We start from the raw sequence: 229,063 nt of genomic DNA, 5'->3' as shown, positions 1-229,063 counted from the left end.
GCGGCGATGCCGGGCGCGCGCGTGTCCACCCAGCACGCCAGCTGATCACGCAGTCCATGCCGGGAGCCTTATGAAACGTTTGTCACTCACCGCCTGGCTGCCGCCAGCCCTGCTGCTGGTCCTGGCCTTGGCCGGCAGCGGCCTGTGGCTGCTGCTGCGGCCGGCCGCCGCGCCGCTGCCGGCGCCGGCCGCGCTGGTGATCGCCACCAATACCGAGTACGTGGGCGCGTGCCCGGTGATGGCGGCCCAGGCCCAGGGCTATTTCGCCGAGCGGCGGCTGGCGGTCACGCTGCAGCCCTACACCAACGGCCGCCAGGCGCTGGAGGCGGTCACCTCGAACCGCGCCGACCTGGCGACGGTGGCCGACATTCCCATCATGTTCTTCGCGATGGACGCCACGCCGATCCAGGTCATCAGCACCATCTTCCGCACCGGCCGCGATCACGGCCTGGTGGCGCGGCGCGACCGCGGCATCGCCCGGCCGGCCGACCTCAAAGGCAAGCGCATCGGCGTGACGCTGGGCACCTCCGGCCACTTCACGCTGGAAGTGTTCCTGAACCGCCAGCGCCTCGACACCCACGACGTGACGCTGGTGAACTATCCGCCGGCCGGCCTGCAGCAGGCGATCACCGACGGCGCGGTGGACGCCATCAGCGGCTGGGATCCCTTCCTGGGCGTGGCCGAGGAAAGCCTGGGCGCCAACGCCATCCGCTTCAGCGGGGCCGACGTCTACGAGAGCATCTACAATATGGTGGCGCTGGCGGGCACCATCAAGCGCAATCCGCAGACCGTGGTGCGGCTGTTGCAGGCGCTGGAGCAGGGCGAGCGCTTTTGCCGCGAACATCCGGCCGCCGGCGTGGCCTATTTTCCCAAGCTCTCGGCCAGCGGCGCCAGCGCCATGCTGGCCGCGTGGCCGGCCCACCATTTCGGCCTGGAGCTCGACCAGAGCCTGCTGCTGGTGCTGGAGGACCAGTCGCGCTGGGCCATCAAGGGCGGGCTGACGAGCGCGCGCGAGGTGCCCAACTTCCTCGACTACATCTACCTCGACGGCCTCAAGACCGTGAGCCCGACCGAAGTGACGATCATCTACTAGAGGCCATCGCGTGAAAATTTCCACCCGCCTCAAGCTGGCGCAAATCATCTGCATCGTGCTGCTGGCGATCATGGCGCTGGTGTTCGCCCGCACCACGCAGCAGATGCGCAACGAGATCGCCAAGGCCGAAGTCACCGGCGAGGTGCTGCGCGGCGCGTCGGCGCTGCGCTATCTGTCGCTCGAATTCGTGCAGCACCACCAGACCCGCACCAGGGTGCAATGGCTGCAGCGGCACCAGTCGCTGCAAAAGTTGATCGGCGCCGACGGCAGCTTCGACGGCGAGGCCGAGCTGGTGCTGCTGCGCGACGTGCGCGAGCGCCAGCAATCGCTGCTGGGCCTGTTCAACGAGTTGCAGGGGCTGCAGGGGGAATTCCTGCGCACGCCGGAGCGGCGCGTGATCCTGCAGGAGCTGGAGGCGCGCCTGTCGGGCCTGATGATGAACCGGGCGCAGGCGATGATGTCCGACGCCGAGGACCTGGCCCGCATCAGCCGCGACCACATGCTGGCGGCGCAGTCGGACCTGGTGAGCGCCGGCGCGGTGCTGGGGGTGCTGGTGCTGCTGGTGGTGGTCGGGGCGATGGGCCTGACCATCCGCAGCGTGAGCAAGCCGCTGGCGCGCCTGCACCAGGCCACCAAGGTGATCGGCACGGGCAGCCTGGACGTGGTGCTGGACGCGCGCGCCGACGACGAGATCGGCAACCTGGCGCGCTCCTTCGACGGCATGGTGGAGCGGCTGCGCCAGACCACGGTGTCGCGCGATGAACTGATCCACGCCAACGTGGCGCTGCAAACCGAGGTGGCCGAGCGGCAGGCGGCCGAGCGCAAGGTGGTGGCCCAGCTGGCACGCATGAGCCTGCTGCACCAGATCACCCGCTCGATCGGCGAGCGGCAGGACTTGCCCAGCATCTTCCAGGTGGTGATACGCTGCCTGGAAGACCAGTTGCCGATCGATTTCGGCGCCATCTGCCTGTACGACGGCGCCCGGCTGACGGTCAGCTGCGTCGGCATGCAGAGCTACCAGCTGTCGCAGGCGATGGCGATGGAGGAGGCGGCCCGGATCGAGATCGACGAGAACGGCCTGTCGCGCTGCGTGCGCGGGCAGCTGGTGTACGAGCCGGACATCCGCGCGGTCGAGTTTCCCTTCCCCAAGCGGCTGGCCAAGGTGGGCATGAGCTCGCTGGTGCTGGCGCCCTTGCTGGCCGAAAGCACGGTGTTCGGCGTGCTGATCGTGGCGCGCGCCGACGCCGACGCCTTTTCCAGCACCGATTGCGAATTCCTGCGCCAGCTCAGCGAGCACGTGGCGCTGGCCGCCAACCAGGCCAGGCTGTACGGCGCGCTGCAGCAGGCCTACGACGACCTGCACCAGAGCCAGGTGCAGGTGACCAAGCAGGAGCGGCTGCGCGCGCTGGGGCAAATGGCCAGCGGCATCGCGCACGACATCAACAACGCCATCTCGCCGATTGGCCTGTACGCCGAGTCGCTGCTGGAGACCGAGCGCGGCCTGAGCGAGAACGGCCGCGCCTGCCTGCAGGTGATCGAGCGCGCCATCGACGACGTCGCCTCGACCGTGGCGCGCATGCGCGAGTTCTACCGCCAGCGCGAGCCGCAGCTGACCCACAGCACCGTCAACGTCAACCTGATGATGCAGCACGTGATCGACCTGACCCGCGCGCGCTGGTCGGACATGCCGCAGCAGCGCGGCATCGTGATCGAGATGCGGCAGGAGCTGGGGGTGGAGCTGCCGGCCATCCTCGGGGTCGAGGGCGAGATCCGCGAAGCCTTGACCAACCTGATCTTCAACGCCGTCGACGCCATGCCGGAAGGCGGCGCCGTCACCTTGCGCACCCGCCACATCGCGCAGCTGGACGACGGCTCCGGCCCGTATGTGCTGGTGGAAGTGGCCGACAGCGGCACCGGCATGGACGAGGCGACGCAGCGGCGCTGCCTGGAACCGTTCTTCACCACCAAGGGCGAGCGCGGCACCGGCCTCGGCTTGGCCACCGTGTACGGCATGATCGAGCGGCATTCCGCCAGCATCGCCATCGAGTCCCGGCTCAACCACGGCACCGCGGTCAAGATGTATTTCCCGGTGGCGCCGGCGTCGGCGGCCGCCTCGGCGCCCTTGCTGGCGCAGGAGGCCGGGCCGGGCCTGCGCATCCTGGTGGTGGACGACGACCCCACGGTGCTGGCGTCGCTGGAGAATATCCTCAGCCTGGACGGCCACCAGGTCACCAGGGCGGACGGCGGCCAGGCCGGCATCGACCTGTTCTGCGCGGCCGAACAGGCGGGCCAGCCGTTTGCGGTGGTGATCACCGATCTGGGCATGCCGTATGTGGACGGCCGCAAGGTGGCCGAGACGGTCAAGCGGGTGGCCCCGGCCACGCCGGTGGTGCTGCTGACCGGCTGGGGCCAGCGCCTGATCCCGGACAGCGGCGAGGCGCCGGTCCATGTGGACCAGGTGCTGAGCAAGCCGCCCAAGATGCGCGAGCTGCGGCTGGCGCTGGCCAAGTGCGCCGAGCAGCTGGCCCAGGCTTGAGCGGCCGGCGCTGACGCGGCCGGCGCGCCATCGGGCAGCGCTCAATCGGCCGGCGCGAACGCGGCCGGGTCGAGCTGGTCGAGCGTGACGAGCCGGCCGTGGCCGGGCGGCGACGGTTGCCCCCGCAGGCGCGCGCGTAGCCGCTCCAGGTAGTCGGCGCGGCTGCGGCGCAGCGCGTAGTCGCGGAAATTGCTGTGCTCCAGATCGTGCCAGGCCTGCTCTCGGCCGCTGCCGGAGCGGCCCAGCGCCTGCTCGAACAGCGCCGGCTGCATGGGCGCGTCGCCGGCCGCCAGGCGGGTGTAGCCGTAGCGGTCCATATAGTCGCCGGTCAGCGTTTCGACGATGTTGATCTCGTCCAAGCTCAGCTGCTGCTTGAACTTGTCGATGTTGGCGGCGATCGGCGGATAGCAGTTGGACGACCACAGCGCCGACATCTGCGACAGCTGGCGCGCCTCGCGCGAGGCGGCGCCGTCGAGCATCTGCGGCAGGAAGTCTATGCCCATGAAAATGCAGATCGACTCCAGCGTGGCCTGCTGCCGCGACAGGAAGTCTTCATAGCGGATGGTCAGCACACGGTCGGGCCATTGCTGCATCACGCGCTCGGCCGCCTGGTGCGCGGCCAGCCAGGTGCGGGCGTTGAGGCGGGTGTCGAAATCGTGGATGATGGCGCGGTTCATCGACGCCACCTGGGCGCGCGGATCGCGCACCACGTTCACGAACAGCATCTCGGGGTACAGCGTCATCAGCTCCTGCGCGTAGTGCACGCTGTCGAGCGACTTGTCCATCACCACTTGCGCGCCGCGCTGCTCGCCGGCGCGCAGCAGCAGCTCCCACACCACCCGGTGCACGCTGCGCGGCTGGCCGCGCAAGGTTTCGAAGATCTCCACCGGATCGAACACCAGCTCCGGCCACTTGACCATGCTGACCGCCTGCAGGCCCACCACGTCGACCACCAGGTTGAAGTAGGCGCGGTCGTCGCGCAGGTCGCCGTACAGCGGCAGCAGCGGCATCAGGTCGACGATGTGCAGCGGGTAGGGCGAGTAGAATTGCGGCGACATATTGAGCCGCAGGCGCAGCGCATGGCTGCCGCAGCGGCGCAGCGGTATCATCATCACGGGACGCGGACGCTGGGCGCCGCTGTTGCCAAACATATCGTTCATGCGGTTTCTTCCTTGGTAGGCTGGCCGGCGGGCGGCGCGGTGTAATAGCGGCGGAAGCTGTCCATGAAGCGGTCCAGTTCCGCCGCCGGCAGGCGGTTGATGCCAGCGGCGGCCTTGCGCCCGCCGCCGGTGTCGAATTGCTGGCAAAAGCCGTTGGCGCTGTGCGTCAGCGGCGCGCCGGAGCGCACGCTGACCAGGTAGGAGCCGTCGTCGCGCTCGTTGAGCACGGCGAACGAGGCGCCGCTGTGCTGGGCCGCCAGGCGGTTGGCCAGCACGCCGCTGACGCGCCGCGCCCAGGCGCTGGCGGGCAGGATGTAGACCGCGCCGGCGCCCAGTTCGGCGTGCGGCCGCAAGCCTTGCAGGCGCGCGCAATCGTCGCGGTAGCCGGCGCACAGGGCGCGGTAGGTCGCGCTGCCGGCGATGAAATCGAAAGGCTGTTCGTGGCCGGCCAGCGCGCGGTACAGCGCGGCCGGGGCGACGTGCAGGTCCTGCACGCATTCGCCGTAGGCGTTGTAGTTGAACACCTGGCCCAGCTGCGCCAGCGCCTCGACCGCAGCGCTGTCGAGGCCGCTGCGGCGGGCCAGGCGGCAGGCCGCCTCGGCCAGGTTGTCGCCGAACGCCGCCGCCACCGCCCACGGCCGGTGGCGGCCTTGCAGGTGGCGGTCCACCAGGATGCTGGTGCAGACGTCGGGCGCGCCGTCGCAATGCAGGCGCAGGCGCGGATGGTCGAAGGCGCGGTCGGCCGAGTGGTGGTCGAAATACTCGACCTCGGCGCCGCCGTCGAGCAGGCGCTGCAGCGCCGCGCTGTTGCTGTCGAGCGCGATGTCGAGCACCAGCACCCGGCCGCGGCAGCCGTGCGGCACACGGTGCAGCAGCTCGACCTCGCGCTTGGCGCCGGTCACCAGTTCGGCCTGCAGCGGGCTGTGCAGGCGCAGCTGGTGCAGGGCGAAGATGCCGTCGGCGTCGCCGTTGAAGACATCGTAATGCCGCGCGGCGTCCATGGCGGCGTCAGAGGAAGCGGCGCGACAGTTGCTGGTACAGGCGTTCGCAGCAGGCGTCCAGCGGCAGCGCGCCGGTGTCCAGCCTGAGCGCCGGCTCCAGCGGTGCCTCGTAGGGCGCCGAGATGCCGGTGAACTCCGGGATCAGGCCGGCGCGGGCTTTCTGGTACAGGCCCTTGGGGTCGCGCGCCTCGCACACCGCGGCCGAGGTGCTGACGTGGGTTTCGAGGAAGTTATCGGCGCCAATGATCTGGCGCGCCATCTCGCGGTCCTGGCGCAGCGGCGAGATGAAGGCGCAGATCACGAACAGGCCGGCGTCGTTCATGATCCTGGCCACTTCGGCGCTGCGGCGGATGTTTTCGTGGCGGTCGGCGGGCGAGAAGCCGAGGTCGCGGTTCAGGTGGTGGCGCAGATTGTCGCCGTCCAGCACATAGGCCATGTGGCCGGCGCCGACCAGCCGGCCTTCCAGCGCGGACGCCAGGGTCGACTTGCCCGCGCCGCTGAGGCCGGTGAGCCAGATGGTGGCCGCCCTTTGCCCGGCCTGGCGGCTGCGCAGCTCGGCGCTGACCTGGCTGCCGTGCCAGAATATATGCGGCGCGGCGTGCATGCCGATCTCTTCGATTTTATCCAGCTTACCCATCGCGACTCCTCCGGATTAGAACTGTTCCCATTCCTGCGCATCGACCTTGGCCGCGCCGCGCGCGCGCGCGGCCGTGGTCAGGGCCGGCGCGCGCGCCGACCTGGACGGCGCCGCCACCGCGACCCGCTGCAGCGCCGGCCGCGCCGCGCCCGCCTTGGCCTCGGTGCGGAACACGCTGACCAGGTCGTTGAGGCTGTTGACCTGGTCCTGCATGGCGTGCGCGGCGGCGGCCGCTTCCTCCACCAGCGCGGCGTTTTGCTGGGTCACGTCGTCCATCTGGGTGACCGCCGTGTTGATCTGCTCGATGCCCGACGATTGCTCCTGGCTGGCCAGCATGATCTCGGACATGATGTCGGTCACCCGCTTGACGCTCGACACCACGTCGTGCATGGTGTTGCCGGCCTGTTCGACCAGGCGGTTGCCGGCCTGGACCTTGTCGACCGAATCGCCGATCAAGTCCTTGATTTCCTTGGCCGCCGCGGCCGAGCGCTGGGCCAGGTTGCGCACCTCGGTGGCGACCACCGCGAAGCCGCGCCCCTGTTCGCCGGCGCGCGCCGCTTCGACGGCGGCGTTCAGCGCCAGGATGTTGGTCTGGAAGGCGATGCCGTCGATGACGGCGATGATGTCGACGATCTTGCGCGCCGAGACATCGATGGCGGCCATGGTGTTGACCACCTGCGCCACCACCGCGCCGCCCTTGGCGGCGACGTCGGAGGCCGATTCGGCCAGACCGTTGGCCTGGCGCGCGTGGTCGGTGTTCAGGCGCACGGTGGACGTCAGCTCCTCCATCGAGGAGGCGGTTTCCTCCAGCGTGCTGGCCTGCTGCTCGGTGCGCGAGGACAGGTCGAGGTTGCCGGAAGCGATCTGGCCGGCGGCGGCGGCGATGGTCTCGGTGCTGGCGTGCACCTGGTTGACGATGCGGGCCAGGCTGTCGCGCATGGTGCGCATGGCGAACAGCAGGCTGCGCTGGTCATCGGCCTTGGGATCGATGCGCACCGTCAGGTTGCCGGCGGCGATCTGGCCGGCGATCTCGGCCGCTTCGCCCGGTTCGCAGCCCAGCTCGCGGGTGACGCCGCGGGTGATCAGCCAGGCCGCCGCCACGCTGGTCAGCAGGGCCAGCGTGCCGATGATCAGCATCACGGTGCGGGCCTGGGCGTAGGCCACTTCGGCCGCCTCCGCCGCTTCGGTGTTCTGCTTTTCCTCGACCGCGATCAGGTTGCGCAGCAATTCCCACCAGCGCTTCTGCACCGGCCGGAATTCATAGCGCAGCACCTTGTAAGCCTCGTCCTGCTTCTGTTCCAGCGCCAGCGCGGCGGCGCGCTCGATGAAGGGCGTGGCCTGTTCGGCTTGCTTGCGGATTTGTTCCAGCAGGTTTTTTTCCTCGGTCGAGGTGCCGCTCAGCGAGGTGAACATCTGGCCCAGCTTGTCCTGGGCGGCGGCATATTTCTTCTGCTGCTCGGCGATGCGCTTGACCTCGATCTGGATTTCCTTGTCTTCCTTGAGCAGGATCAGGTTGCGCGTGGCCAGTGCGCGCTCTGTAACTGTCAGGTCCATTATCTGGGCCAGTTTGGTCTCGACGTCGTTGACCTTGGTGATTTCGTCCAGCCGTCCCTGGATCTGCCGCATGCTGGTCAGGGCCAGCGCGATGATAACCAACAGAAACACCGCGCCCAGGCCAAAACCCAGTCCCAGCCGGTTTGCCACTGTCCAATTCTGAAATTTCATATTGCCTCCTTAAGGCCTTATTTGCATTCCAACTATCCAAATGAGCATTTGGCAGAACGTTTCCACGATCTTAGAGGGCTGATGAGGCTAGGAAACTCTCACATAATCACTTTCAACACTGCTACAACAATGAAATATGTATCGCTTGAGCCTGCTGAAACTTTTAGTTGTTAAAGTTATGCGCTGCGGCAACTTAAGTGGATGTTCTTTTTATATTTATTGGCGGCAAAGACCCGCTACGCAGTATCCGCCTCTGGGCATCGGCCGCCAACAGGGCTAAAATGCTGGTTGGGGCCGTTGCCAGATTACGACACATCATCTTGTAATCTGGAACGGAGGAATTCAATCGGCGGGTATCGCCCGCATGACATGGAATGAACATGGCAACACAGAAAACTAAAATCATCTACACGCTGACCGATGAAGCGCCTATGCTGGCGACCTATTCGCTGCTGCCTATTATCAAGAAGTTCGCTGCATCGGCTGGCGTGGACGTGACTTCCAGCGATATTTCGGTGGCGGCACGGGTGCTGGCCGAATTCCCCGAATTCCTGAGCGACGAGCAGAAGGTCCCGAACACCCTGGCCGAACTGGGCGCACTGACCCAACTGGCCGACACCAACATCATCAAGCTGCCCAACATCAGCGCCTCGGTCGGCCAGCTGACCATCTGCATCCGCGAGCTGCAAGCGCGCGGCTACAAGCTGCCGGACTACCCGGAAGACGCCAAGACCGACGCCGACAAGGCGCTCAAGGCCCGCTACGGCAAGTGCATCGGCAGCTCGGTCAACCCGGTGCTGCGCGAAGGTAACTCCGACCGTCGCGCGCCGAAGGCCGTCAAAGAGTTCGCCCGCAAGCACCCGCATTCGATGGGCGAGTGGAGCCAGGCTTCGCGCACCCACGTCTCGCATATGCACCACGGCGATTTCTACCACGGCGAAAAATCGCTGACCCTGGCCCAGGCGCGCGATGTCAAGATGGAACTGATCACCGCTTCCGGCAAGACCGTCGTGCTGAAACCGAAGGTCTCGCTGCAGGCCGGCGAAATCATCGACAGCATGTTCATGAGCAAAAAGGCCTTGCTGGAGTTCTACGAGAAGGAAATCGACGACGCCTTCAAGACCGGCGTGATGTTCTCGCTGCACGTCAAGGCCACCATGATGAAGGTGTCGCACCCGATCGTGTTCGGTCACTGCGTGCGCATCTTCTACAAGGACGCGTTCGCCAAGCACGCGGCGCTGTTCGATGAACTGGGCGTCAACGTCAACAACGGCATGGCCAACCTGTACGAGAAGATCGAGAAGCTGCCGACCTCGCAGAAGGAAGAGATCCTCAAGGACCTGCACGCCTGCCACGCCAACCGTCCGGAACTGGCCATGGTCGACTCGGCCAAGGGCATCACCAACTTCCACTCGCCGAACGACATCATCGTCGACGCCTCGATGCCCGCCATGATCCGCATCGGCGGCAAGATGTGGGGCGCCGACGGCCGGCCGAAGGACGTCAAGGCCGTGATGCCGGAATCGACCTTCGCCCGCATCTACCAGGAAATGATCGGCTTCTGCAAATGGCATGGCAACTTCGATCCCAAGACCATGGGCACCGTGCCCAACGTTGGCCTGATGGCCCAGCAGGCCGAGGAATACGGTTCGCACGACAAGACCTTCGAAGTCTCGGAAGCCGGCGTCGCCAACATCACCGACCTGGCCACCGGCGAAGTGCTGCTGACCCAGAACGTGGAAGAAGGCGATATCTGGCGCATGTGCCAGGTCAAGGACGCGCCGATCCGCGACTGGGTCAAGCTGGCCGTCACCCGCGCCCGCAATTCCGGCATGCCCGCCGTGTTCTGGCTGGACAGCTATCGTCCGCACGAGAACGAAGTGATCAAGAAGGTGCAAACCTACCTGAAGGACCACGACACCAAGGGCCTGGAAATCCAGATCATGTCGCAGACCCGCGCCATGCGCTACACGCTGGAGCGCGCCTTCCGCGGCCTGGACACCATCTCGGTGACCGGCAACATCCTGCGCGACTACCTGACCGACCTGTTCCCGATTCTGGAACTGGGCACCAGCGCCAAGATGCTGTCCATCGTTCCGCTGATGGCCGGCGGCGGCATGTACGAAACCGGCGCCGGCGGTTCGGCGCCCAAGCACGTCAAGCAGCTGGTGGAAGAAAACCACCTGCGCTGGGATTCGCTGGGCGAGTTCCTGGCGCTGGCGGTATCGCTGGAAGACCTGGGCATCAAGACCGGCAACGCCAAGGCCAAGCTGTTGGCCAAGACGCTGGACGAAGCCACCGGCAAGCTGCTGGACAATAACAAGTCGCCATCGACCCGCACCGGCGAGCTGGACAACCGTGGCAGCCACTTCTACCTGTCGCTGTACTGGTCGCAGGCGCTGGCGGCCCAGACCGACGACGCTGAACTGCAAGCCTACTTCGCGCCACTGGCGAAGACGCTGGCGGCCAACGAAGCCAAGATCGTCGAAGAGATGAACTCGGTGCAGGGCAAGGCGATGGATATCGGCGGTTACTACTACCCTGATCCAGCCAAGACCGAAGCGGTCATGCGTCCAAGCGCGACCTTCAACGCGGCAATCGCAGCGATCTGAATCTAGCGTAGTTTGGTAGCAAAAAGGGCAGCCGAGGCTGCCCTTTTTATCGGGGTCAGTTCCGGCATCGTGCCACGCGTGGCACGATGCCGGAACTGACCCCGTTCGCTTTACCGTTCGCTTTACAAGATTGCGCGCCAGCTTCGGCAACCAGCCCTATTTCGCCACAGTGGTGGGTGCGGAAATCAAATACGACGGGTACGCGGTATCGCCGTCCTGCTTTGCCAACCTGCACGGCAGCGGCAACCGCAATGCCTGGAAAGCAGTCTGGCTGCGCCTGCCCGGCAGCGACGATTGGTTGCTTGCCGAGGTATGCCGGTCGGCGCGGAAAGCGGCGATAGCGCGTTTGCACGGGGACGGCGCGCGGGAGGACCGCTAGCCACCACCACGAAGCGCCCGCCGCTGGAAGCGCCGCGCGGCGAAGAAAATTCCTGGAAATTCGTGAAGAAGCTTTGTTACGGAAGGGCCGCCGCGTCTCGCGCGTCCACATAGGCCCAGGCGGCAGTTCCCGAGGCCAGCACAACGCTCTGACGGCGATAGGCTGCCACCTCGTAGCGGTCCGAATCCCGCAGCTCATCGGCCGTGACCGCCAGCACCGAGCCGGCAACCTTGTCGTCCGGCGAGCCGGTGCGCGAAACGATGGGATGGTGCGTCTTGCCGCTGGTTGCGACCACGGCCGGATCGTCTATCGCCACCGCCGACAGGCGATAGCCCGGCAGGCTGTCCTGATGGCCGGACAGCAGGCGGCCAAACGTCGCCATCTGCACTTCCGGCTGTTGCAGCGTGCCGTAGGAGAACAGCATTTCAGTTGCATCGGTAGAGCGTGATTCCATCAGCATTTCCTTGTAGGTTCAGAGCGTGGCCTTGCGGGTGGCCCACACCATCGGCAGGCCGAACAAAAACATATGGGAAGCCAGGTCCAGCACCGTCGACAGCGGCTGGAACGTGACAGGGCGGGGAAAGGCCGACAGCGGCAACACCACCAGCCGCATCGCCAGGAACACCAGCATGCCGAACAGCACCGCCGACAGCAGCGGCTTGGCCAGCAAGGCCGGCGCCTGCCGTGCCGCCAGCAGGAACAGGCCCATCCACACGAAGCTGAGGGCGAAGTGACTCAGCAATCCAACCGTCGCCGTCAAAGCGCCGCCGCTGAAGGCCGCGCTGCCCAGCAGGCCGCTGGCGACGATCTGCAGCAGGCGCTCCGGCGTCAGGCCGTTATAGACGGCGAAGGAAATCGCGAACGTGATGTCGAGTGCGCCGGCAATGGCGCCACCGACCAGTACAGCAAATGGAATCGACCAGCGCTTCATGCCTCAGCCTCCTGTGGTTTTGCATCATGTTATTTTAAAAGCAAACCGCCGGGAGGTCGAGCGCATTAAATCGATCGCCCGTCGTAATGATTGACGGGGATGGCGTCCAGGTCTATCCCTTCGATGCAACGCAGATTGATCGCCGCCACCGGGTCGCCGTTGGGCGCCACGCCTTCGCTGTAGGGCGAGATGCCGCAAACCGGGCAGAAACGGTGCTTGATCACGTGCTTGTTGAACAGATAGGTGCTGGCGTTGTCGTCCGGCGTCAGCAGGCGCACGTCCGGGCGCGGCACGAACCACATCAAGGTGCCCTTGCGCTGGCACATCGAGCAGTTGCAGGACAGTGCCGAGGCGATCTCGCCTTCGGCCTCGAATTTCACTCTGCCGCAATGGCAGCTTCCCTGGTATTTCATAGCGAATCTCCTGAAAAGTAACGATCAAGACTGCTGAAGAAAAGAGCCCAGCCCCGTTCATGGTTGATGCGGGCCTGCTCGTCGACGAAGCGGTCGTGCACGAAACGCAGTTCCGTGCCTTCCGCCACCGGCGTCAAGTCGATGCTGACGCGCGACTGCCGTTCCGGTGTGCTGTGCCAGGCCCAGGTGAAGACCAGCCGCGTAAAAGGCGCCACTTCCTGATACACGCCGGTCAATTGATTTAAGCCGCCGTCGGGGCCGGCGAAGGCCAGCTGATATTGCCCGCCCACGCGCAGGTCGATCTCCGCCCTGGTCAGCGAGGCGGCGCCGGGCCCGAACCACTGGCTCAGCGCTTGCGGATCGGTCCACGCGCGCCAGACTTTTTCGGGGCCGACGGGGTAGACCCGTCGGAGACTGACTTGGGCGGGCTGTTCGGTGGTTGGCATGATGCGATTTCCTCCTGGTGGTAGAGATAGCGTCCCAGTGAATCGAGCTGCTCGGTCCAGAAACGCTGGTAGTGGGCGATCCACACGGCGGCCTCCTGCATGGGCGCGGCATGCAGCTCGCAGCGCACCACGCGTCCTTCCTTCGAACGGGCGATCAGGCCGGCCGTTTCCAGCACGGCCAGATGTTTCATGAAGCCGGGCAGCGACATCTCGTACCGCTGCGCCAACTCCGTGACGGTGCAATTGCCGTCGCCCAATTGCGCCAGCACGCCGCGCCGCGTGGCATCGGACAGCGCCGCGAAGACCAGGTCCAGCTGGGGATCTTTATAGTTAACCATAAGGTATAGTATTGGCGAAGGCGGTCGACTTGTCAAGCCGGTTTTAAACGGCCGCGTGCACGAAGGTAAAAAATACGATATGATGACCATCATGGAATCGAAAACAAGCAAACGCGCAGCGCTCAGCCGCAAGGAAGCCACCCACGAACGGATCGTGGAAGTGGCGGCGCGCGCGATCCGCCGCAGCGGCTACGGCGGCACCGGCGTCGCCGACATCATGAAAGAGGCGGGCCTGACGCACGGCGGCTTCTACGCGCACTTCGAATCCCGCGACGCCTTGCTGGCCGAGGCCGGCGACCGCGCAGGCGCCGAGTCGGTTGCGCTGGCGGCGCGGGTGGCGGCGTCCGCGCCGCCGGGCCAAGCCTTGCAGGCCATGATGCAGGCCTACCTGTCGCAGCAGCATATCGACGCCATCGAGACCGGTTGCCCGGTCTCCGCGCTGGGATCGGAAATGCCGCGCCAGGCGCCGGAGGTGCGGCGCGCCGCGACCATCCACATCAAGGAAATGATCGATCTGTTCGCCCGCCAGTTGCCCGATTGGGGCCAGCCGCAGGCGCACGAACAGGCGATGGCGCTGGTCTGCGCCCTGATCGGCACCACCATGATGGCGCGCGCGGTCGACGATCCCAAGTTGTCGGCGGCACTGTGCGCGGCGACCCTGAAACAACTCACTCCGGCGGCCGCCTGATTCCAGGGTGGGCGTTTTTTTGCACTAAAATATGATGATCGTCATATTCACATTGGCAGTCACTGGAAAGGAAATACCATGAGCAGCAAGATCGCATTGGTCACCGGCGCCTCGTCCGGCATTGGGGCCGCCACGGCAAAGACACTGGTCGCGGCGGGTTTCAAGGTGTATGGCACCAGCCGCCGCGGCGTTCAGGCCGGGCAGCAGCCCTACGAGATGTTGTCGCTGGATGTGACCAGCGATGCTTCGGTGGTGGCGGCGGTCGCCGAGCTGATGCGGCGCGAAGGGCGCATCGATCTGCTGGTGAACAACGCCGGCGTCGGCGTCGCCCCGGCCGGCGCGGAGGAGAGTACGATCGAGCAGGCCCAGTCCATCTTCGACACCAACTTCTTCGGCATGGTGCGTATGACCCGCGCCGTGCTGCCGCATATGCGGGCGCAGGGCGCCGGCCGCATCATTAACATCGGCTCGGTGCTGGGTTTCCTGCCGATGCCCTATGGCGCACTGTACGCCGCCACCAAGCATGCGGTCGAAGGCTACACCGAATCGCTGGACCACGAACTGCGCAACTGGGGCATCCGTGCCGTCGTCATCGAGCCGGCCTACACCCGCACGCCGTTCGACGCCAACATGCTGGCGCCGGACGCCAAGCTCGATACCTACCGCGATGTGCGCACCGCCGTGACCCGGCGGGTGCAGGAAGTGATGGCCGTGGCGGATGGCCCGGAGGTGGTGGCGGCGACGGTGCTGAAAGCGGCCCTGGCCCGCGCGCCCAAACTGCGCTATACCTCCGGCAGCCTGGCCAAGCGCCTGCGCCTGCTGCGTACCTACGCACCGGCCGGCGTCATGGACGCGGGCATGCGCAAGGATCTGCGGCTGGCATAACGACACAACGAAAGAAGGCAATCATGAAAGCACTCATCCTGAAACGCTACAGCAAGACCGGCCAGCTTGAATTCGCCGATATTGCCCGTCCCACCATCAAACCGGACGAGATCCTGGTGCAGGTCCACGCGGTCGGCCTCAACCCCATCGATTACATGATCCCGAAAGGCATGTTCAAGCCCATCCTGAAGTTCCAGTTGCCCGCCACGATGGGCAGCGACCTGGCCGGCATCGTGGTGGAAGCCGGCAGCCGGGTAAGCCGTTTCAAGGTGGGCGACGCGGTGTACGCCAGCACCTTCGACCTGGGTTCCGGCTCGCTGGCCGAATTTGCCGCCGTGCCCGAATCTGCCGCCGCGCTGAAACCGGAAAACCTCAGCTTCGTGCAGGCCGCCGCGATCCCGATGGTTGGCCTGACGTCATGGCAAGCGCTTAATGAGCGCCTGAAGATCAAGCCTGGCCAGAAGGTGTTCATCCCGGCCGGCTCCGGCGGCATCGGCACGTTTGCGATCCAGCTGGCCAAGCACCTCGGCGCCAAAGTGGGCACGACCACCAGCACCGGCAATGTCGAACTGGTGCGCAGCCTCGGCGCCGACGAGGTGATCGACTATACCAAGCAGGAATTCGAGCAAGTGCTGAAAGGCTACGACGCCGTGCTGGGCACGACGAGAGGAGACGGGCTGGAGAAGGCGATCAGCATCCTGAAGCCTTCGAGCCCGGTGGTTTCGCTGATTGGTCCGCCGGACGCCGCCTTCGCCCGCGGACGCGGCATGAACTTCCTGATGACTTTCATCTTCGGCATGTTGAGCCGCAAGATCATCCGCCTCGCGGGCAAGTATCGATCCACGTATTCATTCCTGTTCGTGCGCCCGGACGGCCTGCAGCTCAAGGAGATCGCCAGGCTGATCGAGACGTCGCACATCCGTCCGGTGATCGACACGGTCGTCCCGTTCACCCAGGCCAAGGACGGCCTTGCGTATCTGGAAAAGGGCCGCGCCAAGGGCAAGGTCGTGGTGCAGCTGGTGGCCACCTGACCTGCCCACCGTCAATCAGGACTGGCGCCGACCGCGAGCTGCAACTGCACCGTTGCCGTCGTCAGGTCCGCCTGTGCCTGCAGCCAGGCCAGGTAGACTTCGTCGGCCGAGCGCTGCGCCGACAGCAGTTCCAGCAGCGACGCCGCGCCTTTTTTGTACGACAGGCGCATGCCTTCCACCACCTTGTCCGACTGCACCAGCACGGATTCCCGGTAGCGCCGCTCGTTGCCCTGCGCCGCGCGGAACTGCGCATGCACGCGCCGCACGTCGGTCTGCGCCTTGAGCTCGGCCGAGCGCAGCGCCAGCATCGCCTGCGTCACCGCCGATTGCGCCTGCAACACCTCGCCGCGTTGCGTGCGCGACAGCGGTATCGGCACCGAGACCGTCAAGCCCAGGCTCAGCGAACGCTGCGCCGGCGAGTTCGTCACATTGCCGCCCGCGTCCGTCAGCGCATGCACCGACGGCGTGTTCTTCAGGCCGACGTTCAGCACCGGATCGACCCAGCGGTTGGCCTGCGCCAGATCGGCCGAGGCGTGCGCCGCGTCCAGCGCCGCGCGGGCGATGCGGATGTCGTCGCGCGCGTCCTCTGCCTGATGCACTAATTGGTCGACATCGTCCAGTCCGTTGCTGGCCGGCGCATCGCAAGCCAGTTCGGCATTGCCGAACACTTCGCTGTAACGCCGGCCCAGCGGAATCGACAGCGACTCGGCCGCCGTCTGCACCTGCGCGCGCGCCGTCACCACCTCCGCCTCGTAGCGGTCGCGCTCGACCTGCGACTGCGACAGCTCCAGCCCGCCGATATCGCCGACCTTACGCCGCACGGCGTTGGCGTTGACGATATCGCCCAGGGAGCGCAGCGTCGCCTCCTGCCGCACCAGCGCATTGCGGGCGCGGCAGGTGTCGGCGTAGGCCGCCGCCGCGTCGGCGTACAACTGGCGGCGGCCGCCTTCCAGCGTCGCCTCGTCAACCTTGACCGCCGCCTGCGCGGCGCGGATGCGCTGGCCGCGCTTGCCGGCCGTCTCGATGGTCAGCGCCACGCTCATGGTGGTGGCGGTGGCGGCGTTCGGCTTGTTGGCCTTGGACAGCTCCCTGGAATCGATGCCCGCCGTCAGCACTGGATCGGGCCGCACGCCGGCGATCGACACGCCGGCCAGGGCGCTGTTGACGTTCTCGCGCTGCATCTGCAAGTCCAGGCTGTACTTCGCCACGGCGGCGGAATAATCGCGGAACGTGACCTGGCCGGAAGCGGGCAGGGCGACGCACAAAGCGAGCAGCGCGCACACGGGGTTGGGTTTAAATGTCATGGGCTTGCTCCGCTTGCACCGGGCCATCGTCGGCCGGCTTGGGTTTGTTCTCGACATAGCGTTCGACCAGGTAATACAGCGCCGGCAACCACACCAGCGTCAAACCGGTGGCCGTGATCAGGCCGCCGACCACCACGGTCGCCAGCGGACGCTGCACGTCGCTGCCCAGGCCGTGCGCCAGCGCGGCCGGCAGCAGGCCCAGCGCCGCAACGCTGGCCGTCATCAGCACCGGACGGAAGCGGCTGTACGCGCCCTTCAACACGGCGTCCTTCAGCGACAGGCCGCCTTCGATACGCAACTGGTTCAGGTTGGACACCATCAAAATGCCGTCCATCACCGCCACGCCGAACAGCGCGATGAAGCCGACCGCGCTCGATACGTTGAGCGTCATGCCGCGCAGGTGCAGGGCGACCAGGCCGCCGAGCGCGCCCAGCGGCACCGCCGCCAGGATCATGGCCGGCTGGCGCAGGTTCTTGAACTGCGCGAACAGCAGCACGAACATCAGCGCCACCACCATCGGCATGATCAGCGCCAGGCGCGCCTGCGCCCGCTGCTGGTTCTCGAACTGTCCGCCCCAGGCCAGCTGGATGCGGCCGTGGTCGTACTGCACCTTGTTCTCGATCTGCGTCTTGGCGTCATCGAGGAAGGAGGCCAGGTCGCGCCCGCGCAGGTCCAGCCGCACGGTCAGGTGGCGCTTGCCCATCTCGCGGGTGATGGTGCTTTCGCCGTCGTCCAGCCGTATCGTCGCCACCTGGGCCAGCGGCACGCGCGCGCCGGTGGCCGAGGTCAGCAGCAGGTCGCCGATGGTGTCGGGATTGCTGCGCGAGGCGTCGGTGAAGCGCACGCCGATGTCGTACTGGCGGTCGTCGATGAACACTTGCGACACCGGCTTGCCGCCGATGCCGGTGCCGATCAGGTCGGCGACGTCGGCGGCGTTGATGCCGTAGCGCGCGGCGGCGGCCCGGTCCACTTCGATGCGCACCTGCGGCAGCGGCGGTTCCTGGTCGATGATTACGCTCTCCGCGCCGGGCACGGCGGTGAGCGTGCGTTCGACGTCGGCGGCGATGCGGCGCGTCTCCTTGAAGTCGTTGCCGTAGATTTTCACCACCAGGTCGCTGTGGGCGCCGGCCAGCTTGTCGAGCACGCCGTCGATCATCGGCTGCGTGAAGCCGACCCGCGTGCCGGGCAGTCTGGCGAAGCGCTGGCCCATCTTCTCGATCAGCTCCTGCTTGCTCAGGCCGGACTTCCACGTGTCGTAGGGATGCAGCGTCACGCTGACCTCGATGTGCGACGGCGTCCACGGATCGGTGCCCTCGTCGTTGCGGCCCAGCTGGGTGACGATGGTGGCCACTTCCGGAAACTCCAGCGCCGCGCTGCGCAGGCCGTCGGACATCTCGGCCGCCTTGTTGAGCGAAATGCCCGGCGGCAGCGTTACCTGCAGCCAGATCGAACCCTCGTCCAAATACGGCAGGAAGTCGCGGCCGATGGTGCCGCCCAGCACGCAGACGGCGGCGAAGGCCAGCGCGAACGCGGCGATCGTCAGGCGCGACTTGCCGACCACGGCGGCCAACAGCGGCTCATACAATTGCTTGGCCTTGACCAGCACCGGATTGTTGAACACCTTGCGCGGCTTGCGGTAGGCCTGATACGCCAGCCCTGGTATCAGCGTCAGCGACACCACCAGCGCGCCCAGCAGCGCAAAGCCGATCGCGAACGCCATCGGCGAGAACAGCTTGTACTCGATGCGCTGGAAGGTGAACAGCGGCAGGTAGGCGGTGATGATGACGATCATGCCGAAGAAGATAGGCTTGGTCACCTGCAGCGTGGCCTTCATCACATCCCTGGCGCGCAATGCGGCGCCGTGGTTTTCCTCGTACTTGCGCAGGATGTTTTCCATCACCACGATGGCGCCATCGACCACAATGCCGAAGTCGATCGCTCCCAGCGACAGCAGGTTGGCCGGAATGTGGAAGTGGTGCATGAAGATGAAGGCCGTCAGCAGCGCCATCGGGATCGTCACGGCGACGATGGCCGCCGCGCGCGGGCTGCCCAGGAACAGCAGCAGCACCAGCGTCACCAGCAGCATGCCTTCGACCAGCGTCTTGCCGATGGTGTGCAGGGTGGCGTCGACCAGGCCGGTGCGGTCCAGATACGGGACGATCTTGACATCCTTCGGCAGCACGTGCTCGTTCAGCTCCTGCACCGCCTCATGCACGCCCTTCAGCACCAGCGACGGGTTCTCGCCCTTCAACAGCAGCACGATGCCTTCGATGGTGTCCGGGTTGCGGTCCTTGCCGAGAATGCCGTGGCGCTCCTTGCTACCCAGGCGCACTTCGCCCAGGTCCTTGACCAGCACCGGAACGCCGTTCTTCTGCGCCACCACCACGTCGCCGAGGTCGTCCAGGTTGCGGATCAGGCCAACGCCGCGCACCACGAAGCCCTGCTGGCCGCGCGTGAGGATGCTGCCGCCGGCGCTGGCGTTGTTGGCGTTGATGGCGTCGGTGATCTGCTTGAGCGACAGGTTGTACTTGCTCAGCTTGGCCGGATCGAATTCCAGCAAAAACTGCGTGGTCAGCCCGCCAAAGTTGCCGACGTCGGCGATGCCGGCCACCTGCTTGAGGCGCGGGATCACTTTCCAGAACTGCAGCTCGGACAGCTCGCGCAGCGAACGGGTCTTCGATTCCAGCGTGTAGCGGTAGATCTCGCCGATGGGCGAGGTCAGCGGGTCGAGCCCCGGTTGGGCGCCGTAGGGCAGGGCCACGCCGCTGATGCGCTCCTGCAGGCGCTGGCGCGACCAGTAGTCTTCCACGCCGTCGCGGAACACCACGGTGATCAGCGACAGGCCGAAGGTGCTCTTCGAGCGCATCACATGCATGCCGGGCGTGCCCATGATCTCGCGTTCGAGCGGAATGGTGATCTGCGATTCGACTTCCTCGGCGGCCAGGCCGGCCACTTGCGTGACCACCTGCGAGCTGGTGTCGGCGATGTCGGGATAGGCTTCCAGCGGCAGCTGGTTCCAGCAGAACACGCCGTACAGCGCGACCATGATGAACACCAGCCACGCGATGCCGCGCCGCTGGAAGCAAATGGCAACCAGGCGATCAATCATTAAGCAGCACTCCTTCCTTGGCGACGATGCGCATGCCGGCTTTCAGGCCGGAGACGATTTCCACCTGGTCGCCGCTGTGGACGCCGGTGGCGACGCTGCGCGCCTCGAAGGTCCAGGCGGCGGTTTCCACGTAGACCTGGGTCCGGGTGCCGCTCTGCACCAGCGCCGAAGCCGGCACGACCACGCCCTGGTGCGGCGCGCCACTGAAGGTCACTTGCGCGAACATGCCCGGCTTCAGGCGGCCGCCCTTGTTGTCGACCGCTACGCGGACCTTGACGGTGCGGGTGTCCGGGTCCAGCACCTCGCCCACGTAGCCGACCTTGCCGGCGATGTGCTCGCCGGGATAGGCGTTGAGCGCGATATCGGCGCTCTGGCCGGCGAACACGGCGGCCAGGTCTTTTTCCTGCACGCTGGCGGTCAGCCACACGGTCGACAGGTCGGCCACCACCATCACCGGAGCGTTGGTGTCGTTCCAGAAGCCGCCCTGGCCGCCGTTCAGTTCGATCACATGGCCGGACAGCGGCGAGCGCAGCGTGTACAGCCGGCCGCCGCCCGCGCCGGCCAGGCTGCCGCCCAACTGGGTCAGGCGCGACTTGCTGCGTTCGCTTTCGCTGAGGGCCTGCGCGTAGTCGCTCTCGGCCTGTTCCAGGTCCTTGTGGGCCGAAATGTCGGCCGCGCGCAGTTCCTTCTGGCGTTCCAGGTTGCGGCGCGCCAGCGTCAGGCCGGCCTGCGCCTTGCCGGCGTCGCTGTAGGCCAGCGCCACGTCGGCCGAATCCATGGTGAACAGGGCGTCGCCGGCCTTGACCGTGTCGCCCAGGTGCTTGAGCAGGTGGTCGATGCGGCCGGCCACCGGCGGCACCACGCGCACCAGGCGGGCCGGATCGGCTTCGACCACGGCCGGCACCGGGATGCTGCGCGCCACGCTGCGTTCTTCAACGCCAGCCACTTGCAGCGACTTGCGCAGCGGCGAGGCGGCCGGCACGGCGATGGATGCGCCCTTGCGCACCACGGCGGGGGCCGGGGCGTTGTCGGTCTCGGGAGCATGGCCGCAGCCGCTGAGGGCGGCGCAGAGCAGGGGCAATACCATGAGGGCGTGGCGTTGCAAACGTGGGTCGATTTTTATCATGACGTTTCCTGAGGGCGAGAGGAATCCCGGGCGCCGAACGCGTCCGAGGTAGTCCATGGGTAAGCGGAATGGCTGAAGTGTAACGAGAAGCGGACTGGACGATCCTGAATCTTCCTTCAGGAAACATCTTTTGCCCGGGAGCGGGCAGTAAAATGCGGATATGAACAAGATATTGCTGATCGAGGACGACCAGAAGGCGGCCCGCCTGCTCAAGCGCGGCTTGCAGGAGGAAGACTTCGCCGTCGACGTCGCGCACAGCGCGGAAGAAGGCGAACCGGCCGCGCTGGCCGGCGCGTACGACCTGATCGTGCTGGACTGGATGCTGCCGGCCAAGGACGGCATCACCCTGTGTGCCGACCTGCGCGCGCGCGGCCTGCTGACGCCCATCCTGATGCTGACCGCGCGCGACGGCCTGGGCGACCGCGTGGCCGGCCTCAACACCGGCGCCGACGATTACCTGACCAAGCCCTTCGCCTTCGACGAACTGCTGGCCCGCATCCGCGCGCTGCTGCGCCGCTCGACGCTGGTGCGGCCGGCGCCGCTGACGGTGGCCGACCTGGTGCTGGACCCGCAAAGCCACGCCGTCAAGCGGGCAGGGCAGGCGCTGGACCTGACGCCCAAGGAATACGCCATTCTCGAACTGCTGATGCGCCAGGCCGGCCATGTGGTCAGCCGGCAGCAGCTGGCCGAGCGCATCTGGACCGCCGACCTGATCGCGCTCGACAACCTGATGGACTCGCACATGCGCAACCTGCGCCGCAAGATCGATCCGGAAGGCCTGCCGCGCCTGATCCACACGGTGCGCGGCCAGGGCTTCCGGCTGGCGGAGGTGGCCGACGATGGTGCATAATTTCCGGCTGAATTTCCGCCGCCGCCTGGCGCTGGTGCAGACCGCCGTCATCGTCTCGGTGCTGTCGGTGGCGGCCATCGCCGGCTACCTGAGCCTGTCGGACGCGGTCAACGAGCAGCTCGACGGTGCCCTGCTGGCGTTGGCCGAAACCGAATCGGCGATGCTGCGCGCCGCGCCGGAGCAGCCGCCCAAGGTGCACGACGCCGAGCAGGGCGCCACGCCGCCGTCGCTGGCGCGGCTCGACCGCTGGGTGCAGATCGTCGACGCCGACGGCCGGGTGCTGGCGCGCAGCGCCAACCTGGGCGCGGCCAGCCTGCCGGCGCCGCCCGCGCTGCTGGCGCGCATGGCCGCCGGCGACACCATGTTCCAGACGCTCGACCATTTCGCCGAGGAGCCGGTGCGCATCGTCTCGCTGCCGGTGCCGGGCAAGCCCTTGCGCTACACGGTGCAGGTGGCCGGCTCGCTGGACGACGTGCGCCATGTGGTGGCCTCGGCCAGCCGCATGTTCCTCGGCATGGCGCTGGTGCTGCTGGTGGCGCTGACCGTGGCCAGCGCCTCGATCACGCGCTGGGTGTTCCGCTCGGTCGACGACATCGTGCGCCAGGCGCAGCGCATCGGCGACGCCAACCTGGACCAGCGCCTGCCCCATCCCGGCACCCGCGACGAGATCGGCCGCCTGGTCGACACCCTCAACGACATGCTGGACCGCATCGACCAAAGCTTCCAGATCCAGCGCCGCTTCACCTCGGACGCCTCGCACGAGCTGCGCTCGCCGCTGTCGCGGCTAAGGGCCGAGATCGAGATCACCTTGCGCCGGCCGCGCGACGCCGCCGAATACGTCGACACGCTGCGCTCCTGCATGGAGGAGGTGGAGCGCCTGACCCTGCTGGTGGAAGAGCTGCTGGCGCTGGCCCGCTACGACGCCGGCCAGGACCGAGACGCCTCTTCGGCCACCTCGCTCAACGACATCGCTGCGGCCGCCATCGAGCGCGCGCGGGCCATGGCGCAGCAGCGCCAGGTCAGCCTGTCGCTGCAGGCGGGGACGGCGCCGGTGGTCGCCGCCATCGGCGAAGGCGCCGCCACGCTAATCGTGGTCAACCTGCTGGAGAACGCCATCAAGTTCACGCCGTCCGGCGGCGCGGTCAGCGTCGGCATCACGCTGGACGGCGACTGCGCCTGTCTGCGCATCGCCGACAGCGGCCCCGGCATCAGCGTCGACGACCTGCCGCATCTGTTCGACCGTTTCTATCGCGGCGCCTCGGCCCGCTCGGGCGACGTGGCCGGCGTCGGCCTCGGCCTGGCCTTGACGCAAACCATCGTCCACGGCCACGGCGGCCGCATCGAAGCGGCCAACCTGCCCGCCGGCGGGGCCGCCTTCACCGTCCATCTACCCCGCAGCGCCGGCTAGTGGAAATGCTTCCAAGCAACTTTCTAGCATGGCTCTGTAGTAAAGTGGTTCTAAAAAAAGCAATATGTGCATTGTAGTATTCGAGTCCCCTACCAGGAGACCCTATGAAAACTGCATTGATCGCCACCAGCATCGCCATGGCCGTTTGCGCCACCACGCCCGCCCTCGCATGGGAGCAGGAAACCCACCGCCAGATCGTGCTGGACGCGGTGAACTACATGAAGAACAACCCGTCCACTACCAACTACAACAAGCTGGTGGCGGGCGTGACGCGGGCCGGCTTCACCGTGGACCAGTTCGCCGCGGCGCTGGGCCAGGGCGCCTACGACGTCGACGATTTCGCCGACACCTACATCTGCGGCGCCACCACCGGCGACTGCCAGCTGGCGCCGGTGTGGGGCGCGGGCGCCAGCATCGTCAAGTACACCTCGTACTGGCACTTCCAGAACCACACCTCCGGTGCGGACGTGCACGGCAATCCCTTCGGCGGCTACAACTACGCCAAGCTGGGCATGGCCGGCGACATCGACAACATGGCCGCCGGCTGGCTCTACGGCGACTACCTGGACGACGGCACCGGCGGCCTCAAAGGCTGGTTCGGCGACAGCAGCAAGTACAACAGCTACGGCGTCACCGAGGCGCACTACCGTTTCGGCGGCGTCTCCAGCGCGTCGCAGTACGCCGATTTCGAGACCATGCCGTTCCAGCCGATCGACAACCTGGGCCAGTACTGGTGGCAGCAGTTCCTGGCGCAGCCGACCGCGCAGAGCCTGGGCTTCACGCTGCACACCACCGACCTGCTGCAACCGCACCACACCTGGGCGACGTCGGCGCACAACCACTCGTCGTGGGAACAGTGGGTGCGCGATAACTACACCACCCAGCACCTGAACGATCCGGCGCTGGTGACCGCCGCGCTGGCCGACTTCACGCCGCTGGCGCCGGCCGCGGTCGACATCCGTCCGCTGCTGACGCAGGGTGGCAGCTACTCCTACGCCAACGGCGGCATCGTGCTGTCGTCGACCGATCAGGGCGACCGCACCCGCGTGGCGCAGATGATGATCCCGCATTCGATCGCGATGGTGGTGGTGGTGCTCAACCGCGCCGCCGAACGCCTGGCCAACTGATGCGGAAGTCGATGCTGCGGCCGATTGGTCTGGCGCTGCTGGCGGCCGCGCTGGCGCTGCCGGCGGCCGCCAAGGTCGCCTACGGGCTGAGCGATCCGGCGCTGGCCGCGCGCATCGACGGCGCGCCGGTGACGGCCTTCAGCGTCGATGCGCTGTGGCGCCTGGCGCGCGTCAAGGATGGCCGGACGGCGCGCAGCGCGGTGCTGGAGGAGGTGGTGCTCAACCGCCTGCTGGCCGGCGCCGCCCGTTCGCGCTTTGACGAGGCGCAGCTGTATGCCGGCCAGCGGGTCGGCTTCGCGCGCGAGGTGGCGCTGGACGACCAGCTGGTCGCCACCTTGCGCAGTCTGTACGGCAAGGAGATGCAGCAAGCCTTGCAGCAGCTGCCGGGCGGCTCGCTCGACGGCGTGGTCGTCGAACCAGGCAAGCCCTCGGCGGCGGCGCTGGACGCGGTGTTCGGCAAGCCCGAGCAGCTCAAGCTGGAGTTCACGCTCAACGCCGAGCAGCTGGCGCGGGCGCGCGGCATCGTGCTGCTGCGCTACACGCTGCCGTCCGGCGCCGGCACGGTCACGCTGGCCGACGTCTACCGCCGCCAGAACGTGCAGGGCAGGGTGGCGCTGTACAACCGCCAGGCCGACTTCCTGCAACAGCAGGCCAAACAGGATCTGGCCGGGCGCTTTGTGCTCGACTGGAGCCGGCGCCAGTTCGGCGAGGCGGCCGTCGCCGACCTGTGCCAGGCGCTGGCCGAACGCGGCGAGGTGCAGGCGCTGCGCCAGCAGCACGGCATCGGCGACGATATCGAGAATACCAGCGCCTTGTTGCAGCGCCTGGCTCGCGAGGTGACGCCGGCGCAGGTCGCGGCATATTATGCGCGGCACCGCAGCGAGTTCACCCGCATCGAGCGCGTCAAGGCGCGCCACATCCGCGTGGCCGACGAACAGACCGCGCAAACGGTCTACAAGGCGCTGGCCGCCGGCGCGGATTTTGCCGCCACGGCGCGGCGCTATTCGACCGCCGGCGACGGCGGCGCGCCCGACTGGATACGCCATGAAGGCAAGCCGGACTGGCTGGCGCAACTGGCGCTGGCCCAGCCGGAAGGCCAGCTGTCGCGGCCGATCCGCATGCCGGCCGGTCCACGCGACGTGGCGGCTTGGGAAATCATCCAGGTCGAGCAGCGCGTGATGGGCTACCAGGCGCCCGGCTCGGAAGCGGTGTGCTATGCCGCCAGCAACGCGCTGGCGCGCGTGGCGGCGCAGGCGCAACTGGCCGCGCTGCGCAAGCAATTATTGCGCGCCGCGCAGATCGACATCAACCGCGGCCTGCTCGATCAGCCGCTGCCAACCTTGGACAACGCCCAATGAAACCTGCCCTGATCGCCGGTGCGCTGTGCCTGCTGGCGGCCGGCTTTTGGCTGGCCTGGCGCGGCGACGCCGCGAGCCTGCCGCTGCGCGCCGCTGCGGGGCAAGGCGCGGCGCCAGCCGGCGATGGCGCCGCGCGCGGCGCGCAATGGCCGCCGGCCACGCCGGAACCCGCCGCCCGCGAACTGAAATTCGTGCCGCTGACGCCGGTCGACAGCAGCGGTTCGGCCTGGATGAGCATGGCGGCCGCACGCGAGAACGGCGATCCGCGCACGCCGCCCATCGAGCGCGACGCCGAGCCGCGCAGCGCGCCCACGCCGGCCCAGCTGGCCGACCCGCAAGCCTACCAACAATACGAGCAAGCCCAGCACACCCGTCTGCTGGGCGCCTATGTCGCCGCCGCCGCGACCGAGCTGCCGCGCCTGCAGGCCGACCTGGAACGCGGCCGCCAGGCCGGCATTCCGGCCGAGCAGCTGGCCAAGCTGGAGGAAAAAATCGCCCGCATCCAGCGCCAGTCGGACGACATCGTCAAAGAACATCCTCAAATGCAAGCGCATGTCACACGCCGGTAATTTCTAAGTGGCAAGATTGCTTCCTGAAGTCACTCGATGTGGTCTACCCTTACTGCCTCTGACCGGAGGCAGTCTTTTTTTTTGAAGGAAGTTTTATGCAGACCGCAGACGTCGTGTTTTCACGGCAGCAGGGCGTGGTGCGCATGGCCTTGAGCATCGACGGCAAGCTGATCGCCCAAAGCACCAGCCAGGAAACCATCGCGCGTGAACTGCAGATCCGGTCGCTGCGCTTCCTGACGATAGACGGCGTGTTCACGACGGAATTACCGACCACCGAAAAGACACTGGAGCAGGCGTCGGCCGTGGCGTTTGCCGAGCCGATGCCAGCGCTCAAGCTGGTCGCCGCCTGTTCGGCGGTGGGCGAAACGGTGGGCTTTCTTTTCCCCGAACGCCGGCGCCGCCCGCGCGAACCGCTGGCCGACGGCGCGGCGGACAAGCCGGACAAACCCTCCGCAAACTGACACCGCGCGCGTGTGGCATACTCGGCGGCTATGACGCCTGATCCCATCGCCCGTTTCCTGTCCGCCGTCGCCATGCTGTGCCTGCACATGGCGGCGTCCGCGGCGCCTTGCGTGGAGCCGCCCGCCGATCCCGCCAATATTTACGACGCGCAGCACACCTACGACAAGCTGGCGCCCCACTATCCGGCCATCCGCATCGCCAGCGCGGCGCTGCCGGTGGATGTGAGCCGCGTCGCCGGCCTGACCTATGCGCAGCTGGGCACGCGCTGCCTGAAGCTGGACCTGTACCTGCCGCTGGCCGCGCGCGCCGACGGCGGCATGCCGGTGGTGGTGCTGGTGCACGGCGGCGGCTGGCGTTCCGGTTTCCGCGCCGAGTTCGCGCCGATGGCGGTGCGGCTGGCCCAGCACGGTTATGCGGCGGTGGCGATCAGCTACCGGCTGTCGGGCGAAGCGCCTTATCCGGCGGCCATCCACGACGTGCGCGCCGCCGTGCGCTGGGTGCGCAACAATGCCGGCTTGTACCACCTGAACCCGCAACGCATCGCGCTGGCGGGCGGCTCGGCCGGCGGCCAGATCGCCAGCCTGGCCGGCGTCACCGGCCATCTCGACCGGTTTGATCCGGGCGCCGGCGAGGGCGCCGTGTCGAGCGCGGTGCAGGCCATCGTCAATATCGACGGCCTGTCGGACTTCACCGCCGAAGCTGCGCTGAAATACGAGGACGACGCGGCCAAGCAACCATCGGCGGCCGGCGCCTGGTTCGGCGGCCGCTATGCCGAAAAGACCGCGCTGTGGGCCGAGGCCTCGCCGATCCGCTACGTGCGGCCCGGCATGCCGCCGGTCTTGTTCATCGCCAGCGCGCAGCCGCGCTTCTCCGTCGGTCGCGAGGAAATGGCGGCCCGCATGACGCAGGTCGGCGTGGCCAACCGCACGCTGCTGCTGCCGGACACGCCTCATTCGTTCTGGCTGTTCGATCCCTGGCTGCAACCCACGGTGGACGCCATGGTGGCCTTCCTGAACCAGCAGATGCCGCAGCGCTGATCGCGCGTCCCGGAAAAGGGTAGTCCGGCCTCTCCATTTAGCCAGTGGCGCGGCCACGGCGCCCGGCCTAAGATGATCGCAGCGGCGCTCATTGCAGCGGGCGCCGTAATCAACCCATCCAAATGGAAGCCACCATGACCAATCCCAAACTTGAAGTATTGACGCCGACCAACTGCCAGCTGATCTTCATCGACCAGCAACCGCAAATGGCCTTCGGCGTGCAATCGATGGACCGCCAGGCGCTCAAGAACAACACCGTGGCACTGGCCAAGGCCGCCAAGGTGTTCAACATCCCGACCACCATCACCACCGTCGAGACCGAAGCGTTCTCCGGCCACACCTATCCCGAGCTGCTGGACGTGTTCCCCGGCAAGCCCATCCTGGAACGCTCGTCGATGAATTCCTGGGACGACCAGAAAGTGCGCGACGCGCTCAAGGCCAACGGCAAGAAGAAGGTGATCGTCTCGGGCCTGTGGACCGAGGTGTGCAACAACAGCTTCGCGCTGTGCGCGATGGCCGAGGGCGACTACGAAATCTACATGGTGGCCGACGCCTCCGGCGGTACCTCGAAGGAAGCCCACGACTACGCGATGCAGCGCATGATCCAGGCCGGCGTGGTGCCGGTGACCTGGCAGCAGGTGCTGCTGGAGTGGCAGCGCGACTGGGCCCGCCGCGATACCTACGACGCCGTGATGGCCATCGTGCGCGAACACTCGGGCGCCTACGGCATGGGCGTCGACTACGCCTACACCATGGTGCACAAGGCGCCGCAGCGCACCACCACCAGCCACGAGACGCTGGCCGCCGTGCCGGCAAAATAAGCTCCGGTGGCCCAGGCTGCTATACAATCGCAGTCTGGTGTCCACCATTCACTACCGCCCCGGAGGCTGCGATGTCGACCACCCATACTTTCCGTCCCGACTATGTCGGCGCCGAAGTCGTCGAAGCAGGCATCGAAGTTGCCGACCGCAAAGGTCCGGACAGCGCGGCCGCCTATCTCAGCCAGCGCGGCGTGGCGGACACGGTGATCCAGCGCGTGGTTGCCGAGCCGGAACATCGCCGCAATCCCGGCCGCCTGCGCAGCCGCGACGAGCGCCTGCTGGAAGAGGCGTCACGCTTCAAATTCAAACGCTGAAGGAGGGCGGCGGGGTAGGCGGATTCGGTCTGCCGTAGGACAGGGACCACATCGCCCTATGTTCCCAGCCTACATATGGCACGTACGTGCTCCTATAATCGACCGCACATGGCGCGGATATAGTGTTGTTCATCAGGTCGCAATGATCGACAACCCCCCAAGAGGCTCGCCATGTACCATGCTACTCATCCTTCCGTATCGCATCAAGCAGTGCGCTCCACGCAGGCAGAAGCATCCGCACCGGTCGTCAGCCTGACCGGCGCCCAGCAGAACGATTTGCTGCGTGCCTTGTCGCGCGAAGAACTAATCAGTTTGTTCGAACACCTGGAACTGGTGCCGCTGGAAGCGGGCAAACACCTGTTCGACTTCGGCGACAAGATGGACTATGCCTACTTCCCCACCAACGCCATCGTCTCGCTGCAATTTGTGACGGAGGACGGCGGCGCTTCCGAGATCGGCGTGGTCGGCCGCGACGGCGTGGTCGGCGTCTCGATGTATGAAAGCGAACGCGCCAACTGCTCGGCAGTGGTGCAGAGCGCCGGTTACGGCTACCGCATCCGCGCCGCGGTGTTGCGCTCGGCCTTCTTTGATGGCGGCGCGCTGGCCCAGCAGCTGATGCGCCACACCAGCGCCTTGTTTGCGCAGCTGGCGCAGACGGTGGCCGGCGCGCGCCACGGCAGCATCGAGCAGCGGCTGTGCCGCTGGCTGCTGGAACGGCTGGACCGCTCGCTGTCGAATGAATTGAAAGTGACCCAGGAAACGATCGCCAACCTGCTGGGTGTGCGGCGCGAAAGCATCACCTGTTGCGCCGGCAAGCTGCAAGAAAAAGGCATGATCGAATGCCGCCGCGGCACCGTTATCGTGCTCGACCGCGACGCCATGGAACGCCATGCCGGCGGCTGCTACATCCCCGTCTAATGCCTGTACCTGGGCGCATGCTGGAGCTGATCCAGTTTGCGTTGCACCAGCCTGTACCAGGCGCTCGCCCATCTGGTCGCCCTGATCGATTCCTCCACCGTTGCCGCCGCCATGCAGCGCTGCACCGCTCTCATCTGGCGGTGCAGGGCATAGGCGGCGGGCGGCGGTTTGCGGCGTGTGGGCGAGATATCCATGCCTGCATTCTGGCGCAGTTTCAACACCGCCGTTGTGCGTTGGCACACCGTGTGGCCATCTCGGCCCAACGGCCGGCAGATAAACTAGCGCGATTATCTTCGTGTTCAAAGCGCTTGCAGCTCGTTATACTTCGCCCATAAGAAACAATACTTAAGGGTACAGATGGGTAAGCAAGTGCAAGTGTATGGCGCGTTGGCGCTGTGGTCGGTTGGCGCGCTGGCCGCCGCGCAGGCGGCCGAGGCGGAAGTGGGCACGGAAAAGATAGACCGCGTCGAGGTCACCGCCACGCGCTCGGCCGGTGCGGTCGATGTGCAGCAGGTGCCGGCGGCGATCACCGTCTTGAAGCCGGACAGCCTGAGCCGCTACGGACAAGGTAACCTCGGCGATATCGCCAACCTGGTGCCGGCCATGTCGGTGCAGCAGCAGGCGCCCGGCGTCAACAACATCACCATGCGCGGGCTGGTGGTGCGCGGTATCGTGCCGTCGGAGGTGCAGGACTCGTCGCTGGTGGCGGTGTACATCGACGACATGCCGGTGACGCTGAAATCGTCCAATCCCGACCTGAAGGTGCTGGACCTGGAGCGCGTCGAAGTGCTGCAAGGGCCGCAGGGCACGCTGTTCGGCGCCGGCGCGATGGCTGGCGCGGTGCGCCAGATCACGCAAAAGCCGGACCTGGGCGACCTGTTCGGCACGGTGGAGGCGGTCGGTTCGAACACCTCCGGCTTCGGCGGCGCCAACCGCAATCTGCGCGGCATGGTCAACGTTCCGCTCAAGGCCGACGTGCTGGGCCTGCGCCTGACGGCCTACACCGGCAACGATTCCGGCTACATCCGCAATCAACTCATTGGCAGCAGCACCTTCGGCAACACCACCAACGACGTCTCCACCAACCAGGGCCGCGCCGCCTTGCGTTTGCGCGCCTCGCCGGACCTGTTGATCGACGCCAGCGTCACCGCCTCCAACATCAAGGGCGGCGTCAACGACGCCTACGCCGGACTGGCGCCGTTCACCACCATCGCCTTGCTGCCGCAGACCAGCAACGACCAACTGCAGCTGTACAACCTGGGCGTCAGCTATGACCTCGGCAACGCGCAGCTGGTGTCGTCGACCTCCTACCTGCACCGCGACACGCTGTACGTGACCTCGGCCCAGTATCCGGCCACCGCCTTCATCTTCGGCGGCAAGGCACCGCTGATGCAGGCCGCCTACACGATAGGCAACGCGGTCACGGATTTCGCGCAGGAGTTCCGCCTCAACTCCAAGGGCTCCGGCCCGCTGAAGTGGACCGCCGGCGCCTTCTTCGAAACCGGCAAGCGCGATACGCGCCAGGACGAACCGACCACCGGCTTCGACGAACGCTTCGCCGCCACCCACAACTTCCCCGGCTATAACTCGCAGGCCAACGACCTGGCCTTCAATCCGAACGATTTCTTCTCCGGCACACAGAACACCAAGTCGCGCCAGCTGGCCTTGTTCGCCGAAGCCACCTACACCGTGTGGGACAAGCTGGACCTGACGGCCGGCCTGCGCCTGTTCAAGGGCACGCAGGACTTCGACCTGCGCTTCACCGGCCTGTTCGGCAACCTGGTCGGCGCCACGCCGTCGGCGCCGGTCGGCCAGCCGGAGCTGAGCAACAGCAGCGCCACCTCGCAGGGCGCCAATCCGCGCTTCGCCGCCGCCTACCATGTCGACGCGGACCATATGCTGTATGCCTCGGTGGGCAAGGGCTTCCGCTACGGCGGCAACAACCAGCCGGTGCCTTTCAACTTCTGCGGCGTGAACGCGCCGGCCACCTTCGCGCCGGACAGCCTGTGGAACTACGAAGTCGGCTCGAAGAACACGCTGCTGGAGCAGCGCATGACCTTCAACGCCAGCGCCTATGTGATCGAGTGGAAGGACGTGCAGGTGTTTAACAAGCTGCCGTGCACCTACTACTTCACGCAGAACGCCGGCAAGCTGCGCAGCGAAGGACTGGAACTGGAAACCGCCTTCAAGCTGACGCGCCACGCGTCGCTGGGCCTGAGCGCCGCCTACAACCATGCCTACGCCACCCGCACCGTGGTGACCGGCATCGCCGCGCAGAACATCCCGGAAGGCAGCCGCGCGCCATATGCGCCACGCCTGTCCGCCACGGCCACGGCCAGCTACACCGTGCCCGTGCGCGGCAACGACGAAGTGGCCGTCGCCGCCAGCTACGCCTACCACAGCGACGCCTACACCAACTTCGCGGCGGCGCAGGGCAGTTACGCGCAGATACCGTCGTCGAACACGGTCAACGCCACCGTCACCTACAAGACGGGCGCCTACGAGTTCGGCCTGTTCGGCACCAACCTGACCAACGGCGCCAAGATCAGCGATGTCACGCCGAACACCATCGCCATCCAGCCGGGAGACACCTTGTTCATGGTGCGTCCGCGCACGCTGGGCTTGCGCGTCAAAGCGCGCTTCTGATCGCGCCCGATGGACTCCCCCAGCCTGAAGCAGCAGCGCTCCGAGTACGTCGATGCGCACCAGCGGGTCGAAGTGCTCGCCGAGCGCAAGCGCTTGCTGTGGCTGGGGGAGTGGCCGACCTGGCTGCTGATCGCCGTGATCTACGGCGGCTGGTTCCTGACGCTGGCCTACTGGCGCCGGATCGGCGACGTGCCGGCCACCTTGCTGATGATCTGGTGGTGTGCCTGGTATATGTCGCTCCAGCATGAGCTGATCCACGGCCATCCCACGCCGTGGGCCTGGGTCAATCGCCTGTTCGGCTATGCCCCGCTGGCGATCTGGTATCCGTACCGGCTGTACCGCGACAGCCATTTGCGCCACCACATCGACTTCCACCTGACGATGCCGGCGCTCGATACCGAAAGCTATTACGTGTCGCCGTCCGTGTGGTCCGGCATGAGCAAGCCGGTGCGCCTGCTGTACTGGTTCAACAAGACCTTCTGGGGACGGCTGCTGGTCGGCCCGGCGATCGCGGTCGCCGCCGCGTGGAGCGAGGCGCTGCGCCAGCCCGTGCGCGGCGAGTGGCGCAACGTGCCGATGTGGCTGATCCACTTCGCCATGCTGGGCGGCCTGCTGTGGTGGGTGCGTTCGGCGTTCGGCATGTCGCCGCTGTATTACGTGCTGGCGATCTCGTATCCGGCGCAGTCGCTGACGATGATACGGTCCTACTACGAGCACCGCCCGGCGACGGAGCACAAGCAGCGCATCGTGCTCAATGAGGCTGGCCTGGTGTTCCGCGTGCTATTCCTGAACAATAACCTGCACCTGGTGCATCACGACCTGCCGTCCTTGCCGTGGTATCTGCTGCCGCGCGTGTATCGCGCGCGCAGGACGGCTTACAATACGCGCAGCGGCGGCTTCCATCTGCACGGCTATGGAGAGCTGATGCGCCGCTTCGGCTTCACCCCGGTCGATGCGCCGGTCCACCCGAATATGCCCGACACATGAACTGGAAATTCGCCCTGCCGATGTACAACGTCTCGCCGCGCCTCCAGCAAGGCTACGAGGCGCTGCTGCTGGCGCTGGCCGACGAAACGGGCGTGCGCGCCGAATTGGTGCGTCCGCTGGACCTGCCGGCGTTCTGGCGTCAACCGGACGTGCTGTTGACCCAGACCTGTGGATATCCCTACTTGACACAGTTGCGCGGCCATGTGACGCTGCTCGCCACGCCGTGCTTCGACTTTCCCGGCTGCGAGGGCAGCGACTATTCCAGCTTCATCGTCGCGCGCGAGGGCGGGGGGATACGCAGCCTGGCGGACGCGCGCGGGCGCGTCGCCGCGGTCAACGATCCGGATTCGAACAGCGGCATGAACGTGCTGCGGCACGCCGTGGCGCGCTGGTCGCGGGATGGACGCTACTTCGCATCGGTGAAGTGGTCCGGCAGCCATGCGGCCAGCCTGCGCATGGTGCGCGAAGGCGCGGCCGCGATTGCGTCCATCGATTGCGTCAGCTTCGGCTATCTGCTGCAGGAAGACCCCGAGAGTGTGCGGGGGGTGACCATTTTGCAGCCGTCGGCGCTGTCGCCGGGTTTGCCGTGGGTAGCAAGCAGCAAGGCTTCGCCGGAATTGACGGCGCGGCTGCGTGCCGCCCTGCTGGAACCCGCGCCGGCCTTGCGCGCGTTGTTCGATAGCCTGCGTATCCGGGGCTTCGAGTACCGCGGCGATGCCGACTACGGTCGCATCCTGCAAATCGAAGCCGAGGCGCGGGCTGCCGGGTATCCAGACCTGGCTTGACGGGGTTGCGAATTGCATGCGTTGCGTTTTAGTAGCAATGCGGCGTAATTTGTTGCTTGCTTATTTTGAGGTAATACCGTTCCGCTATACTGGCTTATGGTCGCTCAGACGACCGGCTCTTTCATCACTCATCCACTTCTATGGGCAGTCACCATGACTATTACAAAGCGCTTGATCTTGACTTTGTCATTGGCGTTACTCGCGCTGATTTTCGTCGGTATTACCGGCCTCACCCAACTGTCCCGTGCGCAGCAACGCCTCGACATGGTGCAAACCCGCCTGATCCCCAGCATCGCCGGCCTGAATATGGCCAAAGGCTATCTTGCCGATAGCCGCCTGGCGGGCTACCGCCTGTCGGTGTTTTCCAACCTGGCCGACAAGACGGCGCTCGACAAGGCCTACAACGATGCCCACGCCAAGTTCGACGAAGTCATCGCGACCTACGAAAAGGAACGCATCTTCGACGACACCGACCGCAAGATGCTGGAGGCGGACAAGGCCAACATGGCGGCCTACCGCCAGGCGCTGATTCCCTTCCTGGCCGGCGCCCACGCCGGCGACATGGACGCGGTGCGCGCCACGCTGCTGGCCGGCACGCCGCTGGCGCTGTCGGCCGGCGCCGTCAAGAAAGGCTTCGACGACCATATCGCCTACAACAATAAGCTGATCAGCGACGTCCGCGAGGAGAGCGACGCCGCCTACAAATTCGCCTTCCGCCTGATGGTGAGCGTGGTGGTGCTTGGCCTGCTGGTGACCGGCGCGCTGGCGTGGCAGCTGTTCGTCATCATCAGGGGCAGCCTGGCGTCGATCCGCAATACGCTGGAGGACGTGAGCCAGTCGCTGGACCTGACGCACCAGATCAAGGTGGAGCGCATGGATGAAATCGGCCACACCGCCGTGGCGTTCAACAAGCTGCTGGAGCAGATCGCCGGCGTGATCGACACCGTGCGCGCATCGACCATCGCCGTCGGCGCGGCGTCGCAGGATATCGCCAGCGGCACCGGCGACCTGTCGCAGCGCACGTCGTCGCAGGCGGCGGCGCTGGAGCAGACCGCGGCCAGCATGGAGCAGCTCACGTCTACCGTCGGCCAGAACGCCGACAACGCCCGCCAGGCCAACCAGTTGGCGCGTTCGGCGTCGGACGTGGCGGCGCAGGGCGGCACCGTGGTGGAACAGGTGGTGGTGACGATGGGATCGATCAATGAATCGTCGCGCAAGATCGTCGACATCATTTCGGTCATCGACGGCATCGCCTTCCAGACCAACATCCTGGCGTTGAACGCGGCGGTGGAAGCGGCGCGCGCCGGTGAACAGGGCCGCGGCTTCGCGGTGGTGGCGACCGAAGTGCGCAACCTGGCGCAGCGTTCGGCCGCCGCGGCCAAGGAGATCAAGGCGCTGATCGACGACTCGGTGGAGAAGGTCGGCTCCGGCACCAGGCTGGTGGAGCAGGCCGGTACGACGATGCAGGAAGTCGTCGCCAGCATCAAGCAGGTGACCGACATCGTCGGCGAGATCAGCGCCGCCACGCAGGAGCAGAACGACGGCATCGCGCAGGTGCACCAGGCGGTGACGCAGATGGACCAGACCACGCAGCAGAATTCGGCGCTGGTGGAAGAAACCGCCGCCGCCGCGCAGACCCTGCGCGACCAGGCCGACAAGCTGGAACAAGTCGTCAGCGCGTTCAAGATCAACGCGTCGGCCGCCGCGTATGCGCCGCCGAAGCGCCCGGTGCGCGCCGCCGCGCCGGTGGTGGCGACGCTGCCCAAGGCCGCGCGCCCCAAGACCGCGCCCCAGCCGGCGGCCGCGCCGAAGAAGCTGAAGGCCAGCGCGGTCGCCAGCAAGGACGAGTGGGAAGAGTTCTGATCAAGACGCGCCGCCCTGGCGGGCGGTGCGGGGTTGCTTTTTAAGCTACAATCCGGATTCACTTAATGGAGGGTAGCGATGGATCACAACCGTCTTGGAAAATCCGGCCTGCGGGTGCCGGAACTCAGTTTTGGCACGGCCACCTTTGGCGGCGGCAACGACTTTTTCAAAGCCTGGGGCAGCACGGATGCGGGTGGCGCCGCCCGCCTGATCGACGTCTGCCTTGAACACGGCGTGTCGATGTTCGACTCCGCCGACGTCTATTCGGACGGCATGGCGGAGCAGATCCTTGGCCAGGCCATCAAGGGCAAGCGCAACCGCTTGCTGATCTCCACCAAAGTCACTTTCACCGCCGGCACCGGCGCCAACGATTTCGGCTCGTCGCGCCAGCACCTGATCGCCGCGGTCGACGGCTGCCTGCAACGGCTGCAAGTCGAGCATATCGACCTGCTGCAACTGCACTGCCAGGACAACTACACGCCGGTCGAGGAAACCCTGTCCGCGCTGGACCAGCTGGTCCGCTCGGGCAAGGTGCGCTATATCGGCGGCTCCAATTTCTCCGGCTGGCATTTGATGAAATCGCTGGCGGTGTCGGAGCGCTACGGCTATCCGCGCCACGTCGCGCACCAGGTCTACTACTCGCTGCTGAACCGCGACTACGAATGGGAACTGATGCCGCTGGGCGAAGACCAGGGCGTAGGCGCGGTGATCTGGAGTCCGCTGGGCTGGGGCAAGCTGACCGGAAAAATCCGTCGCGGCCAGCCGGCCAAGCCGGGCACGCGCGCGCACGATATCGCCGGCACCGGTCCTGTCTTCGAAGAGGAACGCCTGTTCCGCATCGTCGATGCGCTGGATGTGGTGGCCGAGCAGACCGGCAAGACGATACCGCAAGTGGCGTTGAACTGGCTGCTGGGGAAGAAGACCGTCTCCAGCGTCATCATCGGCGCGCGCGACGAGCGGCAGCTGATCGACAACATCGGCGCCACCGGCTGGCGTTTGAGCGCGGAGCAGAACGCGCTGCTGGAAGCGGCCAGCGATGTGTCGCCGGCCTATCCCGCCTGGCACCAGCGCAGTTTCTCGCTGGCGGACTAGAAGTTCCTGATCAGCGTGGCCCGCAGCGAGCGCGATTCGATCGAGTGGAAGTGGATGTCGTTGACCGGCGCCGCTTCGCCCTTCAGTTGCGACGGGTAGTAGTAGTCGATGGCTGAATCGCGGCGGTTAGCCAGGTTGAAGGCTTCCAGCTCCAGCATCAGGCCCTTGCGGAGCTTCCAGCCGAAGCGGGCGTTCAACGTCAGGCTGGGCTTCGAGCGCACGCTGTTGTCTTCGATGAGCGGACGCGGTCCGAAGTAGCGCAGCTTCAGCGAGCCCGAATACGGTCCGCCGTCGTCCACCGTCAGCGCCAGCTGGCCGGTGCCTTCGATGGCGCCGGGGATGTAGTCGCCTTCCGGATGTTCATCGCGCGAGCGGGCGCGCGCGTAGGCCAGGTCCAGGTCCACCGACAGCCATTTCAGCGGCTTGTAGTAGTTCGAGACTTCCACGCCGTAGCGGCGGCTCGGCCGGCCCGCCTCGGTGGTGCCGGCATCGCCGACGAAGCTCAGCTCCGAATCGAAATCCAGCCGGTACACCGACAGCGCCGACTGCAAGCCAGGCAGCCAGCTGCTGCGCGCGCCCAGCTCCATGCCGCGCGAACGCACCAGCGGCGTGACCTTGTCGACCGCCGCGCCGGTCTTGGGATCGACGCGGATGGTGGCGCCGCGCGCGTCGTTGCTGTGGAAGCCGTTGCCGATGTTGGCGTACAGTTCCGCCGTCTGCCATGGACCGTAGATCAGGCTCAGGCTCGGGCTCACCAGATGGTCGCCGGCCTTGCCGGAGTTGGCCGCGCGGTCGCTGCGGACGTCGAAGCGGTAGCTGTCGATGCGCGCGCCGGCCACGGTGCGCAAGGCGCCGTTCCAGCGCGTGCTGTTCTCGACGTACAGGCCAGCGCTGGACTCGACGATGTGGTCCTGCCGCACGACAGCCAGCGGCTGGCGCGCCTGCGTGTTCAGCAAGCCGTTAAAGATATTATCGTTTTGCAGCTGGATGCCGATGGTGGTGGCGCTGTCGCCGCCGGCCATGTGCTGGTGCCAGCTGTGGCTTGCATTCATGCCGCTGGTGACGCGCTTGTCCGGCTGCGCGAACTGGTCGCCGTGCAGCGGGTCGTCCATGAAGTAGCTGAAGTTGGAGTACAGGTCCAGCTGGTTGGCGATGAGGTAGGCGTTGACTTTGGAGGCGCTGTCCTCGCCGGTGCGGCGCCATCCGCCGGACAGGCTGTAGCGGTGCGACTTGCCGCCGTCGGTCGGGTCGATGGCGTCGTTGCGGCCGATCTGGCCATCCCGCACGGCGCGCAGTGGTATCTGGTCGGTCGCGTTCCAGTCGGCGCGGTAAGCCATCAGGCTGACGTTGTAGCCGTTGTTGGCATAGCCTTCGCTGTAGCGCAGCACCGCGTTCAGTTTCTGGTAGTCGTCCGGATGCGTGTAGGGGCCGTCGTTGTGCAGCACTTCGACGGCGTACAGCAGGCTGCCCTGGCCGGCGTCCAGCGAGTCGGCCAGCAGCGCGCGGCCGTAGCCGTTCTGGCCTGCCGATACGCTGGCCACGCCTTGCAGCAGGCGGTTGGCGTACACCAGCGACGCCGTACCGGCCGAGGCGAAATCGCCTTCGCCGGAGGAGTAGGGGCCTTTTTTGTAATCGAGCCGCACCGCCAGTTCCGGGATCAGGAAATTCAAATCGGTCCAGCCCTGGCCGTGCGCGTGGCTGCGCTGGTTGACGGGCATGTCGTCGACGCTGGTGCGCAGGTCGGTGCCGTGATCGAGGTTGAAGCCGCGCAGGTAGAACTGGTTGGCCTTGCCCTCGCCGCTATGCTGGCTGACGATCAGGCCCGGCGCCGCTTCGAGGATCTCGCCGGGACGGTAGACGGTGCGCGCGGCCAGCTCCTGCTGCGAGATGCTGCCGGCGCTGGCCGCATCGGCCACGCCCAGCTGGCTGCCGCGCGTGCCTTCGACCAGCACCCGTTGCAGGAGCTGGTCGTCCGCCTGCGCCGCGCCGATTGCGCACAGCAGAATGAACTTAACGGGTGATTTGATCGACGCTGCCTTGATCGAAGATGAGAGTTTGGACGGGGCCATCGGCTTGCAGGTTGACTGTGTTCTTTTGATATGGCAGGAAGTCTATCAGCAAGGCGTTGTGGATGCGCGTGGCGGGCGCCAGCTTTTTGCCTTCGATCTCCTGGAAGATGACGACGCTGTCGGCGTCCGCCTTCACGCCCACCCAGTGCAGCGGCAGGCGCTGGCGGTCCGGGCCCTCCAGGTAGAACTGCCGCTCGACGTAGCGGTGCAGCGGTGCTTCGCTGTCCTCCTGGCCGAGATCGAAGTTGCGGCCGTAGAGATTCGTCAGCAGCAGCGCCACATCATGCGCCGTGTAGGTGTGCACGATCTCGGTGTTGCCGGTGCGGTCGTTGTAGCTGATGTCGGCTATGCCCATGTGAAAATTATGGGCGCCGGCCGCCATGCCGGCGAACGCCAGCACGGCGGCTACGGCCAGGCGCAAAGCACGCGGCATCATTCGGACGACGAGTCCTTGGACGACTTGTCGCCCTTGGCCTTGAGCGGCGTATTGAAGTCGCGCATCAGGTTGATGCGGTCACGCTCGGTCTTGAACAGCTCCACGCGCGACTGCGTGACCTTGCGCGGCCAGCTGTTGTTGCTGGTGTCGATGTCGGCGGTTTCCCAGAACGGGTCCTGGGTCAGGCCCACCATCGGCTCGTCGGTGACGATCAACTTGGTGATCTTCTTCGGCGAGTAGCGCCATACTTCGGCCGGAATGCGCTCGATGTACTTCTTGCCGCTCTTGAGTTCCACCTCCAGGATCAGCGGCATCACCAGGCCGCCCAGGTTCGAGAAGTCCACCAGGTACAGGTGCTTGCCCTGGTCCAGCAGCTTCTTCTCCCACGGCTCCAGCTTCTCGATCGCTTCGGTGTAGGTGTTGCGGTCCTTGTTGGTGACAGTGAACTCGTCATGCTCGTTGTAGAAGTCCTTCAGCTCCGGATGGGCGTCCAGGCGTTTCGGCAGCGACTTGTTGAGCTGTTCGGAAATCGAGATCGGCTGCGCGTCCTTCTGCGCCTTCTTCCATGCCTTTTCCCTTTCCGGGTCCTTGGTGTTCACGCCGTATTCGCTGATGCCGTCGATGCTGATGTCCACCGCGTCGGTGGTGTAGAACCAGCCGCGCCAGAACCAGTCAAGGTCGGTGCCGGAAGCGTCTTCCATGGTGCGGAAGAAATCGGCCGGGGTAGGGCGCTTGAACTTCCAGCGGCGCGCGTATTCCTTGAAGGCGTAGTCGAACAGGTCGCGGCCCAGGATGGTCTCGCGCAGGATGTTCAAGCCGGTGGCCGGCTTGGCGTAGGCGTTGTTCCCGAACTGGAGCAGCGACTCCGAGTTGGTCATGATCGGCACCTGGTTCTGGCTGCGCATGTAGTCGACGATGTTGCGCGGCTCGCCGCGGCGTGACGGGTAGTTGTCTTCCCATGCCTGCTCCGCCAGGTACTGCACGAAGGTGTTCAGGCCTTCGTCCATCCAGGTCCACTGGCGTTCGTCCGAGTTGATGATCATCGGGTAGTAGTTGTGGCCCACCTCGTGGATGATCACGCCGATCAGGCCATACTTGGTCTGCTGCGACCAGGTGAGGGCGCCGGTCTTCTTGTCCTTGGCCGGGCGCGGGCCGTTGAAGGAGATCATCGGATACTCCATGCCGCCGACCGGGCCGTTGACCGAGATCGCGGTCGGGTAGGGATAGTCGAAGCTGTACTTGTTGTACTGGTCGATGGTGTGGATGATGGCCTGGGTGCTGTACTTGCCCCACAGCGGATTGCCTTCCTTCGGATAGTAGGACATCGCCATCACGTTGGTGGAATCCTTCTTGAAGCCCTGCGCATCCCAGATGAACTTGCGGCTGGAGGCCCAGGCGAAGTCGCGCACGTTGGCGGCCTTGAAGTGCCAGGTCTTGGCTGCGGTGCTGACGGACTTCTCGGCCTTCTCCGCTTCTTCCTGCGTGACGATGACGACCGGCGCGGCTGCGGTCCTGGCCTTGGCCAGGCGGTCGCGCTGCGCTGAGGACAGCACGTCGTTGGGGTTTTGCAGTTCGCCGGTGGAGGCCACCACGTGGTCGGCCGGGACGGTCAGCTGCACGTCGTAGTCGCCGAATTCCAGCGTGAATTCACCGGAACCCAGGAACTGCTTGTGCTGCCAGCCCATCACGTCGTAGTAGGCCGCCATGCGCGGATACCACTGGGCGATTTCGAACAGATCGTTCTTATCGTCCTCGAAGTGCTCGTAGCCGGAACGGCCGCCCAGCACCAGCTGCTCGTTGATGTTGTAGGACCAGTCGATATTGAAGGCGAAGCTCTGGCCCGGCTTCAACGGTACCGGCAGGTCGATGCGCATCATGGTGCGGTTGATGGTGTACTTCAGCGGCTGGCCGCCGGCGGCCACCGACTTGATGTTGTAGCCGCCGTCGAATTCGCGGCCGGCCAGGATGCCGCGCATGCCTTCGAACTTGTAGCCGTCTTCCGGTGTGCGCGGCTTGGCCCATGCTTCGCGCGAAGGCTGCGTCAGCATCATGCGGGCGTCGGAATCTTTTTTGTAGATGTTCTGGTCGAGCTGCACCCACAGGTAGCTCAGCGTATCGGGCGAGTTGTTGTGGTAGTTGATTTGCTCGCTGCCGGTGATGGCGCGCTTGGCTTCATCGAGCGTGGCGCGGATCGTGTAGTCCGCGCGTTGCTGCCAGTAGGCGGCGCCGGGTGCGCCGGAGGCGGTGCGGTAGCTGTTGGCGGTGGGGAGAACTTCGTCCAGCTGGCGGAACTTGTCGTCGAAGGGCTCCGCCGCAAATGCGGACGCCGTCAAGCAAAGGGCGATGAAGCCGATGGTCTTGCGCATAGTTTGTATTCCCGATGATTTCCCGAATAAAGGAAGCTAGTGTATAGCAACTTTTCAAAGCATTACCATGCGATACAATAAAATACAAACTAAATGGCAGTTTTCATTTTTGCTTATTTGGTTTGCCGTTGCTGGTCCTGGAAAGTGTGGTGGGCGTCGTCGGTGGCGGTCATCGCGGCCGCCGGCAGGTCCAGCCGCATCAGGCGGGAGCCCTTGCCGCTACTGGCTCGCGGCCATTCCGGCAGGCCGGCGCCGTTGGGGTTTCCGGTCTTGATGAAGTTGGCGAAGTAGTCTTGCATCTGCACCGACAGCGCGTAGTCGCCGGCGGTCCACGCATAGACTTTATTCGCTTTCAGGTTACCCAGCGCGTATTCGATTTCGACCGAGTGGCCGGCTCCGGTCTGGCCCGGACGCGGGTGCGAATAGTAGTAGCGATAGACCGGCTGGCCGCTGGTGCGCGCGTGCGTGGTTATCCACTTCCAGGTGCCGTGGGCGATGAACAGGTCGCCGGCGAGATCGGTCGCGGCCTGCATGACGTCACCGCTGTAGGCCTGCTGCGCGGCCGGGGCGCGGTCGCGGTACACCGTTTGCAGCATCTTGTTGAAGTTCTCCGGCGTCGGCTCGGCTTCGCCCAGCACCTGCTTGTAGTATCCCTCCTGCGAATTCCAGCCCGCCAGCAGCGGCACCTTGGCCTGCTGGCCCGCCGCGTACAGGTCGACCGGGCTGCGTGGCAGCACGTAGCCGTCCTGGATGTCGGAGAACCACGGCGCGTCCGGCCGCTTCAGGGTTTCCAGCAACTGCTGGGCGGGCATGGCGCGCAGTACGGCCAGTGTCGGCGCGCCGATTTTTTCGGCGAAGTCGGCGCCTTTCTTTTCCGCGACGGCCAGCGGCAACGGGGCGTCGAGGCCGAGCAGCGAACCGCTTTCGCCGATGGCGCCGGCGATCAACCCCTTGGCCAGCGGCGATATCATCTGCGCGCTGACCGACCACGAGCCGGCCGATTCCCCTGCGATGGTGACGCGCGCGGGATCGCCGCCAAAGGCCGCGATATTCTTTGCCACCCATTGCAGCGCCGCCGCCTGGTCCATCAGGCCGTAGTTGCCGGATGCTTTATGTGGCGATTCCGCCGTCAGTTCGGGGTGGGCCAGGAAGCCGAAGATATTGAGCCGGTAGTTGACGGTCAGTGTGACGATGCCTTTGGCGGCCATGCTGGCGCCGTCGTAGCGCGGCTCGGAGCCGTCGCCGGCCGCGAAGCCGCCGCCGTAGAAGTAGACCAGCACCGGCAGCTTGTCCTTGGCCGATTTGGCGGGCGTCCAGACGTTCAGGTACAAGCAGTCTTCGCTGACGCCGTCGGAGCGGAACACCATGTCGCCAAACAGCGGCAACTGCATGGCGCGCGGGCCGAAGTGATCGGCCTTGCGCACGCCCTGCCAATTCTGCGCAGGCTGCGGCGCCTTCCAGCGCAAGTCGCCGACCGGCGGCGCCGCGAAGGGTATTCCTTTATACGAGTTGACGCCGGAAGCCTCCAAGGTGCCCTCGACCACGCCGGTGGTGGTGGTGGCGCGCGGTGCGGCCGCGAAGGAGGGGGCAGAGACCATACTGAAAGCAGCCAGCAGCAAACCGTATTTATTCATGGCGTCATCGTGGAAGTTAAATGTCGACGCCTACTATAGCTGGAAGCCCTTCCAGCTGCGATAACTTATTTGCGATTTGCCATACGAATCTGAACTACCCCTGGGTGTATGCGCATGGTGTCGTCGCGGCACCACGCGCTGATCTGACTTTGCCTAGCGCAGTGTTTCGGTCAACACGCGGCCTTCGGCGCCGGCCGGCGGACGCACGTGCAGCAGGTTGGCCAGCGTCGGCGCGATGTCGACCACTTCCGCGTACTGGCCGTAGGCGCCCGGCTTGATCCAGCGTTTGCCCATGATCATCAGCGGCACGTTGGTGTCGTAGGCGTACGGCGAGCCGTGCGAGGTGCCGCTGGTGCCGGTGCCGAAGTACCAGTAAGGCTTGGTGACCACCATCAGGTCGCCCGACGCCTCGCGGTTCCAGGCGCGGCGCATCAGCGTGGCGATGCGGGTGGTGTTGGCGGCGCCGCTTTCGAGCTGGGTCCGGGTGTAGGCTTCGACGATGCCGTTCTGCGCCAGCAGGTAGCGGGCGGCGGCGGTTTCGACTTCTTCGCGTTTCAGGCCGCTCTTGTCGATCTGCGCGTAGTCCAGGTGGATGTTGGGCAGCGACCAGGCGCTCAGCAGCTTGGCGCCGCCGAATTTTTCCGACAGGTGCTTGTCCAGCGCGTTCATCAACTGGTCGCCGTCGATGCGCTGGGCGTCGATGTGCTGCGTCCGCGAGAACTCGGGCGTGTTCGGGAAGCCATGGTCGGCGGTCAGCACCACCAGCACATTGTCCATGCCGACGCGTTGGTCGAGGTAGTTGAAGAAGTCGCCCAGCATGCGGTCCACGCGCTGCAGGTGGTCGTGCGACATTTTGCTTTCCGGGCCGAAGGCGTGGTTGACGTAGTCGTGCGCCGACAGGCTCACGCCCAGCAGGTCCGGCACGCCGGCCGGATTGCGGCCGAGGTTTTCGCCTTCCACCGCGGCGCGCGCGAAGTCCAGCGTCAGTTGGTCGAGGAAGGGGCCGGTCTTCAGGCTGCTGTAGTAGCCGGCGTCGATCTCGCCGCTCTCGCTGTAGTAGGCGTAGGGCAGGCGGTTGTGGGTGCCAGGCTTGACCTGGTTCAGGTCTTCGCTGGCGTCGGCGGCGTAGGCCGCCTCGGGCAGCAGCGGCGTCCACGACTTGCCGTAGTAGCGGTCCTGCGGCTTGCCGGCCTGGTATTGCTGGACCCAGGCCGGATGCGCCTTCATGTAGAAGGTGCTGCTGGCGAAGTTGCCGCTCTTGTCCATGTACATGTAGGCGGTGCCGGTTTTGCCGGCCAGCAGAATCGCGCCGCGATCCTTGCCGGAGACGGTGACCACCTTGCTGCGGCTGCCGGTGGCGTAGCGCAGCTGGTCGCCCAGCGTGTCGACCTTCAGGCGGGTCGGCGCGGTGCCGTCGCTCGGCTTGGTGTCTTCGCCAATGTAGGTGTAGTTGCTGTCTTCGGTGCAGTATACCGATTTTTTCGTGATGGGGTCGATCCAGTTGTTGCCGATCACGCCGTGCACATACGGGTAGGCGCCGGTCAGCACGGCGCTGTGGCCGATCGCGGTGACGGTGATGCCGTGCGCCTGGTGCGCGTTGCTGAACGACGCGCCCTGGTCCAGCATGCGCCGCAAGCCACCTTGGCCGCCCTGGCCGAACTGGTCGCGATAGCGCATCACCTGCTCGTTCGGCAGGCCGTCCACCACCAGCACCACCACCAGTTTCGGCGGGGCCGAGGCGGCGGTGGCGGGAGCGGCGGCGTGCGCGGCGTGCAGCGCCAGGCAGGAGGTCGCGATTACGAGTGCGGGCAGGGACAGTTTCTTTGTCATATAGGGTCGTCGTCAGGTTGGAAAGGATGGCCGGCGCACAGCCTACCATGCGCCCGCGATATCGTACTCCATCCTTGTGACGGCTCGATGACAGGCGCGGCGCGCTTAAAGCCGCAAGTGCATGAAGGTGGTCGCGCCCAGCGTGCCGTCGGGCAGGGCGGCGTAGTCGGGCACCACGCCGGTGACGGCGAAGCCCAGCTTTTCATACATGACCTGCGCCGGGAAGCCGGTGCAGGTATCGAGCACCAGCAGTTTGCGGTCCAGCGCGCGCGCCCGCCGCAGCGCGTGCTGCATCAGCGCCTGGGCGATGCCTTGCCGGCGCGCCGAGGAATGCACCAGCATCTTGGAAATCTCCGCCCGGTGGCGGCCGTTGGGCAGGCCGCACAACACCAGTTGCACGGTGCCGCACAGCGCGCCGCGCGCATCGCGGGCGACCCACAGCAGGCGTTCGCCGCTATCGACCTGCGGCGCCAGCGCCAGCCAGAACGCTTGCGCTTCCTCCAGCGGGCAGGGCAGCAGGAAGCCGACGCTGGCGCCGTGCAGCACGCAGTCGCGCAGCACCTGCGCCAGGTCGGAAGCATGGCGGCGCAGTCCGGCGCCATCGAGTTGGATTATGGTGGGCATAGGGCGATCAGGTAGCGGGCCGGCGACGGCCCCGGACAGAAAAAGCGCGTGGCGCCGAACAGGTGGAAGCGCAGGCAATCGCCGGCCTGCAGCGGATGGGTGACGCCGTCGAGCGTGTAATCGAGCGCGCCTTCGAGCAGCCACAGGTGTTGCTCCATGCCGGGCACCGGGGCGCTGTCGTAGTCGATGCGGGCGCCGGGCGGCAGCCAGCCCTCCACCAGCTCGACGCTGTAGCCGCGCGCCGGCGGCGACACCATGCGGCGCTTGAAGCCGGTATCAGGGTCTTGCCACAGCACCTGGTCGGCGGCGCGCAGCAGCTCGCCCGGCTGGGATTCGGCCTCGGCGATCAGGCGCGACATCGGCAGGCCGAACACGGCGCACAGCTTGCCCAGCAGGGCGGCGGTGGGACTGTTCTCGCCCCGTTCCAGGCGCGACAGCGTGGCCCGGCTGATGCCGCTGGCGGCGGCCAACTCGTCCAGCGACAGTCCGCGTTCCACGCGCAGGGCGGCCAGGCGCAGGGCCAGGCGGGATTCGATATCGTTTCTCATAATTGGGAATATATCTCCATTATGAGATTTCGACAAGGCCGTTCCGCTGATTTATCCACGACTCCTCTGCGCTGCATCAATCGCGCGGCCAGGGCGGCCAGTATCTTTTGACGGTAGTCCAATTCGAAAGGAGCTGACGATGACCACCACATCCACCCCCAATATCATTCCCGGCAGCGGCCAGCTGGCCTTGCAGGGCGCTGTCGCGCTGGGTCCGGTCGCGGACGAGCAGACCATAGAAATCACCGTGCGGTTGCGCGCCGCGCCGGACCGCGCGCCGCTGGACCTGCAAGCGGCCACCGCCGACACCCAGCCGGTCGAGCGCCAGTACCTGAGCCGCGAACAGTTCGCCCAGGCCCACGGCGCCAGCGACGCCGACATCGCCAAGGTCGTCGCCTTCGCGGCCCAGCACGGCATGGTGGTGATCAGCAGCAATGCCGCCCAGCGGCGCGTGGTGCTGGCCGGCACGGCCGCGCAGATGAGCGCCGCCTTCGGCGTCCAGCTGGAAGAGTATGAATACCCGGACGGCAGCTATCGCGGCCGCACCGGCGAACTGAGCGTGCCCGATGCGCTGGCCGGCGTGGTCGAGGGCGTGTTCGGGCTGGACGACCGGCCGGTGGCCACGCCCAAGTTCCAGCGCCTGCAGGCGGACGGTTTCGCCTCGGCGGCGGCGGCCAACATCGCGTTCTCGCCGCCGCAGCTGGCGCGGCTGTACAACTTTCCGCAGGGGCTGGACGGCAGCGGCCAGTGCATCGGCATCATCGAGCTGGGCGGCGGCAGCCGGCCGCGCGACCTGAAGATTTATTTCGGCGAACTGGGCTTGCCGGCGCCGCGCGTCAAGTCGATCTGCATCGACCACGCCAAGAATCGTCCCACCACCGCCAACAGCGCCGACGGCGAAGTGATGCTCGACATCGAGGTGGCGGGCGCGGTGGCGCCGGGCGCGCTGATCGCGGTCTATTACGCGCCCAACACCGAGCGCGGTTTTCTCGACGCCATCACCGCCGCCGTGCACGACGCCGTCAACAAGCCGTCGGTGATCTCGATCAGCTGGGGCGCGCCGGAATCGGCCTGGACCGGGCAGGCCATGACCGCCTTCGAGCAAGCCTTCGCCGACGCCGCCGCGATGGGCGTGACCATCCTGTGCGCGGCCGGCGACAACGGCTCCACCGACGGCGTCAGCGACGGCGCCCAGCATGTGGACTTTCCGGCGTCGGCGCCGCACGCGCTGGCCTGCGGCGGCACCCGGGTGCTGTTGCAGGATGGCGGCCAGGCGCTGGAAACCGTGTGGAACAGCGGCCCCAACAGCGCCACCGGCGGCGGCTACAGCAGCTTCTTCGGCGTGCCCGACTACCAGCAGGGCGTGGTCAACGGCCATGCCGCGCGCGGCGTGCCGGACGTGGCCGGCGACGCCGATCCGGCCAGCGGCTACAAGGTGCGGGTCGACGGCCAGAACCTGGTGTTCGGCGGCACCAGCGCGGTCGCGCCCCTGTGGGCCGGCCTGCTGGCGCTGATCAACCAGCGGCTCGGCCGGCCGGTCGGCTTCCTGCATCCGCTGCTGTACGGTTCCTTGCAGGGCAGGGGCGTGACCAGGGACGTCAAGGACGGCAACAATGGCGCGCAACAGGCGGTGCCGGGGTGGGACGCGTGCACAGGGTGGGGCTGTCCCGATGGGGAAAAACTATTGCAGGCATTAAGTGATTAATTTTGCAAATCGAAACAATTCTTTGATGTAAGTTTCGCATGGGAAAAAGACACTTTTTCGCTCTACAGCCCGCTAAAAATGCTGAATGTTGCCGAAACCTTGATAGAATGACGGGGTAGAAGTTTTTTGCTCGACAGTTCCAGGCGTCGTCAAACAGGAGTCGATTATGATCATGGTGAACAACATTGGTGGTGCTTCCCTTCCTGCGGCCGTGGTCGCGGAGAAGACGCTTGAGCCGAAGAAAAGCGCCAGTCCTGTAGCGGAGACCAATGCGGACTTGAGCGCGTCGGTGGCCGCCTATCTATCCTTGCCTGGCTTCAATTCCCCGGTGCAAAACGACCACATCCAGGCCGTCAACGCGGCCGACAAGGCCAGCGCGGTCGTCAAGGCAGTGGCGGAGTCGGACGACGATGGCATGAAGCTGGCGTTGAAGCAATTCGACGAGGGCTTGAAGCGCCTGGTGCAGCGTCCTGAAACCCAGTTCTTCCAGGCCAAGTTCGGCCTCGACGGCAGCGCGGACGACAGCAACAAGCTGGTGTCGCCCGATCCTTTGCCGGGCGTCGATGAAAATGGCGTGCTGGGCAGCGGCAAGGTCGACATGGCCGCCGACACCAACAAGGACGGCAAGATCAGTCCCGAAGAGCTGCGCCGCTACCAGATGCCGATCACCTACCGCAGCAGCGAGCGCGCGGTCGATTCCGCGGTCAACGGCCCTTCGGCCTTTTCGCTGACCGAAGTCAACCGCGCCTACGGCGTGGTGGCCACTGCGGAAGCCGCCTGATCCCCTCTCACAGTCTTTCCTGAAACGGGCTGCGCCTTCACGGTGTGGCCCGTTTTTTTTCGCCCAGCAAGTTTCGTGGCGCGAATGTCAGACAAAAAACACACTCAGCACGTAAAAAATGCGAATATGTCAGGCAAAAGTGCAGTTCAGTTAACCTTTTGGTCTGGCATGACCCTTCAGCGGGAGTTTTTTGTGAGAAAACAGAACTTCAGGCAATTCCACCGGCTGGCCCTGCGCGCCGGCATGGCGGCGCTGGTCGCGGCGGGATTGGGTGCTTGCGCCCTCGGCCCCGAATTCAAGACGCCGGCCGCTCCGGCCGCGGCGGGCGAGCGCTACACCCCCACGCCGCTGGCGGCCCAGACGGCGGCATCGGCCGGCGTCGGCGGCGCCGCCCAGCAGTTTGCGATGGGGCAGGATATTCCTGCGCAGTGGTGGACGGTGTTCCGCTCGCCCGCGCTGGACCAGCTGATACGCGGCGCACTGGAGCAGAACCCGAATATGGCGGCGGCCGAAGCGGCGCTGCGCCAGGCGCAGGAAAGCTATAACGCCCAGTCCGGCAGCCTGGTCTATCCCAGCGTGAACGGCCAGTTGGGCGTGGCGCGGCAGAAGACGTCTGCGGCCGGCAGCGGCAACGGCGGCGTCTTCAACCTGTACAACGCCTCGGTCAACGTCGCCTACACGCCGGACGTGTTCGGTTCCACCCGGCGCACGCTGGAAGGCGCGCGCGCCCAGGTCGATTACCAGCGCTTCCAGGTCGAAGCGACTTACCTGGCGCTGAGCGCCAACGTGGTCACCACCGCCATCCGCGAAGCCTCGCTGCGCGCGCAGTTGAAGGCCACGCAGGAAGTGCTGGACGCGCTCAAGCAGCAGATGGGCGTGATCGAGAAACAATTCCAGTTCGGCGCCGTGCCGCGCAATACCTTGCTGATCCAGCGCAACCAGGTGGCGCAAATCGCCGCCACCTTGCCGCCGCTGGAAAAGGCGCTGGCGCAAAGCCGCCATCAACTGTCCGTGCTGGCCGGCAAGCTGCCGAGCGAAGCGGGCATGCCCGAGTTCGACCTGGCCTCGCTGACCCTGCCGGAATCGCTGCCGGTGTCGCTGCCGTCGGCGCTGGTGCGCCAGCGGCCCGACATCCGCGCCAGCGAAGAGCAGCTGCACGCGGCCAGCGCGGCGATCGGCGTGGCGACGGCGGCCCAGTATCCGCAGTTCACGCTGAGCGGCAGCTACGGCTCGTCGGCGCAAACCTTCAGCAAGCTGTTCGACGCCGAGACCACGGCCTGGAACCTGGCCGCCGGCCTGACCGCGCCCATCTTCAACGGCGGCGCCCTGAGCGCCAAGCGGCGCGCGGCGGAAGCGGCCTACGACGTGGCGGCGGCGCAGTACCGCGCCACCGTGCTGACGGCGTTCCAGAACGTCGCCGACAGCCTGCGCGCGCTCGATGCCGACGCGGCCGCGCTCAAGGCCCAGGCCGAGGCGGAGTCGCTGGCGGCCGAATCGCTGGCGTTGGCCACCCAGCAGTACAAGCTGGGCGGCATCAGCTACCTGGTGTTGCTGGACGCGCAGCGCAGCTACCAGCAAGCCCACGTGGCGCTGGTGCAGGCCCAGGCGGCCCGCTATGCCGACACGGCGGCGCTGTTCCAGGCGCTGGGCGGCGGCTGGTGGAACCGCGGCGGCGGCGTGCCGGCGGCCACGGCGGTGTCGGCCGCCGCGCCCTACGGCAGCGCCAAGTAAGCACATATCAAACAACACTAAAAAGCAGGAGAGCGATACATGACCAAGCGTATGTTCATCATGATAGGCGGCGTCCTTTTACTGATCGTCGTGCTGGCGTTCGGCAAGTATTTACAGATTAAGAAGCTGATCGCCAGTTCGCCCAAGCCGACCGCGCAGGTCGTCACCGCGATCAAGGCCACCGTCTCCGAATGGCAACCGCAGCTGACCTCGGTCGGCACGCTGGCGCCGGTGCGCGGCGTCGACGTCACCACCGAGATCGCCGGCCTGGTGCGCCAGGTGCACTTCAAGTCGGGCGACGAGGTCAAGGCCGGCCAGGTGCTGTTCGAGATGAACGCCGATTCCGACATCGCCCAACTGCGCGCGCTGCAGGCGGCGGCCGACCTGTCGGCCACGGTGCTCAAGCGCGACAAGCTGCAATTCGCCGCCCAGGCCATCAGCCAGGCCCAGCTCGACAACGACGACGCCGACCTCAAGAGCCGCAAGGCGCTGGTGGCGCAGCAGCAGGCCGTGGTCGACAAGAAAACCATCCGCGCGCCCTTCGCCGGCAAGCTGGGCATCACCGCCGTCAATCCCGGCCAGTACCTGAACCCCGGCGACAAGCTGGTGACCCTGCAAACCATCGATACCGTTTATATCGATTTCTTCGTGCCGCAGAAACAGCTGGCCGGCCTGTCCATCGGCCAGAAGCTCAGCCTGACCAGCGACGCCTATGCGGGCGTGGGCTTCCCCGCCAAGGTCACCTCGATCAGCCCGAAGGTCGACGCCGCCACCCGCAACGTGCAGGTCCAGGCCACGGTGCCCAACGCCAAGCGCCAGCTGCTGCCGGGCATGTTCGCCAACGTCAGCCTGGACCAGGGCGACCGCAAGAAATACCTGACCCTGCCGCAGACCTCGATCACCTACAACCCCTACGGCTCGACCGTGTTCGTGCTGGCGCCGCCGCCGGCCGACGCCAAGGAGCCGCTCAAGGATGACAAGGGCAACGCCCACCTGGTGGCGCAGCAGGTGTTCGTCACCACCGGCCCCACGCGCGGCGACCAGGTGGCCATCCTGACCGGCGTCAAGGAAGGCCAGACCGTGGTCACCAGCGGCCAGCTCAAGCTGAAGAACGGCACGCCGGCCGTGATCGACAACAAGGTGCAGCCGGCCAACAACCCGAATCCGACGCCGCAGGAACACTAAGGGAAATCGCGCCATGAATTTCACCGACATCTTCATCAAGCGGCCGGTCCTGGCCAGCGTGGTCAGCCTGCTGATCGTGGTGCTGGGCCTGCGTTCGCTGTTCAGCCTGCCGATCAACCAGTATCCGAAGACGCAGAACGCGGTGGTCACCATTTCCACCACCTACTACGGCGCCGACGCCTCCACCGTGGCCGGCTTCATCACGCAGCCGTTGGAAGGGGCGATCGCGCAGGCGCAGGGCATCGACTACCTGTCCTCGTCGTCCAACAGCGGCGTGTCGGTGATCACCGCCACCTTGCGCCTGAACTACGATTCCAACCGCGCGCTGACCGAGATCACCACCCAGGTCAACTCGGTGCGCAACCAGCTGCCCCAGCAGGCGCAGCAGCCGGTGCTGACGGTGCAGACCGGCCAGACCACCGACGCCATGTACATGGGCTTCTACAGCGACACGCTGCCGACCAATAACGTCACCGACTTCCTGGCGCGCGTGGTCAAACCCAAGCTCGATTCGATCCAGGGCGTGCAGACCGCCGAGCTGCTGGGGGCGCGCCAGTTCGCGCTGCGCGCCTGGCTGGACGCCAACAAGATGGCGGCGCACGGCGTCACCGCCACCGACGTCAGCGCCGCGCTGGCGCAGAACAACTACCTGACCGGCCTGGGCGCCACCAAGGGCCAGATGGTGACCGTGCCGCTGACCGCCGGCACCGATTTGCACACGGTGGAGGAGTTCAAGGCGCTGGCCATCAAGCAGACCGGCGGCGCCATCGTCCACCTGGAGGACATCGCCACCGTCACGCTGGGCTCGGAAAACTATGACTTCAACGTCGCCTTCAGCGGCGTGCGCTCGGTGTTCATCGGCATCAAGGTGGCGCCGGAAGCCAACATCCTGGACGTGGCCAAGCGCGTCCGGGTCGCCTTCCCGCCGATCAAGGAGCAGCTGCCGAACGGCCTGACCGGCGAGATCGTCTACGACTCGACCGAGTTCATCAACACCTCCATCGACGAAGTGGTCAAGACCCTGGTCGAGGCGCTGGTCATCGTCACCATCGTCATCTACCTGTTCCTGGGCAGCTTCCGCGCGGTGATCGTGCCGGTGATCGCGATGCCGCTGTCGCTGATCGGCACCTTCTTCGTGATGCTGATGCTGGGCTACTCGATCAACCTCTTGACCCTGCTGGCCATCGTGCTGGCGATCGGCCTGGTGGTGGACGACGCCATCATCGTGGTGGAGAACGTCGACCGCCACATGAAGGAGGGCATCAAGCCCTACGACGCCGCCATCATGGCCGCGCGCGAACTGGGCAGCCCGATCCTGGCGATGACGGTGGTGCTGATCGCGGTGTACGTGCCGATCGGCTTCCAGGGCGGCCTGACCGGCGCGCTGTTCACCGAGTTCGCCTTCACGCTGGCCGGCGCGGTGGCGGTGTCGGGCATCGTCGCGCTGACCCTGTCGCCGATGATGTGCGGCCACTTCTTCGATGCCAAGCAGGACGAGGGGCGTTTCGTCAAGGCCATCGACAAGGTGTTCGAGAAGGTCCACAACGGCTACCTGCGGCTGCTGCACAGCCTGCTCAACACCTGGCCGGTGCTGATCGTCATGGGCGTCATCCTCAGTCTGCTGCTGGGCCTGATGTTCAAGATGTCGCAGTCCGAACTGGCGCCGGAAGAGGACCAGGGCATCGTGCTGTCGCAGGTGGTCGGCGCGCCGACCGCCACCTCGGACCAGATGCAGGCCTACGCCAAGCAGATCTTCGACATCTCGCACGCGCTGCCCGAGTACGAGCAGATGTTCCAGATCACCGGCGTGCCGACCACCAATTCCGGCATCGGCGGCGTGCTGTTCAAGTCGTGGGACAAGCGTTCGCGCTCGGCGCACGAGATCCAGCAGGACTTGCAGGAAAAATGGAGCCATGTGGCCGGCGGCCGCGTGGCGGCGTTCCAGTTCCCGGCGCTGCCGGGCAGCTCCGGCTTGCCGGTGCAGTTCGTCATCACCACCACCGAGCCGTTCGAGAACCTCAACACGGTGGCGCAGGCGGTGCTGGACAAGGCGCGCAAGGACAACAAGTTCTACTTCGCCGACGTCGACCTGAAGATCGATTCGCCGCAGGCGCGCGTCGAGGTCGACCGCGACAAGCTGGCCACCTTGGGCCTGACGCAGCAGGACTTCGGCAACGCCATGGGCGCGGCGCTGGGCGGCGGCTACGTCAACTACTTCTCGATCGCCGGCCGTTCGTACAAGGTGATCCCGCAGGTGCAGCAGGTCGACCGCCTCAACCCGTCCGACGTGCTGGACTTCTACATCAAGACCCCGAGCGGCGCCATGATCCCGGCCAGCACCGTGGCCAGCATCAAGTACAGCGTGCAGCCGGAGTCGGTGACCCGCTTCCAGCAGCTGAACTCGGCGACCATCGCCGGCGTCACCGGCGCCTCGCAGGGCGAGATCCTGGAATACCTGCGCGCCACGGTCAAGGAAGTGGCGCCGTCGGGCTACACGGTCGACTACTCGGGCGGCTCGCGCCAGTTCATGAGCGAATCGGGCGGCTTCGTGTTGACCATGGCGTTCGCCGTGGTCATCGTGTTCCTGGCGCTGGCGGCGCAGTTCGAGAGCTTCCGCGATCCGATCGTGATCCTGTTCTCGGTGCCGATGGCGCTGTTCGGCGCGATGACCTTCATCTTCCTCGGCTACGCCTCGATCAACATCTACACCCAGGTCGGGCTGGTGACGCTGATGGGCCTCATTTCCAAGCACGGCATCCTGATCGTGGAAGTGGCCAACCACCTGCGCGCGGCCGGCAAGAGCAAGCGCGAGGCGATCGAGGAAGCGGCCGCCACCCGTCTGCGCCCCATCCTGATGACGACCGCGGCGATGGTGTTCGGCGTGGTGCCGCTGGTGGTGGCCTCGGGCGCAGGCGCGGCCGGCCGCCACGCGATGGGCCTGGTGATCTTCACCGGCCTGTCGATCGGCACCTTGTTCACGCTGTTCGTGGTGCCGGCCATGTATATGTTCCTGTCCGGCCAGCACAAGGTTGATCCGCAGGCCGATACACGGGCCGATCCGCATGGCGGCGCGGCGCCGGCCCACGCGGCCGGGCAGCCGACCTGAAGCCGGGTACGATGTCCGCCGCGGACCAGGGGACGGCGCGGCGCTTCGGCTGGCTGAACGGCCAGCGCAAGCGCAGCATGGAAGAAGTGATTCTGATGTGGCTGTGCGCGCTGGGCGTGCCCAGCATCCTGCCGTTCGGGATCTACCGCCTGATGCAGCAGCAGTGGATGTCGGCCATGGTCGACATGGCGCTGGTGCTGGCGATGCTGGCGGTGATCGTGCACGTGTGGCGCACCGGCCGCCACCGGGTCGCCAGCTTCTGCGTCACGCTGTTTTATACGGCCGGCATGCTGGCGACGGTGTACCTGCGCGGCGTGTCGCTGATCTACTGGGTCTATCCGACCATGATCGCCTGCTACTTCGTGCTGCGGCCCGGCGTGGCGGTGGCGATCAACAGCGTCTCGCTGGCGGCGCTGGTGGTGATCCTGCTGTCGCAGCTGGCGGTGCTGAACCTGCTGACCATCGTGGTCACCATCGGCCTGGTCAACCTGTTCGCGTATATCTTCTCCTATCGCACGGGCGCGCAGAACAAGGCCCTGCACACCGAGGTGGAGCTGGACTTCCTGACCGGGGTCGGCAACCGCCGCTCGCTGGACCGCAAGCTGGCCGACCACGCCGACGAACGCCGTCCGCACCTGCCGTCCTGCCTGCTGTTGCTGGACCTGGACCACTTCAAGCAGGTCAACGATCTGCACGGCCACCCGGCTGGCGACCAGGCGCTGATACGGCTGTGCGAGGTGATGCGCCTGCATACGCGCTCGAGCGACCGCATCTTCCGCTACGGCGGCGAGGAGTTCGCCGTCATCGCCAACGGCGCGGAGCTGGACGCGGCCAGCCGCCTGGCCGAGAACCTGCGGACCGCCGTGGCCGCGGCCAAGCTGATCGACGGCCATCCGCTGACGATCTCGATCGGCGTGGCGTTTATGGACAAGCGCCGCGCGCCGGCCGACTGGCTCATGCAGGCCGACAAGATGCTGTACGCGGCCAAGCAGGGCGGCCGCAACGCGGTGCGCGTGGCCGCCGGCGAGGCGCCCGGCATGGAGCAGGAATGAGGAACACCATCGTTGCGGGCGTGTTGGCGGCCATGCCGCTGGCCGCGTGGTCTTTGCCGGAAGCGCCGCCGGCGCCAGCCAAGGCGCCGCCCGTGCCGCTGGCGGGCGACCTGAGCCTGCCGCCCGCCTTGTCCGACGAGATGATACGCAAGGCGGTGCGCGCCACCATCGTCGAAGATCCGCATCCGGTCGACACGGCGAACCGCGCGGCCGGCGCCTTCAGCAGCGCTGCGCCGAGCATGCATGACACGATGACGGCCGCCTTCGAGCAGGCCAAGGTGCCCGATTGCCTGCACGCCGACGCGCTCAAGCTGCAACCGGCGCAGATAGGCCCGATCGGCGTGGTGGGGCCGTTGTCGCTGCCGTGGGTGATCGCGGCGGTGATACGGGGAAAATGCAACTGAAATGTCAGAACGGCTTCACGCCAATCAGCATCAGGTGCAGCCAGTGGGCGAACAGCACCGCAGCACCAACGCCGGCCGCCACCGTGATGGCCGTCGCCGCGCCCTTGCCGGGCGGGTAGACGGTGCCGGCGGCGGCATCGCGCCGGCGGGCGGTACGGAACAGCAGCACCGACCACACCAGGAAGCTGCCGAACAGGATGATGTCGTGCAGCGTGCCGTTGGCCAGCAGGTGGGCCAGCGCCCAGACCTTGACGGCCAGCGTCATCGGATGATGCAGGCGGGCCTTGATGCCGTTGCCCGGCACATAGGCCGCCACCAGCAGGATGAAGGACAGCACCATCAGCGGCGCGGCGATGTGCGCCATGAAGCGCGGCGGCGACCACACCACCACCGGCTGCTGGCGCGCCAGGCTGTAGCCCCAGATAATCAGCCCGAATCCTGCCAGCGACGCCAGCGAATACAGACCCTTCCAGCCATTCTCGCCCAGGCGCGCGCGCATGGCGGTGCGCCAGTCGTCGGCGAAGATGCGGACCGAATGCAGCCCGAGGAAAATCAGCAAACCCAATATCAGCAGCGTCATCATCACATCCTGGAGTTGGTTGAACTGCGCTGACGATACACTGGCCGGAGGCCGCTGGCAACGTCAGCGTGGACGTCCCGCCGGATGGACGGCGTCCTCGTCGCCGGCCAGGCGCAGCGCGCGCCAGCTGCCGTCATTCCAGCGCCTTGATCACGGCGCTTAGCAGCGCCTGCGGCTGATAGTTCAGGCGATTCGGCGTCAGTCCCAGTCGCACCAGCACCAGCTGCTTCGACGGCACGATGGCGATGGTCTGGCCGTCATGGCCTTCCAGCCAGTAGGTATCGGCCGGAAGCTTGAACGGCGGGTCCGGGTCCTGTCCTTCCGGCGTGGCGCCGCTTGGCCCCCAGCGCCACACCTGTCCCTGTCCATACTGGCCGCCGGACGCCGGCGCCACCTCCTGCATGTTCGCCACGAAGCCTTCCGGCAGCAGGCGCTTGCCTTGCCAGATACCGTCCTGCAGCAGGAACTGGCCGAAGCGCGCCCAGTCCTGCGTGGTCGCATACATATAGCTGGAGCCGACCAGATTGCCGCGCGCGTCGGCCTCCATCACGGCGCTGCTCATGCCCAGCGGCTCGAACAGGCGCGTATGCGGCAGCGACAGCACGGCCGCCGATGTCGGCGCAGCCTTGGCGCCGGCCGCCGCGCGTTGCCAGATCCGCGACAGCAGCAGCGTGGTGCCGCTGGAGTAGTTGAAGGCGCTGCCGGGTTTCTGTGCCAGCGGCCGGGCGGCGGCGTAGGCCGCCATGTCCGGCTCCAGGTACAGCATGCGCGTGACGTCCGAAACGTCGCCATAGCCTTCGTTGAACTGCAGGCCGCTGCTCATCGCCATCAACTGCGCCAGCGTGATGGCTGCGCGCGGATCGCTGGCGTCCGGCCAGAAGCCGCTTTGCTGCGGCGTCAGTTTGCCGTCGGCGATCAGGATGCCGACCAGCGCCGCGCTGACGGTCTTGGTCATCGACCAGCCCAGCAGCGGCGTGCCGGCGTGGAAGCCGGCGCCGTAGCGCTGCGCCACCAGCCGCCCACGGTGGATCACCGCCATGCCGCGCATGCCGGGACCTGCCAGCGCATCCTGCGCCAGCAAGGCTTGCACTTCCGGCAGGGGCTCCGGTTGCGAACCGGTCGGCCACGCCACGTTGGCGGACGGCGCCCAGATCTTCAGCGGCGAGAACTGGTGCTGCGCGGCCTGCGCGACGTCGTTGTCCGGCACCACGGCGCAACCGGTGCCGGGCCGGTACACGGCCAGGCCCTTGCCGATAAAGCCCAGCAAGTCGGCGCGCACCAGTTTGTGCTCCTGGTCGACCCGCACCTGCAGCAGCTTGAGGAGGGGATGGCCGGGCGCCTGCACGTCGTCGGCCAGCACGGCCTGCGCGTCGCGGCCGGCGATAAATACATTCGAACACACCATCTTGGCGCCGTAGCTGGCGCCCACGCGCAGCAGCTCCGGTGGGTGCAGCACCAGCGTCAGCACGGCGCCGCCCACCAGCACCAGTGCCGCGGCGGCGGTGAGCTTGAGCTTCCCGCCCATCTACAGACTGGCCCGGAATTCCACCGCGATCATGCGCGGCGGCGTGAGGTAGGCGTACGGCGCGCCGTATTGCTCCGTTTGTCCGCCCAGGTTGCTGATGTAGCGCTGGTCGAACACATTGTTGACCAGCAGGGCCACGCCGTAGCGCGAACTCGGGCTGTCCCAGCCCAGGCGCAGGTCGAACTTGCTGGTGGCCGCGCCGGTCTTCAGCTGCGCGGTGCTCAGGCACTGGAGCTTGGCGGTGTCGCGGTTGCAGCGCTGCGCGGTCGAATGCGTGCCCTGGAAATTCAGGCTGCTGCGGCCGCCCAGCGTTTCCCAGTTGAGGTTCACGCCCGCCATCGCCGTCATGCGCGGCGTGCCGACCGGCTGGCCGCCCAGGTCCAAGGTGACGTTGCCGGCGGCGTCGAGGCGCTGGTAGCGGGTGTAGCTCTGGTCGATGTATTCCAGGGCGCCGAATACCGTCACGCGCGGCGTGATGCGCATGCGGCCGTCCAGGTCCAGGCCGTGCGCCTTCTGGTCGCTGGACACCACGTTATAGGTCGGCACCGTGCCCACGCTGTACAGCTGGATGTCTTGCAGGTTCTTGAACTTGTAGGCGAACAGCGAAGCGTTGACGGTGGCGCGCAGCTCGGGGAAGGCCAGCTTGATGCCGGCTTCGAAGTTGGTCATCTTTTCGGGCGCGAAGCTCGGGTCCTTGCCGGTGTTGGCCGGCGCGGCCGGATTCGGCGGCGTGAAGATGTTGAAGCCGCCGGCCTGGTAGCCGCGCGCCAGGGAGGTGAACAGCAGCGTGTCCTTGTTCAGCTTATGGTCCAGCACCAGGCGCGGGCTCCAGTCGGTCCAGTCCTTCTCGCGCGTGACGGGCGACGACGCCAGCTGCGCCGCCGTGCTGAAGATCACATTGGACGGGAAGGCCGATGCGTCCAGCCCCGCCAGCGGGCCGAAGCTGTTGAGGAAGTTGTCCAGCTGCGGCGACACGCGGTCCGGCACGAACCAGGTCATCTGCTTTTTGTCCTGCGTGTAGCGCAGGCCGGCGGTGACGTTGGTGGCCGGCGTCAGGTGCCAGATGGTGTCGCCGTAGAGCGAGACCGACTTGGTCTTGACGTCGCTGTAGTGCGTCTCGTCCCAGCTGAACACCGTGTTCGGGCCGATGCCCGGCAAGCCCGCCGCACCCAGGCCGCCGAACAGCATGGCGAAATTCGGCTGGCCGCCGGCGAACTGGCTCAGGGTGTCCAGCGTGCCGGTGGTGACGAAAGCGCCGGCGTCCTGGTGTTCGTTGTTGTGGTAGAAGCTCAAGCCCGCGATCCAATCCAGCTTATCGGTTTTGCCGGACAGCTTGAACTCCTGCTGGAAGCTGTGGGCGCGCTTGGCGTCCAGCGTGGTGAGGTACAGGTCGGGACGGGCGCCGCCGTCGTTGTCGGTCACGTTGTGGGTGCTGAAGCGGCGGTAGGCGGTGGTGGAGTTGAAGGTCATGCCGGCCAGCGGCGTTTCGAAGCGCAGCGTGGCGCCGTCGAACATCCGTCCTTCGCTGCCCTGGTCGTCGTTCTGCAGCGGCGCCTTGAACGGATCGACGAAGTTGGCGGTGTAGGCCGCGTCATAGACGCCGGTGTAGCCGCCCAGCGGCAGCCGTGGGTCCTTGATGACGCTGAAAGCAGGGCGGCCATACTGCTCCATGTTCTCGTGCTCCCACGCGAACACCAGCTTGGCGGCGTCGAAGTCCTTGCGCAGCGTCAGGCGGGTGGCCCAGTCCTTGTCGCCACCGGATTTTTTGCCGGTGGTGGTGTTGTCGACCCAGCCCTCGCTGCCCGAACGTACCGCCACCAGGCGCGCGGCGAAGCTGTCGCTGATCGGGATGTTCATCATCACGTCGGCGTTGGCGCGGCCGTATTTGCCCAGCTTCATATGGCCGGCGGCGTCGAGCTCCTTGCCCGGTTCATTGGTGCTGATGGCGATGGCGCCGGCCGCGCTGTTACGGCCGAACAGCGTGCCTTGCGGGCCCTTGACCACTTCGATGCGCTGGACATCGATGAAGTTCATCAGCGCCCCGCCGGTCTTGCCGGTGTAGACGCCGTCGACATAGATGCCGACCGGGCAATCGGTGGCGATGCCGAAGTCGCCCGTCTGCACGCCGCGTATGCCGAAGCCGGGTTGGGTCGGTTCGCTTGCATCCACCACCAGGCCGGGAACGTAGCCGTTCAAGTCGCCCAGGTCCTTGGCGCCGATGGCGTCGAGGTCCTTGGCGGTCAGCACCTGGATGGTCATCGGCACGTCCTGCACGAACTGCTTGCGGGACTGCGCGGTGACCACCACCGATGGAATCTCGTCGGCGGCCCACGCGGGCGGCACGAAGAAGGCTGCGGCCAGGCTGGCGGAAATTACGGTGCGGGCAGGGATGCTCATGTCGTCCTCCATTGGAAAGTTTTTATATTCTTGTCCAGCCAAACTACAGCGATCACCATGACGACCAGGATCGTCACTTTTAAAAACATCGGCGCTACGTAACCGAACCATTGCGGCAGCAGCGCGAACGCCAGCCCCAATCCGAATGCGCGCGCCTGTTCCGCGCGCCGCGACCACGGGCGCCCTTCCAGCAGTACCCCCAGCGACAGGGTGCTGGCCACGACCACGCCCGCATACAGCAGCAACTCCGGCAGCGCCAGCGTCGGCGCGATCGCGATCAGGTGCGATACGCACGGCACCAGCAGGGCGAATTGCAGCATCGCGTAGAGGGCTGCCGCAGGTGGCGTGGCGGGGCGGTAGTGCGTGAACCGGGTGGCGTCGAAGTGGCCGAGCGGCTCGCCGGTCCAGCCGCCGGGTGGCCCGAACCAGACATAAAGCTTGCTGCGCCAGCCGCGAACGCCGCGCGAGGCGCGCCACAAATCGGCATAGTAGTGCAGGTTGGCCCAGGCGGGATTGAGGCTGCGCAGCGGCGTGCGCACGCCGTAGATGATGCGTTCGTCCGCGCGTTCGTCGGCGTAGGTCCCGAACAGGCGGTCGAACAGGATCAGGATGCCGCCGTAGTTGCGGTCGATGCAGTAGTCGTTCTGGCCGTGGTGCACGCGGTGGTTGGAAGGCGTAACGAACACCCGGTCCAGCCATCCGAGGCGGCCGACCATTTCGGTGTGCACCCAGTACTGGTACAGCAGGTCGAACCTCGTGGCCCAGCCGGTGCGTCCAGTAGTAACAGAAATCGTAGGCCAGCAATGCGCCCAGCCATACCCACACGCTGTTGGCGGGCAGCGAGGCAAAACGCCAGTGATCGTAGACCGCGGTGTAAATGCCCAGCATCGCCAGCTTGACGAACAGGCCGACCACCTGGCTCACCATGCCGAGGTGCAGGCTGGTGAGGGCGTCGGCGGTATCGTAGGCGGCCCATCCACGGCGGTGCGCTACCCATGCTTCGAGCAGGATGGTCAGCATGAAAACGGGAATGGCGAAGACGATAGGATTCACTTCGGGCCGGGGTCGTTTAAGTCCAAACGATTATGCCTATATCCATGCAAGATACACAAGAATTAACGGCAATGTTGAGGCTTGTGAAACACAAACAGGCCAGATTTACATTGATAGTTAATCCAGTTGCAGCCGGGGCTAGCCGGCCGAGTCCTACCGGATGCTACAGGCGGTATCGTCGCAGTGCACTTCCGGCTGCGCCACCGGTTCGGCGAGCAGGCGGCCGATCACTGCGCCGACCTGCATGTCGTCGGCGCGGCCGAAGTGGTTCAGCCGCAGCCGCCCTCGGCGATCGATCAGCAGCAGCGTCGGCGTCCCGCGCAGCCGGTACTGTTCCATCGTCAGTGGAATGGCGCCGCGTGGCGCCGGCTGGTCTATCGCCACCGGAAACTGGATGCGGTACTCGTGCACAAAGGCTTCCAGCGCCTTGGCCGTCATGACGTCGTGATGCTCGAACACGGAATGCAGTCCGATCACGGCGACGTCCTGCTCGTCGAAGGTGCTGCGTATCGTCTTGGCCTGCGGGATGCCGTGCGAAACGCAGCCGGGGCACAGCATCTGGAAGGCGTAGACGGCGACGACCTTGCCGCGCAGCTGACCTAAGGACAGCGGCTGCGAGGTGTTCAGCCAGGCCGCAACCTGGAGTTCGGGGGCGATAGCATGCATGGTTGCTCCTTATTTGGCGCGCAGTTTCACCGCAGGGAAGTCGACCGGCACCTTGAAGGCGACGTTGACGTAGTTGGTGAACAGGTTCAGCGCGATGTGGGCCATGATCTCGACGATGGCCTCGTCGTTGTAGCCGGCGATGCGCAGCGCCTCCACTTCCTCGTCGTCGACCTGCGCGCGGTTGCTGACGACGGCGACGGCGAAGCGCAGCGCGGCGGCGGTCTTCGGATCGGTCGACTGGGCGGCCTGCGCGGCGCTCATTTCTTCAGAGGTGGCGCCGGCGTTGCGGCCAAGGACGGTGTGCGCGGCCAGGCAGTAGTCGCAGGCATTGCGGTCGGCGATGGCGACGGCGATCTGTTCGCCCAGCTTGGCGTTGATCACGCCGCCGCTCAACGCGCCGAACGCGCCCCACATGCTTTTCAGCGCGGCGGTCGAATTGGCGACGGCCTTGAACATATTCGGCGTGGCGCCGAACGCGTCCTGGATTTGCGTCAGCAACTGTTGGCGTTCGCCGGTGGTGTCGGCAGGGGTGACGAGGGGGATGCGGTTCATGGTATTTCCTTTCAAGGGTTGAAAAGTACTGCGGTTAAAAACAAATGAGAACAAAATAGGACTCCTAACTATTATGGCCAAAAAAAATCTCAGGCAAATACCTTCCAGTTGCGCCGGCGCGTGGCGGGATCGGCGGGCACCTGTTCCGGACAGTCCATGCGCAGCAGCGACACCGACAGCGGCGCGTTCACCAGGGCGCAGTGATGCGGCGCCGGCTTGCCGGGATGGCGGTTGGCCTCAAAATACTGGCACGACAGGCAGGCCCGCATCTCGGGGAAGCGCTCGGTCTTTTGCAATTGCGCGATCAGCTTGAACAGGCCGGTCAGCAATTCGGCCTGCTGGGCGGCGGGCAGGGCGGCGGCGGCATCTTCGGCAAAGCTCAAGGCGCTGCCGATGCGGGCCGCCGTGGCGACGCCTTCATCGGTGAGGAATAGCGCGGTGGCGCGGCCGTCGTCCTCCGCCCTGGCCTTGTACAGCAAACCCTTGGACACCAGCGCCGACACCGAATCGCTGGCGCTGGCCGCGCTGATCGACAGCTGCGACGCCAGCCAGGACAGGCGTACACCCTGCTTGCGGCCTTGCAGCAGCTGAAGGATCTCGGCCTGCGCCGGATTCAGGTTTTCGGACGTGGCGAACTCCCACATACCGGAGCGCATCACACTGGCGATGCGTCCGATAGAGGTGATGATACGCGCTGAAACGTCCGGCGTATCCTGCCACGGCTTGTTAGGTTTGGTGTCCATGCTGTGCATTATACACAGGGATTTCGATTTAACAAGGACTCCTAACTAAAATCAGAATCCGACCGAAATTCCAGCGTAAAGCGTGCGGCGAGCACCGTATTGCGGCGCGCCCACGCCTACGCCGGAACCGTCGCGCAGCAGATAGGATTTGTCGAAGGCGTTGACCAGCGCCAGGCGGCCTTCGACATTGCCGATCGCTGTATTCTTCCAGTTGTGCGTCAGGGACAGGTTGACCGTGGTGTAGTGCGGCAGCGTGCCGGAGTTCGGCGCGGCGCCGTCGGGCGTCATGCGCAAGCCGCTGCCGTACAGGAAATCGCCGTTCAGCTGCGTCGCGCCCCAGTGGTAGTGGGCGCCGCCCGATACCGTGTAGGTCTGGTCGTGGTCGACGTAGATGTAGTGGTTGGCGATGTAGGCCAGTTCGTCCGGCCCGAACAGCGACTGGCCGGAGACGATGTTCTGGCCCTTGGCCTGCTGCGTGGTCAGGTTGAGGAAGCCGCCCCAGTTGGCGCGGTTGTACACGGCCGACAGCTCCAGGCCCTTGGCGTAGCCGCGGTCGTAGTTGAACGGCGACAGTATCAGCGCCTGGCCGAACTGGCCTTCGTCCAGCATGTTGCGGATTTTTTTGTAGTAGGCGTCGGCCGTCACGGTCAGCTGCTCGTTGACCTGGTGGCTCAAGCCGATGTCGTAGTAGTTGGTGCGCTCGGCCTTGACGTTGTCCGACAGCGCCACCTGCGGCGCATTGGTGGTGTCGGCGTATTTGTCGATGCTCGATTGCGCGGCCAGTTCCTGCGGCGGTGGCGTGAAGTAGCGCGAGTAGCCGGCATGCAGCGCCGTGCCCTTGGTGAGCTGGTAGGCCAGGTTGACGCGCGGGCTCCATTGCTGTTCCTCGACGAAGGCCGACACCTTGTCGAAGCGCAGGCCGTAGTTCAGCGTCAGCGGCGCGGCGATATGCCATTCGTCCTGCAGGTAGAAGCTGGACAGCTTGCCGGTCTTGCTGCTGTTGTCGATGATGGTGCGTGGATCGGTGCCGGCCTGGGCGCCGCTGTCGTCGGTGTCGAACACGGCGACCGCGTTGTCGCTGTGGGTGGTCTGGCGCGAGTACGCCAGGCCGGCGCGCACGGTGTGGCTGTCGTTCAGTTTATAGCTGGCGTCGAACTGGGCGCCGCTGGCGGAGTTGGAGCGCAGCGTGTTGGAAGCCACGCCGTTGTAGATCAAGTCACCCAGCGCATCTGGCGTGTAGTGCAGCTCCGAATACTGGTGGAAGGCCGACACCTGGTAATTCAGGTCGCCCACGCTTTTTTGCAGCGACAGCACCAGGAAGCGGTTCACTTCGCGCTGGCGCTCGTCCAGCTGCGAGGACGGCAGCTTGCTGGCGCCGGCGGCGGCGTCGCTTTGACCGGTGAGCGAGAAGCCCGGCGCCTGGTTCGGGTTGTTAGGAATCTGGAAGCGGCCGTTGTAGGTGCCGAACATCAGGCCCAGGCGGGTTTGCTCGTCCAGGAACCAGGAGAGGGCGCCGAAGGATTTGCTTTGTTTGGTGCGGTCGTGCAGCGAGCTGCGGTTCGGCAGCGGATTCTCGATGCCCAGCGCGTTCGACAGGTAGCTGCCGGACAGGTAGTAGTTAAAGGCGCCCTGGGTGCCGAAGAATTCCGCGCTCGGTTCGACGTAGTCGTTGCCGCCCGCCAGGACGCCGACGCGCCCGCCCGATTTGACCGTGCCTTCCTTGGTCTGGATGTCGACAATGCCCGACGTGCGCAGGCCGAATTGCGCCGGCAGCGCGCCGGTGATGAAGTCGGTCTGCTGGACGAAGCGGGTGTCGATCGACTGGCCGAAGCCGGTGATACTCTCCGGCAGCTGCACGCCGTTGACGCGGTACTGCACATTGGCGTGGTCGTCGCGCACGTGGATGGAGCCGGAGCCTTTCGAATCCTGGCTCACGCCCGGAAGGCGCAGCAGCACTTCATTGAACGGCGTGTTGTCGCCGCGGCCCAGCTGTTCGATCATGTGGCGGTCGATGGAGTAGACGGTGGTGCCGATGTTCGGCGACAGGTCGATGCGCGCGCTCTTCAGATGGGCGGCGGTCACTTCCACTTGCTGCATCGGGCTGTCGTCGGCGCTGGCGTAGTGGGCGCAGAAGGCGGCGGCCAGCAGCAGTGGAAGGGTGCGGAGTTGTGGTGTGCGTTGCATGGTAAATCCTTGAATGTTCAGGCGTGGCTAGCCTCCGGCCTGCGCGATCGTGTCGGGCAGGCGCGCGGCTGCGCGCACGGGGCGCAAAAGTGCGACCGTGTTGGACGTGACGAAAAAAACGTTACGAAAAAAAGCGTATCAGCAGGAGATGGCGGCAACGCCAGGCGGCGCGTGCGAGGGCGGGATGAGGAAGTCGATCCGGCGGGTCCGGATGGATCGCTGCGGGACAAGGGCGGGCAGGCTGACCAGCATTGCCACCGGCACCACCGCCAATGCCGGCGGTGGAACACCGGCCGGCATGTGCGCGATTACGCAAGCTGCGCAATCGTTTTGGGTGTCGGTGTAGGCATGCTTGTGCGAGCTCGCCCCGATCAATTGCAGCGACAGGAACACCAGCACGAACAGCATCAGGACGCGCTGGATGCGCGTCTGGCGATGTGAGGTGCCTATGGAGTGTGTGTGTGCATGCATGTCCTGATTTTACAGGGCTTCTGCGAAGTTCGCCAATGACTATCGCGCTAGGCTTCCGGCGCCGACCAGACCAGGTTCCACAGATGGCCGTCGATATCCTCGAAGCCCTGGTCATACATGAAGCCGTGGTCCTCTGGTGGATGCGGTATGCGGCCGCCAGCGGCAGCGGCCTTGGCGATCAGGCTGTCCACCTCTTCCCGGCTCTCGCAACTCAGGCAAATGACGACTTCATTGGCCTCCTTTGCATTTGCGAGCGGTTTGTCGATCAGGGACTTGAAGAAGGGTTCGGCCGTCAGCATGGCCTGGATGGTGCCGTCGACGATGTTCATGAACGCCGCCTGCTCGCCGCTAAAGCGCGGATCGAAGGAAAAGCCGAGCGCGGAAAAGAACGCCCTGGATTTGTCCAGGTCCTTCACTGGCAGGTTGAGAATGATCTGTTTGTTCATGGCATTTCCTTGGTTAAGGTGGAATGGGCAATCGGTGCTACACCCCTACGACGAGTGGCGGCAGCCAAAATCGACACGCTTACAAAAGAAAACCAGACTTTAAATCATCTGACAGCGGCTGTCAGCTCCACTCCGAGTTGCCGCAAATCAATGCTGGCCGATGGCGCCGTCGCCCACCAAGCCGCGCCGGGTGGCCAGCACCACCGCGTGCGTGCGGGCGGTGGCGCCGAGCTTGTCGAACAGGCCCTTGACGTGGGTCTTGACGGTGCCGACGCCGATACCCAGTTCGCGCGCAATCGACTTGTTGCACTGGCCTTGCGCCAGCAGTTGCAGCACGTCCGTCTCGCGGTTGGTCAGGCCGACGCGGGTGAAGCTGTCGGCCACGCAGCGGCTCAGGTCCGCGCTCAGGTAGCGCAGGCCGCGGCTGAGCGCGCGCACCGCCGCCGGCAGCTGGTCGGCGGCGCAGCTTTGCAGCAGGTAGCCGTGCACGCCGGCCATCATCGCGGTGCGCACTTCCCATTCGCGCGCCATCTGCGTGACGATCAGCACACGCACCGGCGCTTCGTTGTGATGGGGCGCGTTGGCCCGTTGGCGCATGTGCTCCAGCGCGCCCTTGTGGTCAAGGATGATGACGTCGGCCTGCGTCAGCTGCGGCTGCGCTGCGCCATGCGCGAGCTGCATGTCGCTCTCGGCGCCAAGCAGCGCGGCCAGGCCGGCGTTGATGATGGCGTCGCTGTGCGCGATCAGTACGCGCACCTTGATGTCCTGGTTGGCGAGGTTGCCGCCCATTGCGGTATGTGGCCAGTTTCTGGTATCCAGTCGCATCTCAATTCTCCCAAAATATGCACATTGAATTCGTTTGCTGTCCTGCGGCGGAAGGATAAACTGGATGAACTTTTTTGCCACGCCCCGATACGGGGGCGGTAGCCTACCTAGAAAGGGTTATTGCGGCGCGCCTACCCCAAAAGAGTGAGCAAACGAGGATCATTACCGGTGATGGCAAGCGCGCCCCGGCCCCTTAAACTGTGGACATGCAGTTTCACCCCTGATCTGAGGAATTCCCCATGTCCAAAATGTATATCGTATCCTTGGCCGTTGGCCTGCTGGTTGGCTTAATCTATGGCTTCCTGAACGTGCGTTCGCCGGCGCCGCCGGTGATTGCGCTGGTCGGCCTGCTGGGCATCCTGCTCGGCGAGCAGCTGCCGCCGTTGCTGCGCCAGTGGTGGCAGCCGGCGGCCAAGCAAGTCTCGTGGATCGAGCAGCAGGTCAAGCCGCATTGCTTCGGCCAATTGCCGACCGCGCAAAAGAATGACGAAACCAAGGGGAACGCATGATGAGCCAAGACTTGAGTCCGCAGCCCGACCTGATACTGCACCGCGGCCTGTTCACCACGCTGGACCGCAGCAATCCGCACGCCGAGGCGGTGGCCATCAAGGACGGCCGTTTCACCCACGTCGGCCGCGCCAACGAGATCCTGGCGCTGGCCGGCCCGCGCACCAAGGTGATCGACCTGCAAGGCAAGCGCGTGCTGCCCGGCCTGATCGACAACCACTGCCACATCATCCGCGGCGGCTTGAATTTCAACCTGGAGCTGCGCTGGGACGGCGTGCGCAGCCTGGTCGACGCGATGGCCATGCTGAAGGCGCAGGTCGCGATCACGCCCGCGCCGCAATGGGTGCGCGTGGTGGGCGGCTTCACCGAACATCAATTCGCCGAGAAGCGCCTGCCGACCATCGATGAACTGAACGCGGTGGCGCCGGACACGCCGGTGTTCATCCTGCACCTGTACGACCGCGCGCTGCTCAACGGCGCCGCCTTGCGCGCCGTTGGCTACACCAAAGACACGCCGGAACCGCACGGCGGCCAGATCCTGCGCGATGGCGCCGGCAATCCCACCGGCCTGCTGCTGGCCAAGCCGAATGCGGCCATCCTGTACCAGACGCTGTCGAAGGGCCCCAAGCTGCCGCTGGAATACCAGGTCAACTCGACCCGCCACTTCATGCGCGAACTGAATCGCCTCGGCGTGACCGGCGCCATCGACGCCGGCGGCGGCTTCCAGAATTATCCCGAGGACTACCAGGTGATCCAGCAGCTGTCGGACGCCAAGCAGCTGACGATACGCCTGGCCTACAACCTGTTCACGCAAAAGCCCGCGCAGGAAAAGGAAGACTTCCTGAACTGGACGCAAAGCGTCAAGTACCAGCAGGGCGACGAATACTTCCGCCACAACGGCGCCGGCGAAATGCTGACCTTCTCGGCGGCCGACTTCGAGGACTTCCGCCAACCGCGCCCGGACATGCCGGAGACGATGGAGGACGACCTGGAAGGCGTGGTGCGCGTGCTGGCGCAGAACCGCTGGCCGTGGCGCATGCACGCCACCTACGACGAAACCATCAGCCGCGCGCTGGACGTGTTCGAGCGCGTCAACCAGGACATCCCGCTGGCGGGACTGAACTGGTTCTTCGACCATGCCGAAACCATCTCCGACCAGTCGATAGACCGCATCGCTGCGCTGGGCGGCGGCGTCGCCGTACAGCACCGCATGGCGTACCAGGGTGAGTACTTCGTCGAACGCTACGGCCACGGCGCTGCCGAGGCCACGCCGCCGGTCAAGAAAATCCTGGAGGCCGGCGTGAAGGTCTCGGCCGGCACCGACGCCACCCGCGTGGCCTCGTACAATCCGTGGGTGTCGCTGGCATGGCTCATCACCGGCAAGACAATGGGCGGCATGCAGATGTACCCCCGCGCTAATTGCCTGGACCGCGAAACGGCGCTGCGCATGTGGACCGAGAACACCACCTGGTTCTCCAACGAAGTGGGCAAGAAGGGCCGTATCGAAGCGGGCCAGCTGGCCGACCTGATCGTGCCGGACAAGGACTTCTACGCCTGCGCCGAAAGCGAGATCGCCGACATGACGTCGCGCCTGACCATCGTCGGCGGCAAGATCGTCTACGCGGCCGGCGAATTCGCCAGCTACGACGAACCGCCGCCGCCGGCCATGCCGGATTGGTCGCCGGTGCGGCGCTTCGGCGGCTATGCAGGCTGGGGCGAACAGATCGGCAACAACCGCGCCGCGCTGAAGGAACTGGAACAGCGCAAGCGCGAACAGCAGCAACTGCGCCAGCAGCAGGCGGCCTGCGGTTGCGCCAACCAGTGCAATGTCCACGGCCACCAGCACGCCAGCGCGTGGGCCAGCAAGCTGCCGACATCGGACCTGAAGAGCTTCTGGGGCGCGCTGGGTTGCGCCTGCTGGGCGGTGTGATGGCGGCGCCGTTCCAACCGCTGTTGAAGCCACTCGGCGCACCATGGCTGCGCTGGATCTTCCTGCTGCTGATCTGTGCCGCCTATCTGCAAGGCGGCATCAACAAGCTGCTGGACTTCCCGTCGGCCATCGGCGAGATGCGGCACTTCGGCCTGTCGCCGGCCGGCCCGATGGCCGCGCTGGTGATCGCCGGCGAACTGGGCGCCTCGCTGATGATCTTGTGCGGCTACTACCGCTGGCTGGGCGCCGGCTACCTGGCCGCGTTCACGCTGATGGCCACCTTCGTCGCCAACCGCTACTGGGAAATGGCCGGGCCGGAACGCTTCATGGCGGCCAACGGTTTCTATGAGCACCTGGGCCTTGCCGGCGCCTTTCTGCTGGTGGCGTGGCACGATATCCAGAAGGAGGCCTGATGGAGCGTGGCGAAACTAAACAAAGCATGGCGCTGGGCTTCCTGGCCGGCTATGTCGATACGCTGGGCTTCGTCGGCCTGTTCGGATTGTTCACGGCCCACGTCACCGGCAACTTCGTGCTGATCGGCAGGGCCATCGCGCGGCCGTCGCCGGACATCTTGCTCAAGCTGCTGGTGTTCCCGGTGTTCGTGCTGTTCGTGGCACTGGCGCGCTTGCTGATACTGCATTGGGAGCGCACCGGCAGCCGCCAGCTACGCAACAGCTTTTTGCTCCAGGCCTTGCTGATGGCGGGCAGCGTCGCCAGCGCCTGGGTGGGCGCGCCCATCGATGCGCCCAATGCGCCGTTGACTTTGTTGACCGGCATGCTGTGCGCGGGCGCGATGGCGGTGCAAAACGCCTACGGCAAACTGCTGCTGGGGAAGACGGCCGCCACCACCGTCATGACCGGCAACGTGACCCAATTGGTGATCGATCTGGTGGACACGCTGCGCGGCGACGCCGACGCGCACGGACGCCTGAAGAAGCTGGCCTGGCCGGTGCTGGCGTTTGCCGCGGGTTGCATCAGCGGCGCGCTGGCCTTCATGCAGGCCGGCTTTAACGGCCTGCTGCTGCCTTGCGTGCTGCTGGTCTGGCTGGCCGGCGCGGCCAGCGACTAGATCGACATGATGCCGCGCTTGAGGGCGATCGTCACCGCATGGGTGCGATCGTTCGCGGCCAGCTTGGACAGCACGTTCTTCATGTGCGCCTTCACCGTCTCTTCCGATATCGACAGCCGTTCGGCGATGCGCCGGTTGGAATGGCCGTTGGCGGCATGACTCAACACTTCCGTCTCACGCGCGCTTAACGGACCCTGGCCCATGTGCTGGGCCAGTTCCATCGCGATCTCCGGCGGGATGCGGCGCTGCCCCTGGTGCACGCCGCGTATCGTATCGAGCAATTCCTTGCGCAAGGTACTCTTCAACAAAAAGCCCGCGGCGCCGGCCTGCACGGCGCGCAGGATCTGCACGTCGCCTTTGTAGGTGGTCAGCATGACGACGCGCGCGCTGGGATGCGCGCGCCGTATCGCTTGCAGCGCGTTGACGCCGCACATCTCCGGCATGACGATGTCCATGATGGTGACGTCGGGCCGCAGGGCCTCGTGCTGCTCGACGGCCTCGCGGCCGTTGCTGGCCTCGCCGACCAGGCGCATGTCGTCCTGGCTGGCGATGGCTTCGCCCAAACCCGTGCGCAGCAAGGGATGGTCATCCACCACCAGCACGCTGATGGGGCGAGGGATGTCACGCATTTCCATGTCGGCCAGTTTAACGCAGCTGGGTGTAATTTACCGGCACCCACTGGTAAGCCTTGCCGCTGCTGCGCAAGTGGCCCAAGCCAGGGAAGGGCAGGTGGGCCGCGCCTATCAGTTCGCTATCCTTGGCGGCCGCCGTGAAGACTTGCTTGCGGGCGTAGGCGGCGGCCTTCGGATCGGTGTCGAAGCCGATGGTCACTTCCGGATGGTCGAACTGGACGGCGCCGGCGTGGATCAGATCACCCGCCACCACCAGCTTCTTGCCTTTGCTCTCCACCATGTAGCTGATGTGGCCCGGCGTGTGGCCATAGCTGGCGATGGCGCGGATGCCCGGCGTGATCTCGTTGGCGCCGTTGAACGGTTGCAGGTGCTGGTTGGCGACGTAGGGCGCGAGCGACGTCATCGCGCCTTGGAAGAAGCCCTTGCTGTCGGCCGGCGCCTTGTCCATATTGGCCTGGCTGAGCCAGAAGTCGCTGTCGTGCTTGTCGGCGCGGATGGTGGCGTTGGGGAAGACCGCCTGGCCGTTGGCCGCAAGGCCGCCCACGTGGTCCGGATGCATGTGGGTGATCAGCACTTCGTCGACCTGTTCCGGCTGGTAGCCCGAGGCTTTCAGGTTGGCCAGCAGCTTGCCCAGCGTCGGGCCGAACAGGTTGCCGGCGCCCGCGTCGATCAGCACCAGCTTGGCGCCGGTGTTGACCAGGTAGCCGGTGACCGAGGTCTCCACCGGGTTGCCCAGATAGGCGCGGGCCAGTTCCTGGTCCGTCTTGGCCGCAGGCTGCTGTAGCAGTTTGTTCATCGGCAGGTCGACGGTGCCGTCGCTGATCGCGGTCACTTCAAAATCGCCCAGCATGATACGGAAGAATCCGGGCGCGTTGGTGCCGGCCAGCGGCGCGGCGGCCATGGCGGGGGCACTGAAGGTGAAAGCCAGGGCGGCGGCAAGCGGGCTAAGTTTACGGAATAGTTGCATAAAAGTCCTCGTTAATGAATTTACTAAACATAGTATGCATCTTTGCAAAAAATGGCACAATATACAATAATGCAAATGAAATTTGCGTGAATTGCAAAGAGGGGAAGTGAAATGATCGAATGCCTGAAGTGCCTGTTGGCGGTGGTGGAGTACGGCAGTTTGTCGCGCGCGGCGGCGGAGCTGAAGATGGCGGTGTCCTCGGTATCGCGCAAGCTGGATGCGCTGGAGGCCGAAGTGGGGGCACGCCTGCTGCTGCGCAGCTCGCGGCAGATGTTGTTGACCGACGCCGGCGAACGCTTCCTGCCGCGTGCCCGCAACATCCTGGCCGAACTGGCCGAAGGCAAGGCCGCCGTGCAGGAGCTCGACAGCGAACCGCGCGGCCTGCTGACGGTGACGGCGCCTGCCGCCTTCGGCCGCCTGCACGTGGCGCCGGCCATCGCCGAATTCCTGCTGCACTGTCCGCTGCTGGAAGTGGAGCTGCACGTCAGCGACGACATCGTCGACCTGTCCGCGCGCCGCGTCGATGTGGCGGTGCGCGCCGGCGTGCTGCCCGACAGCGGCCTGGTGGCGACCCGGCTGGCGATCCAGCACCGCGTGGTCAGCGCCAGCCCGGCCTATCTGGAACGCCACGGCTGGCCGCAAACGCCGCTGGACCTGCTCGACCACCAATGCCTGACCGTGACCGGGCGCTCGGCGCCGCGCGGTTGGTGGCGCTTCGATGGCGTGAACCAGAACCAGCCGCTGGCCGTCAAGGGCAAGCTGCGCTGCGACGACACCGACTCGCTGCTGCACGCGGCCATTGGTGGCGCGGGGCTGGTGCATCTGGCGAACTGGCTGGTGAGCGACGCCATCGTCGCCGGCCAGCTGGTGCCGGTGTTCCCGATGGCGCCGGTGGTGCGCGGCGCCGCATCGGGCAGGCGCGACCCGTACGAGTCCGCAGTGCACGCCGTGCACATGCCGGGCCGTTCCAACCAGGCCAAGGCCCAGCTGTTGATACGTCATTTGAAGGAGTATTTCGGCGATCCGCCGTATTGGGATCTTGCGATGGAAGCTGCCGGGGCGGGCGAACGCCGCGCCCCGTGAGGTGAAATGCCGGCCGGGCTTAGTCCCAGTCGCCACCACCGCCGCCGCTGTCGCCGCCACCACCGCTGCTGCCGGAGTCGTCCCAGCCGCCGCTGACGCCGAAGTCGTTGCCGCCCATGTCATCGCGGCGCAGCAGTTCGTCGCGTGATGGATCGTCGTACACGATGTCGTTGCGCGGCTGGCTGCTGTTGCCCGAATCGTGGTTGCCGCCGGTGAACTGGCGCGCCAGCGCTTCACCCGCGACGATACCCGCGCCTACCGCCGCACCGGTCGCCAGGCCGCCCATGATGCGCGAGCCCATGCCGCTACCTTGTTGCGGCTGGCCGTAACCGGGCTGCGGATAACCCTGCTGCGGATAAGCGCCTGGCGCATAGCCGGGCGCCGGTGCGCCGCCGGGGTTGAAGCCGGCCGGATTGTTGTAGCCGTCGTTCTGCTGCGCGTTACGGCGCGCCATGAAGCGCGTCGCCAGCCAGATAAAGCCGATCAGGCCGCCACCCAGGATCAGGATGGTGCCCCAGGGGATGCCGCTGCTCTGCGGCGCGCCGTAGTTGCCGTTGCTGTAGCCGGCGTTGCTGCGGGCCGGCTGCTGTTGCGAATAATTGGCTTTCGGCTTCTGGCCGTCGGCCAGCAGCGTGCGCAGCTTGGCCAGCGCGCCTGGATTCACCTTCGGCAAGCCGGGCGACAGGCGTTCGGCCGTCGCCAGCTCGCCCTGTGCGGCGGCGAACTTGCCTTGCTTGGCCAGCAGCTCGGCCTCCACGAAGTGCGCGGTGGCGCTGTTCGGGTGAGCCTTCAGGACTTGGTCCATCAGCGCCTGGGCATCGGTGTACTTGCCTGCTTCGGCGGCGACATAAACATCGTGTATCGTGGGTTCGGCCGCAAACGCCGGCATCGCCAGCGCCAAAGCGCCGGCCAGCAGGGTCATACGTGCGAAAGATTTTGCCGTCATGTCAGATCTCCTTGTAAGACAGGCTGAATATAGTGGCAGTTTACGCCATTTTCAAGCCCTGCGCGGTACGTTGGCTAACGGATGGCGTTGGAGCGCCCACTGCGGCCAGCACCGTGTCGGCGATGAGGTCGGCCGTGGCGGCCGATAAAGTCCAGCCCAGGTGGCCGTGGCCGGTGTTGTAAAACACGGTGGGCGCCTTGCCCCGGCCCACGCGCGGCATCAGGTTCGGCATCATCGGACGCAGGCCGGCCCACGGCGTGACGTCGCGCGTGCAGATGCCTGGGAAGCATTGTTGCACCCAGTTGTGCAGCGGCGCGATGCGGTCGGCGCGAATGTCGCGGTTGTAGCCGTTGAACTCCGCCGTGCCGGCCACGCGCAGGCGGTCCGCGCCCAGGCGGCTGGCGACCAGTTTGGTGGCGTCGTCGACCAGGCTGACGTTGGGCGCGGCGGCCTGGCTGGCGGCGTCGTGCAGGTGCACGGTGATCGAATAGCCCTTGACCGGGTAGACGTTGACGCGGTCGCCCAGCATGGCCGCCAGTTCGCGGCTGGCGGTGCCGGCGCAGACCACCACCGCATCGTAGCGCCGGGTATCGTCGGCGCCGTCCTGGGTGGTGGTGATGAAGGCGCCGTTGGCGTCGGCGCGCACTTGGCTCACGTGCTGCTCGAAGCGCAGGTCCACGCCCAGCCGCTGCGCCGCTTGCGCCAGGCCGGCGGTGAATTTATGGATGTCGCCGGAGCTGTCGCTTTCGGTGTAGTGGCCGCCGTAGAACTGGCCGGTCAGCGTGGGTTCGAGGGAGCGCATCTCCTCTGGCGTGACGGCGCGGCGCGGCAGGCCGCCTTGCGCCAGCAGCCGCGATACCTCGGCCGCGTGTTCGAAATCGGCGCGGTCGCGATGGATGTGCAGGATGCCCGCGCGCTTGTGGTTGAAGTCTATGCCTTCCTGCGCGGCCCAGCTGAACAGATGCTCGCGCGCGGACACGGCCAGCCTGGTGGTGGCGATGGTGTTGTCGCGGTAGTGGGGCAGGGCGGCGATGAACTCGGCGAACCAGGACAGCTTATGCCAGCTGGGTTTCGGACTGACCAGCAGCGGCGCATCGTTCTTCAGCATCCACTTCAGGCCTTTGACGATGGTGCTGCGGTGGTTCCAGGCTTCGGCGTTGGAGGCGGACAGCTGGCCGCCGTTGGCGAACGAGGTTTCCATCGCGGCGTAGCGATGGCGCTCCAGCAGCGTGACGGCGTAGCCTCTTCTGGCAAGCGCGTAGGCAGTGGTGACGCCGGTGACGCCGCCGCCGATGATGGCTATGGTTTTCATCCGAATCTATTAAAAGTTTCCCGCGTAGAGGGGAGAGTTTAGCATCTTGAAGTGGCGTCGGCTCCGGAAGCGGACTAGACTAGGAAAAAAGAAGGAGAAAACAATGGGGCGCATCCGTTTGCTGCTTGTTGTGCTTGGCGCTAGCCTGATCAACGCTTGCGGTGGGGGCGGCGGCGGATCAGGGGGCAACACCCAACCTTTCGTTCCTGTGCCGTCGAACACCGCCGCCGGCACGGTCATGTTCAAGGGCGCGCCGCTGGCCGGCGCCACCGTGACGGTCTACGAGACCAATAGTAACCGCGTCTACGCAACCCTCACCACTGACGCCAATGGCAATTACAGCGTTGGCGGCCTGGGCACTTCCTGCACCATGTCCTGCATTATCAACTACCATTTCTTCGCCTCGAAGGCCGGATACGCGTTCAATCCGTTCATGGCGACGAATGTGTCGGGCGACCGTTCCGCCTATCTGTGGGATCCATCGCCAAAAAATTGGTACGCCAATAGCGGCGCTTCCGTCACGCGGGCCGGCTACAACGGTTCGTTTTCGAATCCCAATGGCGGTTCCGGCATCATGTTCAACGTCGTTAATTTGAACTCGACAGTTAATAATTCCATCACCGGCGCCAACTTCAATGCCTACGACGGCAGCAATCCGTTGGTGAGCATCGCCTCGACGGGGCAATCGAACAGCTACGTTGCCGGCGACGATGGGGCACTGAAAAAAGGCGTGGCCTTTCCGGGCAGGCGTTACACCGATAATCAAGACGGCACGGTCACCGACAACTTGACCGGCCTGGTCTGGTTGAAAAACGCCGGTTGCTTAAGTCCCGCGCTATGGGCGAACGCGCTGACAGAGGCCAACCAGTTGGCCAGCGGCGCGTGCGGATTGACGGATGGATCCAAGGCCGGCGATTGGCGCTTGCCTAACCTGGTGGAGCTTGAAAGCCTGGTCGACGTCTCCGCCAGCAATCCGGCGCTCACTGCCGGCAACCCGTTCACGTCCGTATCGACAGGCATCTACTGGACCTCGACCAGCTACTACGGCGGCCAGGTGGGTTCGCCGAACGCATGGGCGATCCGCATGCTGGACGGGCGCCATATCAACGACACCGCCAGTTCGAATCTCAACATCAAGACGACCTCGACAAATGCGGTGTGGGCGGTCAAGGGCACGAGCACTGGCGCGGCCAAGTTGCAGGCGACGGGGTTCTATGTTTTCTACGCTAACGGCGATGACGGCGCCCTGGAGAAGGGGGCGCCGCTACCCGCGCCACGCATGCGCGACAACGGCAACGGCACGGTAACGGACACTGCCACCGGCCTGGTCTGGTTGAAGAAAGCGGATTGCATTCAACAGAGCTGGGCGGCGGCTCTCGGCACGATCAGCACGCTTGCCAGCGGCCAGTGCGGCCTGACCGATGGTTCCGTCGCAGGCGCGTGGAGAATGCCGAACCGGAAAGAGATGCAGAGCCTGGCCGATCGTGCGCAGGGCAATATGGCGGATTATTTTAACGAGTCGTTTAACAGTTCTGCGGCGGGCATCGCCTCCCAGCCCGCCAGCTTCTCCAACTTTGCGACGTTTCAGTATTATTGGACGTCGTCCACCAATGCGGCCAGTCCGGGCGATGCGTGGAGCGTGTTCAGCTGCGACTTTGGCGTCTACAACATCCCCAAAGGAAATGCCGGGTATGCGCTGGCAGTTCGCTGACGTTGGTGCTTAGTCATCCAGCCCTTTGCCCTTGAGGATATGCGGGACGCATTTCTCCACGCGCGACTCGCGGGTCTTGGCTTGCTTGGCCGAGGAGAAGTGCAGCAGGTAGCCGCGTTGCCGGCCAGGCGTCAGGGCGGCGAAGGCTTCTTGCAGTTCGGGTGATTCTTCCAGCCTGTTCAGGAATTCTTCCGGCATGGCGAATTCAGCGGTTTTCTTGAATTCCACTTGCGCGCCGGACTGTTCCACCTTGATGGCTTCGCGGATGTAGGCCTTCAAGGTCGACGCCATCTTGGTGATTTCTTCGGCGCTGGTGAAGCGGATCTGGCGCCCCGCCTGCACGTTCTCGGTTTGCTGGATCAGGATGCCCTTGGGGTCCTGCATCAGCGCGCCTTTGAAGAACAGCAGCGCGCAGTATTCCTTAAAGCCGTGGATCAGCACGATGTTCTGGTCCCCGAGCGTGTAGCAAGGATGGCCCCATTTGAATCCCTCGCTCAGATCACAGTCGAGGACGATGGCGCGCAGCTTCTTGTATGCGTCCTGCCATTGACCGGGCTTGCTGACGTATGCATCAACCTTGGAATTCAATGTCTTCTCTGTCATGGTGTCCTCGCTGGTATCAACAGTGGCAAAAAGATAATTATACCCGCGAGGTGCGTGGGAATCTGTGAGTTTTTCATCATGGCAAAATGTTATGCTGCTGCCGGCCAAGATCCGCCGTTCACCAAATTAAATTGAAATTCTCATATGAATTATGACCCCCTTATCGAATTCATTGACGCGCCCATCGAGATTGATCAATCGACGGTGACTTTGGTTCAGAACGAGGACACCGAAGGGCGCGAACATTTCGGCACTGAGCTGGACTTAGGTATCGAAAGTTCAGATGGTCTGCTTGCTGCCTACTTGGGCGGAATCTGACTATGCTGCATATTTTGCTTGCGACATACTTGTTAATCATCGGTCCATCGCTCAACATGTGGCGCAGTCTATACCCGAAGAAAGATAAGCCGCCTCGTGCGCTAATGCTTCGTTATTGGTCCATGAGCTGGCCGGTGTTGGTGATGCTGGGAGTTCTTTTGATTGGCTCATGGCAAGCGGGTTACACCGTTCGCGACATCGGGTTTGATATGCCCCTGTCGGACGCAGGTGCGTGGGGCCTGGGCTTTTCTGCGCTGCTGTTGGGTGGGATTTTCGTCGCCGGGAGCATTATTGAGCAGCGTTACACGGCGGAGACCCGCGCCAAGAACGAGCGCAAGCTATTGGACTCGCCCTTCCCGTGGCCGCATACAGCTGCCGAAACCGCAGCCTTTGTCGTCAGCATGACGCTCATGACCGCCGGATGGGAGGTCCTCTACCGCGGTTTCATTTTGCTGTTTCTAACGCCTAGCGTTGGTTTGCCAATCGCTGTCACAGTCTCTGCTTTTGCTTATGGCGTAGGTCATGGCTACCAGTCTGCCAAGCAGTTGATGGCGTCGATTGTGTCTGCATTTGTCTTTACGATTGCCTATGCTTTGACCAACAGCCTATGGTGGTTAATCGTCATCCATGCGGGTTTGCCGCTGAGCGTAGTGCCGGCAGCGTTGCGAGCATATCGCCGTAATAAAATAGAGATCCTAAATACCGCGACATAGGGAGAAGTGGGGGCAATTCCGGCAATGCATATTATGAAAATAAAGATTTCCGAGGTAAAAGACTTGAGTAGTCCGATTGCGCACTTGTTGCCCGTGCAGTCGGTAAGGCAGTTAGGTTCGTATATAGCCTGCACGCTAGTTGGCTTTTTCATCTTTCAACTAATATTAATGGCCCTGAGACTGCCATTGGCGCCCCCGCTTGTGCTTGTAGGGGCATTTATGGGTTCTTCAGTGATATTGAGCTTGACGCTGCCGGCAAGATTCTATGTTGAGGTAGAGTCGATTGATGATTGCCTAAATTTACGAACCGATATGGCAACGCGCATTGTTAAATATGGATATCAACAAGGCGATGCCGGAAATTCTACTACCAGTTATTTCAAGTCTCGGCTGCCATCGATTCTTTCGTGGGAGGAGAACTCGATAACGCTGGAAGTCAACGACAAAATAATAATTGTTACAGGACCGGTTCTTATGATGCGTATGCTGCGTGGAAATTTAAAAGGGAACCACTGAAGCCACAGGGCGGCAGCTGGCTGCCGCCCCGTCATTAACTCAGGCCTTCTTAACCCCGCTGATATACCCGTCCACCACCGTCGGCAGCACCGTCAGGGGCACGCCGCAGCTTTGCACCAGCGCGTCGTTGAAGCCGGCCAGGTCGAACTTGCCGCCCAGCGAGGCCTTGGCGCGTTCGCGTTGGCGCAGGATTTCGTTGTGGCCCATCTTGTAGCCGCAGGCCTGGCCCGGCGACACGCAATATCGGTCGATCTCGCTGGTCATCGCCTGCAGGCCGCGCCCGGTGTTCTCGACCAGGAAGTGGATCGCCTGCTGGCGCGTCCACTTCATCGCGTGGATGCCGGTATCGACCACCAGGCGGCAGGCACGGAACTGCTGCGCCTGCAGATAGCCGATCTGGCTGAACGGATCGTTGGCGTACAGGCCGAATTCGTCGACCAGTTGTTCGGCGTACAACGCCCAGCCTTCTGCGAAGGCATTAAACCCCATCAGCGACGAAATCAACGGCAGCTCGTCGTGATGTTCGGCCAGATACGCGCCTTGGAAGGCGTGGCCCGGCAAGCCTTCGTGCGCGGTCAGCGTGGCCAGCTCGGACTTCGGCCACAGCCTGGTCGATTTCAGGTTGATGTAGTAGATCGCCGGACGCGAGCCGTCCAGCGAGGCGAAGTTCATATACCCCAGCGCGGCGCCGGCTTCGATATCGACCGGCACGCGCTTGATCTGCAGCGGCACCTTCATGTCCATGTGCGAGATCTTTGGCATCAGTGCGCGCACGGCGTTGACGCGCTCATTGCAATAGGCGATCAACTGTTCGCGGCCCTGATCGTTGTCTGCGTAGAAGCGCTTGGGGTCCTTGGCCAGCGCCTGCAAGCGCGCGCCCACCGTGCCTTGCGTGATGCCCTGCGCTTTGAGGATGGCGTGGATGCGCGCCTGCAGCTGCTTGTTCTGTTCCAGTCCGATCGCATGGATCTCGCTGGCGCTATGGCTGGTGGAGGTTCCCAGCTTGAGCGCCCATTCGTAATACGCTGCGCCATCCGGCAGGCGGTGCACGCCGGCGACGCTGGTCGCCTTGGCGGTGGCCTTGGCGAAGGCGGCGATCTGCCGGTCCAGCGCCGGATAGACCGCGCTTTCCACCAGCTTGGCGGCGCGTGGGTTCCAGTCGCCGGCAATGCCCAGCTTCCCGGTGCGCTCGCCGATCGAGGTGACCAGCTTTTGCGCGGCGACGGCGGTCTTGCGGTATTGCTTCAACTGGCCCAGGGCGGTGCGGGCGATGAAGTCCGGCGGCATGATGCCTTGCCCGGCCTGGTCGATGATGCGGGCGGTTTCCTGGTCCAGCATGCGCGCCATGCCGGCCACGCGTTCGAGGTAGGCCTCGGCGTCGGCGGCGTTGGCGATCTGGTGCTGCGAATCGAGGAACTCGGGGATGCGGGTCAGCGCGCCGTCCTGCTGCGTCACGGGGAAGGGCGCGGTGCCGCCGAAGAAGCCGCTGGCGGCGCCGCCGAAGGAAAAGCGCAAACCGGCCACGCCTTCGGTGGCGGCATAGCGCACGGTGTCGTAACGGATCTGCGCCTCGGCGCCGAGGGCGTTGCGGTCCAGCGCGGACAGGCGGCCCAGCATGGACTTGACCTGCGCGGCCCAGGCGGCGTCGCCGGCCGGGGACAGGTCTTCCAGTTGCGCCTTCAGGCCGGCGCGCTCGCCCTTGTCGACGCCCAGCGAGGTGGCGCTGGTCGGCGCCAGCCGCAGAATCTCGTCGGCGAAGTTCTCCAGCAGCGTGGATAACCGGGCGTCGGCCGGCGCGGCTTGCGCCAGCGCGAAGCCGGGCAGCGCGCTCATTGCAGTGGCGGACAAGGCGGACAGCAACAGGTCGCGGCGGGAGAAATTCTGAGGCTGATTGGTCATGACTTCCTTTATGGGCGGGCTAAGAATTCGCGCGAGGACGACCTTAGCCCGACGCCGGGAAGCGTGTCAATCAGTTTTGTCGGGGGCGAAGCGCAAGTGATAGTGTTCCACCAAGTTGCGCAGGGTGTCGAGTTCCTGGCGCGGCAGGGCCAGCGCCACGTGCATGTCGGGGCGGATCAGGTAGGCGGCGTCGCGCAGCAGGCCGGCGTCGGCGGCGGCATCGCTCCATGGGTAGACCTGCAGCGGCAGCGACACTTCGCGCGCGGCGGCGCCCAGCAAGGCCGATGGCTGGCCGTAGACATGCAGCTGCCAGTCCAGCGTCTGCAGCGCGCTGAAGTTGTCCTCGCCGTCCGGCTGCGGCACCCACGGCAGGCGATCGCCGCCGATCACGTCGCCGGCGCGGCCTGCGCTCAGGTGGCTGTCGGGATAATGGATCTGCACCTGCGACAAAGTCTTGAACAGTGTGCGGCGCGCAGCCGCAAAGCCGGCCAGCACCGGGAACACATGCGGCACCAGCCAGCCGCGCAGCAGCTGGCCGCCGGCGCCCTGCGAGACGATCATTTGGAAGGCGCGGTCGGTGGTGGCCACCAGCTTGCGGGCGAAGACGATGCGCTCGGCCTGATAAGTGTCGAGCAGGGTGGAATCGGCGCGGCCTTGCAGCACCTGGGCCAGTTTCCACGACAGGTTGACGGCGTCGCCGATGCCGGTGTTCATGCCTTGGCCGCCGGCGGGGCTGTGGATGTGGGCCGCATCGCCACCGAGAAAGCAGCGGCCGGAGCGGAACTGCGACGCCACCCGGTGATGCACCCGGTAGGTGGAGAACCAGTTGACCTGTTCCACTTTGATGCCCAACAGCGGTTCCAGCACGCCGCGCACGTCTTCAAAGCCCGGCTCGGGCAGCGCTTCCGCCAGCGGTGGCATGATGCCGATCAGCCGCTGCATGCCGCGCGAGCGCACCGGCAGCATCAGCGCAAAGGTGTTGGCGCCGATGTGGCCGACCAGGTCGCGATTCTCCGGGCCGGAGGTTTTGACATCGGCCACGTAATACAAATGTTCGTAGGTGCCGCCGCTGAAATCGAACTTCAGCGATTCACGCACACGGCTGCGGGCGCCGTCGCAGCCGCACAGGTAGGCGCTGCTGCAGGCGATGCGATCGCCGTCGCGCTCCAACACGGCGCGCACGCCCCATTCGTCCTGCGTGAACGATTCCAGCTCGGTGTTCCATTCGACCTCCACGCCCAGGCCCTTGAGTTGCTCGACCAGGAAGCGCTCGTGGTCGTCCTGCGGGAAGGCCAGCACGAAGGGATAGGGACTGAGGCCGGCGCCGATGTCCTTGAGCGGCAGTTCAGCGACTTCTTCGCCGCCCTCGCGCAGGTGGATGGCTTCGATCTTGATGCCGAGGTTGACGACGACGTCGGCAAAGCCCAGCTGGCGGTAGAACTCCAGTGTGCGCGCATGCACCGCCATCGCGCGCGAAGCCTGGCCAGGGCCGCTGTTCTTGTCGATGATGCGTACGGCCACTCCGTGCCGCGCCAGGCGGATAGCGAGTACCAGGCCGGTGGGACCGGCGCCGACGATGAGGACTTGAGGGGCCATGCGACGAGTCTACATCCGGCGTCGAATGGGGTGCGTTCAATTGAATATGAGCTTAAGAAACGGCTGTTAATATGCAAAACATTGCTTAACTTACACCTGCGCACCATGACTGTTTTTGCCACCCGCCGTGCCCTGATCCTGGCGCTTGCCGCCGCTCCCTTCGCCCGCGCCGCCGATTTGCTGGATTCCGCCCCGGCCTCCGCGCCGCATTCGGCGGCGTCGCTGCTGGCCAGGCTGGAGGGCGAATCGGGCGGCCGCCTGGGCGTGGCCGCGCTGAACACCGCCGACGGCCGCCAACTGCTGCATCGCGCCGACGAGCGCTTCCCGTTTTGCAGCACCTTCAAGATGATGCTGTCCGCCGCCGTGTTGGCCAGGGAGCCGGCACTGCTGAGGAAGCGTGTGCGCTACACGAAAAAAGACCTGGTGACATACTCGCCCATCACCGAAAAACATGTCGGAAAAGGCATGACGGTGGCGGCGCTGTGCGAGGCCACCATCCAGACCAGCGACAACACGGCGGCCAACCTGCTGATGCAGCAAATCGGCGGACCGGCCGCAGTGACGGCCTTCGCGCGCTCGATAGGCGACATGGAGTTCCGGCTGGACCGCATCGAAACGGAGCTCAACTCCGCGCTGCCCGGCGATCCGCGCGACACCACCACGCCGGCCTCGATGGCGGAGTCGCTGCACAAGCTGCTGCTGGGCGACGGCCTGGGCGTGGCGCAGCGCAAGCAGCTCAAGGACTGGATGCTCGGGAATACCACCGGCGACACCCGCATCCGCGCCGGCGTGCCGTCCGGCAGCCTGGTGGCCGACAAGACCGGCACCGGCGACCATGGCAGCACCAACGACATCGGCGTCATTTGGCAGCCGGGCAAGGCGCCGATCGTACTGGCGATCTACCTCACCCAGCCCGGCAAGGACGACAAGGCGCGCAGCGAGATCCTGGCCGAAGCGACCAGGATTGTCGTCGAAGCCTTCCGAGTCGGTTAAACTACGGCCTTACACATTAAGGCCAGATCATGACGAACAAAAAACAAGCAGCGCCCGCGCCTACGGGCCGGGTAGCGAATCCCTTCCTGAGCGCCGAGTTCTACTCGCGCATGCGCGACTACACGGAGCGCGATGCGGGGTTTTCCAAGGAAATCAAGGCGATCGGCGAGAGCGGCGCCGGCAAGCAGAGCACCGATGCGCGCCATGCGCCGTCGCTGGCGCTGCTGCGCGCTGTGGTGAAAAAGGGCTTGACGCTTGAAGAAATGATGAACCGCATCGTCAAGGGTGTGGAATCGGGCCTGTGGGAGCCTTGGCTGACCGCCTTCGGCATCGAACTGCGCGGCGTAAACTACGCCAAGACCGGCGAGCGCAATGCCCGCCTGGCGATCGACATGAGCATGAGCTCCAAGGCGCATACGATCTTTTCCGCCGCCGGCGTCGGCAACTGGCGCAGCCTGGTGGCCGAAGACTGCGCGCAGGTCCAGATCGACAAGCCTACCGAGAAAACCCCGGCCAAAGTCACCGCCATCTTCTTCCTCGACGCAGCCGCCTAGGTCAGGTTCCGGGCCGGCAAGCCAGCGACGCCACCAGATTATCTGGCAGCAGGGTGGATCGCGTGGGCGTCGCCAGCGCCGCAATCTCCTCCGACCATTCGGCAAGTTGAACGCCATGGTATTTGAGCACGGCCTCGTGCCTGGTCCAGGCGAGAACGAAGGCGAGCGTGTGCTCAACGGAGGGCGTCGCGGCCAGCTCGGCGCAGACTTCCGGCCCCAAATAGTCGCGCGCCACCGCCTGCCAGTCGAAGACTTCCTCCACCCGCATCAAATCGACGCCGACCGCGCCATGCAGGTTGATGGCGGCCAGCGAATATCCGTCCTCGTGGGTGAACGAGCAGCCGATGGTGCACTCGGCGCCGGCCAGCGTGATGCGCGGCGCCTGGCCCGGCGTGCTGTCGATGAGGATTTCATTGGCATCGACGCCCAGCACCGAGGCCAGCGCGTCGCGTGCCGCCGAGCGGATTTGTTCGCGCGCGCGTGGCCGCTCCACGCTGGTGGTAACGCCTATCACGAACAGGCCGTCCTGCGGCGCCGGCACAGGACCGGGCCAGGGGGAGACTATGAAGGCGGTCATCGTGCCGGCGCCGCCGGGCAGCCTGCCCAGTAACCGTTGGCGGGGATTTGCTCACCCTTCATTACCAGCGTCAGCGCGCCGAGGCGGGCGTTGTCGCCGACGACGGCGCTGTACAGCACAGAGCTGCGCGGCCCCATGTAGACGCCCTTGCCGATGGTGACGTGGTCGATCTTCATCACCCGGTCTTCGAACAAATGGGTCTGCGGGCAGGTCAGCGCATTGAGCTCGCTGTGGTCGCCGATGTGGACGCAGTCGAATTCCGTGATGTCGGTGGTGTCCAGGTAGACGCCCTTGCCGATTTTGGAACCCAGCATATTGAACGCCAGCGGCAGCCAAGGCGTGCCGCGCAGGTAGCGCATGAAGTTTGGCACGGCGATGCCCTCATACAGATTGGTCACGCCTTCGGACAGCCACACAAACGGCGTCCACATCGGCTCCGACTGTTTGCGATAGCGGCCGATCAGCAGCCATTTCAACAGCACCACGAAGAAGTAATTGCCGATGCCGTAGCCCAGGCCCGCCAGCGTCAGGTCCCACGTCACCTCCGACCAGCGGCCGGCGCCGGCGGCCGGCATCACCGCCAGCACCAGCGTGTAGCCCACCGCGATCACCAGCGCGTGCGGCGCGACGATGCGGAACGCCTCGATCAGGCCGCGGCCCAGGCGGCGCAAGGGCGACGGATGGAAGGTCAGGTTCTCGGGGTAGCCGCTGGTCTGCTCGCGCGCGGGCAGGTTGATCGGCGGGGAGCCGAGCCAGGTGTCGCCGCTCTTCATTTGATCGTTGTCCGGCGCGCGCGAGTGCACGCCGATCAGCACACTCTCCGGCAGGATGGTGCCGTCCGGGATGTAGGCGCCGTTGCCGACGAAGCTGCGGTTTGAAATCACGGTCGGCTGCATGATCATCCAGCCGCCGTCGATCTCCTCGTCGCCCAGCATGACCGCGTCGGCGATGAAGGTTTCGTCGCCCAGGGTCAGCATGTCCGGCACCACGCCCAGGGCGGTGGAGATCTCGGCGTCCTTGCCGACCTTGGCGCCCAGCAGGCGATACCAGTACGGCGCGAACACCGTGGCGTAAATGCCGTGCAGGACGTTGAGGCTCGATTCCTGGATCTGGCTCACCAGCCACTTGGCGCAATAGGTGTTGCTGTGGATAGCCGAGCGGCCAGGATGCAAGCGTGGCAGCACGCTCCAGCGGATGCCGGCCGACAGCAACGCCGTCAGCACGATCAGCACCGTACTGGCGGGGAAGGCCAGCAGGAAGTAGCGCAGCAGCTGGATCCGCAGGTCGTCGCCCTGGATCCACGGCAGCCAGCCCTGTTCGTCGAACCAGTCGATCAGCACGAAGCTTGGGAACACCGGCATGAAGAACAGCGTGACGATCAGCAGGATGCCGAAGATGAAGAACACGCCTTCGCCCATGCGGCGCGCGGCGCTGACCTGGGGGCGCGGCGGCAGGCGGGTGGTGTCGAAGGCGCCGGTGTCGCGCGCCGGCGAGCCGGCCCAGACGCGGCCGGCCGGTACGCGCATGCCGTCGCTCAGCGCCGACTGGCCTTCCAGGTGGCCCAGCGCTTCGATATGCGTATTGCCTTCCAGGACGGCGAAGGAGCTGACGCAGGTGTCGTCTTCCAGCGTGATCTGGCCCAGCAGCAGGCGGCCGCGCTGCACGCGGGCGTTCTCGAAATTGACGGCGTTGCCGATGCTGACGTTGTCGCCGATGCTGAGCAAATCGGGCGAGCGCAAGGTCATCGAGCCGATGATGACATCCTTGCCCACCTTGGCGCCCAGCGCGCGCAGCCACCAGGCGCTGAGCGAGGAACCGCTCAGCAGGTAGGCCGGCGCCGCCTCCACCAGCCGGTCGGCCAGCCACCAGCGGTAGTAGGTGACGCCCCACAGCGGATAGTCGCCCGCCTTCAGGCGGCCGGCGATCAGCCATTTGCCGGCGATGGCGATGCCGAATTCGCCGATGGTCGCCAGCAGGAACACGCCGACCGAGGCGGCGATGGCGATCGCCACTGAGTCGCCCGGATCGCCGGTGAAGAAGTGGTAGGTGAAGAACGGCGCCAGCCACTGCGCCATGCGCAGCGCCACCAGCGCCGGCATCGCGGCCACTTGCGCCAGGCCGCAGCTCCAGCGCTTGAGCGAGGAGGGCGGCGTCCAGTCGGCTTCCACCTCGGCCGCCGCGGGTGCGTCGGCCAGCACCAGCGCGATCTTGCCGATCTGGCGCTGCTGGTAGATATCGCGTACGGTGATGTGGGCGTAGCGCGGATCGGCGCGCAGGGCCGAGGCCAGGCGCGCGGCGAAGAAGGAGTGGCCACCGAGGTCGGTGAAGAAGTCGGCCTGGCGCAGCACCGGCTGGCCGGGGAACAGCGCGGCCAGCGCGGCGAACAGCGCCACTTCGGCCGGGGTTTCTGGCAGGTCGGAGTCTTCATTGCCGCCGGCCGGCGGGGCGCTCAGCGGCATGGCCTTGAGCGCCTTGCGGTCGATCTTGCCGGAGGTCAGGCGCGGCATGGCTTCCTGCATTTCGTAGCGGCCGGGGACCATGTACGGCGGCAGCTTGGCGGCCAGGCTGGCGCGCAGGGACTTTGTGTCCAGCACAGCGCCGGCTTCCGGCACGATGTAGGCCACCAGCTGGTCGATGCCGTCGTCCTTGCGCAGCAGGACGGCGACGGTGCCCACGCCTTCCTGCTGCGCCAGCACGGCTTCGATCTCGCCCAGCTCCACGCGGAAGCCGCGGATCTTCACCTGGTCGTCGGCGCGGCCGAGGCACAGCACTTCGCCGTCGGCGTCGATGCGGGCCAGGTCGCCGGTGCGGTACAGGCGGGCGTCGTGCTGGCCGCTGGACCATGGATTGGCCAGGAATTTTTCCTCGGTCAGGTCCTGGCGGCCCAGGTAGCCGGCCGCCAGGCCAGGGCCGGTGATGCACAGTTCACCGATCTCGCCGCGCGGCAGCAGGCGCAGCGCCGGCATGGCGTTGGTGTCGATCACCAGCAGGCCGTAGTTGGGCAGCGGCGTGCCGATGGTGACCGGATGGCCCGGCTGCAAGCGCGCCAGGCTGGCCGACACCGTGGCCTCGGTCGGGCCGTAGGTGTTGAACATCTGCCGGCCGGGGCGCGACCAGCGCTCCACCAGCGACTCCGGGCACATCTCGCCGCCCAGGTTGATCAGGCGCAGGCTGGGCACTTCCTGATTGAACAGCGCCAGCAGGGTAGGCACGGCGTGCAGCACGGTGACCTGGTTCTGGTCCAGCATGCGTGGTAGCGTTTCCGGGTCGCCGCTGATTTCCTTGGGGCCGATCCACAGCGTGGCGCCGACCAGGTAGGCGATCCAGATCTCTTCGAACGACATGTCGAAGGCCACCGAGAAGCCCTGGTACACCTTGTCGTCGGCCGTGACGCCGAGCACCGCGTTCTCGCTGCGCAGGAAGTGGCAGATGCTGCGCTGGGTGATCAGGATGCCTTTCGGCTTGCCGGTCGAGCCGGAAGTGTAGATGACGTAGGCCGGCACGTCGGGCGAGACGGCGCCGCGGCGCGACAAGGTGGCGCCGGCGGCGGGGGCGGCCAGCAGCGCTTCGGCGGTCCACACGGGACGGCCAAGGTCGGCCAGGCGCGGCGCGAAGGCGGCGCAGGTCAGCACGCCGGCGCCGTCGGCGTCATCCAGGCATACTTGCAGGCGGTCGACCGGGATGTCCTCGTCGACCGGCAGCCAGGCCGCGCCGGCCTTGGCGATGCCTGCCTGCAGCACCAGCAGCTCGATGCCGCGCGGCAGCCACAGGCCGACGATCTGGCCCGGCTGCACGCCGGCGTCGATCAGGCGCGCGGCGACCAGGTCGGCCTGCGCGTTCAATTCGCGGTAGCTGAGGCGGCGGTCGCCGAAGATCAGCGCGGTTTGGTCGGGGGTGCGGGCGGCGCTGGCTTCCAGCAGATCCGCCAGGATTTCCTCGCGCAGCAACTCGCTTTGCGGTTTCCCGTAAAGAATGTCCGGATGCGACTGTGGAATGTGCGGCGTTACTGGGTCGTTCATGCTGATACTTTATTTTGTGTTGGCGGGTGTCATTGTACGGTACGGCTGTGCGTTCCAATAGAGGAAGAATGCAAGTTCCGTTAACAGCCTTTACAATAAGAAATATGGGATCTTCCCCTGTGTCACGAAGGAGCCGCATGTCACCGAGCCGTCCGTTTATCGCCCCGATGCAATTTGACGATCCGATTGCCGCTTATGAACAGGTGTTGGCCATCTACGAGGCCAACGTCGCCCACCTGCGCGACGCCATGAAACGCTTTGTCGCCGGCGAGGACGTCGGCGAGCATGTGCGCGGTTGCTACCCGTTTGTCCGGGTCCATACCGACACCGTGGCCCGCGCCGATTCGACGCTGGCGTTCGGTTTCGTGGCCGGTCCCGGCACCTACGAAACCACGCTGACCCGGCCCGACCTGTTCGCGCGCTACTACCAGCAACAGTTCAAGCTGCTGTTGAAGAATCACGGCAGCCATCACCTGCGCATCGAGGTGGGCACCAGTTCGCAGCCGATCCCGATCCACTTTTCGTTCGCCGAGCACGAGCACATCGAAGGCAATATGAGCGCGGAGCGGCGCCTGCTGATGCGCGACGTATTTGACCTGCCCAACCTTGCCGCGATGGACGACGGCATCGCCAACGGCACCCACGAGCCGCCGCCGGGCGAGTCGCAGCCGCTGTCACTGTTCACGGCGCCGCGCGTGGACTACTCGCTGCAACGGCTGCGCCACTACACTGGCACCTCCTGCGAGCACTTCCAGAAGTTCGTACTGTTCACCAACTACCAGTTTTATATCGACGAATTCGTCAAGCTGGGCCACGAGCTGATGGGCCAGGCCGCCGGCGCGCCGGACGACGACTACATCGCCTTCATCGAGCCGGGCAATATTGTCACGCGCCGCGTTGGCCAGGCGGTGCAGGCCAACGACGCGCACGGCGCGCCGCTGCCGCGCCTGCCGCAAATGCCGGGCTACCACCTGATCCGCGCCGACGGCACCGGCATTTCGATGGTCAATATCGGGGTCGGACCGGCCAACGCCAAGACCATCACCGACCACATCGCCGTGCTGCGCCCGCATGCGTGGCTGATGCTGGGCCATTGCGCCGGCCTGCGCAACACCCAGCAGTTGGGCGACTATGTGCTGGCGCACGGCTATGTGCGCGAGGACCACGTGCTCGACGAGGACCTGCCGCTGTGGGTGCCGATCCCGCCGCTGGCCGAGGTGCAGGTGGCGATCGAGGCCGCCGTGGCCGAGGTCACGCAGCTGACCGGCCACGACCTCAAGCGCGTGATGCGCACCGGCACCGTCGCCAGCACCGACAACCGCAACTGGGAACTGCTGCCGCAACGCACGCCGGAACGCCGTTTCAGCCAGAGCAGGGCGATCGCGCTGGACATGGAAAGCGCCACCATCGCCGCCAACGGCTTCCGTTTCCGCGTGCCCTACGGCACTTTGTTGTGCGTGAGCGACAAGCCCATGCACGGCGAGATCAAATTGCCCGGCATGGCCAACCAGTTTTACAGGGAACGGGTCGACCAGCATTTACGGATCGGCATCCGGGCGCTGGAGCTGCTGCGCGCATTGGGCGTGGACAAGCTTCACAGTCGCAAGTTACGCAGCTTCACGGAAGTCGCGTTCCAGTAAAGGTCATGCAAAAAAAGCATGAAGCCCGCCAAGTGCGGGCTTTTTTTTCGTTTTCCCCGCCTGTGGTGATACTTTTTTCGGTATCAAAAACCCCAAAAAATTGATTGGTTTGTTTTTTAGCCAGACCCTAAGATGATTTCCGAGGTCGCTGCACAAAACTATAAAACAGATAACACAGGAGACGTATGAACAAACTATCAACCGGGACTTCCCAGTCCCAGGCGAAGCATCGCCTCGTCCTGAAAACCGGCGTCGCCGCACTGGCCGCGGCCGGCCTGCTCAGCAGCGCCTCGGTATGGGCGCAAGCGGCCGCCGAAAAGACGGAACCGACCGAGGCCGCGACCGTGGTCGTCACCGGCGTCAAGGCATCGCTGATCAAGAGCCTGGCGATCAAGCGCACCAGCGACCAGGTCGTGGAATCGATCGTTGCCGAAGACATCGGCAAGCTGCCCGATAACAACGTCGTCGAAGCGCTGCAGCGCGTGACGGGGATCCAGGTCACCGACCGCTCCGGCGGCGAAGTCGGCACCTTGTCCATCCGTGGTCTGCCCGACGTCCAAACAACCTGGAACGGCCGCACTATTTTTACGGCCTCCGGCGCGCAGGTCGCGCTTCAGGACATTCCCTCGACCCTGGTGCGCCAGATTGACGTCTACAAGACGCGCGACGCCAGCCAGCTGGAAACCGGAATTGCCGGCCAGGTTGACGTCAAGTCGCTGCGGCCGTTCGATTTCAAGGGGCAGAAAATTTCGCTGTCGGCGCGTGAAACCTATCTCGATCCCGCGAAAAAGGCCAATCCGCAGCTCAGCGCCATGTTCAGCAACCGCTGGCAAACCGGCATCGGCGAAGTCGGCGCCCTGGTCAACCTGTCGGATGTCAAGACGAAATACCGCAACGAAAGCGTGACGCCGGGTGCGATGGTGCCGTTTACCAGCCCCAATGCCGCCGAAGTTCCCGCAGGTTACACGCCCCTGCAGCGCATCTTCGACAACAACATCTGGACGCCTGGTACCCATACCGGCTTGCCGACAGCAGCGGGTTCAACGCTGGATTTCAACGGCAAGGCTTATCCTTACTACCTGGCGCGCGACGCCGTTTTCCAGAGCGACCTGAAGGGCGAGCGGGAGCGTCCTGCCGCCAACATCGCCTTGCAGTGGAAGCCGAACAGGGATTCGGTCTATACCTTCGAATCGATGTACAACGGTTATCGTGACAAGACCTTCAACCAGATGCTGTTCAGCTTTGTTGACTGGTGGGGTGATCTCGGCAGCAACCCTGCGGGATCGATTACGACGTTCCCGGGAACGAACATCATCAAGAGCCGTAACGTCAATAACGTCTATGGTTTCAACAGCGGCGACTACACCACGTCGGCAACCGATTCCTACGTTTATGCCCTGAACGGCAAGTGGGACATTAGCGACAAGCTGAAGCTGGAAGGCGATCTGTCGTACCAGACCAGCACCTTCCACTCGGAATTCACCGCCACCCGGATCGATCGCGTTGCACCGTCTATCGCCGTCGACTTCAATGACGGCGGCAACAACACGGCCTTCCGTTTCAATAACAATGCCGACCTGACCGACCCGACCAAATGGAATGTTGCGCAGTTCTACGATACCGCCAACCGCAATAAGGGCAGCGCCGCGACGGCCAGTCTGGCGGGCGTCTACGATGCCGACTGGGGTCCGCTGACGACGATCCAGTTCGGCGCGCGCCTCGACGACCGCAAGGCGTCGGAGGCTAACCGGACCCAATCGGCCTTCCTGGGCCGCAACCTGGCGTCGCTGGGTGCGGCGTATTCCTCCACCAACTCGAACTTCGGCACGGCCATCTCGGACGTTCCGCGCACATGGGTGGAGCCCAATGCCTACTACATCCGCGACCATATCGACGAGTGGCGCAAGCTCTATAACTCGGCCGACGCGAACTTCCTGACGACGGACAAACTGAGCCTGCAGAAGACGTTCGACGTCGATGAAAAGACGAAGAACCTCTTCGTGATGGGGAATACCCAGAACGAGCTGTTCGGCCATCGCCTGCGCGGCAATTTCGGCGTGCGCTACGTTAAGGTCGATACCGACATGAGCTTCTACAAGGTTGATGCCACCACCAAGGCGGTCACGCCGTCCGGTGCCAGCAAGTCGACCAGCAAGTTCCTGCCCAGCATGACCCTGATTTACGACCCATCCAAGGACGTCGTGATGCGCTTTAACTATGGTCAAACCCTGCGCCGCCCGAACTTCGGTGACCTGAATCCTGTCCTGCAACTCGGTGACGACGTATCGAAGGTGGGTTATGGCTCGGGCAGCGGCGGCAATCCCGACCTGAAACCGACGCGCTCCACCAACCTCGATCTGACGGGGGAGTGGTATTTCCAGAAGGACAGCGCACTCTACGGCACTCTGTTCAAGCGCAAGATCGACGGCTTGGTCGTGAGTTTGCGTCACAAGGTACACGTCGATCCGGCGAACGACCCGTACCGCAACTCGACCTCGGGCGGCGACCATACGAACGGCTATGACTACGTCATCAACTCGCCGGTCAACGCCTCCAACGGGGACATCAAAGGAGCCGAGCTCGGCTTGATCTACTTCCCGAAGTGGCTGCCGAGCCTGCTGGACGGCCTGGGTATCCAGGGCAGCTATACGCGACTCAGCTCGTCGCAGAACGTGCCCGACGCCAATGATGCCGGCGTCATCGTCTCTCAGCTCGAGACACCGTTCTTCGGCGTGTCGCACAGCTCCTACAACGCCACCCTGGCTTACGAAAAAGGCCCGATCAGCGCGCGCTTGTCCTATGTCTGGCGCTCCGCCTTCCTGGCCAAAAACGAAGCGGCCTTGTTTGCCAATCCGATTGGTATCTGGCGTAGTCCGGAAAAGAGCGTGGACATGCAGGTCTCCTATAAAATCAACGACAGGATGTCGGTCGATGTCAGTGGTGTCAACTTGACCAACGCAATGCAGCAGCAGTACTACCACTTCGGCAGTGCGGGTACGCCGCAGTTGAGCAATTTCGGTACGCTGCAGATCGGACGTTCGGTCTCGGCCGCCGTGCGCTGGCAGATGTAAGCCCCGACGGTCCCGTCTTGTTTTGTTGACGTCGTCCCCGCGCAGGCGGGGACGACAACCTGTTGGAGTATCTGATGTCGAATCAAAAATTATCGCTGCTGGAAAAGGTGGGCTTTGGCGCTGGCGACATGGCGCTGAACGTGGTGATTTCGTCGATGATGTTGATTATCACCTTCTTCTACACCGATATCTACGGCCTGAAGACGGTCGACCTGGCGATGATGTTCGGCGTGGTGAAGTTCGTCGGCGCGATGGCCGACCTGACCATGGGCCAGATCACCGACCGCTTTACCAGCCGCTGGGGGCGCTATCGTCCGTGGCTGCTGCTGTTGGCCGTGCCGTATGGCCTCAGCGTGTTCTTCGTGTTCACCACGCCGGACTGGGGCTATGGCGCCAAGCTGGTTTGGGCCTATTCCACCTACATCATCATGACCGTCATGACGGCGGGCGTGGGCATTCCCTACATCTCGCTGCCCAGCGCCTTGTCCAAGAATCCGCAGGAGACCTTGTCCGCCAACGGTTACCGCCTGTTCTTCGCCAAGATCGGCGCCTTCATGGTGACGGTGATCGTGCCGCTGCTGTCGGAGCGCTGGGGCGATGGCAACGCGGCCGCCGGCTACCAGTTCGCCATGGCCGTGATGGCCGGCATGGGCGTGCTGCTGTTCCTGTTCTGCTTCTTCACCACCAAGGAGCGCGTGCAGCATGTGGTGCAGCGCCAGTCGCTGTGGGAGCAGGTCAAGGTGCTGGTGAAGAACGACCAGTGGCTGATCCTGTGCGGCGTTTGCGTGACCGGCACCATCGGCTATGTGGTGCGCGGCTCGGTCGCCATCTACTACGCAAAATACTACCTCGGCGCCGACGGCCCGACCATCTCGGCCTTCCTGTCCACCGGTGTGGTGGCCGCCATCCTGTCGATGATCGCCTCGACCTGGATCACCAAGTTCTATTGCAAGGTCAAGCTGTTCCGCTGGACGCAGATCGGCGTGGGCATGATCAGCGCCGCGATGTACTTCTTCGTCGGGCCGGGCGACACCATGCTGGCGTTTGTGCTGTACTTCCTGCTGTCGTTCGTGGTGGACCTGCATGCGCCGGTGTTCTGGTCGTCCATCGCCGAGACCATCGACTACGGCGTGGTCAAGACCGGCAAGCGGGTATCGGGCTTCGCGTTCGGCGGCATCTCGGTCTGCCAGAAGGCGGGCATGGGCGTCGCCGGCATCCTGGTCGGCAAGCTGCTGACGCATTTCGCGTATGTGCCCAACGTCGAGCAGAGCGCCTACGCGCTGCACGGCATCGTCTTGATGATGACGCTGATACCGGGCTTCTTCCACACCGTCATGGGGCTTTTGATGTTCAAGTATCGTATCAACGACGAGTACTACACCGAGGTCAAGACGGCGATGGGAGTCAAAGGCTATGTGGCAGTCTAATTTTTTGGAAATCGAAGCAATGGAAGATGTACTCACTCCGCTGATCGAGCAGCGCGCCGATCCTTTTATCATTCGTCACAGCGACGGCTACTACTATTTCACCGCCTCGGTGCCGCAGTACGACCGCATCGAGCTGCGTCGCGCGAAGACCATCGCCGGCCTGGTGGATGCGGAGAAGGTCGATGTCTGGCACAAGCCCGACACGGGTCCGTACAGCGAACTGGTTTGGGCGCCGGAGCTGCATTTCAACGATGGCGCCTGGTACGTCTACTTCGCCGCCGCGCCCAGCCGCGAGATCAAACACAAGCTGTTCCAGCACCGCATGTACGCGATCCGCAACGCCAATCCCAATCCCTTGGAAGGCGAGTGGGAGTTCATGGGCCAGGTCGACACCGGCATCGACACCTTCTGCCTGGACGCCACCACCTTCAGCCACAAGGGCCAGCTGTACTACCTGTGGGCGCAGAAGGATGTCGCCATCGAGGGCAATTCCAACCTGTACATCGCGCCGATGAAGACGCCGTGGCAGCTGGGCGGCCCGCCGGTCATGCTGAGCAAGCCGGAATTCAACTGGGAGATACGCGGCTTCTGGGTCAACGAAGGGCCGTCGGTGCTGAAGAAGAACGGCAAGATCTTCATCAGCTACTCGGCCAGCGCCACCGACGAGAACTACGCCATGGGCCTGTTGTGGGCGGACGAAAATGCCGACCTGCTGGACCCGGCCTCGTGGACCAAGCTACCGCAGCCGGTGCTGCAAACCTGCTACGAGCATGGCGTGTACGGACCGGGACACAACAGCTTCACCATCGGCGATGATGGCGAGACCGTCATGTTGGTTTATCATGCACGCACCTATACCGAGATTATCGGCGATCCGCTGTGGAATCCGGACCGGCACACCTATGTCAAACCACTGAAGTGGGACGGGCAGGGCATGCCGGTATTCGGAAAGCCCTCTATCGCCTGAGCGAGACTGCATCAATCATTGCGGCGGCCGAGAAGGTTTATTCCTCTCGGCCGCCTTGCCATTAGAAAGCGCCACCATGTCCCAGCCTACCATCACCACATCCGCCTTCGGCCCCGAAGCCACGCTGTACACCCTGACCAACGCCAACGGCATGATCGTCAAGATCAGCGACCTTGGCGGCGTGATCACCGAAATCCACGTGCCTGACCGCGACGGCCAACTGGCCGACGTCTGCCTCGGCTTCGACGACGCCGCCGCCTACCTGGGCGAATCGCACTACCTCGGCGCGCTGATCGGCCGCTACGGCAACCGCATCGCCAACGGCCGCTTCACGCTGGATGGCGTAACCCATGAGCTGAACGTGAACAACGGTGTAAACCATTTACACGGAGGCCTGGACGGCTTCCACCGCCGCATGTGGGAAGCCGAAACCTTCGCCACGCCCAAATCGGCAGGCCTGATCCTGAGCTACCTGAGCGCCGACGGCGAACAAGGCTACCCAGGCAACCTGGAAGTTACGGCGATCTACGAACTGCGCAACAATAACGAATTGCGTATCGCTTTCCACGCAATCACCGATAAAGCGACGCCGGTCAACCTGACCAACCACGCCTACTTCAATCTGGCCGGCAAGGGCGACATCCTGTCCCACGAACTGACCATCGCCGCCGACGCCTACACCCCGGTCGACAGCGGCCTGATACCCACCGGCGAACTGCCGGCGGTGGCCGGCACGCCGTTCGACTTCCGCACGCCGCACGCGATCGGCGCCCGCATCAACCAGGACGACGAGCAGCTGCGCCACGGCGCCGGCTACGACCACAACTTCGTGCTGAACAAATCCGCGCCCGGCGCGCTGGAACTGGCCGCCCGCGTGCGCGATCCGTCCTCCGGCCGCGTGCTGGAAGTGCTGACCCAGGAGCCTGGCGTGCAGTTCTACAGCGGGAACTTCCTGCACGACGGCATGGGTGGAAAAGGGCGCATCTACAGCCATCGCAGCGGCTTTTGCCTCGAACCGCAGCACTATCCCGACTCGCCCAACCGTCCTGAATTCCCGTCGACGATACTGCGCCCTGGCGAGGAGTACACCAGCGTCATGGGCTACCGCTTCGCCGTCGAGGACTGATACCGATTCGGGTATCAAAGTCGAATAATAATTTATTGGAAAGATATCTCAACTCAACTTAGTATGGCTTATCGATGCGGGGGCATGACATCCACGCCCCCGTACAGGAACATACTGAGGAGATATGCATGTCCGAGAACGACAAAAAGGTGAAGCTGCGCTCCGCCGAGTGGTTTGGTACCCAAGACAAGAACGGCTTTATGTATCGCAGCTGGATGAAGAATCAGGGCATCCCTGACCACGAATTCCAGGGCAAACCTATCATCGGCATCTGCAACACGTGGTCGGAACTGACCCCTTGCAATGCCCACTTCCGCAAGCTGGCGGAGCACGTCAAGCGCGGCATTCTCGAAGCGGGTGGCTTCCCGGTTGAATTCCCGGTGTTCTCCAACGGCGAATCGAACCTGCGTCCCACCGCCATGCTGACCCGTAACCTGGCCAGCATGGACGTCGAAGAATCGATCCGTGGCAATCCGATGGACGGCGTGGTGCTGCTGGTCGGCTGCGACAAGACCACGCCGGCGCTGCTGATGGGCGCCGCCTCGGTCGACATTCCAACTATCGTCGTCAGCGGCGGCCCTATGCTGAACGGTAAGCTGAACGGCAAGAACATCGGCTCCGGCACCGCCGTATGGCAGCTGCACGAGCAGGTCAAGGCCGGCGAAATCACCATGCACGAATTCATGTCGGCGGAATCGGGCCACTCCCGTTCCGCAGGCACCTGCAACACCATGGGCACCGCGTCAACGATGGCCTGCATGGCCGAAGCGCTGGGCACCACGCTGCCACACAACGCCGCCATTCCCGCCGTCGATTCGCGCCGCTACATTCTGGCCCATATGTCGGGCATCCGCGCCGTCGAGATGGTGAAGGAAGGCCTGACCCTGTCGAAGATCCTCAAGCGCGAGAACTTCGAAAACGCGATCCGCGTCAACGCCGCCATCGGCGGTTCCACCAACGCCGTGATCCACCTGAAGGCCATTGCCGGCCGCATCGGCGTCGACCTGGAGCTGGAAGACTGGACCCGCGTCGGCCGCGGCACGCCGACCATCGTCGACCTGCTGCCGTCGGGCCGCTTCCTGATGGAGGAGTTCTACTACGCCGGCGGCCTGCCGGGCGCGATCCGCCGCATGGGTGATGGCGGCCTTTTGCCGCATCCGGATGCGCTGACCGTCAACGGCAAATCGCTGTGGGAAAACTGCAAGGAAGCGCCCATCTACGACGACGAAGTGATACGTCCGCTGGACAAGCCGCTGCTGAAGGATGGCGGCATCTGCATCCTGCGCGGCAACCTGGCGCCGCGTGGAGCGGTACTGAAACCATCGGCCGCCACGCCGGAACTGATGCAGCATCGCGGCCGCGCCGTGGTGTTCGAGGACTTTGAACACTACAAGAGCCGCATCGTCGATCCGGAGCTGGAGGTCGATGCCAACTCGGTGCTGGTGATGAAGAACTGCGGACCGAAAGGCTATCCGGGCATGGCCGAAGTAGGGAATATGGGCCTGCCGCCGAAACTGCTGGCGGCCGGTGTCAAGGATATGGTCCGGATCTCGGATGCGCGCATGAGCGGCACCGCCTACGGCACCGTGGTGCTGCACGTCGCGCCGGAAGCGATGGCCGGCGGCCCGCTGGGCATCGTCAAGGATGGCGACTGGATCACGCTCGATTGCGCAGGCGGTTTGCTGAACCTGGAGATATCGGATGCGGAGATGGCGGAGCGCCAGGCCGTGCGCGTCGCCGGCTCGGCGCCCGGTCCCAAGACCGGCTACCAGAAGCTCTACATCGATCATGTGCTGCAAGCCGACGAAGGCTGCGATTTCGACTTCCTGGTCGGGAACCGCGGATCGGCCGTGCCGCGCCACTCGCACTAATCAATATTCGGAGACACCATGCTACTCGTGCAATTCAAGAACGAACAAGGCGCGCGCCAGATCGGCGTGCTGGAACAGAACACCATCCGCGTCATCGAAGGCTACGACACGACCTACGCGCTGGCGCAAGCCGCGATTCGCCAGTCGATCGGCCTGGCCGACCTGGCGGTGAAAGCCGCCGGCTCCACGTCGCTGTCGTTCGACACCATCGCCGCGTCGGGCCGCCTGCTGCAGCCGCTGGACCACAGCGACGACGCCCATTGCTACGTCACAGGCACCGGCCTGACCCACCTGGGCAGCGCCGACACCCGCGACGCCATGCACAAGAAAATCGGCGGCGACGTCGAATCACTGAGCGACTCCATGAAGATGTTCCGCATGGGCGTAGAAGGCGGCAAGCCCGCCGAAGGCGAAGCGGGCGTGCAGCCGGAATGGTTCTACAAGGGCGACGGCTCCATCGTCGCCGCTAGCGGCCAGGCCTTGAGCATGCCGGACTTCGCGCTCGATGGCGGCGAAGAGCCTGAAGTGGCGGGCCTGTACGTGATCGGCGATGACGGCCAGCCATACCGCGTCGGCTACGCCATCGGCAACGAGTTTTCGGACCACGTGACCGAACGCCAGAACTACCTGTACCTGGCACACTCCAAGCTGCGCGCCTGTGGCCTCGGCCCGGCGCTGCTGGTCGGCGAAGCGCCTGCGCACATCGAAGGCACCTCGCGCATCTACGACGTGGAAGGCAAGGTCCGTTGGGAGAAGGCTTTCTTCAGCGGTGAGCAGAACATGTCGCACACCATCGGCAACCTGGAACACCACCACTTCAAGTACCCGCTGTTCAAGCGTCCAGGCGATGTGCATATCCACTTCTTCGGTACGGCGACGCTGAGCGTGGCCGACAACATCGTCGTCAAACCCGGCGAGACCTTTGAAATCGAAGCGCCGCAATTCGGCCCGGCCTTGCGCAACAAGCTGACCGTGTACAAAACCGAAATCGCGAAAGTGAAAGCGTTATGATCATTACTGGTGAAGCACTGATAGGCGGCGTCGCCGTCAAGGGCACGGGCGCTGCTATCCGTGGCTACAATCCGACACTGCAAGCGCCGATGGAGCCTGAATTCCATACTGTCGATTTCGAGCAGATCGACCAGGCCTGCCGTTTGGCCGACGCCGCGTTCGACACCTTCCGCGCGCTGAGCGACGAGCAGCGCGCCGTTTTCCTCGAAACCATCGGGGAGCAGATCATGGCGCTGGGCGATGTGCTAGTGGAGCGCGTGATGGCCGAAAGCGGCCTGCCGCGCCCGCGCATCGAGGGTGAACGTGGCCGCACCGTCGGCCAGTTGAAACTGTTTGCCAACCTGCTGCGCGAAGGCTCCTGGAACGACGTCCGCATCGACAAGGCGCTGCCGGAACGGGTGCCGCCGCGTCCCGACCTGCGGATGCGCATGATCGGCCTCGGTCCCGTCGCCGTCTTCGCGGCCAGTAACTTCCCCTTGGCTTTTTCTGTCGCTGGTGGCGACACCGCTTCGGCACTGGCGGCTGGCTGCCCGGTCGTGTTGAAGGCACACTCCGCGCACCCCGGCACTTCCGAGTTGGTGGGGCGCGCCGTGGTCAAGGCGGTGGAGCTTTGCGGCCTGCCTGCCGGCGTGTTCTCGCTGTTGACCGGCAGCGGCAACGGCATTGGCCAGGAGCTGGTGCGTCATCCGGCCATCAAGGCGGTCGGCTTCACCGGCTCGCGCAGCGGCGGCATGGCATTGATGGCGGTTGCGGCTGCACGTCCGGTGCCGATTCCCGTGTATGCGGAAATGAGTTCGATCAATCCAGTGTTCCTGATGCCGCGCGCACTGGCTGCGCGCGCCGAGGAAATCGCCGCCGGTTTCGCCGGTTCGCTGGTGCTGGGCGTGGGGCAGATGTGCACCAATCCCGGATTGGTGATCGGCGTCGGCGGCCCGGACCTGGACCGCTTTGCCAACGCCGCCGCGCAAGCGCTGGCAGGTGGCGCGGCATGCGCGATGCTGTCGCCCGGTATCGCCGGAAGCTTCCAGCGCGGGATCGCGCAACTGGCGGAACATGCGGACGTGAAGACGCTGGCGCTGGCGCCGCAAGCGGAAGGCAAGGGCGCGCCTGCGCTGTTCGTCACCAGTGGCGCGGCCTTCCTGTCGCAGCACGCCTTATCGGAAGAAGTATTCGGCCCGGCCTCGCTGGTGGTCGCCTGCAAGGATATCGCGGAGCTGCATCAAGTCGCCGAAAGCCTGGAGGGCCAGCTGACCGCCACTCTGCAACTGGACGATGGCGACCTGGATCTGGCGCACGCCTTGCTGCCGGTACTGGAGCGCAAGGCCGGCCGCATCCTGGCCAACGGCTTCCCGACCGGCGTGGAAGTGTGCAGCGCGATGGTGCACGGCGGCCCGTTCCCGTCGACCTCCGATGGCCGCAGCACGTCCGTCGGTACGGGCGCCATCGTGCGCTTCCTGCGTCCGGTGTCGTACCAGAACCTGTCGCAGGCCTTGCTGCCCGAGGTATTGCGCGACAACGGCGCCACAACCTGGCGTCGCCGCGAGGGCGAGCTGACGCGCGGCTGATAACAATAAAAACGGAGACTTTATGACCCAACTGGCCAAATTTGGCAGCTTGCGCGGCAAGCGCGTATTCATTACGGGTGGTGGCACAGGGATCGGCGAGGCGATGGTGATTTCCTTCGCCGAGCAGGGGGCGCAAGTGGCGTTTGTCGATATAGCGCGCGATGCCAGCCTGGCCTTGATCCGGCGGGTGAAGGAAGCCGGCTATCCCGAGCCGCTGTTCCGCCAGTGCGACATCACCGACATCCCGACGCTGCAAAGCACGATGGCGGAGATGGCGGCCAACGTCGGCGACTTCGACATCCTGGTCAACAACGCCGCCAACGATCAGCGTCACGAGACGTCCGAAGTGACGGTGGATTACTGGAACGAGCGCATCGCCATCAACCAGCGCCCGATGTTCTTCACCTGCCAGGCGGTCCTGGAAGGCATGAAGAAGAAGGGCGCCGGCTCGATCATCAACGTCGGTTCGATCTCATGGCACGTCAAGAACGCCGGCTATGCGGTATATGCCACCTCCAAAGCGGCGGTACACGGCTTGACACGCGGTTTGGCGCGCGAGTTTGGCGCGCACGGCATCCGCGTCAACACCGTCACGCCGGGCTGGGTGATGACCCAGCGCCAGATCGACCTGTGGCTGGACGACGCGGGCGAGCAAGACATCAAGCGTAACCAGTGCATGCCGACCAAGCTGCTGCCGCAGCACGTCGCATCGATGGTGCTGTTCCTCGCCGCCGAAGACGGCGCGATGTGCACCGCCCAGGAGTTCATCGTCGACGCCGGCTGGGTATAAAAACAACGGGGGTCAAGTCTGACATTCGGACACGGGCTCTGCCGTATGGCCGATTACGGTAGAGGCCGTGTCCGAATGTCAGACTTGACCCCCTCCATAAGTTTTGCCCCGGAGACAACCGTCCTATGAGGCGGCGGGGATACATAACCATAAAAAAGGTAGGAACATGGCAAAGACATGTTTAGTCGCGCTGGCGCTCACCGCCAGTGCAATGACGGCAGCCGCGGCGCCGCCTGTGCTGACCAGTCCCGATCATCACATCAGCGTCAAGCTGCAAGCCACTGCCGGCGGTGGGTTGGCATATTCGATTTCCCGCGATGGCAAGCCGGTGCTGCTGGCTTCCGAACTTGGCTTGCAATTGCAGGGCGCAGACCTGGCGAGCGGGTTGACGTTGACGGCTACTTCCAAGGCCCACGTCGTCAGCGACCAGTACCAGATGGCTGTCGGTAAGAGGAGCAGCATCAGTTACCACGCCAACGAGCAGACCTACACCGTGCGCAACGCGCAGCAGCAGACGATGGACATCGTGTTCCGCGTGTCAAACGATGGCGTGGCTTTCCGCTACGTCGTTGCCGAGCCTTCGCTGCCGCACAAAAAACTGATCCAGGAGCGCACTACCTTCGCCTTGCCGCCTGCGTCCAAGGCATGGCTGCAACCGATCGCCGTCGCGCAAACCGGCTGGGGCAGGACCAATCCATCCTACGAAGAGCACTACCAGATGGACATCCCGGTCGGCATAGCATCGCCATCGCCGGCGGGTTGGGTGTTCCCTGCACTGTTCAAGAGCGGCGACAACTGGGTAGCGATCTCCGAGGCTGGCATGGACGGCAGCTTCCAGGCCTCGCGCCTGGCGCCGGAATCCGCTGGCGGGAAATACAGTATCGGCAATCCGATGGCCGCCGAAATCTATCCGGGCGGCGGCCTGCTGGCCGAAGTCGATGGCACGATGACGTCGCCATGGCGCCTGCTGGCACTGGGCTCCCTGAAGACTGTGACCAACTCCACGCTCGGCACCGACGTGGCCGCGCCGGCCATCGCCTTCGACAAACAACTGGTCAAGCCAGGTCACGCTTCGTGGAGCTGGGCATTGATGAAGGACGACGCCACGGTCTACGAGGTGCAGAAGAAGTTCATCGACTACGCCGCCGACATGCATTGGGACTACACCCTGATCGACGCCGACTGGGACCGCAAGATCGGCTACGACAAGATCAAGGAACTGGTCGACTACGCGGCGACCAAGCAGGTCGGCATTCTGCTGTGGTACAACTCGTCCGGCCCGTGGAACGCAACCGAGTACTCGCCCAAAAGCCAGCTGCTGACGCATGAACAGCGCGTGGCCGAGTTCAAGCGCCTGCACGACATGGGCGTCAAAGGCGTGAAGATCGACTTCTTCAACGGCGACGCGCAATCGATGATCGCCTACTACGTCAGCATCCTGCGCGACGCCGCCGATGCCGGCCTGCTGGTCAACTTCCACGGCGCCACGCTGCCGCGCGGCTGGACCCGCACTTGGCCGAACCTGATGACGATGGAAGCAGTTCGCGGCATGGAGTTCACCACCTTCGAGCAAACCGACGAGGACAAGATGCCGACCCACGCGGCCATGCTGCCGTTCGCCCGCAACCTGTTCGATCCAATGGACTTCACGCCGATGGTCTTCGGCGATATCCCGAAAATCAAGCGTACCTCCAGCAATGGCTTCGAGCTGGCCACGTCGGTGCTCTACATCTCCGGCATCCAGCACTTCGCCGAGATCCCTGAAGGCATGGCCACGGTGCCGGCCTACGTCAAATCCTTCCTGCAGGAGCTGCCGCGCAGCTGGGACGACAGCCGCCTGGTAGACGGCTATCCCGGCCAGCACGCCGTCATCGCCCGCCGCTCCGGCGATACCTGGTACATCGCCGGCATCAACGCCACCAGTGCGGACAAGGCCTTGACGCTGGACCTGTCCTTCGTCGGCGCGAAGCATGGCGTCATCATCGGCGACGGCAGCGCCGAACGCGATTTCAGCCAGCGCAACATCGCAGCGGGCAAAAAAGTAGCTGTAACGATCAAGCCGCACGGCGGCTTCGTCATCAAATTATAAACAGGAGATCAGAATGAAATACATTAAACATGGCGTACTTTCCCTTTGCCTGCTGGCTTCCGGCGGCGCCTTCGCGGCCGACGTCGTCGGCCTGACCATCGACGCCGGCAAGCCGGGCGCCGTCATCAACAAAGATATCTACGGCCAGTTCGCCGAGCATCTGGGCACCGGCATCTACGAAGGCATGTGGGTCGGCCCTAAATCGAAGATCCCGAACACCAAGGGTTGGCGCAATGACGTCGTCGGCGCTTTGAAGGCCATGCACGTGCCGCTGGTGCGCTGGCCGGGCGGCTGCTTCGCCGATGAATACCACTGGAAGGACGGCCTGGGCCCGCGCGAGAAGCGCCCGGTCAAGGTCAACACCAACTGGGGCGGCGTGGCGGAATCCAACGCCGTCGGCACACACGAGTTCTTCGACCTGGTCGACCTGCTGGGCGCCGATGCCTACGTCAACGGCAATCTCGGCACCGGCAGCGCGCAGGAGATGTCGGAATGGGTTGAGTACATGACCTCCGACAGCCAATCTACGCTGGCCAATCTGCGTCGCAAGAATGGCCATGAGAAGCCGTTCAAGGTCGCCTATTTCGCGATCGGAAACGAGGCTTGGGGCTGTGGCGGCAATATGACGCCGGAACACTACGCTGACCTGTACAAGAACGTCGAGACCTTCCTGCGCGCGCCGCAGCAGTACCGTCCGAAGATGATTGCCAGCGGTGGCAACGACAACGACCTGACCTGGTCCGAAGTACTGAGCAAGCAGCTGAAGCGCCAGACCGACGGCATCAGCTTCCACTACTACACCATCCCCACCGGAAAATGGGAAGTGAAGGGCGCCGCCACCGGCTTCCCGGAGATGGAGTGGATGTCCACGCTGTCCAACACGCTGCGCATGGATGACCACATCCGCAAGAACTCCGCCGCGATGGACAAGAGCGATCCGGAGAAAAAACTGGGCCTGTTCGTCGACGAATGGGGCACCTGGTACGACGTGGAAAAGGGCACCAACGCCGGCTTCCTGTTTCAGCAGAACACCCTGCGCGATGCGGTTGTTGCAGCGCTTAACTTCAACATCTTCCATGCCCATGCAGACCGCGTGCGCATGACCAATATCGCGCAGATGGTCAACGTGCTCCAATCGATGATCATCACCGACAAAGACAAGATGGTGCTGACGCCGACCTATCACGCCTTCGAGATGTATGTGCCGTTCCAGGGCGCGACCTCGCTGCCGCTGACGTTGTCGAACAATCCGCAATATGCCTTGGACGGCGCCAGCGTGCCGGAGATCAGCGCATCGGCGGCTCGCGGCACCGATGGCAAGCTGTATCTTGCGCTGGTCAACACCAATCCGGGCCAGGCTGCGGATGTGGCGATCAACGTGCCGGGGCAGGTGATCAAGTCGGTCAAGGGCCGTGTGCTGACCGCCGCCGCGATGGATGCACATAACACCTTCCAGGCGCCGCAGGCGATCAAGCCGGCGCCATACAGCGCTACCGCAGTCGATGGCAAGCTGACGGTGAAGATCCCGGCCAAGGCCGTTGTCGTTGTCGCGGTGGAGTGAGAGCATGAGTGAACACGATATCTCGATCTCGCGCCGCAAGGCGATCGCCGGTGGCGTAGCGCTGCTGCTGGCCGGTTGCGGTGGTGGCGGAGGAAGTAGCAGTCCAGTCACGCCGGCGCCGACGCCGACACCTGCGCCGACTCCGACTCCGACGCCAACGCCAACGCCAACGCCGTCACCGACCACGATCACGTTCGGCGACGCCTCGGTACACGATCCCGCAGTGATTAAGGTAGACGGCACGTATTACGTATTCGGCTCGCACCTGGCCGCCGCCAAATCAACGGATCTGATGAACTGGACCAAGATAGCGGACGGCGTCAACGCCGCCAATCCGCTGTTCAGCAACGTCGTCACCGCGTTGGCGGACACCTTCACCTGGGCGCAGGTGACGGACCTGTGGGCGCCGGACGTGGTCAAACTCGGCGACGGAAAATTCTACTTCTACTACAACGCCTGCAAGGGCGACTCGCCCCGTTCGGCGCTGGGCGTGGCCGTGGCGGACAAGATCGAAGGCCCATACGTCAACAAGCAGATCATGCTCAAATCCGGCATGTGGGGCCAGGTCAGCGAGGACGGCGTCAACGTCTACGATGCGCTGACGATGCCGAACGTGGTCGACCCGAACACCTTCTTCGACAAGGACGGCAAGCTGTGGATGATCTACGGCTCCTACTCGGGCGGTATCTTCATCCTGGCGATGGACCCTGCCACCGGTTTGCAGAAGCCCGGCCAGGGCTACGGCAAGCACCTGATGGGCGGGAACCACAGCCGCATTGAAGGCGCGTATGTGATGTACAGCCCGCAGTCGAAGTACTACTACCTGTTCACGTCCTTCGGTGGACTGGATGCCAACGGCGCCTACAACATGCGCGTGGCGCGCTCGCTGAACCCGGACGGTCCGTATGTGGACGCCAAGGGCAACGACATGGCCAACGTCAAGGCCAATCCGGCGCTGCCTCTGTTCGACGACGCCAGCATCGCGCCGTTCGGCCAGAAAATCATGGGCAACCACCAGTTCGCGCTGGCGGAAGGCGAAACCGGCACGCCGCTGGGCTATGTATCGGCGGGCCATAACTCGGCCTATTACGAGGCGTCGACCGGCCAGTACTTCCTGGTGTTCCATACGCGCTTCCCTGGCACCGGCGAGTTCCATCAGATCCGCGTGCACGAAATGTTCATCAACGAAGACGGTTGGATCGTCGTGTCGCCGTTCCGCTATGCGCCGCTCAGCAAAAACTCGACGGCGTTGTCGGCCGAGGTGACGGCTGCCGATGCCGCCGGTACGTACAAGATGATCAATCACGGCAAGGACATCACGGCGGCGATCAAGGCTTCGCAGAACATCAAGCTGGCGGCCGACGGCACGGTTTCCGGCGCCGCCACCGGTACTTGGAAGCATAATGGCGCCAACAAGATCACGATTTCGCTGGGCGTCACTGGAACCTTCAACGGTGTGCTGTCGCGCCAATGGAATACCAACGCCAGCGCTTTCGTGGTGACGTGGACCGCGCAGTCGGTGGATGGCGTGTCGATCTGGGGCGCGCGCACAGGGAGTTAGGATGAAGTCAGCGATATTTGCAGTGGGCGTGTTGGCGCTGTCGGCTTGCTCGGCCAAGGAAGTCAGCGTCCACGACCCGGTGATGGCGAAGGAAGGCGATACCTGGTACGTGTTCAGCACAGGTCCAGGCATCACCTTCTACAGCTCCAGGAACATGAAGGACTGGACACCGGAGGGCCGCATCTTCAAGGACCAGCCGGTGTGGGCCAAGCGTGCCGCACCAACCTTCGACGGCCATATCTGGGCGCCGGATGTGCACTTCCATAACGGACAATACTATTTGTACTATTCCGTTTCGGGCTTCGGCAAGAACACTTCGGGCATCGGCGTCACGGTCAACAAGACACTCAATCCCCGTTCGCCGGACTATCGCTGGGAAGACAAGGGCATGGTGCTGCAATCCGTGCCGCTGCGCGACGACTGGAACGCCATCGACCCGAACATCGTTGAAGATGGCAAGGGTGGGGCGTGGATGGCGTTCGGCTCCTTCTGGAGTGGACTGAAGCTGGTCAAGCTGAATGCGGATTGGACCGGACTCGCGGAGCCGCAGGAATGGCATGCGCTCGCCAGCCGTTCGCGCGGTCCGTCGGTGGCGGAGAAGTCGGCAGGGCCGGACGAGATCGAGGCGCCATTTGTCTTCAAGAAGGGCGACTACTACTATCTGTTCGCGTCGTTCGGGCTATGCTGCCGCAAGGGAGATAGCACCTACTACGTCGTGGTTGGCCGATCCAAGGATGTCACTGGCCCTTACGTCGACAAGAACGGCGTCGACATGTTGAAAGGCGGCGGCTCCACCGTCATCGCCGGCGACAAGGACTGGAAAGGCCTGGGCCATAACAGCGCCTACACCATCGATGGCAATGACTTTCTGGTGCTGCATGCCTACGAGACGGCGGACAACTACCTGCAAAAGTTGAAGATCATGGAAATGAAGTGGGACGCCAGCGGCTGGCCGATGGTGGATGCGGCGGACCTGAACCGATACCGCAGCAACCAGCTGCCATCGCCATGATGGGGGCGTTGCGCAAGGCGGCGGCGCTGGTCGCCGCTGCGATGCTGTGTGCATCGGCGGCGGCGGCTCCGCTACAGCTATTCCCGGTGGCCGAAGTGCGGCTTGGCGACAGTCCCTTCCTGAAAGCCCAACGGACGGACCTCCACTATCTGCTGCAGATGGAGCCCGACCGTCTGCTGGCGCCATTCCTGCGCGAAGCCGGCCTGCCGCTGAAGCAGCCCAGCTACGGCAACTGGGAGTCGTCGGGTCTGGACGGCCACCTTGGCGGTCACTATCTGTCCGCGCTGGCGCTGATGTACGCGGCCACCGGCGACGAGGAAGTCCTGCGCCGCCTGAACTACTTCGTGGCGGAGCTCAAGCGCTGCCAGGAACGCAACGGCAACGGCTACATCGGTGGTATCCCGGACGGCAGCGCTGCATGGCAGGCCATCGCCAAGGGCGAACTCCATGCCGACAATTTTTCCGTCAACGGCAAGTGGGTCCCGTGGTACAACCTGCACAAGGTGTATGCGGGCCTGCGCGACGCGTACACCTACACCGGTAATGCGGACGCCCGCGCCATGCTGATTGCCATGTCCGACTGGGCGCTGGAATTGACCTCGCACCTGAGCGAGGAGCAGATGCAGTCCATGCTGCGCAGTGAGCATGGTGGCATGAATGAAGTGCTGGCCGACGTCGCCCAGATGACGGGGCAGAAGAAGTATATGGACCTGGCGATCCGCTTCTCCCATCAGGCCATCCTGCGGCCGCTGGAAGAGGGCAAGGACCAGCTCACCGGCCTGCACGCGAATACGCAGATCCCCAAGGTGATAGGTTTCAAGCGCATCGGCGACATCACCGGCCGCCGCGACTGGCAGCAGGCCGCCCAATTCTTCTGGCAGACCGTGCACGATCATCGTACCGTCGCCATCGGCGGCAACAGCGTCAAGGAGCACTTCCACGACGACAAGGACTACTCTTCGATGGTCGATGAAGTTGAAGGCCCGGAGACCTGCAACACCTACAATATGCTCAAGCTCACCGAGCTGCTGTTCCTCGGCGACGCCAAGGGCAGCTACAGCGACTACTACGAGCGCGCGTTGTACAACCATATCCTGTCCTCGCAGCGGCCGGACAGCGGCGGCTTCGTCTACTTCACGCCGATGCGGCCCAATCACTATCGGGTCTACTCGCAGGTGGACAAGGCGATGTGGTGCTGCGTGGGCTCCGGTATCGAGAGCCACGCCAAGTACGGGGAATTCATCTACGCGCATCGCGGCGACCAGCTGTACGTGAACCTCTTCATCCCATCGACGCTGAACTGGCGCGAGCAGGGCGTGACCATTATGCAGGCCAACCGCTTCCCGGACGAAGACCGCAGCACAATTATGGTCAAGGGCGCGGTCAAGGGCAGCAAGGCGTTTACGATGAAAATTCGCTATCCTGAGTGGGTGGCACAGGGCGCCTTGCGCATCACCGTCAACGGTAAGCAGGTGGCCGCCGCTGCGGGGGCGGACCGTTACGTCAGTCTGCAACGTGCATGGCGCGACGGCGACAAAGTCGAGATTCTCCTGCCGATGAAAACCCATCTGGAGCAAATGCCGGACAAGTCCAACTACTACGCGGTGCTGCACGGCCCCATTGTGCTGGCGGCGAAAACCAACCCCTTCGCCGGCGAGAAGCTGAACTTCTTCGCCGACGACTCGCGCATGGGGCATGTGGCGCAGGGGCCGGTCTGTCCGCTCGAATCTGCGCCCATGCTGGTCAGCGACACCAAGGCCTTCATGGATCGTTTCAAGCCGGTGCCCGGCAAGCCGCTGACGTTCACGGCGCCCGGTCTGGTGCAGGGCAAGAACGTCGGCAGCGTGACTTTCATCCCGTTCTTCCGCCTGCACGATTCGCGCTACGTGGTCTATTGGCCGTATTCGACGCCGGCCAACCTGGCGTCCATGCAGTCCAAGGCTGCGCAGGACGAGGCGGCCCGCCTGCTGCTGGATGCAAGGACCATCGACCAGGTGGCGCCGGGCGAGCAGCAGCCGGAGTCCGATCACTTCTTCAAAGGCGAGGGCGCTGATGCAGGTATCAACAAGGGCCAGCACTGGCGGCACGCGAGTGGCTGGTTCAGTTACGACCTGAGCGACAAGAAGGCCGAAGCGAAGACACTCAGGCTGACTTATTCGACTCTGGACGCCGGCCGCCGCTTCGACATCTTCGTCAATGGACAGCTACTGGCCGAGGTGACTTTGGACGCCGCAGCGCCGCAGGAGATCTACACCAGGGACTACGCCATCCCGCCCGCAATGGCGGGTGGCGGCAAACTGGTGGTCAAGTTCGTCGCCCGCAAAGACTCGATGGCGGGCGGTTTGTATGGTTTGCGATTGATGCGTTGATATCAAAATCGGTATCAAACTGGCGGAAAATGTCATTGGATAGATATTCTCGTTTCTCATAATATGTGATCCAGAAAATACATAAAAATCCATCTGGAGACTTCGCTATGACGTGCAATCGCAGAACCGTGCTGGCCGCCGCATTCCTCGCCGCCTTTACCTTCAACACCCCGGTCTTCGCGGCCAAGCCGCTGGTGATCGGGTTTTCGCAGGTCGGCGCCGAGAGTGAGTGGCGCACCGCGAACACCGTGTCAATCAAGGACGCGGCCAAGAAGGACGGCGTCACCCTCAAATTCGCCGACGCCCAGCAGAAGCAGGAAAACCAGGTCAAGGCGATCCGCTCCTTCATCGCCCAGCGCGTGGACCTGATCGCGTTTTCGCCGGTGGTGGAATCGGGCTGGGACACTGTGCTGCGCGAGGCCAAGGCCGCCAAGATCCCCGTCATCCTGACCGACCGCGCCGTCAACGTCAGCGATCCTTCGCTGTATGCCACCTTCATCGGTTCGGACTTCGTGGAAGAGGGCCGTCGCGCCGGCCGCTGGCTGCTGGAGCGCGCGAAGAAAACGCCCGATACCGTTATCAATATCGTTGAGCTGCAAGGCACCGTCGGTTCGGCGCCCGCGCTGGACCGCAAGAAGGGCTTCGAGGAAGCCATCGCCGGCAATCCGAAGCTGAAGGTGCTCCGCTCGCAGACCGGCGACTTCACCCGGGCCAAGGGCAAGGAGGTGATGGAAGCTTTCCTCAAGGCCGAGGGCAAGAAGATCGACGTGCTGTATGCGCATAACGACGACATGGCGATCGGCGCGATCCAGGCCATCGAGGAAGCGGGCCTGAAACCGGGCAAGGACATCGTCGTGATTTCCATCGACGGCGTCAAAGGCGCCTTCGAGGCGATGATCGCCGGGAAGCTGAACGTGACCGTGGAATGCAGCCCGCTGCTGGGGCCTCAATTGATGCAGCTGGCGCGCGATGTCGTCGCGGGCAAGCCGGTGCCTAAGCGCGTCGTCACTCAAGAAGGTGTGTTCCCGGCCGAAGTCGCGGCCAAGGAATTCCCGAACCGTAAATACTGATCCATGAATACCCTAACTTCCGCGCCCGCTCCGGTGCTGGAGCTGCGCGGCATCAGCAAGGCATTCCCCGGTGTGCAGGCGTTGAGCGGCGTGGCGTTGAACCTGTATCCGGGCGAGGTGCATACGCTGATGGGCCAGAACGGCGCCGGCAAATCGACCTTGATCAAAGTGCTGACCGGCGTGTATGCGCCGGACCAGGGCCAGATCCTGCTGGAGGGACGGGCGATACAGCCTGCGTCCACGCTGGAGGCCCAGAACCTGGGCATTAGCACCGTTTATCAGGAAGTGAATCTGTGTCCGAATTTGTCGGTGGCGGAGAATATCTTCATCGGCCGTTATCCGCGCAAGCGTGGCGGCATCGACTGGACCGCCATGCAGCGGCAGGCGGTGGAGCTGCTGGAGCGGATGCAGATACGGATCGACGTATCGCTGCCGTTGGCGCGCTATCCGCTGGCGATCCAGCAGATGGTGGCGATTTCGCGCGCCTTGCTGGTGTCGGCCAAGGTGTTGATACTCGATGAGCCGACGTCCAGTCTCGATGAGAAGGAAGTGGACCTGTTATTCAGCGTATTGCGCGGCCTGCGCGAGCAGGGCATGGCGATACTGTTTGTGACGCACTTCCTCGATCAAACCTATGCGATTTCGGATCGCATCACCGTCATGCGCAACGGCGAGCGGGAAGGCGAGTACGCCTGCAGCGAGTTGTCGCGGTTTGATCTGGTGAACAAGATGGTCGGCGCCCCGGCTACGGTTGGCGAGAGCGCAGCTGCACCCGTCACCGCTGCTGCGCCGTCGAAACTGGCAACCTTCCTGCGCGCGACCGGCATGGGCCGCAAGGGCGCATTGTCGCCGATGGATATCGAGTTGCGTCAGGGTGAGCTACTAGGTCTGGCCGGCCTGCTGGGTTCCGGTCGCACCGAGGCTGCGCGCTTGCTGTTCGGCGCTGACAAGGCAGATAGTGGAAGCATCGTCATCGACGGTAAGGCGTGCAGCTTTGCTTCGCCGCGCGACGCCATCGCTGCCGGCATCGGCTTCTGCTCGGAGGACCGCAAGCATGAAGGCGCGGTGCTCGAACTGTCCGTGCGCGAGAACCTGATCCTTGCGCTGCAGGCCCGCATTGGCATCCTGCGCGCGATTCCGCTCAAGCGTCAGCAGCAGCTGGCAGAGGAGTACGTCAGGGCGCTGGGCATCAAGACGGCCAGCATCGAAACGCCTATCGGCACGCTCTCCGGCGGCAATCAGCAGAAAGTGCTGTTGGCGCGCTGGCTGGCCACCGAACCGAAGATGCTGATCCTGGACGAGCCGACGCGCGGCATCGACGTGCGCGCCAAGCAGGAGATCATGGATTATGTGATCGCCTTGTGCCGCAAGGGCATGGCGATCCTGTTCATTTCGTCCGAGTTGCCGGAAGTGCTGCGCGTGAGCGACCGTATCGTCGTCATGCGCGACCGTAAAGCCGGCGGCGAGTACCCACGCGGTGCGTTGGACGACAGCTCGGTGCTGCAAGTGATTGCTGCGGGAGACGTCCATGAATAGCCCGCTGCTTACCCTTACATCCGGCCCCACCTCACCATCGACTGCATCCATGTTTGTGCGCCATCCCTTATTCCGTCCGCTGGCAGCGCTGGTCTTGCTGCTGCTTGTGGACCTGCTACTGGTTCCCGGCTTCTTCCACCTGGAGATCAAGGACGGCCACCTGTACGGCAGCTTGATCGACATCGCCAACCGCGCCGCGCCGCTGGTGCTGGCCGCTCTCGGCATGACACTGGTGATCGCCACGCGCGGCATCGACATCTCGGTCGGCGCGGTGGTCGCCATCAGCGGCACCGTCGCCGCGATGCTCATCGGCGGTACGATGGTGATGCAGAACGGCGTGCCCGAATACGTCGCCAACACGCCGATGGTCTGGGCCTTGTGCGCAGCCATGGGCGCGGCGCTGCTGTGCGGCGCGTGGAACGGTCTGCTGGTGGCCGGGTTGGGGCTGCAACCCATCGTCGCCACGCTGATCCTAATGGTGGCGGGGCGCGGCCTGGCGCAGCTGTTCACGGATGGCCAGATCGTCACCGTCTACTACAAGCCTTTCTTCTTCCTTGGCAGCGGCTACCTGTTTGGCCTGCCGTTCTCACTCTACATTGTCGCTGCGGTATTCCTGGTCACCGCGCTGTTGATGCGCAAGACGGCGCTGGGCCTGTTCATCCAGGCGGTCGGCATCAATCCGGTCGCCGCGCGCTTGGCGGGCTTGAAGACTGCGGTGCTGATCTTCTTCGTCTACGTATTCTGCAGCGCCTGCGCCGGCCTGGCGGGCCTGATGATCAGCGCGAACATCAAGAGCGCGGACGCCAACAACGCCGGCCTGCTGTTGGAGCTGGACGCCATCCTGGCTGTCACGCTGGGCGGCACCTCGCTGGCCGGCGGCAAATTCAGCCTGGCCGGCAGCGTGATCGGCGCGCTGATCATCCAGACGCTGACCTACACCATCTACTCCATCGGCCTGCCGCCGGAAATCAACATGGTCGTCAAGTCTGTGGTGGTGTTCCTGGTATGCCTGTCGCAGTCGGCGGAATTCAAGAACATGTGGCGCGCCTTCCGCGCCCGGACTAAAGGTGGCGCAGCATGAGCACCATGATACTTCGCGGGCGCGCCTGGATGGCGTCGCCGTATTTCACGTCGCTGGTCACGGTGATGCTGCTGGTCGTCCTGCTGGCGGCGGGCGGCGTGGCCTATCCCGGCTTCCTTTCCTTGCAGGTGCTGTTTAATCTCCTGATCGACAACGCCTTCCTGCTGGTGATTGCGGTCGGCATGAGTTTCGTCATACTCTCCGGCGGCATCGACCTGTCGGTGGGTTCGGTGCTGGCGCTGACGACAATGATCTCCGCCTGGCTGCTGCAAAGCTGGCACTTGCCGCCGCTGTTGGTGATCGTGATCGCGCTGACGCTGGGTGCAGGCTTCGGCGCGGCGATGGGCGCGATGATCCACTACTTCAAGCTGCAACCGTTCATCGTCACGCTGGCCGGCATGTTCCTGGCGCGTGGCCTGTGCTACCTGATCAGCATTAACTCGATCACCATCGACGATCCGCTGTACGTCGCCATGTCGCAGACGCAGTTGCCGATACTGGGCGGTTTCATCTCGCCCGGCGCGCTGATTGCGGTGCTGACCCTGGCCGCCGCGATCTATGTCGCGCACTGCACGCCGTTCGGCCGCGCCATCTACGCGGTAGGCGGCAACGAGCAGTCGGCGCTGATGATGGGCCTGAGGGTAGGGCGAACCAAGGTGCTGATCTATGCCTTCAGCGGCTTCTGCGCCGCGCTGGCCGGCGTGCTGTTCTCGTTCTACATGTTGTCCGGCTACGGCCTGCATGCGCAGGGCACGGAGCTGGACGCCATCGCGGCGGTGGTCATCGGCGGCACGCTGCTCAGCGGTGGTTACGGCTACGTGGCCGGCTCGCTGTCCGGCGTGCTGGTGCTGGGCACCATACAAACGCTGATCGCTTTCGACGGCACCCTCAGCTCATGGTGGACCAAGATCGTGATCGGCGGCCTGCTGTTCGTATTCTGTGTGGTGCAGCGCTTGATGGCGCTGGGCGCAAAACATAAAAAATAACCGGAGAGACTTTTGAAAATCAAGCTGACCAAGTTCGTAGTCCTTGCCATGGCGGGCCTGGCGCTGAGCGCCGCGCAGGCGGCCAACCCGCTGTTCCCCAAGCTGTTCACGGCCGACCCGTCGGCGTATGTGGAAAACGGCACCGTCTATCTCTACGTCGGTCATGACGAAGCCACGCCGAAAAGCAAGGACTACGTGATGAACGAATGGCGCGTCTATACCAGCTGCGACATGAAGAACTGGACCGACCGCGGCTCGCCGGTGCAGGCTTCCACCTTCAAGTGGGCCAAGGGCCACGCCTGGGCCGCCGATATCACCAAGCGCGATGGCAAGTACTACTTCTATTCGACGGTTGACCACGCGACCATCCCCGGCCACGCCATCGGCGTTGCCGTCTCCGACAGCCCGACCGGCCCGTTCGTCGACGCACGCGGTTCGGCGTTGGTCACGAACGACATGACGCTGCAAACTCCAATCGCCTGGGACGACATCGACCCTGCCATCTTCCAGGACGACGACGGCCAGGCCTATCTCTACTGGGGCAACACGGTGCTGAAGTACGCCAAGCTGAAACCGAACATGATCGAATTCGACGGTCCGATTCAAACCGTCGGCATGGACATGTTCACCGAAGCGTCCTACCTGCACAAGCATAACGGCACATACTATTTATCCTATTCCCGCAACTTCCCGGAAGAGACGGCGTATATGACCGGGCCGAGCGCCACCGGCCCTTGGCAGTATCGCGGCGTGATCATGTCGAAGAACGCCAAGGTCAAGACCATCCACCAGGCCATCATTGACTTCAACGGCAAGTCCTACATCTTCTATCACAACGCCAAGCTGCCGGGCGGCGCCGAGTACCGCCGTTCGGTCGCGGTCGAGGAGTTCCAGTACAACGCCGACGGCACCATCCCGTTCATCAAGCAGACCAGGGAAGGCCCTGCCGCCAACCCTTCCGCCGCATGCAAGTGATACCGCAACAGTCGGTATGCCATCAACATCAATACCGATTGTGATATCATTTTTCCATGGAAACTAACCCGAACTGGTTCTTGCGCGCGCGCCTCAAAACGCGCCAGCTGCTGCTGCTGATCGCGCTCGACGAACAACGCAATATCCACCGTGCTTCCGAAGAGCTGCACATGACGCAGCCAGCCGCCTCCAAGCAGCTGAAGGATTTGGAGGAGATGCTGGGCGTGCAGCTGTTCGACCGTCTGCCGCGCGGCATGGAGCCGACCATCTACGGCGAAACGATGATACGCCACGCCCGCATGGCGCTGACCAGCCTCTCGCTGGCGCACGAGGACATCGTCGCCATCAAGGCCGGCCTGTCCGGCCAGGTGGACATCGGCACCATCATGACGCCGGGGATCGCGCTGCTGCCGCAGGCGATCACGCGCACCAAGCTGCAGGCGCCCAAGCTGCGCATCGGCGTGGAGATGGAGCAGTCCAACATCCTGCTGGAGCAGTTGCAGCGCGGGCGGCTGGACTTCATGATCGGCCGCATCCCCGAGCGCCAGAGCGCGGAGGGCCTGAGCTACGAGGAGCTGGGCGACGAGCCGGCGTGCGCGGTAGTGCGCCCCGGTCATCCGCTGCTGAAGGCGCGCAACCTGTCGCTGCGCGATATCGCCAGCCAGCCGTGGATCTTGCCGCCGCAGGGCAGCATCCTGCGCGCGCGCTGCGAATTGATGTTCCGCCGCGCCGGCCTGGAAGTGCCGGTCAACGTGGTCGATACCACCGCCGTGCTGCTGATTAAACCGCTGCTGCAGCAAACGGACGCGCTCAACGTCATGCCGGTCGCCGTCGCCAAGTACTACGAATCGCAGAATGTGCTCAACATCCTGCCGATCGAACTGCCGTGCCGCATGGACGCCTACGGCATCATCACGGTCGATGGCCACATCATGTCGCCGGGCGCCAGCCTGCTGTTGAAGGCAGTGCGCGAAGTGGCGAAAGAGATGTTTTAAGGTTTATTGGGCGCCAGCTGTTCGAAGCTGGCGAAGGCGTCCAGCAGCACCCTGGCACGGAATGGCTTGAGGATCACGCGGCTGACGTGGCGCTTGCGCAGGTCGCTCAGCAGCTCGGCGGTGGCGTTTTCCGCCATGACCGCGATGGGGATGCCGCTGTTACTGGCATACAGGCCTTTGCGCACCCGGTCCAGCAAGGCCAGGTTGTAGGTGCAGTTTGGCAGCGAGCCGCAGTCGATCGAGATCACCGCGCCATGGAAGCTGTGCTCTCGCAGCAGCCGTTCCGCCGCCTCCATGCTGGCCGCTTCATGGATGGTCCCCAAGCCCAGTGAGCGCGCCGTCAGCGCGACGGTCCGGCGCAACAGCGCCTGCTCCTCCACCAGCAGCATGTTCAGGTTCTTGGTCGTGTTCTCAGGCATGCGGCGCCTCCTGGCGTTGGCTGAGTTCTTCCAGCAGCAGGTCGCGCAGCGTCGCCAGGATCGCCAGTTCGGTCGCGTCCAGCGTGCGCGGCTTGTGGTCGATCATGCACAAGGTGCCGATGGTGAAGCCGGACGGCATGGTCAGCGGCGCTCCGACGTAGAAGACCGCATGAGGCTCGCCAGTGACGATGGGATTGTCGGCAAAGCGCGCGTCGGCGCGGGCGTCGGGGATGACGAAGATATCGGGTTGCAGGATCGCGTGGCCGCAAAAGGAGGTGTCGCGCGCGCCTTCGCATGCATCCATGCCCACGCGGGCTTTGAACCATTGGCGGTTCTCGTCGCTCAGCGATATCAGCGCGATCGGCATGTCGAATTCCTCGGCGGCGAACTGCACCACTTTGTCGAAGCGCTCTTCCGGCGGCGTGTCCAATATCAGCAGTTCGCGCAGCGCCGCCAGGCGCTCGGCGTCGTTGTCGGGGATCGGGGCGGTTTGCATGGGCGTCGGCTCGGAGTCGGGTTGTTGTGACTCTAGCACCGCCGGGCCAGTCATGGGATTTAATGTTGACTCAGTCAACAATCTGTTGCAAAATCGGCTGATGTTCCAGCCGGAGGTCGTATGCCTGTTCCCGTTTTTGATGACCGCGTCGCGGCGGTCCGTTCCTTCAACCGCTTCTTCACGCGCCAGATCGGCGTGCTGCGCGAAGGCCTGCTGCACAGCGAATACACGCTGACCGAGACTCGCGTGCTGTATGAGCTGGCCCAGCACGGCGACCAGCCGGCCGCAGTGCTGGGTCGCGATCTTGGACTGGATCGCGGTTACCTGAGCCGCATCCTGGCCAAGTTCGAAAGCGCGGGACTGGTCTCCAAGGTGCCATCGGCCACCGACGGACGCTCCAAACTGCTGCACCTGACGGCGCAGGGCCGCGCCGTCTACGATCCGCTGGAGCGCCGTTCGCGCGACGAAATCGGCGATCTGCTGGGCCGCTTCGGCGAGGCAGACCAGCTGCGCATGCTCGATGCGATGCACACCATCCAACAACTGCTGGACGCCGGCAGCGGCCTGAAATATGCCCAGCCCTTCGTGCTGCGCACCTTCCGCGCCGGTGACATGGAATGGATCACCCGCCGCCACGGCGCGCTGTACACGGCGGAGCAGGGCTGGGACGATAGCTTCGAAACGCTGGTTGGAGAGATCTGTGTCGACTTCGCGCAGAACTTCGATCCGGCGCAGGAGCAGTGCTGGGTCGCCGAGATGGCGGGCCAGCCGGTCGGTTCGATCGCGCTGGCGCGCAGCGGCGAGGCGGGCGTGGGCAAGCTGCGGCTACTGCTGGTGGAAGAGCCGGCGCGCGGCTACGGCCTCGGCTCGCGGCTGGTGGACGAATGCCATCGCTACGCACGCGCCGCCGGCTACCGCAGGATGCGCCTGTGGACCACGGACCAGCAAAAGGAAGCCCGCCAGATCTACCGCAGCAAGGGTTATGTGCTGGTGGCCGAGGAGCCGGTGCACGCCTTCGGCCAGGACATGGTCAACGAAACCTGGGAGCTGGCGCTATGAGATCAACCAGCTGATTGCCTGCGTGGCCGGTTCTCTGGCACTATCCTCAACATGGTACTTTAATTAATCATGGGGATTCTATGCAAAAGAACAGGCTGGCGTTGTGGTCCAAGCGTGTCGTAATCGGGTTGGTGGGGGTGATCGTGCTGGCCATCGCGGCGGCCTGGTTGTATTTGCGTGGCAGCCTGGCCCAGTTGGAGGGCACGGTTCAGGCAACGGGCCTGGAGACCGGCGCCAGCGTGGCGCGCGATGAACACGGCGTGCCGGTCATCAGCGGCGGCAGCCGGCTGGACGTGGCATACGCCACCGGCTTCGTGCACGCGCAGGAACGCTACTTCCAGATGGATTTGCTGCGCCGCGTGTCGTCCGGCGAGTTGTCCGAACTGTTCGGCGCGCGCGCACTGCCGCTGGATAAATCCCATCGCCTGCACCGATTCCGCGCCCGCGCCGAGCTGGCCCTGGCTGCCATGGCGCCGGCCGACCGCGCGCTGCTGGACCGCTACGTGGCTGGCGTCAACGCCGGCCTGGAGAAGTTGAGCGCCAAGCCATTCGAGTACTCGCTGATCGGCATGGCGCCGCGCGCCTGGGCGCCGGCCGATTCGCTGCTGGTGATCTGGGCCATGTACTTCGACCTGCAAGGCAGCCAGGAACCGCGCGAACTGGCGCGCGGCTGGTTCCGCGACCATGCGACGGACGAACAGCGCGCCTTCCTGGCGCCGGAATCGACGCAATGGGATGCGCCGCTCGACGCGCAATCGATCACCGCGCCGGACATCGCGATTCCCGCCGCGCCGCCCGCATGGTGGGGCAAGCCCAAGGCCGACGGCGGCGCGGCGCACACCGATCCCAAGGTGGCGGCGGCGGAGTTCCTCAACACCGTGGGCAGCAACAACTGGGCCGTGGCCGGCGCCCGCAGCGACACCGGCGGCGCCATCGTGTCGGACGATATGCACCTGGGCATCCAGCTGCCGGCGATCTGGTATCGCGCTGCCTTGCAGTTCCCCGACGGGAAGGGTGGCCAGCGCCGCGTGGTCGGCGTTACGCTGCCGGGCGCGCCGGTGGTGGTGGTCGGCAGTAACGGCCACGTGGCCTGGGGCTTCACCAACAGCTACGGCGACTATCTCGACCTGATCAAGCTTGACACCGACCCGGCCAAGCCCGGCCAGGTGCGCACCCAGGCTGGCTGGGAGACCCCGGTGCTGCATGAGGAAACGATATTAATCAAAGGCGAACCGGCCACCAAACTGGCCGTTCGCGAAACCAGCCTCGGTCCGATCCGCGAGGCCATGGGCCACAGCTACGCCATCCACTGGGTTGCGCACACGGCGGCCGCCGTCAACGTCAATGCCAAAAACCTGGAGTTTGCCGACACGCTGGAACAGGCGCTGGCGATCGCGCCGACGATGGGCATCCCGGCGCAGAATTTTGTCGGCGGCGACGACAAGGGCAATATCGGCTGGACCATCGCCGGTGCGCTGCCGCGCCGCGCGCCGGCCGGCGTGGCCGGAACCTATCCGCTGTCGGCGGACGACCAGGCCGGCGTCTGGACCGGCTGGCTCAAGCCGGAGGAATATCCGAAGGTTGTCAACCCGGCGGGCGGCCAGCTGGCCACCGCCAACAGCCGCCAGCTGGCCAACGCCGGTGCGGAGCTGCTGGGCGACGGCGGCTTCGATCTCGGCGCGCGCACCCACCAGGTACGCGACGACCTGACCGCGCTGGGCCCCAAGACCGACGTGAAAAAAGTCTACGCCATCACGCTGGACGACCGCGCCATCTTCATGACGGCCTGGCGTGAGCGCGCCATCGCGGCGTTGGATGGCAAGGCCGTCGAAGGCAACGCGGCACGCGCCGAAGCGCTGAAGATGCTGAAGGAAAGCTGGACCGGCAAGGCCAGCGTGGACTCGGTAGGCTACCGCATCACGCGCGCCTACATGTACGCGCTGTACGACATCCTGTTCGAAAGCGCCAACGAGCAAATGGCCAAGGTCGACGCCAAGTCCAACATCGCGGCGGTGACCTCGCGCTGGCCGGTGGTGGTGGCCCGTGTGCTGGACCAGCAGCCGGCCGGCTGGTTGCCGCCGCAGTACGCCAGCTGGCAGGCCTTGCAGCTGGCCGCGCTGGACCGCGTGATCGCCGACCTGACCAAGGACGGCAAGCCACTCGCCAAGGCCACCTGGGGCGAGCGCAATACGGCGGCCAGCGCGCATCCGTTTGCGGCGGTGGTGCCGGTGCTGGGCAAGTACCTGAAAGTGGCGCCGGACATGCTGTCGGGCGACCAGCATATGCCGCGTGTGGCGGGTCCGGGCTTTGGCCAGTCGGAGCGGCTGACGGTGTCGCCGGGCCACGAGGAACAGGGCATCTTCAACATGCCGGGTGGTCAGAGCGGCCATCCATTGTCGCCGTACTTCCTGGATGGCCGCGGCGATTGGCTCAGCGGGCGGGACTCGCCGCTGCTGCCGGGGCCTGCGGCGCATACGCTGACGTTTGTGAAGTAGCGCGGCCAAGGCCGAACAGTGGGCGCAGCACGGCGATGCGGCGCACCACTTCGAACACGCCTAAGCTGATGGTGAAGGTCAGCACGACCAGCACCACGCCTTCGATGCCGGGCGCCAGCTTCACCGGCTTGAGCCAGTGCGCCATGCAGACGATCAGCGTCTGGTGCACGATGTAGACCGGGAACACGGCTTCGGTCAGGTAGCGGCGCTTGGCGCTGTCGAAGGCCAGGTGGCGGTGGCCGAAGCCGCAGATGGCCATGATCGGTGCCCATTGGCCGAGGCAGACGATCATGCGCAGCAGCGGCTTCAATTGCGCGATGATAGGCAGGTTGGCCACCGGCTCCGGCATCGCGTTCAGGATCACCACCACCACCCAGCTGAATAACCACAGACCCAGGCTGGTCCAGCGCAGCTTGTCCACATTGGCCCAGTAGCCCTTTTGCAGCGCCAGCATCACGCCCATCACGAACAGGAAGAAGTAGTGGGCGTGGTTGTACCAGTCGTTGACCAGCGCGTGGGTTTCGGGGAAGGCCTCGACCAGCGCATAGCGGGCGACGAACAGCACCAGCACCGGCAGCGCGATGATCTTCCAGCCGGTCAGCTGGCGGCCCAGCGTGGCGGACCACGAGCGCAGGCGTTCGGCGCCGGCCAGCGCGGCCACGCCGCCGATCACCATCGTATAGGCCCACAGGTAGATCACGAACCACAGATGGTTCCAGGTCGGCAGGTCGAGGCAGCCGCCGTCCTTGCAGAAGCCGTGGTAGCCGCTGACGTAGAGGCGCATGAAGTCGGCGTAGCTGCCGGCGTAGTTGAGCTTTTCGATCACCTCGAAATACGGCTGCGGCGGCACGATCACCAGCATGCCGAACACCAGCGGCACCAGCAGGCGCCAGCTGCGCTGCTTGAGCAGGGCGCCGACGCGGATCTTTTGCAGCATGAAGGCGGTGGCGACGCCGGAGATCATGAACAGCAGGCCAAGCCGCCATGGCGAGGACAGCATCATCAGCGGCTCGATGGCATCGCTGGCGTACGGGCTCTTGACGTGCCAGCCCCAGCTCACGTAGTACATGCCGGTGTGGTAGAAGATCAGGACGAAGAACGCGAAGATGCGTATCCAGTCGAGGAAGTACAGGCGGTTGTTCTCGGTAGGGTTCATGGGGCTCGCTCCTGGTTGAATGAAGCCAGTCTAGCGAGGCCCCACAGCCGGCGTCCAGCGCGCTGGGGCGAACCGGGATGCCGGCGGGGCGAGCCGGCCCGCTATCCTGCGTAGGCCTTCTTCAACGCGGCGAGGTCGATCTTTTTCATGCCCATCAGGGCCGCCATGACGCGGCCGGCCTTCTCGGCGTCGGCGTCCATTAGCATGGTCGGCAGCGCGGTCGGCACCACTTGCCACGACAGGCCGTACTTGTCGGCCAGCCAGCCGCATTGCCTGGCTTCCGGCGCGCCGCCTTCGGACAGCTGGTTCCAGAAATGGTCGATTTCCTCCTGGCTTTCGCAGTTGATGACGAACGATACCGCCGGCGTGAACTGGAAGGCCGGGCCGCCGTTGAGCAGCGTGAAGTCCTGGCCGTCCAGTTTCACGGTGGCGATCATCACGCTGCCGGGCGGCTGGCCGTGCTGTTCCTGGCCGGCCTCGGTGTAGCGGACGATGTTGCAGATTTTGGAATTGCGGAAGATGCCGACATAGAACTCGGCCGCTTCCTCCGCTTGCCCCGCGAACCACAGGAAGGGGGTGATCTTCTGGATGCTGTGCATGGCTGTCTCCTGGTTGGGTGAGAGACTGACAGGTTAACAGGACGGCGGCCGCTCCGGCGCACGGATAGCCGCCGGCGGCGCTTGCAGGCGCTCCATCACTTCGGTACGGTATTGGCGCGAGCAGGGCACACGGACGCCGCTGCGCAGCACCAGTTCGCCATCGCCCTTGTCGAGGTGTTGCACGCTGGCGATCCAGTCCAGCTGCACGGCGGCGCGCCGGTGGCAGCGCTGGAAGCGCGGGCCGAGCTTGTCGACCAGGCCGGCCAGGGTCTGGCGCATCAGCGGCTGGCCGTCGGCCGTGTGCAGCACGACGTAGTTGTCGGCCGTTTCGATCCACTGGATCTGTTCGACCTTGACGATGCGGGTGCCGCCCCGTTCCGGGATCAGCAGCTGGCTGATGGCTGGCAGCGGATGCGATGGAGCGGGGATGTTTTCTTCGACGGGCGTTGGCGGCATGGGCTGGACAGTCAGGGCGGCGCGCTGCTGGGCGAGGCGTTCGCGCACGCGCTGGAGGGCGCGTTGCAGGCGCTGCTGGTCGTAGGGTTTGAGCAGGTAGTCGATGGCGTTGGCGTCAAAGGCGCGGATCGCGTATTCGTCGTAGGCGGTGACGAACACCACCAGCGGCGCCGGCGCCGGCAGCGAGGCGGCCACTTCCAGGCCGGTGATCTCGGGCATCTGGATGTCGAGCAGCAGCAGGTCGGGCGCGAAGCCGGGCAGGCGTTCGAGCGCGTCGACGCCGTCGCGGGCCTCGTCGATGGCGCTGATGTCCGGCTCCAGCTCCAGCAGGCGGCGCATCTTGTCGCGCGCGGGGCGCTCGTCGTCGACGATCAGGACGCGCATGGCAATCGCATTTCTGCCCGCACGCCGGCGGGCGAGAGCTGGAGCAGATCGAAGGAGGCGCCGGCGCCGTACAAGGCAGCCAGCCGCTCGCGCAGGTTGCGCACGCCGATGCCGCCGCCGGGCCGCGGGTCGGGCGCCGCGTCGGCGGCCGGCAGCATGCCGCCGTCGTCCTCCAGCCGCAGCAGCATCGTGCCTTGCTCGCGGCTGGCCGAGATGGTGATGCCGGTGGCCTGGCGGCGGCGTTCGACCGTGTGCTTGAAGATGTTCTCCAACAGCGGCTGCATGCTCATCACCGGCACCTGGCAGCCCAGCAGCGAGTCGTCGATATGCCAGTCGATGTGCACGCGGTCGGAAAACCGTTCGCTCATCAAGGTCGCGTAGCCGCGCAGCAGGCGCAGCTCCATCTCCAGCGTGACCTGGTGCTGCTCGCTGACGTCGAGCGTGGCGCGCAGCACGTCGGCCAGCTGGATCAGCATCGCATCGGCACGCGCGACGTCGCTGTGCATCAGCGAGGAGATGGTGTTGAGGGCGTTGAACAGGAAGTGCGGCTGCATCTGCTGGGTGAGCCGCAGCAGCTGGGCCTCACGCAGCGAGGCGTTGACGCGCTCCACGCGCAGCTTCTCGTTCTGCATCGCGTGGTACGACAGCACACCGAACATGATGGTGGCGAAGATGCTGAAGAAGACCGTCATCTTCACGTCTTCGTACAGGAAGGTTTGCAGCCACGGCATGTGCTCGTAAGTTTCGCCGGCCAGCGCGTACACGGCATGACGGATGCCGAAGGCGCTCGGCACGAACAGCACCCAGTAGATCGGCAACCACACCAGCTGGCGCGCGAACCAGCGCAGCGGCTGCGCCAGCAGATGGTCGTACCTGCGGGTGAAATGGCGCTGGGCCAGCAGCAGCAAGGTGCCGGTTAGCGCGGACGAGCTCTCCCACAGAATAGGCTTCCACACGCCATGTTCATGGTCGCGCAGGTATTCCTGAACGGCGGTGACGTTCATCAGCAGCCAGAACAGGATCCAGGCGGCGGCGACGGTAATTTGTGTGCGCTTCGGTAGCATGGCCCAGATGATTACCGATTCTTGTCAATACGTCAATGAGCTGAAAAGACTAGCGGTAGCGCGCTTCCACCAGGTCGATTTCGCGCACCAGCTTGCGCGAAATCTCGTCGGAGATATGGTCGTGCCGCGCCAGGTCGTAGACGGCGTGCCGCTCCGCCCCCAGCGCCGCCAGCCGCAGTTCCTTTTCGGCGTGGTCGGTCTTGCGCCAGGCGGCGTCGTTGTCGGGATCGACTTCCCGCAGCTTGTGCTGGTAGAAGGCGATGATGCGCGCCGCCGCTTGCGGATACACCTCGGGGTCGACGCAGGTATCGGCCTCCATCAAGGCGATCTGCGTCTGCTCGACGGCGGCGATGGCGGCGTTGGCCGCCGCGCGCCGCGCCAGGTCTTCCTCCTGCTGCTCCTCCGGCGAGGCCGGGAAGGTCATGCCGGCCAGCAGGCGCGGCAGGCCCAGGCTGGCGACCAGCAGCGACACCAGGATCACCGAGCAGGCCAGGAAGATGGTCAGCGCGCGCGCCGGGAAGGGCGTGCCGTCGGGCATGGCCAGCGGCAGCGTCAGCACGCCGGCCAGCGTGATGGCGCCGCGCGCGCCGGCCAAGGTGGTCGCCAGCAGCAGGCGCGGGTTGATCTTGATGCGCGGCTGGTTGCGGATCTTCTGCTTGTAGATGGTCAGCCGCAGCGAAGCCCACACCCACAGCATGCGCAGCACCAGCAGGCCGACGTTGATGGCCACCGCATACACCGCCAGCCACCACGGATTCAAATGGCCGCTCTCCTCGATGGTGGCGCTGGCGCCGCGGAAGATGTCCGGCAGCTGTTCGCCCAGCAGCACGAACATGATGCCGTTCAGCGCGAACTGCACCGTGTCCCACACGGCCGCGCGCTGGATGCGGGTGTTGGCCAGCGTGTGGCCGCCCAGCTCCGCGTAGCTCATGGTGATGCCGGCCGCCACCGCCGCCAGGATGCCGGAAGCGTGCAGGCGCTCCGCCACCAGGTAGGCGCCGAACGGCAGCAGCAGGCTGACCAGGATGGGCGATCCCACCGGCTCGCCGTAGCGGCAGCTCAGCCAGTGCTGCATGCGCGTCACCAGCATCGTCACCGCGACGCCGGCGACGATGCCGGCCACCACCAGCCAGACGAAGGTGAGGGCGGCGCTGCTGATCGAAAAGGCGCCGGTCAGCGCGGCGGCCACGGCGAAGCGGAAGCACACCAGGCCGGAAGCGTCGTTGAGCAGCGATTCGCCCTCCAGGATGTGCATCAGGCGCTTGGGGATGGGCGTGGTGGCGGCGATGGCGCTGACGGCGATCGGATCGGTCGGCGAAATGATGGCGGCCAGCGCGAAGGCGACCGCCAGCGGCATGGCCGGGATCAGCCAGTGGATCAGGACGCCGGCGCCGATGACGGTGAACATCACCAGCCCCAGCGCCAGTTCCAGGATGGTGCCCTTGTCGCGCAGCAGGCCGCTCTTGGGGATGCGCCAGCCGTCCAGGAACAGCAGCGGCGGCAGGAACACCAGGAAGAACAGGTCCGGCTCGAGGTCGACCCCGCGGCTGGACTTGGCGGCGATCAGCGCGCCGAGCGCGATCTGCACCAGCGGCAGCGGCACCGCGCGCGGCAGGAAGCGGGTCAGATAGGCGCTGGCCACCACCGCCAGCAGCATCACCAGCACGACTTCGATCGAATCCATCCCCAGTCCTTCATCATTGCGAAATGTTAGCCAGCTTACACCATCGATGGTTTTGTAAAAAGTTGGAGCTGAGCACTAGTAAAGTCGAGATCTTTCTGTCATAATTTCGTCTTCTGCGGGAGTAGCTCAGTTGGTAGAGCGCAACCTTGCCAAGGTTGAGGTCGAGAGTTCGAGACTCTTCTCCCGCTCCAGAATTCGGTAGTACATTAAAAGGAAGCCTGCGGGCTTCCTTTTTTGCGTCCGCACGACTGGCAACCGTTGTATCTCGTGCTGTATAACAATATCTCTGCGCCAAAGTGTGACGGGGGCAGTGGCAGCCGCTATACTTGCTACGAAGCTACCACCGACGGAGAAGAAATCTATGAAATCAGTTCAGCAGGAAGTTGATGAGCGCAGTAACCTGACCAACTCCAATAAATTCGAACTGCTACTGTTCCGCCTTGGCGCCGACGCCAACGGCGAACATTCCGAGTTGTTCGGTATTAACGTCTTCAAGATCCGCGAAATCGTCGCGATGCCGGAAGTGACCGCAGTGGCCGGGTCCCCGCCACATATGCTGGGCGTCGTCAATCTGCGCGGACAAATCATCACGGTGCTGGATTTGCCAGGCATCGTCGGTGTGACCCCCAAAACCGGTCTGAACATCATGTTGGTCACCGAGTTCGCCCGCACCACCCAAGCCTTCGCCGTGGAATCGGTGGATGAAATCGTGCGCCTGGACTGGAGCCAGGTGCTGACCGCCGAAGGCACCGCCGGCGGCAAGGTCACCAGTATCGCCCGCGTCGACGGCGACGTGCAGAACACCCGCCTGGCGCAGGTGCTGGACGTGGAAACCATCCTGCGCGAGCTGGTGCCGTCCGAAGGCAAGGACGTCGATCCTGAAACCATTGGCCCGAAAGTCATCCTCAAGCCGGGCGCGGTCATCCTGGCGGCGGACGATTCCGTGGTCGCCCGCAACCTGATCGAGAAGGGCCTGGAAGCGATGGGGGTACACTTCATCATGACCAAGTCCGGCAAGGAAGCCTGGGATCGCCTGCAGCACATCTCCGACGGCGCCAAGGCCGAAGGCGTGCCGATCACCGATCGCGTGGCGATGATCCTGACCGACCTGGAAATGCCGGAGATGGACGGCTTCACGCTGACCCGCCTGGTCAAGCAGGATGCGCGCTTCTCCAAGATTCCGGTCGTGATCCATTCCTCGTTGACGGGCAAGACCAACGAAGACCACGTCAAGGGCGTGGGCGCGGACGCCTACGTGGCCAAGTTCTCGGCCGAGGAGCTGGCCGGCACCATCCGCACCGTGCTGGCCAAGGCAGCGGCGTAAGCACGCCGACCCGAACAAGGGTACTATCGAGGGGCCGTGACGGCGACGTCACGGCCCTTTTTTTGTTTTTCATTTCCCGAAAGGATATACCGTGGCAGCTAAGAAAATACTGTTTCTGACGGGCGACTTTGCCGAGGATTACGAAACCATGGTGCCGTTCCAGGCGCTGCAGATGGTGGGCCATGCGGTGCACGCGGTGTGCCCCGACAAGCGGGCCGGCGACACCATCAAGACCGCGATTCACGACTTCGAGGGCGACCAGACCTACACGGAAAAGCCGGGCCACCTGTTCGCGCTCAACGCCAACTTCGCCGATGTCGACGTGGCGCAATATGACGCGCTGATGATCGCCGGCGGCCGCGCGCCGGAATACCTGCGGCTCAATCCGCGCGTGATCGAGATCGTGCAAGAGTTCGCCGCCGCGAACAAGCCGATCGCCGCCGTGTGCCACGGCGCGCAATTGCTGGCGGCGGCCGACGTCATACGCGGCAAGACCATCTCGGCCTATCCGGCCTGCTCGCCGGAGGTCAAGCTGGCCGGCGCCAACTACGCCGACATTCCTGTGGACCAGGCTGTCACCGACGGCAACTTCGTCACCGCGCCGGCCTGGCCCGCGCACCCTGCGTGGCTGGGCCAGTTCCTGCAGCGCCTGGGCACGGAAATCAAGTTGTAGATCAAGTAGGCGCTACAGCGCCGCCAGGCAGCGCGCATGGAAGCGGATGTGGTCTTCCATGAAGCTGGCGATGAAGTAGTAGCCGTGATCGTAACGCGCATGCCGCCGCAGTTCCAGCGGCTGCGCGGCGGCGCGACAGGCCGCTTCAAACACTTCCGGATACAGCTGCTCCTTGAGGAACTTGTCGCCCAAACCCTGGTCGATCAGGATGCCGGCCGGGAAGGGTGTCTGCGAGCGCGCCATCAGCAGGCTGGCGTCGTACTGTTCCCATGCGTTGGCGTTGTCGCCGAGGTAGCCGTTGAAGGCCTTCTTCCCCCACGGGCACATCGACGGCGCCGCGATCGGCGCGAAGGCGGAGACGGAACGGAACAGGTCCGGCCGTTTCAAGGCGATGGTCAGCGCGCCGTGGCCGCCCATCGAGTGGCCGAAGATGCCGATGCGTTCGGCGTCCACCGGCAGTTCCCGCACCACCAGTTCGCGCAGTTCGTGGATGTAGCTGTACATGCGGTAGTGCGTGGCCCACGGTGCTTGCGTGGCGTCGAGATAGAAGCCGGCGCCGACGCCGAAATCCCAGTTGTCCGTTTCGCCATCGACGCCGGCGCCGCGCGGGCTGGTGTCCGGCGCGATCAGGATCAGGCCCGCCTCGGCGGCGGCGCGTTGGGCGCCGGCCTTGATCATGAAAGTCTCTTCGTTGCAGGTCAGCCCGGCCAGGTAGAACAGCGCCGGCGCGCGGCCTTCGGCGGCCTTGACTGGAATGAAAACGGCGAAGCGCATCGGCAGGCCGATGGCGCGCGATGCGTGTTGATAGAAGCGCTGCACACCGCCAAAACAGGCGTGTTCGCTGATTAGTTTAAGCATGTTGCTCCCTTATGTATCTTAGCGCACAGTCAAGGCGCGAGTAATTGTACAGAATTGTACAAGTATCTTTTAAAAGGAGAAGTACATGCCGGATATTCAGGTCTTCATGGCCGAACTAGGCTGGCCCTTGGCGATAGCGCTGGCTTGGCTGTCGGGAGAATTCATACACCGCTGGACCCGTTTGCCGCGTATCAGCGTCTACGGCCTGGTCGGTTTTTTAATGGCGCAGGCTTTTCCGACTGCGCTCAGCAGCGGCGCATCGAGCACCGTGACGTTGTTGGCCAACCTGGCTTTCGGACTGATACTGTTTGAATTTGGTTATCGCATCAATCTGCACTGGTTGCGCATCAATCCCTGGATCGCGGTCAGTGGGCTGGCCGAATCGGCCGCCACTTTCGGCGTGGTCTATCTGATTTCGCATCTGACCGGCATGCCGCCGCTGACCTCGCTGTTGCTGGCGTCGCTGGCGATGTCGACTTCGCCGGCCGGCGTGCTGCGCGTGATTAACGAAGAAGACAGCTCGGGCCAGGTGACCGAGCGCGTGCTGCACCTGGTGGCCATCAACTGCGTGTTGGCGGTGTTCGTGTTCAAGGTGGTGGTGGGCTTCTGGGTGTTCCAGACCTCGGGCAGTTTGACGCAGGCCGTGTCGCACAGCCTGATCGAGCTGGTGATGTCGGCCGTGATGGGCGCGGTGCTGGGCTTTATCGTGCCGGCCGTGCTGCGCCGCCTGGGCGCGATCGCGCAGGACGGCACTGTCGCCTTCGCCATGGGCGTGGTGCTGCTGGTGGCGCTGGCGCATGCCTTCGACGTCTCGCCGGTGCTGGCCACGCTGACCTTCGGCCTGGCCGCGCGCCACAGCCGCGTCGCATTCAGCCGCACCGAGCGCAACTTCGGCGGCATCGGCGAACTGCTGACGGTGCTGCTGTTCGTGTTCGCCGTCTCCACGCTGGAGTGGGATCGCGTGGTGGCCGGCGCCGGCCTCGCTGTGGTGCTGGTGCTGGCGCGCTTCGTGGTCAAGGCGGCCGCCGTGGCGGCGTTCGCGCATGTTGGCGGCATCTCGTGGCGCAAGGGCTTGCTGACCGGGATCGCGCTGTCGCCGATGTCGGTGTTCGTCACGCTGCTGCTGGAGCAGACGCGCTACATGGGCATCGTGCTGGTCGACGAACTGGCCGCGCTGGCGGCCATGACCTTATTGCTGGAAGTGGTAGGCCCCATCATCACGCAGCGGGCGCTGATCTGGGCTAATGAAACCGCCGCTAAAGAGGAGCATTGACATGCCATTGGAACCCTTCAAATCATCGCAACCGCTCACCATGGGCGTGGAGCTGGAGCTGCAACTGGTCAGCCTGTCGGACTTCGACCTGACCGCGTCCAGCCCGGACCTGCTGCACCTGTTGAGCCGCAAGCCGTTTCCCGGCAACGTCACGCCGGAAATCACCGAGAGCATGATCGAGATTAACAGCGACGTGCATACGCACCACAGCGAGCTGGTGTCGCAGTTGCAGGTGATCCGCGACACGCTGGTGCAGGCCGGCGAGCAGCTCAACATCGGCATCTGCGGCGGCGGCACGCATCCGTTCCAGAAATGGTCGGACCGCCGGATCTTTGCCAAGCCGCGCTTCAAGGAAGTGTCGGAGCTGTACGGCTATCTGGCTAAACAGTTTACGATTTTCGGCCAGCACGTGCACATCGGCTGCGCCTCGGGCGACGATGCGCTGTTCCTGCTGCATTCGCTGAGCCGCTACGTGCCGCACTTCATCGCGCTGTCGTCGTCGTCGCCGTATGTGCAGGGCAACGACACGCTGTTCAATTCGGCGCGGCTGAACTCCGTGTTCGCCTTCCCGATGAGCGGGCGGGCGCCGTTCACGCAAAGCTGGTCGACTTTCGAGAATGAGTACTTCGCCAAGATGGAGCACACCGGCGTCATCAAGAGCATGAAGGACTTTTACTGGGATATCCGGCCCAAGCCGGAGTTCGGCACCATCGAGCTGCGCGTGTGCGACACGCCGTTGACGGTGGAGCGGGCGGCGGCGCTGGCCGTGTATCTGCAGGCGCTGTGCCGTTATCTGCTGGAGCGCCGCGAGGAGCCGCCGGTGGAGGACGACTATCTGGTCTACAACTACAACCGCTTCCAGGCCTGCCGCTTCGGCCTGGACGGCACGCTGGTGCATCCGAAGACCTACGAGAGCCTGTCGCTGCGCGAAGACATCCTGACCACGCTGCGCAAGATGGAGCCGCACGGCGCGGCGCTGGGCGGCACGGCGGGCTTGCAGCACCTGGTGCAGGTCACGCACGAGGGCAGCGACGCCCACTACCTGCGCCAGCAGTTCGACCTCAGCGGCAGCGCCGAAGGCATGGTCGATGCGGCGATCCAGCGTTTCCGCGGGGCGTGATCGGTTAAGGAAGAATCTACTTTTTCCTTTTGGGTGAACGATCATCGGGCGTGACGAAGCCGATGGGGTGCTTGGGCACCGTAGCCGGTGGTGTCATCAGTTCGCGCAGCGTGTCGATGATCTGCTTGAGCTGAACGCGGGTGTGGTGTTCGAAGGTTTCCTGTTTGAGCGACATCAGGTCAGTCTTGCTTTCCAATTCGTCCAGGCGCAGTGCCAGTTCCTTGTTCGACACCACAAGCTCGCGCAAATGCACGAAGGCTCGCACCACGTAGACGCCCGTCTCGATGGCCTGTGGCGATGCGAGCACATTGGCGGCCTGGATGGCGCCGTGTTCGGTGAATGCATACGGTAGCGACTTCGAAAATTTCAATTTGGAGAGGTGGTCGCATTTTGCGACCACCTCCTGCTTTTCGGCTGCAGTAAGCTGGAACAGGAAGTCGGCAGGAAAGCGCTCCTGGTTGCGCTTGACCTGTTCATTGAGACGTTTGGTTGGTACGCCATAAAGTTCGGCCAGGTCGGCGTCGATCATGACTTTAAGGCCGCGTACAAGCAGGATGCGGCTTTCTATGCGAGCCAGCGGCATGGTTGACGTGATCATGGTTTGCTCCCGTTGGCTTTGCCGGACATGCTGAATTGGGCAGGGAAGTGCATGGGTAAGAACCAGATGTGGCAAGGCTCATACTGTATCCCCTGTTTTGAGAGGGTACTAGATCTTGTGCAAACGTCCTCGTTTTAATCGAGCAATGGCAGGCCGGCATTCCCAAAATTCTATTTGAACGCGATCGCCTTGTTCAGGCGGTTGATGACGTCGTCCGGCACGCCCTTGCTGCACATGATGTGGCGTTCCGGGCCGCGTGGCATGTCCTTGAAGTGCAGCAGGCGCAGGTTGCTGGTCTCGGAAGCGGGATGGTGGGCCATGACGTATTTGCCTTCGTCCTCGGAGATGAACATCATGTCCACCACGCCCTTGCTGATCGATTGCACCATCTTGCTGGCGGAGGCGGTGGACACGGCCAGCGTGGCCTTGCGCGGCGCCAGCAGCTTGTCCAGCTCGGTGCCGTAGGAGTAGTTGTCTTTGACGATGATGCGGGTTTCCGGCCGTTGCAGCACTTGGTGCAGCGTAGTGTCGCCGCGCGCGGCCAGGGTCGAGTTGGCCAGCACCATCCAATCCTTGTCGCGGTAGATCGGCTTGGTGAATTTGGCGTAGCCTTCCCGTTCCGCCGTCCAGAACCAGCCGACCGCGCAGTTCAAGGCGGAGGCGTCGTGGATCATCAATAGTTGACGGTTGGTCGGCAGGTTTTGCCAGTTGACCGGTATGCCCGCCGCCTTGAAGGCATTGACGGCGGGGGTGCCGGTCAGGCCGCTGGGCATTCCGTCGGGCATGGCCACCATGTAGGGCGGGCGTTCGCTGTAGGCGACATTGATGGTATTTTCGGCGGCGCAGGGCGGTATCAGACTGCAGACAGCGATCATGGTGGCGCTACGCAGACACGTCATGGGTGGCCTCGTTGGGTGTGTCCCATGAGTTTACACCCGGCAAGCAGCCCCGGCCAATGTTTTCCTAGAAGCGCGTCTCGCGCGCCACGCGCAGGAAGTTGTCGAGAATGGCGGTGCAGTCGAGCAGTTCGACGCCGCCGGCCTGGTGGAATTCCGGGTGCCATTGCAGGCCCATGACGAAGGGCGCCTTGCGGTAGCGGATCGCCTCGATCATATTGTCCGGCACTGACAGCGCTTCCACCGCCATGTCGCGCCCCAGCGTCTTGACGGCCTGGTGGTGGATGGAGTTGACCAGGCCGGGGCCCTTGCCCTTGAACAGCTTGGCCAGCGAGGAGCCGGCCGGGAAGCTGACTTGGTGGCGGTTGCGGTCGTAGTCGTCGTTGACGTGGGCCAGCGAGTCGGGCACGTCGGAGGCGATGTCCTGGTACAGCGTGCCGCCGAAGGCCACGTTGATCAGCTGGCAGCCGCGGCAGATGCCCAGCACCGGCTTGCCCGCTTCGACGAATTCATGCAGCAGTTCCAGCTCGTACATATCGCGTGCGCGGTCGCCGCTCCATTCGGGGCGGGTCGGCGTTTCCGAATAGCTTTGCGGCGACACATCGGCGCCGCCTTGCAGCACCAGGCCGTCCAGATGCTTGGCGTAGTCGCGCAGGCGGATATTGGAAGGGTGGAGCAGGCCGTCGGTATTGACGGTCGGGATCATGAACACCAGCACGTCGCGCGACATCACCCACTGCGCGATGGATTCTTCGAGGTATTGCAGGTTCTTGCTGCGCAGGCCGGTGGCGCCGGGTTCCGGATGGAAGATGCGGGCCGAGACGCCGATGTGCAGCGGCCGTTGAATGATGTGGCGCGTCACGGCGACGGCGACGCGGCGGTAGCGCGCCATCAGCACGCGGCCCCACAAGCTGAAGATGGTGTCGCCGGGGTCCAGATAGCTCGGCGTGCCGATCTCCTGGCGCGTAGCGCGCCGCTCGCGGTCGCCGCTGCGCCGGTGTGGCGACGGCTGTGCCTGATCCTTGTCGTCCGGTCCCGCGCTCATGCTGTCCTCGTGCCCTGTCTACAGGACTGCAGTGTGCCACAAGCCAGCGCCAACAGTCGCCCGCTACAACCCCGGATTGAGTTCGCGGACCAGGGCCTCGGCGAAGGCTGTGACCAGCGGCTCGGCCTCGCGCCGGCTGGCCAGGCCGACTTTGGTGATCAGGCCGCCGTGCGACAGCGGGATGAAACGCACGCCGGCCGGCGCCATCAACCGCATGCACTCCGGCACGATGGCGATGCCGAGGTCGGCTTCGATCAGGCTCAGTTGCGAGGACTTGCGCGACAGCACCCGCGCCGGCGTCGGGAAGAAACCCTGGTCCAGGCACAGGTTGGCCACCAGATAGCTCAGGCCGCCCCGGTCCTTGTGCGGGATCGAGATGAACGATTCCTTGCTCAGGCTGGGCAGTTCGATGTTGTCCAGCGCCGCCAGCGGCGAGTGCTGCGACACCGCCACCATCAAGCGCTCCGTGGTCAGCTCGCGCACCTGGATGTGCGGATACTTGCGCAAGGTCGGCATGCGGATCAGCCCGATATCGGCGCGGCCTTCCTCGATGTCCATGGTCTGGTCTTCCGACGGCGCCATCGAGATTTCCAAGGTCGCGCCGGGAAACTCCGCCAGCAACCGGCGCAGCGCGGCCGTCATCGCCGGCGTCAGGATCACCGAGCTGGAATGCTGCAAGCGGATCAGGCCTTGCGCGCCCAGGCCCACCTGGCGCGCCTGCACGACCGTGTGGTCGATGTCCTCGAGGATGCGCTTGCTGCGTTCGAAGAACAGGCGGCCGGCCGGCGTCAGCTCGATGTGGCGCGAGTCGCGCGTGAGCAGCTGGGTTTGCAGCTCGTCTTCCAGCTCCTTGATCTGCCGGCTCAGCGCCGATTGCGCGACGTACAGTTTTTCCGCCGCGCGCGAGTAGCTGCCGGCCTCCACGATCTCTACAAAATATTTAAACTGTTTAAGGGAAATCACCGTTATGCCGTTTCGAGATAGTTGGACGCCGTATTTGATATTGGATTGATCAGCGCAGCGCCGTTACAGTGAAGCGTCTCTTCACCACTAACGGGTACCGCCATGTTGGAACTCATCGGAATAATCGGCGTGATCGTAAGTATTGCATTAAAATTAATATGCGTCCAGATCGGATGCGGGAGCGGCATCGACGATAAAGAGGATTAATCCCCCCCTATAATCGGGCATGCTAAAAAAATACCTGAGCTTCGCCGGCAAGCTGTGCGCTTCCTTATTGATGTTGTGCCTGTCGCTGTGGGGCGTGGCCAGCGTCGCGACGCTGGTGTGTTCGGTTTTGCCGACGGCCGCTACCTGACGTTTTCAATCGAGATCCGCAAGGAGCGCGGCGAGCACTTCGACGCCATCGCCGGTTTCTTCAAGCGTTACGAGACGGTGCTGATCGCCGCCGACGAGCGCGACATCCTGCGCGTGCGCACCAACGCGCGCGGCGAGGACATGTATCTGTATCGCCTGAAGATGCCGCCGGAAGTCATGCGCTCGCTGTTCATGTCGTATCTGGACGAGGGCGCGCTGCTCAAGCGCGAGCCGCGCTTCTACAACACGCTGACCGCCAACTGCACCACCATCGTCTTCGAAATGGCGCGCCGCATCGATCCCGGACTGCCGATGGACTGGCGGCTGCTGGCGTCGGGCTACCTGGATCGCTACCTGTACGACATCGGCGCGCTGGCCGGGCAGGGCGGCTTCGACACGCTGCGGCAGCAGGCCCACATCACCGCCAAGGCGCGCGCGGCCGATCAGGCGACAGATTTTTCCGATCGCATCAGATTGCATTTATAATAACTCTTGGGGCGCACAAAAAACGGAGACATAATGAATAAGAGACTCACGGTCGCGTTGGTGGTCAGCATGTCGGGAATGTTGTTGGCGGGATGTGGCGGCGGCTCAGGCAGCGGCAGCCAGGTGCCGGACCCCGGCAACCAAAGCCAACCCAGTGTGAGTCTCGTGCCAGCGATATTGCCTGGACCGGTACCGTCGGATTCGCCCAGTCCTCCAACCGGCGACACGTACGCGATGTCGCTGGCGATTCCACCGCGCCACCAGTGGAACGGCAACTACGGCTATTGCGGTGAAACCGCATTCATCAGCGCCGGCTTGTATTACGGTCAGTACGTGTCGCAATTCACCGCACGCGCTGCCGCGACACCGGGCGTAAATCAAAGCGACCCCAAGAGCCAGCTGCTCATTTCGGTCAACGATTTGACCGCGGCGGCCAATATGCATCTGAATGCGCTTGAGTGGGATGGGCAAACAGAAGCGGTCACTACCAACCAATACCTGGCTTGGGTGAAAGGCTATGTGCTGGCAGGCTACCCGGTGATTATCGGGGTCTACGTGAATCTGTATGAACCCGGTGGCGACCCGTCGACCGGCTTTTCCAGCTACGATCATATCGTTCCGGTCAATGGCATCGCCTCCAATCATCCGTTGGCACAGGGACTGAACCAGAGCTACTACGCCGACGATATTTTGCAGCTGAGCGACAACAGCGGCAATCACAACGTCAAGTTCCCCAGCTCTGCAACCAGTCCGCCGGTGGCTGCGGCCTACCTGTTCCAATACAGCTACGGCGCCTTCCAGATGACCCGTGTCCAGGCCAACTCGCCCACTGCGCCGCCGTATTCGCTGGCCTTGCATAGCAACAGCGGCAATCGAAATTCTGCCGTTGCGATCACCGGCGTCACCGACCTGAATCACGAAACCGTTCCAGTGCGCCTGGCGACCAGCTTGAATTACGAAAACCCGGCCATCAGCAATGGCTCGAATGCGCCGCCAGCGGCAGCGCCGTTGACGTTGACCGCGACCGTGTACGGCTTGACTGCCGGTGTTAAATACAATGTCTATCAGTACGATACGCTGGCGGCCATTCCCAATTCGGCCTTCAATGCCAATGCTTCTGCGGCCGTTAAAACCTTTGCTTTTACCGCCACCGATACCACCTATGTGCTTCCTGCGATCAGCATCATGTCGAACCAGACTGCGGCGTTCCGCGCCGTGCCGGCATCGGCGCACTAGCCTGACATTCAGCGCGCACAGTAACGAGACGGAGGGGAAAATGAAAATTGTGTTGAGCCATACTTTCATCGCATTGGTGTTCGTAGCGCAGAGTCCCAATGGCCAGGCAGCTACCGAGCTCGTGATGCATGAGGGCTCAAGCATTGTGGCGAGCGTCAATGGCGCCACCATCAAAATAGTAGCCGGCCAAGGATTGGAGCGGAGTTATGAATTTGATGGCTGTCGTTTGAAAAGCAGTATGAACGCTCGAGCGGGACGCTGGTATGGAAGTCTGGGAATTTACGACCCCGCAGCGCAGTTTTTCCCCTCCGTCTTCGGTCAGAAGGAATGCAAGGGCATCAGTCGCACGGTGGTTGAAGAGGGACAGATCCATTTTGATAACATGCAGTTCGCAAACGAGTGGATACGCAGGCAGCAAAAAACTGTTGGCAAGACCGGGACGGTCGCCTGGACAAGCGATGGTCTACTGGTTGCATGGAACGTTGTCCCCAGCAGGAGGCAATTGAATGTCGATGTATGGCTTATGTGCTTCGGCGGGCGACATCCCCAGAAATTATCGGGCGGGACAGACGGTGCTGTTAGAGTGGTGGCCAATCACGCCGGGCAAGCACTCTACGATTGCGCAACAGTTGGAAATGATGTCGTAGACCAAACTCGACGGCAACTGGAAGAGGAATGGCGTAAGTATCCAGTTTCCGATTGAACGAGACAGGGGCAGTTCTGGCATCACGCCAAATGGCACTTTGCCGGAACTGACCCCGAAGCTTTCGATCAGGGGTGTGTTTCGCGCAGTGCCTGATTCAGATAGTTGTCGAAGCGGCCGCCGGCGAAGGCTTGTTGTGCGGCTAGCCGATAGCGCTGCACCAGTTCCGGGGATGCCAGCGGCGAAAAGGCGCCATACAGCGTCACGCCGGGCACCGGCACTGCCAGCAGCTTGAGCCTCATGTTGTTGCGGGCCGCGTAGTAGCTAGCGCTTGCGCAGTTGGAAAAATAGGCGCCGTCGATGCGCTCCAGCTGGAGTTTGCCCAGGTTGACTTTTTCCCAGTCAACGCCGCCGACCAGGTCCAGCCGGATCGCCGGATTGTGCATAAAGGGCGGCAGCACGCCGGCTTGCACCCAGCCTATCGTCATGCCGGCCAGGTCGGATGCGCTGCGCAGGTGGTCGAGGCGGTGTGCGGGCAGCACGGCGATGCAGGGCTCGAACTTGATATAGGCGGTATCGTCGAAGCGTATGCCGGCGCTGGCGCGCTGCGGGGTACGGGCGAGGATGGGGGTGAACAGCACGGCGCCGCTCGCCAGGCTGATTTCCAGACGCGCCACCGTGACGGGGCGCTGCCACTGAAAGCGCACGCCCATGCGAGGGGCAATCTCGCGGTCGAAGAAGTCGATCAGCGCGCCTTGCGGTCCGTCCGGGCCGGGCAGGATGAACGGGGCCACCGTGAACACGCCGGCGACGACCGGTTCGGTCGGCGCCGCCTGCAGCGGGACGCCGCTCCAGCATGCCGCCAGTATTGCGCACACACGGACACGGCGCCGCAAGGCGCGCCATGGCGTTTGGAGCAAGGGCTGCCATCGGTGCGGGACGAAAATCATACGCGCGCTTGCAGAAGGAAAGTCTTACCCCATTCTAACGCTGGGCGGCCCGCTCAGGGCCGCCAGCGGCCGGCAGCTGTTGGCATCCGGCCACAGCGATCGTTTAACCGGAAGATAGCGACGCGTCCTTCAGCGTGCAAAGTATAGCGCGTGGAGGTGCTGGAGTTCGACCTGGGATGCCGGCTGGGACAAGGCCACGCGCCCGCTTTGCATCAGGTAGACATGATCCGCCACGCCTACCGCGCGTTCGGTATTCTGCTCGACCAGGATGATGGTGCGGCCGCCGGCCTTGAGCCGTTCCAGTATCTCGAACAGTTCATTGACGACCAGCGGCGCCAGGCCGAGTGAGGGTTCGTCGATAATCAGCAGGCGAGGATTGGACATCAGCCCACGCGCCATCGCCAGCATCTGCGCCTCGCCGCCGGACAGCGATCCGGCCAGTTGTGCGCGGCGTTCGCGCAGGCGGGGGAACATGGCGTAGGCTTCCTCCAGCCGTTGCTTCACATGCGCGCGGTGCGACTTGTGGAAGGCGCCCATGATCAGGTTTTCTTCCACGCCCATGTCCCGGAAGACCATGCGGCCTTCCGGGATCATGGCGACGCCGTGGTCCGCCATCTCCCATGTCGGCGTGCCGTTCAGGCGCTGGCCGTCCAGGCGGATCTCGCCGGCGCCCAGCGGCGTCAGGCCCATGATCGCGCGCAGCAGGGTGGTCTTGCCGGCGCCGTTCGGGCCGATGATGGTGGTGAGCTTGCCCGCTTCCGCCTTCAGCGATACATCCCACAGCACGTTGATCGCGCCATAGCCGGCGCGGATCTGGTCTAGCTCAAGCATGCGCCGCTCCCGTGTAGCTGCGGATGACTTCAGGATCGTTGAACACTTCGCCCGGCGTGCCGTCCGCGATCAGCTGGCCGAAGTTGAGCACCACCACGCGCTGGCACAAGGAGTTAATCGTTTCGATATCGTGCTCGATGATGATGATGCCAACACCGAAGCGCGCATGCATCTCCTTCAGCATGCCCATGAAGCGCCGCTTGCCGCTGGTCTCCAGACCGGCCAGCACTTCGTCCAGCAGCAGCAGCTTGGGCGTGGTGGCCAGTGCCTTCGCCACTTCCAGCGCCTTGAGTTCGGTCAGCGCCAGTTCGGTGGCGGCGTCGCGGTGCGCCTTGTCGGCCAGGCTGGTGAACTCCAGGATCTCGTCGATCTTGTCCTCGTCGACCTTACCGGTGCCGAAGCGCTGCGCCACGATCAGGTTCTCGCGCACCGTCAGTTCGTGCATGGGCTGCGGAATCTGGAAGGTGCGGCCTATGCCCAGCCGCGCGCGCCGGTAGATGGGCGTGCGCATCACGTCGTGGCGGTCGAAGCGGATGCTGCCGCCGGTCGGCCGCACCAGGCCGGAGATGGCGTTGAACAGCGTGGTCTTGCCGGCGCCGTTGGGCCCGACCAGGCCGACCACGTCGTGCGTGCCGACCGTCAGGTTGACCGCGTTGACCGCCGTCAGGCCGCCGAAGCGGACCGAGAGATTGTTCAACTCAAGCATGGCTCTTCCTTCGCAGCAGGGCAAGCAGTCCGGTGGGGCTGAAGATGATCATCGCCACCAGCAGCCCGCCCAACACCAGCTGATGCCCGGTGGGGATCAGCGACTTGAACACCAGTTGGTCCAGCAGGTACACCACCAGCGCGCCGACCACCGGCCCGGCGATGGTGCGGTAGCCGCCGAAGATGGCGGCGACGATGGGCACCGTCACCCACACGCTGTTGAAGGCGTAGTCCGGTTCGAGGAAGTTGATGTAGTGGGCGTTGAACGCGCCCGCCACGCCGGCCATGAAGGCGGACACCATCAGCATCAGGCCCTTGAGCAGCGTGCTGTTGACGCCGACCACGCGGGTGGCGTCTTCGCTGTCGTGCATGGCGCGCAGCGCGATGCCGTAGTAGCTGGCGCGGATGGCGCGGTAGGCCAGCGCGAACAGCAGCACGATGGTCAATATCGTCAGGTAGGCGCCGGTCTTGCCGCTCATGTCGTAGCCGAAGATGGTCGGCAGCACCGGGATGTTGGCGATGCCGCCGGAGCCGCCGGTCAGCGAGCTCCATTCGGTGGCGAGGATGCGGAAGATGTGGGCGTAGGCCAGGATGGCCAGCGCGAAGTAGGGGCCGCGCAGGCGCAGCACCGGCAGCATCGCCACGGACGCCAACAGCGCGCCGACGCCGCCCAGCGCGATCCCCGCCAGCACCGGCACGCCCAGCTTGGCGGTGACGATGGCCGATACATACGCGCCGACGCCGAAGAAGGCGCTATGGCCGAAGCTGACCATGCCGCCCATATTCCCCAGCAGCGCCCAGGACAGGGCGACACAGCCGATCACCATGGCCGCGACGATCAGGCTCATGACGTAGTTGTCGACGCCGAGCAGCATGGGCACGGCGACGTAGGCGGCGATCAAGGCGATGCCCGACCACAGGCGGTTCGCGCCCGCGCCGCTGGCGAGGCGCATCATCCGCGCCTCCGGGACGCGCCCATCAGGCCATTGGGCATCACCAGCAGCACCAGCAGGAACAGCGTCATGCCGGCCAGCTCCTGCAAGGCGGAACTGGCCAGCGTCACGGTCAGCGCCTCGGCCACGCCCAGCAGCACCGCGCCCAGCAGCACGCCGGGGATCGAACCTATCCCCGCCAGCACGGTGATGATGAAGGCTTTGACCGTCAACGCGCCGCCATACGCGGGCTGGATCACGCCGTAGCTGTACAGGGCCACGCCGGCGAATCCGGCCAGCATGCCTGCCACGATGAACGACACCAGCTCCGTGCGTCCGGGCGCGATGCCCATCAACTTGGCGGCGTCGCGGTTGCTGGACACGGCCCGCAACGCGCGCCCGTACCAGCTGCGCGACAACCACCACCACAAGCCGCCCATCAGCACCAGGCTGACCACGAAGAAGATCAATTCGCTGCGCATGCTGTACAACGGCCCGACCACGAAGGCTTCCTGCAACCAGCTGGAACTGGTGGAGCGCACATCGGCCTTCCAGATCAGCAGGATCAGGTTGGTCAGGATCACGCCGATGCCGAAGGTGAGTATCAGCGAATTGATCTCGCGGTCCTTCTTGATGCGGCTGACGATCCAGTACACGCCGGCCGACGTCGCGCCGACCACCACCACCGCGATCGGTATCGCCCACGCCGGATTGAGTCCCAGTCCCGACTCCACCGAGTAGGCGATGTAGGCCGCCAGCAGCACCAGCTCACCGTGGGCCAGGTTGATCACCCGCATGGTGCCGAACACCAGCGCCAGTCCCAGCGCGATCAACGCGTAGGAGCCGCCTTGCAGCAGGCCGGAATACAGCGCCTGGAGTATCAGTTCCGTCACGGCGGCTTACCAGGGCAGGCCCGGATACACCATCTTGCCGGTCGCCGTCTCCTTGGGCCAGACAATGACGATGTTCTTGCCCTGGTGCTGGCCCATGCGGTGCACGAAGTTGGGATTGTCGCCGTTGGCGCCAAACTGCACGCGGCCGATCAGCGTTTCGCGGTCGGTCTTGCGCAGCTCCTCGGCCACGCCGCCTTTCTTCACCGTGCCTTTGTCGGCGGCGCGGGCGATGGCTTCGAACAGCAGCGTCGCCTGCACGTAGCCGAACTGGCCCAGGTAGTCCGGCTCCTTCTTGTACAGCGTCTTGTAGCCGTCGGCGAAGGCCTTGCCGTCCGCCGTGTCGAAGACGGCGGGGAAGGGCAGCAGCGCGGTGCCGTACACGTTGGGCATCAGGTCCGGGAACTCTGCGGCCATCTTCGGCGTGGCCAGCGACCACACGCCGATCATGGCCTTGACCGGCGGCTTGAGCACGCGCGCGGCGCGCAGAATGCCGACATAATCGTTCTCGTAGCCGACCATTAGTATCGCTTCCGATTTGTCCTGGAGCTTGATCTTGTTGATGATGGGTTTGAAATCGGTGATGGCCGGATCGAAGGAATGCGTGGTGACCTTGACGCCTTTGGCGGTCAGCGCCTTCTGCACGGAGCCAGTCAGGTCGGACGTGGCCTCCTTGGTCGAGAACACGATGGAGACGGACTTCACGCCCATGTCGGCCAGCAGTCCCTGCACGGCCTTTTCGTAGCCGGCGGTGTTATTGATGCGAAAGAAGTTCTTGCGGCCGCTGTTGACCAGGCTATCGTCCACGCCGCCGGAGGTCATGTAGACCAGCCCCAGTTTGTTGGCCGCGTCCGACGCGGGCGAGATGTTGTTGGAGCCGTAGCCGCCGGTGATCGCCACCGCGCCCTGGCTGGCCAGCTTTTCCACCGCCGCCACCGCCTTGGCCGGGGACGATTCGTCGTCGATGGTGATGATCTTGATTTTGTGCTTGCCGTTGGTCTTGTTGAATACTTCGGCGGCCACCAGCACGCCTTCCTGCATGCCCGAGCCCACGCGGGCCAGTGTGCCCGTCAGCGGCAGCTCCGCGCCGACCGTGAATTCCTCGGCGCGCGCGCCGCCTGCCAGTGCCATCGCGATCAGTGCCGCGATTGTGGTGTTTTTCATGTTGGTCTCCGTTGTGGTTATTTTTGTGCCAGTTGCCGCAGCTGTCCTTTCAATATCTTTCCGGTTGCCGCTGCGGGCAGGGCTTGCATTACGATGATCTCGGACGGGCATTTGTACGGCGACAGCAGGCCCGCAAGGTAGTGCTGCAATTCTTCGGGCGTGACGCGGTGGCGCGGATCGATTTCGACAAAGGCCACCACTTCTTCGTTGCCGTCGGCGGCATTGCGGCCGACCACGGCCGATTGCGTCACCGCCGGATGGGCGTTGAGCACCGTCTCCACTTCCAGCGGGTAGACGTTGAAGCCGGAGCGGATGATCAGCTCCTTGGTGCGGCCGACGATGAACAGCGCGCCGTCGGCATCCTGGCGCGCGACGTCGCCGGTATTGAGCCAGCCACCGTCGCGCATCGCCGCCGCCGTCAGTTCCGGCTCGCGATAGTAGCCGGCCATGACGTTGGGGCCACGCACCCACAGTTCGCCGTCCGCACCGGGCGCCACGTCGTCGCCGCCGGCGTCCACCAGGCGCACCTCGACGCCGGGGATGACCTGGCCGACCGAGGCGTCATCGCGCGGCCGGTCGAGGCGGGTCTGGCTGACGGTGGGCGAGGTCTCGGTCATGCCGTAGCCGTTGTGCAGCGGCAGGCCAAACAGCTGCTGCACCTGCGCCTTCAGGCTGGGCGCCAGCGGTGAGCCGCCGGCGTAGATGAAGCGCAGCCGCGACTTGATCTGCACGGCGCCGCCCAGCGTCTCCAGCAGGCGCGCGTACATGGCGGGCACGCCTTGCAGGATGGTCAGGCCGTCGTCGCGGATCGCCTTCAGCACGGCGTCCGGCGCGAAGCGCGGGCACAGGTACAGGCAGGCGCCCGCGTACAGGGTGCCCAGCATGACCGAGGCCAGGCCGTAGACGTGGGTGATGGGCAGCACGCCATAGGCGCGATCGGTGGGCGTGAGGCCGCGCAGGGTGCTGGAGACGGCCGCGATGAACAGCAGGTTGCGGTGCGTGAGCATCACGCCCTTGGGCTGGCCGGTGGTGCCGGTGGTGTAGATCAGCGCCGCGACCTGCTGCGCCGGGTTGGCGTGTGCCGGCTCCGGCGCGCAGTCGGGATTGAGCGCACCGATCATCCATGCGCCGAACGGCGAGGGCGTGGACTCGGCAGCATGGCGCTGGCCGTGCGCGGTGGATTCGGGCGAAGCGGGCATCGACAGGTAGATCACGCGCCGCGCGCCGCTGTGATCGAGGATCTGGTCCACCTCGCGCGCGGACAGGCGGCCGTTGACGTTGACGATCCACGCGTCCACCTCGGCGGCGGCGAAAATCAGCGCCACCTGCGCCGCGCAGTTTTCGCCGACCACCATCAGGCGGTCGCCCGGCCGCACTTGCAGCGCGCGCAGCAGGGCGGCGGTTTCATCGACCGCCGCCGCCAGTTCGGCGTAAGTCCAGTGGCGCGCGCCGTCGTGCAGCGCCCACGCTTGCGGCGCGCGTTCGGCCCAGCGGCGCGGAATGCCGCTGAGGCGCTCGGGCAGCGTCGCCAGCAGGTGGTCGGTGGCGATGGCCTCCATCAGGCCTCGGCCGCCTTGATCATGTTGCGGGCGATGACCAGTTGCTGGATCTGCGAGGTGCCTTCGTAGATGCGGAACAGCCGCACGTCGCGGTAGAAGCGTTCGGCCGCGTACTCCGACATGTAGCCGGCGCCGCCATGGATCTGCACCGCGCGGTCGGCCACGCGGCCGCACATCTCGGAGGCGAACAGCTTGCAGCACGAGGCTTCGGTCGAGATGTCCTCGCGGTTGTCGCGGCGGCGGGCGGCGTCCAGCACCATGCTGCGGGCGGCGTAGATCTCGGCCTTGCTGTCGGCCAGCATGGCCTGGATCAGCTGGAACTCGGCGATGGGCTGGCCGAACTGCTGGCGCTGCATCGCATAGCGCAGCGCGTCGTCCAGCATGCGCTCGGCCACGCCGACGCAGATTGCCGAGATGTGCAGGCGGCCTTTGTCCAGCACCTTCATCGCGGTCTTGAAGCCCTGGCCCTCTTTGCCGCCGATGATGCTGGTGGCCGGCACGCGGCAGTTCTCGAAGATCACGTCGCAGGTGTGGGCGCCTTGCTGTCCCATCTTCTTGTCGTTCTTGCCGAGCGAGATGCCGGGCGTGCTGCGTTCGACGATGAAGGCCGATACGCCGCTGGGCCCCTTGCGGGTGCCGTCGGTGCGCGCCATGACGGTGAATACGCCGGCCTCCGGCGCGTTGGTGATGTAGCGCTTGGTGCCGTTGATGATGTAGTGATCGCCGTCGCGCACTGCGGAGGTGGCGAGCGAGCCGGCGTCCGAACCGTATCCCGGCTCGGTCAGCGCGAAGGAGCCGACCACTTCGCCAGAGGCCATGCGCGGCAGCCAGGTGTTCTTTTGTTCGTCGGTGCCGTCGATCAGGATGCCCTGCGAGCCGATGCCGTTGTTGGTGCCGAACAGCGAGCGGAAGGCGGGCGAGGTGCGGGCGATTTCAAACGCGGCCAGCACTTCCTCTTCCATGGTCAGACCCAGGCCGCCGTATTGTTCGGGGATGGACAGGCCGAACAGGCCCAGTTCGCGCATCTGCGCCACCAGCGCGGGGGGGATTTCGTCGGTGTCGGCCACTTGCTGCTCGTGCGGCACCAGTTGTTCGCGCACAAAGCGGCGGATGCTGTCCAGCAGGATGTTCAGCGTTTCCTGGTCTCTTATCATGGGTCTCCCTCTTCGGCAGACTTCAATGTGCCGATTCGGCCAGACCCTGTCAAGCTTTGGTGTTGATTAGGGTACCGATATTCTGGTCGGCCACCTGGATCACCTTGGCCGACAGGTCGAATTGCTCCTTGTAGACCAGCGAGTTGGTGGTTTCGGTGGCGAGGTCGGTGGCGCTGGGCGCGTCCGCCGCTTGCAGCTGCTGCGCCTGGAACGAGATCGACACGCCGCTACCGGCCGGCGCGTTTTCCTTGAACACGGCCTGCGTCGGCTGAAAGCCCTGGGTGCCGAGGTTGGCGATCGCGTGCGCGCTATTGCCCAAGGCCCGTTCGGAGGCGTTGAGACCGGTGATTCCTGAGCTGAGTGCGGCGATGGCCATGATATTTCCCTTCGGCAAGTATCGAAAGTGTACACCGGTGTGCGCTGGAATGCACGTGTTTGATTAAAATTTCAGCAGGCTTGACGCCGCCGGGCAACTGGGTGACTATTGTCATGGAGATACTTAGCCGGAACCGGAGCCATGCCTACGCTGTGCCGATTGCTGTGTGCCTGCCTGATCCTGCTTGCGGCTGCTGCGGCGGCCGAACCCATCCTGATCCACTACCCGCGCGCCGAGAGCATCGACGACGAGCGCGGCGAATACGGCCTGGCGCTGTTGCAGCTGGCGCTGGTCAAGTCCGGCGGCCTGTACCGGGTCGAACTGTCGCCGACCCGCATGCAGCAGAACCGCGCGCTGCTGGAGTTGCAGTCCGGCTCGGGCCGTATCGACATCATCGGCACCATGACCTCGGCCGAGCGCGAGCAGGCGTTGCTGCCGGTGCGGATACCGATGACGCGCGGCTTGATCGGCTGGCGCATCGGCCTGGTGCGCGCCGACCGCCAGGACTTGCTGCGCGATGTACGCACGGTGGAGGACTTGAAGCGCTTCAGCACCGCCCAGGGGCATGACTGGCCGGATCTGCAGATTCTGCAGCATAGCGGGCTGCACGTGCATCCGGTCGCCGTGTATAGCGGCCTGTTCGGCATGCTGAACGCCGGCCGCATCGACTGGGTGCCGCGCTCGACCAATGAGATCTGGGCCGAAGCGGCGCGCCATCCCGAACTGGCGATCGATAGCCATATCGTGCTGCGCTATCCCACCGCCGACTATTTCTTCGTCAACCGCAACAACCCGGCGTTGGCCGAGGCGGTCCGGAGCGGGCTGGAGGCGGCGTTGGCCGACGGCACTTTCGAACAGTTATTTTATTTGCACTACGGTCGCCTGCTGCGCAACGCCAGGCTCGATCAGCGCATGATCATTCAGCTTCCCAATCCCTTGCTGAGCCCGCAAACCCCGCTGAGCCGCAAGGAGCTATGGTTTTCGTTGGAGGATTTGAAACGCTATCCATAAGACAAGTCACTAGCTTTATGCTACGCTCCCGCCCTTAGTTGTATTGGGGAAACATGTACTCAAGTTACATGAAATAAAAGGGGCGTTCATATGGCAATTTTTGATTTTCTGGAAAAGGAGCGGACGGTAGCGGGGTCCGGCTTCAATCGTTGGCTGGTGCCGCCTGCGGCGCTGGCGATCCACCTGTGCATCGGCATGGCCTACGGTTTTTCCGTGTTCTGGCTGCCGCTGTCGCGCGCGCTCGGCATCAAGGAAGCGCTGGCCTGTCCGGCCGACATGGACCTGATGGCCAAGATCCTGTCGTCCACCTGCGACTGGCAGATCTCGATGCTGGGCTGGATGTACACCATGTTCTTCGTCTTCCTCGGCCTGGCCGCCTGGCTGTTCGGCGGCTGGCTGGAACACGCCGGTCCGCGCAAGGCCGGCGTGGTGTCGGCGCTGTGCTGGTGTGGCGGTCTGGTGATTTCGGCGCTGGGCGTGTACCAGCACCAGATCTGGCTGATGTGGCTGGGCTCCGGCGTAATCGGCGGCATCGGCCTGGGTCTCGGCTACATCTCGCCGGTGTCGACGCTGATCAAATGGTTCCCGGACCGCCGCGGCATGGCGACCGGCATGGCCATCATGGGCTTCGGCGGCGGCGCGATGATCGGCGCGCCCTTGGCCGACAAGTTGATGAAGTTCTTCGCCACGCCCGACTCGGTCGGCGTGTGGCAGACCTTCCTGGTGATGGCGGCGATCTACTTCGTCTTCATGATGGCCGGCGCGCTGTCGTACCGCGTGCCGCCGACCGGCTGGAAACCGGCCGGCTGGACGCCGCCGGCCCAGGCCAGCGCCAACACCATGATCACCAGCCGCCACGTCCACGCCAGCAAGGTGTGGGGCATACCGCAATTCTGGCTGGTGTGGCTGGTGCTGTGCCTGAACGTGACGGCCGGTATCGGCATCCTGGGCATGGCTTCGCCGCTGCTGCAGGAGATCTTCGCCGGCCAGCTGCTGGGCGTGAACGTCGCGTTCAACGAGCTGACGCTGGCGCAGAAGGGGCAGATCGCCGCCATCGCCGCCGGCTTCACCGGCTTGCTGTCGTTGTTTAACATCGGCGGCCGTTTCGTCTGGGCGTCGTGCTCGGACTTCCTGGGCCGCAAAGCCACCTACGGCATCTTCTTCGTGCTGGGCATCGCGCTGTATGGCTTGATTCCGTCGATGGCGCATGGCGCGCAGCTGGCGCTGTTCGTCGGCTTCTTCTGCATCATCCTGTCGATGTACGGTGGCGGCTTTGCAACGGTGCCGGCCTACCTGGCGGACTTGTTCGGCACCCAGATGGTGGGCGCGATCCACGGCCGCCTGCTGACCGCATGGTCGATGGCCGGCGTGTTCGGTCCACTGCTGGTGACCTACATCCGCGAGTACCAGATCGCGCACGGCGTGCCGAAGGCGCAGGCCTACGACATCACCATGTACGTGCTGGCGGGCCTGCTGGTGCTTGGCCTGCTGTGCAATCTGATGGTGCGCCCGGTGGCCGACAAGCACTTCATGAGCGAGGCCGAACTGGCCGCCGAGAAGAAGCTGGCGCACGAGCGCGACGCCGCCGCGTCGAGCGGCACGGTGGTCGCGTCGAACGGCGTGACCAGCCCGGCGGCGGTGGCTTTCGGCTGGCTGGCGGTCGGCATTCCGCTGGCGATCGGCGTGTGGCTGACGGTGCAAAAAGCTGCCGTGTTATTTAAATAACACAGTAGAATAAAGGCACCCGCAAGCGGGGCCGGTCCGGCATGGTGCTGGACCGGCCCCGCTTTCATTTCCAGGAGCGCTTAGTACATGCTTGAATTACGTAACGTCGTCAAATCTTATGCGAAGAACGTGCGGGCAGTCGACGACGTCAGTTTGAACCTGCCGGCCGGCGTGGTCGGTCTGATCGGGCACAACGGCGCGGGCAAGACCTCGCTGATGCAGATGATCGCCACGCTGACCAAGCCCACCAGCGGCGAGATCCTGTTCGACGGCGCGGATATCGTGAAGAAGCCCGAGGCGATCCGCGGGCGCCTGGGCTTTCTGCCGCAGGACTTCGGCGTGTATCCCAATTTGACGGCGCTGGAGTTCCTGCAATACTTCGCGGCGCTGAAGGGCGTGCGCGATCCGGCCCGTCTGCGGCTGCTGCTGGAGATGGTCAACTTGCACGAGCATGCGCACCGCCAGGCGGCCGGCTTCTCGGGCGGCATGCGGCGCCGGCTCGGCATCGCGCAGGCGCTGCTCAACGATCCCGATGTGCTGATCGTCGATGAGCCGACCGCCGGCCTTGATCCCGAAGAGCGGCTGCGCTTCCGCCACCTGCTGTCGGAGATCGGCTTCCGCAAACTGGTGATCGTGTCGACCCACATCGTGTCCGACATCGAGAACATGGCGGGCCACCTGGCCATCATGAACAAGGGGAAGTTGGTGGCCTTCGATACGCCGGACAGTTTTGTGCACGGCGCGCGCAGCCAGGTGTGGTCGGTCACGGTGGAGGCGCAGCATTACGAGGCATTGCGCGCCGAGGTGCAGGTGCTGCAAGCGCAGCGCAATGAACATGGCATCAACCTGCGCATCGCCCATCCAAGCTCGCCATGCGCGGGCGCGGTGCCGGCCGAGCCCACGCTGGAAGAAGCGCTGATGACGCAGCGTTACGCGGTGCAGGAATCGGCAGCATGAACGCGCAGGCCTTGAAGTTGCTGGTGCTGACCGAAGTGCGGCTGCGCATGCGCCGCACCGGCACGCTGGTGGCAGTACTGGGACTGATCGCGGTGACGTGGCTGATGGTTGGCGACCCCGCCAAGGGCCAGGTGATGGTGGTCGCCGACAATATGCGCGTGGCCTACACCAGCAGCTGCCTGGCCCTGGGCAGCGCGGGATTGGGCGGCCTGTTTTTCGGGCTGGCCGGCTTCTACCTGGTGCGCGGGCGCATGAGCGAGGATGTGCGCAGCGGCGCCGGCTCGGTGCTGGCGGCGACGCCGGTGAGCAGCGCCGTGTTCCTGTTCGGCCGCTGGCTGGGCGCGGTGGCTTATTTGTGCGGCTTGCTGGCCATCTTTATGCTGACCATGCTGGTGCTGCATGCCTTGCGCGGCCAGGGGCCGATACAGGTGCTGGTTTATCTGCAGACCTTCGCAATGCTGTTGCTGCCGCTGGTGTTCTTCACCGCCGCGATGGCGCTGCTGTGCGACGCGTGGGCGCCGCTGATGGGCAAGCGCGGCGACGTGCTGTACTTCATCTTCTATCTGGCGCAGCTGGCGGCGCCTATCGTGCTGACGGCGGAGGGCAAGGGCGCATGGTCACCGTTGCTGCTGCTCGATTTCTCCGGCATGGGGGCGACGGTGCTGACGGTGAAGGCGGTCCTGCATACTTCCAGCTTCGTCATTGGCGGCGGCACTTTCAATCCGGCGCTGGCGCCGGTGGTGCTGCCCACCTGGCTGTGGTCGGCGGAGCTGGGGGCCACGCGCATCGGCTGCGCGCTGGTGGCTTTGCTGCCACTGCTGCCGGCCTGGCGGCTGTTCCATCGCTTTGCGCCCGATCGGGTCAAAGTGCGTGCATCCGGCAGTGGCCGCTGGTCGCCGCTGGCGCTGGCAAACCGCGCGCTGCGGCCAATGATACGGCTGGTACGCCCGCTGTTTGGCCTGGCCGTGCGGGTGCCGGGCACGGCCGGCCAGGCGCTGGCGGTGCTGGCGTTGACGCTGGCGTCAAATCCGGCGGCGGTGGCGGCGGCGCTGGTGCTGCTGGTCGTTGGCTGCGTGGTGCCGACAGCGGCGCTGGGCGGCGTGCTGATTGCGGCAATCGCCGTCTGGGGCATCCTGGTCAGCGACATCAGCGTGCGCGACCACCAGTACGACGTCGACGCGATGAGCGGCACGGCGCCCGGTGGTGCGCAGCGGCGCTATGGTGGGCAGTTGCTGGCGTCCTGCCTGCTGGCGCTGCTGTTCACCGCGCCTGTGCTGTGCCGATGGACGGCGGCGGCGCCGTTGCGCGCGGCAGCGCTGTTGACTGGCGTGCTGGCGCTGGCCGGCGTCGCCAGCGTGCTTGGCGGTCTGAGCCGTAGTGCGCGTGCCTTCCTCGCGCTGTTTCTGTTCGGCCTGTACGTCGCGACGCAGGCAACCAAGGTGTCCGTGTTGGATGTGGTTGGTTTCAATGGCGTTGCCACCGCACAAACGGTTGGGGTTCAGCTGTTGCTGGGTATCGCCTTGGCCGTTGGTGGCCTCTGGCATGAACGGTGGCGGAGCGCGCGGAACTGAAGAAGGGATGGCCTAGGATTAATCCGGTTTGCAGAGTTCCTCCGAAAGCGGCAACGCACGTTTGATCTAGATCAGACGTCGCGGGACTGCCTAACGTAGCCTTGGCATTCGCGCTGCGATGCGGCGTCGAAACCGGTTCGACTACCCCAGGCCATCTTTTACTTTCTTTTCGAGGCGTCTATGTACCCATTTTCTCAAATTGTCACCCCAGCAGCCAAAACCCATATGGAAGCCCAGTTGTCGTTCTTTAACGACATGTCGAAGTCCCTGTTCCGTACCGTTCAACAGTACAGCGACCTGAACATCCAGTTGGCTCAAACCTTGCTGGAAGAAGGCACATCGGCTGGCCAGCACATCATCACCACCCACCGTCCGACGGAGGCGATTGCCGCCGCCGCCGCCCATGCCCAACCCACCGCCGAGAAGCTGCGCGCCTACCAGCAGCATCTGTCTCGCATCGCCGCCGACACCCAGGTCGACCTGTCCAAAGTGGCGGAAGAGCACGTGCAGGAGACCAGCCGCACCGCCAAGGCGCTGGCGGACGAAGTGGCTCGCGTCACTTCGGAAGAAACGGAAAAAACGCTGCGCAGCCATCAAGACGCGGTGGAACGCTTCTCCGATCCGTTCATCAGCCACAGCGACGGCGCGCGTCAATCGCGCGGCAATGAAATGCGCAGCAGCAGCTCGACGATGCAAAGCGCAGGCCAGAACGGCACCGAAAGCCGCGAAGGCAGCATGCAGGGCGGGCAAGCCTCCCAGGCCCAGACTGCCGCTCAAGCTGCTCAATCCGGAAAGCAGACCGGCGCCCGCAAGGAAACCTGAGATCGACGACTGAGCCGCTAGGTTCCTGTCTTCGCCGCGCCCGCGATCTGGCATCGCGCAGCGCGGCAATTTTTTTGTCCTTGCTTTATCATGGCTGGCTTGAAGCAGCCTGGAGATAAAGATGACGAATACCGCCGCCGTGCAGCCTGAGTCGCTGCATATCGTTTGCCCCCATTGCGACGCCGTGAACCGCGTGCCCGCCGCCAAGCTGGCGCAGCAGCCGGTGTGCGGCAAATGCCAGAAGGCGTTGTTCACCGGACAGCCGCTGGAGTTGTCGGCCGCGCGCTTCCTCAAGCACATCGAGCGCAGCGACATTCCGGTGCTGGTCGATTTTTGGGCGCCGTGGTGCGGGCCGTGCAGGACCATGGCGCCGTTCTACGCGCAGGCCACGCAGCGGCTCGAGCCGCAGTTCCGCGTGGTGAAGCTCAATACGGAGGAAGCGCAGGAACTGGCGGCGCGCTATGCGATCCGCAGCATTCCGACGCTGGCGCTGTTCAAGGGCGGGCGCGAAGTGGCGCGGCAGCCGGGCGCGATGGATGCGTCCAATATCGTCGCCTGGGCCACGCAGAACAATCGCGTTTGAGTTGATTCGTTGTCCGCTATTCGGCGGCGCGCTCCAGCCATTTGCGGATGCCATCCAGCGTGCGGAAGTCGGCCACGGAGCGGGTGTTGATGTGCGGGTGGCGGCTTTGCAGCATGCGCGATAACGCGGCGCCGGGGCCGAGTTCCAGCGCGTAGGTGATGCCGGCTTCGGCGGCGGCATCCATGCAGGCGGCCCAGTGTATCGTTTCCGACAGCTGGCGCGAGAGCTGCTCCACCGCCAGCACTTTGCCGTTGACGGCCAGCGCGCCGATGCCCGCCAATACGGGTGTGGTCATCGGCTGGAATGCCGTCTGCTGCAAGGCCGAGGCGAAGGGCGCGACGGCGTCGTGCATGTAGCGCGTGTGCGAGGCCACTGCCACCGGCAGGCGCGTGCTGCGGCCGCCGGCCGCATGCACCGCTTGCTCAAGCGCCTTCGCGCTTGCGGCGGGGCCGCCGGCGATGCAGGCGTCGTCGCCGTTTTCTATGCTCATGTGAAAAGCGTGTTCGGCAAGTAGGGCCGAGGTGCGGGACTGAGCCAGGCCGAAAATCGCGATCAGCGTTTGGCCGGGCAGGGCGCGGGCGCAGTCGTCCATCAGTTGTGCGCGCTGTGCGGCCAGTTGCACCGCCGTCTGCGACGGGAAGGCGTCTGCGACGCCATAGGCGGACAGCTCGCCGATGCTGTAGCCAGCCACCAGGGCTGGCGGCGGCGCGAACTCGCGTATCGCGGCCCACATCGACAGCGTGGCTGCAACGATCAGCGGTTGGGCGTTGCGGTTGGCGTAGATGTCCGCGTCGTCGGCCAGCGCCAGTCCGGCCAGCAGCGCGCTGGCGGCTGCGTCGCCGGCCGGACTGCTGCGGGGCAGGTCGAACATCGCGGCATGCTGTCCGCCTTGGCCGGGGCACAGCAGCAGCAGGCGGGATGGTGCGCCGTAGGACATGGTCATTGCTCGTCCTGCTCCATCGTGGCGATGGCGTGTACCAGGCAGCTCGCCGCCAGCAGGTCCGCCGCGCCGCCTGGGGAGAGGCGCTGCTGCACGAATGTTTGATGACTGTTCAGCGCTTGCGCGCGCCAGTTGGCGTTGGCCGTGCCGCCCAGATCGATGAAGTGTTGAGCGTGCGTCCGCACGGTCCGCGCGCCTTGCGGACCGGCGCGGTGATACACGTTGCTGTCGCTGATGCGCGCCATCAGCGTGAACAGCGTGTCGATGCGCGCATGCGTCATGCTGGCGCCGCGCGCGCGTGAGGCCAGCAGCGCCGGCACGCCGATTTCGAATACCGAGGGCAGTCCAAGCGCGCCTTCTTCCCGCGCGCCGCTGACGGCATATTGCGCGGCGACGCGCAGGCCGTTGCTCAGATGCGTCGGCGGCGGGCTTGATGGGGGGGCTGCGGCGGCATGCATGGCCAGTTCCTCGCCCCAGCGTATCAGCATGGCGGCGCGCAGCGCGGCTGGCGTCATCGGCGTGCCTTGCGCGCGCGCGCGGCCGGCGGTGGCGCACAGCAGGCCGAGGCTGAAGATCGCGCCCCGATGTGTATTGATCCCGCGCGTCGCCTTCAGCATTGCGGTTTCCGCTTCGATGCCCAGCTGTTTCAGTCGCGCGAACGGCGCATCGTTCAATCCCGCCAGGCAGATTTTCTTGAAGTAGTGGCGCAGCGAGAACAGGCTGCGCATGAAGGTTTGCGCGTCCATGTCGTCATGGCTGCCGCGGTCCACCAGCGACACCAGACCGGGCTTGGGATACAGGCAAAGCTCCGCGTGCAGGCTGCGAACGGCCAGCCGCGCCACCGCGCCCGCAAAGTTATGCCGCACCGTGCGGTCCAGGCCAGGCTTGATCATCGCCGGCGTCCGCAGGCGCGCAGGCGCGAGGATGGTACGCATCAATGCTGTTCCAACGTCGCCAACAGCGATGCCGTATCCGCAAGCCGAACCGTGTGCAGGTCCTTGGCGATCACCCTGGCCGGGTTTTCCATCGCCATGCGCCACTCCTTCCACGACACCGCCTGCCCGCCGGGGAAGACGATCTCGCCATCGAGCGACACATGCGCCGCATGCCGCGACAGCAACGCCAAGCCGTCGTGCAGTTCCTCGCGGCTGCGCGGATGGAACAGGATATCGATGTCCGAAGTGGGCGTCAGATACAGCAATCCAGTCAGCGCCTGCATCGCCATCGAACCGTAGATGCGCAGGTGAAGATGCTCGGTCTCCCGCTCCAGCGTGGCCAACGCCTCGCGCCACGGCCCGGCGCAGCGCAGCGCCGAGCGCAGTTCCACCGCCGGCGATGTCCTGCTGATTTCCAGCGCCTGCGCGCGCAGGGCGATACGCACCTTCTCGCCGGTATCTTCATCGGGCGGCAGTGGCAGGCCAAGGCAGACCTCGTCCGGCTGCGCGCCGATGTCGAAGCGCCGTACGACGGCCGGCCAATCCTGTCCCTGCCAGAGCGTAAGCGCCGCCTTGTGTTGCGGCTGCGCCGCGCGCATGACCGCCTGCCAGCCAAATTCTGTCAGCCAGACCAGCATATGCCGCTCAAGGCCGCGCGCGACGGCCTCCGGTTGCGCCATCTGCTCCGATTCAGGCAACGTGTACATGACCGTCAGTCATCACGGCTTCGATCACCGGCTGCGCCCAGCGCCGCCCGCCGCGCTGAAGTCCCAATGCGCTGCGTTGGTCGCCGTCGGCCGGCCCCGCGAGCGCTGCGCGCAGATGCGCCGCGAGATCGCCTTCCCAGATCGCTTCCAGTCCGCCCATGCGCAGATAGTTCTCCGGTCCCGGCGCGAATACCGGATTGCTCTGCGCAAGCTCGGTCAGGCGTTCCTCCGAAACCTTGGTGATGCGCGCCATCGCCGGCAAACCCATCACGCGGATGGTCGCATCGGGCAGGGCGTAGCAGGCGTCGGCCATCAAGCCGCTGGTGATGAAACCGCCCGACAGCGCCTGGTCGTACACCAGGCCGATGATCTTGTGCCCCTTGCGGCGCGCCAGGTCCACGCATTTTCCAAGGTGCGCCATGTAGCTGTTGATGCCCAACATCTCATCGCGATGGCGCAGGCGCTGGCCTTGGGTGTCGACCAGCATCAGTATCGGCATGCCGGGGAATTCGCGCACCGTGCGCAGGATCGCCTGGGCCTGCGCCAGCGCTATCTCCACGCCGATCGGCGTGTGGGCCGTGGTGCCGATCACCGCCACCGCTTGCCCGTCCACCTGCGCGCTGCCGCACAGGAAGTCGTTCTGCTCGACGATGGCATGCCCTTGCGGGAACAGCGTGCTCGCCAGTTTTTTCCAGTCCATCTCAGGCTCCCATGCGGCGTTTGTCGGCCACCGCGATAAAACTGACCACATCCAACATTGGAACGTTGGCCGCATCGGGAATTTGCATCGCAGTCCAGATATCGACCGGATCGGTGAGGGCGCCGAAGCGGGCGATACGTTCGTCGAGCATCTGCTGCTCGGCTTCCAGCGTTTCCAGCGTCAACTCCACCTGTGTGCCGGTCAGCGCGGCCATCGCGTCGCGTGCAGCTTCGCGGAAGGCGGCAATGTCGTCGGCCACGATGCGTTGGCAATCGCCCATCAGGTAGCGGTGCTTGCCGCCTGCCGTGCGCCACACCAATGCGCGGTCGCGTGAATCGAATTCCTCGACGCCGCTGGCGGTCTCGATCACTTCCGGGCCGGACATCGCCAACCGGCCTTCCTCCGACATCACCACCACGTTGGCGCAGCGCGAGACGATGCCCATGCCGCCAAAGGCGCCATTCGACCCGCCCACCAGCACGATAACGGGAATGCCGGCGGCGCGTGTATCGAGCAGCGCGCGCATCACTTCCGACACGGCGATCAGACCGGCGTTGGCTTCATGCAGGCGCACACCGCCCGATTCCACCAGCAGCAGCACCGCCGCAACGTGGTCGCGCACTGCGCGCCGCAGCAGGCCGACCAGCTTGGCGCCATGCACCTCGCCGACCGCGCCGCCCATGAAACCACCTTCCTGTGCCGCCGTGTAGACGGCCACGCCGCCCAGCTTCGCGCGGCCTACCGCGACGCCGTCGTCAAACGCCACCGGCGCGTTCAACTGGCCCAGGTGGGGACTGACGATGCGCTCCGACGGCGGCAGGAATTCTTCGAAGCTGCCCGGGTCGAACAGCTGCTCCAGCCGTTCGCGCGCGTTCGCTTCCTGGTAGCTGGATGCTCGGCTCATCAGGACACTCCCAGCATGGTCTGCACTGCCTGGTCCATGCGCAGGCTGACGACGGCGGGCGTGGCGCCCATGTCGTTGATCGAGATGCGGGTGTCGGCCAGCAGCCAGCGCTGGTGGAAGTCGCGCATCACCGCCTCCCAGATCGGGCCGAAGCCGACGGCGGCGGTGGTGATCTCGATGGTGCAGGCGCCGGCCAGGTCGGCCGGTTCGATCAGCACTTCCAGGTTGCCGGAACCGACCACGCCCACCACGTGCGGCGTCGCTTTCAAACGCTGCGTTCCGTGTTCAAATCGATAGTTCAGTGTTTCCATTGTCAGGCTCCTTACCAGTTGCGGAAACGCTTGGGCGGCTGGTACAAACCGCCCGATGCGCGCACCAGGTCTTTCATATTGCGGGCGGCCAGCAGGTCGCGCGTGGCCATGCGCTTGTCGACGCCGAGATCTTCCGCGCGTTGGATGATACCGCGATCGCGCAGGTTTTCCACCATCCGCTTGTCGCGTGCGAGGCCGACCGGCGTGTAGCCCGCCACGCCGCGTATCGCCTGTTCGCGCTCCTCGTCGGTGCGGCACAGCAGCAGGTTGGCGATGCCTTCCTCGGTCAGGATGTGACTGACGTCGTCGCCGTAGATCATCACCGGCGGGATCGCCATCTTGGCCTGTTCCATCAGTTCCCAGGCGTCGAGCTTTTCGACGAAGGCAGGCTGCATATGCTCGCGGAAGGTCTCCACCATCTGCACCACCAGCTTCTGGCCGCGCGGGATGGTGTTGCGGCCTACACGCGCCTGCTGGCCGGCCTTCAGCCATGCCGGGCTGGCGTGGCGCCGTCCGCGCGCATCGGCGCCCATGTTGGAGGCGCCGCCGAAGCCGGAAATGCGGCCGGCGGTGGCGGTCGACGAATTGCCCTGCAAGTCGATCTGCAGCGTCGAGCCGATGAACATGTCGCAGGCGTAGTGGCCGGCGGCCTGGCACATGGCGCGGTTGCTGCGCATGGTGCCGTCCGGGCCGATGGCGAAGATGTCCGGCCGCGCATGGATGTAGTCTTCCATGCCCAGCTCCGAGCCGAATGAATGCACCGACTGCACGAAGCCCGCTTCGATCGCCGGGATCAGCGCCGGATGGGGATTGAGCGCCCAGTGCTTGCCGATCTTGCCGCGCAAACCCAGCGACTCGGCGTAGGTCGGCAGCAGCAGCTCGATGGCGGCGGTGTCGAAGCCGATGCCGTGGTTCAGCCGCTGCACGCCGTATTCGGCGTAGATGCCTTTGATCGCCATCATCGCCATCAGCACCTGGATCTCGGAGATCAGCGCCGGATCGCGCGTGAACAGCGGCTCGATGTAGTAGGGGCGCGGCGACTGTACGACGAAATCGACCCAGTCGCCCGGAATGTCCACGCGCGGCACGGTGTCGACGATGCGGTTGACCTGCACGATGACGATGCCTTGCTTGAACGCCGTCGCCTCAACGATGGCCGGCGTGTCCTCGGTGTTCGGACCGGTGTACAGATTGCCGTGGCGGTCCGCCGCCTCCGCCGCGATCAGGCAGACGCGCGGCGGCAGGTCGATGAAGTAGCGGCTGAACAGCTCCAGGTAGGTGTGGATCGCACCGATATTCAGTTTGCCGGCCGAGGCCAGCCGCGCCACGCGCACCGCCTGTGGACCGGAGAACGAGAAGTCCAGCTTCGAGGCGACGCCGTGTTCGAACACGTCCAGATGCTCCGGCAGCGCCAGCACCGATTGCAGCATGTGCAGGTTGTTGATGCGTTCCGGGTTCAGGTTGGCCAGCGCGTGGCCGAGGAAGTCGGCCTGCTTCTGGTTGTTCCCTTCGAGGCAGACGCGGTCGCCGCACTCCAGCACCGTGTGCAGCAGGTCGGCGATGCGCGCGGAGGGCAGGGTTTTGCCGTCCAGTTCATTGCCCAATGCGGTGCGCGCGCGCAGCAAGCGCGCGTAGCGGTTGTCCCGAAGGGTGTTCCAGTTCATTTACTTGGCTCCCATGATCATGTCCGGCAGTCCAGTCGAGATGGACGGGAAGACGCACAACAACAGCACCGCCACGAACATCAGGATCAGGAACGGAAACACGCCCCACACCACATCCTTGAGCGGGATGTCGGGCGCGATGTTCTTGATGACGAAGATGTTCAGGCCCACCGGCGGGTGGATCAGGCCCATCTCCATCACCACCGTCATGACGATGCCGAACCAGATCAGGTCAAAGCCGGCGGCCTTCAGCGGCGGCAGGATGATGGGCGCGGTCATCAGGATAATCGATACCGGCGGCAGGAAGAAGCCGAACACGATCACCATCAGCAGGATCACCGCCAGCAGCAGCCATTTCGACAGGTGCAGGCTGACCACCCACGCGGCGGCGGATTGGCTGATGTGCAGGTAGCTCATCACGTACGAATAGAACAGCGACATGCCGATGATCAGCAACAGCATCGTCGATTCCTTGATCGATGAGCTGAGGATGGGCGACAGATCCTTCGGCCGCCACACGCCGTAGATCACGGCCAGCAGCACCAGCGCCAGCAGCGCGCCCAGGCCTGCCGTTTCGGACGGGGTGGCGAAACCGCCGTACAGTGCGACCATCACGCCGATCAGCAGGATAATGAAGGGCAGCACGCGCGGCAGCATCTCCACCTTTTGCGCCAGCGTGAAGTGTTCATCTTCCAGGTAGGCCGACTTGGCGCCGCCTTGTTCGTAGATGACCAGCGCGGCCTTGTATTCCTTGTGCGCGCGGTAGACGGCGTAGCCGGCAAACAGCAGCACCAGCAGCACGCCGGGACCTATCCCCGCGAGGAACAGACGGCCCAGAGACTGCTCGGCGGCGACCGCGTACAGGATCATGGTGATCGACGGCGGCAGCAAAATGCCCAGCGTGCCGCCGGCGGCGATGATGCCGGCCGCGAAACCGGGCGAGTAGCCGCGCCGGCGCATCTCGGGTATGCCGGCCGAGCCGATGGCCGAGCAGGTGGCGGGCGAGGAACCGGCCATCGCCGCGAACAGCGCGCAGGCGAACACGTTGGCGATACCCAGGCCGCCGGGTATCTTGTGCATCCACGTGTGTATCGCGGAGTACAGGTCCTTGCCGGCCGGGGACTTGCCGATGGCCGCGCCCTTCAGGATGAACAGGGGGATGGACAGCAGCGTGATCGACGCCATTTCCTCGTACACGTTCTGGGTGATGGTGTCGAGCGAGGAGGGCGGCATGCAGAAGTACATGAAGCCGGTGGCCACCACGCCCAATGCGAAGGCGATCGGCATCCCGGAGAACATCACCACCAGGGTAACGGCGCCGTACAGGGCGCCAAGAGTCAGGTCGCTCATGCCGCGCGCTCCGTTTTGTTACGAGGTTTGTCAGTGAGGCGTGCCAGCGTTTGCAGCACGATTTGTAGCGTGAGGATGCTCATCCCGGCGGCCATCATGGCGTAGGGTATCCACAGCGGCGGCGCGAAGGTGGAGGAGGTGGTCTGGCCGTCGACCCAGGCTTCGTGGAACAGCGTCCACGATTTCCACGAGAAGAAGGCGCAGAACAGCGCCGACACCAGGTCCACCATGAACAGCCGCGCCGCGTTCACGCGCGGCGGCAGCAGCGATGCCAGCGCTTCGATGCCGATATGGCCGCGCTGCGATTGCACGTAGGCGGTGCAGAAGAAGCTCACGCCAACCAGCATGAACACCGAGGCTTCGTCCTGCCAGTCGGTAGGCGCGTGGAAGAAGTAGCGCGACACCACCGAGTACGTCAGCACGAACGCCGTCAGCACCAGCGCCACCATGGACACCATCATCAGCGCCTGATTGAGTTTGCCCAGCAGCGCTGTCGCCATGGCGACGATGGCGTTGTCCGGCGGCGCGGCGGCGCGCGGTGGCTCCAGCTCCATGCCGTGGCTCATAGCGTTTTCTCGGCCAGTTTCAACAGCTTGGCGCAGTTTTCATTGCGTTCGCCGTAGTCCTTCCAGGCGGTGGTGCGGGCGATGGCCTGCCATTTTTTCAGCGCGGCCGGATTCAGGTCGACCACCTTGGCCTTGGCTTTGGCGTAGACGTTGGCCACTTCCGAGTCGTCGGCCTTGGCGGAGTTCAGCGCGAAGGTTTCCATCTCTGCGCCGACGGCCATGATAGTGGCTTGCTGTTCCTTCGTCAGGCGGTCGAAGATCGCCTTGGACATCATCAGCGGTTCGAACATGAACCAGTAGGCGCCGGCGCGGCCGGTGGTCAGCGCCTTCGACACTTCCTCCAGACGGAACGAGATCAGCGAGGTGGAGGAGGTCAGCGCCGCTTCCATCGCGCCGGTCTGCATGGCGGCGTAGATTTCATTGGACGGCAGCGACACCACGGCGGCGCCGGCGGCCTTGAGGATCAGGTCCATCTCGCGCGAGCCGCCGCGTATCTTCATGCCCTTGGCGTCGTCCGGATCGATCACCGGCTTGGTGCGCGAGGCCACGCCGCCGGCCTGCCAGATCCAGCTAATGAGTACGATGCCTTTTTCGTTCAGGATGCGGCTCAACTCCTTGCCCACCTCGGCGTTCTTCCAGCCGTAGGCCTGCTCGTAGGAGGTCACCAGGCCGGGCATCAGGCCGATGTTCACTTCCGGGACTTCGCCGCCGGCGTACGACAGCGGCACCAGCGACATGTCCAGCGCGCCCTTGCGCATGGCCGAGAACTGGGCGTTGGTCTTCATCAGCGAGGAACCCGGATAGATCTCGAATTTGAGGCTGCCCTTGCTGCGTTTTTCCACCTCGGCCGCGAACATGCGGGTCAGCCGGTCGCGGAAATCGCCCTCGGTGACCGTCCCGCCGGGGAATTGGTGCGAAATCTTGAGGGTGGTGTTCTGCGCCCATGCCGGTTGCAGTAACAACGGGCTGGCGGCCAGGGCGGCCAGTACGGACCTGCGGGTGATAGCGCTCATCATTTCTCCAAGGTGGGTCAAATATGCAACATTCTTTTTTGTGTATACAAGAATATCTCGTTGGAATACATTGTCAAGCTAAATTCACTGCTTATAATGAAGCTTGTTATACACAAGGCTGCAAAAACACCATGACCACCCATTCCGTCACGCTGCGCGAACAAATAGAAGAGATGATCGCCGTCGGCGAGCTCAAACCGGGGCAGCACCTGGACGAGACCGAGCTGGCCACGCGCTTTGGCGTCTCGCGCACGCCGGTGCGGGAAACGCTGATACAGCTGGCCTCCATGGGACTGGTGGTGATACGCCCACGGCGCGGCGCCATCGTCGCGGAACTGGGACCGCAGCAGCTGGTGGAGATGTTCGAGGTCATGTCGGAACTGGAGGCGACTTGCGGCCGCCTGGCGGCGCGGCGCATGACGCCCGAAGAGCAGCAGGCTCTGTTGGCGGCGCACCAGGCCTGCCAGGATGCGCGCGATGCGCAGGAGCCGGATGTCTACTACTACAAGAACGAGTTATTCCATGAGGCGATCTACGCCGGCAGCCATAACCAGTTCCTGATCGAGCAGACCCGCAATCTGTACCGGCGCCTGCGGCCGTACCGCCGCTTGCAGCTGCGCGTGCGCGACCGTTTGGCCACGTCCTACCACGAGCATGACGGCGTGGTGCAGGCCATTGTCGATGGCGACGGCGACCTGGCGGCGCGCCTGCTGCGTGAGCACGTGATGATACAGGGGCAGCGCTTTTCGGATTTGATGTCGTCGCTGCCGCGGTTGCGGCAGGACGCGGCCTAGCGGTTTTTTAGGCTGCGGCGCCGCGCACGATGCGCACCGGCTTGGCCGCGTTGGGCGCGGCCTGCGGCAGCATGTCTTGCAGCGTTTGTTTATCCAACACGGCCAGGAAGGCCTTGGTGGCGTCGTTGAGCGTGTGCTTCAATGCGCAGTTGGGCGTCAGCGGGCAGGTGTCGGTTGCGCGGTCGAAGCATTCGGCCATGAAGAAGTCGGTCTCCGTCATCCGCACCAGCGCGCCGATATTGATGTCCTTCGGTTCCCTGGCCAGGCGCAGGCCGCCGTTGCGGCCTCGTACCGTCTCCACCAATCCCGACTGCCCCAGCTGATAGACCACCTTCATCAGGTGGTTCTTCGAGATCGCGTGCATGTCGGCGATGTCCTGGATCGTGACCAGCCGGTCCCGGTGGGCGCTCAGGTACAGCAAGGTCCGCAGGGAATAGTCGGTGAAGGAGGTGAGGCGCATGGCTGGCTCGGGGGAGTGGCAATTCAATCCACCATTCTACATGCTGATTAAGCTTTACTCCATTTGCACGAGAATGTCGCGCACGCGCAGCAGCGCGATCTCGATGTCCAGCGTCTCGATGCCGCCGTAGCCGAGGAACAGCCCGGCCTTGGGCGGCGTCGACGCGTAGAAGTTCGACAGGGGGTAGAGGCCGACGTCGGCGCGCCGCGCCAGTCGCAGCAGCAAGTCCAGGTCGAGCGGCTTTTTGCACAGTGCCGCCAGGTGGAAGCCGGCGCTGGCTGGCACCAGCTCGAACCACGGCGACAGCACGTCGGCAAACAGCTTTTGCAGACGCTCGCGCCGCGTCGCGTAGATGGCGGCGCAGCGGCGGATGTGGCGCGACAGGTAGCCGTCGGCGATGAACTTGGCCAGCGCGTGCTGGCTGGCGGTGGCGGTATGCCAGTCGTTGAGGTGCTTGACGGTGAGGGCCGCGTTCAGTATCGCCTCCGGCAGCACCGCATAACCGAGCCGCAGCTCCGGCAGCATCACCTTGGAGAAGCTGCCGACGAAGGCCACCACGCCATGCCGGTCCATGCTTTGCAGCGAATCGGTGGGGCGGCCGTCGTAGCGGAACTCGCTGTCGTAATCGTCTTCGATGATGATGGCGCCAATCTCCAGCGCGCGCGCCAGCAGCGCCTCGCGGCGGGTCACGCTCATTTGCATCCCCAGCGGAAACTGGTGGGCCGGCGTGGTGTAGATCAGCCGAGTGCCTTGCGGGATCTGGTCGACCAGCATGCCGTCCCGGTCGACGCCGATGCCGACCACCCGCGCGCCCTGGCTGGCGAACAGCATGCGCGCGGCCGGGTAGCCTGGTTCCTCGACGGCGACCGCGCAGCCCGGCTCCAGCAGCACGCGGCCCAGCAGGTCCAACGCCTGCTGGGCGCCGTTGGTGACGACCACGTTGTTGGCGGTGCAGACCACGCCGCGCGCAAAGGCGGCATGGTGGGCGATGGCGGCGCGCAGTTCGGCGATGCCTTCCGCCTGGCGGTACATGCCGCTGCCTTTGGCGTCCTGGCGCAGGCCGTGCAGCATGCAGCGGCGCCATTCGTCGCTCGGGAACAGCGACGGCGTGACGCAGCCACCGACGAACTCATAGCGCGAGCGGCCTTCCGGGAAGGGGACGCGCAGCGGCGTGTGCATGGCGTCCCACTTGGCGACGATGGCGGCGCTGGCCAGGTTGATGGCGAGCTGGCGGCGCGGTTTGGTTGCCGCCGGCGCGCTGACGAAGCTGCCCTTGCCGACCTGGCCCAGCACCAGCCGTTCTTGCGTCAAGCGGGTGTAGACATCGGAGACGGTCTTGCGGGACAGGCCGAGTTGCTGGGCCAGCAGGCGGGAAGGCGGCAGCTGCTGGCCGTCGGCCAGGCGCCCGCTGCGGATCGAGTCGCTCAGCTGGCGATACAACTGCCCACCCAAGTCCTTCTTGCCTTCGATGACGATGTGGAGTTCCATGGAGGGATTAGTGCGTGACGGGTTTTCCTGTCTGTGCCAGCAGCCAGGCGATCACGCTGATGACCAGGCTGGCGAGCACGCCCCAGGCCAGTTTCAGCGCGCTATCGAACAGCAGCGGCGCCACCAGGCCGGACACCAGCGCAAACAGCAGCATCTGGATAAACGACTGCATCGACGACGCCAGGCCGCTATTGTTCGGGAAGTACTCCAGCGCGATCAGCGACAACGGCGTCATGGCCAGCGCCAGGCCGAAGGAGTAGATGAACAGCGGCGCCACGGCGTAAGGCACGGCCGCGACGAAGGCGCTGTTGTAGGCGACGTTGATGATGCCGGCGGCGATCATGATGGCGAAGCCTATCCACACCTGCGCGTTACGCGAGAACTTGTTGGCGAATTTGCCCGACAGCGCCGAGCCGACCACCATGCCGCTGATCAGCGGCACGAACATCCAGGCGAACGCCGTCTCCGGCAGGTGCAGGATGTTCATCACGAAGTAGGCGGCCGAGCCGATATACAGCGCCACGCCCGCAAAGCTCATGCCGACCGCGATCGACAGCAGCAGGAACTGGTGGTGGCACAACACCTTCCAGTAATTCCCGGCGATGACGCCGAGGTGGAAGGGATGGCGGTCCTTGACCGGCAGGCTTTCCGGCAGCGCGCGCTGCACGGCGATGAACATCAGGATGCCGAAGGCGCTGAGGAACCAGAAGATCGAGCGCCAGCCAAAGCTCACCTGCAGCCAGCCGCCCAGCACCGGCGCGATGGCGGGCGCCAGGCCGAACACCATCATGATATGCGCCAGGATCTTCTGCGCGGCGGCGCCGGAGAAGCGGTCCTGGACGATGGCGCGGCCGACCACCGAGCCGGCGCCGGCCGCCAGGCCCTGCACGATGCGGCAGGCCAGCAGCACGCCGATGGACGGCGCCATCGCGCCGACGATGGAGGCGGCGATATAGGCCACCAGCGACACCAGGATCACCGGGCGGCGGCCGAAGGAGTCGGACAGCGTGCCGTAGAACAGCATCATGAAGGCAAAGCAGAACAGGAACATGCTCAACGTCTGCTGGATCAGCATCGGACTGGCGTCGAAGGTCTGGGCGATCGCCGGGAACGACGGCAGATAGGTGTCGATGGCCAGCGGCCCGACCATGGAAAGGCCGGCCAGCAGCAGTGTCAGCAAAATATTCATTTAAGGCGTATTGTTCAGTGGACCGAGCATTTTACGCGATATGCAGTCATCGCATATCCGAGGGCGAAATGCGTTTTTATAATTCGAGACATTATGACTATCGATACTTTTGATGGAACCGGCGTCAAGCCGTCGCACTGGAACCTGGACCATGTGGTCGAGCAGCTGCGCGTGTCGCGCGAGGCCACGCACAACATCCGCCATCACGGCAAGGTGCGCGAGCTGCCGTCGCGCGAGGCGCTGACGATCATCGTCAACGGCCTGTCGGCGGTGCTGTTCCCCACACATTACGGCCGGCCCAACCTGACCGACGAGAGCATCGACTACTTCGTCGGCGACACCCTCAACACCACCTTGAACCGCCTGACAGAGCAGGTCCGGCGCGGCCTGCAGTTTTCGCTGGAGGACGCCACGCCAGACGAAGAAGCGCTGACCCGCCAGGCGCACGCCATCACGCGCGAATTCGCTGCGGGCTTGCCGGGCATACGCGGGTTGCTGGTGTCCGACGTGCAGGCGGCGTTCTCCGGCGATCCGGCGGCGACCTCGGTGGCCGAGATCATGCTGTGCTATCCGGGCACCATCGCCATCCTGTACTACCGGCTGGCGCACAGCCTGCATCGACTGGGTTCGCCGTTCCTGGCGCGGCTGATTTCGGATATCGGCCATTCGCTGACCGGGATCGACATCCATCCCGGCGCGCAGATCGGCGGCAGCTTCTTCATCGATCACGGCACCGGCGTGGTGATCGGCGAGACGGCGATCATCGGCCAACGCGTGCGCCTGTACCAGCACGTAACCTTGGGCGCAAAGCGTTTTCCGGCGGACGAACAGGGCACGTTGATCAAGGGCGTGCCGCGTCACCCGGTAGTGGAGGATGACGTGGTAATCTACGCCGGCGCGACCATCCTGGGCCGCATCACCATCGGCGCCGGCTCGACCATCGGCGGCAATGTGTGGCTCACGCAAAGCGTGCCGGCCGGGAGCAATGTGTCGCAGGCGCAGATGCGCAACGACTAGATCGGTCATACTTCGGGAACAGGTATTCATTTGGAAGATGCAGTCTTTAGCCTACCGGGTGGCGTGCGGCTTGTTCCTGTCACCCAAGCCGATGCGGCCTCGCTCTCATCGCTGGTGCGGGAGAACGTCGATCACTTCCGGGAGTTTATTCCGATGGTCGCAGGACTGGCATCAGAAGCAGGCGCTGTCGCGCACCTCGAGAGAGCGGAGCGTGCCCTTGCGGAAGGCGATGTGCTGGAGTGGCATATCTTCCTGGACGGCGCCTTATGCGGCGCGGTGCGGCTGAAGGACATCGACGTTGCCAACCAGAGCGCCGCCATCGCCTACTTCATTGGCAGCGCTTATCAGGGAAGGGGAATCGTGACCTCTTCGGTGTTGTCCGTGATCGGATATGGTTTCGGGCGTTTCGGCTTGAACCGGATCGAGCTTCAATGCGCGACCGGGAACCTTGCCAGTCGGCGGGTGGCGGAGCGCCTGGGTTTTACGCTGGAGGGAACCCTCCGGCAGTCGGAAATTCTTCATGGCGCGGCCATCGATGTACATGTCTTTGGTTTGCTTCGTGAAGAGTTCACGTTTTAGGAGAGATGAATGACGGATCAATCGAAGTACGTACCGCCGAAAGTCTGGGTGGCCGAAGCGCCATCCGGCGGCACTTTTGCGAGCATTAACCGCCCGGTTGCGGGCCCCACGCATGACAAGGAACTGCCGGTCGGGCAGCATCCCTTGCAGCTCTATTCGCTGGGCACGCCGAACGGCGTGAAGGTGACGATTTTGTTGGAAGAGCTGTTGGCCGCCGGGCATAGCGGTGCTGAATACGATGCGTGGCTCATACGCATCAACGACGGCGAGCAGTTTTCCAGCGGCTTCGTCGACATCAATCCCAACTCGAAGATACCGGCGCTGGTCGACCGCAGCGGTGCGCAGCCGTTGCGGGTGTTCGAATCCGGTTCGATCCTGGTGTACCTGGCGGAGAAGTTCGGCGCCTTCCTGCCGAAGGACCTGGCGGCGCGCACCGAGACGCTGAATTGGCTGTTCTGGCAAATGGGTTCCGCGCCGTTCCTGGGTGGAGGCTTCGGCCATTTCTACGCCTACGCGCCGGAAAAGCTGGAGTATCCGATCAACCGCTATGCGATGGAAGTCAAACGTCAGCTCGACGTGCTCGATCGCCAGTTGGCCGATCACCGCTACGTCGCGGGCGATGACTACACCATCGCCGACATGGCGATCTGGCCGTGGTATGGCGTACTGGTACTGGGAAAGATCTACGGCGCCGGCGAATTCCTGTCGGTGCACGAGTATAAAAACGTCCGCCGCTGGGCCGACGATATCGCTGCGAGGCCGGCTGTGATCCGTGGCCGCAAGGTCAATCGGACCTTCGGCGAACCGGAAGAGCAGGTGCTTGAGCGGCACGCTGCTTCCGATCTGGACTGACGGCGTTACTTGCCCGGCTTGGCCGCGCCGCTAGCTTCGAGCGCCAGCTGGTCTTCGGTCTTCGCGTAGTCGGGGAAGTATTTGTTGGTCACGGCCAGGAACTCGCGCGAACGGTAGGCCGCCGCGAGGTCCTTGGCGAACTGCTTGTCCTTGTCGGCGCTGCGGATCGCCACCAGGTTGATGTAGTTGGACGAGATCTTCTCGGTCAGCAGCGCCTCTTTCAACTTCATGCCCGAGGCCAGCGCGTAGTTACCGTTGACGAAGGAGTAGTCGGTGTCCTGCAAGGAGCGCGGCAGCTGCGCGGCGTCCAGCGAGATCAACTTGATTTTCTTGACGTTGACGGCGATGTCCTTCTCCGACGCCTTCACCGGGTCGAACTTGTCGCGCAGCTTGATCCAGCCCAGTTGATCCAGCAGCACCAGCGCGCGCGCCTGGTTGGTCGGATCGTTGGGCATGGCGACGGTGCCGCCTTCCTTCACCTCGGCCAGCGTCTTGTGCTTCTTGCTGTAGATGGCGATCGGCGCGGTCGGGATCTTCACCAGGTCCGCCAGCGGCAGCTTGTTCTTGGCCGCGAATTCATTCAGGTAGACGATGTGCTGGAACACGTTGGCGTCCAGCGAGCCTTCCGCCAGCGCGAAGTTTGGCTGGATGTAATCGTTGAACTCCACCAGCTTGATCTTGTAACCCTGCTTTTCCAGGATAGGCTTGATGCCCAGCTTGATCTGGTCCGCATACGGGCCGGCGCTGGTGCCGATCACGATTTCCTTCGGGTCCTTGGCGTAGCTTGGCGCGGCGATGCCGAGGGCGATGGTCAGTGCTGCGAGCAGCAGGTTGCGGCGAGGTGCGTTCATGTTGATTCCCTTAATTAGCGTTTGTCGAGGCGTTTGGCGATGCGGTTGCCGGTGAACTGGATCAGCTGCACCATGGCGATCAGGATGGCGACGGTGGCGACCATGATGTCGGTCTCGAAGCGGTAGTAGCCGTAGCGGATGGCGAGGTCGCCGATGCCGCCGCCGCCCACCACGCCGGCCACTGCGGAGTAGGACAGGAAGCTGATCGACAGCACGGTCAGCGCCAGCACCAGGCCGGAACGGGCCTCCACCAGCAGCACGCGCAAGACGATCTGCATTTCCGAGGCGCCCATCGCGTGGGCCGCTTCGATCACGCCGCGTGGCACTTCACGCAGGTTCTGTTCGACCATGCGGGCAAAGTAGGGGATGGCGGCGAAGGACAGCGGCACGGCGGCAGCCAACGGCCCGATCGAGGTGCCGGCGATGATGCGCGTGAACGGCACCAGCGCCACCAGCAAAATGATGAACGGGAACGAGCGCACCGTGTTCACGAACCAGCCCAGTATCAGGGACGCCGGGCGGTTTTGCAGCGATTGTCCGTCGGCCACCAGGAACAGCAGGATGCCGAGCGGGCCGCCGATCAGCACCGCGGCGGTCAGGCCGATGCCGAGCATGGTCAGCGTTTGACCGAGGGCGGTCCACATCTCCGGCAGCATGGCGAGGATGGCGTCGAGCGAGGCAAGGTATTCAGACATAGGCTGCCTCCGTGTTGGCGTTGTTGATGTTGGCGAGCGCGCTGGCGGCGCCGTGCTGCGCCAGCTCCCGGCCCAGGGCGGTCTTGCGCGGTTCGGCCACGCTGGCGGCGGCGTCCAGCGCGAACTGTTCGGCGATCGCGCCGTCTTCGATCACGGCCACGCGGTTGCAGATCTCGCCCAGCACCGACAGCTCATGGCTGACGATCACGATGGTCACGTTCAGGCGGCGATTGATGTCGCGCAGCGTGGCGAGCAGCGCGCGCGTGGTCTCGGCGTCCAGTGCGGAAGTCGGTTCGTCGCACAGCAGCACGGCCGGGCCGCTGGCCAGCGCGCGGGCGATGGCGACGCGCTGTTTCTGCCCGCCCGACAGCTGCGCCGGATAGCTGGCCGTCTTGCCGCTCAACTCCACCAGCTCCAGGCAATCGTTGACGCGGGCGGTGATCTGCGCCGGCGTCATGCCGCCGTGGATGCGCAGCGGGAAGGCGACGTTGTCGAACACCGTGGCGTTTTGCAGCAGGTTGAATTGCTGGAAAATCATGCCGATATTGCGGCGGGCGTCGCGCAGGTCGCGCTTGGACAGCGCGGTCAATTCGCGGCCGTCGACAAATACGCCGCCGCTGTCGGGCTGCTCCAGCAGGTTAAACAGGCGCAGCAAGGTCGATTTTCCGGCGCCGCTTTTGCCGATCAGGCCGAAGATATCGCCTTGGTTCACTTCCAGGGTAACGTCGCGTACTGCGTGGAACGTGCCGCCGTCGGGCAGCGCAAAGGTTTTACTCGCATGATCGATGCGAATCAGTGGTGTAGTCATCAGAAATAGGGGTTGGTGCCGGTTGTAAGGTACCGGTGCGCGAAGTATCGCATCAGCCGCTCATGCGGCAAACGAAGTTATTCCGCTTTCTATATGCCTAAAAATTATAAAGACGAAAGTGCATATCAAAACGTAAAACTATTCGTTTTGATTTCATTGCTGCGGAATTAATCTGGTTGCCACGGATCTGCAAAAAGGGAAACCATGAAACTCGAACAGAAACGCGCCATCCGTCCGGGGCTGACCGCGCATCGGTGGATACTGCCGGTGCTGCTGATCGCAAGCTGGCAGGCCGCGTCGCAACTGGGCTGGCTGTCCAGCCGCATTCTGCCGCAGCCGTGGGCGGTGGCCAGGGCCTTCTGGACCTTGGCCGTCTCCGGAGAATTGTGGCTGCACCTGCGCGCCAGCCTGTGGCGCGCCGCCAGCGGCTTTGCGCCAGGCGCCGGAGCAGGGCTGCTGCTTGGCCTGTTGACCGGCAGCGTGCGCCGCGCCGAAACGCTGCTCGACACCACGCTGCAAATGGTGCGCAACATCCCGGCGCTGGCGTTGATCCCGCTGCTGATCCTGTGGTTCGGCATCGAGGAAGCGGCCAAGCTGTTGCTGTTGGCGGTGGGCGTGTTCTTCCCCGTGTACCTGAACACCTTCCACGGCATCCGCTCCGCCGACCAGGGCTTGATCGAGATGGCGCGCAGCTATGGCTTGTCCGGCTGGCCGTTGTACCGCGACGTGATCCTGCCGGCGGCGCTGCCGTCGATCCTGGTGGGCGTGCGCTTTTCGCTAGGCCTGGTGTGGGTGCTGCTGATCGTGGCCGAAACCTTTTCAGCCCAGGCGGGCATCGGCCACATGACCATGAACGCCCGCGAATTCCCGCAAACGGACGTGGTCCTGGTGGGCATCCTGCTGTACGCCCTGCTGGGCAAGTTGGCCGACCTGCTGTCGCGCGGGATGGAGAAGCACTTCCTGCGCTGGAATCCCGCTTACCGTTAATGAAGGAAACCGTATGTATATTTCGACCGCACTATTTGACATCAGCCATTCCTTGAACCATCGGCCGGCCGCACCCACGCCCGTGCGGCGGCAGGGCGTATCACTGGCGCTGGACGGCGTGAGCAAATCGTTCGGTGCCCGCCCGGTGCTGAGCGACGTGCGGCTGGAACTGCGCGCCGGCGAATTCGTCGCTGTGGTTGGCCGCAGCGGCTGCGGCAAAAGCACGCTGCTGCGCGCCATCGCGGGCCTGGACCACGCCGATGCCGGCAGCATCGCCGTCGGCGCCGGCAGCATCGCCGCCAGCATCCGCATCATGTTCCAGGAGGCGCGCCTGCTGCCGTGGAAGTCGGTGCTGGAGAATGTGGCGATCGGCATGCCGCATTCCCTGAACGCGGCGGCGGCCACACTGGCTACCGTGGGCCTGGCCGACCGCGCCGACGATTGGCCGGCTGAGTTGTCGGGCGGGCAGCGGCAACGGGTGGCGCTGGCGCGCGCCTTGCTGCACGAGCCGCAGTTGCTGCTGCTGGACGAGCCACTGGGCGCACTCGATGCTTTGACCCGCATCGAGATGCAGCAGCTGATCGAAGCGCTGTGGCAGACCCGCGGCTTCACCGCCGTGCTGGTCACGCGCGACGTGCAGGAGGCGCTGGCCCTGGCCGACCGCGTGGTGTTGATCGAGGCGGGCCGCATCACACTGGACTTGAAGGTGGACTTGCCGCGTCCGCGCGCGCGCGGCAGCGCGGCGTTTGCGGCGCTGGAACAGCGGCTGCTGAGCCGCATCCTGCAGCATCCGGCGGCCGTCGCTGCCGCGGCTTGAGATGCTGTTTAGCCGTTATGATCGATTTTATCGATAGTAAGGCGGTAAATTTTTCGTTTTACAACATCCGGTGTGACGAGCATAATCGGTTCACTCGAAGGACATGCGCCGGGCGGCAAGTAGCGGCCGGGTCGAGTCTTTATCTCTTGTTTCCACATCCTGGAGTCTTACTAATGAAAAAAATCTTTGCCCTGCTGGTTGCCGCTGGTATCTCGATGTCCGCCTTCGCCGCGCCGGAAAGCTTCACCTCCGACGCGAATCACACCTTTGCCCGTTTCGAATACAGCCACTTCGGCTACTCGCTGCAGCAAAGCCGCTTCAACAACACGACCGCCAAGATCGTGCTGGACCGCGCCGCCAAGACCGGTTCGGTTGAAGCCGTGATCGATACCAAATCGGTGGACACCGGTTCCAAGCTGTTCGACGGCCACATCCAGGGCGAAGACTTCCTGGACACCGGCAAGTTCCCGACCATCACCTACAAGTCGACCAAGTTCAACTTCAAGGGCGACGTGCCGTCTACCATCGAAGGCAACCTGACGATCAAGGGCATCACCAAGCCGGTAACGCTGACCGTGACCCATTTCCAGTGCATGGATCACCCGATGATGAAGAAGCTGGCCTGCGGCGCCAACGCCACCGCCACCATCAAGCGCACCGAGTTCAACGCTGGCAAATACGCACCTAACGTCGGCGACGACGTGACCCTGACGTTCTCGGTCGAAGCGATCAAGGACTAATTGCAGCAAGCCTGGCGGCGTCACACCAGCTGGAACCATCCCAGCAAGGCGCCGCCGGCCAAGATCCACAGCAAGTGGATGCGGGTGCGCCAGATCACCAGGCCTGCCGCCACCGACAAGGTCCACAAGGGCCAATCGGCGGTCCAGCTGTGATGCGCGCTGCCGAGTATGATCCCCACCGACACCATCAGCCCGACCACCACCGGCGCCATGCCTTGCTTGAAGGCGCGCACGCCCAGCAGTTCGCGGTTCTGGTGGCCCCAGCGCGCCGCCAGGTAGGTCAGGGTGGTGCTCGGCACCATGATGCCCACCATCGTCACCAGCACGCCGGCCATCGCCGCCGTGTAGCTGCCCGCGTTCAGGCCCACGTTCCAGCCCATCAGCGCCACAAACAGCACGTTCGGTCCCGGCGCCGCCTGGGCGATGGCGATCGAGTCGTTGAACTGCGATTGCGTCAGCCAGTGATGTTCCTCGACCAGGAAGCGGTGCATCTCGGAGGTGGTGGAAATCGCACCGCCGATCGACATCAACGACAACAGCATGTAATGGGCGAACAGGTTGATCCAGTCCCCCAGGCTCAGCACTAGGTGCAGCGGGGCGTCGTTCATGGCTGATGTCCCTTGAGCTTGCGATGGGTGAGCGTGACGCCGATGCTGCCCAAAATCAGCAGGGTGTAAGCGAGCGGCAGGTGCAGCAGCACCACGAACACCACGCACAGCAGGGCGATGGCGGCGGTCAGCCACATCGGCAAGGGATGCTTGTTGAGTGCGGAGGCCAGCTTGAGGCCGGTGGCGGCGATCATGCCTGCCGACACTGCCGCCATGCCGCGCAGCGCGCCAGCCACGCCGGGGTGGTGCGCATAATGGGAGTGCAGCACGGCCAGCACCAGCACCACCAGCAGCGGCACGGTGAGCATGCCGGCCAGCGCGACCAGTCCGCCGCGCAGGCCGAAGTAGCGGTTGCCGATCATCAGCGCCAGGTTGACCACGTTGGGGCCGGGCATGATCTGGGCGACCGCCCATTCCTCGATAAACTCTTCCTGGGTCAGCCAGCGCTTGCGTTCGACCAATTCACGTTGCACGACGGCCAGTACGCCGCCAAAACCCTGAAGCGCCAAAATGGTGAAGGAGATGAATAGATCAAGTAGCGAGGCGGGGCGGAGGCGGGGCGGGTCGATAGGCATGCACCATTATCGCGCCGGTATTGCCGCATGTCTATGAACTCAGGCGCATGCCGCGGTTTAAATCGGAATTGATAGGAAGCTGACATTGACTTTGGTCTAGGGTCGCCCATACTCCTTTAGCATGCCGCAGATCAAAGTCCACCCCTTCAATTCTTGCTAAGGATCATGATGAACGTTTCGCTATTACAGCAACGCAGTGATGAGCAATGCAGTGCCGCGGTCAACCGGGGCATTCAGGTGCAGTCCAGCTTTAATACCGTCTGCGCGATCGAATACATGAAATCCCACAACGTTGATCCGCAAGTGATTGAACGGGTGTTATTACACCCCGAACAGCGCCGAAAATCCCCTCATTGAGACGGCCGCACAGAGTGGTGCCGCGTTTACTTATGCACAAACCATGTTGACAAGAATTATTTTCAAAATATTTTCTTGTCACAATATGCGGTGCGCTAAGTGTTTGATTTGTAAGGGGTTTAATTTTGCCTTTTGGATGGGCAGTTTGTTGAAAACCGCATAGGTAAAGCCTCCCTGCGGTGTCAATGGGGTGATATCCACATAGATATCCACAGCGTCTGTGGATATCCTGAAAAGTGCTATAACAATCCGCGACTTACGGCCTTATAGCGGGCGTTTGAGTGCTTGCAGGACGCTGGCGACGACGATGTAGCGCGGCGGGATGTCGGCGGTGGCCGTCACGGTGGCGCGCAGCCGTACTTCCTGGCCGTCGCGGCGCCAGGCGCTGACCACGTCGGTCCAGGCTTCGCCTTCCTTCAGCGCCTTCAGGGCGTCGGCCAGCTGGTCCGGCGGATAGGGCGGGGCGTGCAGCAGGCGCGGATCGGCGCCTTGCAGTTCCTCGCGGCTGTACTGGAACACCGCGCAGAATTTATCGTTGACCGCGATAATCTTGCCGCGCGCGTCCAGCGTCAGCATGGCCGCGTGCTGGTCCACCGCGGCCAGCACCGTTTTCGCTTGGTCCAGTTCCTGTTGCAGCGCCTGTATCTGCCGGTGCGCCTGCTCCAGTCCGGAATAGGCGCGCAGCGACGAAATCACCGTGGTGAACAGCTTGCGCGTGGTGAGGTCGGTCTTGCACCAGAAATCGTTGATGTCGTAGTCGAGGATGATGCTGTGTTCCAGCGCCTGTCCCGGCTGGCCGGTGCGCAGCACGATGCGCACCAGCTTGTTGTGCAGGGTGTCGCGGATGTGGCGGGCCACGTTCAGGCCGGCATCGCTGGTTTCCATGATGACGTCCAGCAGCACCAGCGCGATGTCGGGCGTGGTGCGCAGCGTCGTCAGGGCTTCCTCGCCGCTGTAGGCGTGCAGGAAGCTCAGCCGCCGTCCCTGGAAGCAGACATTGCTCAATGAGAATTTGGTGACCACGTGGACATCGACATCGTCGTCCACGATCAGCACCTTCCACGGGGCCGGCGCCGGCGCGGCACCAGGTTTTCCTGGCTGCGGCTGGCTGACCGGCGGCGTTTCGTCCTCTATCATCCAATCGGTGTCGTCGTCATTCTGATTCATGCATCAATCCCGCGATAAGTCGAAGAAGGGAATTGCGGACCTTCAGAGTGACACTATTCCTTGCTAGCACTTTTGTCAAAGGATTCCCCGGCAGGCGTGCGCCGGCGTGTCTCCCGGCCTACTTATGCACAAAAAAATATTTTTCAAGCGGACCGGAAAACCTTTGAAGCCTGAATTTTACATGATGTAAGTCATTGATTTAATAGGGTAATAAATCTGCCTGTGGATTAGGCATTTTGTTGAATCCCGCGCCGTTAAAGGCGTTCTCGGCTGTCAAGAGGCGGTTATTCACAACCTTATCCACAGTTGGTGTGGATATCTAAGAAAAGGGCTTTAAATACGGCGGCTTAGCGGCGTTTCTTCAGGAAGTGCATCGGCGTGGGTCAGGCGGTGATCCCGGCCAGCACCTTGCGCACGGCGCCGTGTGCCATGACGATCTCGGTGCCGTCGTGCAGCAAGGCGTTGTATTTGGCGCGGAACTCGGCGTCGCCGTTTTCGGACGGGCCGATCAGCGACTCGATCGCCTTGCGGTAGGCGCCGGCTTCGGCAACGGTGACCGGTTCGGGCTCATCGAGCCGCTCATCCATCTGCGCCATCAAGCCCGACAGCTTTTGCAGCCAGGCGAAATGCGGATGATTCGTCACCAACTGCAAATGCTCCAGCGGACTACCGACCGCACCGAAATACTGTGTCTCCACATGGATCAGCTGCTTGTGCAAGTCGCGCAAGGCGCGCGCCAGCGTCGTCAGTTTGGCGTTGTTGGCCAGTTCGTTTTCGGGTGTCGTCATGAAATCTCCACGTCAAGTTACGCAGCAGTATAGCGTCGTTGCCGAGTGCGCGGCATCGTCCGTAAGTATCAGGCACTGAGGGCTTTCAGCCGATCCAGCTCCACCAGGAAGCGCTCGCTCGCGATGGCCGGCGGCCACGGCTCCCACGCGGTGCCGCCGTAGATGGCCTGCAGCGGGTCGTCGTTCAACGGCGGTACCGCGATCTTCAGCGTGTGCAGCACTTCCTTCGCGGACCATCCCACGACATGCACCGCTTCGCTGGCCGCCGCCAGCCGGTCAGCCATCTTGTGGGCGGCGTGTTCCTTCGGCGTCCAGTGCTGCAGGCCGTAGCGCAGGAACACCGCGCGTTCCAGCCGCACCGTCAGCGCCTTGAAGCCGTCGCCCAGAAAGGGCTTCAGCGGGGAGACGCAATCGAATCCCAGCAAGCCTTCCTCCGCGTCGTGCAGCAGTTCACGCAGCGCGGCCAGTGGCGGCAACGCCAGCCCGACCGCCGTACACGCGGCCGCGCGCAAATGCATCACCGTCAGCGAATGCTGCGCCACCGACAGCGGCAGCGGCCACGCCGAATGTCCGCCCCAGCGATAAGTGCGCGCCAGGCCCAGCGCCAGGTCGCTGTCTTCCCAGTCGAACGGCGTGGGGTCGAGTAGGTCCAGCCGGCGCTCCGACGGCATGCGGACCCAGGCGCGGGTTTCATGTTGATCGCGACCCATGCGGTCTTCCTTGTCTGTGGCTCAGGCTACATCCTACACCCGCGGCGGCGAATTATTTTTCGGCAATGAACAGTGATTTTGCAATACACTGGAACGCTGTTCAACCCTCGACGAATGAGCTATGACGACCAGACCTTCATATATCTACCAGGGCGGCTCGGTGATGATGCACTCGCCGCTGCAATTGAAAAATTCCGAGATGTACGGCTTCTTCGTCAAGGGCGACCTGGCCAAACTCCAGGCCACGCTGGACGACACGCTGAACCAGGTGGCCGGACAGCGCATGCGCTTCAACGCGATTTCGCCCTATGTGCTGCTGACGTTCACGCGCGTCAACCACGCCGATTCGGCGGCGCCGGTCGACCATGCCAAAGGCTGGATCACCGAGATCGACATCGTCACCTGGATCATGGTCGGCGCCATGGACGACCAGGGCAAGCTGGCCCATATCTACTACTACCCCGCGCACATCTTCGTCGACGACGCGATGGCGCTGATTAACGGCCGCGAACTGTTCGGCTATCCCAAATATCTGTGCGAGTACGAGATCCCGGCCGCCGGCACCGAGCCGCTGCGCTGCTCAGTCGCGGCCAAGGGCTTCCAGCCGTTTGCGCCGGAAACCAAAATCGCCATGCACCCGCTGCTGGAAGTGAACGCGACCCGCAAGACCGGCATCGAAAAGCCCATCACCAGCGTGCTCGATCTGATCGAGCAGGCGATCGAACTGTTCCTGTCCATCCCCGACTTCTTCAACCTGGACGTGGCGGGTTGGGACGACATCATCTCGCTGCTGCGCAATCCGCGCATCGACCAGATCTTCCTCAAGCAGTTCCCGGACAGCGCCGGCCTGAAAGCCGTGTACCAGGCCATCCTGGCGGCGCCGGCCACCATCGACAAGATCCACGGCGGCAAGCTGCTGGGCTACGAATACGAGTGCGTGCTGCACGCCTTCGACAGCTTCCCGCTGCACGAGACGCTGGGCCTGCAACTGGGCGCGCAGGCCGCCATCCTGCCGTACAACCTGAACTTCGACTTCACCGCGCAGCCGGGCGAGGAACTGATCGACAATTCCTCGATCGCGCCGCAGAAGATCGCCATCCTCGGCGGCGGCGTCGGCTCGATGACGGCGGCCTACTACCTGAGCGACCTGCCGGGCTGGCAGAACAACTACGACATCACCGTCTACCAGCAAGGCTGGCGCCTGGGCGGCAAGGGTGCCAGCGGGCGCAATGCGCAATACGGCCAGCGTATCGAAGAACATGGCCTGCACATCTGGTTCGGCTTTTACGCCAACGCCTTCAAGATGATCAAGGCCGCCTACGCCAGCCTCGATCGCCCGGCCGGCGCGCCGCTGGCGACCTGGCGCGACGCCTTTAAGCAGCAGGACTACGTGGCACTGTCGGAGCAGGTCGGCGACCAGTGGCACAATTGGTCGATCGTGTTCCCGACGCTGCCAGGCGAACCGGGCGAGGGCACCGAACAGATCACGCTATGGCAGCTGGCGGTGGCGATGATGGGCTGGATCGACAAATGGATCAAGAGCCTGGACCAGCTGACCCGCGAGCTGGAACTGCCGCCGCACGAGCACCACACCGGCATGCTGCCGGACTGGCTGTATCACCTGGCTGAAGGCGTGACGTCGTCGGCGCACGAACTGCTGGAGGACATGTCGCTGCTGGGTAGTGCCTTGTACGGCATGGTGGTCAACCTGTCGGCCGACGTCGCGCAGCACACGGAGGGCGAGCACCGGGCGTTGGCGGGCGCGCTGGAGGGCGTGCGCCAACGGCTGCACGCGCGCTACCGCGGCCTGATCGACCGCGCCGACGGCGACGCCAGCGACGACATCCGCCGCCTGTTCATCTGCCTGGACCTGGGCGTGACGGTGATGAAGGGCGTGTTCGAGGACGGAGTGATACGCAACGGCTTCGACGTGATCAACGACGTCGATTTCCGCCAGTGGCTGCGCAACCACGGCGGCGATGAAAAGCTCTGCGTGGACTCGGCGCCGGTGCGTGGTTTCTACGACCTGGTGTTTGCCTTCGAGGGCGGCGATTTCGGCAAGCCGAATATCGAAGCAGGCACGCTGCTGCGGGCGATGGCGCGTATCGGCCTGGCCTACAAGGGCGGCATCATGTTCAAGATGCAGGCGGGGATGGGCGACACGGTGTTCACGCCGCTGTACCAGGCCTTGCTGGCGCGCGGCGTCAAGTTCAAGTTCTTCCACAAGGTCGAGGAACTGGTGCCGGACGGCCGCCAGATCGGCAGCATCCGCATGACGCAGCAGGTGGCGCTGAAGGGCGCGGCCTACGATCCGCTGGTCAATGTAAAGGATCTGGCCTGCTGGCCCAGCACCCCGAACTACGGCCAGATCGATCCGGCCCAAGCCGCGCTGCTGCAGGCGCATGACGTCAACCTGGAATCCTACTGGAGCGACTGGCCCAAGTTGTACCACCAGCAGTTCGACAAGGAGCTGCCGGCGCTGACGCTCAAGCGCGGTATCGATTTCGACCAGGTGGTGTTCGGCATCTCGGTCGGTTCGCTCAAGGCTTTGTGCCCGCAGCTGCTGGCGCAAAGCCCGGCGCTGAACACCACCTATGAACAGGTGCAGACAGTGGCCACGCAGGCCTACCAGGTCTGGCTGGACAAGGACCTGAAGCAGATGGGCTGGGACTATCAGCCCGACGGCCAGCAACCGGTGCTGAGCGCATTCAGCGAGCCTTACGACACCTGGGCGCCGATGGACCAGCTGCTATGCCGCGAGGCGTGGCCGGCGCCGCTGGACCCGCGCAACGTGTCCTACTTCTGCTGCGCGCTACCGGTGGCGAGTTATCCGCCACAGAGCGACAGCGGCTTCCCGGCGCGCATGACGGCGCGGGCGAAGGAGGGCGCGGTCGAGCAGTTGAGCAAGAGGATCGCCTCGCTGTGGTCGGCGGCCGGACCGGCCGGCGCCTTCCCCTGGCAATGGCTGGTGGACGGCAGCGAGGCGACCGGCGTGGCGCGCTTCGACAGCCAGTACTGGCGCGCCAACGTCGATCCGTCCGAGCGCTACGTGATGTCGGTGGTGAACAGCACCAAGTACCGCCTGCAGACCGACCAATCCGGCTTCTCCAACCTGTACCTGACGGGCGACTGGATCAAGACCGGCTTGAACGCCGGCTGCGTGGAAGCGGCGGTGATGGCCGGCATGCAGACCGCGCGCGCGATGAGCGGCCACCCGGCCGTGATCGAGGGCGAGACCGACTTCTGACGTCTAGCACAGCGCCGGCGCCGATGCCGGCGCCGGCAGCGCCACCGCCACCGGCCGCACCTTGCCCGCCGATTCCCCCCGCACCTGGGACGGCGTCTTGCCGTGCGCATTGCGGAAGCAGCGCGAGAAATGCGAGTTCGACAGGAAGCCGCACTGCAGCGCGATGTCGATGATGGAGTTCTTGGTGGTGACCAGCAGATTGTAGGCGTTGTTGAGGCGCAGTTCGAAAGCGAAGGTCAGTGGGCTCATACCCAGCTCGCTCTGGAACAGCCGCTCCAGGTGGCGCACGCTGACGTTGACATGCTGGGCGATGAACTCGGCCGGCAGCGGATCGGACAGGTGGCGTTCGATCAGTAGCATGGCCTTGCGCACGCGGATATTGTCGGTCTCCTTGGTGAACAGCGGCTGCGGCTGCGGCGTCTTGGACGGCAGCGGCGCGTGTTCGATCATGATGCGCAGCGCCTTGGCGGCGCGCGCCTTGTCGCAGTGGCGCTCGACCAGGAAGGCGGCCAGGTGAACCACGCTGGTGCCGCCGGCGCAGGTCAGGCGGTCGACCTCGTCGATGAACAGCTCGTCCGAGCTGACCTCCAGTTCCGGGAACTCGTTGCGGAACTCCTCATGCACATACCAGCTCACGCAGCTGCGCCGGCCCTGCATCAGGCCAAGGCGCGCGAGCGCGAAGCTGCCGGTGCAGATGCCCACCAGCGCCACATGGGCGGCGGCCGCGCGCAGGTAGTCGTTCAGCGGCGCCGGCAGCTTGAGCGCGTGCAGCAGGCCGCCCACCACCACGATGTAGTCGAACTGGGTCGCCGCGCCCAGTTCCGTCGTCGGCGTGATCTCCACCCCGCAGCTTGATTTGATGGGACGCATGTCGTGGCTGAGCACAGCCCATTCGCAGTGGATCGGCCGGCTGCGGTCGCCGTCGTCGGCCGCCAGGCGCAGCGTGTCGATGAAGGCGGAAAACGCCAGCAGCGTGAAATTGGGTGCCAGGATAAAGCCGACCGAAAGCTTGCTCTTGCTGGCTGGTCGCGTGTTCAACACGTAAGTCTCCTTCGCTTGTGCGGATGGTGGCAGGATGCGGAACCCGCTCCCCGACGCCCGCCGCCGCGCATTGTTGGTGCGTTGATGGATCCGCACCTTTGTTCTCAGCAAGTCTTGTGCCCGCTGGTCTTTTTTTGTCTCTTGGCAGAAATCATACACGCCGCCCACTCGGTCAACAACCAGTTTTGTACACGGCGATGGCGGAATCAGGCTAGTGGCCAAGCTGCGCCCAGAGGGTGCGGACGCCCGTTGCTGGTGCGCGCGCGCTGTTGTTTTGCATGGACAAAGCGGCGCCGGGGCGTCACCGGTCGATGCGGCGCGCCGGGCAACATGTCGGAAACGGACAACTAGTGGTCTGATCCAATCAATTTGATATTGCGCGCCGTCCCAATAATTGAGTCCTACGATTCTTAATGCGGGAAAGCGGAAAATGGCACACAAGGCACAGAAGAATTACTCGTTTTGGAGTCTGCTGCAGCAGGGCTTCAAGCGCCAGGAAGGTTGGGACCAGGCCTGGCGCAGTCCCGAGCCCAAGCCGTCCTACGACGTGATCATCATCGGCGCCGGCGGCCATGGCCTGGCCACCGCCTACTACCTGGCCAAGGAGCACGGCGTCAAGAACATCGCGGTGCTGGAGAAGGGCTACCTGGGCGGCGGCAACACGGCGCGCAACACCACCATCGTGCGCTCCAACTACCTGTGGGACGAGGCGGCCAACCTGTACGAGCATTCGCTCAAGCTGTGGGAAGGGCTGTCGCAGGAGATCAACTTCAACGTCATGTTCAGCCAGCGCGGCGTGTTCAACCTGGGCCACACGCTGCAGGACATGCGCGACATCGAACGCCGCGTCAACGCCAATCTGCTCAACGACATCGACGCCCAGGTGCTGACCGCGGCCGAGGTCAAGGACCGCATCCCGATGATCAACGCCTCGTCCAGCGCGCGCTATCCCATCATGGGCGCCAGCTTCCAGCCGCGCGGCGGCGTGGCGCGCCACGACGCTGTGGCCTGGGGCTTCGCCCGCGCCGCCAGCAACCTGGGGGTGGACATCATCGAACAGTGCGAAGTGCAGGGCATGAACATCGAGGGCGGCGTGATCAAGAGCGTGATCACCTCGCGCGGCACCATCCGCGCCGACAAGGTGGGCTGCGTCGCGGCCGGCCACTCGACCACGCTGGCCAAGATGGCCGGCATCCGCATGCCGCTCGAATCGCATCCGCTGCAAGCGTTCGTGTCCGAGTCGCTCAAGCCGGTGCTCGATACGGTGGTGATGTCGAACGCGGTGCACGGCTACCTGTCGCAATCGGACAAGGGCGAACTGGTGATCGGCGCCGGCATCGACAGCTACCTGAGCTACGCCCAGCGCGGCAGCCCGCACGTGATCGAGCACACCGCCGCCGCCATTATCGAACTGTTCCCGATGTTCTCGCGGGTGCGCATGAACCGCCAGTGGGGCGGCATCGTCGACGTCGCGCCGGACGCCTGCCCGATCATCGGCAAGACGCCGGTCAAGGGCCTGTACTTCAACTGCGGCTGGGGCACCGGCGGCTTCAAGGCCACGCCAGGCTCAGGCAATGTGTTCGCCCACACCATCGCGCGCGACGAGCCGCATCCGCTCAACGCCGCCTTCGCGCTGGAGCGCTTCCACAGCGGCCACCTGATCGACGAGCACGGCGCCGCCGGCGTGGCGCACTAAAGGAGAAAGCTCATGTTTATGTTCCATTGCCCGTACTGCCAGGCGGTACGCGAAGAAGAAGAATTCAGCTACGCCGGCGAGGCCTACATCGTCCGTCCGCCGGCGCCCGACAGCAGCAGCGACGCCGACTGGGGCGACTACGTCTTCATGCGCAAGAACACCAAGGGCTGGCACTGGGAGCAATGGCTGCACAGCGCCGGCTGCCGCAAGGTGATCGCAGTCAAGCGCCACACATTTACCCACGAAGTGGCGGGCAGCTGGACGCTGTCTGAGGGCAAACGGATCTACACCGAGGAGCAAGCGTGAGTTCGCACCGCATTCCAAGCACCACCGCGCGCATCGACCGCAACCAGCCGATGGACTTCAGCTTCGACGGCAAGCGCTATCAGGGCTATGCCGGCGACACGCTGGCCTCGGCCCTGCTGGCCAACGGCGTGCGCATGATAGGGCGCAGCTTCAAGTACGGCCGCCCGCGCGGCATCGTCGGCCACGGCGCCGAGGAACCGAATGCGCTGATTCAGCTCGAGCGCGGCCCGCACACGGTGCCCAACGTGAAGGCCACCCAGGTCGAGCTGTATCCCGGCCTGGCGGCCAGTTCCACCACCGGTTGGCCCTCGCTCAATTTCGACGTCAAGAGCGTCATGGGACGCGCCGCGCGCTTCATGCCGGCGGGCTTCTACTACAAGACCTTCATGGCGCCGGCGAAAATGTGGCCGCTGTACGAGGACGTGATCCGCCGCGCGGCCGGCTACGGCCACGCGCCGGCCGATCCCGATCCGGAATACTACGACCACCTGCACCATCACCCGGACCTGCTGGTGGTCGGTGGCGGCGCCTGCGGCATCTGGGCGGCGCTGCTGGCCGCGCGCAGCGGGCTGCGCGTGCTGCTGGTGGACGAACAGGCCGAGATGGGCGGCTGGCTGCTGTCCGAGCCGGACGCGCTGATCGACAACTACCCGGTCCATACCTGGCTGCGCAGCTGCGTCGCGGAGCTGGACCAGCTGCCCAACGTCACGCGGCTGGCCCGCACCACCGCCTTCGCGATGCACGACATGAACCTGGTGCAGGCGGTGGAACTGATGCAGGACCACGTGGCGCCAGCGTCGCGCAATCCGGACCAGCCGCGCCAGCGCCTGCACAAGATCCGCGCCCGTCAGGTGGTGCTGGCCACCGGCGCCATCGAGCGTCCGCTGGTATTCGGTAACAACGATCTGCCGGGCGTGATGACCGCCGCCGCCGGCCAGACTTACCTGAACCGCTACGCCGTGCGCGCCGGCCAGAACGTGCTGGTCCTGACCAGCAACGACTGGGCCTACGGCGCGGCCGCCGACCTGGCGCTGGCCGGCGCCAAAGTCACGCTGGCCGATACCCGCGCCGGCGGCGCGCTGCCGGGCCGCGACCAGGCGGCCAGCGCGGCCGGGGTGGAACTGCTCAAGGGCTACGGCGTCGCCCAGGCCACCGGCGGCCGCAGCGTCAGCGGCGCCCGGCTGATGCGCCTCGATCCGGTGCATAACAAGGCCAGCGGCGCCGGCCCCGACATCGCGTGCGACCTGCTGCTGTCGTCCGGCGGCTTGTCGCCCAATGTGCACCTGTTCTGCCACAACGGCAGCCGTCCGCTGTGGGACGAGCAAAAGCTGGCCTTCGTGGCGCCCGCGCAGGGCCGCGCCGGGATCGCCTGCGTGGGCGCCGTGACCGGTGAATTCAGCCTGGCGGCCGCGCTGGCGCAAACCGTGCGCGTGATGGCCGGCCTGTGCCCCGCCGGCAGTGCCGGCGCCGCCGCGCTGGCGCCGCTGGTGACCGGGGTGCGCATGCCGACCGATGCCGCGCCGGCGCGCCGCATCTTCCGCGTCCCGGACGGCAAGCGCGAAGGCCACGGCGCCAAGGCCTTCGTCGATTTCCAGAACGACGTGGCAGCTTCCGACATCGAACTGGCGGTGCGCGAAAACTACCGTTCGATTGAACACGTCAAACGCTATACCGGGCTGGGTTTCGGCACAGACCAGGGCAAGCTGTCCAACGTCAACGGCTTCGCCATCGCCGCCGACGCGCTGGGCAAGCCGATCGCCGAAGTGGGCACCACCACCTATCGTCCGGCCTACACGCCGGTGGCGTTCGGCGCGCTGGCGGGCGCCATGGTGGGCGATACCTTCGATCCCAAGCGCTACTCGGCGATCCAGGATGCGCATGTGCGGCGCGGCGCCGAATTCGAAACCGTGGGCCAGTGGATGCGCCCCTGGTACTTCCCCAAGCCGGGCGAGGACCTGCACGCCGCCGTCAACCGCGAAGGCCTGGCCGCGCGCCGCGGCGTCGCGATGATGGACGCCTCCACGCTGGGCAAGATCGACATCCGCGGCGCCGACGCGCGCGAATTCCTCAACCGCGTCTACTCCAACGCCTGGAGCCAGCTGGCGCCCGGCAAGTGCCGCTACGGCCTGATGCTGGACGAAAACGGCATGGTGATGGACGACGGCGTCACCGCCTGCCTGGACGACCAGCACTTCATGATGACCACCACCACCGGCGGTGCCGCCAGGGTGCTGGGCTGGCTGGAACGCTGGCACCAGACCGAGTGGCCGGAGCTGAAGGTGTACATGACGTCGGTGACCGACCATTGGTCCACCAGCGCCGTGGTGGGGCCGAAGAGCCGCGCCGTGCTGGAAAAGCTGTGCAGCGATATCGACCTGTCGGCCGAAGCCTTCAAGTTCATGGACTGCCGCGAGGGCACGGTGGCCGGCGTGCCGGCGCGCGTGTTCCGCATCAGCTTCTCGGGCGAACTGGCGTTCGAGGTCAACGTCGACGCCAGCTATGGCCACTACATGTGGGAGTCGCTGATGGCGGCCGGCGAGGAGTTCGACATCACCCCATACGGCACCGAGACCATGCACGTGCTGCGCGCCGAGAAGGGCTTCATCATCGTCGGCCAGGATACCGACGGCTCGGTCTCGCCGATCGACCTGGGCATGGGCTGGGCGGTCAGCATGAAGAAAGCGTACTCCTTCCTGGGCAAGCGTTCGCTGGCGCGGGCAGATACCGCCCGCACCGACCGCAAGCAGCTGGTCGGCCTGATGACGGAAGATCCCTCCGTGGTGCTGGCCGAGGGCGCGCAGATCCTGGCCTCGGCGCAGCCGGCGGACAATCCGCGCAGCGTGGGCCGCGTCACGTCCAGCTATCACAGCGCCTTCCTGGGCCGCTCCATCGCCATGGCGCTGATCGAAGGCGGCCTGACCAGGGAGGGCGAGGTATTCCACGCCTGGGCCGGCGGCAAGAGCACCGCCGCCAAGATCGTTTCGCCCGTGTTCATCGATCCAGAAGGGAAACATCAAAATGTCTAAGCCCAACCTGCAGGCCGTTCCGGCCGACGTGATGCCAGCCTTCGACGCGACGCCGCAGGCGCGCGCCAAGGTCGCCTTCGCACCCTACGCGCAGTCGCCGCTGCACGCCTTCGGCCTGCCCGCCAAAGCCGCGCCCCAAAACGACAACTGCGGCGTGTGGATGAACGAAATGCCGCTGCTGGGCTACATCGTGGTGCGCGGCGACGCCGCCGATGCCGCCTTCATGGACGCGGTGCGCGCCACGCTGGATATCGCATTGCCGACACGGCCCGGCAGCTTCGTCCCGTTTCCGCAGGGCGTGGCGCTGTGGCAGGCGCCCGACGAATGGCTGCTGGTGTGCGCCCGTCCGGCGCGCGCCGCCTACCAGGCCGAATTGGAAGTGGCCCTGCGCCCGCTGCATGCGCAGGTGGCGGACAACTCGGGCGGCCTGACCACGGTTTACCTGAGCGGCAGCAAGCAGGTCGAACTGCTGCGCCATGTCGGCGTGTACGACTTCGAATCGCTGCAAGCGGGCCAGGTGGCCAGCACCGTGTGCGGCAAGGCGGGCATCACGGTCTACCGCCATGACGCGCACGGCATCTTCGTGATCTTCCGCCGCAGCTTCGCCGACTATCTGTGGCGCCTGTTCGAGAAGGCGGCGCGGCCGTATGGCCTGGGCATCACCCAGCTGGCGCACCGCGCGTCCCATCCCGTGCTGCGCCTGCTGTAAGGAACCGCCATGCCCTTCAGCGTCTTCGAAGTATTCCGCATCGGCATAGGCCCATCGAGCTCGCATACGGTGGGGCCGATGCTGGCGGTCAGCCGCTATCTGCAATCGCTGAGGCCGCAGTTGGCCCGGGTGGCGCGGGTGCGGGCCGACCTGTATGGATCGCTGGCGCTGACCGGCGTTGGCCACGGCACCGACGGTGCGGTGCTGCTTGGCCTGTTGGGCGAGCAGCCGCACCTGGTCGATCCGGCCAGCGCGCAGCAGCGCGTCGATGAGGTGCGGCTGGATGGCCGCCTGCTGCTGGCCGGCGAGCGCGATATCGCCTTCGACTGCGGCCGCGACCTGCTGTTCCACAAGAACGACAGCCTGCCGCAGCATCCCAACGGCATGCGCATGACGGCGTGGGACGCCGACGGCGCAGTGCTGCTGAGCCGCGCCTACTTCTCGATCGGCGGCGGCGCAGTCAAGGACGAGGATGAAATCGGTGGCGCCGTAGCCGGCGCGGCCGGCGCGCATGACGAACCATGCCCATTCGCCAGCGCGCGGGACCTGCTGGACTGGTGCGAGCGCCGCCAATGCAGCATCGCCGACGTGGTGCTGGAGAACGAACTGTCCTACCAGGACGCGGCAGCGACCCGCGCCCGCATCCTGGAAACCTGGCGGGTGATGCGCGATTGCGTCGAACGCGGGTTGCACACCGAGGGCACGCTGCCCGGCGGCCTGAATCTGAAGCGGCGCGCGGCGGCCATGTTCCGCCAGGCCGCCCACGGCGCCGACGGCAAGCTGCCGGGTGACTTCGCCATGATGGACCTGCTGAGCGCCTACGCCATGGCGGTCAACGAGGAGAACGCCGCCGGGGGCAGGGTGGTGACGGCGCCCACCAACGGCTCGGCCGGCGTGATCCCTGCGGTGCTGAGCTACTACACCCGCTCCAATCCGGACGCCAGCGAGGACGGCATCGTGCGCTTCCTGCTGACGGCGGCCGGCATCGGCATGCTCTACAAACGCAACGCCTCGATCTCGGCGGCCGAAATGGGTTGCCAGGGCGAGATCGGCGTGTCGGCGTCGATGGCCGCCGCCGGCCTGGTGGCGGTGCTGGGCGGCAGCAACGAACAAGTGGAAAACGCGGCGGAAATCGCGATGGAACACTTCCTGGGCATGACCTGCGATCCGCTCAACGGCCTGGTGCAAGTGCCCTGCATAGAGCGCAACAGCATGGGCGCGATCAAGGCGATCAACGCCGCGCGCATGGCCATGATGGGCGATGGTGGCCACATCGTCTCGCTCGACCAGGTGATCGAAACGATGCGCCAGACCGGCATCGACATGCAAAGCAAGTACAAGGAAACCTCGCTTGGCGGACTGGCGGTCAACGTCGTCTACTGCTAGGCCCACGTTCATCTATCGGAGACCCTATGTCGAACAAGTCATTCTTTACCAGCCCGCTGTCGGCGGCCGATCCCGCCGTCATGGCCGGCATCAACGGCGAGATGCTGCGCCAGCGCGACCAGATCGAAATGATCGCGTCCGAGAACATCGTCTCGAAGGCGGTGCTGGAAGCCCAGGGCTCGGTGCTGACCAACAAATACGCCGAGGGCTATCCCGGCAAGCGCTATTACGGCGGCTGCGACCAGGTCGACATCGTCGAGACGTTGGCGATCGACCGCGCCAAGCAGCTGTTCGGCGCCGCTTATGCGAACGTGCAGCCGCATTCCGGCGCCCAGGCCAACGGCGCGGTGATGCTGGCGCTGCTGCAGCCGGGCGACACGGTGCTGGGCATGGCCCTGTCGGCCGGCGGCCACCTGACCCACGGCGCCAAGCCGGCGCTGTCGGGAAAATGGTTCAAGGCGGTGCAGTACGGCGTACGCGCCACCGACTGCCGGGTCGACTACGACGAAGTGGAGCGGCTGGCGCAGGAGCATCGCCCGAAACTGATCATCGCCGGCTTCTCCGCCTATCCGCGTGAGCTGGACTGGGCCCGCTTCCGCGCCATTGCCGACGCGGTGGGCGCCTACCTGATGGTGGACATGGCCCACATCGCCGGCCTGGTGGCGGCCGGGGTGCACGCCAGCCCGGTGCCGCACGCCCACGTCACCACCTCGACCACGCACAAGACGCTGCGCGGCCCGCGCGGCGGCATCATCCTGACCAACGACGAGGACATCGCCAAGAAGATCAACTCGGCCGTGTTCCCGGGCCTGCAAGGCGGCCCGCTGATGCACGTCATCGCCGGCAAGGCGGTGGCCTTCGGCGAGGCGCTGCAGCCTTCCTTCACCGGCTATATCCAACAAGTGGTGGCCAACGCCAAGGCGCTGGGCGAGGTGCTGGCGGCCGGCGGCGTCGACCTGGTCACCGGCGGCACCGACAACCACCTGCTGCTGGTCGACCTGCGTCCCATGGGCTTGAAGGGCAACACCACCGAGCACGCGCTGGAACGGGCGGGCTTCACCTGCAACAAGAACGGCATCCCGTTCGACGACGAAAAGCCGACCGTCACTTCCGGCGTGCGGCTGGGCACCTCGGCCGGCACCACGCGCGGCTTCGGCGAGACCGAGTTCCGCCGCATCGGCACGCTGATCCTGGAAGTGCTGGGCGGCCTGCGCGCCAACCCGGAAGGCGACGCCGCCATCGAGCAGCGCGTGCGCGCCGAGGTGTCGGCGCTGTGCAAGGAATTCCCGATCTACTAATCGCAGTCACCTGGAGAGCACATGAGCACATTGCATCAAGATTCGGTGATCATCGACGGCCTGATTATCGCCAAGTGGGACCAGTCCATCCTCGAAGACATGCGGGTGGGCGGCCTGACGGCGGCCAGCTGCACGGTGTCGGTATGGGAGGGCTTCGCCGATACCGTGGCCAACATCGCCGACATGAAAAAGCTGGTGCGCGAGAACAGCGACCTTGCCACCATCGTGCGCACCAGCGCGGACATCGCCGCCGCCAAGCGCGACGGCAAGACCGGCATCATCCTCAGCTTCCAGAACGCCCACGCCTTCGAGGACAACCTGGGCTACATCGAAGCCTTTGCCGACATGGGCGTGCGGGTGGTCCAGCTGTGCTACAACACGCAGAACCTGGCCGGCACCGGCTGTTATGAGCGCGACGGCGGCCTGTCCGGTTTCGGCCGCGAGATCATCGCCGAGATGAACCGGGTCGGCATCATGGTCGATCTGTCGCACGTGGGCGCCGCCACTTCGGAAGAGGCGATCCTGGCCTCGACCAAGCCGGTGTGCTACTCGCACTGCCTGCCGTCCGGCCTGAAGGAACATCCACGCAACAAGAGCGACGAGCAGCTGCGCTTCATCGCCGACCGTGGCGGCTTTATCGGCGTGACCATGTTCCCGCCTTTCCTCAAGCGCGGCATCGAGGCCACCGTGACCGACTACGTCGAGGCGATCGACTACGTGATCAATCTGGTGGGCGAGGATTGCGTCGGCATCGGCACCGATTTCACGCAAGGCTACGACAAGGGCTTCTTCGACTGGATCACCCACGACAAGGGCCGCCACCGCAAGCTGACCAGCTTCGGCAAGATCGTCAACCCGGAAGGCATCCGCACCATTGGCGAGTTCCCCAACCTGACGGCGGCGATGGAAAAAGCCCGCTGGAGCGAATCGCGCATCCGCAAGGTGATGGGCGAGAACTGGGTCAAGGTGTTTAAGGAAGTCTGGGGCGCATAAGAAGAATTTAACGCAGCAAAAACCAGGGGAGACGGATGTTCATTATAAAAAAAATGCTGTCGGCGGCCGTACTGTGCGCCATCACGGTGGGCGCCACGGCGACCGATCTGAAACACTGGCCAGCCGAGGCCAGGAGCCAACTCGACGCCATGATCAAGGCCAACGCCAATACCGGCGCTTACGCGGTGTTCGATTGGGACCAGACCAGCGCGCGCTGGGACCTGGAGGAATCGCTGCTGCCGTTCATGGAAATGAAAGGCCTGCTGACGCGCGAAAAACTCGACCCGTCTCTCAAACTGATACCGTTCAAGGACATCGACGGCAACAAGGAAAGCTTGAACAGCTACTACCTGCGTCTGTGCGAAATCGATGACATGGTCTGCTATCCGTGGATCGCCCAGGTATTTTCCGGCTACACGCTGGCGGAGTTGAAGGTGACGGTCGACCAGTTGCTGGCCTATGACAAGCTGATTCCAACCACCTATTACGAAGGCGGCACGCTGAAGAAGGCCGAGATTCATCCGCAGCGCATCTATGCGGGACAGCAGGAGTTGTACAACCGCCTGATGGAAAACGGTATCGAAGTGTACGTGCTGTCGGCTGCGCATGAGGAACTGGTGCGCATGGTCGCCTCCGATCCGAAGTACGGCTACAACGTCAAGCCGCAGAACGTCATCGGCGTAACCACCATGCTCAAGGACCGCAACAGCGGCGCGCTGACCACGGCCCGCAAGCAGATCATCGAGGGAAAATACGACGCGAAGAAGAACCAGGGACTGGAATTGACTCCCTATTTATGGACGCCGAACACCTGGATGGCGGGGAAGTATGCCGCCATCCTGACCTATATCGATGAGTGGAAAAGGCCAATCCTGGTGGCCGGCGACACGCCGACCAGCGATGGCTACATGCTGTTCCATGCGACCGACGTGGAGAAGGGCGGTTTGCGCCTGTGGGTCAATCGCAAGGACAAGCACCTGGACACCATCAAAGCCATGATGAGCAAGCACGCGGCCAGCCAGAAGGCGCAGGGCCTGCCGGTGACCGCTGACCGCAATTGGGTCATCGTCAAGCCGGAAGCGATCGAATAGGAGCCATCATGAAAAACCAGACCAAGACATCGCTGTTGCTGGCCATGCTGCTGGCCGGCGCCAGTGCCGGCGCCAGTGCCGGCGCCGCCGAATCGAGCGTCGTGCTGTACGGCCGGCTCGACACCGGCGTGCGCTATAGCACCAACCAGACCAAGACCGGCGGCAGCCTGACCGAAGTAATGAACGGCGCCACCAGCCCTAGCCGCTGGGGTATGCGCGGCACCGAGGAACTGGGCGACGGCATGAAGGCACTGTTCGTGCTCGAAGGCGGCATCAACCCGGACGTGGGCACGGCAACCCAGAGCGGCCGCCTGTTCGGACGCACCGCGACCGTCGGCCTGTCGGGCGACTTCGGGGTCGTCACAGTCGGCCGCCAGGTCAGCCCCTTGTATGAAACCGTGCCGCTGAACGAGCCGTTCGGATGGGCCAACCTGTACGAGGGCGGTTTTTTCTACGATAACTACGCCAGCAAGCGCTGGGACAATGCGGTCAAATATGCGTACAAAGCCGGCGCAGTGGCAGTATCGGCGATGGCGTCCGCCGGCGAGGTGGCCGGCAATGCGCGCGCCGGCCGCAATGCCGGCGGCACCTTCGGCTACGCGTCCGGCCAGTTCGCCGCCGCCGCTGCCTACCAGGTCACCCACGATGCCAAGGGTGTGGTCGACAACAAGGCCTTCACTCTGGGCGGCAGCTACAGCGTCGATGCATACAAATTCTTCCTGAATTACCTGAGCCATCGCACCGACACCAGCGCGCAAAAGAACGATGTCTGGCTGACCGGCCTGACCTATGCGGCGACGCCGGCGATAGACCTGGTCGGCTCCTACTACTACGACCGCCAGCGCAACGTCGACGGCAACAAGAAGCTGGTCGCCGCCATGATTAACTACAAGCTGTCCAAGCGTACCAACGTCTATCTGCAGGCCGACCGCGCCAAGATCGACAAAGGCTATGCCACCAACAGCTATGACATCTATGTCTACCCGACCGGAATCCTGAGCCGCAGCACCGTCACGGCCGGTATCCGCCACATGTTCTGACTTAACCACCAGCGAGGAATCAATCGATGAAACCACAACTGCCGATCGAGGTCGACGAGGAAACCGGTGTATGGACCACCGACGGCCTGCCGATGCTGTATGTGCCGCGCCACTTCTTCACCAACAACCACATCGCCATCGAAGCGGCGCTCGGGCGCGAACGCTACGCCCAGCAGCTGTACGAAGCCGGCTACAAGTCGGCCTACTACTGGTGCGCCAAGGAGTCGGCCACGCACGGCTTGTCCGGCCTGGCGGTCTTTGAGCATTACCTGAAGCGGTTGTCGCAGCGCGGCTGGGGGCTGTTCGCCTTCGAGTCGGCCGACGCGGAGACCGGCCACGCCCGCATCACGCTGCGCCACTCGTCCTTCGTACTGCAGCAGCCGGAGGCCAGCGGCAAGTTGTGCTACATGTTCGCGGGCTGGTTCTCCGGCGCCATGGACTGGGTGGGTAAGGACACCGGCCGCAGCTACGCCACCACCAGCAGCGAGACCCAGTGCGCGGCGGAAGGCCACGAGCACTGCGTATTTACCGTCGAACCGAAATAAGAGGTTTTTATGCGTTACCCGAATCTGTTCGCGCCGATTACGATCAACCAGCTGACGATACGTAACCGTATCATCAGCACCGCGCACGCCGAGGTGTATGCCGAGGACGGCCTGCCGGGTGAACGCTATATCCGTTATTACGAAGAGAAGGCCAAAGGCGGCGTCGGCCTGTGCATCTGCGGCGGCTCCAGTCCGGTGTCGGTGGACAGCCCGCAAGGATGGTGGAAATCGGTCGACCTGTCCAACGACCGGGTGATCGAACCGCTGGCGCGGCTGGCCGCCACCATGCACAAGCACGGCGCCAAGATCATGATCCAGGCCACCCACATGGGCCGGCGCTCCAACTACCACGGCGAACACTGGCCGCACCTGGTCACGCCGTCCGGCGTGCGCGAGCCTGTCCACCGCGGCAACGCCAAGACCATCGAGCTGCACGAGATCCGTCGCATCGTCGGCGACTTCGCCGCCGCCGCCAGACGGGTCAAGGCCTCCGGCATGGACGGCATCGAGATATCGGCCGCCCACCAGCACCTGATCGACCAGTTCTGGAGCCAGCGCACCAACAAGCGCACCGACGAATACGGAGGCTCGCTGGAAAACCGCATGCGCTTCGGCGTCGAGGTGTTGACGGCGGTGCGCGAAGCGGTCGGCAAGGACTTCTGCGTCGGCCTGCGCATGTGCGGCGACGAGTTCCACGAGGATGGCCTGTCACACGAGGTGTTGAAGGAGATCGCGCTGGCGATGGAGAAGACGGGATTGATCGACTACATCAGCATCGTCGGTTCCGGAGCCGATACCCACAACACACTGGTCAACTGCATGCCGCCGATGGCGCTGCCGCCGGAGCCCTTCGTGCATCTGGCGGCGGGCATCAAGTCGGTGCTGACGCTGCCGGTGATGCACGCGCAGAGCATCCGCGATCCGGTGCAGGCCGAACGCATACTGGCCAACGGCATGTGCGATCTGGTCGGCATGACGCGCGGCCAGATGGCCGATCCGCATCTGGTGATCAAGATCCGCGACGGCAAGGAAGACCAGATCAAGCAGTGCGTCGGCGCCAATTACTGCATCGACCGCCAGTACAACGGCCTCGATGTGCTGTGCATCCAGAACGCCGCCACCAGCCGCGAACAGACAATGCCGCATGTGATCGAGAAAAGCGGCGGCAAGAAGCGCAAGGTGGTGGTGGTGGGCGCCGGACCGGCCGGGCTGGAGGCGGCCCGGGTGGCGCGTGAGCGCGGCCACGACGTGGTGATGTTCGAGAAGAGCGAGCAGGTGGGCGGCCAGATCATGCTGGCGGCGAAGGCGCCGCAGCGCGAGCAGATGGCCGGCATCGTGCGCTGGTTCGACATGGAGACCAAGCGCCTGGGCGTGGACCGCCGCCTGGGCGTGGCGGCGGACGCGGAGTCCATCCTGGCCGAACGGCCGGACATCGTGGTCATGGCCACCGGCGGCAACAGCCATACCGGCGAGAACCCGCACTGGAACGTGGCCGAGGGGCTGGCCGTGAGCAGCTGGGACATCTTGTCGGGCAAGGTCGCGCCGGGCAAGAACGTGCTGGTCTACGACGGCATCAGCGCGCATGCCGGCGCCGGCGTGGCCGACTTCATCGCCAGCCGCGGCAACCTGGTGGAGATCGTCACGCCCGACGTCAAGGTGGCCGACGACGTCGGCGGCACCACCTTCCCGATCTTCTACCGCCGCATGTATGCGCAGGGCGTGGTGATGACGCCGAACTACTGGCTGGACGCGGTGCGGCGCGAGGGCGACAAGATCATCGCCACGCTGCGCAACGAATACACCGAAGAGCAGGAAGAGCGCGAGGTGGACCAGGTGGTGATCGAAAACGGCGTCACGCCCAACGATGGCCTGTACTGGGACTTGAAGGAGCGCTCGCTCAACCGCGGCGAGACCGATGTGCACCGCCTGTTCGCGGCCGAACCGCAGCCGGGGCTGGAGCGGGACATCGCGGCCGGCGACTTCCTGTTGTTCCGCGTCGGCGACTGCGTCTCGATGCATAACATCCACGCCGCGATCTACGACTCGCTGCGCCTTTGCAAGGACTTCTGATGCTGCCCTTAGCCTTGACTGTTTCGTTCTGGGCCAGCGTGGCGCTGATGCTGCTCGGGTTGGCGCAGCGCGCCCGCCTGTGGCGCAACGGCCGCCCCGCGCAGGTCGATTTCGGCCAGCTGCTGGCGATCCCGCGCCGCTATTTCGTCGACCTGCACCACGTGGTGGCGCGCGAGCCGTTCATCGCCCGCACCCACGTCGCGGTGGCCGGCGGCGCGGTGCTGGCTGTGCTGGTGATCGGCGTGAACTACGGCCTGGCGCTGTATTCGCCGCTGCTGGACCGGGTGCTGCTGGGCGCTTCGGCGCTGATGCTGGTCGGTTCCGCGCTGGCCGCGTGGCGCCGCCGTGCGCCGCCGGCCAGGCTGTCGCGCGGTCCGTGGATGCGGCTGCCGTTCACGCTGGCGGCGTTCGCCCTCGGCGCCGGGCTGGCGGCCTGGCTGGCGCCGCGCGGCGCGCAGGCGCCGGCGCTGCTGGTGATCCTGATGCTGCTGGCCGGTAGCGCCGAACTGGCGCTGGGCATCGGCTTGGGCGGTCCGATGAAGCACGCGGTGGCCGGCTTGCTGAACCTGGCCTTCCATCCGCGCCAGCAACGTTTTGGCGGCGGCCGCTCGACCGACCTGCGGCTGTTGGACCTGTCCAAGGGCGATTTCGGCGTGGCCAAGCCAGCCGACTTTTCGTGGAACCGGCTGTTGCAGTTCGATGCCTGCGTCCAGTGCGGCAAATGCGAGGCGGCCTGTCCGGCGTTGGCGGCCGGCCAGCCGCTCAACCCCAAGAAGCTGATCCAGGACATGGTGGTCGGCCTGGCCGGCAAGACCGACGCCGCCTACGCCGGCACGCCGTATCCCGGACAGCCGGTCGGCCAGCATGGCGGCGCGCCGCAGCTGCCCATCGTTCCCGGCCTGGTCGATGCCGACACCATCTGGTCCTGCACGACCTGCCGCGCCTGCGTGCAGGAGTGCCCGATGCTGATCGAGCACGTCGACGCCGTGATCGACATCCGGCGCGACCTGGCGCTGGTCCGGGGCGCGGTGCCGGGCAAGGGCGCCCAGGCGCTGGAAAACCTGCGCCATACCGAGACCGTGGGCGGCTATCCCAAGTCGGCCCGCTACAGCTGGGCCACCGACCTCGATGTGCCGGTGCTGACGCCGGGCGGCAAGACCGACTGGCTGCTGATCGCCGGCGAGGGCGCCTTCGACATGCGCTACCAGCGCGCCTTGCGGGCGCTGGTCAAGGTGCTGCGCCACGCCGGGGTCGAATTCGCGGTGCTGGGCGAGGCCGAAATCGACAGCGGCGACCTGGCGCGCCGGCTGGGCGACGAAGCCACCTTCCAGCAACTGGCGGTCGCCAACATCGCGCTGCTGGGCAAGCTCGATTTCAAGCGCATCGTGACGCCCGATCCGCATGTGTTCCACTGCCTGAAGAATGAATACCCGGCGCTGGGCGGCTGCTACGAGGTGTCGCATCACAGCGGCTTGATTGCGGACCTGTTCAAGCAAAAACGCATGCGCCTGAAGGCCGCGCCGGCCGCGCCGGAAGCGCCGCTGACCTATCACGACCCCTGCTACCTCGGCCGCTACAACGGCGAGCTCGATGCGCCGCGCGACGTGCTGCGCGCGCTGGGCATCGCGGTGCGGGAGATGGAGCGTTCGCGTGAGAAGGGCCGTTGCTGCGGCGGCGGTGGCGGAGCGCCGTTCACCGACATCCCCGGCACCACCCGGATTCCCGACATCCGCATCCATGACGCGCGCAGCATCGGCGCCGAAGTGGTGGCGGTGGCTTGCCCGAACTGCACCGCGATGCTGGAGGGCGTGGTCGGGCCTCGTCCCGAAGTGATGGAATTGGCTGAACTGGTCGCGCAGCGCCTGGGAGATTAAATGGAACACCGTCAGCAAACACCGCGCCGGGTCAACCCGCGCCGCCCTTATGTGATCGCCCCCAGCGGCTTGAAACGCATCGTGCTCGGCGCCGAGGACGGCCTGCGCGAGCTGCATCAGTCGCGCCATGCCGAGGCGAGCAAGCTGCCGCGCATCGCGGCGGCGGCGGCGATCGACAGCCATCTGCTGGTACTGGTCCACGCCGACCGCGGCATGCTCGACGAGCACGCGCGCCAGGCCATCGCCGCCGCCGCGCTGCTGGCCGGCGCCAGCACCGGGGTGGTGGTGGCCGCGCTGGGTGGCGCCACCGAGGATTTGGCCGCCTGCGGCGCCGACATCATCATCCGGCTGCCGCAGCTCGATGCCTCCAGCCACCGCCCCGAACTGGCGCTGGCGCTGGTGCAGGAACTGATCGCCCGCTACCGGCCGGCCCATATCTTCCTGCCCGACCGCGGCGCCGACGCCGACCTGGGGCGGCGCCTGGCCGCGCGCACCCGCCGCACCGTGGCCACCGATGTGGTGGAATTGAGCGCGGAGGGCGTCTGCCGCATCGTGCCGGGCGGGCAGTATGCGCGCTGCGCGTTGCCGCAGATCCTGCTGCTGGCGCGCCATGCCGCCGACGCCAGCCTGCCGTTCGTCGGCCTGGGCAGTCCGGCGGCGGTGCCCGAACCGGCGGCGCCGGCGCCGGCGGAGGCCGTGCGGGACCTGGGCATCGACGCCAGCGATCCAGGCCAGGTGGGGCTGGAGGAGGCGGACTTCATCCTCTCCGGTGGCAACGGCATGCGCGACATGGAGACCTTCGCCGCGCTGGCCGAGGCGCTCGGCGCGGCCACCGGCGCCTCGCGGGTGGCGGTCGACGACGGCCGCTTCGTGCGCGCCAAGCAGATCGGCGCCACCGGCAAGACGGTGCAGGCCAGCGTCTACCTGGCGCTGGGGATCTCCGGCGCGGTGCAGCATCTGCAGGGCATCAAGGATTGCCGCCACGTGATCGCGGTCAACCTGGACGACAGTGCGCCGATCACCCGGCGCGCCAACCTGACCCTGGTGGCGGACGCCCAGGCCCTGATGCGCGCCTTGCTGCAGCAGGTGCGGCAGGCACGCTCGCAGATTTCCATGGGGATGAACACATGACACTTAATCCGAAAATCGCCGTGCTGGTTTCGCCCGCGCGCCATCCGGTTAGCGGCCGGCCGCTGCGCAGCGTCAGCGACGCCGCCGCCTTCGAACTGGCCTGCAAGCTGGCGCCGGCCAGCCGCCTGACGGTGCTGTGCGCCGGCATGGCCAGCAAGGACAGCCTGCAGGACTACCTGGGCCTGGGCGCGTGCCAGATCGAGGTGCTGACCGTGTCGGAAGCGGCCGATGCGCTGCCGGCGCTGTTGGCCCGCCTGCGCGGCTACGACATCGTGCTGTGCGGCGCGCGTTCGGACGGCCAGTCGGCCTCCGGCCTGCTGCCTTACCTGCTGGCCGACGGCCTGCATATGCCGCTGGTGCAGGACGTGCTCGATGCCGGACTGGCGCAGGGCGTGCTGACCATCCGGCAGTTCCTGCCCAAGGGCCAGCGGCGCCGGCTGGAAGCGGACCTGCCGGCGGTGCTGGCGGTCCACGCGCGGGCGCCGCAGACGCGCCAGTATGCCTACGCGCGCGCCTGCGCGGGCCGGGTCAGTTATGTCGCCGCGGGCAACGGCCAAAGCGTGCAACCGTCGCCGTTATGGCGCTACGAGGCGGCCACCCGCCGTCCGCGCCCGCTCAAGGCGCAGGTGGCGCAGAGCGGCCATAGCCGCATGCTGGGCGCGATCGGCGGCGACGCCGGCGCGCGCGGCGGCCAGATCGTCACGCTGGGCAGCGTGGAGCAGAAGAGCCAACTGCTGCTCGATTACCTGCGCGAGCACCGGCTGGTCGATTTCTGAACCTTCGCCGGCGCCGGCTGGGTTACCATGGCCGCACCGTGTGAACTATGAGGATTCGTATGTCGCTGCCACCGGCTGCCGCCGTCCTGCATGTCGCTTTCCTGACGCTGGACCAGTATTCGATGATCGCCTTCGCCAACGCCGTCGAGGTGCTGCGCATGGCCAACCGCGTCAGCGGCCGGACCCTGTACCGCTGGTCGGTGGTCACGCTGGACGGGCGTCCGGCGCGGGCCAGCAACGGCCTGCCGGTAACGCCGACGCTGACCCTGGAGCAGGCCGGCCGGCCCGACCTGCTGCTGGTGTGCGGCGGCATCGACGTCCATCTGGCGGCCGATGCCGCGCTGAGCGCCGCGCTGTCGCGGCAGGCGCATCTCGGCGTGGACTTGGGGGCGCTGTGCACCGGCAGCTATGCGCTGGCGCGGGCCGGCCTGCTGAACGGCTACCGCTGCGCCATCCACTGGGAGAACATGGCGGCGCTGCGCGAGGAATTCAGCCGGGTGCAGTTCACCGACGGCGTGTTCGCCATCGACCGCGACCGCTGCACCTGTTCCGGCGGAACCGCTCCCATCGACATGCTGCTGCAGCTGACCGCCAGCCGCCACGGCGACGCGCTGGCGGCCGCGATTTCGGCCCAGTTCACCGTCCAGCACCGGCGCGACGCCGAACACCGCCAGCACGTGCCGGTGGCGGCGCGCCTTGGCTTCAGCCGCAAGGAGTTGTTCCGCGCCGCGCTGCTGATGGAAAGCCATATCGAGGAACCGCTGGCGATGGAGGACATCGCGCGCCAGGTCGGGCTCTCGCAGCGCCAGCTGCAGCGCATGTTCAAGCACTACATGAACTTCTCGCCGATCCAGTACTACCTGCAGCTGCGCCTGCGCCGCGCGCGCGAGCTGCTGATCCAGACCGGCATGTCGATCATGAGTATTACCGTGGCCTGCGGTTTCCAATCATCCGGGCAGTTCAGCAAGGCCTACCGGGAGCAGTTCGGCGACTCGCCCAGCGGCGAGCGGCGCGGCCGCCGGCCGGCTGCGGGTTAGCCGGATTGCGACCAAAATCGAGATGATTGCGCCCAGCTGTTTTTTGCGGCGCCAACCTGACGCAGACAGTCAACACAATGTCGTAATCGTGCCACTTGCGGCGCGGGACGGCGTGTAAGTTGTAGGCTGGGGTGCGAGGCGGGGTGCAGAATGATACCCGGTCCCGACAAGATCCAGACGATCGCAATTCGGCAAGGGAGAAGAAGATGAAAGTAGCACAGGTGGTGGGTACGCTGGCGGCAATGAGTCTGTTCGCCGGAGCGGCGGTGGCGGCATCGGCCGACGTGACGCGGCTGGGCCAGGATCTGACCGGGGTGGGGGCCGAAAAAGCCGGCAACAAGGATGGCAGCATCCCCGAATTCGGCGGCATGGACAAGCCGCAGGCCGGCTGGTCGGCCGGCAAGCTGCGCGAGGACTTCTGGAAGTACAAGGCGGAAAAGCCGCTGTTCGTGATCGATGCCGCCAATGTCGACAAATATGCGGACAAACTGACCCCCGGCCAGGTGCAGATGCTCAAGCAGGTCAAGGGCTACACCATGCCGGTCTACCCCACCCACCGCGAATGCGGCTATCCGGACGCCGTGATCGCCAACACCAAGGAGGGCGCCGGCAAGGCCAGCATCGCCAAGAACGGCTGGTCGCTGGAGTCGGCGGTGCTGCCCGGCGTGCCGTTCCCGCTGCCGCAGAAGGGCATCGAGGCGATGTGGAACTGGCTGATGCGCTACCAGGGCCTGGCCGCCGAATGGCCGGACGGTTACACGGTGGTGTCGCCGCGGCCGGGCACCACGGCGCCCATCGTCACCCGCTGGAACCAGCTGTCCTACTACCCGTGGGCCAAGTCCGGCAAGAACTCGCCGCAGGAAAACCAGGCGGTGCAGAATGGCTTCTACTACCTGTATTCCGAGCCGGCCGCGCTGGCCGGGCAGGGCACGGTGCAGCGCTACTACTTCAACAAGGACACCGACACCTTCTACTACTTCACCGGCCAGCGCCGCGTGCGCCGCCTGCCGGCCTACGCCTACGACGCGCCGCTGATCGGCTACGAGAACCAGTACCCGGCCGATATCTCCTTCGTTTTCTACGGTAACCCGGACCGCTTCGACTGGAAGATCGTCGGCAAGAAGGAAGTCTACGTGCCGTACAACGGCTTCGCCATGCAGCGCTTTAACACCAAGCTCGATGACGCCATGGGCCCTGGTTCGGTCAAGGCAGGCATGCGCCGCTACGAGCTGCATCGCGTCTGGGAGATCGAGGGCACGGTCAAGGCCGGGGTGCGCCATGCCACGCCGAAGAAAACCTTGTACCTCGACGAGGACACCTGGCTGGTGGCGGTCGGCGACGACTATGACGCCCAGGGCAAGATCTGGAAGGCCAAGGAAAACTACATCACCCCGCAATGGGAAATCGGCGCTTGCGCCTCGGCCGCCTCGGTCTACAACGATTTGATCAGCAGCCGCTACGTGCTGGATGAAACGGTGATCGGCACCGGCAAGGACCTCAAGTTCCATGCCCCCAATTCGAGCGATCCGCGCCTCAAGGATGCTTATTTCACCGGCGAGAACCTGGGCGCGATCAGCGATCGCTAACGCCCGGACCATATAGAAGAACGCGACGGCGGACCGGCCGCAAGGCCTGGTCGCGCCCAGCCATCGACCAATCGGGGAACTCATGAAAAAAACTAGCATCTGGCTGCTGGGCGCCATGTCCGGCGCCAGCGCCCTGGGCGCCGCTTCGGCCGCCACCATCGAAACCGGCATCGACGGCCTGACGGCCAGCTGGGTCTCGAACCTGACCACCGGCATCGGCATCCGCACCAAGTCGCCCAGCTGCGCGCTGACCGGCAGCGCGGCCGGTTGCGGCGCCAGCGCCAACACCGAGCTGTGGGCCAATGGCGACGACGGTAATCTGAACTATCGCAAGAACCAGGCATACACCGGTTACCTGAGCGGCACCAGTGAGCTGCTGCTGACGATGCCCAATGCCGGCTACAAGTTCCTGGTGCGCGGCACCGCCATGTACGACTTCCTGGCCGACCGCACCGAGCGCACCGAACTGACCGATGCGGTACGCAACCAGGCGGTCCACAGCGGCCAGCTGCTGGACCTGTGGCTGCAAAAGGACTTTGACGTTGGCGGGCAGCGCGCCCACGCACGCTTCGGTAACCAGGTGATCAACTGGGGCGAGAGCTATTTTGCCACCGGCGGCATCAACAACACCAACTCGGTCGACAACCAGAAGCTGCTGATCCCCGGCACCCAGTTGAAACAGGCCTTGCTGCCGGCGCCGATGCTGAGCGTGGCGAGCAGCCTTCCGGGCGGCTTTTCCACCGAGGCCTACTACCAGTTCGGCTGGAACGGCAACCGTTATCCGCCGGTCGGCACGTTCTGGTCGGCCTCCGACGTATTCGGGCGCGGCACCGTGCCGGCCGCCTTCAACTCCGGCAACTACAACGTGGCGGGTCCGGACGCGGCGCAGATCGCCGGCGCCGGCAGCAAAAACGCCGCCACCATGGCCGGCGTGAACGCCGGGCTGCTGAACGGCGACTACGCCGGCACGCCATGGAATTCGATCGGCTTCGTCTACGACACCGTCCGTCCCGGCAACCAGCCGCAATACGGTCTGCGGGTGGGCTACAAGCCGCAGGACCTGGACATGACCTTCGGTTTCTACTACGAGAACTACACCGACAAGGCGCCGGTGCTGTCCTACCTGGCCAACGGCATCTCGCGCTGGTCCTACCTGAAGAACCGCAGCCTGTACGGCGTTTCGACCAACTTCCAGATCGGCGACTGGGCGCTGGGCAGTGAGCTGTCTTACCGTCCGCGCGACGCGGTCGCGATGTCGGGCTGCTTCGCCGCCGGCGGTCCGGCCGACCTGAATACCAACTTCGTCTCCGGCGTCGATTGCCAGGCCTGGCGCGATACGAAGAAGTACCAGTTCGACATCAACGCCCAGCTGAACATGACCCGCACCAGCGCGCCGGTGGTCGACATGCTGGGCGCCGACCTGGGCGTGTTCACCGCCGAACTGACGTGGATCCGCTACCCCGGCATCAACAAGGACAGCCGCTACGCCAAGACCATCAACGGCCAAAGCACCTACCAGCTGGTGGCGGCGGCCTACGGCACCTGGCTCGATCGCAGTTCGCCGCTGGGTTATCCTATCGCCACCGGCAAGGGCACGGCCAATTCGGTGGGCCTGACGGTGGACTTCAACGTCACCTACGACGGCACGGTGATCCCTGGCTGGCAGGTCACGCCGGGCATCACGTTCTACGATGCGGTGAAGGGCAATACGCCGACCTTCTCGGCCAACTACCAGCAGGGAGCGCGGTCGGCCTACGCCTATCTGCTGTTCAACAAGAATCCGCAGGTGTGGCAGATGGGCCTGAGCTACGTGGCTTACTTCGGCGGCAACGCGCTGACGCAGCCGTACTCGGACCGCAACGCGCTCGGCGCCTTCCTGACCCGTAATTTCTAAGCAGTGCAGCATCCGTGAGGTATTGACGTGTTAAACAGATCGATTCACCGTCTTGAACACTGGCTGTTTTCCCACCGCGCGCTGGTGCTCGGTGCGCTCATCGCGCTGACCGCGGCCATGGCATTCTTTGCGCTGCAGCTGCGCATGGATGCCGGTTTCGAGAAGCAAATCCCGATCGGGCATGAATATGTGCGCACCTTCCAGAAGTACCGCGCCGACCTGTTCGGGGCCAACCGCCTGACGGTGGTGGTCAGGGCCCGCAAGGGCTCCATCTGGACCAAGGAGGGCCTGGGCCGCCTGTACAAGGTGACCCAGGAAGTGGCCTACCTGCCCAATATCGATCGCCTGGGCGTGCAGTCGCTGTGGACGCCCAACAGCTTCGTCAACGAGATCACGGAAGAAGGTTTCCGCTCGCAGCCCATCATCCCCGGCACGGTCACGCCGGAGATGCTGGACGCCGAAATGATCAAGCAGATCCAGCGTTCCACCTCGGAGGGTAACTTCATCGGTTCGCTGGTGTCGCGCGACCAGAGCGCGGCCATGATCACGGCCGAAATCGGCGAGACCGACAACGAAGGCAAGAAGATCGACTACATCCAGTACAACCACCTGCTGGAAGAGAAGCTGCGCAAGCAGTATGAGGACGGCGCCTTCGAGGTCCAGATCATCGGCTTCGCCAAGCAGATCGGCGACATCGCCGACGGCGCCAAGGCGGTGCTGGAGTTCTGTGCCATCGCGTTGCTGCTGACGGCGCTGGCGGTGTACTGGTATTGTCATTCGCTGCGCTTCACGCTGCTGCCGATCGCCTGTTCGCTGACATCGCTGGTATGGCAGTTCGGCACCCTGCGCCTGCTGGGCTACGGCCTCGATCCGCTGGGGGTGCTGGTGCCGTTCCTGGTGTTCGCCATCGGTGTCTCGCACGGGGTCCAGCAGATCAACTTCATCACCCGCGAGCTGGCCGACGGCAAATCCTCGTTCGACGCGGCGCGCCACAGTTTTACCGGCCTGCTGATCCCCGGTACGCTGGCGTTGGTGACGGCCTTCGTCTCCTTCGTCACGCTGCTGCTGATACCGATTCCGATGATACGCGAGCTGGCCATCACCGCTTCGCTGGGCGTGGCCTACAAGATCGTCACCAACCTGGTGATGCTGCCGCTGGCCGCGTCCTGCCTGAACTTCACCCGTGCCTATGCCGAAAAGACCATGGTCAAGCGCGAGCAGCGGGCCCGCTGGCTGCGCACTCTGGCCAAGGTGGCGCAGCCGCGCAACGCCATGCTGGTGCTGGGCGCCACCGCAGTGCTGTTCGCGCTGTCCGTGTGGCAGAGCCACGACCGCGTGGTCGGCACCTTGCAGCCGGGCGCGCCGGAACTGCGGCCGCAGGCGCGCTTCAACCTGGATGCGGTATCGATCGCCGCCAACTTCGACGTCGGCCTGGACTGGCTGTCGGTGGTGATCCAGGCGCCGCCCGAGTCGTGCGAGAGCCCGGCCGTGGGCACCTATGGCGACAAGCTGGAATATGCGCTCAAAGATTTGCCTGGCGTGGTGTCGATCGCTTCCTTCGCCGGCAACCTGCGCAGCTACAACGAGGGCTACAACGAGGGCAATCCGAAGATGAACGTGGTGCCCATCGATACCGGCAACTACGCCGGCCTGGCGACCGAGATCGGCCGCGTGCGCGGCTACCTGAACAAGGATTGCAGCATGACGGCGGTCCACCTCTACCTGTCGGACCATAAGGCCACCACCATCAACCGCGTGATCGCCGCCGTGAAAGCGTTCCGCGATACCCACCACGAACCGGGCATCGAGATCCAGCTGGCCGCCGGCAACGCAGGCGTGCTGGCCGCCATCAACGACGAAGTGGAGAAGAGCGAGCTGCCGATGATGCTGTACGTGTACGCCGCCATCGTGCTGCTGGTGTTCGTGGTCTACCGCGACCTGCGCGCGGTGGTGGCGTGCTGCCTGCCGCTGACCATCGGCACCTTCATCGGCTACTGGTTCATGAAGGCCAACGAGATCGGCCTGACTGTGGCCACGCTGCCGGTGATGGTGCTGGCCGTGGGCATAGGCGTGGACTATGCGTTCTACATCTACAACCGGCTGCAGGGACACCTGGCCGCCGGCGAGTCGATCGCGAAATCGATCGAACACGCGCTGACGGAAGTGGGCATGGCGACCATTTTCACGGCCATCACGCTGGCCATCGGGGTGGCGACGTGGAGCTTCTCGGCGCTCAAGTTCCAGGCCGACATGGGCAAGCTGCTGGCGTTCATGTTCATCGTGAACCTGGTGATGTCGATGACGGCGCTGCCGGCGATTGCCGTATTCTTGGAATGGCTGTTCCCGCGCCGCAAAGCGGTGCGGGCGCCGGGTGTGTTTAGTCACTAGGACCATCAGCATGAGACAGAATAAATTCGCATTGACGGCTGGCGCGGCGCTGGCGGGGTTGCTGGCATCGTTGGCCGGTGCCCAGGCCGATCCTGCGGCCCCCGCCGCCAAGCCCCGGCTGGCGGTGACGCCGGCCGAGCGCCTGCCGGCGGCCACCGGCGTCAAGATCCTGGCCGCGGCCCGCGCCGGCGCGCGCATCGTCGCCGTCGGCGACCATGGCGTGGTGCTGCTGTCGGACGACCAGGGCAAGAGCTACCGCCAGGCGGCGACGGTGCCGGTCAGCTCGACGCTGACGGCGGTCACCTTCGCCGATGCCCGCACCGGCTGGGCGGTGGGCCATTGGGGCGCCATCCTCAAGACCACCGACGGCGGCCAGACCTGGGTGCAGCAGCGCAGCGACTTCCAGGCCGACCAGCCGCTGTTCTCGGTGCATTTCAAGAATGCCGGCGAAGGCTGGGCGGTGGGTCTATGGTCGCTGATGCTGCACACCAGCGACGGCGGCGCCAGCTGGACCCAGGTGCCGCTGCCGCCGCCGCCCAACGCCAAGAAGGCCGACCGCAACCTGTACGCCATTTTCAGCGACGCCAAGGGCGGCTTGTTCATCACCTCGGAGCAGGGCAGGGTGTTGCGCTCCCTCGACGACGGCAAGAGCTGGACCTACGCCGAAACCGGCTACGGAGGCTCGTTCTGGAGCGGCGCGGCGCTGAAGGATGGTACTTTGCTGGTGGGGGGGCTGCGCGGCACCGTCTATCGCAGCGCCGACGGCGGCGACAGCTGGCAGGCCGCCAGGACCGGCTTGAAAAGCTCGGTCACCGCGATTGCGCAGCGTGCCGGCGGCGCGGTGCTGGCGGTGGGGCTGGACGGCATGACGCTGGAGAGTGCCGACGGCGGCCTCAGTTTCAGCGGCAGCCAGCGGGCGGACCGCGCGGCGTTGACCGCGGTGCTCGATGCCCCGGCCGGCGGCGCGGCCTTGTTGTTCTCGACCCACGGGCCGGTCGCGAAATAGGCGAAATAGGCGAAATAGCGACGGTTTACTAACAGGAGACGTGGCATGACCCCAAAGGCAGGTATCGCATCCTTCAACCCCACCGCCAGCGCGGCCGAGGCACCGGCTTCGGCAGCGCGGCCGGCCACGCTGCACCGCACGCTGGACTGGCGGGGCGCCTTCTGGGCCGCCAGCGGCGTGCCGGCCGGCGTGCTGCTGACCATAGGCGGCATCGCCGCCACCATCGGCCAGCCGGCGTGGATCGTATGGATCGTCTCCATCATGTTCGGCTTCCTGCAATCGTTCACCTACGCCGAAATCGCCGGCCTGTTCCCGCACAAGTCGGGCGGGGCCTCGGTGTACGGCGCCAGCGCCTGGGTGAGCTACAGCAAATTCATCGCACCGATCTCGGTCTGGTGCAACTGGCTGGCCTGGTCGCCGGTGCTGGCGCTGGGCACCGGGCTGGCGGCCGGCTACGTGATGCTCAGCCTTTTCCCGGCCGACGCCGCGATCCAGACCTGGCAGCTGACGATCGCCAACCTGGACTTCGTCCACGAGGGCCTGACGCTGCGCATCAACGCCGTCTTCGTCATCGCCGCCAGCCTGCTGTTGTTGACTTTCTTCCTGCAGCACCACGGCGCCGCGCGGGCTGCGCGCATGCAGAAGATCCTGGGCATCGCCTGCCTGCTGCCGCTGGTGATCGTCGGCCTGGTGCCGATGCTGACCGGCGACATGCCGTCCGATCACTTCTTTCCGCTGCTGCCCATGGTGCATGACGCGGCCGGCCATATCGGCTTCGGCACCTGGAACGCCGCCAGCGTGACGCTGCTGATGGGCGCCCTGTTCGCCGCCAACTGGTCCACCTTCGGCTTCGAGACGGCGGTCTGCTACACCCGCGAATTCAAGAATCCCGGCACCGACACCTTCAAGGCCATCCTCAGCTCCGGCGTGCTGTGCATCGTCATGTTCACCGTCGTGCCGTTGGCGTTCCAGGGCTCGCTGGGACTGGACGCGTTGCTCGACAAGAGCATCTACGACGGCACCGGCGTGGCGCTGGCCATGGCGCATATGGTCAAGGGCGGGGCGCTGGTCACCAACCTGATCGTGGTGATGCTGCTGCTGTCGCTGCTGCTGATCGTGATGACGTCGATGATGGGCTCCTCGCGCACGTTGTACCAGGCTTCGGTGGATGGCTGGCTGCCGCGCTACCTGTCGCGCGTGAACCCGCACGGCTCGCCGACGGCGGCCATGTGGACCGACCTCGGTTTCAACCTGTTCCTGCTGATGTTGTCCGACTACTTCATGGTGCTGACGGTCTCCAATGTGTGCTACCTGCTGTTCAATTTCCTGAACCTGCAAGCGGGCTGGATCCACCGCATGGACCGCGGCAACTGGCCGCGCCCGTTCCGCTGCCCGACATGGCTGCTGGCGCTGGGCGGGGTGCTGGGCTTCGTCAACATGGCGCTGGTCGGCGCCGGGGCCGACGTATGGGGCGCCGGCACGCTGCGCAACGGCTTGATCGCCGCCGCCCTGATCGTGCCGGTGTTCGCGTTCCGTCACTACGTGCAGGACAAGGGCGTGTTCCCCCAGCATATGCGGGAGGATGCTGAACCGGTGGCGGGATCGGCGTCCTCGCGCCGGGCCGGCGTCCTGCCATACCTGGCGCTGCTGGCCTGCGCCGGCGTGATCTGGGCCAGCCACGCGCTGTCGCGTCCTCCACTCTGAAGGCCGGATCGCAGGATGTCGCAAAACGCGCCTATCTCGTCGTAAAAACACAAGTCTGGACGGCGCCGTTGGCCGAACATGAAGCCATAGACTTCCGCCCAGACTTTTACCGCCGAGAGACCAAGCAATGACCAAACCGACCCCCGACCTGCGCACCCTGCTGGCCCGCCGCCAACCCGGCTACAGCCTGGAAGCCCCGTTCTACACCGATCCGGCCGTGTTCGAGCAGGACATCGCGCTGATCTTCAAACGGCACTGGATCTACGCCGGCCCCGAGGCCTGCATCCCGGAGGACGGCGACTTCTTCACCATTGATATCGGCACCACCTCGGTGCTGCTGGTGCGCGACGGCGACATGAACATCAACGCCTTCCACAACGTCTGCCGCCATCGCGGCTCGCGCTTGTGCAATGAGCACAAGGGGGCGGTCGGCAACCTGGTCTGCCCCTACCACCAGTGGACCTACAACCTGCAGGGCACGCTGATGTTCGCCGAACATATGGGCGAGGCCTTCGACCGCAGTGGCCACAATCTGAAGCCGGTGCACCTGAAGAACGTGGCGGGGCTGCTGTTCATCTGCCTGGCCGACGAACCGCCGGCCGACATCGAACAGATGGCCGCCGCCATGACGCCCTACATCGCGCCGCACCGCGTGGCCGACTGCAAGGTGGCGACCCAGATCGACATCGTCGAGGACTGCAACTGGAAGCTGACGATGGAGAACAACCGCGAGTGCTACCACTGCCGCGCCAACCATCCGGAGCTGACCATTTCGCTGTTCGAGTACGGCTTTGGCTACGCGCCCACGCCGGAGACCTGCGACGGCATCGACGCCTACAACCGCATCCTGGCCGAGCGCCATGCGCAATGGGAGGCAATGGGCTTGCCATGCGCCGAGATCGACCGGCTGGACGATGCCGTCACCGGCTTCCGCACCCAGCGCCTGCCGCTGGACCGCGCCGGCCAGGCCCAGACCATGACCGGCAAGTCGGCCAGCGCCAGGCTGCTGGGCGAGTTCCGCCAGGCCGACCTGGGCGCGCTGTCGTTCTGGACCCAGCCCAACTCCTGGCATCATTTCATGGCCGACCACATCGTCACCTTCACGGTGCTGCCGATTTCGGCCGAGAAGACCCTGGTGCGCACCACCTGGCTGGTGCACAAGGACGCGGTGGAAGGCGTGGACTACAACCTGGCCGACCTGACCGCCGTCTGGAACGCCACCAACACCCAGGACCGCCAGCTGTGCGAGCAGTCGCAGAAGGGCATCCGCAGCGACGCCTACGAACCGGGACCGTACTCGCCCTACACCGAAGGGCTGGTCGACAAGTTCTGCAACTGGTATATCGGCCGCCTGTCGGCTCTGAGCTGGAGCGAGTGAGCCATGAACGACCAACTTACCGGCGCGCCGGCGCTGTGGAACGCCGACGGCGACGATACCCTGGTCTGCCGCGAAGTGCGGCAGGAGACCCACGACGTCAAGACCTTCGTGCTGGGCGCGCCCAAGCCGCGCCTGATCCGCTATTCGCCCGGCCAGTTCATCACACTGGAGCTGCAGATCGGCGGCCAGGCCGTGAACCGCTGCTACACGCTGTCGTCCAGCCCCACGCGGCCGGATACGGTTTCGATCACGGTCAAGCGGGTGCCGGGTGGGCCGGTATCGAACTGGCTGCACGATAACCTCAAGCCCGGCGACAGCCTGCGCGTACTGGGGCCGTCGGGCGCGTTCTCCTGCTTCCTGCACGCGATGCCGGCGCGGCAAAAGTATTTGTTCCTGTCGGCCGGCAGCGGCGTGACGCCGCTGATGTCGATGTCGCGCGCGATCCACGACCTGGCGCTGGATGCGGACGTGGTCTTCATGCACAGCGCGCGCACCCCGGACGACATCATCTTCGCCCGCGAGCTGGAACTGATGGCCTTCAACCGCGCCGGCTTCCGCCTCGGCGTGGTGTGCGAGCGGCGCGGCACGCAGCCGGCATGGGCCGGTTTCAACGGCTTCCTGAATGCCGGCGTGCTGGCCAACGCGGCGCCCGATTTCATGGAGCGCAAGGTCTACACCTGCGGCCCCGCGCCCTATATGGCGGCGGTGCGCAAGCTGTTGCAGGAAGCCGGCTACGACATGGCCAACTACCACGAGGAGAGTTTCGCCTTCGAGTCCTTGTCGGCCGAGGCGGAGGCGGGGCATGACGCCGAGGACGTGCCGGCCGGCGAGGCGCAATTCAGCGTCACCTTCAGCCGTACCGGCGACATGCTCGCCTGCGCCAGCGGCCAGACCATCCTGAGCGCGGCGCGCGCCGCCGGCCTGCGCATGCCGACCTCCTGCACCCAGGGCCTGTGCGGCACCTGCAAGACCAGGATGAGCTCCGGCCAGGTCGACATGAAGCACGCCGGCGGCATCCGCCAGCGCGAGATCGACCAGGGCTGGATCCTGCCATGCTGCAGCAAACCGCTGTCCGACGTGGTGCTGGAACGCTGATGCCGCATATGGATTGCTTCGTGTCGGATTCGTGCAAATGACGTAGCACCGCCATGATATTTTTTGTAGACGCGGCGGCGCATGCAGCGCCGCCGCGCCTTCAACAATAATTCATGGAGACTTCATCATGGCAGAAAATCGCGGCGTCGTTTACGTCGATCACGGCAGGGTCGAAGTACAGGCCATCCCTTTTCCAAAACTGGACAATCCGCGCGGCCGCAAGATCGAGCACGGCGTGATCCTGCGGGTGGTCACCACCAACATTTGCGGCTCCGACCAGCACATGGTGCGTGGCCGCACCACCGCGCCGTCCGGCCTGGTGCTCGGGCATGAAATCACCGGCGAGGTGATCGAGATCGGCAAGGACGTCGAAACGCTGAAGAAGGGCGACCTGGTGTCAGTGCCGTTCAACGTCGCCTGCGGCCGCTGCCGCACCTGCAAGGAACAGCATACGGGCGTTTGCCTGTCGGTCAATCCGGCCCGCGCCGGCGGTGCCTACGGCTATGTCGACATGGGCGGCTGGATCGGCGGCCAGGCCGAATACGTGATGGTGCCTTACGCCGACTTCAACCTGCTGCGCTTCCCCGACAAGGACGCGGCGATGCTGAAGATCGCCGACCTGACCTGCCTGTCCGATATCCTGCCGACCGGTTACCACGGCGCGGTGACGGCCGGCGTGGGGCCGGGCGCCACCGTGTATATCGCCGGTGCCGGCCCGGTGGGCCTGGCTTCGGCCGCGTCGGCGCGCCTGCTGGGCGCCGCTGTCGTCATCATCGGCGACATGAATCCGGCCCGCCTGGCGCATGCGCGTGCGATGGGCTTCGAAACGGTCGACCTGTCGCTGGACGCCACGCTGGCCGAGCAGATCGCCGCCATCCTGGGCGAGCCGGAAGTCGATTGCGCGGTCGATTGCGTGGGCTTCGAGGCGCGCGGTCATGGTCATGCCGGCTCGCTGGTGGAAGCGCCGGCCACGGTGCTCAATTCACTGATGGAAGTCACCCGCGCGGCCGGCAAGATAGGCATCCCGGGCCTGTATGTGACCGACGATCCGGGCGCGGTCGATCCGGCGGCCAAGCGCGGCAGCCTGTCGATCCGCCTGGGCCTGGGCTGGGCCAAGTCGCACAGCTTCCATACCGGCCAGACGCCGGTGATGAAGTACAACCGGCAGCTGATGCAGGCCATCCTGTGGGACCGCATCAACATCGCGGAAATCGTCGGGGTGCAGATGATCACGCTGGACCAGGCGCCGGAAAGCTACGCCGCCTTCGACGCCGGCGCGGCGAAGAAGTACGTCATCGATCCGCACCAGCTGCTGAAAGCCGCCTAACCCGTTTTCCGATCGGCCACGTAGTAGGGCGCGGCCGATCGCGCCAGCGGTGCGCGGCCGCGGATCGTGTCGGCAAGCTTCTCGGCCATCATGATGGTCGGCGCGTTCAGGTTGCCGGTGACGATTTCCGGCATGATGGAGGCGTCGATCACGCGCAGTCCTTCGACGCCGTGCACCCGTCCCTGGTGGTCCACCACGGCCATGGCGTGGTATCCCATCGCGTTCGAGCAGGACGGATGGAAGGCCGTCTCGCCATGCTCGCGCACGAAGGCATCCAGTTCGGCATCGGTACGCACCGAGGCGCCGGGCGAAATCTCGTTGCCGGTATAGGGCGCCAGGGCGCGTTGCTGCATGATCTCGCGCGTGATGCGGATGCCGGCGCGGAATTCGCGCCAGTCCTGCTCATGCGACATGTAGTTGAACAGGATGCTCGGGTGGTCGCGCGGATCGCTGCTGCGCAGCGCGATGCGTCCCCGGCTGGGTGAACGCATCGATCCCATGTGGGCCTGAAAGCTGTGCACCTTGATCGGATTGCTGCCGTTGTAGTTGATCGCCACCGGCAAAAAATGGTACTGGATGTTGGGCCAGGCGAAGCTGTCGTCGGTGCGGATGAAGCCACCGGCCTCGAACTGGTTGGTGGCGCCCACGCCGCTGCCGAACAGCAGCCACTCGGCGCCGATGGCCGGCTGGTTGTGCAGCCTGAGCGCCGGCGCCAGCGACACAGCCTGGCGACATTCGTATTGCTGGTAGATCTCCAGGTGGTCCTGCAGGTTGGCGCCAACGCCTGGCAGGTCCAGCACCACCGGCACGCCGACCCGGCGCAGCAGGTCCGCCGGCCCGACGCCGGAACGCTGCAGGATCTGCGGCGAGGCGATCGCGCCGGAGCACAGCAGCACCTCGCGGCGGGCATGCACGATCTGTTTGGTGGCGCCGTTGATGAAGGCCACGCCGCGCGCCCGCAGGCCGTCGAACAGGATGCGGTCGGTCAGCGCGTGGGTGATGACGGTCAGGTTGGGGCGGCCGCGGGCCTGGTCCAGGTAGCCGCGCGCGGTGCTGGCGCGCCGCCCGCGCGGGGTGACGGTGCGGTCCATCGGGCCGAAGCCTTCCTGCTGGTAGCCGTTCAGGTCCTCGGTGCGCGGATAGCCGGCCTGCACGCCGGCTTCCACCATGGCGTGATACAGCACATTGTTGCCGTTCTTGGGCGTGGCGACGCTGACCGGGCCATCGCCGCCGTGGTAGGCGTTGGCGCCGGTGTCGCGGGTTTCCGCCTTGCGGAAGTAGGGCAGGCAGTCCAGGTAGGACCAGCTCTCCAGGCCCTTGCGGGCGGCCCAGCCGTCGTAGTCCAGCGCGTTGCCGCGGATGTAGCACATGCCGTTGATCAGCGACGAGCCGCCCAGGCCCTTGCCACGCCCGCACTGCATGCGGCGGCCGTTCATGTGCGGTTCGGGATCGGTCTGGTAGGCCCAGTTGTAGCGCGTGCCCTGCAGCGGGAACGCCAGCGCGGCCGGCATCTGGGTGCGGAAGTCGAAGCGGTAGTCGGGACCGCCGGCTTCGAGCAGCAGCACGGTGATGTCGCTGTCCTCGGTCAGGCGGGTGGCCAGCACGTTGCCGGCCGAGCCGGCGCCGATGACGATGTAGTCGAATTCTTCCGGTTTGCTCATGTCAGAATACCGAGGTGTAGGAGCCCATCTCCACCTGCACCGACTTGACGCGGGTGTAGTGCTCCAGCGTCATCAGGCCGTTTTCGCGGCCCACGCCGGACTGCTTGTAGCCGCCCACCGGCATCTCCGCCGGCGACTCGCCCCAGGCGTTGATCCAGCAGATGCCCGCTTCCAGCCGGTGGATGATGCGGTGCGCGCGGCTCAGGTTTTCGGTCACCACGCCGGCCGCCAGGCCGTACACGGTGTCGTTGGCGCGGCGGATCGCCTCGTCCTCGCTGTCATAGCCCAGGATGGCCATCACCGGGCCGAAGATCTCTTCGCGGACGATGGTCATGTCGTCACGGCAGTCGGTGAAGACGGTGGGGGCGACGTAGGCGCCGTTGGCAAAGGGCTCCGCGCTCAGGCGCTCGCCGCCGGCGAGCAGGCGCGCGCCTTCGTTCTTGCCGGCCTCGATGTAGCGCAGCACGCTGTCCATGTGGGCGAAGCTGACCAGCGGGCCGAAGTTGGTCTGCGGGTCGAGCGGATCGCCGACGCGGATGCGGCGCACCCGCTCCAGCACTTTCTGTTCAAAGATCGCCTTCAGCGCGTTCGGTACGAACACGCGGGTGCCGTTGGTGCACACCTGGCCGGAGCTGTAGAAGTTGGCCATCATGGCGATGTCGGCGGCGCGATCCAGGTCGGCGTCGTCGCAGACGATCAGCGGCGATTTGCCGCCCAGTTCCATCGTCACTTCCTTCAGCGTGGAGCCGGAGGCGCTGGCCATCACCTGCTTGCCGGTCTCGGTGCCACCGGTGAACGATATCTTGGCGATGCCCGGATGCTCGGTCAGCCAGGCCCCCACTTCGCGCCCGCCGCCGGTCAGCACGTTGAACACGCCGTCCGGCAGGCCGGCTTCGGTGTAGATCTCGGCCAGCACCAGCGTGGTCAGGGGTGTCACCTCGCTGGGCTTGAACAGCATGGCGTTGCCGGCGGCCAGCGCCGGCGCCGACTTCCACAGCGCGATCTGGATCGGGTAGTTCCAGGCGCCGATGCCGGCCACCACGCCCAGCGGCTCGCGCCGGGTGTAGACGAATGAACTGTCGCGCAGCGGGATCTGCTGGCCCTCGATGGCCGGCACCAGGCCGGCGTAGTACTCCAGCACGTCGGCGCCGGTGACGATGTCGACGTAGCGCGTCTCGGACAGCGCCTTGCCGGTGTTATTGGACTCCATCTCGGCCAGTTCGTCGTTGCGGCTGCGCAGGATGTCGACCGCGCGGCGCAGGATGCGCGAGCGCTGCATGGCCGTCATCGCGGCCCACACCCGCTGGCCCGCCTGGGCGCTGGCGACGGCGGCGTCGACGTCGGCGCGCGAGGCGCGCTGCACCTGGGCCAGCACCGCGCCGTTGGCCGGATTGATTACGTCGAAGGTGGCGCCGCTGGTGGCGTCGACGCGGCGCCCTCCGATATACAGTTGCTGCAAGCCGTAGAGTGGCATGGTTTTCCTCATGGTGCGGTGTAGGCGATTCCCGTATGATCGCCGGGAGCGGCCGGCGTGGACGCGCTATTTGCGACCACAATTTGCCCAAATGCGTCCAAATCCGTGGTCCAAATCCGGGCGCTTGCGTTTTGTGCGGCCGCATGCGATTGTAGCGCCAGACTTCGCCACCGTCCCAGACCGCATGCCCGCGCCCGCCCATTTCTCCCATTTCGGCTTTCTGCCGCTGGACCAGTTCTCCATGATCGCCTTCACCAATGCGGTGGAAGTGCTGCGCATGGCGAACTACCTGGAACGCGCGCCGCTGTACCGCTGGTCGGTGCTCAGCGCCGGCGGCCAGGCGGTGGAGGCCAGCAACGGCCTGTCGCTGCCCGCCGCGCGGCCGGAGCTGGGCGGCTGGCCCGACATCGTGTTTGTCTGCGGCGGCGAACAGCTGCCGGACGCCCCGGACCAGCCGACGCTGGCGCTGTTGCGCGAGCTGGCCGCGCGCGGCGTGGCGCTGGGCAGCCTGTGCGCCGGGGCCGACGCGCTGGCCGCCGCCGGCCTGCTCGACGGCTATCGCTGCGCCAGCCATTGGGAGACGCTGCCGGCGTTGGCCGCGGCCTATCCGGCGGTGCGCTTCTCGTTCGACCTGTTCGTGATCGACCGTGACCGCTACAGCTGCGGCGGCGGCGTGGCGCCGCTGGACATGATGCTCGATATTATCTCGGACCGGATCGGCGCCGCCACCATCGCCGGCATCGCCGACCAGTTCATCCACGAGCATGTGCGCGGCCACAGCGAGCCGCAGCGCATGCCGCTGGCGCAGCGCCTGGCCGGCGCCGGCCCGGCGCTGCTGGAAGTGGTGCAGCTGATGGAGGCCAACCTGGAGGAACCGCTGGGGATGGCCGAGCTGGCGGGCCTGAGCGGGCGCTCGCCGCGCCAGCTGCAGCGCATGTTCCGCGAACAGCTCGATAGTTCGCCGGCGCAGTACTACCTGGGACTGCGGCTGGACAAGGGCCGCGAGCTGCTGCGCCAGTCCGGCCTGTCGCTGCCGGCCATCGCGGCGGCTTGCGGCTTCGGCTCGGTGGTGCATTTCAACCGCGTATACCGCGAACGTTTTGGCGCCGCGCCGGCCGCCGCGCGCCAGCCACGGCGCGCTTGAGGAAACCCGTCAGCGCAATGGTCAACGCAAAACCACAGTGCGCTGGCCGTTCAGGAACACGCGCCGCTCCACCTGCAGCTTGAGCGCGCGCGACAGCGCCAGGCATTCCATGTCGCGGCCGGTGGCCAGCAGGTGCTCCGGCTCGTAGCTGTGGTCGACCCGTTCCACCACCTGTTCGATGATCGGGCCTTCGTCGAGGTCCGTGGTCACGTAGTGGGCGGTGGCGCCGATCAGCTTCACGCCACGGCTGTAGGCCTGGTGGTAGGGGCGCGCGCCCTTGAAACCGGGCAGGAAGGAGTGGTGGATGTTGATGGCGCGCCCGGACAGGCTGGCGCTCAGCTCTTCGGACAGGATCTGCATGTAGCGCGCCAACACCACCAGGTCGATCCGGTAGTCGCCGATCAACGCCAGCAGCGCGGCCTCCTGCGCGCGCTTGGTGTCGGGCGTGAGCGGCAGGTGGTGGAAGGGGATGCCGTGCGCGGTGGCGATGGACTCATGGTCCGGGTGGTTGGACACCACGGCGGCGATGTCGATTTTCAGCTCGCCGATGCGCCAGCGGTAAACCAGGTCGTTGAGGCAGTGATCCAGCTTGGAGACCATGATCAGCACCCGCTGGCGGGTGGCCGCCAGGTCGATCGACCATTGCATGCCGAAGCGCTCGGCGATGGCGCGGAAGTCGGCGCGCAGCGCGTCGACCGGCAGCGCCGCGCCGGCGGCCGGGTGGAACACGCAGCGTGCAAAGAAGCGCTGTTCGATCTTGTCGTCGAAGACGGCGATTTCGTCGATGTAGCAGCCGCGCGCCTCGAGGAAACTGGTGACGGCGGCGACCTGGCCCGCCGCGCTGGCGCAAGACAGGGTCAGGATGCAGGTGGATTCGGGCGTGGGCAATGTCATGGCTGGTTCTCTGAACAGGGGTGGAATGGTGCGTAGGACAGTGCGGCCATTACACCTCAGGCGCGCGGCGCCGGCCATGACAGGATCGTCATCGAACAAGCTGAATGCGACAGATGCGCGGCCTGGCATGGCGGCGCCGGGCCAGTTCGTGTCGGATTCGTGCACAGGCGGGCAAGCGGGCCGCCGTACAATTGAACGGCGGCGGTAGCGGTGTCGAAGACGCTCGCCCGCGCGCAACGTGAAAGGATGAGACGTGGATGATATGACCGCCGCCGAGCAGGACGGCTTGTTGGATTTATTTGCGCAGCGGGGTTGGGACTGCGAAGTGGTCGAGCACGAGGCCGTGTTCACCATCGAGGAAGCGCTGGCCAAGGTGCCGCCGCTCGACGGCATGAAGACCAAGAACGTCTTCATGCGCGATGCCAAGGGCTCGCGCCACCTGCTGGCGATCGTGCCGCATGACCGGCGCGTCGACATGGCGGAGCTGGCGCGCCAGCTGCCGGCCACCAAGTTGAGCATGGGATCGCCCGAGCGCCTGCTGCGCCACCTGGGCGTGACGCCGGGCGCGGTCAGCATCTTCGCCGTCATCAACGACCGTGAAAACCTGGTCGAACTGATCGTCGACGAGGCGATCTGGAACGCCGACAAGATACAGGCGCACCCGCTGCGCAATACCGCGACCGTGGTCATCGGCCATGCCGGGCTGGCCGCCTTTCTGGACCATACCGGTCATGTGCCGCACGTGATGCGGGTGCCGTAATAACAGGCCGGCCGACGGTGCGCGCCTAGCGGCGGCGCGCCAGCGTCAGGCCGTCGCCCAGCGGCAGCAGCGACAGGTCGACGCGTTCGTCGTGATGCAGCTTGATGTTCAGCGCTTGCAGCGCGGCGGTATCGTCGGTGTCGGCACGTTCGGCGACGCGGCCGCTCCACAACGTGTTGTCGATCACGATCAAGCCGCCGGGCCGCACCAGCTGCAAACAGCGCTCGTAGTAGCCGTCGTAATTGACCTTGTCCGCGTCGATGAAGGCGAAGTCGTACTGGCCTGCCTCGCCTGCCGCCAGGCGCGCATCCAGCGTGGCCAGCGCGGGGCCCAGCTGCAAATCGATTTTATCGGCGATGCCGGCCTGCGCCCAGAACGGCTTGCCGATGCGGGTGTACTCGTCGCTGATGTCGCAGGCCAGGATGCGGCCGTCGGACGGCAGCGCCAGCGCCACCGACAGCGCGCTGTAGCCGGTGAACACGCCGATCTCGATGGTGTTGCGGGCGCCGGTCAGCTTGACCAGCATCGCCATGAATTGCCCCTGCTCGGGCGCGATCTGCATGGCGGCGCGTTCGTGGCTGCGGGTGGCGTCACGCAGGGCGGTCTGCGCCGGATGCTCGCGCAGCGAATGCGCCAGCACATAATCGTACAGCGGGTCGGTGAGGTTGAGCGTGCGGTTGGACATGCGGCATCTCCTTGGTTGGAAGCCGCCAGTGTAGCAGTGTCACCGCCGGCTCGCAGGTCAGGTCGTCGATTCCTGCTGAGACATGGTCACATCGTTGCTGGCGGCGCGGCGCAGGTCGTTGCAGGCCTGGTCCAATGCCGCAGCCACGCCAGGCAGGCGGCGGGTGACTTCTTCCAGGTCGCCGGCGGCAGCCGCGGCCTCCATCTCGTGGCACAGCGTGTGCAGGTGGGTCGAGCTCAGATAACCTGCGCTGCCCTTGAGCGCGTGGATCGCCGCCGCCGCCGCATGGGCGTTGGCGGCCGTGACGGCGGCGCGCGCGTTCTCCAGCCGGCGCGGCGCTTCGTCGAGGAAGGCCTGGGTGATGCGCTGCATGTGCGAGTGCGACAGCCCGGCCAGCGGCATGATCTGCACCGTGGCCGGATCGATGCGCTTCTCGACCGCCGGCGCCACGCCGAACTGCTCGTCGAGCGACTGCGCGCGGATGGCGGACAGGCGCGCAGCGTCGGTCGGCCGCAGCGGCCGGCCACGGCTCAGGTGCTGGGCGATGGTCTTCTCGATCTGGTCGTACAGCAGGCGCTCGTCGACCGGCTTGCTGAGGAAGCCGTCCATGCCCACCGCCAGATAGCGCGCGCGGTCATGGTCGCTGGCGTTGGCGGTCAGCGCGATGATCGGGATGCCGGGATCGAGCACGCGATAGTCCTCGCTGCCGCCGCTGCGGATCAGGCGCGCGGCTTGTTCGCCGTCCATCATCGGCATGCGGCCGTCCATCAGCACCAGGTCGTAGGCGGCGGTGCTGAGCGCGTGCAGCGCTTGCAAACCGTTTTCCACCACGCGGATGTCGTGGCCCATATTCTCCAGCAGCGTGCTGACGATGATCTGGTTGGTGCGCACGTCCTCGGCGCACAGTACGCGCAGGCGGTAGGCGTGGTGCTCCTTGCGCGGCAGGCTGGAAGGATCGATGGCCGGCGCCGCGCCCACCGCCAGCGGCAGCGTGAAGCTGAACGTGGAACCGACGCCGACCCGGCTTTCGGCGGCGATCGAGCCGCCCATCAGTTCAACCAGCTCCTTGCAGATCGCCAGGCCAAGGCCGGTGCCGCCGTAGCGGCGCGTGGTCGAGTGGTCGGCCTGTTCGAACTTCTGGAACAGGCGTGGCAGCGTCTCGGCAGGGATGCCGGGGCCGGTGTCGGCGATGTCGAAGCTGACGCTGGTGCGGCCGTCGACGGTCAGCGTGGACGAGGCGTCCAGCCGCACTTCGCCGCGGTCGGTGAATTTGATGGCGTTGCCCAGCAGGTTAAGCAGGATCTGGCGCAGACGGGTCGGATCGCCGCGCACGTAGCGCGGCAGGTCCAGCGCCAGGTCGCAGCGCAGCAGCAGACTCTTGGCGTCGGCCTGGCCTTGCAGGATGCCGATGGCGTCGTCGACCAGCGCGATCAGGTCGAAGTCCACCGTTTCGATTGACAGGCGGCCGGCGTCGATCTTGGAGAAATCGAGAATGTCGTTGAGGATGGCCAGCAGCGATTCGCTGTTCTGCAAGCCGATGCGCAGGTATTCCTCGGTGCGGCCGCGCACCGACTGGTCGCGCATGGCGAACTTGATCATGCCGATCACGCCGGCCAGCGGCGTGCGGATATCGTGGCTCATCGCCGACAGGAAGTCGATGCGGTGGCGGCTCACCACTTCCGCATGTTCCTTGGCCTCGGTCAGCTGGGCGGTGCGCTCCTGCACGCGCTGCTCCAGCGTGTTGCGCAGCAGGCGGATCTGGTCGGCCAACGCGAACGCCAGCAGCACGCCGTCCAGCGTTCCGCCCAGCAGCGTGAACAGCTGGGCGTTGGTGATCATGGCCGGGATCAGTCCCAGGTTGGCCGGCAGGATGAACAGCCCCGGCACCATCAGCGCGACGAAGCCGAGTACGAAGAAGCGCGCCGGGTAGTAACCGCGCCGCCACACCACGATGCCGCTGGTGAGCGCCATCGTCATCCAGATCGTGATGACGATGGTGGCGATGGTGTGGGCGTAGCTCAGGTAGAAGAAGCAGCTCGGCAGCGTCACCAGCGGCAGCACGATGTTGACGCGGCTGAGCCGGTACAGCAGCGGCGAATTTTCTTTCAGCCGCAGGAAGTTGGTGTAGAACATGGTGCTCAGCACCGGCAACAGGAAGAAGGGCACGTAGTGCCACTGCAGGTTGTGCCAGTCGAACAGGTCGGCCGTCATGTGGAAGGTCATGCCCCAGGCGATGGCGTAGCACAGCACGTACAGCGAGTAGTACAGCGACGAGTTGTCGCGGGTGATCGAATAGATGAAGAAATTGAACACCGTCAACGCCAGCAGCGCACCGATGGAGCCGATGATGAGCACGTTCTCGCGCGCCACCAGCTGCTGGTAGGTGGTGCGCGGCAGCACCGACATCACCGGCGTGCGGGCGTAGTAGGGGCTGGCGAAACGTATCAAGACTTGGTAGCGCTGGCCGGGCTGCAGGTCGACGTCTTTGCCGTAGTGCAGCAGGTAGGAATGCGGCTGGCGGTAGCCGGTCAGCATCTGGCGCGCGCTGCCGTCGGGGCCGAACACCTGGATGTCGACGACGTCGATCAGCGTGTCGTTGGGATCGATGACCCAGGCCGGCTGATGGCTGTCGTTGCGCAGCTCGGCATAGAGCCAGTAGCCGCCGCCCAACAGGTTGACCTTGGGCGCGGGATTGAGCCCGGCCAGCAGCTTGGGCAGGCCAGCAGCATCAACCGGGAAGGGCTGGCCTTCGTCCAGGTATAGCTTGCCTGTCGTCATCAAATCGATACTTGCGGTATTGACGCTGATCGCAGCCGGCGGACGCTCCGCAGCCGTGGCTGCGGTAGGGCTCAACGCCAGTTGCCACCATGCCAGCATCGCCAGCAGCACGAGCAACGTGCCACGTGGTAGACGGTAAGACATCTTGCAAGCTGTACTCATTAGTGTTCCGAAGGCCGCAGGTCTCAATAAGTTGGATTTTTTCCATTTTAAACGAGAACTTATTGTTTTATTCAAAAATTGACCTGTGGCATGGACCGATGCTTGGCGCATGCCGGCCGAGGCAGGTAAGATGGCGCCTTTGCACCACAGGAACGCGACCGTGCTTATCTCTCCAGAACAATTCATCGGCTTTCTCAGCGCCGCCTTGCTGATCACGATTTCGCCGGGCCCGGATAATTTGATGGTGCTCAGCGTCGGCATGTCGCGCGGACGGCGCCAGGGCATGGTGTTCGGCCTGGGCTGCGCGCTGGGCTGCCTGAGCCACACTTTGTTGGCGACCTTGGGCGTGAGCGCCTTGATCAAGGCTTCGCCGATGGCGTTTGGCGCGCTCAAGCTGCTGGGTGGCGGCTATCTGATCTGGCTGGGCATCGGTGCGTTGCGCAGTCGCGGCGGCGCCCGTGTCGAGGGCGGTGGGGTGCCGGACGAGAGTCTGGGCAAGTTGTTTGGCAAGGGGTTGTTCGCCAATGCGGTCAATCCGAAGGTGGTGCTGTTCTTCCTGTCTTTCCTGCCGCAGTTTGTGGTGGCCGAGCGGGGCGACGTCAGCTGGCAGACCGCTCAGTTGGGCTTGCTGTTCACGGCGCAGGGAGTGGTGCTGTTCGGCTTGCTGGGATATTTCTCCGGTGCGGTGGGCGCGTGGATCAACCGCCATCCGGGCGCGGGCATGTGGATGGACCGCGTGGCCGGTGCGATTTTCGTCGGCCTGGGGCTGAAACTGATAATTTCTCGTTAAAAGAGCAAATAAAGACTGTTCGAGGCGCCGATGTCATCAAGGCGTAATGTTGCGCTGCAATACTGGCTTTGCTCTTTCAAGTCTCTCCCGATTTGAAAACTTTTGACCCGCGCCTCTTTGTGCTGCGGGCTTTTTTTTTGTTCGTCGTGCAATTGCCTTCGTGCTGGCTACCAAGCCAGAGGCATTCAAGTAAGTTTTCAGTTGCCTGACGGGGGACGACTGGATGGATTCCATCACTAACTCATAGAAATAAATCATGAGTACTGATTTGAATTAGCGAAAAATCTAGTGCCCCCGAAGACTTTTTGGATGCCCTTGATGCCGTACGCCGCGATGAACACCGCTAGCGTCCAGAAGCGGACTTTGTGATAATTCGTGATTTTTTTGTCAATGAAAAATGCTATTCTGGCCCGTGCGCTCAAATTTGCGTAAAACGGGGCATTAATAGAGTTTAGACGTTGGGAAGAGGCAATATGAAATCACTTTTCTGTAAAACATTAGGATTCAATATTCTGGCTTTGGCGCTGATAACGTCCACGGCATCTGTTGCAGCGCCCACGAATGCCATGCCTTTCGGGTTGGAAATAGGCGTCGCCACCTGTGATGCAGCGCGGACAAAGCTAGGACGCGTTGAAGAGGCAAAGCTCGATGGAACTGATGTCTTGCTAACCGCTGCAGTCCCTTCCGCCTTGTATGACGGCGCAAGCAAAGCTGTTGTGAGATGCCGTGACGGCAAAGTGATTGCAGTTCAAATTGAGGCATCTAAAGGTGGAATGGGCAACGACGGTGCTCGTGAAGTCTATTCCAATCTCAGCAAAAAATACAAGCTCGTCGCAGGCGGAGCCATGCCACAGCTCGGTGATGGATACGCACGTTTTGCTGCGGGGAATTCAATCATTGAACAAGAGTCGCCCCACCTAAGTTTTGTGTTCACTTTGACCTACTTCGAAAAAACTTTTTACGACAATATCGTAGCAGCCAACAAAAAGAAGGACAAAAAGGCTCGCGAGAATAAAGAGTCGTCGCTTTGATTGTCTTTCCATTTCTCATCGTTTTTAGTGCGCGTCAGATGTGCGTCCGAGTTTGAAACACGTTCGTTTGCTACCGGAGAAGGATGCCGGGTACAAGTAAGTTGAGGCAGCTGTTGGCGCCGCACAAGATGCCGGGGTGGACGTTGGACTGGTCGGAAGCACGCGAAGCGAGTAGGCGTGGCAATTTCTTATCGAGGCGGTAGAGGCGGACGATCTAAAGTGGCCCGTCAGGCATCACCGAATCTGTCGACGTTCAACGCATCGCCTCCCGCCTCATCGCGGTAGACCTGATCCGGCGTCTGATAATTCAGCGATTTAGTATTGCGCCAAGCCCACAGCAGGGGGGGGGGGCGGCCGGCCTGCTGGCCGCCCCTAAGCCGATTGAAATGGCAAGCTCGTCGCTTTTATGCCTTGCGGCGCGCCATGAAGCCGAGCAAGCCCAGGCCTGCCAGCATCATCGCGTACGTCTCTGGTTCCGGAACGGCATTGATCATCACGTTGTCCATCACGAAATAGTTGGGGGCAATGCTGATCACAACGACTTTGTCGACCAGGCCGCTGTAACCGCTCGACAGGAAGGCCGGGCGTTTCGACGTGACGGCCGTGGCGGACGAAGCGACCAACGAACCGTGCAGGTACATGTCGAAACGCACGTTGCTAATGGATAGGCCCGCGAAATCGGCGCCCTGGAAGGTGAACGCCGACGCCGACGAGAAGGCATTGTTGTTACCCTGGTCATACAAACGCGTCGGGCCAGACACGGGGTTGTAGAGGGGGTCATAAGAGTCGTAGTGCGTCCAGCCGCTCCAGTCGAGGCCGCCGTAGGTGGCGGGCATCTCAGCCGAGCCGGTCAGATCGTCAAAATTGAGAACGGTGGCCGAAGCCGAGGTGGCGCCTGCCGCCAGACTAGCGGCGAGGGCAATCGAAGTCAGAATGCGTTTCATGTCAATCCTTATATTGTGTACGATTCTAATACCAAAGTTTAAATACTTAAACAAAAAACAATAGTCATTATAACCATTTTCTGACTGGATTGTATATTTGCTATTAAATAAGCTGATTGGCCCAGGGGGGAGATCAAGAGCAAGGAACGCGTCTACGCCTCCCTGTTCACGCGAAATGGGGTCAGTTCCGGCAACCTGCCAAATGGCACGTTGCCGGAACTGACCCTTGAACCTTTGGTGGCGGTGCTGGGACCAATTGCGATTCCTTTTGTGCTGGCCGCAAAGCCGGATGCATTCAAGCAAGCTTGAATATATAAAACCAACTGCCGAATCAATATCCTGAATCTGTAGGGTTCAGCGGTATCACTGGCGAACAATCATAAATAGTCAGATTACTCAATAACTATGCACAACCTCTTTGATTCGTTTTTGCAGCCAGAACAGCTCCCAGACGCGTACGAGCCCGATACCGATGTTATCTCAACCCGTAAGGCATGCGACATCCCTGTAATTGCTGAGATCTACAAGCGGACTGGAGGGGCTTTTGGGTTTCGCTTTATGGCTTGGGTCACGTGGCGCGATGCTGGAGATTGCATACGTAGCCATTCATGGCATGAAATTGCTACCAGCGAATCAATCTTCACCGACAGAATCGAGGAAGCACAGTTGACGGCGGACTCGTATGCCGCATCAACTGGATTAACACTAGCAGGGCATTGGCATAGTATTAGTTGAAGGGGAAAGTGGGGGGGGGGGGGGGGGGGGGGGGGGGGGGGGGGGGGGGGGGGGGGGGGGGGGGGT

At 64.8% G+C, this 229,063-nt stretch carries 200 protein-coding genes, 1 tRNA gene and 1 pseudogene (1 of these 202 cut by a window edge); 114 read left to right on the top strand and 88 right to left on the bottom strand.

All coding sequences use genetic code 11. From position 1 onward, the window contains the following. The 3 genes in view from AC07OK_RS01020 to AC07OK_RS01010 are tightly spaced (at most 25 nt apart) and all read left to right on the top strand, a layout consistent with a single transcriptional unit that may run on beyond the window. A protein-coding gene (locus AC07OK_RS01020) for a sensor histidine kinase (RefSeq protein ID WP_494688557.1) crosses the window boundary here: on the top strand, nt 1-45 show its 3' end. Its footprint begins 1,179 nt before the window's first position; only the last 45 of its 1,224 coding nucleotides appear in the window; the start codon falls outside the window, past its left edge; it ends in the stop codon at nt 43-45. A 25-nt stretch (nt 46-70) separates the two neighbouring features. Beyond that, nucleotides 71-1,093 carry an ABC transporter substrate-binding protein gene (locus AC07OK_RS01015; RefSeq protein ID WP_494688556.1) on the top strand — a complete coding sequence of 341 codons (1,023 nt, stop codon included), beginning with the start codon at nt 71-73 and terminating at the stop codon, nt 1,091-1,093. A 10-nt stretch (nt 1,094-1,103) separates the two neighbouring features. Next, nucleotides 1,104-3,629, top strand: coding sequence for an ATP-binding protein (locus AC07OK_RS01010; protein ID WP_494688555.1), 2,526 nt, complete (start codon nt 1,104-1,106; stop codon nt 3,627-3,629). A gap of 41 nt (nt 3,630-3,670) precedes the next feature. Here the strand turns inward: AC07OK_RS01010 and AC07OK_RS01005 are convergent, their stop codons facing one another. From AC07OK_RS01005 to AC07OK_RS00990, 4 genes are read right to left on the bottom strand one after another with little or no spacing between them, the layout of a single operon-like run. Further along, nucleotides 3,671-4,789, bottom strand: coding sequence for a sulfotransferase family protein (locus AC07OK_RS01005; protein ID WP_494688554.1), 1,119 nt, complete (start codon nt 4,787-4,789; stop codon nt 3,671-3,673). Continuing rightward, entirely contained in the window at nt 4,786-5,790 is a 1,005-nt protein-coding gene (locus AC07OK_RS01000) for a hypothetical protein (protein ID WP_494688553.1), read from the bottom strand. The genes AC07OK_RS01005 and AC07OK_RS01000 overlap by 4 nt, the downstream gene beginning before the upstream one ends. A gap of 7 nt (nt 5,791-5,797) precedes the next feature. Next, entirely contained in the window at nt 5,798-6,427 is a 630-nt protein-coding gene (cysC, locus tag AC07OK_RS00995; protein ID WP_494688552.1) for an adenylyl-sulfate kinase, read from the bottom strand. 15 nt (nt 6,428-6,442) lie between these two features. Next, a complete protein-coding gene (locus AC07OK_RS00990) occupies nt 6,443-8,152 on the bottom strand; it encodes a methyl-accepting chemotaxis protein (RefSeq protein ID WP_494688551.1) in 1,710 nt (569 codons plus the stop codon). Nucleotides 8,153-8,532: 380 nt separating this feature from the next. Between AC07OK_RS00990 and AC07OK_RS00985 the strand changes: the two genes are divergently transcribed. Beyond that, nucleotides 8,533-10,764, top strand: coding sequence for an NADP-dependent isocitrate dehydrogenase (locus AC07OK_RS00985; protein WP_494688550.1), 2,232 nt, complete (start codon nt 8,533-8,535; stop codon nt 10,762-10,764). A gap of 130 nt (nt 10,765-10,894) precedes the next feature. Further along, entirely contained in the window at nt 10,895-11,143 is a 249-nt protein-coding gene (locus AC07OK_RS00980) for a hypothetical protein (protein WP_494688549.1), read from the top strand. A gap of 76 nt (nt 11,144-11,219) precedes the next feature. On the opposite strand, the gene AC07OK_RS00975 is transcribed toward AC07OK_RS00980, so the two are convergent. The 5 genes from AC07OK_RS00975 to AC07OK_RS00955 form a co-directional block, all read right to left on the bottom strand. Next, nucleotides 11,220-11,597 carry a gamma-glutamylcyclotransferase family protein gene (locus AC07OK_RS00975; RefSeq protein WP_494688548.1) on the bottom strand — a complete coding sequence of 126 codons (378 nt, stop codon included), beginning with the start codon at nt 11,595-11,597 and terminating at the stop codon, nt 11,220-11,222. Nucleotides 11,598-11,615: 18 nt separating this feature from the next. After that, nucleotides 11,616-12,074, bottom strand: a complete 459-nt coding sequence (locus AC07OK_RS00970) for a hypothetical protein (protein WP_494688547.1) — start codon at nt 12,072-12,074, stop codon at nt 11,616-11,618. 65 nt (nt 12,075-12,139) lie between these two features. Further along, complete coding sequence (locus AC07OK_RS00965) at nt 12,140-12,487, bottom strand: GFA family protein (RefSeq protein ID WP_494688546.1); 348 nt, start codon at nt 12,485-12,487, stop codon at nt 12,140-12,142. Then, a complete protein-coding gene (locus tag AC07OK_RS00960; protein ID WP_494688545.1) occupies nt 12,484-12,933 on the bottom strand; it encodes an SRPBCC family protein in 450 nt (149 codons plus the stop codon). Before AC07OK_RS00960 ends, AC07OK_RS00965 begins: the two co-directional genes overlap by 4 nt. Beyond that, a complete protein-coding gene (locus AC07OK_RS00955; protein ID WP_494688544.1) occupies nt 12,834-13,271 on the bottom strand; it encodes an ArsR/SmtB family transcription factor in 438 nt (145 codons plus the stop codon). The genes AC07OK_RS00960 and AC07OK_RS00955 overlap by 100 nt, the downstream gene beginning before the upstream one ends. Nucleotides 13,272-13,350: 79 nt before the next feature. Here AC07OK_RS00955 and AC07OK_RS00950 point away from each other — a divergent pair, with 79 nt between their 5' ends. The 3 genes from AC07OK_RS00950 to AC07OK_RS00940 all read left to right on the top strand — a co-directional run bounded on the left by AC07OK_RS00950 (nt 13,351) and on the right by AC07OK_RS00940 (nt 15,875). Beyond that, complete coding sequence (locus AC07OK_RS00950; RefSeq protein ID WP_494688543.1) at nt 13,351-13,959, top strand: TetR/AcrR family transcriptional regulator; 609 nt, start codon at nt 13,351-13,353, stop codon at nt 13,957-13,959. Between the two features lie 78 nt (nt 13,960-14,037). Further along, the gene (locus tag AC07OK_RS00945) at nt 14,038-14,844 is read left to right on the top strand and encodes an oxidoreductase (RefSeq protein WP_494688542.1); all 807 of its coding nucleotides are present in this window, start codon (nt 14,038-14,040) and stop codon (nt 14,842-14,844) included. A 23-nt stretch (nt 14,845-14,867) separates the two neighbouring features. Continuing rightward, the gene (locus AC07OK_RS00940; protein WP_494688541.1) at nt 14,868-15,875 is read left to right on the top strand and encodes an NADP-dependent oxidoreductase; all 1,008 of its coding nucleotides are present in this window, start codon (nt 14,868-14,870) and stop codon (nt 15,873-15,875) included. Between the two features lie 11 nt (nt 15,876-15,886). Here the strand turns inward: AC07OK_RS00940 and AC07OK_RS00935 are convergent, their stop codons facing one another. From AC07OK_RS00935 to AC07OK_RS00925, 3 genes are read right to left on the bottom strand one after another with little or no spacing between them, the layout of a single operon-like run. After that, nucleotides 15,887-17,179 carry a TolC family protein gene (locus AC07OK_RS00935; protein WP_494688540.1) on the bottom strand — a complete coding sequence of 431 codons (1,293 nt, stop codon included), beginning with the start codon at nt 17,177-17,179 and terminating at the stop codon, nt 15,887-15,889. Next, nucleotides 17,169-20,288 (bottom strand): efflux RND transporter permease subunit, encoded by a 3,120-nt coding sequence (locus AC07OK_RS00930; protein WP_494688539.1) that lies wholly within the window; start codon nt 20,286-20,288, stop codon nt 17,169-17,171. The genes AC07OK_RS00935 and AC07OK_RS00930 overlap by 11 nt, the downstream gene beginning before the upstream one ends. After that, the gene (locus tag AC07OK_RS00925) at nt 20,281-21,414 is read right to left on the bottom strand and encodes an efflux RND transporter periplasmic adaptor subunit (protein WP_494688538.1); all 1,134 of its coding nucleotides are present in this window, start codon (nt 21,412-21,414) and stop codon (nt 20,281-20,283) included. The genes AC07OK_RS00930 and AC07OK_RS00925 overlap by 8 nt, the downstream gene beginning before the upstream one ends. A gap of 160 nt (nt 21,415-21,574) precedes the next feature. On the opposite strand from AC07OK_RS00925, the gene AC07OK_RS00920 reads away from it, so the two are divergent. The 15 genes from AC07OK_RS00920 to AC07OK_RS00850 all read left to right on the top strand — a co-directional run bounded on the left by AC07OK_RS00920 (nt 21,575) and on the right by AC07OK_RS00850 (nt 37,651). Further along, a complete protein-coding gene (locus AC07OK_RS00920; protein ID WP_494688537.1) occupies nt 21,575-22,264 on the top strand; it encodes a response regulator transcription factor in 690 nt (229 codons plus the stop codon). After that, the gene (locus AC07OK_RS00915) at nt 22,254-23,672 is read left to right on the top strand and encodes an ATP-binding protein (RefSeq protein WP_494688536.1); all 1,419 of its coding nucleotides are present in this window, start codon (nt 22,254-22,256) and stop codon (nt 23,670-23,672) included. Before AC07OK_RS00920 ends, AC07OK_RS00915 begins: the two co-directional genes overlap by 11 nt. 104 nt (nt 23,673-23,776) lie before the next feature. Further along, on the top strand, nt 23,777-24,799 hold the full coding sequence (locus tag AC07OK_RS00910; RefSeq protein ID WP_494688535.1) for a phospholipase: 1,023 nt from the start codon (nt 23,777-23,779) through the stop codon (nt 24,797-24,799). Nucleotides 24,800-24,810: 11 nt separating this feature from the next. Then, on the top strand, nt 24,811-26,157 hold the full coding sequence (locus AC07OK_RS00905; protein WP_494688534.1) for a peptidylprolyl isomerase: 1,347 nt from the start codon (nt 24,811-24,813) through the stop codon (nt 26,155-26,157). Beyond that, nucleotides 26,154-26,726 (top strand): hypothetical protein, encoded by a 573-nt coding sequence (locus AC07OK_RS00900; RefSeq protein ID WP_494688533.1) that lies wholly within the window; start codon nt 26,154-26,156, stop codon nt 26,724-26,726. Before AC07OK_RS00905 ends, AC07OK_RS00900 begins: the two co-directional genes overlap by 4 nt. A 95-nt stretch (nt 26,727-26,821) precedes the next feature. After that, entirely contained in the window at nt 26,822-27,187 is a 366-nt protein-coding gene (locus AC07OK_RS00895) for a hypothetical protein (protein WP_494688532.1), read from the top strand. 30 nt (nt 27,188-27,217) lie between these two features. Then, entirely contained in the window at nt 27,218-28,225 is a 1,008-nt protein-coding gene (locus AC07OK_RS00890; protein WP_494688531.1) for an alpha/beta hydrolase fold domain-containing protein, read from the top strand. A 134-nt stretch (nt 28,226-28,359) separates the two neighbouring features. Continuing rightward, on the top strand, nt 28,360-29,046 hold the full coding sequence (locus tag AC07OK_RS00885; protein ID WP_494688530.1) for a hydrolase: 687 nt from the start codon (nt 28,360-28,362) through the stop codon (nt 29,044-29,046). Between the two features lie 71 nt (nt 29,047-29,117). After that, entirely contained in the window at nt 29,118-29,360 is a 243-nt protein-coding gene (locus AC07OK_RS00880; protein ID WP_217945500.1) for a hypothetical protein, read from the top strand. Between the two features lie 171 nt (nt 29,361-29,531). Then, a complete protein-coding gene (locus tag AC07OK_RS00875) occupies nt 29,532-30,278 on the top strand; it encodes a Crp/Fnr family transcriptional regulator (RefSeq protein WP_494688529.1) in 747 nt (248 codons plus the stop codon). 357 nt (nt 30,279-30,635) lie between these two features. Then, nucleotides 30,636-32,924 carry a TonB-dependent receptor gene (locus tag AC07OK_RS00870; protein WP_494688528.1) on the top strand — a complete coding sequence of 763 codons (2,289 nt, stop codon included), beginning with the start codon at nt 30,636-30,638 and terminating at the stop codon, nt 32,922-32,924. A 9-nt stretch (nt 32,925-32,933) separates the two neighbouring features. Then, nucleotides 32,934-33,911 (top strand): fatty acid desaturase, encoded by a 978-nt coding sequence (locus AC07OK_RS00865; RefSeq protein ID WP_494688527.1) that lies wholly within the window; start codon nt 32,934-32,936, stop codon nt 33,909-33,911. Continuing rightward, nucleotides 33,908-34,696, top strand: a complete 789-nt coding sequence (locus AC07OK_RS00860; protein WP_494688526.1) for a phosphate/phosphite/phosphonate ABC transporter substrate-binding protein — start codon at nt 33,908-33,910, stop codon at nt 34,694-34,696. Before AC07OK_RS00865 ends, AC07OK_RS00860 begins: the two co-directional genes overlap by 4 nt. A gap of 153 nt (nt 34,697-34,849) precedes the next feature. Beyond that, entirely contained in the window at nt 34,850-36,559 is a 1,710-nt protein-coding gene (locus tag AC07OK_RS00855; RefSeq protein WP_494688525.1) for a methyl-accepting chemotaxis protein, read from the top strand. Nucleotides 36,560-36,637: 78 nt separating this feature from the next. Next, the gene (locus AC07OK_RS00850) at nt 36,638-37,651 is read left to right on the top strand and encodes an aldo/keto reductase (RefSeq protein ID WP_494688524.1); all 1,014 of its coding nucleotides are present in this window, start codon (nt 36,638-36,640) and stop codon (nt 37,649-37,651) included. Here the strand turns inward: AC07OK_RS00850 and AC07OK_RS00845 are convergent. The 7 genes from AC07OK_RS00845 to AC07OK_RS00815 form a co-directional block, all read right to left on the bottom strand. After that, a complete protein-coding gene (locus tag AC07OK_RS00845) occupies nt 37,648-39,720 on the bottom strand; it encodes a TonB-dependent receptor (RefSeq protein ID WP_494688523.1) in 2,073 nt (690 codons plus the stop codon). The genes AC07OK_RS00850 and AC07OK_RS00845 overlap by 4 nt on opposite strands. Further along, the gene (locus tag AC07OK_RS00840; protein ID WP_494688522.1) at nt 39,662-40,156 is read right to left on the bottom strand and encodes a DUF6702 family protein; all 495 of its coding nucleotides are present in this window, start codon (nt 40,154-40,156) and stop codon (nt 39,662-39,664) included. The genes AC07OK_RS00845 and AC07OK_RS00840 overlap by 59 nt, the downstream gene beginning before the upstream one ends. Then, nucleotides 40,153-42,522 (bottom strand): M1 family metallopeptidase, encoded by a 2,370-nt coding sequence (locus AC07OK_RS00835; protein ID WP_494688521.1) that lies wholly within the window; start codon nt 42,520-42,522, stop codon nt 40,153-40,155. Before AC07OK_RS00835 ends, AC07OK_RS00840 begins: the two co-directional genes overlap by 4 nt. Nucleotides 42,523-42,635: 113 nt before the next feature. Next, nucleotides 42,636-44,156 (bottom strand): carboxylesterase/lipase family protein, encoded by a 1,521-nt coding sequence (locus tag AC07OK_RS00830; RefSeq protein WP_494688520.1) that lies wholly within the window; start codon nt 44,154-44,156, stop codon nt 42,636-42,638. Nucleotides 44,157-44,309: 153 nt separating this feature from the next. Next, nucleotides 44,310-45,986: an alkaline phosphatase family protein gene (locus AC07OK_RS00825; RefSeq protein WP_494688519.1), complete on the bottom strand. Its 1,677-nt coding sequence runs from the start codon at nt 45,984-45,986 to the stop codon at nt 44,310-44,312. Nucleotides 45,987-46,091: 105 nt separating this feature from the next. Then, nucleotides 46,092-46,610, bottom strand: coding sequence for a GNAT family N-acetyltransferase (locus AC07OK_RS00820; protein ID WP_494688518.1), 519 nt, complete (start codon nt 46,608-46,610; stop codon nt 46,092-46,094). Continuing rightward, nucleotides 46,598-47,158 carry a helix-turn-helix domain-containing protein gene (locus AC07OK_RS00815; RefSeq protein WP_494688517.1) on the bottom strand — a complete coding sequence of 187 codons (561 nt, stop codon included), beginning with the start codon at nt 47,156-47,158 and terminating at the stop codon, nt 46,598-46,600. Before AC07OK_RS00815 ends, AC07OK_RS00820 begins: the two co-directional genes overlap by 13 nt. A 139-nt stretch (nt 47,159-47,297) precedes the next feature. Between AC07OK_RS00815 and AC07OK_RS00810 the strand changes: the two genes are divergently transcribed. From AC07OK_RS00810 to AC07OK_RS00780, 7 genes are all read left to right on the top strand, one after another. Beyond that, on the top strand, nt 47,298-48,863 hold the full coding sequence (locus AC07OK_RS00810; RefSeq protein WP_494688516.1) for a S53 family peptidase: 1,566 nt from the start codon (nt 47,298-47,300) through the stop codon (nt 48,861-48,863). Nucleotides 48,864-49,029: 166 nt separating this feature from the next. Further along, a complete protein-coding gene (locus AC07OK_RS00805) occupies nt 49,030-49,644 on the top strand; it encodes an EF-hand domain-containing protein (RefSeq protein ID WP_494688515.1) in 615 nt (204 codons plus the stop codon). Nucleotides 49,645-49,812: 168 nt separating this feature from the next. Next, complete coding sequence (locus tag AC07OK_RS00800) at nt 49,813-51,375, top strand: efflux transporter outer membrane subunit (protein WP_494688514.1); 1,563 nt, start codon at nt 49,813-49,815, stop codon at nt 51,373-51,375. Between the two features lie 39 nt (nt 51,376-51,414). After that, nucleotides 51,415-52,560: an efflux RND transporter periplasmic adaptor subunit gene (locus AC07OK_RS00795; RefSeq protein ID WP_494688513.1), complete on the top strand. Its 1,146-nt coding sequence runs from the start codon at nt 51,415-51,417 to the stop codon at nt 52,558-52,560. Nucleotides 52,561-52,573: 13 nt separating this feature from the next. Beyond that, nucleotides 52,574-55,666 carry an efflux RND transporter permease subunit gene (locus tag AC07OK_RS00790; RefSeq protein ID WP_494688512.1) on the top strand — a complete coding sequence of 1,031 codons (3,093 nt, stop codon included), beginning with the start codon at nt 52,574-52,576 and terminating at the stop codon, nt 55,664-55,666. An 11-nt stretch (nt 55,667-55,677) separates the two neighbouring features. Continuing rightward, entirely contained in the window at nt 55,678-56,718 is a 1,041-nt protein-coding gene (locus tag AC07OK_RS00785; RefSeq protein ID WP_494688511.1) for a GGDEF domain-containing protein, read from the top strand. Further along, a complete protein-coding gene (locus tag AC07OK_RS00780; RefSeq protein ID WP_494688510.1) occupies nt 56,715-57,122 on the top strand; it encodes a hypothetical protein in 408 nt (135 codons plus the stop codon). The genes AC07OK_RS00785 and AC07OK_RS00780 overlap by 4 nt, the downstream gene beginning before the upstream one ends. Before the next feature lie 4 nt (nt 57,123-57,126). Here AC07OK_RS00780 and AC07OK_RS00775 read toward each other — a convergent pair whose 3' ends face one another. The 11 genes from AC07OK_RS00775 to AC07OK_RS00725 form a co-directional block, all read right to left on the bottom strand. After that, nucleotides 57,127-57,702: an NnrU family protein gene (locus AC07OK_RS00775; RefSeq protein ID WP_494688509.1), complete on the bottom strand. Its 576-nt coding sequence runs from the start codon at nt 57,700-57,702 to the stop codon at nt 57,127-57,129. Nucleotides 57,703-57,835: 133 nt separating this feature from the next. Continuing rightward, the gene (locus tag AC07OK_RS00770) at nt 57,836-59,227 is read right to left on the bottom strand and encodes a serine hydrolase domain-containing protein (RefSeq protein ID WP_494688508.1); all 1,392 of its coding nucleotides are present in this window, start codon (nt 59,225-59,227) and stop codon (nt 57,836-57,838) included. Then, nucleotides 59,228-61,624, bottom strand: a complete 2,397-nt coding sequence (locus AC07OK_RS00765) for a TonB-dependent receptor (RefSeq protein WP_494688507.1) — start codon at nt 61,622-61,624, stop codon at nt 59,228-59,230. After that, entirely contained in the window at nt 61,621-62,472 is an 852-nt protein-coding gene (locus AC07OK_RS00760) for a sterol desaturase family protein (RefSeq protein WP_494688506.1), read from the bottom strand. The genes AC07OK_RS00765 and AC07OK_RS00760 overlap by 4 nt, the downstream gene beginning before the upstream one ends. A 358-nt stretch (nt 62,473-62,830) precedes the next feature. Further along, nucleotides 62,831-63,343 carry a redoxin domain-containing protein gene (locus tag AC07OK_RS00755; RefSeq protein WP_494688505.1) on the bottom strand — a complete coding sequence of 171 codons (513 nt, stop codon included), beginning with the start codon at nt 63,341-63,343 and terminating at the stop codon, nt 62,831-62,833. A gap of 9 nt (nt 63,344-63,352) precedes the next feature. After that, complete coding sequence (locus tag AC07OK_RS00750) at nt 63,353-63,895, bottom strand: carboxymuconolactone decarboxylase family protein (RefSeq protein WP_494688504.1); 543 nt, start codon at nt 63,893-63,895, stop codon at nt 63,353-63,355. Nucleotides 63,896-63,984: 89 nt separating this feature from the next. Next, nucleotides 63,985-64,638 (bottom strand): MarR family transcriptional regulator, encoded by a 654-nt coding sequence (locus tag AC07OK_RS00745; RefSeq protein ID WP_494688503.1) that lies wholly within the window; start codon nt 64,636-64,638, stop codon nt 63,985-63,987. Nucleotides 64,639-64,689: 51 nt separating this feature from the next. Continuing rightward, nucleotides 64,690-66,822, bottom strand: a complete 2,133-nt coding sequence (locus tag AC07OK_RS00740) for a TonB-dependent receptor (RefSeq protein ID WP_494688502.1) — start codon at nt 66,820-66,822, stop codon at nt 64,690-64,692. Nucleotides 66,823-66,960: 138 nt separating this feature from the next. Then, the gene (locus AC07OK_RS00735) at nt 66,961-67,230 is read right to left on the bottom strand and encodes a hypothetical protein (RefSeq protein ID WP_494688501.1); all 270 of its coding nucleotides are present in this window, start codon (nt 67,228-67,230) and stop codon (nt 66,961-66,963) included. Between the two features lie 110 nt (nt 67,231-67,340). Then, on the bottom strand, nt 67,341-67,739 hold the full coding sequence (locus tag AC07OK_RS00730) for a VOC family protein (protein WP_494688500.1): 399 nt from the start codon (nt 67,737-67,739) through the stop codon (nt 67,341-67,343). A gap of 147 nt (nt 67,740-67,886) precedes the next feature. Continuing rightward, nucleotides 67,887-68,528, bottom strand: coding sequence for a response regulator transcription factor (locus AC07OK_RS00725; protein ID WP_494688499.1), 642 nt, complete (start codon nt 68,526-68,528; stop codon nt 67,887-67,889). A 275-nt stretch (nt 68,529-68,803) separates the two neighbouring features. Between AC07OK_RS00725 and AC07OK_RS00720 the strand changes: the two genes are divergently transcribed. Genes AC07OK_RS00720 through AC07OK_RS00705 form a run of 4 tightly spaced genes read left to right on the top strand, consistent with a single transcriptional unit; the run spans nt 68,804 to nt 72,070 of the window. After that, nucleotides 68,804-69,073, top strand: coding sequence for a DUF1427 family protein (locus AC07OK_RS00720; RefSeq protein ID WP_494688498.1), 270 nt, complete (start codon nt 68,804-68,806; stop codon nt 69,071-69,073). After that, a complete protein-coding gene (locus tag AC07OK_RS00715) occupies nt 69,070-71,001 on the top strand; it encodes an amidohydrolase (RefSeq protein WP_494688497.1) in 1,932 nt (643 codons plus the stop codon). Before AC07OK_RS00720 ends, AC07OK_RS00715 begins: the two co-directional genes overlap by 4 nt. After that, entirely contained in the window at nt 71,001-71,414 is a 414-nt protein-coding gene (locus tag AC07OK_RS00710) for a DoxX family protein (RefSeq protein WP_494688496.1), read from the top strand. Before AC07OK_RS00715 ends, AC07OK_RS00710 begins: the two co-directional genes overlap by 1 nt. After that, nucleotides 71,414-72,070, top strand: a complete 657-nt coding sequence (locus AC07OK_RS00705) for a YoaK family protein (protein WP_494688495.1) — start codon at nt 71,414-71,416, stop codon at nt 72,068-72,070. Before AC07OK_RS00710 ends, AC07OK_RS00705 begins: the two co-directional genes overlap by 1 nt. Here AC07OK_RS00705 and AC07OK_RS00700 read toward each other — a convergent pair. Continuing rightward, on the bottom strand, nt 72,067-72,705 hold the full coding sequence (locus AC07OK_RS00700; RefSeq protein WP_494688494.1) for a response regulator: 639 nt from the start codon (nt 72,703-72,705) through the stop codon (nt 72,067-72,069). The two genes, AC07OK_RS00705 and AC07OK_RS00700, sit on opposite strands and share 4 nt — an antisense overlap. A gap of 10 nt (nt 72,706-72,715) precedes the next feature. Further along, nucleotides 72,716-73,669 (bottom strand): MBL fold metallo-hydrolase, encoded by a 954-nt coding sequence (locus AC07OK_RS00695; protein ID WP_494688493.1) that lies wholly within the window; start codon nt 73,667-73,669, stop codon nt 72,716-72,718. 111 nt (nt 73,670-73,780) lie between these two features. Between AC07OK_RS00695 and AC07OK_RS00690 the strand changes: the two genes are divergently transcribed. Then, complete coding sequence (locus AC07OK_RS00690) at nt 73,781-74,752, top strand: LysR family transcriptional regulator (RefSeq protein WP_494688492.1); 972 nt, start codon at nt 73,781-73,783, stop codon at nt 74,750-74,752. A gap of 19 nt (nt 74,753-74,771) precedes the next feature. Here AC07OK_RS00690 and AC07OK_RS00685 read toward each other — a convergent pair whose 3' ends face one another. Both AC07OK_RS00685 and AC07OK_RS00680 read right to left on the bottom strand, forming a co-directional pair. After that, nucleotides 74,772-75,698, bottom strand: a complete 927-nt coding sequence (locus AC07OK_RS00685; RefSeq protein ID WP_494688491.1) for a tetratricopeptide repeat protein — start codon at nt 75,696-75,698, stop codon at nt 74,772-74,774. Nucleotides 75,699-75,738: 40 nt separating this feature from the next. Further along, nucleotides 75,739-77,010: a D-amino acid dehydrogenase gene (locus tag AC07OK_RS00680; RefSeq protein ID WP_494688490.1), complete on the bottom strand. Its 1,272-nt coding sequence runs from the start codon at nt 77,008-77,010 to the stop codon at nt 75,739-75,741. Nucleotides 77,011-77,113: 103 nt separating this feature from the next. Here AC07OK_RS00680 and AC07OK_RS00675 point away from each other — a divergent pair, with 103 nt between their 5' ends. After that, nucleotides 77,114-78,721, top strand: coding sequence for an Lcl domain-containing protein (locus AC07OK_RS00675; protein WP_494688489.1), 1,608 nt, complete (start codon nt 77,114-77,116; stop codon nt 78,719-78,721). 9 nt (nt 78,722-78,730) lie between these two features. On the opposite strand, the gene AC07OK_RS00670 is transcribed toward AC07OK_RS00675, so the two are convergent. Next, the gene (locus AC07OK_RS00670; protein WP_494688488.1) at nt 78,731-79,324 is read right to left on the bottom strand and encodes a YdeI/OmpD-associated family protein; all 594 of its coding nucleotides are present in this window, start codon (nt 79,322-79,324) and stop codon (nt 78,731-78,733) included. A 144-nt stretch (nt 79,325-79,468) separates the two neighbouring features. On the opposite strand from AC07OK_RS00670, the gene AC07OK_RS00665 reads away from it, so the two are divergent. The 3 genes from AC07OK_RS00665 to AC07OK_RS00655 are packed head-to-tail and all read left to right on the top strand — an operon-like array spanning nt 79,469 to nt 80,871. Further along, nucleotides 79,469-79,642, top strand: a complete 174-nt coding sequence (locus tag AC07OK_RS00665; protein ID WP_494688487.1) for a hypothetical protein — start codon at nt 79,469-79,471, stop codon at nt 79,640-79,642. A gap of 2 nt (nt 79,643-79,644) precedes the next feature. Next, nucleotides 79,645-80,355, top strand: a complete 711-nt coding sequence (locus AC07OK_RS00660) for a CPBP family intramembrane glutamic endopeptidase (RefSeq protein ID WP_494688486.1) — start codon at nt 79,645-79,647, stop codon at nt 80,353-80,355. A 24-nt stretch (nt 80,356-80,379) separates the two neighbouring features. Next, the gene (locus AC07OK_RS00655) at nt 80,380-80,871 is read left to right on the top strand and encodes a hypothetical protein (protein WP_494688485.1); all 492 of its coding nucleotides are present in this window, start codon (nt 80,380-80,382) and stop codon (nt 80,869-80,871) included. A 39-nt stretch (nt 80,872-80,910) separates the two neighbouring features. Here the strand turns inward: AC07OK_RS00655 and AC07OK_RS00650 are convergent, their stop codons facing one another. Continuing rightward, nucleotides 80,911-82,770, bottom strand: a complete 1,860-nt coding sequence (locus AC07OK_RS00650; protein ID WP_494688484.1) for a DUF885 domain-containing protein — start codon at nt 82,768-82,770, stop codon at nt 80,911-80,913. 66 nt (nt 82,771-82,836) lie between these two features. Next, nucleotides 82,837-84,366: an FAD-dependent monooxygenase gene (locus tag AC07OK_RS00645; protein ID WP_494688483.1), complete on the bottom strand. Its 1,530-nt coding sequence runs from the start codon at nt 84,364-84,366 to the stop codon at nt 82,837-82,839. A gap of 105 nt (nt 84,367-84,471) precedes the next feature. Between AC07OK_RS00645 and bla the strand changes: the two genes are divergently transcribed. Both bla and AC07OK_RS00635 read left to right on the top strand, forming a co-directional pair. Then, nucleotides 84,472-85,359, top strand: coding sequence for a class A beta-lactamase (bla, locus tag AC07OK_RS00640; RefSeq protein ID WP_494688482.1), 888 nt, complete (start codon nt 84,472-84,474; stop codon nt 85,357-85,359). Between the two features lie 29 nt (nt 85,360-85,388). Further along, entirely contained in the window at nt 85,389-85,913 is a 525-nt protein-coding gene (locus AC07OK_RS00635; RefSeq protein WP_494688481.1) for a hypothetical protein, read from the top strand. Between the two features lies 1 nt (nt 85,914). Here AC07OK_RS00635 and AC07OK_RS00630 read toward each other — a convergent pair whose 3' ends face one another. Beyond that, on the bottom strand, nt 85,915-86,490 hold the full coding sequence (locus tag AC07OK_RS00630) for a 4'-phosphopantetheinyl transferase family protein (RefSeq protein ID WP_494688480.1): 576 nt from the start codon (nt 86,488-86,490) through the stop codon (nt 85,915-85,917). Beyond that, complete coding sequence (locus AC07OK_RS00625; RefSeq protein WP_494688479.1) at nt 86,487-90,509, bottom strand: Pls/PosA family non-ribosomal peptide synthetase; 4,023 nt, start codon at nt 90,507-90,509, stop codon at nt 86,487-86,489. Before AC07OK_RS00625 ends, AC07OK_RS00630 begins: the two co-directional genes overlap by 4 nt. 137 nt (nt 90,510-90,646) lie before the next feature. On the opposite strand from AC07OK_RS00625, the gene AC07OK_RS00620 reads away from it, so the two are divergent. The 20 genes from AC07OK_RS00620 (at nt 90,647) to AC07OK_RS00525 (ending at nt 119,212) form a co-directional block, all read left to right on the top strand. Further along, a complete protein-coding gene (locus AC07OK_RS00620; protein ID WP_494688478.1) occupies nt 90,647-92,149 on the top strand; it encodes an AMP nucleosidase in 1,503 nt (500 codons plus the stop codon). Between the two features lie 185 nt (nt 92,150-92,334). Next, nucleotides 92,335-95,220 (top strand): TonB-dependent receptor, encoded by a 2,886-nt coding sequence (locus AC07OK_RS00615; RefSeq protein ID WP_494688477.1) that lies wholly within the window; start codon nt 92,335-92,337, stop codon nt 95,218-95,220. A gap of 74 nt (nt 95,221-95,294) precedes the next feature. Continuing rightward, entirely contained in the window at nt 95,295-96,647 is a 1,353-nt protein-coding gene (locus AC07OK_RS00610; RefSeq protein ID WP_494688476.1) for an MFS transporter, read from the top strand. Between the two features lie 19 nt (nt 96,648-96,666). Continuing rightward, entirely contained in the window at nt 96,667-97,614 is a 948-nt protein-coding gene (locus AC07OK_RS00605) for a glycoside hydrolase family 43 protein (protein ID WP_494688475.1), read from the top strand. Between the two features lie 76 nt (nt 97,615-97,690). After that, complete coding sequence (locus AC07OK_RS00600; RefSeq protein WP_494688474.1) at nt 97,691-98,740, top strand: aldose epimerase family protein; 1,050 nt, start codon at nt 97,691-97,693, stop codon at nt 98,738-98,740. A gap of 128 nt (nt 98,741-98,868) precedes the next feature. Continuing rightward, on the top strand, nt 98,869-100,611 hold the full coding sequence (locus AC07OK_RS00595) for an IlvD/Edd family dehydratase (protein ID WP_494688473.1): 1,743 nt from the start codon (nt 98,869-98,871) through the stop codon (nt 100,609-100,611). Nucleotides 100,612-100,629: 18 nt separating this feature from the next. After that, a complete protein-coding gene (araD1, locus tag AC07OK_RS00590) occupies nt 100,630-101,622 on the top strand; it encodes an AraD1 family protein (protein ID WP_494688472.1) in 993 nt (330 codons plus the stop codon). Further along, the gene (locus AC07OK_RS00585) at nt 101,619-103,187 is read left to right on the top strand and encodes an aldehyde dehydrogenase (NADP(+)) (RefSeq protein ID WP_494688471.1); all 1,569 of its coding nucleotides are present in this window, start codon (nt 101,619-101,621) and stop codon (nt 103,185-103,187) included. Before araD1 ends, AC07OK_RS00585 begins: the two co-directional genes overlap by 4 nt. A 22-nt stretch (nt 103,188-103,209) precedes the next feature. Further along, nucleotides 103,210-103,977, top strand: coding sequence for an SDR family NAD(P)-dependent oxidoreductase (locus AC07OK_RS00580; RefSeq protein ID WP_494688470.1), 768 nt, complete (start codon nt 103,210-103,212; stop codon nt 103,975-103,977). 166 nt (nt 103,978-104,143) lie between these two features. Further along, nucleotides 104,144-106,066 (top strand): glycoside hydrolase family 97 protein, encoded by a 1,923-nt coding sequence (locus AC07OK_RS00575; RefSeq protein WP_494688469.1) that lies wholly within the window; start codon nt 104,144-104,146, stop codon nt 106,064-106,066. Nucleotides 106,067-106,079: 13 nt separating this feature from the next. Beyond that, nucleotides 106,080-107,627 carry an alpha-N-arabinofuranosidase gene (locus AC07OK_RS00570; protein ID WP_494688468.1) on the top strand — a complete coding sequence of 516 codons (1,548 nt, stop codon included), beginning with the start codon at nt 106,080-106,082 and terminating at the stop codon, nt 107,625-107,627. A 4-nt stretch (nt 107,628-107,631) separates the two neighbouring features. After that, a complete protein-coding gene (locus AC07OK_RS00565; RefSeq protein WP_494688467.1) occupies nt 107,632-109,188 on the top strand; it encodes a glycoside hydrolase family 43 protein in 1,557 nt (518 codons plus the stop codon). 1 nt (nt 109,189) lies between these two features. Further along, nucleotides 109,190-110,200 (top strand): arabinan endo-1,5-alpha-L-arabinosidase, encoded by a 1,011-nt coding sequence (locus AC07OK_RS00560; RefSeq protein WP_494688466.1) that lies wholly within the window; start codon nt 109,190-109,192, stop codon nt 110,198-110,200. Further along, nucleotides 110,197-112,569, top strand: coding sequence for a beta-L-arabinofuranosidase domain-containing protein (locus AC07OK_RS00555; RefSeq protein WP_494688465.1), 2,373 nt, complete (start codon nt 110,197-110,199; stop codon nt 112,567-112,569). The genes AC07OK_RS00560 and AC07OK_RS00555 overlap by 4 nt, the downstream gene beginning before the upstream one ends. A 107-nt stretch (nt 112,570-112,676) precedes the next feature. Next, a complete protein-coding gene (locus AC07OK_RS00550) occupies nt 112,677-113,639 on the top strand; it encodes an ABC transporter substrate-binding protein (RefSeq protein WP_494688464.1) in 963 nt (320 codons plus the stop codon). Nucleotides 113,640-113,642: 3 nt separating this feature from the next. Continuing rightward, nucleotides 113,643-115,175: a sugar ABC transporter ATP-binding protein gene (locus tag AC07OK_RS00545; protein ID WP_494688463.1), complete on the top strand. Its 1,533-nt coding sequence runs from the start codon at nt 113,643-113,645 to the stop codon at nt 115,173-115,175. Nucleotides 115,176-115,224: 49 nt separating this feature from the next. Beyond that, nucleotides 115,225-116,256 carry an ABC transporter permease gene (locus AC07OK_RS00540; protein ID WP_494689016.1) on the top strand — a complete coding sequence of 344 codons (1,032 nt, stop codon included), beginning with the start codon at nt 115,225-115,227 and terminating at the stop codon, nt 116,254-116,256. Beyond that, nucleotides 116,253-117,242, top strand: a complete 990-nt coding sequence (gene yjfF, locus AC07OK_RS00535) for a galactofuranose ABC transporter, permease protein YjfF (protein WP_494688462.1) — start codon at nt 116,253-116,255, stop codon at nt 117,240-117,242. Before AC07OK_RS00540 ends, yjfF begins: the two co-directional genes overlap by 4 nt. Before the next feature lie 12 nt (nt 117,243-117,254). Further along, on the top strand, nt 117,255-118,217 hold the full coding sequence (locus tag AC07OK_RS00530) for a glycoside hydrolase family 43 protein (protein ID WP_494688461.1): 963 nt from the start codon (nt 117,255-117,257) through the stop codon (nt 118,215-118,217). Between the two features lie 56 nt (nt 118,218-118,273). Next, complete coding sequence (locus tag AC07OK_RS00525; RefSeq protein ID WP_494688460.1) at nt 118,274-119,212, top strand: LysR family transcriptional regulator; 939 nt, start codon at nt 118,274-118,276, stop codon at nt 119,210-119,212. Here AC07OK_RS00525 and AC07OK_RS00520 read toward each other — a convergent pair. Both AC07OK_RS00520 and AC07OK_RS00515 read right to left on the bottom strand, forming a co-directional pair. Continuing rightward, nucleotides 119,209-119,631 (bottom strand): response regulator, encoded by a 423-nt coding sequence (locus AC07OK_RS00520; RefSeq protein ID WP_494688459.1) that lies wholly within the window; start codon nt 119,629-119,631, stop codon nt 119,209-119,211. The genes AC07OK_RS00525 and AC07OK_RS00520 overlap by 4 nt on opposite strands. Further along, nucleotides 119,624-120,127: a GAF domain-containing protein gene (locus AC07OK_RS00515; protein WP_217940426.1), complete on the bottom strand. Its 504-nt coding sequence runs from the start codon at nt 120,125-120,127 to the stop codon at nt 119,624-119,626. Before AC07OK_RS00515 ends, AC07OK_RS00520 begins: the two co-directional genes overlap by 8 nt. A 120-nt stretch (nt 120,128-120,247) precedes the next feature. Between AC07OK_RS00515 and AC07OK_RS00510 the strand changes: the two genes are divergently transcribed. After that, a complete protein-coding gene (locus AC07OK_RS00510; protein ID WP_494688458.1) occupies nt 120,248-121,186 on the top strand; it encodes a bifunctional helix-turn-helix transcriptional regulator/GNAT family N-acetyltransferase in 939 nt (312 codons plus the stop codon). A gap of 80 nt (nt 121,187-121,266) precedes the next feature. Then, complete coding sequence (locus tag AC07OK_RS00505; protein WP_494688457.1) at nt 121,267-123,681, top strand: penicillin acylase family protein; 2,415 nt, start codon at nt 121,267-121,269, stop codon at nt 123,679-123,681. On the opposite strand, the gene AC07OK_RS00500 is transcribed toward AC07OK_RS00505, so the two are convergent. The 5 genes from AC07OK_RS00500 to AC07OK_RS00480 all read right to left on the bottom strand — a co-directional run bounded on the left by AC07OK_RS00500 (nt 123,617) and on the right by AC07OK_RS00480 (nt 129,024). After that, nucleotides 123,617-124,837 carry an acyltransferase family protein gene (locus tag AC07OK_RS00500; protein WP_494688456.1) on the bottom strand — a complete coding sequence of 407 codons (1,221 nt, stop codon included), beginning with the start codon at nt 124,835-124,837 and terminating at the stop codon, nt 123,617-123,619. The two genes, AC07OK_RS00505 and AC07OK_RS00500, sit on opposite strands and share 65 nt — an antisense overlap. A 101-nt stretch (nt 124,838-124,938) precedes the next feature. Continuing rightward, nucleotides 124,939-125,436 carry a VOC family protein gene (locus AC07OK_RS00495; protein WP_494688455.1) on the bottom strand — a complete coding sequence of 166 codons (498 nt, stop codon included), beginning with the start codon at nt 125,434-125,436 and terminating at the stop codon, nt 124,939-124,941. Between the two features lie 33 nt (nt 125,437-125,469). After that, a complete protein-coding gene (locus tag AC07OK_RS00490) occupies nt 125,470-126,276 on the bottom strand; it encodes a LytR/AlgR family response regulator transcription factor (protein WP_494688454.1) in 807 nt (268 codons plus the stop codon). After that, on the bottom strand, nt 126,264-127,340 hold the full coding sequence (locus AC07OK_RS00485) for a sensor histidine kinase (RefSeq protein WP_494688453.1): 1,077 nt from the start codon (nt 127,338-127,340) through the stop codon (nt 126,264-126,266). Before AC07OK_RS00485 ends, AC07OK_RS00490 begins: the two co-directional genes overlap by 13 nt. 49 nt (nt 127,341-127,389) lie before the next feature. Then, nucleotides 127,390-129,024: a Na+/H+ antiporter gene (locus AC07OK_RS00480; RefSeq protein ID WP_494688452.1), complete on the bottom strand. Its 1,635-nt coding sequence runs from the start codon at nt 129,022-129,024 to the stop codon at nt 127,390-127,392. A gap of 115 nt (nt 129,025-129,139) precedes the next feature. Between AC07OK_RS00480 and AC07OK_RS00475 the strand changes: the two genes are divergently transcribed. The 3 genes from AC07OK_RS00475 to AC07OK_RS00465 all read left to right on the top strand — a co-directional run bounded on the left by AC07OK_RS00475 (nt 129,140) and on the right by AC07OK_RS00465 (nt 131,021). Next, nucleotides 129,140-129,215 (top strand) — tRNA-Gly (locus AC07OK_RS00475). A 170-nt stretch (nt 129,216-129,385) separates the two neighbouring features. After that, nucleotides 129,386-130,348: a chemotaxis protein gene (locus AC07OK_RS00470; RefSeq protein WP_494688451.1), complete on the top strand. Its 963-nt coding sequence runs from the start codon at nt 129,386-129,388 to the stop codon at nt 130,346-130,348. Between the two features lie 91 nt (nt 130,349-130,439). Then, nucleotides 130,440-131,021, top strand: a complete 582-nt coding sequence (locus tag AC07OK_RS00465) for a DJ-1/PfpI family protein (RefSeq protein ID WP_494688450.1) — start codon at nt 130,440-130,442, stop codon at nt 131,019-131,021. 12 nt (nt 131,022-131,033) lie between these two features. Here AC07OK_RS00465 and fghA read toward each other — a convergent pair whose 3' ends face one another. After that, nucleotides 131,034-131,879 (bottom strand): S-formylglutathione hydrolase, encoded by an 846-nt coding sequence (fghA, locus tag AC07OK_RS00460; protein ID WP_494688449.1) that lies wholly within the window; start codon nt 131,877-131,879, stop codon nt 131,034-131,036. A gap of 85 nt (nt 131,880-131,964) precedes the next feature. On the opposite strand from fghA, the gene AC07OK_RS00455 reads away from it, so the two are divergent. Further along, nucleotides 131,965-133,152, top strand: a complete 1,188-nt coding sequence (locus tag AC07OK_RS00455) for a cation:proton antiporter (protein ID WP_494688448.1) — start codon at nt 131,965-131,967, stop codon at nt 133,150-133,152. A 1-nt stretch (nt 133,153) separates the two neighbouring features. Further along, on the top strand, nt 133,154-134,272 hold the full coding sequence (locus tag AC07OK_RS00450) for a YbdK family carboxylate-amine ligase (RefSeq protein WP_494688447.1): 1,119 nt from the start codon (nt 133,154-133,156) through the stop codon (nt 134,270-134,272). Between the two features lie 16 nt (nt 134,273-134,288). Here AC07OK_RS00450 and AC07OK_RS00445 read toward each other — a convergent pair whose 3' ends face one another. The 4 genes from AC07OK_RS00445 to AC07OK_RS00430 all read right to left on the bottom strand — a co-directional run bounded on the left by AC07OK_RS00445 (nt 134,289) and on the right by AC07OK_RS00430 (nt 137,774). Further along, nucleotides 134,289-134,870, bottom strand: coding sequence for an ORF6N domain-containing protein (locus AC07OK_RS00445; RefSeq protein WP_494688446.1), 582 nt, complete (start codon nt 134,868-134,870; stop codon nt 134,289-134,291). A gap of 170 nt (nt 134,871-135,040) precedes the next feature. Further along, nucleotides 135,041-135,769 (bottom strand): substrate-binding periplasmic protein, encoded by a 729-nt coding sequence (locus tag AC07OK_RS00440; RefSeq protein ID WP_494688445.1) that lies wholly within the window; start codon nt 135,767-135,769, stop codon nt 135,041-135,043. A 64-nt stretch (nt 135,770-135,833) separates the two neighbouring features. Beyond that, nucleotides 135,834-136,811 (bottom strand): gamma-glutamyl-gamma-aminobutyrate hydrolase family protein, encoded by a 978-nt coding sequence (locus AC07OK_RS00435; RefSeq protein WP_494688444.1) that lies wholly within the window; start codon nt 136,809-136,811, stop codon nt 135,834-135,836. A 63-nt stretch (nt 136,812-136,874) separates the two neighbouring features. Continuing rightward, nucleotides 136,875-137,774 (bottom strand): LysR family transcriptional regulator, encoded by a 900-nt coding sequence (locus AC07OK_RS00430; RefSeq protein WP_494688443.1) that lies wholly within the window; start codon nt 137,772-137,774, stop codon nt 136,875-136,877. 226 nt (nt 137,775-138,000) lie between these two features. Here AC07OK_RS00430 and AC07OK_RS00425 point away from each other — a divergent pair, with 226 nt between their 5' ends. From AC07OK_RS00425 to AC07OK_RS00410, 4 genes and pseudogenes are all read left to right on the top strand, one after another. Beyond that, the gene (locus AC07OK_RS00425; protein WP_494688442.1) at nt 138,001-138,129 is read left to right on the top strand and encodes a hypothetical protein; all 129 of its coding nucleotides are present in this window, start codon (nt 138,001-138,003) and stop codon (nt 138,127-138,129) included. After that, nucleotides 138,102-138,614 (top strand): annotated as a pseudogene (locus AC07OK_RS00420) (Lnb N-terminal periplasmic domain-containing protein); the annotation flags it as partial. The gene AC07OK_RS00425 and the pseudogene AC07OK_RS00420, both read left to right, overlap by 28 nt. Before the next feature lie 33 nt (nt 138,615-138,647). Further along, entirely contained in the window at nt 138,648-139,850 is a 1,203-nt protein-coding gene (locus tag AC07OK_RS00415) for a hypothetical protein (RefSeq protein WP_494688441.1), read from the top strand. Between the two features lie 40 nt (nt 139,851-139,890). Beyond that, nucleotides 139,891-140,553 (top strand): hypothetical protein, encoded by a 663-nt coding sequence (locus tag AC07OK_RS00410; protein ID WP_494688440.1) that lies wholly within the window; start codon nt 139,891-139,893, stop codon nt 140,551-140,553. A gap of 68 nt (nt 140,554-140,621) precedes the next feature. Here AC07OK_RS00410 and AC07OK_RS00405 read toward each other — a convergent pair whose 3' ends face one another. From AC07OK_RS00405 to AC07OK_RS00365, 9 genes are all read right to left on the bottom strand, one after another. After that, nucleotides 140,622-141,371 carry a substrate-binding periplasmic protein gene (locus AC07OK_RS00405; RefSeq protein ID WP_494688439.1) on the bottom strand — a complete coding sequence of 250 codons (750 nt, stop codon included), beginning with the start codon at nt 141,369-141,371 and terminating at the stop codon, nt 140,622-140,624. Between the two features lie 201 nt (nt 141,372-141,572). Beyond that, a complete protein-coding gene (locus tag AC07OK_RS00400) occupies nt 141,573-142,274 on the bottom strand; it encodes an ABC transporter ATP-binding protein (RefSeq protein ID WP_494688438.1) in 702 nt (233 codons plus the stop codon). Next, nucleotides 142,267-142,980 carry an ABC transporter ATP-binding protein gene (locus AC07OK_RS00395; protein ID WP_494688437.1) on the bottom strand — a complete coding sequence of 238 codons (714 nt, stop codon included), beginning with the start codon at nt 142,978-142,980 and terminating at the stop codon, nt 142,267-142,269. The genes AC07OK_RS00400 and AC07OK_RS00395 overlap by 8 nt, the downstream gene beginning before the upstream one ends. After that, nucleotides 142,973-143,935: a branched-chain amino acid ABC transporter permease gene (locus AC07OK_RS00390; protein ID WP_494688436.1), complete on the bottom strand. Its 963-nt coding sequence runs from the start codon at nt 143,933-143,935 to the stop codon at nt 142,973-142,975. Before AC07OK_RS00390 ends, AC07OK_RS00395 begins: the two co-directional genes overlap by 8 nt. Next, the gene (locus tag AC07OK_RS00385; protein WP_494688435.1) at nt 143,932-144,804 is read right to left on the bottom strand and encodes a branched-chain amino acid ABC transporter permease; all 873 of its coding nucleotides are present in this window, start codon (nt 144,802-144,804) and stop codon (nt 143,932-143,934) included. Before AC07OK_RS00385 ends, AC07OK_RS00390 begins: the two co-directional genes overlap by 4 nt. A gap of 6 nt (nt 144,805-144,810) precedes the next feature. Then, on the bottom strand, nt 144,811-145,965 hold the full coding sequence (locus AC07OK_RS00380; protein WP_494688434.1) for an ABC transporter substrate-binding protein: 1,155 nt from the start codon (nt 145,963-145,965) through the stop codon (nt 144,811-144,813). Nucleotides 145,966-145,982: 17 nt separating this feature from the next. After that, nucleotides 145,983-147,524, bottom strand: coding sequence for a class I adenylate-forming enzyme family protein (locus tag AC07OK_RS00375; protein ID WP_494688433.1), 1,542 nt, complete (start codon nt 147,522-147,524; stop codon nt 145,983-145,985). Further along, nucleotides 147,524-148,678 carry an acyl-CoA dehydrogenase family protein gene (locus AC07OK_RS00370; RefSeq protein ID WP_494688432.1) on the bottom strand — a complete coding sequence of 385 codons (1,155 nt, stop codon included), beginning with the start codon at nt 148,676-148,678 and terminating at the stop codon, nt 147,524-147,526. The genes AC07OK_RS00375 and AC07OK_RS00370 overlap by 1 nt, the downstream gene beginning before the upstream one ends. A 49-nt stretch (nt 148,679-148,727) precedes the next feature. After that, on the bottom strand, nt 148,728-149,054 hold the full coding sequence (locus tag AC07OK_RS00365) for a flagellar basal body rod C-terminal domain-containing protein (protein WP_494688431.1): 327 nt from the start codon (nt 149,052-149,054) through the stop codon (nt 148,728-148,730). A gap of 141 nt (nt 149,055-149,195) precedes the next feature. Here AC07OK_RS00365 and AC07OK_RS00360 point away from each other — a divergent pair, with 141 nt between their 5' ends. The 6 genes from AC07OK_RS00360 to trxC all read left to right on the top strand — a co-directional run bounded on the left by AC07OK_RS00360 (nt 149,196) and on the right by trxC (nt 155,723). Beyond that, nucleotides 149,196-150,065 (top strand): substrate-binding periplasmic protein, encoded by an 870-nt coding sequence (locus tag AC07OK_RS00360; RefSeq protein WP_494688430.1) that lies wholly within the window; start codon nt 149,196-149,198, stop codon nt 150,063-150,065. Nucleotides 150,066-150,155: 90 nt separating this feature from the next. Beyond that, on the top strand, nt 150,156-151,790 hold the full coding sequence (locus tag AC07OK_RS00355) for an OFA family MFS transporter (protein WP_494688429.1): 1,635 nt from the start codon (nt 150,156-150,158) through the stop codon (nt 151,788-151,790). An 87-nt stretch (nt 151,791-151,877) separates the two neighbouring features. Continuing rightward, nucleotides 151,878-152,747, top strand: coding sequence for an ABC transporter ATP-binding protein (locus AC07OK_RS00350; RefSeq protein ID WP_494688428.1), 870 nt, complete (start codon nt 151,878-151,880; stop codon nt 152,745-152,747). Beyond that, on the top strand, nt 152,744-154,318 hold the full coding sequence (locus AC07OK_RS00345) for an ABC transporter permease (protein ID WP_494688427.1): 1,575 nt from the start codon (nt 152,744-152,746) through the stop codon (nt 154,316-154,318). The genes AC07OK_RS00350 and AC07OK_RS00345 overlap by 4 nt, the downstream gene beginning before the upstream one ends. Nucleotides 154,319-154,498: 180 nt before the next feature. Then, entirely contained in the window at nt 154,499-155,140 is a 642-nt protein-coding gene (locus AC07OK_RS00340) for a phasin family protein (protein WP_494688426.1), read from the top strand. A gap of 121 nt (nt 155,141-155,261) precedes the next feature. After that, nucleotides 155,262-155,723, top strand: a complete 462-nt coding sequence (gene trxC, locus AC07OK_RS00335) for a thioredoxin TrxC (protein WP_494688425.1) — start codon at nt 155,262-155,264, stop codon at nt 155,721-155,723. A 16-nt stretch (nt 155,724-155,739) separates the two neighbouring features. On the opposite strand, the gene AC07OK_RS00330 is transcribed toward trxC, so the two are convergent. The 10 genes from AC07OK_RS00330 to AC07OK_RS00285 are packed head-to-tail and all read right to left on the bottom strand — an operon-like array spanning nt 155,740 to nt 164,813. Continuing rightward, a complete protein-coding gene (locus AC07OK_RS00330) occupies nt 155,740-156,666 on the bottom strand; it encodes an ACP S-malonyltransferase (protein WP_494688424.1) in 927 nt (308 codons plus the stop codon). Then, nucleotides 156,663-157,598, bottom strand: a complete 936-nt coding sequence (gene mdcB / locus AC07OK_RS00325) for a triphosphoribosyl-dephospho-CoA synthase MdcB (RefSeq protein WP_494688423.1) — start codon at nt 157,596-157,598, stop codon at nt 156,663-156,665. The genes AC07OK_RS00330 and mdcB overlap by 4 nt, the downstream gene beginning before the upstream one ends. Beyond that, on the bottom strand, nt 157,598-158,305 hold the full coding sequence (mdcG, locus tag AC07OK_RS00320; RefSeq protein WP_494688422.1) for a malonate decarboxylase holo-[acyl-carrier-protein] synthase: 708 nt from the start codon (nt 158,303-158,305) through the stop codon (nt 157,598-157,600). The genes mdcB and mdcG overlap by 1 nt, the downstream gene beginning before the upstream one ends. Further along, nucleotides 158,289-159,005, bottom strand: a complete 717-nt coding sequence (mdcE, locus tag AC07OK_RS00315) for a biotin-independent malonate decarboxylase subunit gamma (RefSeq protein WP_494688421.1) — start codon at nt 159,003-159,005, stop codon at nt 158,289-158,291. The genes mdcG and mdcE overlap by 17 nt, the downstream gene beginning before the upstream one ends. Nucleotide 159,006: 1 nt before the next feature. Next, the gene (locus AC07OK_RS00310) at nt 159,007-159,909 is read right to left on the bottom strand and encodes a biotin-independent malonate decarboxylase subunit beta (RefSeq protein WP_494688420.1); all 903 of its coding nucleotides are present in this window, start codon (nt 159,907-159,909) and stop codon (nt 159,007-159,009) included. After that, nucleotides 159,909-160,220, bottom strand: coding sequence for a malonate decarboxylase acyl carrier protein (gene mdcC / locus AC07OK_RS00305; protein ID WP_494688419.1), 312 nt, complete (start codon nt 160,218-160,220; stop codon nt 159,909-159,911). Before mdcC ends, AC07OK_RS00310 begins: the two co-directional genes overlap by 1 nt. Before the next feature lie 11 nt (nt 160,221-160,231). Then, complete coding sequence (gene mdcA, locus AC07OK_RS00300; RefSeq protein WP_494688418.1) at nt 160,232-161,884, bottom strand: malonate decarboxylase subunit alpha; 1,653 nt, start codon at nt 161,882-161,884, stop codon at nt 160,232-160,234. Beyond that, complete coding sequence (locus tag AC07OK_RS00295; protein WP_445229165.1) at nt 161,885-163,234, bottom strand: TRAP transporter large permease; 1,350 nt, start codon at nt 163,232-163,234, stop codon at nt 161,885-161,887. Continuing rightward, nucleotides 163,231-163,800: a TRAP transporter small permease gene (locus AC07OK_RS00290; RefSeq protein ID WP_494688417.1), complete on the bottom strand. Its 570-nt coding sequence runs from the start codon at nt 163,798-163,800 to the stop codon at nt 163,231-163,233. The genes AC07OK_RS00295 and AC07OK_RS00290 overlap by 4 nt, the downstream gene beginning before the upstream one ends. After that, the gene (locus AC07OK_RS00285) at nt 163,797-164,813 is read right to left on the bottom strand and encodes a TRAP transporter substrate-binding protein (protein ID WP_332851957.1); all 1,017 of its coding nucleotides are present in this window, start codon (nt 164,811-164,813) and stop codon (nt 163,797-163,799) included. The genes AC07OK_RS00290 and AC07OK_RS00285 overlap by 4 nt, the downstream gene beginning before the upstream one ends. A 131-nt stretch (nt 164,814-164,944) precedes the next feature. Between AC07OK_RS00285 and AC07OK_RS00280 the strand changes: the two genes are divergently transcribed. After that, nucleotides 164,945-165,607, top strand: a complete 663-nt coding sequence (locus AC07OK_RS00280; protein ID WP_494688416.1) for a GntR family transcriptional regulator — start codon at nt 164,945-164,947, stop codon at nt 165,605-165,607. 7 nt (nt 165,608-165,614) lie between these two features. On the opposite strand, the gene AC07OK_RS00275 is transcribed toward AC07OK_RS00280, so the two are convergent. Genes AC07OK_RS00275 through AC07OK_RS00265 form a run of 3 tightly spaced genes read right to left on the bottom strand, consistent with a single transcriptional unit; the run spans nt 165,615 to nt 168,744 of the window. Beyond that, nucleotides 165,615-166,067 (bottom strand): RrF2 family transcriptional regulator, encoded by a 453-nt coding sequence (locus AC07OK_RS00275; RefSeq protein ID WP_494688415.1) that lies wholly within the window; start codon nt 166,065-166,067, stop codon nt 165,615-165,617. 54 nt (nt 166,068-166,121) lie between these two features. Next, on the bottom strand, nt 166,122-167,555 hold the full coding sequence (gene pdxR / locus AC07OK_RS00270; RefSeq protein ID WP_494688414.1) for a MocR-like pyridoxine biosynthesis transcription factor PdxR: 1,434 nt from the start codon (nt 167,553-167,555) through the stop codon (nt 166,122-166,124). A gap of 7 nt (nt 167,556-167,562) precedes the next feature. Continuing rightward, nucleotides 167,563-168,744, bottom strand: a complete 1,182-nt coding sequence (locus tag AC07OK_RS00265) for a multidrug effflux MFS transporter (protein ID WP_494688413.1) — start codon at nt 168,742-168,744, stop codon at nt 167,563-167,565. A gap of 93 nt (nt 168,745-168,837) precedes the next feature. Between AC07OK_RS00265 and epsC the strand changes: the two genes are divergently transcribed. Genes epsC through yghU form a run of 3 tightly spaced genes read left to right on the top strand, consistent with a single transcriptional unit; the run spans nt 168,838 to nt 171,192 of the window. Then, nucleotides 168,838-169,761 carry a serine O-acetyltransferase EpsC gene (gene epsC, locus AC07OK_RS00260; RefSeq protein WP_494688412.1) on the top strand — a complete coding sequence of 308 codons (924 nt, stop codon included), beginning with the start codon at nt 168,838-168,840 and terminating at the stop codon, nt 169,759-169,761. Nucleotides 169,762-169,791: 30 nt separating this feature from the next. Beyond that, nucleotides 169,792-170,340 carry a GNAT family N-acetyltransferase gene (locus AC07OK_RS00255; RefSeq protein ID WP_494688411.1) on the top strand — a complete coding sequence of 183 codons (549 nt, stop codon included), beginning with the start codon at nt 169,792-169,794 and terminating at the stop codon, nt 170,338-170,340. Between the two features lie 9 nt (nt 170,341-170,349). After that, nucleotides 170,350-171,192 carry a glutathione-dependent disulfide-bond oxidoreductase gene (yghU, locus tag AC07OK_RS00250; protein ID WP_494688410.1) on the top strand — a complete coding sequence of 281 codons (843 nt, stop codon included), beginning with the start codon at nt 170,350-170,352 and terminating at the stop codon, nt 171,190-171,192. Nucleotides 171,193-171,197: 5 nt separating this feature from the next. Here the strand turns inward: yghU and AC07OK_RS00245 are convergent, their stop codons facing one another. Genes AC07OK_RS00245 through AC07OK_RS00235 form a run of 3 tightly spaced genes read right to left on the bottom strand, consistent with a single transcriptional unit; the run spans nt 171,198 to nt 173,546 of the window. Further along, the gene (locus AC07OK_RS00245) at nt 171,198-172,043 is read right to left on the bottom strand and encodes a MetQ/NlpA family ABC transporter substrate-binding protein (RefSeq protein ID WP_494688409.1); all 846 of its coding nucleotides are present in this window, start codon (nt 172,041-172,043) and stop codon (nt 171,198-171,200) included. Between the two features lie 14 nt (nt 172,044-172,057). Then, complete coding sequence (locus AC07OK_RS00240) at nt 172,058-172,738, bottom strand: methionine ABC transporter permease (RefSeq protein WP_494688408.1); 681 nt, start codon at nt 172,736-172,738, stop codon at nt 172,058-172,060. Continuing rightward, nucleotides 172,731-173,546, bottom strand: a complete 816-nt coding sequence (locus AC07OK_RS00235) for a methionine ABC transporter ATP-binding protein (RefSeq protein ID WP_494688407.1) — start codon at nt 173,544-173,546, stop codon at nt 172,731-172,733. Before AC07OK_RS00235 ends, AC07OK_RS00240 begins: the two co-directional genes overlap by 8 nt. 204 nt (nt 173,547-173,750) lie before the next feature. Between AC07OK_RS00235 and ssuC the strand changes: the two genes are divergently transcribed. The 3 genes from ssuC (at nt 173,751) to AC07OK_RS00220 (ending at nt 176,090) form a co-directional block, all read left to right on the top strand. Beyond that, nucleotides 173,751-174,533 (top strand): aliphatic sulfonate ABC transporter permease SsuC, encoded by a 783-nt coding sequence (gene ssuC, locus AC07OK_RS00230; RefSeq protein ID WP_494688406.1) that lies wholly within the window; start codon nt 173,751-173,753, stop codon nt 174,531-174,533. A gap of 13 nt (nt 174,534-174,546) precedes the next feature. Further along, complete coding sequence (locus AC07OK_RS00225) at nt 174,547-175,350, top strand: ATP-binding cassette domain-containing protein (RefSeq protein WP_494688405.1); 804 nt, start codon at nt 174,547-174,549, stop codon at nt 175,348-175,350. A gap of 173 nt (nt 175,351-175,523) precedes the next feature. Further along, nucleotides 175,524-176,090 (top strand): YceI family protein, encoded by a 567-nt coding sequence (locus tag AC07OK_RS00220; RefSeq protein ID WP_217940371.1) that lies wholly within the window; start codon nt 175,524-175,526, stop codon nt 176,088-176,090. A gap of 20 nt (nt 176,091-176,110) precedes the next feature. On the opposite strand, the gene AC07OK_RS00215 is transcribed toward AC07OK_RS00220, so the two are convergent. Beyond that, nucleotides 176,111-176,698: a chromate transporter gene (locus tag AC07OK_RS00215; protein ID WP_494688404.1), complete on the bottom strand. Its 588-nt coding sequence runs from the start codon at nt 176,696-176,698 to the stop codon at nt 176,111-176,113. Next, nucleotides 176,695-177,273, bottom strand: coding sequence for a chromate transporter (locus AC07OK_RS00210; RefSeq protein ID WP_494688403.1), 579 nt, complete (start codon nt 177,271-177,273; stop codon nt 176,695-176,697). The genes AC07OK_RS00215 and AC07OK_RS00210 overlap by 4 nt, the downstream gene beginning before the upstream one ends. Nucleotides 177,274-177,438: 165 nt before the next feature. Here AC07OK_RS00210 and AC07OK_RS00205 point away from each other — a divergent pair, with 165 nt between their 5' ends. Beyond that, nucleotides 177,439-177,630: a hypothetical protein gene (locus AC07OK_RS00205; protein WP_229211323.1), complete on the top strand. Its 192-nt coding sequence runs from the start codon at nt 177,439-177,441 to the stop codon at nt 177,628-177,630. Between the two features lie 264 nt (nt 177,631-177,894). On the opposite strand, the gene AC07OK_RS00200 is transcribed toward AC07OK_RS00205, so the two are convergent. The 3 genes from AC07OK_RS00200 to AC07OK_RS00190 all read right to left on the bottom strand — a co-directional run bounded on the left by AC07OK_RS00200 (nt 177,895) and on the right by AC07OK_RS00190 (nt 180,295). Further along, complete coding sequence (locus tag AC07OK_RS00200; protein ID WP_494688402.1) at nt 177,895-178,797, bottom strand: PAS domain S-box protein; 903 nt, start codon at nt 178,795-178,797, stop codon at nt 177,895-177,897. A 383-nt stretch (nt 178,798-179,180) separates the two neighbouring features. After that, on the bottom strand, nt 179,181-179,585 hold the full coding sequence (locus AC07OK_RS00195) for a hypothetical protein (RefSeq protein ID WP_494688401.1): 405 nt from the start codon (nt 179,583-179,585) through the stop codon (nt 179,181-179,183). A 68-nt stretch (nt 179,586-179,653) separates the two neighbouring features. After that, the gene (locus tag AC07OK_RS00190) at nt 179,654-180,295 is read right to left on the bottom strand and encodes a phosphohydrolase (RefSeq protein ID WP_494688400.1); all 642 of its coding nucleotides are present in this window, start codon (nt 180,293-180,295) and stop codon (nt 179,654-179,656) included. Nucleotides 180,296-180,416: 121 nt separating this feature from the next. Between AC07OK_RS00190 and AC07OK_RS00185 the strand changes: the two genes are divergently transcribed. Beyond that, a complete protein-coding gene (locus AC07OK_RS00185) occupies nt 180,417-183,542 on the top strand; it encodes an NAD(P)-binding protein (RefSeq protein WP_494688399.1) in 3,126 nt (1,041 codons plus the stop codon). A gap of 3 nt (nt 183,543-183,545) precedes the next feature. Here the strand turns inward: AC07OK_RS00185 and AC07OK_RS00180 are convergent, their stop codons facing one another. After that, entirely contained in the window at nt 183,546-184,580 is a 1,035-nt protein-coding gene (locus AC07OK_RS00180; RefSeq protein WP_494688398.1) for a GlxA family transcriptional regulator, read from the bottom strand. Nucleotides 184,581-185,013: 433 nt separating this feature from the next. Here AC07OK_RS00180 and AC07OK_RS00175 point away from each other — a divergent pair, with 433 nt between their 5' ends. The 23 genes from AC07OK_RS00175 (at nt 185,014) to fdhA (ending at nt 215,939) form a co-directional block, all read left to right on the top strand. After that, nucleotides 185,014-186,279 carry a sarcosine oxidase subunit beta family protein gene (locus tag AC07OK_RS00175; RefSeq protein ID WP_494688397.1) on the top strand — a complete coding sequence of 422 codons (1,266 nt, stop codon included), beginning with the start codon at nt 185,014-185,016 and terminating at the stop codon, nt 186,277-186,279. A gap of 12 nt (nt 186,280-186,291) precedes the next feature. Beyond that, a complete protein-coding gene (locus AC07OK_RS00170) occupies nt 186,292-186,585 on the top strand; it encodes a sarcosine oxidase subunit delta (protein ID WP_494688396.1) in 294 nt (97 codons plus the stop codon). Continuing rightward, nucleotides 186,582-189,611, top strand: a complete 3,030-nt coding sequence (locus AC07OK_RS00165) for a sarcosine oxidase subunit alpha family protein (protein WP_494688395.1) — start codon at nt 186,582-186,584, stop codon at nt 189,609-189,611. The genes AC07OK_RS00170 and AC07OK_RS00165 overlap by 4 nt, the downstream gene beginning before the upstream one ends. Next, the gene (locus AC07OK_RS00160; RefSeq protein WP_494688394.1) at nt 189,604-190,320 is read left to right on the top strand and encodes a sarcosine oxidase subunit gamma; all 717 of its coding nucleotides are present in this window, start codon (nt 189,604-189,606) and stop codon (nt 190,318-190,320) included. The genes AC07OK_RS00165 and AC07OK_RS00160 overlap by 8 nt, the downstream gene beginning before the upstream one ends. A gap of 9 nt (nt 190,321-190,329) precedes the next feature. Continuing rightward, complete coding sequence (locus tag AC07OK_RS00155; protein WP_494688393.1) at nt 190,330-191,706, top strand: L-serine ammonia-lyase; 1,377 nt, start codon at nt 190,330-190,332, stop codon at nt 191,704-191,706. Nucleotides 191,707-191,732: 26 nt separating this feature from the next. Continuing rightward, nucleotides 191,733-193,004, top strand: coding sequence for a serine hydroxymethyltransferase (locus AC07OK_RS00150; RefSeq protein WP_494688392.1), 1,272 nt, complete (start codon nt 191,733-191,735; stop codon nt 193,002-193,004). A gap of 21 nt (nt 193,005-193,025) precedes the next feature. After that, complete coding sequence (locus AC07OK_RS00145) at nt 193,026-193,997, top strand: dipeptidase (RefSeq protein ID WP_494688391.1); 972 nt, start codon at nt 193,026-193,028, stop codon at nt 193,995-193,997. A 35-nt stretch (nt 193,998-194,032) separates the two neighbouring features. After that, a complete protein-coding gene (locus AC07OK_RS00140) occupies nt 194,033-195,088 on the top strand; it encodes a haloacid dehalogenase-like hydrolase (protein ID WP_494688390.1) in 1,056 nt (351 codons plus the stop codon). Nucleotides 195,089-195,096: 8 nt separating this feature from the next. Further along, complete coding sequence (locus AC07OK_RS00135) at nt 195,097-196,128, top strand: porin (protein ID WP_494688389.1); 1,032 nt, start codon at nt 195,097-195,099, stop codon at nt 196,126-196,128. Between the two features lie 26 nt (nt 196,129-196,154). Further along, on the top strand, nt 196,155-196,673 hold the full coding sequence (locus AC07OK_RS00130; protein WP_494688388.1) for a DUF5943 domain-containing protein: 519 nt from the start codon (nt 196,155-196,157) through the stop codon (nt 196,671-196,673). Between the two features lie 9 nt (nt 196,674-196,682). Beyond that, nucleotides 196,683-198,743, top strand: a complete 2,061-nt coding sequence (locus AC07OK_RS00125; RefSeq protein WP_494688387.1) for an oxidoreductase — start codon at nt 196,683-196,685, stop codon at nt 198,741-198,743. Then, a complete protein-coding gene (locus AC07OK_RS00120) occupies nt 198,743-200,617 on the top strand; it encodes a (Fe-S)-binding protein (RefSeq protein ID WP_494688386.1) in 1,875 nt (624 codons plus the stop codon). The genes AC07OK_RS00125 and AC07OK_RS00120 overlap by 1 nt, the downstream gene beginning before the upstream one ends. Then, nucleotides 200,618-201,748 carry an FAD-binding protein gene (locus AC07OK_RS00115; protein WP_494688385.1) on the top strand — a complete coding sequence of 377 codons (1,131 nt, stop codon included), beginning with the start codon at nt 200,618-200,620 and terminating at the stop codon, nt 201,746-201,748. After that, nucleotides 201,745-202,524 carry an adenine nucleotide alpha hydrolase family protein gene (locus tag AC07OK_RS00110; protein ID WP_494688384.1) on the top strand — a complete coding sequence of 260 codons (780 nt, stop codon included), beginning with the start codon at nt 201,745-201,747 and terminating at the stop codon, nt 202,522-202,524. The genes AC07OK_RS00115 and AC07OK_RS00110 overlap by 4 nt, the downstream gene beginning before the upstream one ends. 59 nt (nt 202,525-202,583) lie before the next feature. Next, on the top strand, nt 202,584-203,561 hold the full coding sequence (locus AC07OK_RS00105; protein WP_494688383.1) for a GlxA family transcriptional regulator: 978 nt from the start codon (nt 202,584-202,586) through the stop codon (nt 203,559-203,561). Between the two features lie 206 nt (nt 203,562-203,767). Then, on the top strand, nt 203,768-205,147 hold the full coding sequence (locus tag AC07OK_RS00100) for a DUF1329 domain-containing protein (RefSeq protein ID WP_494688382.1): 1,380 nt from the start codon (nt 203,768-203,770) through the stop codon (nt 205,145-205,147). Between the two features lie 82 nt (nt 205,148-205,229). After that, nucleotides 205,230-207,041 carry a DUF1302 domain-containing protein gene (locus AC07OK_RS00095; protein ID WP_494688381.1) on the top strand — a complete coding sequence of 604 codons (1,812 nt, stop codon included), beginning with the start codon at nt 205,230-205,232 and terminating at the stop codon, nt 207,039-207,041. 27 nt (nt 207,042-207,068) lie between these two features. Then, on the top strand, nt 207,069-209,429 hold the full coding sequence (locus AC07OK_RS00090; protein ID WP_494688380.1) for an efflux RND transporter permease subunit: 2,361 nt from the start codon (nt 207,069-207,071) through the stop codon (nt 209,427-209,429). A 10-nt stretch (nt 209,430-209,439) separates the two neighbouring features. Further along, entirely contained in the window at nt 209,440-210,435 is a 996-nt protein-coding gene (locus tag AC07OK_RS00085; RefSeq protein WP_494688379.1) for a YCF48-related protein, read from the top strand. A 45-nt stretch (nt 210,436-210,480) separates the two neighbouring features. Further along, complete coding sequence (locus AC07OK_RS00080; protein WP_494688378.1) at nt 210,481-212,139, top strand: trimethylamine N-oxide permease; 1,659 nt, start codon at nt 210,481-210,483, stop codon at nt 212,137-212,139. 127 nt (nt 212,140-212,266) lie between these two features. Then, on the top strand, nt 212,267-213,517 hold the full coding sequence (locus tag AC07OK_RS00075; RefSeq protein ID WP_494688377.1) for an aromatic ring-hydroxylating oxygenase subunit alpha: 1,251 nt from the start codon (nt 212,267-212,269) through the stop codon (nt 213,515-213,517). A 3-nt stretch (nt 213,518-213,520) separates the two neighbouring features. Continuing rightward, nucleotides 213,521-214,612, top strand: a complete 1,092-nt coding sequence (locus AC07OK_RS00070) for an FAD-binding oxidoreductase (RefSeq protein WP_494688376.1) — start codon at nt 213,521-213,523, stop codon at nt 214,610-214,612. A 127-nt stretch (nt 214,613-214,739) separates the two neighbouring features. Continuing rightward, complete coding sequence (gene fdhA, locus AC07OK_RS00065) at nt 214,740-215,939, top strand: formaldehyde dehydrogenase, glutathione-independent (protein WP_494688375.1); 1,200 nt, start codon at nt 214,740-214,742, stop codon at nt 215,937-215,939. On the opposite strand, the gene betA is transcribed toward fdhA, so the two are convergent. Beyond that, nucleotides 215,936-217,600: a choline dehydrogenase gene (betA, locus tag AC07OK_RS00060; protein WP_494688374.1), complete on the bottom strand. Its 1,665-nt coding sequence runs from the start codon at nt 217,598-217,600 to the stop codon at nt 215,936-215,938. The two genes, fdhA and betA, sit on opposite strands and share 4 nt — an antisense overlap. A 1-nt stretch (nt 217,601) precedes the next feature. Further along, nucleotides 217,602-219,074, bottom strand: coding sequence for a betaine-aldehyde dehydrogenase (betB, locus tag AC07OK_RS00055; protein ID WP_494688373.1), 1,473 nt, complete (start codon nt 219,072-219,074; stop codon nt 217,602-217,604). Between the two features lie 184 nt (nt 219,075-219,258). Here betB and AC07OK_RS00050 point away from each other — a divergent pair, with 184 nt between their 5' ends. After that, the gene (locus AC07OK_RS00050; protein WP_494688372.1) at nt 219,259-220,218 is read left to right on the top strand and encodes a GlxA family transcriptional regulator; all 960 of its coding nucleotides are present in this window, start codon (nt 219,259-219,261) and stop codon (nt 220,216-220,218) included. A gap of 21 nt (nt 220,219-220,239) precedes the next feature. Here AC07OK_RS00050 and purU read toward each other — a convergent pair whose 3' ends face one another. Further along, complete coding sequence (gene purU, locus AC07OK_RS00045; RefSeq protein ID WP_494688371.1) at nt 220,240-221,112, bottom strand: formyltetrahydrofolate deformylase; 873 nt, start codon at nt 221,110-221,112, stop codon at nt 220,240-220,242. A gap of 262 nt (nt 221,113-221,374) precedes the next feature. On the opposite strand from purU, the gene AC07OK_RS00040 reads away from it, so the two are divergent. After that, entirely contained in the window at nt 221,375-221,872 is a 498-nt protein-coding gene (locus tag AC07OK_RS00040) for a prolyl-tRNA synthetase associated domain-containing protein (RefSeq protein WP_494689015.1), read from the top strand. Nucleotides 221,873-221,897: 25 nt separating this feature from the next. Here AC07OK_RS00040 and AC07OK_RS00035 read toward each other — a convergent pair whose 3' ends face one another. Both AC07OK_RS00035 and AC07OK_RS00030 read right to left on the bottom strand, forming a co-directional pair. Further along, nucleotides 221,898-222,557: a class I SAM-dependent methyltransferase gene (locus tag AC07OK_RS00035; protein WP_494688370.1), complete on the bottom strand. Its 660-nt coding sequence runs from the start codon at nt 222,555-222,557 to the stop codon at nt 221,898-221,900. Nucleotides 222,558-222,614: 57 nt separating this feature from the next. After that, the gene (locus AC07OK_RS00030; RefSeq protein ID WP_494688369.1) at nt 222,615-225,497 is read right to left on the bottom strand and encodes a hybrid sensor histidine kinase/response regulator; all 2,883 of its coding nucleotides are present in this window, start codon (nt 225,495-225,497) and stop codon (nt 222,615-222,617) included. A 160-nt stretch (nt 225,498-225,657) separates the two neighbouring features. Here AC07OK_RS00030 and AC07OK_RS00025 point away from each other — a divergent pair, with 160 nt between their 5' ends. Together AC07OK_RS00025 and AC07OK_RS00020 are read left to right on the top strand one after the other, a co-directional pair. Continuing rightward, nucleotides 225,658-226,287: a LysE family translocator gene (locus tag AC07OK_RS00025; RefSeq protein ID WP_332851930.1), complete on the top strand. Its 630-nt coding sequence runs from the start codon at nt 225,658-225,660 to the stop codon at nt 226,285-226,287. A 473-nt stretch (nt 226,288-226,760) separates the two neighbouring features. Beyond that, a complete protein-coding gene (locus tag AC07OK_RS00020; protein WP_494688368.1) occupies nt 226,761-227,318 on the top strand; it encodes a hypothetical protein in 558 nt (185 codons plus the stop codon). A 404-nt stretch (nt 227,319-227,722) separates the two neighbouring features. Here the strand turns inward: AC07OK_RS00020 and AC07OK_RS00015 are convergent, their stop codons facing one another. Beyond that, complete coding sequence (locus AC07OK_RS00015) at nt 227,723-228,262, bottom strand: FxDxF family PEP-CTERM protein (protein WP_494688367.1); 540 nt, start codon at nt 228,260-228,262, stop codon at nt 227,723-227,725. Between the last annotated feature and the right edge of the window lie 801 nt (nt 228,263-229,063).

The organism is Duganella sp. GW821-FHT07G03, from assembly GCF_059418605.1.
This window is presented reverse-complemented; position numbering and strand designations above follow the sequence as displayed.

Excerpts from the sequence above, each read along its gene's own strand:
- AC07OK_RS01015 (WP_494688556.1), top strand. The coding sequence starts at position 71 with ATGAAACGTTTGTCACTCACCGCCTGGCTGCCGCCAGCCCTGCTGCTG.
- AC07OK_RS01005 (WP_494688554.1), bottom strand. The coding sequence starts at position 4,789 with ATGAACGATATGTTTGGCAACAGCGGCGCCCAGCGTCCGCGTCCCGTG.
- AC07OK_RS01000 (WP_494688553.1), bottom strand. The coding sequence starts at position 5,790 with ATGGACGCCGCGCGGCATTACGATGTCTTCAACGGCGACGCCGACGGC.
- cysC (WP_494688552.1), bottom strand. The coding sequence starts at position 6,427 with ATGGGTAAGCTGGATAAAATCGAAGAGATCGGCATGCACGCCGCGCCG.
- AC07OK_RS00990 (WP_494688551.1), bottom strand. The coding sequence starts at position 8,152 with ATGAAATTTCAGAATTGGACAGTGGCAAACCGGCTGGGACTGGGTTTT.
- AC07OK_RS00985 (WP_494688550.1), top strand. The coding sequence starts at position 8,533 with ATGGCAACACAGAAAACTAAAATCATCTACACGCTGACCGATGAAGCG.
- AC07OK_RS00975 (WP_494688548.1), bottom strand. The coding sequence starts at position 11,597 with ATGGAATCACGCTCTACCGATGCAACTGAAATGCTGTTCTCCTACGGC.
- AC07OK_RS00970 (WP_494688547.1), bottom strand. The coding sequence starts at position 12,074 with ATGAAGCGCTGGTCGATTCCATTTGCTGTACTGGTCGGTGGCGCCATT.
- AC07OK_RS00965 (WP_494688546.1), bottom strand. The coding sequence starts at position 12,487 with ATGAAATACCAGGGAAGCTGCCATTGCGGCAGAGTGAAATTCGAGGCC.
- AC07OK_RS00960 (WP_494688545.1), bottom strand. The coding sequence starts at position 12,933 with ATGCCAACCACCGAACAGCCCGCCCAAGTCAGTCTCCGACGGGTCTAC.
- AC07OK_RS00955 (WP_494688544.1), bottom strand. The coding sequence starts at position 13,271 with ATGGTTAACTATAAAGATCCCCAGCTGGACCTGGTCTTCGCGGCGCTG.
- AC07OK_RS00950 (WP_494688543.1), top strand. The coding sequence starts at position 13,351 with ATGATGACCATCATGGAATCGAAAACAAGCAAACGCGCAGCGCTCAGC.
- AC07OK_RS00945 (WP_494688542.1), top strand. The coding sequence starts at position 14,038 with ATGAGCAGCAAGATCGCATTGGTCACCGGCGCCTCGTCCGGCATTGGG.
- AC07OK_RS00940 (WP_494688541.1), top strand. The coding sequence starts at position 14,868 with ATGAAAGCACTCATCCTGAAACGCTACAGCAAGACCGGCCAGCTTGAA.
- AC07OK_RS00935 (WP_494688540.1), bottom strand. The coding sequence starts at position 17,179 with ATGACATTTAAACCCAACCCCGTGTGCGCGCTGCTCGCTTTGTGCGTC.
- AC07OK_RS00930 (WP_494688539.1), bottom strand. The coding sequence starts at position 20,288 with ATGATTGATCGCCTGGTTGCCATTTGCTTCCAGCGGCGCGGCATCGCG.
- AC07OK_RS00925 (WP_494688538.1), bottom strand. The coding sequence starts at position 21,414 with ATGATAAAAATCGACCCACGTTTGCAACGCCACGCCCTCATGGTATTG.
- AC07OK_RS00920 (WP_494688537.1), top strand. The coding sequence starts at position 21,575 with ATGAACAAGATATTGCTGATCGAGGACGACCAGAAGGCGGCCCGCCTG.
- AC07OK_RS00915 (WP_494688536.1), top strand. The coding sequence starts at position 22,254 with ATGGTGCATAATTTCCGGCTGAATTTCCGCCGCCGCCTGGCGCTGGTG.
- AC07OK_RS00910 (WP_494688535.1), top strand. The coding sequence starts at position 23,777 with ATGAAAACTGCATTGATCGCCACCAGCATCGCCATGGCCGTTTGCGCC.
- AC07OK_RS00905 (WP_494688534.1), top strand. The coding sequence starts at position 24,811 with ATGCTGCGGCCGATTGGTCTGGCGCTGCTGGCGGCCGCGCTGGCGCTG.
- AC07OK_RS00900 (WP_494688533.1), top strand. The coding sequence starts at position 26,154 with ATGAAACCTGCCCTGATCGCCGGTGCGCTGTGCCTGCTGGCGGCCGGC.
- AC07OK_RS00895 (WP_494688532.1), top strand. The coding sequence starts at position 26,822 with ATGCAGACCGCAGACGTCGTGTTTTCACGGCAGCAGGGCGTGGTGCGC.
- AC07OK_RS00890 (WP_494688531.1), top strand. The coding sequence starts at position 27,218 with ATGACGCCTGATCCCATCGCCCGTTTCCTGTCCGCCGTCGCCATGCTG.
- AC07OK_RS00885 (WP_494688530.1), top strand. The coding sequence starts at position 28,360 with ATGACCAATCCCAAACTTGAAGTATTGACGCCGACCAACTGCCAGCTG.
- AC07OK_RS00880 (WP_217945500.1), top strand. The coding sequence starts at position 29,118 with ATGTCGACCACCCATACTTTCCGTCCCGACTATGTCGGCGCCGAAGTC.
- AC07OK_RS00875 (WP_494688529.1), top strand. The coding sequence starts at position 29,532 with ATGTACCATGCTACTCATCCTTCCGTATCGCATCAAGCAGTGCGCTCC.
- AC07OK_RS00870 (WP_494688528.1), top strand. The coding sequence starts at position 30,636 with ATGGGTAAGCAAGTGCAAGTGTATGGCGCGTTGGCGCTGTGGTCGGTT.
- AC07OK_RS00865 (WP_494688527.1), top strand. The coding sequence starts at position 32,934 with ATGGACTCCCCCAGCCTGAAGCAGCAGCGCTCCGAGTACGTCGATGCG.
- AC07OK_RS00860 (WP_494688526.1), top strand. The coding sequence starts at position 33,908 with ATGAACTGGAAATTCGCCCTGCCGATGTACAACGTCTCGCCGCGCCTC.
- AC07OK_RS00855 (WP_494688525.1), top strand. The coding sequence starts at position 34,850 with ATGACTATTACAAAGCGCTTGATCTTGACTTTGTCATTGGCGTTACTC.
- AC07OK_RS00850 (WP_494688524.1), top strand. The coding sequence starts at position 36,638 with ATGGATCACAACCGTCTTGGAAAATCCGGCCTGCGGGTGCCGGAACTC.
- AC07OK_RS00845 (WP_494688523.1), bottom strand. The coding sequence starts at position 39,720 with ATGGCCCCGTCCAAACTCTCATCTTCGATCAAGGCAGCGTCGATCAAA.
- AC07OK_RS00840 (WP_494688522.1), bottom strand. The coding sequence starts at position 40,156 with ATGATGCCGCGTGCTTTGCGCCTGGCCGTAGCCGCCGTGCTGGCGTTC.
- AC07OK_RS00835 (WP_494688521.1), bottom strand. The coding sequence starts at position 42,522 with ATGCGCAAGACCATCGGCTTCATCGCCCTTTGCTTGACGGCGTCCGCA.
- AC07OK_RS00830 (WP_494688520.1), bottom strand. The coding sequence starts at position 44,156 with ATGAATAAATACGGTTTGCTGCTGGCTGCTTTCAGTATGGTCTCTGCC.
- AC07OK_RS00825 (WP_494688519.1), bottom strand. The coding sequence starts at position 45,986 with ATGACAAAGAAACTGTCCCTGCCCGCACTCGTAATCGCGACCTCCTGC.
- AC07OK_RS00820 (WP_494688518.1), bottom strand. The coding sequence starts at position 46,610 with ATGCCCACCATAATCCAACTCGATGGCGCCGGACTGCGCCGCCATGCT.
- AC07OK_RS00815 (WP_494688517.1), bottom strand. The coding sequence starts at position 47,158 with ATGAGAAACGATATCGAATCCCGCCTGGCCCTGCGCCTGGCCGCCCTG.
- AC07OK_RS00810 (WP_494688516.1), top strand. The coding sequence starts at position 47,298 with ATGACCACCACATCCACCCCCAATATCATTCCCGGCAGCGGCCAGCTG.
- AC07OK_RS00805 (WP_494688515.1), top strand. The coding sequence starts at position 49,030 with ATGATCATGGTGAACAACATTGGTGGTGCTTCCCTTCCTGCGGCCGTG.
- AC07OK_RS00800 (WP_494688514.1), top strand. The coding sequence starts at position 49,813 with ATGACCCTTCAGCGGGAGTTTTTTGTGAGAAAACAGAACTTCAGGCAA.
- AC07OK_RS00795 (WP_494688513.1), top strand. The coding sequence starts at position 51,415 with ATGACCAAGCGTATGTTCATCATGATAGGCGGCGTCCTTTTACTGATC.
- AC07OK_RS00790 (WP_494688512.1), top strand. The coding sequence starts at position 52,574 with ATGAATTTCACCGACATCTTCATCAAGCGGCCGGTCCTGGCCAGCGTG.
- AC07OK_RS00785 (WP_494688511.1), top strand. The coding sequence starts at position 55,678 with ATGTCCGCCGCGGACCAGGGGACGGCGCGGCGCTTCGGCTGGCTGAAC.
- AC07OK_RS00780 (WP_494688510.1), top strand. The coding sequence starts at position 56,715 with ATGAGGAACACCATCGTTGCGGGCGTGTTGGCGGCCATGCCGCTGGCC.
- AC07OK_RS00775 (WP_494688509.1), bottom strand. The coding sequence starts at position 57,702 with ATGACGCTGCTGATATTGGGTTTGCTGATTTTCCTCGGGCTGCATTCG.
- AC07OK_RS00770 (WP_494688508.1), bottom strand. The coding sequence starts at position 59,227 with ATGGGCGGGAAGCTCAAGCTCACCGCCGCCGCGGCACTGGTGCTGGTG.
- AC07OK_RS00765 (WP_494688507.1), bottom strand. The coding sequence starts at position 61,624 with ATGAGCATCCCTGCCCGCACCGTAATTTCCGCCAGCCTGGCCGCAGCC.
- AC07OK_RS00755 (WP_494688505.1), bottom strand. The coding sequence starts at position 63,343 with ATGCATGCTATCGCCCCCGAACTCCAGGTTGCGGCCTGGCTGAACACC.
- AC07OK_RS00750 (WP_494688504.1), bottom strand. The coding sequence starts at position 63,895 with ATGAACCGCATCCCCCTCGTCACCCCTGCCGACACCACCGGCGAACGC.
- AC07OK_RS00745 (WP_494688503.1), bottom strand. The coding sequence starts at position 64,638 with ATGGACACCAAACCTAACAAGCCGTGGCAGGATACGCCGGACGTTTCA.
- AC07OK_RS00740 (WP_494688502.1), bottom strand. The coding sequence starts at position 66,822 with ATGCAACGCACACCACAACTCCGCACCCTTCCACTGCTGCTGGCCGCC.
- AC07OK_RS00735 (WP_494688501.1), bottom strand. The coding sequence starts at position 67,230 with ATGCTGTTCGTGCTGGTGTTCCTGTCGCTGCAATTGATCGGGGCGAGC.
- AC07OK_RS00730 (WP_494688500.1), bottom strand. The coding sequence starts at position 67,739 with ATGAACAAACAGATCATTCTCAACCTGCCAGTGAAGGACCTGGACAAA.
- AC07OK_RS00725 (WP_494688499.1), bottom strand. The coding sequence starts at position 68,528 with ATGGGCGGCAACCTCGCCAACCAGGACATCAAGGTGCGCGTACTGATC.
- AC07OK_RS00720 (WP_494688498.1), top strand. The coding sequence starts at position 68,804 with ATGTCCAAAATGTATATCGTATCCTTGGCCGTTGGCCTGCTGGTTGGC.
- AC07OK_RS00715 (WP_494688497.1), top strand. The coding sequence starts at position 69,070 with ATGATGAGCCAAGACTTGAGTCCGCAGCCCGACCTGATACTGCACCGC.
- AC07OK_RS00710 (WP_494688496.1), top strand. The coding sequence starts at position 71,001 with ATGGCGGCGCCGTTCCAACCGCTGTTGAAGCCACTCGGCGCACCATGG.
- AC07OK_RS00705 (WP_494688495.1), top strand. The coding sequence starts at position 71,414 with ATGGAGCGTGGCGAAACTAAACAAAGCATGGCGCTGGGCTTCCTGGCC.
- AC07OK_RS00700 (WP_494688494.1), bottom strand. The coding sequence starts at position 72,705 with ATGGAAATGCGTGACATCCCTCGCCCCATCAGCGTGCTGGTGGTGGAT.
- AC07OK_RS00695 (WP_494688493.1), bottom strand. The coding sequence starts at position 73,669 with ATGCAACTATTCCGTAAACTTAGCCCGCTTGCCGCCGCCCTGGCTTTC.
- AC07OK_RS00690 (WP_494688492.1), top strand. The coding sequence starts at position 73,781 with ATGATCGAATGCCTGAAGTGCCTGTTGGCGGTGGTGGAGTACGGCAGT.
- AC07OK_RS00685 (WP_494688491.1), bottom strand. The coding sequence starts at position 75,698 with ATGACGGCAAAATCTTTCGCACGTATGACCCTGCTGGCCGGCGCTTTG.
- AC07OK_RS00680 (WP_494688490.1), bottom strand. The coding sequence starts at position 77,010 with ATGAAAACCATAGCCATCATCGGCGGCGGCGTCACCGGCGTCACCACT.
- AC07OK_RS00675 (WP_494688489.1), top strand. The coding sequence starts at position 77,114 with ATGGGGCGCATCCGTTTGCTGCTTGTTGTGCTTGGCGCTAGCCTGATC.
- AC07OK_RS00670 (WP_494688488.1), bottom strand. The coding sequence starts at position 79,324 with ATGACAGAGAAGACATTGAATTCCAAGGTTGATGCATACGTCAGCAAG.
- AC07OK_RS00665 (WP_494688487.1), top strand. The coding sequence starts at position 79,469 with ATGAATTATGACCCCCTTATCGAATTCATTGACGCGCCCATCGAGATT.
- AC07OK_RS00660 (WP_494688486.1), top strand. The coding sequence starts at position 79,645 with ATGCTGCATATTTTGCTTGCGACATACTTGTTAATCATCGGTCCATCG.
- AC07OK_RS00655 (WP_494688485.1), top strand. The coding sequence starts at position 80,380 with ATGCATATTATGAAAATAAAGATTTCCGAGGTAAAAGACTTGAGTAGT.
- AC07OK_RS00650 (WP_494688484.1), bottom strand. The coding sequence starts at position 82,770 with ATGACCAATCAGCCTCAGAATTTCTCCCGCCGCGACCTGTTGCTGTCC.
- AC07OK_RS00645 (WP_494688483.1), bottom strand. The coding sequence starts at position 84,366 with ATGGCCCCTCAAGTCCTCATCGTCGGCGCCGGTCCCACCGGCCTGGTA.
- bla (WP_494688482.1), top strand. The coding sequence starts at position 84,472 with ATGACTGTTTTTGCCACCCGCCGTGCCCTGATCCTGGCGCTTGCCGCC.
- AC07OK_RS00635 (WP_494688481.1), top strand. The coding sequence starts at position 85,389 with ATGACGAACAAAAAACAAGCAGCGCCCGCGCCTACGGGCCGGGTAGCG.
- AC07OK_RS00630 (WP_494688480.1), bottom strand. The coding sequence starts at position 86,490 with ATGACCGCCTTCATAGTCTCCCCCTGGCCCGGTCCTGTGCCGGCGCCG.
- AC07OK_RS00625 (WP_494688479.1), bottom strand. The coding sequence starts at position 90,509 with ATGAACGACCCAGTAACGCCGCACATTCCACAGTCGCATCCGGACATT.
- AC07OK_RS00620 (WP_494688478.1), top strand. The coding sequence starts at position 90,647 with ATGTCACCGAGCCGTCCGTTTATCGCCCCGATGCAATTTGACGATCCG.
- AC07OK_RS00615 (WP_494688477.1), top strand. The coding sequence starts at position 92,335 with ATGAACAAACTATCAACCGGGACTTCCCAGTCCCAGGCGAAGCATCGC.
- AC07OK_RS00610 (WP_494688476.1), top strand. The coding sequence starts at position 95,295 with ATGTCGAATCAAAAATTATCGCTGCTGGAAAAGGTGGGCTTTGGCGCT.
- AC07OK_RS00605 (WP_494688475.1), top strand. The coding sequence starts at position 96,667 with ATGGAAGATGTACTCACTCCGCTGATCGAGCAGCGCGCCGATCCTTTT.
- AC07OK_RS00600 (WP_494688474.1), top strand. The coding sequence starts at position 97,691 with ATGTCCCAGCCTACCATCACCACATCCGCCTTCGGCCCCGAAGCCACG.
- AC07OK_RS00595 (WP_494688473.1), top strand. The coding sequence starts at position 98,869 with ATGTCCGAGAACGACAAAAAGGTGAAGCTGCGCTCCGCCGAGTGGTTT.
- araD1 (WP_494688472.1), top strand. The coding sequence starts at position 100,630 with ATGCTACTCGTGCAATTCAAGAACGAACAAGGCGCGCGCCAGATCGGC.
- AC07OK_RS00585 (WP_494688471.1), top strand. The coding sequence starts at position 101,619 with ATGATCATTACTGGTGAAGCACTGATAGGCGGCGTCGCCGTCAAGGGC.
- AC07OK_RS00580 (WP_494688470.1), top strand. The coding sequence starts at position 103,210 with ATGACCCAACTGGCCAAATTTGGCAGCTTGCGCGGCAAGCGCGTATTC.
- AC07OK_RS00575 (WP_494688469.1), top strand. The coding sequence starts at position 104,144 with ATGGCAAAGACATGTTTAGTCGCGCTGGCGCTCACCGCCAGTGCAATG.
- AC07OK_RS00570 (WP_494688468.1), top strand. The coding sequence starts at position 106,080 with ATGAAATACATTAAACATGGCGTACTTTCCCTTTGCCTGCTGGCTTCC.
- AC07OK_RS00565 (WP_494688467.1), top strand. The coding sequence starts at position 107,632 with ATGAGTGAACACGATATCTCGATCTCGCGCCGCAAGGCGATCGCCGGT.
- AC07OK_RS00560 (WP_494688466.1), top strand. The coding sequence starts at position 109,190 with ATGAAGTCAGCGATATTTGCAGTGGGCGTGTTGGCGCTGTCGGCTTGC.
- AC07OK_RS00555 (WP_494688465.1), top strand. The coding sequence starts at position 110,197 with ATGATGGGGGCGTTGCGCAAGGCGGCGGCGCTGGTCGCCGCTGCGATG.
- AC07OK_RS00550 (WP_494688464.1), top strand. The coding sequence starts at position 112,677 with ATGACGTGCAATCGCAGAACCGTGCTGGCCGCCGCATTCCTCGCCGCC.
- AC07OK_RS00545 (WP_494688463.1), top strand. The coding sequence starts at position 113,643 with ATGAATACCCTAACTTCCGCGCCCGCTCCGGTGCTGGAGCTGCGCGGC.
- AC07OK_RS00540 (WP_494689016.1), top strand. The coding sequence starts at position 115,225 with ATGTTTGTGCGCCATCCCTTATTCCGTCCGCTGGCAGCGCTGGTCTTG.
- yjfF (WP_494688462.1), top strand. The coding sequence starts at position 116,253 with ATGAGCACCATGATACTTCGCGGGCGCGCCTGGATGGCGTCGCCGTAT.
- AC07OK_RS00525 (WP_494688460.1), top strand. The coding sequence starts at position 118,274 with ATGGAAACTAACCCGAACTGGTTCTTGCGCGCGCGCCTCAAAACGCGC.
- AC07OK_RS00520 (WP_494688459.1), bottom strand. The coding sequence starts at position 119,631 with ATGCCTGAGAACACGACCAAGAACCTGAACATGCTGCTGGTGGAGGAG.
- AC07OK_RS00515 (WP_217940426.1), bottom strand. The coding sequence starts at position 120,127 with ATGCAAACCGCCCCGATCCCCGACAACGACGCCGAGCGCCTGGCGGCG.
- AC07OK_RS00510 (WP_494688458.1), top strand. The coding sequence starts at position 120,248 with ATGCCTGTTCCCGTTTTTGATGACCGCGTCGCGGCGGTCCGTTCCTTC.
- AC07OK_RS00505 (WP_494688457.1), top strand. The coding sequence starts at position 121,267 with ATGCAAAAGAACAGGCTGGCGTTGTGGTCCAAGCGTGTCGTAATCGGG.
- AC07OK_RS00500 (WP_494688456.1), bottom strand. The coding sequence starts at position 124,837 with ATGAACCCTACCGAGAACAACCGCCTGTACTTCCTCGACTGGATACGC.
- AC07OK_RS00495 (WP_494688455.1), bottom strand. The coding sequence starts at position 125,436 with ATGCACAGCATCCAGAAGATCACCCCCTTCCTGTGGTTCGCGGGGCAA.
- AC07OK_RS00490 (WP_494688454.1), bottom strand. The coding sequence starts at position 126,276 with ATGCGCGTCCTGATCGTCGACGACGAGCGCCCCGCGCGCGACAAGATG.
- AC07OK_RS00485 (WP_494688453.1), bottom strand. The coding sequence starts at position 127,340 with ATGCTACCGAAGCGCACACAAATTACCGTCGCCGCCGCCTGGATCCTG.
- AC07OK_RS00480 (WP_494688452.1), bottom strand. The coding sequence starts at position 129,024 with ATGGATTCGATCGAAGTCGTGCTGGTGATGCTGCTGGCGGTGGTGGCC.
- AC07OK_RS00470 (WP_494688451.1), top strand. The coding sequence starts at position 129,386 with ATGAAATCAGTTCAGCAGGAAGTTGATGAGCGCAGTAACCTGACCAAC.
- fghA (WP_494688449.1), bottom strand. The coding sequence starts at position 131,879 with ATGCTTAAACTAATCAGCGAACACGCCTGTTTTGGCGGTGTGCAGCGC.
- AC07OK_RS00455 (WP_494688448.1), top strand. The coding sequence starts at position 131,965 with ATGCCGGATATTCAGGTCTTCATGGCCGAACTAGGCTGGCCCTTGGCG.
- AC07OK_RS00450 (WP_494688447.1), top strand. The coding sequence starts at position 133,154 with ATGCCATTGGAACCCTTCAAATCATCGCAACCGCTCACCATGGGCGTG.
- AC07OK_RS00445 (WP_494688446.1), bottom strand. The coding sequence starts at position 134,870 with ATGATCACGTCAACCATGCCGCTGGCTCGCATAGAAAGCCGCATCCTG.
- AC07OK_RS00440 (WP_494688445.1), bottom strand. The coding sequence starts at position 135,769 with ATGACGTGTCTGCGTAGCGCCACCATGATCGCTGTCTGCAGTCTGATA.
- AC07OK_RS00435 (WP_494688444.1), bottom strand. The coding sequence starts at position 136,811 with ATGAGCGCGGGACCGGACGACAAGGATCAGGCACAGCCGTCGCCACAC.
- AC07OK_RS00425 (WP_494688442.1), top strand. The coding sequence starts at position 138,001 with ATGCTAAAAAAATACCTGAGCTTCGCCGGCAAGCTGTGCGCTTCCTTA.
- AC07OK_RS00415 (WP_494688441.1), top strand. The coding sequence starts at position 138,648 with ATGAATAAGAGACTCACGGTCGCGTTGGTGGTCAGCATGTCGGGAATG.
- AC07OK_RS00410 (WP_494688440.1), top strand. The coding sequence starts at position 139,891 with ATGAAAATTGTGTTGAGCCATACTTTCATCGCATTGGTGTTCGTAGCG.
- AC07OK_RS00400 (WP_494688438.1), bottom strand. The coding sequence starts at position 142,274 with ATGCTTGAGCTAGACCAGATCCGCGCCGGCTATGGCGCGATCAACGTG.
- AC07OK_RS00395 (WP_494688437.1), bottom strand. The coding sequence starts at position 142,980 with ATGCTTGAGTTGAACAATCTCTCGGTCCGCTTCGGCGGCCTGACGGCG.
- AC07OK_RS00390 (WP_494688436.1), bottom strand. The coding sequence starts at position 143,935 with ATGATGCGCCTCGCCAGCGGCGCGGGCGCGAACCGCCTGTGGTCGGGC.
- AC07OK_RS00380 (WP_494688434.1), bottom strand. The coding sequence starts at position 145,965 with ATGAAAAACACCACAATCGCGGCACTGATCGCGATGGCACTGGCAGGC.
- AC07OK_RS00375 (WP_494688433.1), bottom strand. The coding sequence starts at position 147,524 with ATGGAGGCCATCGCCACCGACCACCTGCTGGCGACGCTGCCCGAGCGC.
- AC07OK_RS00370 (WP_494688432.1), bottom strand. The coding sequence starts at position 148,678 with ATGATAAGAGACCAGGAAACGCTGAACATCCTGCTGGACAGCATCCGC.
- AC07OK_RS00365 (WP_494688431.1), bottom strand. The coding sequence starts at position 149,054 with ATGGCCATCGCCGCACTCAGCTCAGGAATCACCGGTCTCAACGCCTCC.
- AC07OK_RS00360 (WP_494688430.1), top strand. The coding sequence starts at position 149,196 with ATGCCTACGCTGTGCCGATTGCTGTGTGCCTGCCTGATCCTGCTTGCG.
- AC07OK_RS00355 (WP_494688429.1), top strand. The coding sequence starts at position 150,156 with ATGGCAATTTTTGATTTTCTGGAAAAGGAGCGGACGGTAGCGGGGTCC.
- AC07OK_RS00350 (WP_494688428.1), top strand. The coding sequence starts at position 151,878 with ATGCTTGAATTACGTAACGTCGTCAAATCTTATGCGAAGAACGTGCGG.
- AC07OK_RS00345 (WP_494688427.1), top strand. The coding sequence starts at position 152,744 with ATGAACGCGCAGGCCTTGAAGTTGCTGGTGCTGACCGAAGTGCGGCTG.
- AC07OK_RS00340 (WP_494688426.1), top strand. The coding sequence starts at position 154,499 with ATGTACCCATTTTCTCAAATTGTCACCCCAGCAGCCAAAACCCATATG.
- trxC (WP_494688425.1), top strand. The coding sequence starts at position 155,262 with ATGACGAATACCGCCGCCGTGCAGCCTGAGTCGCTGCATATCGTTTGC.
- AC07OK_RS00330 (WP_494688424.1), bottom strand. The coding sequence starts at position 156,666 with ATGACCATGTCCTACGGCGCACCATCCCGCCTGCTGCTGCTGTGCCCC.
- mdcB (WP_494688423.1), bottom strand. The coding sequence starts at position 157,598 with ATGCGTACCATCCTCGCGCCTGCGCGCCTGCGGACGCCGGCGATGATC.
- mdcG (WP_494688422.1), bottom strand. The coding sequence starts at position 158,305 with ATGTACACGTTGCCTGAATCGGAGCAGATGGCGCAACCGGAGGCCGTC.
- mdcE (WP_494688421.1), bottom strand. The coding sequence starts at position 159,005 with ATGGACTGGAAAAAACTGGCGAGCACGCTGTTCCCGCAAGGGCATGCC.
- AC07OK_RS00310 (WP_494688420.1), bottom strand. The coding sequence starts at position 159,909 with ATGAGCCGAGCATCCAGCTACCAGGAAGCGAACGCGCGCGAACGGCTG.
- mdcC (WP_494688419.1), bottom strand. The coding sequence starts at position 160,220 with ATGGAAACACTGAACTATCGATTTGAACACGGAACGCAGCGTTTGAAA.
- mdcA (WP_494688418.1), bottom strand. The coding sequence starts at position 161,884 with ATGAACTGGAACACCCTTCGGGACAACCGCTACGCGCGCTTGCTGCGC.
- AC07OK_RS00295 (WP_445229165.1), bottom strand. The coding sequence starts at position 163,234 with ATGAGCGACCTGACTCTTGGCGCCCTGTACGGCGCCGTTACCCTGGTG.
- AC07OK_RS00290 (WP_494688417.1), bottom strand. The coding sequence starts at position 163,800 with ATGAGCCACGGCATGGAGCTGGAGCCACCGCGCGCCGCCGCGCCGCCG.
- AC07OK_RS00285 (WP_332851957.1), bottom strand. The coding sequence starts at position 164,813 with ATGAGCGCTATCACCCGCAGGTCCGTACTGGCCGCCCTGGCCGCCAGC.
- AC07OK_RS00280 (WP_494688416.1), top strand. The coding sequence starts at position 164,945 with ATGACCACCCATTCCGTCACGCTGCGCGAACAAATAGAAGAGATGATC.
- AC07OK_RS00275 (WP_494688415.1), bottom strand. The coding sequence starts at position 166,067 with ATGCGCCTCACCTCCTTCACCGACTATTCCCTGCGGACCTTGCTGTAC.
- pdxR (WP_494688414.1), bottom strand. The coding sequence starts at position 167,555 with ATGGAACTCCACATCGTCATCGAAGGCAAGAAGGACTTGGGTGGGCAG.
- AC07OK_RS00265 (WP_494688413.1), bottom strand. The coding sequence starts at position 168,744 with ATGAATATTTTGCTGACACTGCTGCTGGCCGGCCTTTCCATGGTCGGG.
- epsC (WP_494688412.1), top strand. The coding sequence starts at position 168,838 with ATGACTATCGATACTTTTGATGGAACCGGCGTCAAGCCGTCGCACTGG.
- yghU (WP_494688410.1), top strand. The coding sequence starts at position 170,350 with ATGACGGATCAATCGAAGTACGTACCGCCGAAAGTCTGGGTGGCCGAA.
- AC07OK_RS00245 (WP_494688409.1), bottom strand. The coding sequence starts at position 172,043 with ATGAACGCACCTCGCCGCAACCTGCTGCTCGCAGCACTGACCATCGCC.
- AC07OK_RS00240 (WP_494688408.1), bottom strand. The coding sequence starts at position 172,738 with ATGTCTGAATACCTTGCCTCGCTCGACGCCATCCTCGCCATGCTGCCG.
- AC07OK_RS00235 (WP_494688407.1), bottom strand. The coding sequence starts at position 173,546 with ATGACTACACCACTGATTCGCATCGATCATGCGAGTAAAACCTTTGCG.
- ssuC (WP_494688406.1), top strand. The coding sequence starts at position 173,751 with ATGAAACTCGAACAGAAACGCGCCATCCGTCCGGGGCTGACCGCGCAT.
- AC07OK_RS00225 (WP_494688405.1), top strand. The coding sequence starts at position 174,547 with ATGTATATTTCGACCGCACTATTTGACATCAGCCATTCCTTGAACCAT.
- AC07OK_RS00220 (WP_217940371.1), top strand. The coding sequence starts at position 175,524 with ATGAAAAAAATCTTTGCCCTGCTGGTTGCCGCTGGTATCTCGATGTCC.
- AC07OK_RS00215 (WP_494688404.1), bottom strand. The coding sequence starts at position 176,698 with ATGAACGACGCCCCGCTGCACCTAGTGCTGAGCCTGGGGGACTGGATC.
- AC07OK_RS00210 (WP_494688403.1), bottom strand. The coding sequence starts at position 177,273 with ATGCCTATCGACCCGCCCCGCCTCCGCCCCGCCTCGCTACTTGATCTA.
- AC07OK_RS00205 (WP_229211323.1), top strand. The coding sequence starts at position 177,439 with ATGATGAACGTTTCGCTATTACAGCAACGCAGTGATGAGCAATGCAGT.
- AC07OK_RS00200 (WP_494688402.1), bottom strand. The coding sequence starts at position 178,797 with ATGAATCAGAATGACGACGACACCGATTGGATGATAGAGGACGAAACG.
- AC07OK_RS00195 (WP_494688401.1), bottom strand. The coding sequence starts at position 179,585 with ATGACGACACCCGAAAACGAACTGGCCAACAACGCCAAACTGACGACG.
- AC07OK_RS00190 (WP_494688400.1), bottom strand. The coding sequence starts at position 180,295 with ATGGGTCGCGATCAACATGAAACCCGCGCCTGGGTCCGCATGCCGTCG.
- AC07OK_RS00185 (WP_494688399.1), top strand. The coding sequence starts at position 180,417 with ATGACGACCAGACCTTCATATATCTACCAGGGCGGCTCGGTGATGATG.
- AC07OK_RS00175 (WP_494688397.1), top strand. The coding sequence starts at position 185,014 with ATGGCACACAAGGCACAGAAGAATTACTCGTTTTGGAGTCTGCTGCAG.
- AC07OK_RS00170 (WP_494688396.1), top strand. The coding sequence starts at position 186,292 with ATGTTTATGTTCCATTGCCCGTACTGCCAGGCGGTACGCGAAGAAGAA.
- AC07OK_RS00160 (WP_494688394.1), top strand. The coding sequence starts at position 189,604 with ATGTCTAAGCCCAACCTGCAGGCCGTTCCGGCCGACGTGATGCCAGCC.
- AC07OK_RS00155 (WP_494688393.1), top strand. The coding sequence starts at position 190,330 with ATGCCCTTCAGCGTCTTCGAAGTATTCCGCATCGGCATAGGCCCATCG.
- AC07OK_RS00150 (WP_494688392.1), top strand. The coding sequence starts at position 191,733 with ATGTCGAACAAGTCATTCTTTACCAGCCCGCTGTCGGCGGCCGATCCC.
- AC07OK_RS00145 (WP_494688391.1), top strand. The coding sequence starts at position 193,026 with ATGAGCACATTGCATCAAGATTCGGTGATCATCGACGGCCTGATTATC.
- AC07OK_RS00140 (WP_494688390.1), top strand. The coding sequence starts at position 194,033 with ATGTTCATTATAAAAAAAATGCTGTCGGCGGCCGTACTGTGCGCCATC.
- AC07OK_RS00135 (WP_494688389.1), top strand. The coding sequence starts at position 195,097 with ATGAAAAACCAGACCAAGACATCGCTGTTGCTGGCCATGCTGCTGGCC.
- AC07OK_RS00130 (WP_494688388.1), top strand. The coding sequence starts at position 196,155 with ATGAAACCACAACTGCCGATCGAGGTCGACGAGGAAACCGGTGTATGG.
- AC07OK_RS00125 (WP_494688387.1), top strand. The coding sequence starts at position 196,683 with ATGCGTTACCCGAATCTGTTCGCGCCGATTACGATCAACCAGCTGACG.
- AC07OK_RS00120 (WP_494688386.1), top strand. The coding sequence starts at position 198,743 with ATGCTGCCCTTAGCCTTGACTGTTTCGTTCTGGGCCAGCGTGGCGCTG.
- AC07OK_RS00115 (WP_494688385.1), top strand. The coding sequence starts at position 200,618 with ATGGAACACCGTCAGCAAACACCGCGCCGGGTCAACCCGCGCCGCCCT.
- AC07OK_RS00110 (WP_494688384.1), top strand. The coding sequence starts at position 201,745 with ATGACACTTAATCCGAAAATCGCCGTGCTGGTTTCGCCCGCGCGCCAT.
- AC07OK_RS00105 (WP_494688383.1), top strand. The coding sequence starts at position 202,584 with ATGTCGCTGCCACCGGCTGCCGCCGTCCTGCATGTCGCTTTCCTGACG.
- AC07OK_RS00100 (WP_494688382.1), top strand. The coding sequence starts at position 203,768 with ATGAAAGTAGCACAGGTGGTGGGTACGCTGGCGGCAATGAGTCTGTTC.
- AC07OK_RS00095 (WP_494688381.1), top strand. The coding sequence starts at position 205,230 with ATGAAAAAAACTAGCATCTGGCTGCTGGGCGCCATGTCCGGCGCCAGC.
- AC07OK_RS00085 (WP_494688379.1), top strand. The coding sequence starts at position 209,440 with ATGAGACAGAATAAATTCGCATTGACGGCTGGCGCGGCGCTGGCGGGG.
- AC07OK_RS00080 (WP_494688378.1), top strand. The coding sequence starts at position 210,481 with ATGACCCCAAAGGCAGGTATCGCATCCTTCAACCCCACCGCCAGCGCG.
- AC07OK_RS00075 (WP_494688377.1), top strand. The coding sequence starts at position 212,267 with ATGACCAAACCGACCCCCGACCTGCGCACCCTGCTGGCCCGCCGCCAA.
- AC07OK_RS00070 (WP_494688376.1), top strand. The coding sequence starts at position 213,521 with ATGAACGACCAACTTACCGGCGCGCCGGCGCTGTGGAACGCCGACGGC.
- fdhA (WP_494688375.1), top strand. The coding sequence starts at position 214,740 with ATGGCAGAAAATCGCGGCGTCGTTTACGTCGATCACGGCAGGGTCGAA.
- betA (WP_494688374.1), bottom strand. The coding sequence starts at position 217,600 with ATGAGCAAACCGGAAGAATTCGACTACATCGTCATCGGCGCCGGCTCG.
- betB (WP_494688373.1), bottom strand. The coding sequence starts at position 219,074 with ATGCCACTCTACGGCTTGCAGCAACTGTATATCGGAGGGCGCCGCGTC.
- AC07OK_RS00050 (WP_494688372.1), top strand. The coding sequence starts at position 219,259 with ATGCCCGCGCCCGCCCATTTCTCCCATTTCGGCTTTCTGCCGCTGGAC.
- purU (WP_494688371.1), bottom strand. The coding sequence starts at position 221,112 with ATGACATTGCCCACGCCCGAATCCACCTGCATCCTGACCCTGTCTTGC.
- AC07OK_RS00040 (WP_494689015.1), top strand. The coding sequence starts at position 221,375 with ATGACCGCCGCCGAGCAGGACGGCTTGTTGGATTTATTTGCGCAGCGG.
- AC07OK_RS00035 (WP_494688370.1), bottom strand. The coding sequence starts at position 222,557 with ATGTCCAACCGCACGCTCAACCTCACCGACCCGCTGTACGATTATGTG.
- AC07OK_RS00030 (WP_494688369.1), bottom strand. The coding sequence starts at position 225,497 with ATGAGTACAGCTTGCAAGATGTCTTACCGTCTACCACGTGGCACGTTG.
- AC07OK_RS00020 (WP_494688368.1), top strand. The coding sequence starts at position 226,761 with ATGAAATCACTTTTCTGTAAAACATTAGGATTCAATATTCTGGCTTTG.
- AC07OK_RS00015 (WP_494688367.1), bottom strand. The coding sequence starts at position 228,262 with ATGAAACGCATTCTGACTTCGATTGCCCTCGCCGCTAGTCTGGCGGCA.